At 54.9% G+C, this 230,686-nt stretch carries 194 protein-coding genes, 1 tRNA gene, 1 pseudogene and 1 riboswitch (2 of these 197 cut by a window edge); of the genes and pseudogenes, 123 read left to right on the top strand and 73 right to left on the bottom strand.

From position 1 onward, the window contains the following. The 12 genes from nuoB to nuoN all read left to right on the top strand — a co-directional run. Positions 1 to 499: the 3' portion of an NADH-quinone oxidoreductase subunit NuoB gene (nuoB, locus tag NQ230_RS07385; protein ID WP_003861482.1), read on the top strand. Its footprint begins 176 nt before the window's first position; only the last 499 of its 675 coding nucleotides appear in the window; its start codon lies beyond the left edge, outside the window; the stop codon is at positions 497 to 499. An 89-nt stretch (positions 500 to 588) separates the two neighbouring features. Then, on the top strand, positions 589 to 2,391 hold the full coding sequence (nuoC, locus tag NQ230_RS07390) for an NADH-quinone oxidoreductase subunit C/D (protein ID WP_023312537.1): 1,803 nt from the start codon (positions 589 to 591) through the stop codon (positions 2,389 to 2,391). Between the two features lie 2 nt (positions 2,392 to 2,393). After that, on the top strand, positions 2,394 to 2,894 hold the full coding sequence (gene nuoE / locus NQ230_RS07395; RefSeq protein WP_006176513.1) for an NADH-quinone oxidoreductase subunit NuoE: 501 nt from the start codon (positions 2,394 to 2,396) through the stop codon (positions 2,892 to 2,894). After that, positions 2,891 to 4,228 carry an NADH-quinone oxidoreductase subunit NuoF gene (nuoF, locus tag NQ230_RS07400; RefSeq protein WP_023312536.1) on the top strand — a complete coding sequence of 446 codons (1,338 nt, stop codon included), beginning with the start codon at positions 2,891 to 2,893 and terminating at the stop codon, positions 4,226 to 4,228. The genes nuoE and nuoF overlap by 4 nt, the downstream gene beginning before the upstream one ends. Before the next feature lie 55 nt (positions 4,229 to 4,283). Continuing rightward, entirely contained in the window at positions 4,284 to 7,007 is a 2,724-nt protein-coding gene (gene nuoG, locus NQ230_RS07405) for an NADH-quinone oxidoreductase subunit NuoG (protein ID WP_257260617.1), read from the top strand. Beyond that, a complete protein-coding gene (gene nuoH / locus NQ230_RS07410) occupies positions 7,004 to 7,981 on the top strand; it encodes an NADH-quinone oxidoreductase subunit NuoH (protein WP_047346615.1) in 978 nt (325 codons plus the stop codon). Before nuoG ends, nuoH begins: the two co-directional genes overlap by 4 nt. Before the next feature lie 13 nt (positions 7,982 to 7,994). Next, a complete protein-coding gene (nuoI, locus tag NQ230_RS07415; protein WP_003861491.1) occupies positions 7,995 to 8,537 on the top strand; it encodes an NADH-quinone oxidoreductase subunit NuoI in 543 nt (180 codons plus the stop codon). Between the two features lie 10 nt (positions 8,538 to 8,547). After that, positions 8,548 to 9,102, top strand: coding sequence for an NADH-quinone oxidoreductase subunit J (gene nuoJ, locus NQ230_RS07420; protein ID WP_029741935.1), 555 nt, complete (start codon positions 8,548 to 8,550; stop codon positions 9,100 to 9,102). After that, positions 9,099 to 9,401 carry an NADH-quinone oxidoreductase subunit NuoK gene (nuoK, locus tag NQ230_RS07425; RefSeq protein ID WP_003861496.1) on the top strand — a complete coding sequence of 101 codons (303 nt, stop codon included), beginning with the start codon at positions 9,099 to 9,101 and terminating at the stop codon, positions 9,399 to 9,401. Before nuoJ ends, nuoK begins: the two co-directional genes overlap by 4 nt. Beyond that, positions 9,398 to 11,239, top strand: coding sequence for an NADH-quinone oxidoreductase subunit L (gene nuoL / locus NQ230_RS07430; RefSeq protein ID WP_134347781.1), 1,842 nt, complete (start codon positions 9,398 to 9,400; stop codon positions 11,237 to 11,239). The genes nuoK and nuoL overlap by 4 nt, the downstream gene beginning before the upstream one ends. Positions 11,240 to 11,398: 159 nt before the next feature. Beyond that, positions 11,399 to 12,928 carry an NADH-quinone oxidoreductase subunit M gene (gene nuoM / locus NQ230_RS07435; protein WP_023312532.1) on the top strand — a complete coding sequence of 510 codons (1,530 nt, stop codon included), beginning with the start codon at positions 11,399 to 11,401 and terminating at the stop codon, positions 12,926 to 12,928. 6 nt (positions 12,929 to 12,934) lie between these two features. Beyond that, a complete protein-coding gene (gene nuoN / locus NQ230_RS07440; RefSeq protein ID WP_121425271.1) occupies positions 12,935 to 14,392 on the top strand; it encodes an NADH-quinone oxidoreductase subunit NuoN in 1,458 nt (485 codons plus the stop codon). Between the two features lie 99 nt (positions 14,393 to 14,491). Here the strand turns inward: nuoN and NQ230_RS07445 are convergent, their stop codons facing one another. Then, positions 14,492 to 15,496: a chemotaxis protein gene (locus tag NQ230_RS07445; RefSeq protein ID WP_024908219.1), complete on the bottom strand. Its 1,005-nt coding sequence runs from the start codon at positions 15,494 to 15,496 to the stop codon at positions 14,492 to 14,494. Positions 15,497 to 15,560: 64 nt separating this feature from the next. Continuing rightward, positions 15,561 to 16,478, bottom strand: a complete 918-nt coding sequence (gene rbn / locus NQ230_RS07450; protein ID WP_257260621.1) for a ribonuclease BN — start codon at positions 16,476 to 16,478, stop codon at positions 15,561 to 15,563. A 71-nt stretch (positions 16,479 to 16,549) separates the two neighbouring features. On the opposite strand from rbn, the gene NQ230_RS07455 reads away from it, so the two are divergent. The 10 genes from NQ230_RS07455 to NQ230_RS07500 all read left to right on the top strand — a co-directional run bounded on the left by NQ230_RS07455 (position 16,550) and on the right by NQ230_RS07500 (position 26,428). Then, positions 16,550 to 17,011 carry a GNAT family N-acetyltransferase gene (locus tag NQ230_RS07455; RefSeq protein WP_257260622.1) on the top strand — a complete coding sequence of 154 codons (462 nt, stop codon included), beginning with the start codon at positions 16,550 to 16,552 and terminating at the stop codon, positions 17,009 to 17,011. 53 nt (positions 17,012 to 17,064) lie between these two features. Beyond that, positions 17,065 to 17,370: a stress response protein ElaB gene (gene elaB / locus NQ230_RS07460; RefSeq protein WP_008500219.1), complete on the top strand. Its 306-nt coding sequence runs from the start codon at positions 17,065 to 17,067 to the stop codon at positions 17,368 to 17,370. A 96-nt stretch (positions 17,371 to 17,466) separates the two neighbouring features. Next, complete coding sequence (gene menF / locus NQ230_RS07465) at positions 17,467 to 18,762, top strand: isochorismate synthase MenF (protein WP_257260623.1); 1,296 nt, start codon at positions 17,467 to 17,469, stop codon at positions 18,760 to 18,762. Positions 18,763 to 18,850: 88 nt separating this feature from the next. Further along, positions 18,851 to 20,521, top strand: coding sequence for a 2-succinyl-5-enolpyruvyl-6-hydroxy-3-cyclohexene-1-carboxylic-acid synthase (gene menD / locus NQ230_RS07470; RefSeq protein WP_257260624.1), 1,671 nt, complete (start codon positions 18,851 to 18,853; stop codon positions 20,519 to 20,521). Continuing rightward, complete coding sequence (gene menH, locus NQ230_RS07475) at positions 20,518 to 21,294, top strand: 2-succinyl-6-hydroxy-2,4-cyclohexadiene-1-carboxylate synthase (protein ID WP_257260625.1); 777 nt, start codon at positions 20,518 to 20,520, stop codon at positions 21,292 to 21,294. The genes menD and menH overlap by 4 nt, the downstream gene beginning before the upstream one ends. Continuing rightward, positions 21,291 to 22,148 carry a 1,4-dihydroxy-2-naphthoyl-CoA synthase gene (menB, locus tag NQ230_RS07480; protein ID WP_023312524.1) on the top strand — a complete coding sequence of 286 codons (858 nt, stop codon included), beginning with the start codon at positions 21,291 to 21,293 and terminating at the stop codon, positions 22,146 to 22,148. The genes menH and menB overlap by 4 nt, the downstream gene beginning before the upstream one ends. After that, the gene (gene menC, locus NQ230_RS07485; RefSeq protein WP_193939386.1) at positions 22,148 to 23,113 is read left to right on the top strand and encodes an o-succinylbenzoate synthase; all 966 of its coding nucleotides are present in this window, start codon (positions 22,148 to 22,150) and stop codon (positions 23,111 to 23,113) included. Before menB ends, menC begins: the two co-directional genes overlap by 1 nt. Next, positions 23,110 to 24,471 (top strand): o-succinylbenzoate--CoA ligase, encoded by a 1,362-nt coding sequence (menE, locus tag NQ230_RS07490; protein WP_257260626.1) that lies wholly within the window; start codon positions 23,110 to 23,112, stop codon positions 24,469 to 24,471. The genes menC and menE overlap by 4 nt, the downstream gene beginning before the upstream one ends. Positions 24,472 to 24,595: 124 nt before the next feature. Continuing rightward, positions 24,596 to 25,135 carry a YfaZ family outer membrane protein gene (locus tag NQ230_RS07495; RefSeq protein ID WP_257260627.1) on the top strand — a complete coding sequence of 180 codons (540 nt, stop codon included), beginning with the start codon at positions 24,596 to 24,598 and terminating at the stop codon, positions 25,133 to 25,135. Positions 25,136 to 25,228: 93 nt separating this feature from the next. After that, positions 25,229 to 26,428, top strand: a complete 1,200-nt coding sequence (locus tag NQ230_RS07500; protein ID WP_257260629.1) for a nicotinamide mononucleotide deamidase-related protein YfaY — start codon at positions 25,229 to 25,231, stop codon at positions 26,426 to 26,428. A gap of 33 nt (positions 26,429 to 26,461) precedes the next feature. On the opposite strand, the gene glpC is transcribed toward NQ230_RS07500, so the two are convergent. Genes glpC through glpA form a run of 3 tightly spaced genes read right to left on the bottom strand, consistent with a single transcriptional unit; the run spans position 26,462 to position 30,484 of the window. After that, positions 26,462 to 27,652, bottom strand: a complete 1,191-nt coding sequence (gene glpC / locus NQ230_RS07505) for an anaerobic glycerol-3-phosphate dehydrogenase subunit GlpC (protein WP_257260630.1) — start codon at positions 27,650 to 27,652, stop codon at positions 26,462 to 26,464. After that, entirely contained in the window at positions 27,649 to 28,866 is a 1,218-nt protein-coding gene (gene glpB, locus NQ230_RS07510; protein WP_257260631.1) for a glycerol-3-phosphate dehydrogenase subunit GlpB, read from the bottom strand. The genes glpC and glpB overlap by 4 nt, the downstream gene beginning before the upstream one ends. Continuing rightward, positions 28,856 to 30,484, bottom strand: coding sequence for an anaerobic glycerol-3-phosphate dehydrogenase subunit A (glpA, locus tag NQ230_RS07515; RefSeq protein WP_257260632.1), 1,629 nt, complete (start codon positions 30,482 to 30,484; stop codon positions 28,856 to 28,858). Before glpA ends, glpB begins: the two co-directional genes overlap by 11 nt. Before the next feature lie 252 nt (positions 30,485 to 30,736). Between glpA and glpT the strand changes: the two genes are divergently transcribed. Next, positions 30,737 to 32,089, top strand: a complete 1,353-nt coding sequence (gene glpT / locus NQ230_RS07520; protein WP_029740922.1) for a glycerol-3-phosphate transporter — start codon at positions 30,737 to 30,739, stop codon at positions 32,087 to 32,089. An 11-nt stretch (positions 32,090 to 32,100) separates the two neighbouring features. Continuing rightward, a complete protein-coding gene (glpQ, locus tag NQ230_RS07525; protein WP_257260633.1) occupies positions 32,101 to 33,156 on the top strand; it encodes a glycerophosphodiester phosphodiesterase in 1,056 nt (351 codons plus the stop codon). 89 nt (positions 33,157 to 33,245) lie between these two features. Here glpQ and yfaE read toward each other — a convergent pair whose 3' ends face one another. The 4 genes from yfaE to ubiG form a co-directional block, all read right to left on the bottom strand. Then, the gene (gene yfaE / locus NQ230_RS07530; protein WP_008500234.1) at positions 33,246 to 33,500 is read right to left on the bottom strand and encodes a class I ribonucleotide reductase maintenance protein YfaE; all 255 of its coding nucleotides are present in this window, start codon (positions 33,498 to 33,500) and stop codon (positions 33,246 to 33,248) included. Beyond that, positions 33,500 to 34,630 carry a class Ia ribonucleoside-diphosphate reductase subunit beta gene (gene nrdB, locus NQ230_RS07535; protein ID WP_029740920.1) on the bottom strand — a complete coding sequence of 377 codons (1,131 nt, stop codon included), beginning with the start codon at positions 34,628 to 34,630 and terminating at the stop codon, positions 33,500 to 33,502. The genes yfaE and nrdB overlap by 1 nt, the downstream gene beginning before the upstream one ends. An 81-nt stretch (positions 34,631 to 34,711) precedes the next feature. Further along, positions 34,712 to 36,997 (bottom strand): class 1a ribonucleoside-diphosphate reductase subunit alpha, encoded by a 2,286-nt coding sequence (gene nrdA, locus NQ230_RS07540; protein ID WP_121425289.1) that lies wholly within the window; start codon positions 36,995 to 36,997, stop codon positions 34,712 to 34,714. Between the two features lie 347 nt (positions 36,998 to 37,344). Then, positions 37,345 to 38,073, bottom strand: a complete 729-nt coding sequence (gene ubiG / locus NQ230_RS07545) for a bifunctional 2-polyprenyl-6-hydroxyphenol methylase/3-demethylubiquinol 3-O-methyltransferase UbiG (protein WP_159514600.1) — start codon at positions 38,071 to 38,073, stop codon at positions 37,345 to 37,347. Positions 38,074 to 38,219: 146 nt separating this feature from the next. Between ubiG and gyrA the strand changes: the two genes are divergently transcribed. Together gyrA and rcsC are read left to right on the top strand one after the other, a co-directional pair. Next, positions 38,220 to 40,856: a DNA topoisomerase (ATP-hydrolyzing) subunit A gene (gene gyrA, locus NQ230_RS07550; RefSeq protein ID WP_159514599.1), complete on the top strand. Its 2,637-nt coding sequence runs from the start codon at positions 38,220 to 38,222 to the stop codon at positions 40,854 to 40,856. Between the two features lie 135 nt (positions 40,857 to 40,991). Then, positions 40,992 to 43,838, top strand: coding sequence for a two-component system sensor histidine kinase RcsC (gene rcsC / locus NQ230_RS07555; protein ID WP_213820389.1), 2,847 nt, complete (start codon positions 40,992 to 40,994; stop codon positions 43,836 to 43,838). 90 nt (positions 43,839 to 43,928) lie between these two features. On the opposite strand, the gene rcsB is transcribed toward rcsC, so the two are convergent. Then, the gene (gene rcsB / locus NQ230_RS07560) at positions 43,929 to 44,579 is read right to left on the bottom strand and encodes a response regulator transcription factor RcsB (RefSeq protein WP_003859405.1); all 651 of its coding nucleotides are present in this window, start codon (positions 44,577 to 44,579) and stop codon (positions 43,929 to 43,931) included. A gap of 16 nt (positions 44,580 to 44,595) precedes the next feature. Beyond that, positions 44,596 to 47,268 carry a phosphotransferase RcsD gene (gene rcsD, locus NQ230_RS07565; RefSeq protein WP_257260637.1) on the bottom strand — a complete coding sequence of 891 codons (2,673 nt, stop codon included), beginning with the start codon at positions 47,266 to 47,268 and terminating at the stop codon, positions 44,596 to 44,598. A 743-nt stretch (positions 47,269 to 48,011) separates the two neighbouring features. On the opposite strand from rcsD, the gene NQ230_RS07570 reads away from it, so the two are divergent. The 6 genes from NQ230_RS07570 (at position 48,012) to mgtE (ending at position 55,379) form a co-directional block, all read left to right on the top strand. Continuing rightward, positions 48,012 to 49,124 (top strand): porin OmpC, encoded by a 1,113-nt coding sequence (locus NQ230_RS07570; RefSeq protein ID WP_121425295.1) that lies wholly within the window; start codon positions 48,012 to 48,014, stop codon positions 49,122 to 49,124. Between the two features lie 114 nt (positions 49,125 to 49,238). After that, the gene (apbE, locus tag NQ230_RS07575) at positions 49,239 to 50,294 is read left to right on the top strand and encodes an FAD:protein FMN transferase ApbE (protein WP_257260639.1); all 1,056 of its coding nucleotides are present in this window, start codon (positions 49,239 to 49,241) and stop codon (positions 50,292 to 50,294) included. A gap of 72 nt (positions 50,295 to 50,366) precedes the next feature. Beyond that, complete coding sequence (gene ada / locus NQ230_RS07580) at positions 50,367 to 51,425, top strand: bifunctional DNA-binding transcriptional regulator/O6-methylguanine-DNA methyltransferase Ada (protein ID WP_257260640.1); 1,059 nt, start codon at positions 50,367 to 50,369, stop codon at positions 51,423 to 51,425. Beyond that, positions 51,425 to 52,081 (top strand): DNA oxidative demethylase AlkB, encoded by a 657-nt coding sequence (gene alkB / locus NQ230_RS07585; RefSeq protein ID WP_121425298.1) that lies wholly within the window; start codon positions 51,425 to 51,427, stop codon positions 52,079 to 52,081. Before ada ends, alkB begins: the two co-directional genes overlap by 1 nt. 69 nt (positions 52,082 to 52,150) lie before the next feature. Next, on the top strand, positions 52,151 to 53,794 hold the full coding sequence (locus NQ230_RS07590) for a multidrug ABC transporter permease/ATP-binding protein (RefSeq protein WP_257260641.1): 1,644 nt from the start codon (positions 52,151 to 52,153) through the stop codon (positions 53,792 to 53,794). Between the two features lie 148 nt (positions 53,795 to 53,942). After that, positions 53,943 to 55,379, top strand: a complete 1,437-nt coding sequence (gene mgtE, locus NQ230_RS07595) for a magnesium transporter (protein ID WP_159514591.1) — start codon at positions 53,943 to 53,945, stop codon at positions 55,377 to 55,379. Here the strand turns inward: mgtE and NQ230_RS07600 are convergent. Beyond that, positions 55,342 to 56,631, bottom strand: coding sequence for a SulP family inorganic anion transporter (locus tag NQ230_RS07600; protein WP_257260644.1), 1,290 nt, complete (start codon positions 56,629 to 56,631; stop codon positions 55,342 to 55,344). The two genes, mgtE and NQ230_RS07600, sit on opposite strands and share 38 nt — an antisense overlap. A 187-nt stretch (positions 56,632 to 56,818) precedes the next feature. Between NQ230_RS07600 and mqo the strand changes: the two genes are divergently transcribed. Beyond that, positions 56,819 to 58,468: a malate dehydrogenase (quinone) gene (gene mqo, locus NQ230_RS07605; protein WP_121425301.1), complete on the top strand. Its 1,650-nt coding sequence runs from the start codon at positions 56,819 to 56,821 to the stop codon at positions 58,466 to 58,468. 93 nt (positions 58,469 to 58,561) lie between these two features. Here mqo and eco read toward each other — a convergent pair whose 3' ends face one another. Further along, on the bottom strand, positions 58,562 to 59,065 hold the full coding sequence (eco, locus tag NQ230_RS07610; protein WP_063440883.1) for a serine protease inhibitor ecotin: 504 nt from the start codon (positions 59,063 to 59,065) through the stop codon (positions 58,562 to 58,564). A gap of 209 nt (positions 59,066 to 59,274) precedes the next feature. Here eco and NQ230_RS07615 point away from each other — a divergent pair, with 209 nt between their 5' ends. From NQ230_RS07615 to NQ230_RS07640, 6 genes are all read left to right on the top strand, one after another. Next, positions 59,275 to 59,535, top strand: coding sequence for a DUF2534 family protein (locus NQ230_RS07615; RefSeq protein ID WP_063143759.1), 261 nt, complete (start codon positions 59,275 to 59,277; stop codon positions 59,533 to 59,535). 124 nt (positions 59,536 to 59,659) lie between these two features. Beyond that, entirely contained in the window at positions 59,660 to 60,847 is a 1,188-nt protein-coding gene (locus NQ230_RS07620; protein WP_159514588.1) for an MFS transporter, read from the top strand. A 763-nt stretch (positions 60,848 to 61,610) separates the two neighbouring features. Continuing rightward, positions 61,611 to 62,258 (top strand): hypothetical protein, encoded by a 648-nt coding sequence (locus tag NQ230_RS07625; RefSeq protein WP_257260647.1) that lies wholly within the window; start codon positions 61,611 to 61,613, stop codon positions 62,256 to 62,258. 198 nt (positions 62,259 to 62,456) lie between these two features. Next, positions 62,457 to 62,906, top strand: a complete 450-nt coding sequence (locus NQ230_RS07630) for a hypothetical protein (RefSeq protein ID WP_193939404.1) — start codon at positions 62,457 to 62,459, stop codon at positions 62,904 to 62,906. Next, a complete protein-coding gene (locus tag NQ230_RS07635; protein WP_193939405.1) occupies positions 62,903 to 63,331 on the top strand; it encodes a hypothetical protein in 429 nt (142 codons plus the stop codon). The genes NQ230_RS07630 and NQ230_RS07635 overlap by 4 nt, the downstream gene beginning before the upstream one ends. Before the next feature lie 330 nt (positions 63,332 to 63,661). Further along, positions 63,662 to 63,889 carry a hypothetical protein gene (locus NQ230_RS07640; RefSeq protein WP_193939406.1) on the top strand — a complete coding sequence of 76 codons (228 nt, stop codon included), beginning with the start codon at positions 63,662 to 63,664 and terminating at the stop codon, positions 63,887 to 63,889. 235 nt (positions 63,890 to 64,124) lie between these two features. Here the strand turns inward: NQ230_RS07640 and NQ230_RS07645 are convergent. The 3 genes from NQ230_RS07645 to NQ230_RS07655 form a co-directional block, all read right to left on the bottom strand. Beyond that, positions 64,125 to 64,201, bottom strand: a tRNA-Pro gene (locus NQ230_RS07645). A gap of 72 nt (positions 64,202 to 64,273) precedes the next feature. Continuing rightward, entirely contained in the window at positions 64,274 to 66,034 is a 1,761-nt protein-coding gene (gene yejM / locus NQ230_RS07650) for an LPS biosynthesis-modulating metalloenzyme YejM (RefSeq protein ID WP_257260651.1), read from the bottom strand. Between the two features lie 19 nt (positions 66,035 to 66,053). Then, on the bottom strand, positions 66,054 to 66,281 hold the full coding sequence (locus NQ230_RS07655; protein WP_008500958.1) for a YejL family protein: 228 nt from the start codon (positions 66,279 to 66,281) through the stop codon (positions 66,054 to 66,056). Between the two features lie 134 nt (positions 66,282 to 66,415). On the opposite strand from NQ230_RS07655, the gene yejK reads away from it, so the two are divergent. Then, on the top strand, positions 66,416 to 67,423 hold the full coding sequence (gene yejK, locus NQ230_RS07660) for a nucleoid-associated protein YejK (RefSeq protein ID WP_257260653.1): 1,008 nt from the start codon (positions 66,416 to 66,418) through the stop codon (positions 67,421 to 67,423). Between the two features lie 51 nt (positions 67,424 to 67,474). Here yejK and rplY read toward each other — a convergent pair whose 3' ends face one another. Together rplY and radD are read right to left on the bottom strand one after the other, a co-directional pair. Next, positions 67,475 to 67,759, bottom strand: coding sequence for a 50S ribosomal protein L25 (gene rplY, locus NQ230_RS07665; RefSeq protein WP_029740955.1), 285 nt, complete (start codon positions 67,757 to 67,759; stop codon positions 67,475 to 67,477). A gap of 125 nt (positions 67,760 to 67,884) precedes the next feature. Next, positions 67,885 to 69,645: a DNA repair helicase RadD gene (gene radD, locus NQ230_RS07670; RefSeq protein WP_257260656.1), complete on the bottom strand. Its 1,761-nt coding sequence runs from the start codon at positions 69,643 to 69,645 to the stop codon at positions 67,885 to 67,887. 152 nt (positions 69,646 to 69,797) lie between these two features. On the opposite strand from radD, the gene rsuA reads away from it, so the two are divergent. From rsuA to NQ230_RS07685, 3 genes are all read left to right on the top strand, one after another. Then, entirely contained in the window at positions 69,798 to 70,505 is a 708-nt protein-coding gene (gene rsuA / locus NQ230_RS07675) for a 16S rRNA pseudouridine(516) synthase RsuA (protein WP_159514585.1), read from the top strand. A 15-nt stretch (positions 70,506 to 70,520) separates the two neighbouring features. After that, the gene (locus tag NQ230_RS07680; protein WP_219321822.1) at positions 70,521 to 71,717 is read left to right on the top strand and encodes a Bcr/CflA family multidrug efflux MFS transporter; all 1,197 of its coding nucleotides are present in this window, start codon (positions 70,521 to 70,523) and stop codon (positions 71,715 to 71,717) included. Positions 71,718 to 71,996: 279 nt separating this feature from the next. Continuing rightward, entirely contained in the window at positions 71,997 to 72,341 is a 345-nt protein-coding gene (locus tag NQ230_RS07685; RefSeq protein WP_008500952.1) for a YejG family protein, read from the top strand. Between the two features lie 3 nt (positions 72,342 to 72,344). Here the strand turns inward: NQ230_RS07685 and yejF are convergent, their stop codons facing one another. The 9 genes from yejF to NQ230_RS07730 form a co-directional block, all read right to left on the bottom strand. Next, positions 72,345 to 73,934, bottom strand: a complete 1,590-nt coding sequence (yejF, locus tag NQ230_RS07690) for a microcin C ABC transporter ATP-binding protein YejF (RefSeq protein WP_257260659.1) — start codon at positions 73,932 to 73,934, stop codon at positions 72,345 to 72,347. Between the two features lies 1 nt (position 73,935). Further along, positions 73,936 to 74,961, bottom strand: coding sequence for an ABC transporter permease (locus tag NQ230_RS07695; RefSeq protein ID WP_023312492.1), 1,026 nt, complete (start codon positions 74,959 to 74,961; stop codon positions 73,936 to 73,938). Next, positions 74,961 to 76,055: a microcin C ABC transporter permease YejB gene (locus NQ230_RS07700; protein WP_029740961.1), complete on the bottom strand. Its 1,095-nt coding sequence runs from the start codon at positions 76,053 to 76,055 to the stop codon at positions 74,961 to 74,963. Before NQ230_RS07700 ends, NQ230_RS07695 begins: the two co-directional genes overlap by 1 nt. Before the next feature lie 9 nt (positions 76,056 to 76,064). After that, on the bottom strand, positions 76,065 to 77,870 hold the full coding sequence (locus NQ230_RS07705) for an extracellular solute-binding protein (RefSeq protein ID WP_257260661.1): 1,806 nt from the start codon (positions 77,868 to 77,870) through the stop codon (positions 76,065 to 76,067). Between the two features lie 74 nt (positions 77,871 to 77,944). Beyond that, positions 77,945 to 79,501, bottom strand: a complete 1,557-nt coding sequence (pdeN, locus tag NQ230_RS07710; protein ID WP_257260662.1) for a cyclic di-3',5'-guanosine monophosphate phosphodiesterase PdeN — start codon at positions 79,499 to 79,501, stop codon at positions 77,945 to 77,947. A 127-nt stretch (positions 79,502 to 79,628) separates the two neighbouring features. Further along, on the bottom strand, positions 79,629 to 80,198 hold the full coding sequence (mepS, locus tag NQ230_RS07715; RefSeq protein ID WP_058654858.1) for a bifunctional murein DD-endopeptidase/murein LD-carboxypeptidase: 570 nt from the start codon (positions 80,196 to 80,198) through the stop codon (positions 79,629 to 79,631). A 415-nt stretch (positions 80,199 to 80,613) separates the two neighbouring features. Then, the gene (locus NQ230_RS07720) at positions 80,614 to 81,327 is read right to left on the bottom strand and encodes a phosphatase PAP2 family protein (protein WP_183078926.1); all 714 of its coding nucleotides are present in this window, start codon (positions 81,325 to 81,327) and stop codon (positions 80,614 to 80,616) included. Between the two features lie 33 nt (positions 81,328 to 81,360). Further along, positions 81,361 to 82,347 (bottom strand): CobW family GTP-binding protein, encoded by a 987-nt coding sequence (locus tag NQ230_RS07725; RefSeq protein ID WP_159514579.1) that lies wholly within the window; start codon positions 82,345 to 82,347, stop codon positions 81,361 to 81,363. 124 nt (positions 82,348 to 82,471) lie between these two features. Further along, a complete protein-coding gene (locus NQ230_RS07730; protein ID WP_257260665.1) occupies positions 82,472 to 83,938 on the bottom strand; it encodes a mannitol dehydrogenase family protein in 1,467 nt (488 codons plus the stop codon). 205 nt (positions 83,939 to 84,143) lie between these two features. On the opposite strand from NQ230_RS07730, the gene uxuA reads away from it, so the two are divergent. Next, the gene (gene uxuA / locus NQ230_RS07735; RefSeq protein WP_257260666.1) at positions 84,144 to 85,334 is read left to right on the top strand and encodes a mannonate dehydratase; all 1,191 of its coding nucleotides are present in this window, start codon (positions 84,144 to 84,146) and stop codon (positions 85,332 to 85,334) included. A gap of 117 nt (positions 85,335 to 85,451) precedes the next feature. Here uxuA and yeiP read toward each other — a convergent pair whose 3' ends face one another. Further along, positions 85,452 to 86,024 (bottom strand): elongation factor P-like protein YeiP, encoded by a 573-nt coding sequence (gene yeiP, locus NQ230_RS07740; RefSeq protein WP_008500940.1) that lies wholly within the window; start codon positions 86,022 to 86,024, stop codon positions 85,452 to 85,454. 164 nt (positions 86,025 to 86,188) lie between these two features. Here yeiP and NQ230_RS07745 point away from each other — a divergent pair, with 164 nt between their 5' ends. Next, the gene (locus tag NQ230_RS07745; protein ID WP_063143815.1) at positions 86,189 to 86,443 is read left to right on the top strand and encodes a YkgJ family cysteine cluster protein; all 255 of its coding nucleotides are present in this window, start codon (positions 86,189 to 86,191) and stop codon (positions 86,441 to 86,443) included. Here NQ230_RS07745 and setB read toward each other — a convergent pair. Continuing rightward, entirely contained in the window at positions 86,440 to 87,621 is a 1,182-nt protein-coding gene (gene setB, locus NQ230_RS07750; protein ID WP_047060550.1) for a sugar efflux transporter SetB, read from the bottom strand. The genes NQ230_RS07745 and setB overlap by 4 nt on opposite strands. A gap of 361 nt (positions 87,622 to 87,982) precedes the next feature. On the opposite strand from setB, the gene fruB reads away from it, so the two are divergent. From fruB to fruA, 3 genes are read left to right on the top strand one after another with little or no spacing between them, the layout of a single operon-like run. Next, positions 87,983 to 89,113, top strand: a complete 1,131-nt coding sequence (gene fruB, locus NQ230_RS07755) for a fused PTS fructose transporter subunit IIA/HPr protein (RefSeq protein WP_257260667.1) — start codon at positions 87,983 to 87,985, stop codon at positions 89,111 to 89,113. After that, on the top strand, positions 89,113 to 90,051 hold the full coding sequence (gene fruK, locus NQ230_RS07760) for a 1-phosphofructokinase (protein WP_008500936.1): 939 nt from the start codon (positions 89,113 to 89,115) through the stop codon (positions 90,049 to 90,051). Before fruB ends, fruK begins: the two co-directional genes overlap by 1 nt. Positions 90,052 to 90,067: 16 nt before the next feature. Next, a complete protein-coding gene (fruA, locus tag NQ230_RS07765; protein ID WP_032658984.1) occupies positions 90,068 to 91,753 on the top strand; it encodes a PTS fructose transporter subunit IIBC in 1,686 nt (561 codons plus the stop codon). A 48-nt stretch (positions 91,754 to 91,801) separates the two neighbouring features. Here fruA and nfo read toward each other — a convergent pair whose 3' ends face one another. After that, on the bottom strand, positions 91,802 to 92,659 hold the full coding sequence (gene nfo / locus NQ230_RS07770; protein ID WP_024908173.1) for a deoxyribonuclease IV: 858 nt from the start codon (positions 92,657 to 92,659) through the stop codon (positions 91,802 to 91,804). Positions 92,660 to 92,723: 64 nt separating this feature from the next. Then, on the bottom strand, positions 92,724 to 93,770 hold the full coding sequence (locus NQ230_RS07775; RefSeq protein ID WP_033146035.1) for a YeiH family protein: 1,047 nt from the start codon (positions 93,768 to 93,770) through the stop codon (positions 92,724 to 92,726). 97 nt (positions 93,771 to 93,867) lie between these two features. Between NQ230_RS07775 and yieE the strand changes: the two genes are divergently transcribed. From yieE to cirA, 3 genes are all read left to right on the top strand, one after another. Further along, positions 93,868 to 94,734, top strand: a complete 867-nt coding sequence (yieE, locus tag NQ230_RS07780; protein ID WP_023312476.1) for a DNA-binding transcriptional regulator YeiE — start codon at positions 93,868 to 93,870, stop codon at positions 94,732 to 94,734. 180 nt (positions 94,735 to 94,914) lie between these two features. After that, complete coding sequence (locus tag NQ230_RS07785; protein WP_121425315.1) at positions 94,915 to 96,384, top strand: amino acid permease; 1,470 nt, start codon at positions 94,915 to 94,917, stop codon at positions 96,382 to 96,384. A 224-nt stretch (positions 96,385 to 96,608) separates the two neighbouring features. Next, the gene (cirA, locus tag NQ230_RS07790; protein WP_159514574.1) at positions 96,609 to 98,579 is read left to right on the top strand and encodes a catecholate siderophore receptor CirA; all 1,971 of its coding nucleotides are present in this window, start codon (positions 96,609 to 96,611) and stop codon (positions 98,577 to 98,579) included. Positions 98,580 to 98,678: 99 nt separating this feature from the next. Here the strand turns inward: cirA and fghA are convergent, their stop codons facing one another. Beyond that, entirely contained in the window at positions 98,679 to 99,506 is an 828-nt protein-coding gene (fghA, locus tag NQ230_RS07795; protein ID WP_213328184.1) for an S-formylglutathione hydrolase, read from the bottom strand. 138 nt (positions 99,507 to 99,644) lie between these two features. On the opposite strand from fghA, the gene NQ230_RS07800 reads away from it, so the two are divergent. The 7 genes from NQ230_RS07800 to mglC all read left to right on the top strand — a co-directional run bounded on the left by NQ230_RS07800 (position 99,645) and on the right by mglC (position 107,838). After that, complete coding sequence (locus NQ230_RS07800) at positions 99,645 to 100,793, top strand: YbfB/YjiJ family MFS transporter (RefSeq protein ID WP_121425318.1); 1,149 nt, start codon at positions 99,645 to 99,647, stop codon at positions 100,791 to 100,793. A 102-nt stretch (positions 100,794 to 100,895) separates the two neighbouring features. Beyond that, on the top strand, positions 100,896 to 101,564 hold the full coding sequence (gene folE / locus NQ230_RS07805) for a GTP cyclohydrolase I FolE (protein WP_008500927.1): 669 nt from the start codon (positions 100,896 to 100,898) through the stop codon (positions 101,562 to 101,564). A 19-nt stretch (positions 101,565 to 101,583) separates the two neighbouring features. Beyond that, the gene (gene yeiB / locus NQ230_RS07810; RefSeq protein WP_257260674.1) at positions 101,584 to 102,741 is read left to right on the top strand and encodes a DUF418 domain-containing protein YeiB; all 1,158 of its coding nucleotides are present in this window, start codon (positions 101,584 to 101,586) and stop codon (positions 102,739 to 102,741) included. A 155-nt stretch (positions 102,742 to 102,896) separates the two neighbouring features. Beyond that, positions 102,897 to 103,919 carry an HTH-type transcriptional regulator GalS gene (galS, locus tag NQ230_RS07815; RefSeq protein ID WP_032658964.1) on the top strand — a complete coding sequence of 341 codons (1,023 nt, stop codon included), beginning with the start codon at positions 102,897 to 102,899 and terminating at the stop codon, positions 103,917 to 103,919. A 294-nt stretch (positions 103,920 to 104,213) separates the two neighbouring features. Then, the gene (mglB, locus tag NQ230_RS07820) at positions 104,214 to 105,212 is read left to right on the top strand and encodes a galactose/glucose ABC transporter substrate-binding protein MglB (protein ID WP_024908164.1); all 999 of its coding nucleotides are present in this window, start codon (positions 104,214 to 104,216) and stop codon (positions 105,210 to 105,212) included. 79 nt (positions 105,213 to 105,291) lie between these two features. Beyond that, positions 105,292 to 106,812 (top strand): galactose/methyl galactoside ABC transporter ATP-binding protein MglA, encoded by a 1,521-nt coding sequence (gene mglA / locus NQ230_RS07825; protein WP_029740402.1) that lies wholly within the window; start codon positions 105,292 to 105,294, stop codon positions 106,810 to 106,812. A 15-nt stretch (positions 106,813 to 106,827) separates the two neighbouring features. Then, positions 106,828 to 107,838 (top strand): galactose/methyl galactoside ABC transporter permease MglC, encoded by a 1,011-nt coding sequence (gene mglC, locus NQ230_RS07830; RefSeq protein ID WP_029740401.1) that lies wholly within the window; start codon positions 106,828 to 106,830, stop codon positions 107,836 to 107,838. A 49-nt stretch (positions 107,839 to 107,887) separates the two neighbouring features. Here the strand turns inward: mglC and NQ230_RS07835 are convergent, their stop codons facing one another. The 6 genes from NQ230_RS07835 to NQ230_RS07860 all read right to left on the bottom strand — a co-directional run bounded on the left by NQ230_RS07835 (position 107,888) and on the right by NQ230_RS07860 (position 113,240). Beyond that, a complete protein-coding gene (locus NQ230_RS07835) occupies positions 107,888 to 109,276 on the bottom strand; it encodes a glutamine synthetase family protein (protein ID WP_257261326.1) in 1,389 nt (462 codons plus the stop codon). Positions 109,277 to 109,400: 124 nt separating this feature from the next. Beyond that, positions 109,401 to 110,117, bottom strand: coding sequence for an outer membrane permeability protein SanA (gene sanA, locus NQ230_RS07840; RefSeq protein ID WP_008500918.1), 717 nt, complete (start codon positions 110,115 to 110,117; stop codon positions 109,401 to 109,403). Between the two features lie 126 nt (positions 110,118 to 110,243). Continuing rightward, a complete protein-coding gene (cdd, locus tag NQ230_RS07845) occupies positions 110,244 to 111,128 on the bottom strand; it encodes a cytidine deaminase (RefSeq protein ID WP_257260677.1) in 885 nt (294 codons plus the stop codon). Positions 111,129 to 111,257: 129 nt separating this feature from the next. Further along, positions 111,258 to 111,953: a CidB/LrgB family autolysis modulator gene (locus NQ230_RS07850; protein WP_029740398.1), complete on the bottom strand. Its 696-nt coding sequence runs from the start codon at positions 111,951 to 111,953 to the stop codon at positions 111,258 to 111,260. After that, the gene (locus NQ230_RS07855; protein WP_023312463.1) at positions 111,950 to 112,345 is read right to left on the bottom strand and encodes a CidA/LrgA family protein; all 396 of its coding nucleotides are present in this window, start codon (positions 112,343 to 112,345) and stop codon (positions 111,950 to 111,952) included. Before NQ230_RS07855 ends, NQ230_RS07850 begins: the two co-directional genes overlap by 4 nt. 184 nt (positions 112,346 to 112,529) lie before the next feature. Continuing rightward, positions 112,530 to 113,240 (bottom strand): type 1 glutamine amidotransferase, encoded by a 711-nt coding sequence (locus NQ230_RS07860; RefSeq protein ID WP_257260679.1) that lies wholly within the window; start codon positions 113,238 to 113,240, stop codon positions 112,530 to 112,532. A gap of 59 nt (positions 113,241 to 113,299) precedes the next feature. Here NQ230_RS07860 and NQ230_RS07865 point away from each other — a divergent pair, with 59 nt between their 5' ends. Beyond that, complete coding sequence (locus tag NQ230_RS07865) at positions 113,300 to 114,097, top strand: AraC family transcriptional regulator (protein WP_257260680.1); 798 nt, start codon at positions 113,300 to 113,302, stop codon at positions 114,095 to 114,097. Between the two features lie 41 nt (positions 114,098 to 114,138). Further along, the gene (gene dusC / locus NQ230_RS07870) at positions 114,139 to 115,077 is read left to right on the top strand and encodes a tRNA dihydrouridine(16) synthase DusC (protein WP_257260682.1); all 939 of its coding nucleotides are present in this window, start codon (positions 114,139 to 114,141) and stop codon (positions 115,075 to 115,077) included. Between the two features lie 111 nt (positions 115,078 to 115,188). On the opposite strand, the gene NQ230_RS07875 is transcribed toward dusC, so the two are convergent. Genes NQ230_RS07875 through NQ230_RS07885 form a run of 3 tightly spaced genes read right to left on the bottom strand, consistent with a single transcriptional unit; the run spans position 115,189 to position 118,681 of the window. Continuing rightward, entirely contained in the window at positions 115,189 to 117,108 is a 1,920-nt protein-coding gene (locus NQ230_RS07875) for a DUF3732 domain-containing protein (RefSeq protein WP_257260684.1), read from the bottom strand. After that, positions 117,109 to 117,579, bottom strand: a complete 471-nt coding sequence (locus tag NQ230_RS07880) for a three component ABC system middle component (RefSeq protein ID WP_257260685.1) — start codon at positions 117,577 to 117,579, stop codon at positions 117,109 to 117,111. Beyond that, complete coding sequence (locus tag NQ230_RS07885; protein ID WP_257260686.1) at positions 117,566 to 118,681, bottom strand: ABC-three component system protein; 1,116 nt, start codon at positions 118,679 to 118,681, stop codon at positions 117,566 to 117,568. Before NQ230_RS07885 ends, NQ230_RS07880 begins: the two co-directional genes overlap by 14 nt. 197 nt (positions 118,682 to 118,878) lie before the next feature. Between NQ230_RS07885 and NQ230_RS07890 the strand changes: the two are divergent. Beyond that, positions 118,879 to 119,478: pseudogene (locus NQ230_RS07890) on the top strand (family 1 glycosylhydrolase); the annotation flags it as partial. A gap of 39 nt (positions 119,479 to 119,517) precedes the next feature. Here NQ230_RS07890 and yohP read toward each other — a convergent pair. After that, the gene (gene yohP / locus NQ230_RS23035) at positions 119,518 to 119,601 is read right to left on the bottom strand and encodes a small membrane protein YohP (RefSeq protein WP_015572324.1); all 84 of its coding nucleotides are present in this window, start codon (positions 119,599 to 119,601) and stop codon (positions 119,518 to 119,520) included. A 204-nt stretch (positions 119,602 to 119,805) separates the two neighbouring features. Between yohP and mdtQ the strand changes: the two genes are divergently transcribed. Beyond that, positions 119,806 to 121,224 (top strand): multidrug resistance outer membrane protein MdtQ, encoded by a 1,419-nt coding sequence (gene mdtQ / locus NQ230_RS07895; protein ID WP_257260687.1) that lies wholly within the window; start codon positions 119,806 to 119,808, stop codon positions 121,222 to 121,224. A 50-nt stretch (positions 121,225 to 121,274) separates the two neighbouring features. Beyond that, on the top strand, positions 121,275 to 122,039 hold the full coding sequence (locus NQ230_RS07900; RefSeq protein WP_121425330.1) for an SDR family oxidoreductase: 765 nt from the start codon (positions 121,275 to 121,277) through the stop codon (positions 122,037 to 122,039). Between the two features lie 96 nt (positions 122,040 to 122,135). Here NQ230_RS07900 and NQ230_RS07905 read toward each other — a convergent pair whose 3' ends face one another. Beyond that, entirely contained in the window at positions 122,136 to 122,708 is a 573-nt protein-coding gene (locus NQ230_RS07905; protein WP_213820328.1) for a DedA family protein, read from the bottom strand. A 157-nt stretch (positions 122,709 to 122,865) separates the two neighbouring features. Between NQ230_RS07905 and NQ230_RS07910 the strand changes: the two genes are divergently transcribed. After that, positions 122,866 to 123,453: a Yip1 family protein gene (locus tag NQ230_RS07910; RefSeq protein WP_033146018.1), complete on the top strand. Its 588-nt coding sequence runs from the start codon at positions 122,866 to 122,868 to the stop codon at positions 123,451 to 123,453. A 167-nt stretch (positions 123,454 to 123,620) separates the two neighbouring features. Continuing rightward, the gene (pbpG, locus tag NQ230_RS07915) at positions 123,621 to 124,544 is read left to right on the top strand and encodes a D-alanyl-D-alanine endopeptidase (RefSeq protein ID WP_121425332.1); all 924 of its coding nucleotides are present in this window, start codon (positions 123,621 to 123,623) and stop codon (positions 124,542 to 124,544) included. Between the two features lie 94 nt (positions 124,545 to 124,638). Here pbpG and NQ230_RS07920 read toward each other — a convergent pair whose 3' ends face one another. Both NQ230_RS07920 and dld read right to left on the bottom strand, forming a co-directional pair. Beyond that, positions 124,639 to 125,193 (bottom strand): GNAT family N-acetyltransferase, encoded by a 555-nt coding sequence (locus NQ230_RS07920; protein WP_121425333.1) that lies wholly within the window; start codon positions 125,191 to 125,193, stop codon positions 124,639 to 124,641. 112 nt (positions 125,194 to 125,305) lie between these two features. Next, the gene (dld, locus tag NQ230_RS07925) at positions 125,306 to 127,054 is read right to left on the bottom strand and encodes a D-lactate dehydrogenase (RefSeq protein ID WP_257260688.1); all 1,749 of its coding nucleotides are present in this window, start codon (positions 127,052 to 127,054) and stop codon (positions 125,306 to 125,308) included. Positions 127,055 to 127,243: 189 nt separating this feature from the next. Between dld and bglX the strand changes: the two genes are divergently transcribed. The 5 genes from bglX (at position 127,244) to NQ230_RS07950 (ending at position 133,440) form a co-directional block, all read left to right on the top strand. After that, a complete protein-coding gene (gene bglX / locus NQ230_RS07930; RefSeq protein WP_121425335.1) occupies positions 127,244 to 129,541 on the top strand; it encodes a beta-glucosidase BglX in 2,298 nt (765 codons plus the stop codon). A gap of 147 nt (positions 129,542 to 129,688) precedes the next feature. Further along, positions 129,689 to 130,606 (top strand): glycine betaine ABC transporter substrate-binding protein OsmF, encoded by a 918-nt coding sequence (gene osmF, locus NQ230_RS07935; RefSeq protein WP_257260689.1) that lies wholly within the window; start codon positions 129,689 to 129,691, stop codon positions 130,604 to 130,606. A 12-nt stretch (positions 130,607 to 130,618) separates the two neighbouring features. Beyond that, positions 130,619 to 131,776, top strand: a complete 1,158-nt coding sequence (locus NQ230_RS07940) for an ABC transporter permease (protein ID WP_159514560.1) — start codon at positions 130,619 to 130,621, stop codon at positions 131,774 to 131,776. Further along, positions 131,769 to 132,719, top strand: coding sequence for an ABC transporter ATP-binding protein (locus NQ230_RS07945; protein WP_257260690.1), 951 nt, complete (start codon positions 131,769 to 131,771; stop codon positions 132,717 to 132,719). Before NQ230_RS07940 ends, NQ230_RS07945 begins: the two co-directional genes overlap by 8 nt. Beyond that, a complete protein-coding gene (locus NQ230_RS07950) occupies positions 132,703 to 133,440 on the top strand; it encodes an ABC transporter permease (protein ID WP_064672827.1) in 738 nt (245 codons plus the stop codon). Before NQ230_RS07945 ends, NQ230_RS07950 begins: the two co-directional genes overlap by 17 nt. Here NQ230_RS07950 and NQ230_RS07955 read toward each other — a convergent pair. Both NQ230_RS07955 and mlrA read right to left on the bottom strand, forming a co-directional pair. Continuing rightward, on the bottom strand, positions 133,415 to 133,528 hold the full coding sequence (locus tag NQ230_RS07955) for a protein YohO (RefSeq protein WP_008500895.1): 114 nt from the start codon (positions 133,526 to 133,528) through the stop codon (positions 133,415 to 133,417). The genes NQ230_RS07950 and NQ230_RS07955 overlap by 26 nt on opposite strands. 69 nt (positions 133,529 to 133,597) lie before the next feature. Beyond that, the gene (gene mlrA / locus NQ230_RS07960) at positions 133,598 to 134,338 is read right to left on the bottom strand and encodes an HTH-type transcriptional regulator MlrA (protein ID WP_159515655.1); all 741 of its coding nucleotides are present in this window, start codon (positions 134,336 to 134,338) and stop codon (positions 133,598 to 133,600) included. 217 nt (positions 134,339 to 134,555) lie between these two features. On the opposite strand from mlrA, the gene NQ230_RS07965 reads away from it, so the two are divergent. The 3 genes from NQ230_RS07965 to NQ230_RS07975 are packed head-to-tail and all read left to right on the top strand — an operon-like array spanning position 134,556 to position 137,471. Then, on the top strand, positions 134,556 to 136,241 hold the full coding sequence (locus NQ230_RS07965) for a sensor histidine kinase (protein WP_032642882.1): 1,686 nt from the start codon (positions 134,556 to 134,558) through the stop codon (positions 136,239 to 136,241). Beyond that, positions 136,235 to 136,954 carry a two-component system response regulator BtsR gene (gene btsR, locus NQ230_RS07970; RefSeq protein WP_023312443.1) on the top strand — a complete coding sequence of 240 codons (720 nt, stop codon included), beginning with the start codon at positions 136,235 to 136,237 and terminating at the stop codon, positions 136,952 to 136,954. Before NQ230_RS07965 ends, btsR begins: the two co-directional genes overlap by 7 nt. A gap of 46 nt (positions 136,955 to 137,000) precedes the next feature. Next, on the top strand, positions 137,001 to 137,471 hold the full coding sequence (locus NQ230_RS07975) for a YehS family protein (RefSeq protein ID WP_058686259.1): 471 nt from the start codon (positions 137,001 to 137,003) through the stop codon (positions 137,469 to 137,471). Between the two features lie 110 nt (positions 137,472 to 137,581). On the opposite strand, the gene metG is transcribed toward NQ230_RS07975, so the two are convergent. Then, the gene (gene metG / locus NQ230_RS07980) at positions 137,582 to 139,615 is read right to left on the bottom strand and encodes a methionine--tRNA ligase (protein ID WP_159514558.1); all 2,034 of its coding nucleotides are present in this window, start codon (positions 139,613 to 139,615) and stop codon (positions 137,582 to 137,584) included. A gap of 137 nt (positions 139,616 to 139,752) precedes the next feature. Here metG and apbC point away from each other — a divergent pair, with 137 nt between their 5' ends. Then, positions 139,753 to 140,862, top strand: a complete 1,110-nt coding sequence (apbC, locus tag NQ230_RS07985) for an iron-sulfur cluster carrier protein ApbC (protein ID WP_029740176.1) — start codon at positions 139,753 to 139,755, stop codon at positions 140,860 to 140,862. A 92-nt stretch (positions 140,863 to 140,954) separates the two neighbouring features. Here apbC and NQ230_RS07990 read toward each other — a convergent pair whose 3' ends face one another. Beyond that, positions 140,955 to 141,410 carry a GNAT family N-acetyltransferase gene (locus NQ230_RS07990; RefSeq protein ID WP_233469847.1) on the bottom strand — a complete coding sequence of 152 codons (456 nt, stop codon included), beginning with the start codon at positions 141,408 to 141,410 and terminating at the stop codon, positions 140,955 to 140,957. Further along, on the bottom strand, positions 141,385 to 141,717 hold the full coding sequence (locus tag NQ230_RS07995; RefSeq protein WP_257260691.1) for an RcnB family protein: 333 nt from the start codon (positions 141,715 to 141,717) through the stop codon (positions 141,385 to 141,387). Before NQ230_RS07995 ends, NQ230_RS07990 begins: the two co-directional genes overlap by 26 nt. A 487-nt stretch (positions 141,718 to 142,204) precedes the next feature. Between NQ230_RS07995 and NQ230_RS08000 the strand changes: the two genes are divergently transcribed. From NQ230_RS08000 to NQ230_RS08015, 4 genes are all read left to right on the top strand, one after another. Further along, complete coding sequence (locus NQ230_RS08000) at positions 142,205 to 143,344, top strand: polysaccharide export protein (protein ID WP_257260692.1); 1,140 nt, start codon at positions 142,205 to 142,207, stop codon at positions 143,342 to 143,344. Continuing rightward, positions 143,344 to 143,793, top strand: coding sequence for an arsenate reductase/protein-tyrosine-phosphatase family protein (locus tag NQ230_RS08005; RefSeq protein WP_306671195.1), 450 nt, complete (start codon positions 143,344 to 143,346; stop codon positions 143,791 to 143,793). Before NQ230_RS08000 ends, NQ230_RS08005 begins: the two co-directional genes overlap by 1 nt. Continuing rightward, entirely contained in the window at positions 143,793 to 145,973 is a 2,181-nt protein-coding gene (locus tag NQ230_RS08010; RefSeq protein WP_257260695.1) for a polysaccharide biosynthesis tyrosine autokinase, read from the top strand. Before NQ230_RS08005 ends, NQ230_RS08010 begins: the two co-directional genes overlap by 1 nt. Before the next feature lie 76 nt (positions 145,974 to 146,049). Next, complete coding sequence (locus NQ230_RS08015; protein WP_193939445.1) at positions 146,050 to 146,565, top strand: protein disulfide oxidoreductase; 516 nt, start codon at positions 146,050 to 146,052, stop codon at positions 146,563 to 146,565. Between the two features lie 35 nt (positions 146,566 to 146,600). Here the strand turns inward: NQ230_RS08015 and NQ230_RS08020 are convergent, their stop codons facing one another. The 3 genes from NQ230_RS08020 to NQ230_RS08030 form a co-directional block, all read right to left on the bottom strand. Continuing rightward, the gene (locus tag NQ230_RS08020; protein WP_063957654.1) at positions 146,601 to 148,067 is read right to left on the bottom strand and encodes a pyridoxal phosphate-dependent decarboxylase family protein; all 1,467 of its coding nucleotides are present in this window, start codon (positions 148,065 to 148,067) and stop codon (positions 146,601 to 146,603) included. 18 nt (positions 148,068 to 148,085) lie between these two features. Then, positions 148,086 to 149,462 (bottom strand): diaminobutyrate--2-oxoglutarate transaminase, encoded by a 1,377-nt coding sequence (locus tag NQ230_RS08025; RefSeq protein ID WP_257260698.1) that lies wholly within the window; start codon positions 149,460 to 149,462, stop codon positions 148,086 to 148,088. A gap of 333 nt (positions 149,463 to 149,795) precedes the next feature. Further along, positions 149,796 to 150,803, bottom strand: a complete 1,008-nt coding sequence (locus NQ230_RS08030; protein WP_159514552.1) for a LacI family DNA-binding transcriptional regulator — start codon at positions 150,801 to 150,803, stop codon at positions 149,796 to 149,798. Between the two features lie 238 nt (positions 150,804 to 151,041). Here NQ230_RS08030 and NQ230_RS08035 point away from each other — a divergent pair, with 238 nt between their 5' ends. Next, positions 151,042 to 152,283 carry an MFS transporter gene (locus tag NQ230_RS08035; RefSeq protein ID WP_121425345.1) on the top strand — a complete coding sequence of 414 codons (1,242 nt, stop codon included), beginning with the start codon at positions 151,042 to 151,044 and terminating at the stop codon, positions 152,281 to 152,283. A gap of 17 nt (positions 152,284 to 152,300) precedes the next feature. Further along, positions 152,301 to 153,734: a glycoside hydrolase family 32 protein gene (locus NQ230_RS08040; RefSeq protein ID WP_257260700.1), complete on the top strand. Its 1,434-nt coding sequence runs from the start codon at positions 152,301 to 152,303 to the stop codon at positions 153,732 to 153,734. 67 nt (positions 153,735 to 153,801) lie between these two features. Here NQ230_RS08040 and NQ230_RS08045 read toward each other — a convergent pair whose 3' ends face one another. After that, positions 153,802 to 154,272 carry a hypothetical protein gene (locus tag NQ230_RS08045; protein ID WP_121425347.1) on the bottom strand — a complete coding sequence of 157 codons (471 nt, stop codon included), beginning with the start codon at positions 154,270 to 154,272 and terminating at the stop codon, positions 153,802 to 153,804. A 159-nt stretch (positions 154,273 to 154,431) separates the two neighbouring features. Next, positions 154,432 to 155,241: a YadA C-terminal domain-containing protein gene (locus NQ230_RS08050; protein WP_257260702.1), complete on the bottom strand. Its 810-nt coding sequence runs from the start codon at positions 155,239 to 155,241 to the stop codon at positions 154,432 to 154,434. A gap of 697 nt (positions 155,242 to 155,938) precedes the next feature. Next, a riboswitch (TPP riboswitch) is annotated at positions 155,939 to 156,036 on the top strand. 35 nt (positions 156,037 to 156,071) lie between these two features. Here NQ230_RS08050 and thiM point away from each other — a divergent pair. Genes thiM through NQ230_RS08065 form a run of 3 tightly spaced genes read left to right on the top strand, consistent with a single transcriptional unit; the run spans position 156,072 to position 158,428 of the window. Then, entirely contained in the window at positions 156,072 to 156,842 is a 771-nt protein-coding gene (thiM, locus tag NQ230_RS08055) for a hydroxyethylthiazole kinase (RefSeq protein ID WP_257260703.1), read from the top strand. Further along, positions 156,839 to 157,639 (top strand): bifunctional hydroxymethylpyrimidine kinase/phosphomethylpyrimidine kinase, encoded by an 801-nt coding sequence (gene thiD, locus NQ230_RS08060; RefSeq protein ID WP_257260705.1) that lies wholly within the window; start codon positions 156,839 to 156,841, stop codon positions 157,637 to 157,639. Before thiM ends, thiD begins: the two co-directional genes overlap by 4 nt. A 42-nt stretch (positions 157,640 to 157,681) precedes the next feature. Beyond that, complete coding sequence (locus NQ230_RS08065) at positions 157,682 to 158,428, top strand: GntR family transcriptional regulator (RefSeq protein ID WP_193939452.1); 747 nt, start codon at positions 157,682 to 157,684, stop codon at positions 158,426 to 158,428. Here the strand turns inward: NQ230_RS08065 and NQ230_RS08070 are convergent. The 3 genes from NQ230_RS08070 to NQ230_RS08080 are packed head-to-tail and all read right to left on the bottom strand — an operon-like array spanning position 158,402 to position 161,630. Further along, the gene (locus tag NQ230_RS08070) at positions 158,402 to 159,355 is read right to left on the bottom strand and encodes a PfkB family carbohydrate kinase (protein ID WP_257260707.1); all 954 of its coding nucleotides are present in this window, start codon (positions 159,353 to 159,355) and stop codon (positions 158,402 to 158,404) included. The genes NQ230_RS08065 and NQ230_RS08070 overlap by 27 nt on opposite strands. After that, complete coding sequence (locus tag NQ230_RS08075) at positions 159,352 to 160,356, bottom strand: ADP-ribosylglycohydrolase family protein (RefSeq protein WP_257260708.1); 1,005 nt, start codon at positions 160,354 to 160,356, stop codon at positions 159,352 to 159,354. Before NQ230_RS08075 ends, NQ230_RS08070 begins: the two co-directional genes overlap by 4 nt. Continuing rightward, positions 160,353 to 161,630: a nucleoside permease gene (locus NQ230_RS08080; RefSeq protein ID WP_159514544.1), complete on the bottom strand. Its 1,278-nt coding sequence runs from the start codon at positions 161,628 to 161,630 to the stop codon at positions 160,353 to 160,355. The genes NQ230_RS08075 and NQ230_RS08080 overlap by 4 nt, the downstream gene beginning before the upstream one ends. Positions 161,631 to 161,880: 250 nt before the next feature. Here NQ230_RS08080 and fbaB point away from each other — a divergent pair, with 250 nt between their 5' ends. Beyond that, on the top strand, positions 161,881 to 162,933 hold the full coding sequence (gene fbaB / locus NQ230_RS08085; RefSeq protein WP_257260709.1) for a class I fructose-bisphosphate aldolase: 1,053 nt from the start codon (positions 161,881 to 161,883) through the stop codon (positions 162,931 to 162,933). A gap of 53 nt (positions 162,934 to 162,986) precedes the next feature. Here fbaB and yegS read toward each other — a convergent pair whose 3' ends face one another. From yegS to yegD, 13 genes are all read right to left on the bottom strand, one after another. Further along, complete coding sequence (gene yegS / locus NQ230_RS08090; RefSeq protein ID WP_159514543.1) at positions 162,987 to 163,886, bottom strand: lipid kinase YegS; 900 nt, start codon at positions 163,884 to 163,886, stop codon at positions 162,987 to 162,989. Positions 163,887 to 164,048: 162 nt separating this feature from the next. After that, positions 164,049 to 164,654, bottom strand: coding sequence for a hypothetical protein (locus NQ230_RS08095; RefSeq protein WP_257260710.1), 606 nt, complete (start codon positions 164,652 to 164,654; stop codon positions 164,049 to 164,051). A gap of 7 nt (positions 164,655 to 164,661) precedes the next feature. Further along, positions 164,662 to 165,627, bottom strand: a complete 966-nt coding sequence (ssp4, locus tag NQ230_RS08100; protein ID WP_201283069.1) for an Ssp4 family T6SS effector — start codon at positions 165,625 to 165,627, stop codon at positions 164,662 to 164,664. A 415-nt stretch (positions 165,628 to 166,042) separates the two neighbouring features. Then, complete coding sequence (trhP, locus tag NQ230_RS08105; protein WP_193939456.1) at positions 166,043 to 167,404, bottom strand: prephenate-dependent tRNA uridine(34) hydroxylase TrhP; 1,362 nt, start codon at positions 167,402 to 167,404, stop codon at positions 166,043 to 166,045. Positions 167,405 to 167,558: 154 nt separating this feature from the next. After that, positions 167,559 to 167,891, bottom strand: coding sequence for a YegP family protein (locus NQ230_RS08110; RefSeq protein WP_090419592.1), 333 nt, complete (start codon positions 167,889 to 167,891; stop codon positions 167,559 to 167,561). 134 nt (positions 167,892 to 168,025) lie between these two features. After that, positions 168,026 to 168,748, bottom strand: a complete 723-nt coding sequence (baeR, locus tag NQ230_RS08115; protein ID WP_257260712.1) for an envelope stress response regulator BaeR — start codon at positions 168,746 to 168,748, stop codon at positions 168,026 to 168,028. Next, positions 168,745 to 170,148 (bottom strand): envelope stress sensor histidine kinase BaeS, encoded by a 1,404-nt coding sequence (gene baeS / locus NQ230_RS08120; RefSeq protein ID WP_213751422.1) that lies wholly within the window; start codon positions 170,146 to 170,148, stop codon positions 168,745 to 168,747. Before baeS ends, baeR begins: the two co-directional genes overlap by 4 nt. After that, the gene (locus tag NQ230_RS08125; RefSeq protein ID WP_257260714.1) at positions 170,145 to 171,560 is read right to left on the bottom strand and encodes an MFS transporter; all 1,416 of its coding nucleotides are present in this window, start codon (positions 171,558 to 171,560) and stop codon (positions 170,145 to 170,147) included. The genes baeS and NQ230_RS08125 overlap by 4 nt, the downstream gene beginning before the upstream one ends. Then, positions 171,561 to 174,638, bottom strand: coding sequence for a multidrug efflux RND transporter permease subunit MdtC (gene mdtC, locus NQ230_RS08130; RefSeq protein ID WP_159514539.1), 3,078 nt, complete (start codon positions 174,636 to 174,638; stop codon positions 171,561 to 171,563). After that, positions 174,635 to 177,763 (bottom strand): MdtB/MuxB family multidrug efflux RND transporter permease subunit, encoded by a 3,129-nt coding sequence (locus NQ230_RS08135; RefSeq protein ID WP_257260715.1) that lies wholly within the window; start codon positions 177,761 to 177,763, stop codon positions 174,635 to 174,637. The genes mdtC and NQ230_RS08135 overlap by 4 nt, the downstream gene beginning before the upstream one ends. Next, complete coding sequence (locus NQ230_RS08140) at positions 177,763 to 178,965, bottom strand: MdtA/MuxA family multidrug efflux RND transporter periplasmic adaptor subunit (RefSeq protein WP_257260716.1); 1,203 nt, start codon at positions 178,963 to 178,965, stop codon at positions 177,763 to 177,765. The genes NQ230_RS08135 and NQ230_RS08140 overlap by 1 nt, the downstream gene beginning before the upstream one ends. Positions 178,966 to 179,202: 237 nt before the next feature. Continuing rightward, the gene (locus tag NQ230_RS08145; protein ID WP_257258676.1) at positions 179,203 to 180,378 is read right to left on the bottom strand and encodes an IS4 family transposase; all 1,176 of its coding nucleotides are present in this window, start codon (positions 180,376 to 180,378) and stop codon (positions 179,203 to 179,205) included. A gap of 130 nt (positions 180,379 to 180,508) precedes the next feature. Next, positions 180,509 to 181,861: a molecular chaperone gene (yegD, locus tag NQ230_RS08150; RefSeq protein WP_121425360.1), complete on the bottom strand. Its 1,353-nt coding sequence runs from the start codon at positions 181,859 to 181,861 to the stop codon at positions 180,509 to 180,511. 255 nt (positions 181,862 to 182,116) lie between these two features. On the opposite strand from yegD, the gene alkA reads away from it, so the two are divergent. After that, complete coding sequence (alkA, locus tag NQ230_RS08155; protein WP_121425361.1) at positions 182,117 to 182,989, top strand: DNA-3-methyladenine glycosylase 2; 873 nt, start codon at positions 182,117 to 182,119, stop codon at positions 182,987 to 182,989. Here the strand turns inward: alkA and NQ230_RS08160 are convergent. Next, complete coding sequence (locus tag NQ230_RS08160) at positions 182,954 to 186,283, bottom strand: diguanylate cyclase (protein ID WP_121425362.1); 3,330 nt, start codon at positions 186,281 to 186,283, stop codon at positions 182,954 to 182,956. The two genes, alkA and NQ230_RS08160, sit on opposite strands and share 36 nt — an antisense overlap. A gap of 344 nt (positions 186,284 to 186,627) precedes the next feature. Here NQ230_RS08160 and udk point away from each other — a divergent pair, with 344 nt between their 5' ends. From udk to asmA, 3 genes are all read left to right on the top strand, one after another. Beyond that, positions 186,628 to 187,269, top strand: a complete 642-nt coding sequence (gene udk / locus NQ230_RS08165; RefSeq protein WP_008500855.1) for a uridine kinase — start codon at positions 186,628 to 186,630, stop codon at positions 187,267 to 187,269. 91 nt (positions 187,270 to 187,360) lie between these two features. Beyond that, on the top strand, positions 187,361 to 187,942 hold the full coding sequence (dcd, locus tag NQ230_RS08170) for a dCTP deaminase (RefSeq protein WP_032646484.1): 582 nt from the start codon (positions 187,361 to 187,363) through the stop codon (positions 187,940 to 187,942). Between the two features lie 22 nt (positions 187,943 to 187,964). Further along, positions 187,965 to 189,815, top strand: a complete 1,851-nt coding sequence (asmA, locus tag NQ230_RS08175) for an outer membrane assembly protein AsmA (RefSeq protein ID WP_257260718.1) — start codon at positions 187,965 to 187,967, stop codon at positions 189,813 to 189,815. Between the two features lie 126 nt (positions 189,816 to 189,941). On the opposite strand, the gene NQ230_RS08180 is transcribed toward asmA, so the two are convergent. Beyond that, positions 189,942 to 191,525: a TerC family protein gene (locus NQ230_RS08180; RefSeq protein WP_023312406.1), complete on the bottom strand. Its 1,584-nt coding sequence runs from the start codon at positions 191,523 to 191,525 to the stop codon at positions 189,942 to 189,944. Positions 191,526 to 192,217: 692 nt separating this feature from the next. On the opposite strand from NQ230_RS08180, the gene NQ230_RS08185 reads away from it, so the two are divergent. From NQ230_RS08185 to ugd, 35 genes are all read left to right on the top strand, one after another. Continuing rightward, positions 192,218 to 193,357, top strand: coding sequence for a polysaccharide export protein (locus tag NQ230_RS08185; protein WP_014170829.1), 1,140 nt, complete (start codon positions 192,218 to 192,220; stop codon positions 193,355 to 193,357). Positions 193,358 to 193,363: 6 nt separating this feature from the next. Then, on the top strand, positions 193,364 to 193,807 hold the full coding sequence (gene wzb / locus NQ230_RS08190) for a low molecular weight protein-tyrosine-phosphatase Wzb (protein ID WP_023312405.1): 444 nt from the start codon (positions 193,364 to 193,366) through the stop codon (positions 193,805 to 193,807). Positions 193,808 to 193,809: 2 nt separating this feature from the next. Beyond that, complete coding sequence (wzc, locus tag NQ230_RS08195; RefSeq protein WP_193939467.1) at positions 193,810 to 195,972, top strand: tyrosine-protein kinase Wzc; 2,163 nt, start codon at positions 193,810 to 193,812, stop codon at positions 195,970 to 195,972. A gap of 96 nt (positions 195,973 to 196,068) precedes the next feature. Next, positions 196,069 to 196,911 carry a colanic acid biosynthesis glycosyltransferase WcaA gene (gene wcaA / locus NQ230_RS08200; RefSeq protein WP_023312403.1) on the top strand — a complete coding sequence of 281 codons (843 nt, stop codon included), beginning with the start codon at positions 196,069 to 196,071 and terminating at the stop codon, positions 196,909 to 196,911. Continuing rightward, positions 196,911 to 197,402: a colanic acid biosynthesis acetyltransferase WcaB gene (gene wcaB, locus NQ230_RS08205; protein WP_023312402.1), complete on the top strand. Its 492-nt coding sequence runs from the start codon at positions 196,911 to 196,913 to the stop codon at positions 197,400 to 197,402. Before wcaA ends, wcaB begins: the two co-directional genes overlap by 1 nt. Further along, positions 197,399 to 198,616 (top strand): colanic acid biosynthesis glycosyltransferase WcaC, encoded by a 1,218-nt coding sequence (gene wcaC, locus NQ230_RS08210; protein WP_257260722.1) that lies wholly within the window; start codon positions 197,399 to 197,401, stop codon positions 198,614 to 198,616. Before wcaB ends, wcaC begins: the two co-directional genes overlap by 4 nt. Further along, positions 198,591 to 199,811, top strand: a complete 1,221-nt coding sequence (gene wcaD, locus NQ230_RS08215) for a colanic acid polymerase WcaD (RefSeq protein ID WP_029742034.1) — start codon at positions 198,591 to 198,593, stop codon at positions 199,809 to 199,811. The genes wcaC and wcaD overlap by 26 nt, the downstream gene beginning before the upstream one ends. Before the next feature lie 16 nt (positions 199,812 to 199,827). Beyond that, positions 199,828 to 200,574, top strand: coding sequence for a colanic acid biosynthesis glycosyltransferase WcaE (gene wcaE / locus NQ230_RS08220; protein WP_039263104.1), 747 nt, complete (start codon positions 199,828 to 199,830; stop codon positions 200,572 to 200,574). Between the two features lie 15 nt (positions 200,575 to 200,589). Continuing rightward, positions 200,590 to 201,138, top strand: a complete 549-nt coding sequence (gene wcaF, locus NQ230_RS08225; RefSeq protein ID WP_023336272.1) for a colanic acid biosynthesis acetyltransferase WcaF — start codon at positions 200,590 to 200,592, stop codon at positions 201,136 to 201,138. Between the two features lie 24 nt (positions 201,139 to 201,162). After that, complete coding sequence (gene gmd, locus NQ230_RS08230; RefSeq protein ID WP_121425366.1) at positions 201,163 to 202,284, top strand: GDP-mannose 4,6-dehydratase; 1,122 nt, start codon at positions 201,163 to 201,165, stop codon at positions 202,282 to 202,284. Positions 202,285 to 202,286: 2 nt separating this feature from the next. Beyond that, positions 202,287 to 203,252: a GDP-L-fucose synthase gene (fcl, locus tag NQ230_RS08235; RefSeq protein WP_121425367.1), complete on the top strand. Its 966-nt coding sequence runs from the start codon at positions 202,287 to 202,289 to the stop codon at positions 203,250 to 203,252. 2 nt (positions 203,253 to 203,254) lie between these two features. Next, positions 203,255 to 203,734 carry a GDP-mannose mannosyl hydrolase gene (locus tag NQ230_RS08240; RefSeq protein ID WP_257260723.1) on the top strand — a complete coding sequence of 160 codons (480 nt, stop codon included), beginning with the start codon at positions 203,255 to 203,257 and terminating at the stop codon, positions 203,732 to 203,734. Then, positions 203,731 to 204,954: a colanic acid biosynthesis fucosyltransferase WcaI gene (gene wcaI, locus NQ230_RS08245; protein WP_257260725.1), complete on the top strand. Its 1,224-nt coding sequence runs from the start codon at positions 203,731 to 203,733 to the stop codon at positions 204,952 to 204,954. Before NQ230_RS08240 ends, wcaI begins: the two co-directional genes overlap by 4 nt. A gap of 3 nt (positions 204,955 to 204,957) precedes the next feature. After that, positions 204,958 to 206,394 (top strand): mannose-1-phosphate guanyltransferase, encoded by a 1,437-nt coding sequence (gene cpsB, locus NQ230_RS08250; RefSeq protein WP_121425370.1) that lies wholly within the window; start codon positions 204,958 to 204,960, stop codon positions 206,392 to 206,394. Positions 206,395 to 206,505: 111 nt separating this feature from the next. Next, complete coding sequence (gene cpsG, locus NQ230_RS08255; RefSeq protein WP_257260726.1) at positions 206,506 to 207,876, top strand: colanic acid biosynthesis phosphomannomutase CpsG; 1,371 nt, start codon at positions 206,506 to 206,508, stop codon at positions 207,874 to 207,876. A gap of 45 nt (positions 207,877 to 207,921) precedes the next feature. Then, positions 207,922 to 209,316 carry an undecaprenyl-phosphate glucose phosphotransferase gene (gene wcaJ / locus NQ230_RS08260; RefSeq protein WP_121423368.1) on the top strand — a complete coding sequence of 465 codons (1,395 nt, stop codon included), beginning with the start codon at positions 207,922 to 207,924 and terminating at the stop codon, positions 209,314 to 209,316. A gap of 1 nt (position 209,317) precedes the next feature. Beyond that, positions 209,318 to 210,796, top strand: a complete 1,479-nt coding sequence (gene wzxC / locus NQ230_RS08265; RefSeq protein WP_063144520.1) for a colanic acid undecaprenyl disphosphate flippase WzxC — start codon at positions 209,318 to 209,320, stop codon at positions 210,794 to 210,796. Between the two features lie 17 nt (positions 210,797 to 210,813). After that, positions 210,814 to 212,094 carry a colanic acid biosynthesis pyruvyl transferase WcaK gene (wcaK, locus tag NQ230_RS08270; protein ID WP_257260727.1) on the top strand — a complete coding sequence of 427 codons (1,281 nt, stop codon included), beginning with the start codon at positions 210,814 to 210,816 and terminating at the stop codon, positions 212,092 to 212,094. Beyond that, on the top strand, positions 212,091 to 213,311 hold the full coding sequence (gene wcaL / locus NQ230_RS08275; RefSeq protein ID WP_257260728.1) for a colanic acid biosynthesis glycosyltransferase WcaL: 1,221 nt from the start codon (positions 212,091 to 212,093) through the stop codon (positions 213,309 to 213,311). Before wcaK ends, wcaL begins: the two co-directional genes overlap by 4 nt. 12 nt (positions 213,312 to 213,323) lie before the next feature. Then, on the top strand, positions 213,324 to 214,721 hold the full coding sequence (gene wcaM / locus NQ230_RS08280) for a colanic acid biosynthesis protein WcaM (RefSeq protein WP_159514529.1): 1,398 nt from the start codon (positions 213,324 to 213,326) through the stop codon (positions 214,719 to 214,721). Positions 214,722 to 214,903: 182 nt separating this feature from the next. After that, complete coding sequence (locus tag NQ230_RS08285; RefSeq protein ID WP_159514528.1) at positions 214,904 to 215,899, top strand: NAD-dependent epimerase/dehydratase family protein; 996 nt, start codon at positions 214,904 to 214,906, stop codon at positions 215,897 to 215,899. Positions 215,900 to 216,114: 215 nt separating this feature from the next. Continuing rightward, complete coding sequence (gene galF / locus NQ230_RS08290; protein ID WP_257260730.1) at positions 216,115 to 217,014, top strand: GalU regulator GalF; 900 nt, start codon at positions 216,115 to 216,117, stop codon at positions 217,012 to 217,014. A gap of 353 nt (positions 217,015 to 217,367) precedes the next feature. After that, positions 217,368 to 218,453, top strand: a complete 1,086-nt coding sequence (rfbB, locus tag NQ230_RS08295) for a dTDP-glucose 4,6-dehydratase (protein ID WP_061714800.1) — start codon at positions 217,368 to 217,370, stop codon at positions 218,451 to 218,453. Beyond that, positions 218,450 to 219,319, top strand: a complete 870-nt coding sequence (gene rfbA, locus NQ230_RS08300) for a glucose-1-phosphate thymidylyltransferase RfbA (RefSeq protein WP_061714801.1) — start codon at positions 218,450 to 218,452, stop codon at positions 219,317 to 219,319. Before rfbB ends, rfbA begins: the two co-directional genes overlap by 4 nt. A 6-nt stretch (positions 219,320 to 219,325) precedes the next feature. Continuing rightward, the gene (locus NQ230_RS08305; RefSeq protein WP_061714802.1) at positions 219,326 to 219,724 is read left to right on the top strand and encodes a sugar 3,4-ketoisomerase; all 399 of its coding nucleotides are present in this window, start codon (positions 219,326 to 219,328) and stop codon (positions 219,722 to 219,724) included. A gap of 81 nt (positions 219,725 to 219,805) precedes the next feature. Continuing rightward, positions 219,806 to 220,912, top strand: a complete 1,107-nt coding sequence (locus NQ230_RS08310; protein ID WP_257260732.1) for a DegT/DnrJ/EryC1/StrS family aminotransferase — start codon at positions 219,806 to 219,808, stop codon at positions 220,910 to 220,912. Continuing rightward, positions 220,900 to 222,180 (top strand): O-antigen translocase, encoded by a 1,281-nt coding sequence (locus tag NQ230_RS08315; RefSeq protein ID WP_073961496.1) that lies wholly within the window; start codon positions 220,900 to 220,902, stop codon positions 222,178 to 222,180. Before NQ230_RS08310 ends, NQ230_RS08315 begins: the two co-directional genes overlap by 13 nt. Beyond that, complete coding sequence (locus NQ230_RS08320; protein ID WP_159514523.1) at positions 222,177 to 223,184, top strand: glycosyltransferase family A protein; 1,008 nt, start codon at positions 222,177 to 222,179, stop codon at positions 223,182 to 223,184. The genes NQ230_RS08315 and NQ230_RS08320 overlap by 4 nt, the downstream gene beginning before the upstream one ends. Continuing rightward, positions 223,171 to 224,040, top strand: coding sequence for a glycosyltransferase (locus NQ230_RS08325; protein WP_073961498.1), 870 nt, complete (start codon positions 223,171 to 223,173; stop codon positions 224,038 to 224,040). The genes NQ230_RS08320 and NQ230_RS08325 overlap by 14 nt, the downstream gene beginning before the upstream one ends. Beyond that, positions 224,040 to 225,197 (top strand): EpsG family protein, encoded by a 1,158-nt coding sequence (locus NQ230_RS08330; protein WP_073961499.1) that lies wholly within the window; start codon positions 224,040 to 224,042, stop codon positions 225,195 to 225,197. The genes NQ230_RS08325 and NQ230_RS08330 overlap by 1 nt, the downstream gene beginning before the upstream one ends. A gap of 8 nt (positions 225,198 to 225,205) precedes the next feature. After that, positions 225,206 to 226,285, top strand: coding sequence for a glycosyltransferase family 4 protein (locus NQ230_RS08335; protein ID WP_196761049.1), 1,080 nt, complete (start codon positions 225,206 to 225,208; stop codon positions 226,283 to 226,285). After that, positions 226,282 to 227,094: a glycosyltransferase gene (locus tag NQ230_RS08340; RefSeq protein ID WP_100121837.1), complete on the top strand. Its 813-nt coding sequence runs from the start codon at positions 226,282 to 226,284 to the stop codon at positions 227,092 to 227,094. The genes NQ230_RS08335 and NQ230_RS08340 overlap by 4 nt, the downstream gene beginning before the upstream one ends. 21 nt (positions 227,095 to 227,115) lie before the next feature. Next, positions 227,116 to 228,204, top strand: coding sequence for an acyltransferase family protein (locus NQ230_RS08345; protein WP_061714808.1), 1,089 nt, complete (start codon positions 227,116 to 227,118; stop codon positions 228,202 to 228,204). Positions 228,205 to 228,313: 109 nt separating this feature from the next. Next, positions 228,314 to 229,720: an NADP-dependent phosphogluconate dehydrogenase gene (gene gnd / locus NQ230_RS08350; RefSeq protein WP_024908082.1), complete on the top strand. Its 1,407-nt coding sequence runs from the start codon at positions 228,314 to 228,316 to the stop codon at positions 229,718 to 229,720. Between the two features lie 226 nt (positions 229,721 to 229,946). Further along, positions 229,947 to 230,686, top strand: partial view of a UDP-glucose 6-dehydrogenase gene (ugd, locus tag NQ230_RS08355; RefSeq protein WP_159514518.1) — the 5' portion only. 427 nt of this gene lie beyond the right edge of the window; only the first 740 of its 1,167 coding nucleotides appear in the window; it begins with the start codon at positions 229,947 to 229,949; its stop codon lies off the right edge, out of view.

Raw genomic sequence — 230,686 nt, forward strand, 5'->3', positions numbered from 1 at the left:
GCCGTACAACTTTGGCCTTTCTTGCTGCTACGTTGAAATGGTGACGTCATTCACTGCGGTGCATGACGTTGCGCGTTTTGGGGCAGAGGTACTGCGTGCTTCCCCACGTCAGGCTGACCTGATGGTGGTAGCCGGTACGTGCTTTACCAAGATGGCACCTGTTATTCAGCGTCTTTATGACCAGATGCTGGAGCCTAAATGGGTTATCTCCATGGGCGCATGTGCAAACTCTGGCGGTATGTACGACATTTATTCCGTCGTGCAGGGCGTAGATAAGTTTATTCCAGTGGATGTGTACATCCCAGGTTGTCCGCCACGTCCGGAAGCTTACATGCAGGCGCTGATGCTGCTGCAGGAGTCTATCGGTAAAGAACGTCGCCCACTGTCGTGGGTTGTTGGCGATCAGGGTGTGTATCGCGCGAACATGCAGTCTGAGCGCGAGCGTAAACGTGGTGAACGTATTGCCGTCACCAATCTGCGTACGCCTGACGAAATTTAATTTGCGCCTGTAGGCCTGGAGAACACCTTCGCATATCACTACTCAAATAGCGCGAAGCCAGGCTCAACAGTCACCACGGACCATTTGCAATGGTGAACAATATGACCGACTTAACCGCGCAAGAAGCCGCCTGGCAGACCCGGGATCATCTGGATGACCCAGTCATTGGCGAACTGCGCAACCGTTTTGGGCCGGATGCCTTTACTGTTCAGGCTACCCGCACCGGGGTACCCGTTGTTTGGGTGAAGCGTGAGCAATTGCTGGAAGTTGTCGATTTCCTCAAGAAATTGCCAAAACCGTACGTCATGCTGTTTGACTTACACGGCATGGATGAACGTCTGCGTACCCACCGCCAGGGTCTCCCTGCTGCGGATTTTTCCGTTTTCTACCACCTGATCTCAATAGACCGTAATACGGATATCATGCTCAAGGTGGCATTGTCTGAAAACGACATGCATCTGCCGACGATCACTAAACTTTTCCCGAACGCCAACTGGTACGAGCGTGAAACCTGGGAAATGTTCGGCATGACCTTCGACGGTCACCCGCATCTGACGCGCATCATGATGCCGCAGACCTGGACCGGCCACCCGCTGCGTAAAGACTACCCTGCACGTGCAACCGAATTCGATCCGTTTGAGCTGACCAAAGCCAAGCAGGATCTGGAGATGGAAGCGCTGACCTTCAAGCCGGAAGACTGGGGCATGAAGCGCGGTACCGACAACGAGGACTTCATGTTCCTCAACCTCGGTCCAAACCACCCGTCTGCGCACGGTGCATTCCGTATTATTCTTCAGCTTGATGGCGAAGAGATTGTCGATTGCGTGCCTGACATCGGCTACCACCACCGTGGTGCTGAGAAGATGGGCGAGCGTCAGTCCTGGCACAGCTACATTCCGTATACCGACCGTATCGAGTATCTCGGCGGCTGCGTCAACGAGATGCCATACGTGCTGGCCGTTGAAAAACTGGCGGGAATCGTTACGCCGGATCGCGTTAACGTGATTCGCGTCATGCTGTCAGAACTGTTCCGTATCAACAGCCACCTGCTGTACATCTCCACGTTCATTCAGGACGTCGGCGCGATGACCCCGGTCTTCTTCGCCTTTACCGACCGTCAGAAAATCTACGATCTGGTAGAAGCGATTACCGGTTTCCGTATGCACCCGGCCTGGTTCCGTATCGGCGGTGTGGCACACGATCTGCCGCGCGGCTGGGACCGTCTGCTGCGTGAATTCCTCGACTGGATGCCAAAACGTCTGGCGTCCTACGAGAAAGCCGCGCTGCGTAACACCATCCTGAAAGGCCGTTCCCAGGGCGTTGCTGCCTACGGCGCGAAAGAAGCGCTGGAGTGGGGTACGACAGGTGCAGGTCTGCGTGCGACCGGTATTGATTTCGACGTGCGTAAAGCCCGTCCTTACTCTGGCTACGAGAACTTCGACTTTGAAGTCCCGGTGGGCGGCGGTGTTTCCGACTGCTACACCCGCGTGATGCTGAAAGTAGAAGAGCTGCGCCAGAGTCTGCGCATCCTTGAGCAGTGCCTCAACAACATGCCGGAAGGCCCGTTCAAGGCGGATCACCCGCTGACGACGCCGCCACCGAAAGAGCGCACGCTGCAACATATCGAAACCCTGATCACCCACTTCCTGCAGGTTTCCTGGGGTCCGGTCATGCCGGCGCAAGAATCCTTCCAGATGATTGAAGCGACCAAGGGTATTAACAGTTACTACCTGACCAGTGACGGCAGCACCATGAGCTACCGTACCCGCGTGCGTACGCCGAGCTTTGCGCACCTGCAGCAGATCCCGTCCGCCATCCGCGGCAGTCTGGTCTCCGACCTGATTGTGTATCTGGGTAGTATCGATTTTGTTATGTCAGATGTGGACCGCTAATTATGCACGAGAATCAACAACCACAAACCGAGGCTTTTGAGCTGAGTGAAGCAGAACGTGCCGCCATTGAGCATGAGATGCACCACTACGAAGACCCGCGTGCGGCGTCCATTGAAGCGCTGAAAATCGTACAGAAACAGCGTGGTTGGGTGCCGGATGGGGCGATCTATGAGATCGCGAAAGTGCTGGGTATTCCGGCAAGCGACGTAGAAGGCGTAGCCACGTTCTACAGCCAGATCTTCCGTCAGCCGGTTGGCCGCCATGTGATCCGCTACTGTGACAGCGTTGTCTGCCACATCACCGGGTATCAGGGCATCCAGGCTGCGATTGAGAAGAAGCTCAATATCAAGCCGGGCCAGACCACGTTCGATGGACGCTTTACTCTGCTGCCAACCTGCTGCCTGGGTAACTGCGACAAGGGGCCGACCATGATGATTGATGAGGACACTCACAGCCATCTGACGCCGGAAGCGATTCCTGACCTGCTGGAGCAGTACAAATGAAAACTGTAATTCGTACTGCTGAGACGCATCCGCTGACCTGGCGTCTGCGCGATGACAAACAGCCGGTATGGCTCGACGAATACCAGAGCAAAAACGGCTATGCCGGTGCGCGTAAAGCCCTCGGCGGCATGGCGCCGGATGACATCGTTAATGCGGTGAAAGACTCCGGCCTGAAAGGGCGCGGCGGTGCGGGCTTCTCCACCGGTCTGAAGTGGAGCCTGATGCCAAAAGACGAATCCATGAACATCCGTTACCTGCTGTGTAACGCCGATGAAATGGAGCCGGGCACCTATAAAGACCGCCTGCTGATGGAACAGCTGCCGCACCTGCTGGTGGAAGGCATGCTGATCTCCGCGTTTGCGCTGAAAGCGTACCGTGGCTACATCTTCCTGCGCGGTGAGTACATCGAAGCGGCGGAAAACCTGCGTCGCGCGATTGCCGAAGCTACCGAAGCGGGCCTGCTGGGCAAAAACATCCTGGGTACCGGGTTTGACTTCGAACTGTTCGTGCACACCGGTGCAGGGCGTTATATCTGCGGTGAAGAAACCGCGCTGATTAACTCCCTGGAAGGCCGCCGCGCGAACCCGCGTTCCAAGCCACCGTTCCCGGCAAGCTCCGGCGTATGGGGTAAACCGACCTGCGTAAACAACGTTGAAACCCTGTGTAACGTTCCGGCTATCCTCGCCAACGGCGTGGAGTGGTATCAGGGCATCTCCTCAAGCAAAGATGCCGGTACCAAGCTGATGGGCTTCTCCGGTCGCGTTAAAAATCCAGGCGTCTGGGAACTGCCGTTCGGTACCACCGCACGTGAAATTCTTGAAGACTATGCGGGCGGCATGCGCGATGGCCTGAAATTCAAAGCCTGGCAGCCGGGTGGGGCAGGGACAGACTTCCTGACCGAAGCCCACCTTGACCTGCCGATGGAATTCGAAAGCATTGGTAAAGCAGGCAGCCGTCTGGGTACGGCGCTGGCGATGGCCGTCGACCACGAGATCGGCATGGTCTCGCTGGTGCGTAACCTGGAAGAGTTCTTCGCCCGCGAGTCCTGCGGCTGGTGTACACCGTGCCGTGATGGTCTGCCGTGGAGCGTGAAGATCCTGCGTGCAATCGAACGTGGCGAAGGCCAGCCTGGGGATATCGAGACGCTTGAGCAACTGTGTCGATTCTTAGGCCCGGGTAAAACCTTCTGTGCCCACGCACCGGGTGCCGTCGAACCTCTGCAGAGCGCGATCAAATATTTCCGCGACGAGTTCGAAGCAGGCATCAAGCAGCCGTTCAGCAATACCCATGCGATTAATGGGATTCAGCCGAACCTGCTTAAAGCGCGCTGGTAACGACAAGAATTTTGATTAACGCTCGGTTTCGACCGAGCCAACTGGAAGCATGCTAATGGCTACGATTCATGTAGACGGCAAAGAATACGAAGTCAACGGGGCGGACAACCTGCTAGAAGCTTGTCTGTCTCTTGGCCTCGATATTCCGTACTTTTGCTGGCATCCGGCGCTGGGCAGCGTCGGTGCTTGCCGCCAGTGTGCGGTGAAGCAATATCAAAACGCGGAAGACACGCGTGGTCGCCTGGTGATGTCCTGTATGACGCCAGCCACCGAAGGCACCTTTATTTCGATTGATGACGAAGAAGCGAAACAGTTCCGCGAAAGCGTAGTGGAATGGTTGATGACCAACCACCCGCACGACTGTCCGGTCTGTGAAGAGGGCGGTAACTGCCACCTTCAGGATATGACCGTGATGACCGGCCACAGCTTCCGTCGCTATCGCTTTACCAAGCGTACCCACCGTAACCAGGACCTGGGGCCGTTCATCTCTCACGAAATGAACCGCTGCATCGCCTGCTACCGCTGCGTGCGTTACTACAAAGACTACGCAGACGGTCAGGATCTGGGCGTATATGGCGCGCACGATAACGTCTACTTCGGTCGTCCGGAAGACGGTACGCTTGAAAGCGAGTTCTCCGGTAACCTTGTAGAAATCTGCCCGACCGGCGTATTCACGGATAAAACCCACTCCGAGCGTTACAACCGTAAATGGGACATGCAGTTTGCGCCAAGCATCTGCCAGCAGTGTTCCCTCGGCTGTAACACCAGCCCGGGTGAGCGCTACGGCGAACTGCGCCGTATCGAAAACCGTTACAACGGTACCGTTAACCACTACTTCCTGTGCGACCGCGGTCGTTTCGGCTATGGCTATGTGAACCTGAAAGACCGTCCGCGTCAGCCGGTTCAGCGCCGTGGCGACGATTTAATTACCCTGAACGCCGAGCAGGCGATGCAGGGCGCGGCAGATATTCTGCGCCAGTCGAAGAAAGTGATCGGTATCGGCTCCCCGCGCGCCAGCATCGAAAGCAACTTCGCGCTGCGCGAGCTGGTTGGGGCGGAAAACTTCTATACCGGTATCGCCCAGGGCGAGCAGGAACGTCTGCAGCTGGTACTGAAAGTGCTGCGTGAAGGCGGTATTCATACCCCTGCGCTGCGCGAAATTGAATCTTATGATGCGGTCCTGGTGCTGGGTGAAGACCTGACGCAGACGGGCGCACGCGCGGCTCTGGCGGTTCGTCAGGCGGTGAAGGGTAAAGCACGTGAAATGGCAGCGGCGCAGAAAGTGGCCGACTGGCAGATTGCGGCGATCCTGAACATCGGTCAACGCGCGAAGCATCCTCTGTTTGTGACCAACGTTGACAACACCCGTCTGGACGATATCGCCGCGTGGACCTACTGCGCACCGGTTGAAGATCAGGCGCGTCTTGGCTTTGCGATTGCCCACGCGCTGGACAGCAGCTCACCGGCGGTAGAACTGGATCGCGACCTGCAGAACAAGGTTGACGTGATTGTTCAGGCCCTGGCAGGTGCGAAAAAACCGCTGATTATCTCCGGTACCAACGCCGGTAGCGCTGAAATCATTCAGGCCGCCGCGAACGTTGCCAAAGCCCTGAAAGGCCGCGGTGCGGACGTCGGCGTGACCATGATTGCCCGTGCGGTGAACAGCATCGGTCTGGGTATGATCGGCGGCGGCTCGCTGGAAGAAGCGTTAAGCGAACTGGAATCCGGTGCCGCTGACGCCGTTGTGGTGCTGGAAAACGACCTGCATCGCCACGCGTCTGCCGCTCGCGTAGACGCCGCGCTCTCCAAAGCGCCGCTGGTGATGGTGATTGACCATCAGCGCACCGCGATCATGGACAAAGCACACCTGGTGCTCTCTGCGGCAAGCTTCGCAGAAAGCGACGGTACGGTTATCAACAACGAAGGCCGCGCACAGCGTTTCTTCCAGGTTTACGACCCGGCGTACTACGACAGCAACATCGTGATGCTGGAAAGCTGGCGCTGGCTGCACTCCCTGCACAGCACCGTGCAGAGCCGTGAAGTGGACTGGACGCAGCTCGACCACGTTATCGACGCGGTAGTCGAAAAACTGCCTCAGCTGGCAGGCATTAAAGATGCCGCACCTGAAGCAAGCTTCCGCATTCGCGGCCAGAAACTGGCGCGTGAACCGCACCGCTACAGCGGCCGTACCGCGATGCGCGCCAATATCAGCGTGCACGAACCGCGCCAGCCGCAGGATAAAGACACCATGTTCGCCTTCTCCATGGAAGGGAACAACCAGCCGTCTGCGCCGCGTTCGCAAATCCCATTCGCATGGGCGCCAGGCTGGAACTCCCCGCAGGCATGGAACAAGTTCCAGGCTGAAGTGGGTGGTTCCCTGCGCCACGGCGATCCGGGCGTGCGTCTGATTGAAGCCTCCGAAACCGGTCTGGACTTCTTCACCACCGTTCCTGCGAGCTTCCAGGCGCAGGATGGCAACTGGCGTATCGCGCCGTACTACCATCTGTTCGGTAGCGACGAGCTTTCCCAGCGTTCACCGGTCTTCCAGACCCGCATGCCGCAGCCGTACATCAAGCTCAACCCGGCGGATGCCGCGAAGCTTGGCGTTAACGCTGGCGCAAACATTGCTTTTAGCTATGACGGCCAGACAATCAGCCTGCCGCTGATTATCTCCGAAGGTCTGACAGCAGGGCAGGTGGGTCTGCCGATGGGTATGCCTGGCATCGCGCCGGTTCTGGCGGGTGCGCGTCTTGATAACCTGCAGGAGGCAAAAGCATGAGTTGGTTAACGCCGGATCTTATCGACATCCTGCTGAGCATTCTGAAAGCGGTTGTTATCCTGCTGGTAGTGGTCACCTGCGGTGCGTTCATGAGCTTTGGCGAACGCCGTCTGCTCGGTCTGTTCCAGAACCGTTATGGACCGAACCGCGTGGGCTGGGGTGGTTCACTCCAGCTGGTCGCGGACATGATCAAGATGTTCTTTAAAGAGGACTGGATCCCGCGCTTCTCGGACCGCGTAATCTTTACTCTGGCACCGATGATCGCCTTCACCTCGCTGCTGCTGGCGTTTGCTATCGTTCCGGTCAGCCCGACCTGGGTGGTCGCTGACCTGAACATCGGCATTCTGTTCTTCCTGATGATGGCAGGCCTCGCGGTTTACGCGGTGCTGTTCGCAGGCTGGTCCAGTAACAACAAATACTCGCTGCTGGGTGCGATGCGTGCTTCCGCGCAGACGCTGAGCTACGAAGTGTTCCTGGGTCTCTCCCTGATGGGCGTGGTGGCGCAGGCCGGTTCATTCAACATGACCGACATCGTCAACAACCAGGCCGACATCTGGAACGTTATTCCGCAGTTCTTTGGGTTTATTACCTTTGCAATCGCGGGCGTGGCCGTGTGTCACCGTCACCCGTTTGACCAGCCAGAAGCCGAACAGGAACTGGCCGACGGTTACCACATCGAATATTCCGGTATGAAATTCGGTCTGTTCTTCGTGGGCGAGTACATCGGTATCGTCACCATTTCCGCGTTGATGGTAACGCTGTTCTTCGGTGGCTGGCATGGCCCGTTCTTACCGCCGTTTATCTGGTTCGCGCTGAAAACCGCGTTCTTCATGATGATGTTCATTTTGATTCGCGCAGCGTTACCGCGTCCGCGTTATGACCAGGTAATGTCCTTCGGCTGGAAAGTGTGCCTGCCGCTGACGCTCGTCAACTTGTTGGTAACGGCGGCTGTCATTCTCTGGCAGCAGCCATAAGGGGCTATAGACCATGACCTTAAAAGAATTACTGGTAGGCTTCGGTACCCAGGTACGCAGTATCTGGATGATCGGCCTGCACGCGTTTGCCAAACGCGAAACCCGGATGTACCCGGAAGAGCCGGTATATCTGCCGCCGCGCTACCGTGGCCGTATCGTGCTGACGCGCGACCCGGACGGTTCCGAGCGCTGCGTTGCCTGTAACCTGTGTGCGGTAGCGTGTCCGGTAGGCTGTATCTCTCTGCAGAAAGCCGAGACGGTAGACGGCCGCTGGTACCCTGAGTTCTTCCGCATCAACTTCTCACGCTGCATCTTCTGCGGTCTGTGTGAAGAAGCGTGCCCAACCACGGCGATTCAGCTGACTCCAGACTTTGAGCTGGGTGAGTATAAGCGTCAGGACCTGGTGTACGAGAAAGAGGATCTGCTGATTTCCGGTCCGGGCAAATACCCGGAATATAACTTCTACCGGATGGCGGGTATGGCAATCGACGGCAAAGATAAGGGCGAAGCAGAGAACGAAGCTAAGCCTATCGACGTCAAGAGCCTGTTACCGTAAGGAGAGGGCAATGGAATTCGCTTTTTATATCTGTGGCCTTATCGCCATCCTGGCTACGCTACGAGTGATTACGCACACCAATCCGGTGCATGCGCTGCTGTACTTAATCATCTCGCTGCTGGCCATTTCCGGGGTGTTCTTCGCACTGGGCGCGCACTTCGCCGGTGCGCTGGAAATCATCGTCTACGCCGGGGCCATCATGGTGCTGTTCGTGTTCGTGGTGATGATGCTGAACCTGGGCGGCTCTGAAATTGAGCAGGAACGTCAGTGGTTAAAACCGCAGGTGTGGATTGGTCCGGCGATTCTGTCGGCCATCATGCTGGTGGTGATTGTTTACGCCATTCTGGGCGTAAACGATCAGGGCATCGACGGCACGCCGATTGGCGCGAAAGAGGTCGGTATTACGCTCTTTGGCCCATACGTTCTGGCGGTTGAACTGGCCTCAATGCTGCTGCTGGCAGGTCTGGTTGTTGCTTTCCACGTTGGCCGCGAAGAGCGTGTTGGCGAGGTGCTGAGCAACCGCACTGACGACCGCGCGAAAAGAAAAATGGAGGAGCGCGCATGATCCCCTTAACACATGGACTGATCCTCGCTGCGATTTTATTCGTCCTGGGTCTGACCGGTCTGGTTATCCGCCGCAATCTGCTGTTTATGTTGATCGGGCTGGAAATCATGATTAACGCCTCCGCGCTGGCCTTCGTGGTCGCCGGAAGCTACTGGGGCCAGACCGATGGTCAGGTGATGTACATTCTTGCCATCAGCCTCGCGGCTGCCGAAGCGAGTATTGGCCTGGCGCTGTTACTGCAGCTCCATCGTCGCCGCCAGAACCTGAACATCGATTCAGTAAGTGAGTTGCGTGGATGAACATGCTTGCCTTAACCATTATTTTTCCGCTGATTGGCTTCGTGCTGCTGGCGTTTTCTCGTGGCCGCTGGTCTGAGAATCTGTCTGCAACCGTGGGCATTGGCTCCATCGGTCTGGCTGCGCTGGTAACGGCGTATGCGGGTATCGACTTCTTTAACAACGGGCGTCAGCCTTTCAGCGTGCCGCTGTGGACCTGGATGTCGGTCGGTGATTTCAACATCGGCTTCAACCTGGTGCTGGACGGCCTCTCGCTGACCATGCTCTCCGTGGTCACCGGCGTTGGCTTCCTGATCCACATGTTCGCCTCCTGGTATATGCGCGGTGAAGAGGGTTACTCCCGCTTCTTCGCCTACACCAACCTGTTTATCGCCAGCATGGTGGTCTTGGTACTGGCCGATAACCTGCTGCTGATGTATCTGGGCTGGGAAGGCGTGGGTCTGTGTTCTTACCTGCTGATCGGTTTCTACTATACCGATCCGAAGAATGGCGCAGCGGCCATGAAAGCGTTCGTCGTGACCCGCGTGGGTGACGTCTTCCTCGCGTTCGCGCTGTTCATTCTTTACAACGAACTGGGCACGCTGAACTTCCGCGAAATGGTGGAACTGGCGCCAGCGCACTTCGCCGCAGGCAACAATATGCTGTGGTGGGCAACGCTGATGCTGCTGGGTGGTGCCGTGGGTAAATCCGCACAGCTGCCGCTGCAGACCTGGCTGGCCGACGCGATGGCGGGTCCAACCCCTGTCTCCGCGCTGATCCACGCCGCGACAATGGTAACCGCCGGTGTCTACCTGATTGCACGTACCCATGGCCTGTTCCTGATGACCCCGGAAATTCTGCATCTGGTGGGTATCGTCGGTGCGGTCACGCTGGTGCTGGCAGGCTTTGCCGCGCTGGTGCAGACCGACATCAAACGCGTTCTCGCGTATTCCACCATGAGCCAGATTGGTTACATGTTCCTGGCGCTGGGCGTTCAGGCGTGGGACGCAGCCATTTTCCACCTGATGACGCACGCGTTCTTTAAAGCGCTGCTGTTCCTCTCATCTGGTTCGGTGATTCTGGCCTGCCATCACGAGCAGAACATCTTCAAGATGGGCGGACTGCGTAAGTCCATTCCGCTGGTTTATGTCTGCTTCCTGGTGGGCGGCGCGGCGCTGGCGGCACTGCCGCTGATCACCGCGGGCTTCTTCAGTAAGGACGAAATCCTTGCGGGCGCCATGGCGAATGGTCATATCAATCTGATGGTTGCGGGTCTGGTCGGTGCGTTCATGACCTCCCTGTATACCTTCCGTATGATTTTCATCGTATTCCACGGTAAAGAACAAATTCACGCTCACGCAGGGAAGGGGATCACCCACCACCTGCCGCTGATTGTGCTGCTGGTACTGTCCACCTTCGTTGGCGCGATGATTGTGCCGCCGCTGCAGGGCGTACTGCCAGACACCACCGAGCTTGAGCACGGTCGCGTTCTGACGCTTGAAATCACGTCCGGCGTGGTCGCTATCGCGGGCATCCTGATCGCTGCATGGCTGTGGCTGGGCAAACGTACGCTGGTGACTGCCGTTGCCAACAGCGCCCCGGGCCGTCTGCTGGGCACCTGGTGGTACAACGCGTGGGGCTTCGACTGGCTGTACGACATGATCTTCGTTAAGCCGTTCCTGGGCATCGCGTGGCTGGTGAAGCGCGATCCGCTGAACAGCCTGATGAATATCCCGGCGATCCTCTCCCGCTTTGCCGGTAAAGGCCTGCTGTACAGCGAGAACGGTTACCTGCGCTGGTATGTGGCGTCCATGAGCATCGGTGCGGTTGTCGTGCTGGCGCTGCTGATGGTGTTGCGATAGTGGTTTTGCCCGGTGGCGCTGTGCTTACCGGGCCTACGAGACCGTAGGTCGGGTAAGCGTGAGCGCCACCCGACACCACAAACCGCACTAACGCGTGAATTTTGTCGAATTTGTTGAAAATCGGTCCCTTAGGGACTTTAACAAGGAATAAAAATCGCCATGTTACTACCCTGGCTAATATTAATTCCCTTCATCGGCGGCTTCCTGTGCTGGCAGACTGAACGCTTTGGCGTGAAGATGCCGCGCTGGATCGCGCTGATCACCATGGGATTGACGCTCGCGCTTGGCCTGCAACTGTGGTTGCAGGGCGGTTACTCACTGACCCAGTCTGCGGGCATTCCGCAGTGGCAGTCTGAGTTCATCCTGCCGTGGATCCCGCGTTTCGGCATTACGATCCACCTGGCGATTGACGGCCTGTCGCTGCTGATGGTGGTGCTGACCGGCCTGCTCGGCGTTCTGGCGGTACTTTGCTCCTGGCGAGAAATCGAAAAATACCAGGGCTTCTTCCACCTGAACCTGATGTGGATCCTGGGCGGCGTGATCGGCGTGTTCCTTGCCATCGACATGTTCCTGTTCTTCTTCTTCTGGGAGATGATGCTGGTGCCGATGTACTTCCTGATCGCGCTGTGGGGCCACAAGGCGTCCGACGGTAAAACGCGTATCACGGCGGCAACCAAGTTCTTCATTTATACCCAGGCGAGTGGTCTGGTGATGTTGATTGCCATTCTGGCGCTGGTGTTTGTTCACCACAACGCCACCGGCACCTGGACCTTCAACTACGAAGATCTGCTGAAGACGCCAATGTCCCACGGCGTTGAATACCTGCTGATGCTGGGCTTCTTCATCGCGTTCGCGGTGAAAATGCCGGTCGTTCCGCTGCACGGCTGGCTGCCAGACGCGCACTCTCAGGCACCAACGGCGGGTTCCGTTGACCTGGCGGGCATCTTGCTGAAAACGGCGGCCTACGGTCTGCTGCGTTTCGCTCTGCCGCTGTTCCCGAATGCCTCCGCAGAGTTCGCACCGATTGCCATGTGGCTGGGTGTGATCGGTATCTTCTACGGTGCCTGGATGGCCTTCACGCAGTACGACATTAAGCGTCTGATTGCCTACACCTCCGTTTCCCACATGGGCTTCGTGCTGATTGCTATCTACACCGGCAGCCAGCTGGCGTACCAGGGCGCGGTGATCCAGATGATTGCGCACGGTCTGTCCGCAGCCGGCCTCTTTATCCTTTGCGGTCAGCTGTACGAACGTCTGCATACCCGCGACATGCGCATGATGGGCGGCCTGTGGAGCAAAATTAAGTGGCTGCCAGCGCTGTCCATGTTCTTCGCTGTTGCCACCCTGGGGATGCCAGGCACCGGTAACTTCGTCGGCGAATTTATGATTCTGTTCGGCAGCTTCAAAGTTGTGCCGGTGATTACCGTGATCTCCACCTTTGGTCTGGTGTTCGCTTCCGTGTACTCGCTGGCGATGCTGCACCGCGCTTACTTCGGTAAAGCGAAGAGCGAAATTGCTGCACAAGAACTGCCGGGGATGTCGCTGCGTGAGCTGTTCATCATCCTGCTGCTGGTCGTACTGCTGGTGCTGCTGGGCTTCTTCCCGCAGCCGATTCTGGATACCTCGCATAGCGCGATGGGTAACATCCAGCAGTGGTTTGTTAATTCTGCTTCTACTACAAGGCCGTAATTCGCCATGACAATAACTCCACAACAACTGATCGCGCTGCTACCGCTGCTGATCGTCGGATTGACGGTGGTGGTTGTGATGCTCTCCATTGCGTGGCGACGCAATCACTTCCTGAATGCCACGCTGTCGGTCATCGGCCTGAACGCCGCGTTAGTCTCTCTCTGGTTTGTTGGCCAGGGCGGGGCGATGGACGTCACCCCGCTGATGCGCGTTGACGGTTACGCCATGCTGTATACCGGTCTGGTGCTGCTGGCGAGCCTGGCAACCTGTACCTTTGCGTACCCGTGGCTCGAAGGCTACAACGACAACAAAGAAGAGTTTTACCTGCTGGTTCTGATTGCCGCGCTGGGCGGCATTCTGCTGGCGAATGCGAACCATCTGGCCGCGCTGTTCCTCGGTATTGAGCTGATCTCTCTGCCGCTGTTCGGTCTGATTGGTTACGCCTTCCGTCAGAAGCGCTCTCTGGAAGCAAGCATCAAGTACACCATTCTGTCTGCTGCTGCGTCCTCGTTCCTGCTGTTTGGTATTGCGCTGCTGTACGCACAGTCCGGTAACCTCTCCTTCATGGCGCTCGGCAAGAGCCTCGGTGACGGCATGCTGCATGAGCCGCTGCTGCTGGCGGGTCTGGGCATGATGATCGTGGGTCTCGGCTTTAAACTCTCTCTGGTTCCGTTCCACCTGTGGACGCCAGACGTCTACCAGGGCGCTCCGGCTCCGGTGTCGACCTTCCTGGCGACGGCGAGCAAAATCGCTATCTTCGGGGTGGTTATGCGTCTGTTCCTGTACGCACCGGTGGGTGACAGCGAAGCGGTTCGCGTGGTGCTGGGCATTATCGCGTTCGTCTCCATCATCTTCGGTAACCTGATGGCGCTGAGCCAGACCAACATCAAGCGTCTGCTGGGCTACTCGTCTATCTCTCATCTGGGCTACCTGATGGTGGCGCTGATTGCGCTGCAGAGCGGTGAGATGTCGATGGAAGCCGTTGGCGTGTATCTGGCCGGCTACCTGTTCAGCAGCCTCGGCGCCTTCGGCGTGGTGAGCCTGATGTCCAGCCCGTACCGTGGTCCGGATGCCGATTCACTGTTCTCCTACCGTGGTCTGTTCTGGCACCGTCCGATCCTGTCCGCAGTGATGACCGTGATGATGCTCTCTCTGGCAGGTATCCCGATGACGCTCGGCTTTATCGGTAAGTTCTACGTGCTGGCCGTCGGTGTGCAGGCGCACCTGTGGTGGCTGACTGCGGGCGTGGTTATCGGCTCCGCGATTGGTCTCTACTACTACCTGCGCGTGGCCGTGAGCCTGTACCTGAGCGCGCCTCAGCAGCTCAACCGTGATGCCCCAACCAACTGGCAGTACAGCGCCGGTGGTATCGTGGTGCTTATCTCCGCGCTGCTGGTGCTGATCTTCGGTATCTATCCGCAGCCGCTGATTGAAATCGTGCAGCGTGCGATACCATTAATGTAAAAACAAAAAACCCGCCTCGGCGGGTTTTTTATTGCCCAGCGGCGCTACGCTTGCAGGGCCTACGGGTTTTGTAGGTCGGGTAAGCGTAGCGCCACCCGACTAGGCCAACTGCTTCCGGCTAATCAACGGCCCGTCAATCTTCTTCATCGAGCGGTCCAGCACTTCCTCAATCACCGACGACAGCTCGTTCAGCTCAAACTTCGCCACATACCCGTCCGCCTTCACCTTGCGAATATGGTCTTCGTTGGCGTTGCCGGAAAGAGAAGAGTGGATCACCACCGGAATATCTTTCAGTACCGGGTCGGTTTTGATTTTGCGCGTCAGCGTAAAACCGTCCATCTCTGGCATTTCGAGGTCGGTCAGCACCAGAGCGATCTTATCGGTGATCGGCACCCCTTCAGCCTGCGCCTGTGCCGCCAGCACGCCAATTTTCTCCCACGCTTCTTTGCCGGTGATATGCAGCTGTGCCGGGATCTCCATTGCCTGCAGACCTTTCTCCAGCATCGAGCGCGCCACTTTAGAGTCTTCCGCGACGATGGCGACAGCGCCTGGCTTGATATGGAATTTGGTGGTCTTCAGGTTCGTGGCGTGCAGATCGTGATTGGCCGGGGTGATGTCATACAGGATCTGCTCAACGTCCAGCACCATCGCCAGATCGTTGGTATCGGTCTTCTCGTCAAGGCACGCAATGCTGGTGATGTATCGACCGCTGACGGCGGTTTCCGCCGCGTGCACCTGCTTCCAGTCCAGACGCATGATGTTCTCAACCGATTCCACAGCAAACGCCTGCACGCTGCGCGCATATTCGGTGATCAGCAGAATGTTCAGCCCGGTGGTGGGCTTACAGCCCGCCACGGCGGCCAGATCAATCACCGGGATCACCTGATCGCGAATATTCACCATTCCCATCAGCGGTGACTTCATCCCGGCGGGTTTTGTGAACTCCGGCATCGGCACAATTTCACGCAGCTTAAAGACGTTAATGCCAAACAGCTCAGATTTATTTTCGTTCAGAGAGGTGCCAAGACGGAACAGCAACAGTTCAAAACGGTTCGACAGGGTCAGATTCGCCCTGTCATCAATATCTTTCTGGAAATTATCCATTCTACCCTCGAGAGAAATGCTGACCTTTTAATCGTTATCGGCATCCTGAGGGAAAAATGAAGGACTAAACGCTGACCTGAGCGAAATCTTCGGCCAGCTCACATTCCGGGAACAGCGCGCGGCACTCTGCCAGCAGGCCTGCGCATCCCCGCGCGTCGTAGCGCGAGCTGACATGGGTGACGATGAGCCGCCCGACGCCCGCGTCACGGGCAAGCTGCGCCGCCTGACGCGTGGAGCTGTGGCCCCGGCTGTTGGCTTTCTCTTCCATCGCGGTTTCAAGCGTCGCTTCATGCACCATCACGTCCACGCCCTGGGCCAGCGTGAGCGCCGCCGGGCAGGGTGCCGTATCGCCAAAAATCGCCAGTTTTTTGCCCGGCTGCGGTGCGGCGAGATAATCCTGGCCGTTGATGACGCGTCCGTCCTCCAGCGTGACGGTCTCTCCGTGCTTCAGACGCTGGAACAACGGCCCGGGTTTTACGCCGTCTGCCATCAGCGCGGCGGCATCCAGCGCGCCGGGTTTGTCATGCGCCTCAATGCGGTAGCCATAGCACTCCACAGGATGATTGAGCGGTTGAGCAGTAACCCGATAATCCCCGTCATCGAATACCAGGCCTTCGGTAATCTCAACGACCTCCAGCGGATAATCGGTCCATGACCCGCTCAGGCGCAGCGTAGCTTCAACAAATTCACTAATACCCGCAGGCCCGTAAATCGTCAGCGGGTTGGCGTTACCGGCCATCGAGCGGCTGCACAGCAGGCCGGGAAGGCCAAACAGGTGGTCGCCATGCAGATGGGTGATAAAAATGTTATCCAGCTTGCCGGGGTGATAAGCGGTGTGTAACAGCTGATGCTGCGTCCCTTCACCACAGTCAAACAGCCACAGCCCGCCACGGGTGGGGTGCTTAAGATCCAGCAGGATCGCCGTCACGTTCCGTGAGCGGGTTGGCACGCCAGCGGACGTACCCAGAAAAATCAGTTCCATAACGCAATCAGCCCTTTGCCGAACGGGGAGGGGTTTAGTATAACGTGATGAACCCCAGGAAGGAGACTGACATGATCCAGTGGCAAGATTTACATCATAGTGACCTCACCGTTCATTCGCTTTACGCGCTGCTGAAGCTGCGCTGCGAAGTGTTTGTTGTGGAACAGACCTGCCCGTATCAGGACATCGACGGCGATGACCTCGTTGGCGAGAATCGTCATATCCTCGGCTGGCGCGATAACGAGCTGGTGGCGTATGCGAGGATTCTGAAAAGCGAAGACGATTTTCAGCCCGTGGCGATCGGTCGGGTCATCATCAGCGGTAACGCGCGCGGTGAAAAACTGGGCTATCAGCTGATGGAAAAAACGCTGGAGGCGTGCCGGAAACAGTGGCCGGACAAGGCGTTATACCTGGGCGCGCAGGCGCACCTGCAGTCGTTCTATGCCCACTTTGGCTTCACGCCGGTAACGGAAGTGTATGACGAAGACGGTATTCCCCACATCGGCATGGCGCGAGAAGTGAAACAGGCGTAATGGCATCTCGTTGGCTATAGTTAGCGGACTGGTGTACTAACATGGAGAAAAATATGTCATTTCAATCCTGGGATACCCGTATCGACGACGACCTGGCCTTACTGAGCGAAACGCTGGAAGAGGTGTTACGTTCCTCGGGCGACCCTGCCGATCAGAAATATATTGAGCTAAAAGCCCGTGCCGAGCAGGCGCTGCATGAAGTGAAAAACCGCGTCAGCCATGCGTCAGATACTTACTACTACCGTGCCAAAAAAGCGGTGTATCGTGCCGATGATTACGTGCATGAAAAACCGTGGCAGGGTATTGGGGTGGGTGCCGCCGTGGGGCTGGTGCTGGGGCTGCTGTTAGCCCGTCGTTAACAGCGTTTTAAACGCTTAACCACTCCCTATACGTGGGTACTGCTATTTATGGTCAGTACCCCGTATAATACGAGGTTTTAACAGGGAGAGGTTCGCGTGAATTCGATTTTCCTCGCGCTGGAGCAACTGCGTACCCAGCTATCGCAAGCGTTACCCGCAGCACCCGGCATACGTCATTTCGACGTCTCTTTCCCGTTAAACGACGCCTTCGATCCCCTCGCCTGGCTGGGCGAGCAGCAGTGTTATCCGCAGTTTTACTGGCAGCAGCGTAACGGCGATGAAGAGCTGGCCGCGCTGGGGGCAGTCACCCAATTTCCCTCTCTGGCATTAGCCTCGCAGTTTTTGCGCGAGCAAAACGCGGCAGGTGATACCCGTATCTGCGGCCTGAACGCCTTTAACCCGGAGCAGGGCAGCCTCTTTTTACCGCGACTGCTCTGGCGACGCACCGCTGGTAACGCCACGCTGCGCCTGCAGCTGTGGAGCGACCGCTCGCTTGAGGAGGATGCTCGCGCCGCGCTGGATTTTTTACAGCAGCTCCGTCCCGCGAGATCTATCCGTCCGCTCTCCGTTCAGGTTGAGCACGAAACCCATCAGCCGCAGCAGGCCGAATGGCTGAAGCTTATCCGCACGGCGACGGAGACCATCGCGCGCGGTGATTTTGAAAAAGTGGTTCTCGCCCGGGCAACCGATCTGCAGTTTACGCAGCCCGTTAACCCTGTCGCGCTGATGGCGGCCAGCCGCGGCCTGAATTTACACTGCTACCATTTCTGCATGGTATTCGACGCCAGCAACGCGTTTCTTGGCTCTACGCCGGAGCGTCTGTGGCGGCGGCGCGGCAAGCTGCTGCGCACGGAAGCGCTGGCGGGCACCGTTGCCAGCCATACCGATGATAGCCAGGCCCAGCGTCTCGGCGAGTGGTTGCTTAACGATGATAAAAACCAGCGCGAAAATATGCTGGTCGTGGAAGATATCTGTCAGCGTCTTCAGCACCATACGCAGACGCTTGAGGTACTGCCCGCCCAGGTGGTGCGCCTGCGTAAGGTGCAGCATTTGCGCCGCTGTATCTGGACCGAGCTCAAACAGGCCGATGATGAGCAGTGTCTGCTCATGTTACAGCCGACCGCGGCCGTTGCCGGATTACCCCGACAGCCTGCGCGCGAGTTTATCCAGAAGGTTGAGCCCTTTAACCGCGAATGGTACGCCGGTTCGGCCGGGTACTTATCCCCCGAACAGAGTGAGTTCTGCGTGGCGTTGCGCTCCGCGCGCGTTCTGGAGGACTCTCTGCGGCTCTACGCCGGCGCCGGTATTGTCAGCGGGTCTGACCCGGAGCAGGAGTGGCAGGAGATTGAAAACAAAGCCGCCGGATTGCGCTCTCTGCTCCTAAGGGATTAATACTGAATCGCGCAATCCCGATTCATATCAAAATTCCAATTTTTTCTATTATCTATACTGTGTCGCATTCTTGATACCGGACAATCTCATGTCAGTAAGTTCTTTTAACCGACGCTGGGCGGCGGTGATCCTTGAAGCCCTGACGCGCCATGGCGTCAGGCACGTGTGTATTGCACCGGGTTCTCGCTCAACGCCGCTGACGCTGGCGGCTGCTGAAAACCGGGCGTTGATTCACCACACCCATTTTGATGAACGCGGCCTCGGCCATCTTGCGCTGGGTCTGGCGAAGGTCAGCAAAGAACCTGTGGCGGTGATCGTCACCTCCGGTACCGCCGTGGCAAATCTCTATCCGGCCCTGATTGAAGCCGGGTTAACCGGTGAAAAACTGATCTTACTGACGGCCGATCGCCCCCCTGAGCTTATCGACTGCGGCGCTAATCAGGCCATTCGCCAGCCGGGGCTCTTTTCATCGCATCCTTCGCAGACGATTTCGTTACCGCGTCCCACCCAGGATATTCCGGCAAGCTGGCTGGTCTCCACCGTCGATCACGCCATGGAGACGTTGCGCAGCGGGGCGTTGCATATCAACTGCCCGTTTGCCGAGCCGCTGTACGGTGAGCTGGACGACACGGGTCTTGACTGGCAGCAGTGCCTTGGCGACTGGTGGGAGAGTGAAAAACCGTGGCTGCGCGAGCAGACGCATCTTGAGAGCGCGAAGCAGCGCGACTGGTTCTTCTGGCGGCAGAAGCGCGGCGTGGTGATCGCCGGGCGCATGAGCGCCGCCGAAGGCAAGCTGGTCGCCGAATGGGCGCAAACCCTTGGCTGGCCGCTGATAGGCGACGTGCTTTCCCAGACCGGTCAGCCGCTGCCGTGCGCCGACCTCTGGCTGGGGAATGCCAAAGCGGTCACCGAACTGGCGCAGGCGCAGATTGTGGTTCAGCTTGGATCGAGTTTGACCGGCAAACGCTTACTGCAGTGGCAGGCCACCTGCACGCCGGAAGAGTACTGGCTGGTGGACGCGCTGGAAGGGCGGCTTGACCCGGCGCACCACCGCGGCCGTCGTCTGGTCAGCAGCATCGATACCTGGCTGACGCTTCATCCGGCTGAGAAACGCAAGCCCTGGGCGGTGGCCATTCCGGACCTTTCGCGCCAGGCGTGGGAACTGACCAAAGCGCACTGTGAAGCGTTTAGCGAAGCCGGGCTGGCGCACCGCATTCGCCAGTGCCTGCCTGAACAGGGGCAGCTGTTTGTCGGCAACAGCCTGGTCGTGCGGCTGATTGACGCATTTTCGAAGCTTCCCGCGGGCTACCCGGTTTACAGCAACCGCGGTGCCAGCGGCATCGACGGGCTGATCTCCACGGCGGCGGGCGTGCAGCGCGCCAGCGCGAAATCGACGCTGGCGATCGTGGGCGATCTCTCCGCGCTCTACGATCTCAACGCGCTGGCGCTGCTGCGTCAGGCGTCTGCCCCTTTTGTGCTGATTGTGGTCAACAACAACGGCGGACAGATTTTCTCCCTGCTGCCAACGCCGCAGAGCGAGCGTGAGCGCTTCTATCTGATGCCGCAGAACGTGCAGTTCGAACACGCCGCGGCGATGTTTAGCCTGAAATACCATCGCCCGGAAAGCTGGGAACAGCTGGACGCGGCGTTAAGCAGCGCCTGGAAGCAGCCGGGTGCGACGCTGATTGAGCTGGTGGTGAACGATGCTGACGGTGCGCAGGCCCTGCAAAGCCTGCTGGCGCAGGTGAGCCAGTTGTGATCCTCTCTGGCGTCCAGCAGGCCGGAAAACCAGGCTATCCCTGGCTGGTCTTTTTGCACGGTTTTTCCGGTGACTGCCGCGAGTGGCAGAGGGTCGGTGAAGGGCTCAGCGATTACCCCCGGCTGTACCTGGATTTGCCGGGGCACGGTGGATCCCAGGATCTTGGCGTGACGGGGTTTGACGAGATGAGCACGTTGCTCACCCGAACCTTTCTTAGTTACAACATACTGAAATTCTGGCTCATCGGGTACTCCCTCGGCGGCCGCATTGCGATGTTCCATGCCTGCCAGCAGCCGAAGGGGCTGCAGGGTGTGATGGTGGAGGGAGGACATCCGGGCCTGCAGGATGCCGAGGCGCGAAATGCGCGGCTGGCGTCCGACCGCCGCTGGGCAACACGTTTTCGCACCGAACCGCTGGAGAAGGTGTTCACTGACTGGTATCAACAGCCCGTGTTCGCCTCCCTCACGGACGCCCAGCGCGAGGCGCTGATTACCCTGCGCAGCCAGAACAACGGCGCGACGCTGGCGATGATGCTCGAGGCTACCTCGCTGGCCGTGCAGCCGGATTTGCGTGCCGCGCTTAGCGCACGCGATTTCTCTTTTGACTATCTCTATGGCGAACGGGATGAGAAGTTCGCGGCCCTTTCCGCGGAAGTGAACGCCGTTCGCCATGCCATTCCCAATGCCGGACACAACGCCCACCGGGAGAACCCCGATGCGGTTATCGCGAGTCTGGCTCAGATACTGCGTTATCGAATAAAGGACACTCTATGATCTATCCTGATGAAAACATGCTCTACGCCCCGGTTGAATGGCAGGACTGCTCCGAAGGCTACACCGACATTCGTTACCACAAATCCACCGACGGCATTGCCAAAATCACCATCAACCGTCCGCAGGTGCGTAACGCCTTCCGTCCGCTGACCGTGAAAGAGATGATTCAGGCCCTGGCGGATGCGCGCTACGACGATAACATCGGCGTGATTGTCCTGACCGGCGAAGGCGATAAGGCGTTCTGCTCCGGTGGCGATCAGAAAGTGCGCGGCGACTACGGCGGATACCAGGACGATGCGGGCACGCACCACCTGAACGTTCTCGATTTCCAGCGTCAGATCCGCACCTGTCCAAAACCGGTGGTGGCGATGGTGGCAGGCTACTCCATCGGCGGCGGTCACGTGCTGCACATGATGTGCGATCTGACCATTGCCGCCGAGAACGCCATCTTCGGCCAGACCGGTCCGAAAGTGGGGTCCTTCGACGGCGGCTGGGGCGCGTCCTACATGGCGCGCATCGTCGGGCAGAAAAAAGCCCGTGAAATTTGGTTCCTGTGCCGTCAGTACAACGCCCAGGAAGCGCTGGATATGGGCCTGGTGAATACCGTGGTGCCGATTGCCGATCTCGAAAAAGAGACCGTACGCTGGTGCCGCGAAATGCTGCAAAACAGCCCGATGGCGCTGCGCTGCCTGAAGGCCGCGCTCAACGCCGACTGTGACGGCCAGGCGGGTCTGCAGGAGCTGGCGGGCAACGCCACCATGTTGTTCTACATGACCGAAGAGGGTCAGGAAGGGCGCAACGCGTTTAACGAAAAACGCCAGCCGGACTTCAGCAAATACAAACGGAACCCGTAATGCGTCGCGCGCAGGTTTACCGCTGGCAGATACCGATGGACGCGGGCGTGGTGCTGCGTGAACGGCGGTTAAAAACCCGTGACGGCTTCTTCGTGCATCTGCAGCAGGACGAGCGGGAAGGCTGGGGCGAGATTTCGCCTCTGCCGGGTTTTAGTCTGGAGTCGCTGGATGACGCGCAGTCAGCATTGCTGGCGTGGGCAGACGCGTGGCGCGCGGGCGCGGATCCGGCGTTGCCGGACGTGCCTTCCGCGGCTTTTGGTATCAGCTGCGCGCTGGCGGAGCTCGACGGTAGCCTGCCTGAAGAGGCTAACTACCGCGCGGCACCGCTCTGCACGGGCGATCCTGACGAGCTGTTCGCGCTGCTCTCCGCCATGCCGGGCGAGAAAGTGGCGAAAATTAAAGTCGGTCTCTACGAGGCGGTGCGCGACGGCATGGTCGCCAACCTGCTGCTGGAGGCGATCCCCGATCTTCATCTGCGTCTGGACGCTAACCGCGCCTGGACGCCGCTCAAGGCGCAGCAGTTTGCAAAGTACGTTAACCCGGCGTACCGCAGCCGCATTGCCTTCCTGGAAGAGCCGTGCAAAACCCGCGACGATTCGCGCGCGTTTGCCCGCGAAACGGGGATTGCCATCGCCTGGGATGAAAGCCTGCGCGAGGACGATTTTGAATTTGTCGCCGAGCCTGGCGTCAGCGCGGTGGTGATTAAACCAACGCTGACCGGCAGCCTGGCGAAGGTGCGCGAGCAGGTCTCGGCGGCGCACGCGCTGGGGCTGACGGCGGTCATCAGCTCGTCGATTGAGTCCAGCCTTGGGCTGACCCAGCTGGCGCGCATTGCCGCCTGGCTAACGCCGGACACGATCCCCGGCCTCGACACGCTGAACCTGATGCAGGCTCAGCTTGTCCGCACGTGGCCGGACAGCGCGCTGCCGTGCTTCGACGTCTCGGCGCTGGAGCCGCTGCGATGAGTTTTACCGACTGGCCGTGGCGACACTGGTGCGCGCAGTTTGCTGATAAACCGGCCCTGCGGCTGGACGACGAGGTGCTCAGCTGGCAGCAGCTGTGCACCCGCATCGACCGCCTGGCGGCAGAGTTTCATCTGCAGGGCGTGGAGGAGGGCGACGGCGTGCTGCTGCTGGCCCATAACCACCCGCAAACCCTTCTGGCGTGGCTGGCGCTGCTGCAGTGCGGGGCGCGCATTCTTCCCGTTAATCCGCAGCTGCCGTGCCCGCTGCTCGACGTGCTGATCCCGCAGATGACGCTGCGCTTTGCGCTGGTACTGGACGGTACCTTTGACGGCCTACCTGCCCTGCGCATGCGCGAGCGCGCGGGCGAATATTGCGTTGCGTGGCAACCGTCGCGGCTCGCGTCCATGACGCTGACCTCCGGCTCCACCGGGCTGCCGAAAGCGGCGGTGCATACCTGCGCCGCCCATCTCGCCAGCGCGCGCGGCGTGCTGGCGCTGATGCCCTACGGCGAAGAAGACGACTGGCTGCTTTCGCTGCCGATGTTTCACGTTTCCGGCCAGGGGATTTTATGGCGCTGGCTGCAGGCCGGGGCGCGGTTAACCGTGCGCGAGAAACAGCCGCTGGCGCAGGCGTTGCTCGGCTGTACGCATGCCTCGCTGGTGCCGACCCAGCTCTGGCGTCTGCTTAATACCCACCAGCCTGTCGCACTGAAAGCGGTGCTGCTGGGCGGGGCCGCCATCCCTGTTGAATTGACACAGCATGCGCGCGCGCAGGGGATTCACACCTTCTGCGGCTACGGCCTGACCGAGTTTGCCTCTACCGTCTGCGCGAAAGCGGCGGACGGCGAGCCGGACGTAGGCCATGCGCTGCCGGGCAGAGAGGTGCAGGTGGTTAACGGTGAGGTCTGGATCCGGGCAGAGAGTATGGCCTCAGGCTACTGGCGGGACGGTGAATTGGTTCCGCTGACCAACGCGCAGGGATGGTTCGCCACCCGCGATCGCGGTGAATGGCATGACGGCCGCCTGACGATCCTGGGCCGCATGGACAACCTCTTCTTTAGCGGCGGAGAAGGGATCCAGCCGGAGAGCCTTGAGCGTGTTATCGCCCGCCATCCGCAGATTAACCAGGTGTTTATCGTCCCGCTGGACGACGCCGAGTTTGGGCAACGTCCGGTGGCGGTGGTGGAGTGCGAGCCGGGCACGGATATCACCTGCTTACCCGACTGGGTCAGGGATAAGGTGGCGCGTTTTGAGCAACCCGTCCGCTGGCTGCTGTTGCCGACCGAACTCAAAAATGGCGGCATCAAAGTCTCACGCCGCGCGCTGCAGCAGTGGGTAAACGCATCGCTGAAGGGATAATAGCCGTTTCAAATAGTTACAATCTACCGTTCTGCCGCACGCAGAGTGCTTGATCCCCGGGAGACTCCGGTTAAAATCTCGCGGTTTTGGGACTTCTTTATAATAATTGTGCGGGATCACGACAATGAAAAAAGTGGCATTACTGGGCCTCGGCCTGATGGTTGTATCTGCGGCGGCTAACGCCATCAGCATTAACGGCTCGGCGGGTCAGGATTACACCCACCTGGGCTTTGGCATGGGTACCGAGACTTCCGGTCTGGCGATGACCGGCGGCTGGACGCATAACGATGACGACGGCGACGCGGCCAGCCTCGGCCTGGGTCTGAACGTTCCTCTTGGCCCGTTCCTGGCCACCGTCGGCGGTAAAGGTATCTATACCAACCCAAATGACGGTGACGAAGGGTACGCGGCGGCAGTGGGCGGCGGCCTGCAGTGGAAGATTGGCGACAGCTTCGGTCTGTTTGGTGAGTACTACTATTCGCCGGACTCCCTCTCAAGCGGTATCGAAAGCTATGAAGAGGCCAACGCCGGCGCGCGCTGGACCATCATGCGTCCGATTACCATCGAAGCGGGCTATCGCTATCTGAACCTGGCCGGCAAAGACGGCAACCGCGACAACGCGCTGGCCGACGGCCCGTACGTGGGCGTCAGCGCAGGCTTCTAATCACTCCGGCGCGGCGTTCTGTCGCGCCAGTTTCTCTCTTCTCCACCCCGCGTTTGCGCTATAGTGTTTTGACCAAATAAGCGGGAGAACATAATGATTAACGTGGAGATGTTATCCACCGGCGACGAAGTGCTGCATGGACAAATTATCGATACCAATGCTGCCTGGCTTGCCGATCTTTTCTTTGAGCAAGGATTACCGTTAACGCGCCGCAATACCGTGGGCGACAATCTTGAGTCGCTGGTCGCTATTCTGCGCGAGCGCAGCGAGCACTGCGACGTGCTGATTGTGAATGGCGGGCTCGGCCCCACTAGCGACGATCTCAGCGCGCTGGCCGCCGCGACCGCAAAAGGCGAAGGGCTGGTGCTGCACGAGGCGTGGCTTTCACAGATGGAGCGCTTTTTCTCCGAACGTGGCCGCGTCATGGCCCCCAGCAACCGCAAACAGGCGGAAATTCCCGCCAGCGCCGAGCTGGTCGATAACCCGGTGGGTACCGCGTGCGGGTTTGCCATGCAGCTGAACCGCTGCCTGATGTTCTTCACGCCGGGCGTGCCCTCAGAATTTAAAGTGATGGTCGAGCAGCAGATCCTGCCGCGCCTTCGCGATCGTTTTACCCTGCCTGAACCTCCGCTGTGCCTGCGTCTGACCACCTTTGGCCGCTCGGAAAGCGATCTGGCCCAGAGCCTTGACCCTCTCCCGCTGCCGACGGGCGTGTCCATGGGCTATCGCTCCTCCATGCCGATCATTGAACTTAAGCTGACAGGCCCGGCCGAGCAGAAAGAGGCGATGCTGGCCCTGTGGCCCGAGGTGCAGCGCGTGGCGGGCGAAAGCCTGATTTTTGAAGGGACGGAAGGGTTGCCCGCGCAGATTGCGGCGCATCTGCAGTCGCGTCAGCTGAGCGTGACCTTAAGCGAGCAGTTCACCGGTGGCCTGCTGGCGCTGCAGCTGTCGCGCGTCAACGCGCCGCTGCTGGCCAGCGAAGTGGTGCCGTTCCAGCAGGAAACCTTGGCGCAAACCGCACGCTGGGCTTCCGAGAGAAGGGTGAAGCATTTTGCCGGTCTGGCGCTGTTCGTCGGGGGGCTGGACGAGGAATACCTTAACTTCGCGCTGGCGACGCCGGAAGGCACCTGGGCCCTGCGGGTGAAAATGAGCATCACCCGCCATAGCCTGGCGGTGCGTCAGGAGGTTTGCGCCATGATGGCGTTGAACATGCTGCGCCGCTGGCTGAATGGTAAAGAGGTTGCCAGCGAGCACGGCTGGATCCATGTGGTCGAGTCGCTGTTTATCGAGTAAAACCTGTGCCGGGGCCTTTCGCCCCGGCACTGTTCAGCCCAGCGCCTTCGCCAGCAGGGTGATTGGATGTTCGCAGCGCTTGCTGGTGGACATCTCAATCTGCCACTTGCAGGTTTCGCAGTCCGTTACCACGATATCCGCGCCGCTCTCTTCAATCTGACGGAACAGCGGAGCGCCAATCGCCTGTGACGTTTCGTAGTTTTCACGCTTAAAGCCGTAGGTCCCCGCAATCCCGCAGCAGCGCGAATCCAGCACCGTCAGCTCCAGGCCTGGAATAAGCCGCAGTAGCTCAAGCGTATAGAGCGACCAGCCCATTTTCTCCATATGACACGGCGTGTGATAGACCACCTTCAGCGGTAATGTCTTCAGCGGCAGCGTCTGTCCGCCGTCCAGCTTGCGCCACAGGAAGCGTGTCGCCAGCTCGATGTGCTCGCGCAGGCCGGTGTTATCCACGTCCAGCAGATGCGGGTACTCGTCGCGCAGGGTGAAGGTACAGGTGGATGAGGTCGCCAGCACCGGAATACCTTTATCGACAATCGCTTCGCGCAGGGAGGTGACATTGCTCTGAGCCTGCCTGCGCGCCTTATCGGTAAACCCGTTAGCAATCAGCGGTACGCCGCAGCACTTCTCTTTGTTCAGTAGCTGAACGCCCGTTCCCATGGCGTTCAGCACCTTCAGCAGGTCTTTACCCAGCTGCGGGTGGTTGTAGTTCACATAGCAGCCGTGGAAAAAGGCCACCTGGTCGGCATACTTCGCCTGTTCCGCCGCGACGGATTTGTACCAGCGGCGGAAGGTGCCGTGAGAATATTTCGGCAGGCTGCGGTGATGGTCTATCTTCAGCGTCGCATCCAGCAGCTGGCGCACCGGCTTGAGCGAGGTCGCGGCATTCACCAGCGGGGCAAAGGGCGTCGAGACGCTGCCCATCAGATCGGTATGGCTCAGGATCGCATCGCGCAGCGTCGGCTTTTGCGTGCTGTAGCGCGCCCGGGCGCGCTGGATGATATCGCCGATTTTAACATCCGACGGGCAGGCGACTTCGCAGCGTTTGCAGTTAATGCAGTATTTCAGCGCCTCGTCGTACAGCTTGCCGTCCTTCAGACGCAGACGCTCGCCGTCCGGCCCGGCCTGTTTCGGGCCAGGGTAGCGAGGGTTCACGCCGCTGACCGGGCAGACGGTGGTACACACCGTGCATTTAATGCAGCTTTCAAAACGGGTGTCGTTCATTGTTCAGCCTCCGTGCGCTGGCTAATCTGCTCTGCCACATATAGCGCCGTGACGGCGCAGACCCCGCCACCGCAGCCCTGGGCAATGGGATCGTACCCGCCCAGCAGCGAGCCGATGGCAAAGAGATTACTGACGGACTTACCGGAAAGTTGCGGATGCAGCTGGCTATCGACAATCACACCGAACTGTTGCCAGGGCTGCGGCGAGAAGAAATCGCTCTGATACCAGTCAGATCGGGAGGCTCGCTGGCGAACATCCAGCCCCATGATGGCTTCCCGGATGCCCTCCCGGCTGCTCAGCAGCCCGTTGCTGAAGAAGCTGCCGCTTGCCAGCACCGTATAGCGGGCGCGAAGCGGAATATCGTCGTGGTTGCGCGTCCAGATTTCGCTCACCGCGCCGTCGGTCAGGGTGATTTTTTTCACCTCATCACCCGCCATCCACACGCCGCCCTGCGCGACAAACTGGCGCTGGAGCTGGGTATTCAGGCGAATGCCGGGTACGGAAGGGGGCAGCGTGGGCAGCAGGCCGAGCGAGCAGGGCAGCCGATCCGAGAGCCAGCGCCAGAGCCGGTTGTCGCGTAAACCAAAGCAGGCGGGCATCAGCAGGGCGTCGCAGCCGTCGCTGAGCGGCCTGAGCGCGTCATACAGCAGCGGCCATTTATCCTCGTTATCCAGAAAACGGGCGATATTCACCGCGCGAAACTCGCTCGGGTTATCGCGCAGGACATCAAGCTCGGGCAGCTCTATCTCTGCCGTTTCGGCGTTAACGCCCTGGCGACAGAGCGACGCCGCCGCGAGATGGGGCTGAAAATCCAGAAAGCCGCTAATACCCACGACCCGCACGCGCGCGGCATTGAAGGGTGCAACGGGCACCTCCTCCGGGCTGAGCCAGGCAGAGCGTAGGGTGCCGAGCGGCGTGACGCGCTGGTGATTGAGCCGGGCGCTTCCCTTCAGACGCGCGCCGCAGTCCGCCAGCAGCGCTTCGGTTTCCAGCGCAAAGCGGTCAATATGCTGCGCGCCAATCAGGTGATACGGGTGCTCCGGCGGCAGCTTATCGCGGTACGCTTCGTCCACCAGATCCAGCGAGCCCGACGAGAAGTGCAGGGCGCTCTGGCCCCGGGTGATAATGGCGCAGCGCAGCCCCTGCTTCGTGAGTTTGATGCCACAGAGCAATCCTGCCAGCCCGCCGCCGACGATGACGGTATCAAATTTCATCGCGTTGCTCCTTCTCAAGACCGCAAAGCCCCTGGTAGACCCAGCGGGTAAATTCGCTTTCGCGCAGGGCATCTCCCCACGCGACAGGCTGAATGCCTTTCCAGCGCTCGTTTAAAAACGCGCTGAGCTGATCGAGCGACTGGGTAGCGGTGGTGGTGTGAAAACGCTGCAATAACCCGGCGGCACGACAGGCGCACAGCTCGCCCTGACAGGTCCCCATTCCAACGCGGGTGCGGCGGCGAAGATCGAGCAGGCTTGTGACCGTCAGGCTCTCCACCGCGTACTGCACCTCACCGGCGGTGACGGCTTCGCACTCGCACACCAGGCTGCGGCTCAGTCGTCCTTCACCGAGCCACTGTGGCGTTCTGTCGCCGTGGCGGTAAATAGCGGACCCGCGCAGCGGCGCGGGCAGGGAGATAATTTTTTGCAGCGTTTTTTCGGTGGACTGACGCGAGCCGGGCAGGGCTTGTTCTGCCGTCACGCACCGTTCCGTATTGCCCAGCTTGCGGCAGACGGCATCGGTCGCCCACTCGGCCATCAGGCGGTAGGTCATCAGCTTGCCGCCGGTGATGGTGATAAACCCGTCCATGCCGTCGCGCTCGGCGTGATCGAGCAGCACGATGCCCCGGCTGACGTTACGCCCGCTCGGGTCGTTATCGCTGGCGACCAGCGGACGCACGCCCGCGTAGGCGCGCAGAATACGCGTCTGGGCCATCACCGGGGCCAGTTTTTCCCCTTCGCGCAGCAGGATGTCGACCTCGTCGGCGGTCACGCGGTTGTAGTCAATCTCGCTGTAGTCCACGTGGGTTGAGGTGGTACCGATTAACGAAATGGTGTCGCCCGGGACGAGGATATCGGCATCAGACGGTTTGCGGCAGCGGTTGATCACGTGGTTATTGATGCGGTGGTCGAGGATCAGCAGCGAGCCTTTTGCCGGGAACATGCGTACCGACAGGTCCGCGTATTCCGCGATGCGCTGCCCCCAGATCCCCGCCGCGTTGACCACAACGGCGGCATACAGCTCGCTGTGTTCGTTATATTGCGTATCAAGGATCCGCACGCCGCAGATGCGATTCCCCTCGCGGATAAGCCCGGTCACTTCGTGCCCGGTCAGGATGTGCGCGCCATGTTCTCGGGCGTCCAGCATATTGGCGGCAGTCAGGCGGAAGGGGTCAACGGTGCCGTCAGGCACTTTCACCGCGCCGATAAGCGCCGGGTTAACCGACGGTTCCAGCCGCCGCGCCAGCACCGGGTCCATGGCCTCAGCCTGAATGCCCGCTGCAGTGCAGGCGGTAATAAAGGTGTCCTGAAAGGCGAGGTCATCTTCGGGAAGGGTAATAAAGAGGCCGTCGGTCGGCTCAATGCAGTGGCGGGCGATACGCTTGAGGATCTGGTTTTCAGCAATACATTCGCGCGCGGATTCACCGTCGGTCACCGCGTACCGCGCGCCGCTGTGCAGCAGGCCGTGGTTACGCCCGGTTGCGCCCGTGGCGATATCATGGCGCTCCAGCAGCGTGACGCTTAAGCCGCGAAGGGCGCAATCGCGTGCGATCCCGGCGCCGGTTGCGCCACCGCCAATGATTATCACATCGCTGTAGCGAGGATCGTGAATGGTCATTGTTTACCCTCTATGTTCGTTTTTTTATCATTTAGCCATATCAATAGTGTGGTTTGTTTGATTTCGAACATAAACGCGCGAAATTCGAAAGTGAAACGTGATTTCATGCGCTTTTTTGCGCATTCTGTCATATTTCTGTAACAATCTGTGCGTTGATTCACAGTAACAATCACCGTGATTTCTTAACATCCCCGCCTCTGGAATTCGGGTGCGAGCCACCTGCTCATTCAATTCAAGGCCACGGAGGCTGTTATGCTCAGTATCTTCAAACCTGCGCCGCATCGGGCGCGTCTGCCAGAGGCAGAAATTGATCCGCTATACCGCCGTCTGCGCTGGCAAATCTTCCTGGGGATCTTCTTCGGGTACGCGGCGTACTACCTTGTACGTAAAAACTTCGCGCTCGCCATGCCTTATCTGGTGGAGCAGGGCTTCTCCCGCGGCGATCTGGGGTTCGCGCTGTCGGGGATCTCAATCGCCTACGGTTTTTCCAAATTCATCATGGGTTCCGTGTCGGATCGCTCGAATCCGCGCGTGTTCCTGCCCGCCGGCCTGATCCTGGCGGCCGCAGTCATGCTGTTCATGGGCTTTGTGCCGTGGGCGACGTCCAGTATTGCGATTATGTTCGTGCTGCTGTTCCTCTGCGGCTGGTTCCAGGGGATGGGGTGGCCGCCGTGCGGACGCACCATGGTGCACTGGTGGTCGCAGAAGGAGCGCGGCGGCATCGTGTCGGTGTGGAACTGCGCGCATAACGTCGGTGGCGGTATTCCGCCGCTGCTGTTCCTGCTGGGGATGGCCTGGTTCAACGACTGGCACGCTGCGCTGTATATGCCTGCTTTCGGCGCCATCGTCGTGGCGATTATCGCTTTCGCGCTGATGCGCGATACGCCGCAGTCCTGCGGCCTGCCGCCGATTGAAGAGTACAAAAACGACTATCCGGATGATTACAGCAAAGAGCACGAAGAAGAGCTGACCGCAAAACAGATCTTCATGAAGTACGTCCTGCCGAACAAGCTGCTGTGGTACATCGCGGTGGCGAACGTGTTCGTTTACCTGCTGCGCTACGGCATCCTCGACTGGTCGCCAACCTACCTGAAAGAGGTGAAGCACTTCGCACTGGATAAATCCTCGTGGGCCTATTTCCTGTATGAATATGCCGGGATCCCGGGCACGCTGCTTTGCGGCTGGATGTCGGACAAGGTGTTTAAAGGTAACCGCGGTGCGACGGGCGTCTTCTTTATGACTCTGGTGACCATCGCGACCGTTGTTTACTGGCTCAACCCGCCGGGCAACCCATCAGTAGACATGGCCTGCATGATCGTCATTGGCTTCCTGATTTACGGTCCGGTAATGCTGATTGGTCTGCACGCGCTGGAGCTGGCACCGAAAAAAGCGGCAGGCACGGCGGCAGGCTTTACCGGTCTGTTCGGCTATCTGGGCGGTTCGGTCGCGGCGAGCGCCATCGTGGGCTACACCGTTGACTTCTTCGGCTGGGACGGCGGCTTTATGGTGATGATCGGCGGTAGCGTGCTGGCGGTACTGCTGCTGATTGTTGTGATGATCGGTGAGAAACGCCACCACGCGGAAGTGCAGGCGCGTCGTCAATAAGGAGTATTGCCATGAAATTATCTTACGTTACAACCGGCCTGCTGCTGGCGGGCCTGATGACCGGCTCCGCGCTGGCGGCGGATAAAATCGTTATCGCCCACCGCGGCGCCAGCGGCTATCTGCCGGAGCATACGCTGCCGGCAAAAGCGATGGCCTATGCCCAGGGCGCGGATTACCTGGAGCAGGATCTGGTGATGACCAAGGACGACCAGCTGGTCGTCCTGCATGACCACTACCTGGACCGCGTGACGGACGTGGCGGAGCGTTTCCCGGACCGCGCGCGCAAAGATGGCCGCTACTACGCCATTGATTTCACCCTGGCGGAGATCCGTTCCCTGAAGTTTACCGAAGGCTTCGAGATTGAAAACGGCAAGAAGGTGCAGGTCTATCCGGGACGTTTCCCGATGGGCAAATCTGACTTCCGAATTCATACCTTCCAGGAAGAGATTGAGTTTGTTCAGGGGCTGAACCACTCCACCGGTAAAAACATCGGTATTTACCCGGAGATCAAAGCGCCGTGGTTCCACCATCAGGAAGGAAAAGACATTGCCGCAAAGACGCTGGAGGTGCTGAAACAGTACGGCTACACCAGCAAGAAGGACAAAGTCTACCTGCAGTGTTTTGACGCCGCCGAGCTGAAGCGCATCAAAACCGAGCTGGAGCCGAAGATGGGCATGAACCTCAATCTGGTGCAGCTGATCGCCTATACCGACTGGAATGAAACCCAGGAGAAGCAGCCGGACGGGAAGTGGGTGAACTACAGCTACGACTGGATGTTTAAGCCGGGCGCGATGAAGCAGATTGCGCAGTACGCCGACGGCATCGGGCCGGATTACCACATGCTGGTGGCGGAAAGCTCAGCGCCGGGCCATGTGAAGCTGACGGCGATGGTGAAAGAGGCGCACGCCAGCAAGATGCAGGTGCATCCGTATACCGTGCGTGCAGACCAGCTGCCGCCGTATGCCACGGACGTGAATCAGCTTTATGAGGTGTTGTATAACCAGGCGGGCGTTGACGGACTGTTTACGGATTTCCCGGATAAAGCGGTAAGCTTTTTGAAGGATTAACGCTGAAATTGCCGGGTGGCGGCTGCGCCTTACCCGGCCTACGAACTGCGGTTTTGTAGGTCGGGTAAGCGAAGCGCCACCCGACACAATCACATCTCGATCTCTATATCGCCTTTTGCCCGGCAGCAGCAGGGCAAAATTTCCCCTTCGTTGATAAAGGCCAGCGGCTCGGTCAGCCAGTCCACCTGGCCGGCGACCAGACGGCAGCGGCAGGAGCCGCAGTAGCCGGAACGACACTGGTACTCTACTTCTACCTGATGCGCCTCAAGCGCCACCAGCAGAGAAGGGTGCTCCTCCCGACACAGTACCTCAGTGCCGGAAAGGCTTAACGTGACGCGTGACATCAGAGCTGGAAGTTGCTCAGGTCGTCGGTGTTGACTTCAGAATCAATCTGACCGACCAGATAAGAGCTCACTTCCACTTCCTGCGGCGCAACCTGCACGTTATCGGACACCAGCCAGGTGTTGATCCACGGGATTGGGTTAGAGCGCGTCTGGAACGGCAGGTCGAGACCGACGGCCTGCATGCGGATGTTGGTGATGTACTCAACGTACTGGCACAGGATGTCTTTGTTCAGGCCAATCATGGAGCCGTCGCGGAACAGGTAGTCTGCCCACTCTTTCTCCTGCTGGGCCGCCAGCACGAACAGGTCGTAGCACTCCTGCTTGCACTCTTCGGCGATTTCCGCCATCTCCGGGTCGTCCGTACCGCTGCGCAGCAGGTTCAGCATGTGCTGGGTGCCGGTCAGGTGCAGGGCTTCATCGCGGGCAATCAGACGGATGATTTTGGCGTTGCCTTCCATCAGCTTGCGCTCGGCAAAGGCGAAGGAGCAGGCGAAGCTCACGTAGAAGCGGATCGCTTCCAGCGCGTTGACGCTCATCAGGCACAGGTACAGCTGCTTTTTCAGCGCGCGCAGGTTCACGGTAACGGTTTTACCGTTCACGTTGTGGGTGCCTTCGCCCAGCAGATGCCAGTAGCTGGTCATCTGGATCAGCTCGTCGTAGTAGTGGGCGATGCCTTCCGCGCGCTTCTGGATCTGCTCGTTGGTAACGATATCGTCAAACACCACCGCCGGATCGTTCACGATGTTGCGGATGATGTGGGTGTAAGAGCGGGAGTGGATCGTCTCGGAGAACGCCCAGGTTTCCACCCAGGTTTCCAGCTCAGGAATCGAGATCAGCGGCAGCAGCGCCACGTTCGGGCTACGACCCTGAATGGAGTCCAGCAGCGTCTGGTACTTCAGGTTGCTGATGAAGATATGCTTTTCGTGATCCGGCAGCGACTGGTAGTCAATACGGTCGCGGGAGACGTCCACTTCTTCCGGGCGCCAGAAGAAGGAGAGTTGCTTTTCGATCAGCTTTTCGAAGATGTCATATTTTTGCTGATCGTAGCGTGCCACGTTGACCGGCTGGCCGAAGAACATCGGCTCTTTGAGCTGGTCGTTTTTCGTCTGTGAAAAGGTGGTGTATGCCATGAGTGTGTCCTGTGAGAGATTTTGTCAGTCGGGCAAACAAAATCGTAGGCCGGGTAAGCGTAGCGCCACCCGGCATTTACATTAGATCTTACATGCGCCGCTTTCGCAGCCATCGTCCTGAATTGACGGTACCATGTCGTCCTGCGCGTCTTCCGCACCGTCACGGGTGTTGTGATAGTACAGCGTTTTCACGCCAAATTTATAGGCGGTCAGCAGGTCTTTCAGCAATTGCTGCATCGGAACCTTGCCGGACGGGAAGCGCGTCGGGTCATAGTTGGTATTGGCAGAGATCGACTGGTCGATAAACTTCTGCATGATACCTACCAGCTGCAGGTAGCCGTCGTTGTTTGGCATTTCCCACAGCAGCTCGTAGTTGTTGCCCAGGGTTTCGTAATCCGGTACGACCTGACGCAGCACGCCGTCTTTCGACGCTTTAATGCTGACGTGGCCGCGCGGCGGTTCAATACCGTTGGTGGCGTTAGAGATCTGCGACGAGGTCTCGGACGGCATCAGGGCAGAGAGCGTGGAGTTACGCAGGCCGTGGGTCTTGATGGACTCACGCAGGCCTTCCCAGTCGAGGTGCAGCGGCTCGCTGACAATCGCATCCAGGTCTTTCTTGTAGGTGTCGATTGGCAGAATGCCTTTCGCGTAGGTGGTTTCGTTGAACCACGGGCACGCGCCTTGCTCTTTCGCCAGCTCGTTAGAGGCTTTCATCAGATAGTACTGAATCGCTTCGAACGTCTGGTGCGTCAGGTTGTTGGCGCTGCCGTCAGAGTAACGCTTGCCGTTTTTCGCCAGCCAGTAGGCGAAGTTGATCACGCCGATACCCAGGGTACGGCGGCCCATCGCACCGCGTTTAGCAGCCGGGATTGGGTAATCCTGGTAGTCCAGCAGGGCGTCGAGCGCGCGAACCGCCAGCACGGCCAGCTCTTCCAGCTCGTCCAGGCTCTTAATCGCGCCCAGGTTAAACGCGGACAGCGTACACAGCGCGATTTCGCCGTTTTCGTCGTTCACGTCTTCCAGCGGTTTGGTCGGCAGGGCGATCTCCAGGCACAGGTTAGACTGGCGCACCGGGGCGACGACCGGGTCAAACGGGCTGTGGGTGTTGCAGTGGTCCACGTTCTGGATGTAGATACGGCCAGTAGAGGCACGTTCCTGCATCATCAGGGAGAACAGGTCTACCGCCTTCACGCGCTGCTTTCGGATGCTGTCGTCTTTTTCGTATTTGGTGTACAGACGCTCGAACTCGTCCTGATCGGCAAAGAACGCGTCATACAGGCCCGGAACGTCGGACGGGCTGAACAGCGTGATGTCTTCGCCTTTCAGCAGACGGGTGTACATCAGCTTGTTGATCTGCACGCCGTAGTCCATGTGGCGCACGCGGTTGCCTTCAACGCCGCGGTTGTTTTTCAGGACCAGCAGGCTTTCCACTTCCAGGTGCCACATTGGGTAGAACAGGGTCGCAGCACCGCCGCGCACGCCGCCCTGAGAGCAGGATTTTACTGCCGTCTGGAAGTGTTTATAGAACGGGATACAGCCGGTGTGGAACGCTTCACCGCCGCGAATCGGGCTGCCCAGCGCACGGATGCGACCGGCGTTGATGCCGATACCGGCACGCTGGGAAACGTATTTCACGATGGCGCTGGAGGTGGCGTTGATGGAATCCAGGCTGTCACCACACTCGATCAGTACGCAGGAGCTGAACTGACGGGTTGGGGTACGCACGCCAGACATGATTGGCGTCGGCAGAGAAATCTTGAACGTGGAGACCGCATCGTAGAAACGCTTCACGTATTGCAGACGGGTGTCACGCGGGTAGTTAGAGAACAGGCAGGCGGCCACCAGAATATAGAGGAACTGGGCGCTTTCGTAGATCTCACCGGTTACGCGGTTCTGAACCAGGTATTTGCCTTCGAGCTGCTTAACCGCCGCGTAGGAGAAGTTCATGTCGCGCCAGTGATCGATAAACCCGTTCATCTGCTCGAACTCTTCTTCCGTATAGTCTTCCAGCAGATGCGTGTCGTATTTGCCCAGCTCAACCATTTTCACCACGTGATCGTAAAGCTTCGGCGGCTCAAACTGGCCGTAGGCTTTTTTACGCAGGTGGAAAATCGCCAGACGTGCAGCGAGGTACTGATAATCCGGTGCTTCGCGGGAGATGAGGTCTGCCGCTGCTTTAATGATCGTTTCGTGGATATCAGACGTTTTGATGCCGTCGTAGAACTGAATGTGGGAACGCAGTTCAACCTGGGAGATAGATACGTTGTTCAGTCCTTCTGCTGCCCAGTCGAGAACTCGATGGATTTTGTCCAGATTGATACGCTCGGTAGTACCGTCGCGCTTTGTCACCAGCAGACTCTGATTCATGTGGGTTTTACCTGTCCGTGAAATAAAAAATATCCCCCGCTTATCCACAGATCCGTCTTGTGACTAACTCTGTGGATAAATACTACATATAGGGGGTTTGCGATAAGAAAAACGCTATATGGTGAGTATTCTAGTATCGAATCTTTTCAGCACAAGGGTTGATTTTGACGTTAAATTGAGGTTGTGAAAGGGTAAAAAAGGCTAAGTCCTCGTACCGTAAGGCCTGGAAGACATGTCAATAATTAAGAAAAAAAATTCAAAATTTGATCGAGTGCTGATTTCTTCAACGAGAGGTCAGAATTGCGCAACATGATGTCGCGCAATCTTTATAAGAATAACGAATGACGTTAGTCGTTTTTGGCGGTTGTGTGCAACATATAGTTAACATCAACGCCCGGTGCGAGTTTGAATTTATCGGTCAGCGGATTGTAGTGCAGGCCGGTGATGTGCTGCTCTTTGAGCCAGGTCTGGTCAACCCAGCTTAACAACTCCGCAGGCTTGATGAATTTCTTCACGTCGTGGGTCCCTTTCGGCACCATGCGCAGCACATACTCCGCGCCGACAACGGCCATCAGCCAGGCTTTACCGTTGCGGTTGATGGTTGAGAAGAAGACCTGGCCGCCCGGCTTCACCAGTTTTGCACAGGCGTGCACCACCGACTGCGGATCGGGAACGTGCTCCAGCATCTCCATGCAGGTCACCACATCGTACTGATGGGCGTGTTTCGCCGCATGCTCTTCCACGGTTTCCTGCACGTATTCCACCTGTATACCGGACTCCAGCGCATGAAGGCGGGCCACCTGCAGCGGTTCAAAGCCCATATCCAGGCCAGTGACGTTCGCCCCTTCGCGCGCCATGCTTTCAGCCAGGATGCCGCCGCCGCAGCCGACGTCGAGCACTTTCTTACCGAACAGACCGCCGGAACGCTCCGCGATATAGCCCAGACGCAGCGGGTTAATGCGATGCAGCGGTTTGAACTCACCTTCGAGATCCCACCAGCGGGACGCCACCGCTTCAAATTTGGCAATCTCTTCGTGGTCAACGTTGTGAGCCGTCGGGGATTTTTCGGCATTCATGGGCGCTTTTACTCCTTATTTAGCAAGACAAAGGAGTATATCAGGCAATCCCCGTGAATAAAGCGTATAGGTTTACCTCAATCACCTCGGCTGTGTTATAATTTGCGACCTTTGAATCCGGGATACAGTAGAGGGATAGCGGTTAGATGAGCGACCTTGCGAGAGAAATTACACCGGTTAACATCGAGGAAGAGCTGAAGAGCTCCTATCTGGACTATGCGATGTCGGTCATTGTTGGCCGTGCGCTGCCGGACGTCCGCGATGGCCTTAAGCCGGTACACCGTCGCGTACTATACGCCATGAACGTATTGGGCAATGACTGGAATAAAGCCTATAAAAAATCTGCCCGCGTCGTCGGTGACGTCATCGGTAAATATCACCCGCATGGTGATACCGCCGTTTATGACACCATCGTTCGTATGGCGCAGCCATTCTCCTTGCGTTACATGCTGGTAGATGGTCAGGGTAACTTTGGTTCAGTCGACGGCGACTCCGCTGCGGCGATGCGTTATACGGAAATCCGTATGTCGAAAATCGCTCATGAGCTGATGGCCGACCTGGAAAAAGAGACCGTTGATTTCGTCGATAACTACGACGGCACCGAGCGCATCCCAGATGTGATGCCAACCAAGATCCCGAACCTGCTGGTTAACGGTTCGTCCGGTATCGCGGTCGGTATGGCAACTAACATTCCGCCGCACAATATCACTGAGGTGATCAACGGCTGCCTGGCCTATATCGACGATGAAGACATCAGCATTGAAGGGCTGATGGAACACATCCCGGGCCCGGACTTCCCGACGGCGGCGATCATCAACGGTCGTCGCGGTATTGAAGAAGCGTACCGCACCGGCCGCGGCAAGATTTACATCCGTGCCCGCGCCGAAGTGGAAGCGGACGCTAAAACCGGCCGTGAAACCATCATTGTTCACGAGATCCCGTATCAGGTGAACAAAGCGCGTCTGATTGAAAAAATCGCCGAGCTGGTAAAAGAAAAACGTGTTGAAGGGATCAGCGCGCTGCGTGACGAGTCTGACAAAGACGGTATGCGCATCGTGATTGAGATCAAACGCGACGCGGTGGGTGAGGTTGTGCTGAACAACCTGTACTCCCAGACTCAGCTTCAGGTCTCCTTCGGTATCAACATGGTTGCACTGCACCATGGTCAGCCGAAGATCATGAACCTGAAAGAGATCCTGAGCGCGTTCGTGCGTCACCGCCGTGAAGTGGTGACCCGTCGTACCATCTTCGAACTGCGCAAAGCGCGCGACCGTGCGCACATCCTTGAAGCGCTGGCGGTTGCGCTGGCCAACATCGACCCGATCATTGAACTGATCCGTCGTGCGCCAACCCCGGCGGAAGCGAAAGCCGCCCTGATTTCCCGTCCGTGGGATCTGGGTAACGTCGCCGCGATGCTGGAACGTGCGGGCGATGACGCAGCGCGTCCTGAGTGGCTGGAACCTGAATTCGGCGTGCGTGACGGTCAGTATTACCTGACTGAACAGCAGGCCCAGGCGATTCTGGATCTGCGTCTGCAGAAACTGACCGGCCTTGAGCATGAAAAACTGCTCGACGAATACAAAGAGCTGCTGGAACAGATTGCTGAGCTGCTGCACATCCTGGGCAGCGCAGAGCGTCTGATGGAAGTGATCCGTGAAGAGCTGGAACTGGTGCGCGATCAGTTCGGCGATGCGCGCCGCACCGAAATCACCGCGAACAGCTCTGATATCAACATTGAAGACCTGATCAACCGCGAAGACGTGGTGGTCACCCTGTCTCACCAGGGCTATGTGAAGTATCAGCCGCTGACCGACTACGAAGCACAGCGTCGTGGCGGTAAAGGCAAATCTGCAGCACGTATTAAAGAAGAAGACTTTATTGACCGCCTGCTGGTGGCCAACACCCATGACACGATCCTCTGCTTCTCCAGCCGTGGTCGTCTGTACTGGATGAAGGTTTATCAGCTGCCGGAAGCGAGCCGTGGCGCGCGTGGTCGTCCAATCGTTAACCTGCTGCCGCTGGAAGCGAACGAACGTATCACCGCCATCCTGCCGGTACGCGAGTACGAAGAGGGCGTGAACGTCTTTATGGCGACCGCCAGCGGTACCGTGAAGAAAACCGCACTGACCGAGTTCAGCCGCCCACGTTCCGCAGGGATCATCGCGGTGAACCTGAACGAAGGCGACGAGCTGATCGGCGTGGATCTGACCTCCGGTTCTGATGAAGTAATGCTGTTCTCTGCGGCCGGTAAAGTGGTGCGCTTTAAAGAGAATGCCGTCCGCGCGATGGGTCGTACCGCTACGGGCGTTCGTGGTATCAAACTGGCTGGCGAAGACAGCGTTGTTTCTCTGATTATTCCGCGCGGTGAAGGGGCTATCCTGACCGTCACGCAGAATGGTTACGGTAAACGTACGGCGGAAGGGGAATACCCAACCAAGTCTCGCGGCACGCAGGGCGTTATCTCTATCAAAGTGACCGAGCGCAACGGTTCCGTTGTGGGCGCGGTGCAGGTGGACGATGCCGACCAGATCATGATGATCACCGATGCCGGTACGCTGGTGCGTACCCGCGTGTCTGAGATCAGCGTGGTAGGGCGTAACACCCAGGGCGTAATCCTCATCCGTACAGCGGAAGATGAAAACGTGGTGGGTCTGCAGCGTGTTGCTGAGCCGGTGGATGACGAAGAGCTCGATTCCATCGACGGTAGCGTTGCGGAAGGCGATGATGATATCGCGCCGGAAGCCGATACTGACGATGACGCAGCGGATGACGCTGACGAGTAATGTCTCCTGATGCAAAAAAGGGCCGGATTCCGGCCCTTTTCTTTTGCACAAGCAGATAAGTCAACGTTGCGACCTGGCGCGTTTACCGCTACCTTAACCACATTCTTTTGACCCCGACGGCGGAGCCTCGCCCCCTTGAAATACCTCGTCTCCTTTCGTACTACGCTGAAAGTTTCTCGCTATCTGTTTCGGGCGCTGGCGCTCCTGCTTTGGCTGCTGGTGGCCTTGTTCTCGGTGTTTTACATCGTAAACGCGCTGCACCAGAAAGAAGCGGAGATCCGCCAGGAGTTTAACTTAAGCTCCGACCAGGCCCAGCGCTACATTCAGCGAACGTCTGACGTGATGAAGGAGCTGAAGTATATAGCCGAGAATCGTCTGACGGCGGAAAACGGCATCCTGGCGCTTCGCGGGCGTAATGACAAAACCGAAGTCCCGGACTTCCAACCCCTGTTCCCGGACTCCGATTGCTCCACCATGAGCAATTCCTGGCGCGGGTCGCTGGAATCCCTTGCCTGGTTTATGCGCTACTGGCGCGACAATTTCTCCGCCGCCTATGACCTGAACCGTGTATTCCTGATTGGCAGCGAAAATCTCTGCATGGCTGACTTTGGCCTGCGCGATGTGCCCGTTGAGCGTGACGATGCGCTGAAAAGCCTGCATGAACGTATTGTGAAATATCGCAATGCGCCGCAGGACGAGCGCGGGAATAACATCTTCTGGGTTAGCCAGGGCCCGCGCCCGGGCGTGGGCTATTTCTACGCCCTGACGCCGGTGTATCTCGGCAATCGCCTGCAGGCGCTGCTGGGGATTGAGCAGACCATTCGCATGGAAAATTTCTTCACCCCGGGCAGCCTGCCTATGGGAGTAACCATTCTGGATGAAAACGGTCATCAGCTGATCTCACTCGCCGGGCCGGATAACCGGTTAAACGTCGAACCGCACTGGATGCAGGAACGGTCGTGGTTTGGCTATACCTCGGGTTTCCGCGAACTGGTGCTGAAGAAGAGCCTGCCGCCTTCGTCGCTGAGTATTGTCTATTCGGTGCCAGTGGACATGGTGCTTGAGCGGATACGCATTCTCATCATGAATGCCATTCTGCTGAACCTGATCGCGGGTGGGGCGCTGTTCACCCTGGCGCGCATGTATGAGCGGAAAATCTTTATTCCCGCCGAGAGCGACGCCCAGCGGCTGGAGGAACACGAGCAGTTTAACCGCAAGATTGTTGCCTCGGCACCGGTGGGGATCTGTATTCTGCGTACCCAGGACGGGACCAATATTCTGAGTAACGAACTGGCGCATAACTACCTGAACATGCTGACGCATGAAGACCGGCAGAGGCTGACGCAAATTATCTGCGGCCAGCAGGTTAACTTTGTCGACGTGCTCACCAGTACGCACACCAACCTGCAGATCAGCTTTGTCCATTCACGCTATCGCAATGAAAACGTGGCGATTTGCGTGCTGGTGGATGTCTCCGCGCGCGTGAAGATGGAAGAGTCGCTGCAGGAGATGGCGCAGGCGGCGGAGCAGGCCAGCCAGTCGAAATCCATGTTCCTTGCCACCGTCAGCCACGAGTTGCGAACGCCGCTGTACGGGATCATCGGTAACCTCGACTTGCTGCAGACGAAAGAGCTGCCGAAAGGGGTCGACAGGCTGGTGACGGCGATGAACAACTCCTCCAGCCTGCTGCTAAAAATCATCAGCGATATTCTCGACTTCTCTAAAATTGAGTCTGAGCAGCTGAAAATCGAGCCGCGGGAGTTCTCGCCGCGCGAGGTCATGAACCACATTAGCGCCAACTATCTGCCGCTGGTGGTGCGTAAACAGCTGGGGCTCTACTGCTTTATCGAACCGGACGTGCCGCTGACGCTGCATGGCGATCCGATGCGCCTGCAGCAGGTCATCTCTAACCTGCTCAGCAACGCCATCAAATTCACCGACGTTGGCTGTATCGTGTTGCACGTCTGCCGGGCGGGGGATTATCTGAGTATTCGCGTGCGCGACACGGGCGTCGGCATCCCGGCGAAGGAAGTGGTTCGCCTGTTCGACCCGTTCTTCCAGGTCGGGACCGGCGTGCAGCGTAACTTCCAGGGCACCGGACTGGGGCTGGCGATTTGTGAGAAGCTCGTCAGCATGATGGACGGGGATATCTCGGTGGATACCGAGCCCGGCATGGGCAGCCAGTTCACCATCCGCATTCCGCTCTATTCGGCGCAGTATCCGGCAAAATCGACGGTGGACGGTCTGAGCGACAAGCGCTGCTGGCTGGCGGTGCATAACGCCTCATTGAATGACTACCTGACGGCGCTGCTTGCCCACAGCGGCGTGCGGGTGTGCCGCTATGAAGGTCAAACGCCGGACGTGGACGATGTGCTGATCGCCGACGAGATGCCGGATCAGCCGTGGCAGGGAAGAGGGGCGGTGCTCTTCTGTCGTCGCCACATTGGAATTCCTGTCGAGCGTACGCCTGGAGAATGGGTACACAGTGTCGCAACGCCGCACGAGCTGTTGAGCCTGCTGGCGCGCATCTACAAAGTGGAGCTGGAAGAGCGCGACGGCGCGGGCGGATTGCCGTCACCGGACTCTCTGGCGTCGGTGAATGACGATATGATGATTCTGGTGGTGGATGATCATCCGATTAACCGCCGCCTGCTGGCTGACCAGCTGGGATCGCTGGGCTACCAGTGCAAAACGGCCAATGACGGCGTGGATGCGCTGAATGTGCTGAGTAAAAATCATATTGATATCGTGCTTAGCGACGTCAACATGCCAAACATGGACGGCTACCGTCTGACGCAGCGCATCCGACAGCTGGGCCTGACGCTGCCGGTGGTGGGCGTAACGGCGAACGCGCTGGCGGAAGAGAAACAGCGCTGTCTGGAGTCAGGCATGGACAGCTGTCTGTCGAAGCCGGTGACGCTGGACGTGCTGAAACAGACATTGTCGATTTACGCGGATCGCGTGAGAAAAACCAGAATATAAAAAAGGCCCGCAAGGGCCTTTTACGTTTTTCACCCTCTCCCTGTGGGAGAGGGATGGGGTGAGGGCATCAGGCCGCACACCCGTCCGGGATCAATCCTTGTCCGTTGCGCTCAGCGTAACGGAGGACAGATAGTTCAGCAGGGCAATATCGTTGTCCACGCCCAGCTTCATCATCGCTGATTTCTTCTGGCTGCTGATGGTTTTAATACTGCGGTTCAGCTTCTTGGCAATCTCGGTCACCAGGAAACCTTCTGCGAACAGGCGCAGAACTTCACTCTCTTTCGGGGACAGGCGTTTGTCACCGTAGCCACCCGCGCTGATTTTTTCCAGCAGACGAGAGACGCTCTCAGGCGTGAACTTCTTGCCTTTCTGCAGCGCAGCGAGCGCTTTTGGCAGATCGGTCGGTGCGCCCTGTTTCAGCACAATCCCTTCGATGTCCAGATCCAACACCGCGCTCAGGATCGCCGGGTTGTTGTTCATGGTCAGAACAATGATCGAGATATCCGGGAAGTGACGTTTAATGTATTTGATGAGCGTGATCCCATCACCGTACTTGTCCCCAGGCATGGAGAGATCGGTAATAAGCACGTGTGCATCAAGCTTTGGGAGGTTATTGATCAGTGCTGTAGAGTCTTCAAATTCACCGACTACATTCACCCACTCGATCTGTTCAAGTGATTTGCGAATACCGAACAGTACAATCGGATGGTCATCGGCAATAATTACGTTCATATTGTTCATGTATAAGGCTACCTTGCTACAGCAAGCTTTTGACGTAGGCGTCAATGTCGCTGATGTATTTTTCAATGCCAGAGGCATCTTTCTCACGAATTAGATGTTCCAGCGTTTCACATAACTGCTTGCCGGGAACCAGATTAAGCATGGCAAACACCCCTTTAAGCCGGTGTGCTGTCTGTGCCAGCGCTGCTAAATCATTCGCAGCGGACTCAGTATACAACCGCTTAACATCATCTGGTACTGTATCAACAAAGAGTGAATAGTATCCGCTGGCGTGAAGCTCGGCATTTTCATTGCCGCCTAACGGTGATTCCGCTATCTCTTCCTGCGCCAGCTGCTCTTCTATTAGTTGTAGTACAGCTTCCTGCATCGCATTGCTTATATTAAAGTTGACGCGCAGCTGGCCAGGGCCGATTTTCCGCACGCCTGACTCATCATCGCTTAAAAGCAAGCCGGAGGCAGTAAGATTAGACGGATTATCAGTTAAAAACAGATCAAATTCTTGACTTGCAAGTCTTTCATCCGGCGTGATGCAGGCCGCACCCCAGTTTTCTAACTGACGAACGACGATATTGCGGATCTCGTTCGAGGTCACATCGACCATCACCACGACGTCATCCAGCAGACGTTCTTCATCTTCTTCCTGCGGATTGGCCGCCATTTTCACGTGCAGAGAATAGCGGGTGCCGAGAGATTCACGGGCTTTGATATTCAGATGGCCGCCGAGCTTACGCGCCAGCTGATCGCACAGCCAGAAGGTCAGAGCATTGGCCTTGCCGTAGCGATCGCTTTGCGTGTCATTCAGGAACGGGAAGTGCAGGTTATCAATTTCACTCGTTGTGACGCCTTCCCCGGTGTCCAGGATGCGGAACGCCAGGCGGTCTTCTGCCGACTCCTCAGCGCTGACTTCCAGGGTGATCTTGCCGATCTGCGTGGTGGTCACGGCGTACTGAATAATCATCAGCAGAATGCGGCGCAGCGCTTCGCGATCGCCGTGGCGTTCGTCATTCGCCGGGAGATTGTTATTGATCAGCAGCTGCAACCCTTTGCGCTTAATCACGGGCAGCACGTCCGGCACCACTTCATCGATCAGATCCTGAATGGAGAAGAGGGTTGGCGTTCCCTTCCAGAAATCATTCTCCAGCATGTTCGCCAGCTGGATCTCATCAACCATTCTGACCAGCGAATCGGCCTGGCAGGCAAGCTGGTGGCTTTCAGAGGTGTTTAACGCCGCCGCCTGGGTCGCCAGCGTTTTTAACGGCTGCTTGAAGGCATCGCCAATGTTCTGCATGAATGCGGCGCGCCCCTGCTGGTTTTTCTCATACAGTCTTTGCGCTTGCTTGAGCTTTTTATTGACCAGCACTTCGCGATCCTGGTCGCGAATAATGAATATTTGCGTGCGGGGAGCCACCTGGCTGCGGAACTGACGGATCTCGTACAGTTCATTGTTGATGGTGGCCTGAATCACCCCCTGGTGCTGATCCGCCATGGTGGTGATGTTCTGCAGGTTAAGATGCGGCAGCAGATGGTCGGCAATTTTGTTGCTCATCACCGTACGATTGGCCTCCTGGTCGTGAACTAAGACCCCAAGCGGCAGCACGGAAACAATTTCTTCATTCAGTGCACGCAATACGCGCAGCTCATTGCTGGTGCCGGCCGGAACCGCAGAGGCGTCGCTCTGACGCCCCGTCTGGAACCGGAAGGTGCTGTAGCCAAACAGCGCCAGCGCCAGCAGACCGATATTCAGCAGCAGAGGCAGCAGGATATTTTGCAGGGTGTCGAGCAACAGCGTGCCAAACGGCACCTGCCACACCAGACGCATCCCGGTCGAATTCAGCGATGAGGCAATTTCGATTTTCGAACCGTTAAAGGAGATCGAAACGCTTTCTGCGGCCTCTTTGTCTGACGCAGCACGCATGTTCTGGGTGCTGCTGTCTGGCTCCATACGGAAGCTGTCGAGCGGCATGTCCGGCGGGATTAAATCATTAATCGGTAAATCGAAGGCCACCACCGTCGCCAGGTGTCCTGGCTGGTTGAACGTGGTGCGCAGGGTAAAGTAATGACCGTTTTGCCAGGCCAGACGACGCAGGGAAGAGAAGCTCTCGCGTTCATCAAGGGCATTCGCCTGCTGCAGCATCTCTGCCCGGCGGGAATCGACGATGCTGCCCACGGTGGTCTCTTTAAACCCGGAAGAGAGATCTTTTAACGGCAGCGTTGAGATCAGGATCATGCTGTTGTCCTGACCGTTCAGATAGTACATCGACCACGGTACCGTTTCAGCGCCCCAGAGGGTATCCAGATAGGTCGAAATACGCTGCGTCATCTCAAGCGTCGCGCTGTCGTGAGAGCCAAAGATGAGGGCCTCGGTCTTACGCTGCGGTTTTTCGAGATAATAGACATCCTGCTTAAGCCGCGTCTCCTGAAGTCCATCCCCGGTCGAGGAGGTCGGGGCAGCCGCGATATTGTCGTAAATCTGCCAGGTGGCGTAGCGCCAGGTATCAATGCGCTTGTGCACGGCATGGGTGATATCAACGACCTGATAGCTCTTATCCTTCAGCCAGGCGTTAACCGCGCTTTGCACCATCACCCCCATGGTGACTAACAGCACAACGATCAAAAGAAGAAAGAAACGGGTGATGCTCCCGGGAAGGAGGGAAAATTTGCTCGGGGCGGTAGTTTCAGTCTGACTCATTGATATCTTTAACCCGTTATGGTCGTGCTCTGTGGCGATAGGGCAGTATAAAGGGTAATAACTGAATTTCCAGCGCCACTGTCCGGGAAGAAGCGACTTTTTCGCCGGGCAATATCGGCGGTGGGGTGTGCAGTAAACATGTACAAACTCGCCATATGCGTACAAATAACAGGCATACGCGCCCGGAAAATAGCACGAATTAACAAGAAATTAAGTTTCGCCTCAATTCTATGTCCTCGCAGGATACCCGAGGAGAATTTAGTTAATAGTCGTTACAATTACGGTGCGGTAGCACAAAAAAAGAGAAGTTACGTAAAGAAAGGTAAAAAAAAACCGAATGCGGAGCATCCGGTTCAATTAGGGATAAACAGACATTCAAAACTGAATGACGGTAATAAATAAAGTTAATGATGATAGCGAGAGTTATTTTAGAGATTAGGTGCGATCTTGTTTTGTCATTCAGTGCTGTAACGAATTTTATTGTAACTAATTGATATTTATGTGGTGATTTTCCTGTTTGATTATAAGTGCTAATTTTATAAGCTATTTGTGCTTTGTAAAAGTTCCTTGATATTTACATTTTGAAACATGTTGATAGATAAATGAAACATCTTCAAAGTTTTCGTATCATATTCGCATTGGATTATTCTGTAATTTTGCGGAGAATGAAATTGCCGACTGGTTAATGAGGGTTAACCAGTAAGCAGTGGCAATTATAAGGCATATAACAGAGGGTTAATAAAATGAAAGTTAAAGTACTGTCCCTCCTGGTACCAGCACTCCTGGTGGCAGGCGCAGCAAATGCGGCCGAAATTTATAACAAAGATGGCAACAAATTAGATCTGTACGGTAAAGTCGATGGTCTGCACTATTTCTCTGACGACAAGGGCAACGACGGCGACAAGACCTATATGCGTCTTGGCTTCAAAGGCGAAACTCAGGTTAACGATCAACTGACCGGTTACGGCCAGTGGGAATACCAGATCCAGGGCAACACCACTGAAGGTGACAACCAGTCCTGGACGCGTGTGGCGTTCGCGGGTCTGAAATTCGCTGAGGCGGGTTCTTTCGATTACGGTCGTAACTACGGCGTAATCTACGACGTAACCTCCTGGACCGACGTTCTGCCTGAATTTGGCGGCGATACCTACGGCGCAGACAACTTCCTGCAATCCCGTGCTAACGGCGTTGCAACCTACCGTAACCAGGACTTCTTTGGTCTGGTTGACGGCCTGAACTTTGCTCTGCAATATCAGGGCAAAAACGGCAGCGTAAGCGGTGAAAACACCAGCGGTCGCAGCCTGCTGAACCAGAACGGCGACGGCTACGGTGCATCCGTGACCTATAACCTGGGCGAAGGTTTCAGCGTGGGTGGCGCGATGTCCTCCTCCAAACGTACCGCCGATCAGAACGCACCAGGCGTATACGGTAATGGCGATCACGCAGAAGTCTATTCTGGCGGCCTGAAATACGATGCTAACAACATCTATCTGGCAGCGCAGTACTCTCAGACCTACAACGCAACCCGTTTCGGTACCTCTAACGGCAGCAGCCCGACTACCGCTTACGGCTTCGCTAACAAAGCGCAGAACTTCGAAGTGGTTGCTCAGTACCAGTTCGACTTCGGCCTGCGTCCATCCGTGGCTTACCTGCAGTCTAAAGGGAAAGACATCGAAGGTTACGGCGATCAGGATCTGCTGAAATATGTTGATGTTGGTGCGACTTACTACTTCAACAAAAACATGTCCACCTACGTGGATTACAAAATCAACCTGGTTGATGAAAATGAATTCACCCGTCAGGCGGGTATCGGTACTGACGATATCGTCGCGCTGGGCCTGGTTTACCAGTTCTAATCGCTTCACCGTGTGACGTAAGGGGCCTGCTGGCCCCTTTTTTATGCCTCTCTGATTCTCACAACTCACCCGTTTTGGTGTACTCTTGCCGCCCTGGCATGAGGATAATAATGAATGGACATGACTTTTTTACGCGCCAGCTTTCTGGCTATGCTTTTTTTCCTGACCGCGTGTAACGATCCCACCCCCGTGGCGAAAACCGACACACCCGCCGCGACGGTGCTCGAAGGCAAAACGATGGGGACCTTCTGGCGCGTCAGCGTCATGAACCTCGATAAAACGCGCACAGATGAACTTCGCGGCAAAATCCAGTCGCAGCTGGACGCCGACGATCAGCTGCTGTCGACCTATAAAAATGACTCGGCGCTGATGCGCTTTAACCTCTCCACCAGCACCTCCCTGTGGCCGGTGAGCGAGGCGATGGCCGATATCGTGACCGAGGCAATGCGCGTGGGTTACAAAACCAACGGCGCGATGGATGTGACCGTCGGACCGCTGGTAAACCTTTGGGGATTTGGCCCTAACAAACAGCCGGTGACCACGCCTGAACAGGCGGCTATTGATGACGCCCGCGCCAGGACAGGGCTGCAGCATCTGACGGTGATCAATCAGTACGGGCAACAGTACCTGCAAAAGGATATCCCCGATCTGTTTGTCGATCTGTCGACGGTCGGGGAAGGCTATGCGGCGGATCATCTTGCTGCGCTGATGGCCCAGGAAGGGATTTCCCGCTATCTGGTCTCCGTGGGCGGCGCGCTAGTCAGCCGGGGCATGAACGCCAGCGATAGGCCGTGGCGCGTAGCGATTCAAAAGCCGACCGATCGGCAAAATGCCGTGCAGGCGATAGTGGATATCAACGGACATGGCATCAGTACCTCCGGAAGCTATCGTAACTATTACGAGCTTGAGGGGAAGCGTATTTCGCACGTTATCGATCCGCAGACCGGACGTCCCATCACGCATAACCTGGTCTCGGTGACGGTCATTGCCCCCACCGCGCTGGAAGCGGATGCCTGGGATACCGGATTAATGGTTCTCGGCCCGGAAAAAGCCAAAGAGGTGGTTCGTCAGGAAGGGCTGGCGGTTTATATGATCACCAAAGAGGGCGATGGGTTCAAAACCTGGCATTCACCGCAGTTCGACAGCTTCCTGGTGCGCGAAAAAAATTAAAAAGCAAGGTTGCGGGTTTTTTATCAGTGGCACTCAGGCAGGCTCTATGTATGCTTACAAGAGGAGCCGATAATGAGAAACTCGACCTTTATTACCGATGAGGATCGCTGGCAGGCCGTGCTGGCCCGCGATCCGCTCGCTGACGAACAGTTTGTCTTCGCCGTGCAGACCACGGGTATTTTCTGCCGCCCGTCATGCCGCGCCCGCCACGCGCTGCGTAAAAATGTCCGCTTTTATCCCGATGCCCACCATGCCGTTCAGGCAGGGTTTCGCCCGTGCAAGCGCTGCATGCCGGACAAACGCGATCCGCAGGCGCAGAAGCTGGCGAAAGTGGAACACGCCTGCCGTCTTCTGGAGCAGGAACCCACGCTAACCCTGAAGGGGCTGGCGCAGCAGGTTGCCATGAGTCCTTTTCATTTCCACCGTCTGTTTAAGTCCGTGACCGGCATGACGCCAAAAGCCTGGCAGCAGGCGGCGCGAGGCCAGCGCCTGCGCACCGCGCTTGCACAGGGTGACAAAGTTACCGACGCCGTGCTGGCAGCGGGGTTTCCCGACAGCAGCAGCTATTATCGCAAAGCCAACGATGCGCTGGGCATGACGGCCAGGCAGTACCGCAAAGGGGATGCGGCAGTGCGTTATGCCATCAGCGACTGTTCGTTAGGACGCTGTCTGGTTGCAGAAAGCGAGCGGGGGATCTGTGCGATCCTGCTGGGTGACAGCGATGCGGAATTAGCCGAAGAGCTTGCCGCGCATTTTCCAAAAGCAGCGCATGCGCCGCTGGAAGAGGATTTCGCGCGGCGGATCCAGCAGGTAATTGCCAGTATCGATAACCGCGACGTACCGCTTGCGCTGCCGCTGGATATTCGCGGAACCGCGTTCCAGCAGCGCGTCTGGCAGGCCCTTCGCAACATTCCCTGCGGCGAAACGGCAAGTTACCGGCAGGTGGCGCAGGCGATTGGTCAACCCAATGCGGTACGCGCCGTTGCCGGAGCCTGTGCGGCAAACACGCTGGCGATTGTGATCCCCTGTCATCGCGTGGTTCGTCACGACGGCGCGCTGTCGGGTTACCGTTGGGGGACGGCGCGAAAAGCGCTATTACTGAAACGTGAGGCGAAACGCCAGGAGGGATAATGCTCGATCTTTTTGCGGATGCTGAACCCTGGCAGGAGCCGCTTGCGCCGGGGGCGGTGATCCTGCGGCGCTTTGCACTCTCCCGTGCGGCGGCGCTGCTTGCCGGTATCGACGAGGTGACGGCGGTTTCGCCGTTTCGCCATATGGTGACGCCGGGCGGTTACACCATGTCGGTGGCCATGGCCAACTGCGGCGAGCTGGGCTGGGCGACGAACGAGCGGGGCTATCTGTATGCCCCGAACGATCCAGCTACCGGCCAGCCGTGGCCCCCGATGCCTGCCGTTTTTCAGGCTCTCTGCCACGAGGCCGCCGTAGCTGCGGAGTATCCTGACTTTCGGCCGGATGCCTGCCTGATCAACCGCTACGCCGTCGGTGCGAAGCTCTCGCTGCATCAGGACAAGGACGAACCCGATTTGCGCGCGCCTATCGTCTCGGTATCGTTAGGTTTGCCCGCCGTCTTCCAGTTTGGAGGATTACGCCGCAACGATCCGCTCAAACGCATCATGCTGGAACATGGCGATGTGGTGGTGTGGGGCAGGGCGTCGCGGCTTTATTATCACGGCATTCAGCCGCTGAAGCCCGGGGTCCACCCGCTGACGGGCGAATACCGTTATAACCTGACCTTTCGTCAGGCCGGGGCGAGTAAACAAAAATAAGAATTATTCTTGATGTCCGCGCAGGGCAGTTTACACTGCTGGCTGATTTTTATTGTCCGGATTGCCTGCATGCAACTACTTCTCCTCGTCTGGCGTCAGTACCGCTGGCCCTTCATCGCCGTAATGGCATTAAGCCTTGCCAGCGCCGCGCTGGGTATTGGCCTGATCGCGTTTATTAACGTGCGGTTGATTGAAATGGTCGACACCTCGATCGCCGTATTGCCGGAGTTTCTCGGCCTGCTGCTCCTGTTGATGGCGGTTACGCTCGGCTCCCAGCTTGCGCTGACCGCGCTCGGACACCATTTCGTTTTCCGTTTGCGCAGTGAGTTTATCAAGCGGATCCTGGACACCCAGATAGAGCGCGTTGAGCAGCTCGGCAGCGCTTCCCTGCTGGCGGGGCTGACCAGCGACGTGCGCGCCATTACTATCGCGTTCGTGCGTCTGCCTGAGCTGGTGCAGGGGATCATTCTGACCTTTGGATCGGCCGCATATCTCGCCTGGCTCTCCAGCACAATGCTGGCGGTGACCGCGCTGTGGATTGCCATTACCATCTGGGGCGGCTTTATGCTGGTGTCGCGCGTCTACAAACACATGGCGGTGCTGCGCGAAACCGAAGATAAGCTCTATAACGATTACCAGACGGTACTGGAAGGACGCAAAGAGCTCACCCTGAACCGCGAGCGCGCCGAGCATATCTTTAATAACCTCTATATTCCGGACGCGCGCGAATACCGTCATCACATTATTCGCGCCGATACCTTCCACCTGAGCGCGGTGAACTGGTCAAACATTATGATGCTGGGTGCCATTGGCCTGGTATTCTGGATGGCGAACAGCCTGGGCTGGGCGGACACCAACGTCGCGGCAACCTACTCGCTGACGCTGCTGTTTCTGCGCACGCCGCTGCTCTCGGCGGTCGGTGCGTTGCCTACCTTGCTGAGTGCGCAGGTGGCATTTAAAAAGCTCAACAAATTCGATCTCGCACCGTTTAAAGCCGAATTCCCGCGCCCGCAGGCCTTCCCGAACTGGCAGACGCTGGAGCTGCGTAACGTCACGTTCCGCTATCAGGACAGCGCCTTCTCCGTGGGGCCGGTCAACCTGACGATCCACCGCGGTGAACTGCTGTTCCTCATCGGCGGCAACGGCAGCGGTAAATCTACGCTGGCGATGCTGCTGACCGGACTCTATCAGCCGCAGTCGGGCGAGATTTTGCTGGACGGCACGGTGCTGAGCGCGGAGAAGCCCGAGGATTACCGCAAGCTTTTCTCGGCGGTGTTCACCGACGTCTGGCTGTTCGATCGGCTGCTGGGGCCGGAAGGGCAACAGGCCAATCCTGCGCTGGTGGAAAAATGGCTGGCGCAGCTGCAGATGTCGCACAAGCTGGAGTTACAGGACGGGAAGATCCTCAACCTGAAGCTTTCCAAAGGGCAGAAAAAACGCGTGGCGCTGCTGCTGGCGCTGGCGGAAGAGCGTGACATCATCCTGCTGGATGAGTGGGCAGCGGATCAGGACCCGCACTTCCGCCGCGAGTTTTATCAGGTGCTGCTGCCGCTGATGCAGGAGATGGGCAAAACCATTTTCGCCATCAGCCACGACGATCACTACTTCATACATGCTGACCGCCTGCTGGAGATGCGCGACGGCAAGCTGAGCGAGCTGACTGGTGAAGAGCGCGATGCGGCCTCGCGTGACGCGGTGGCGCGTACGGCCTGATGCCCTCACCCTAACCCTCTCCCACAGGGAGAGGGGATAGATCGTGGCCGTAATGCCGCTTTTTTCTCCATCCCGTCCCGTTGTTTATTCTTATTTACATATCCCCGCGCTATGCTTAACCCCAACTCATTTAATGGATTTATGATTGATGTCGGTATTAAAGAAAAACAGCGCCAGGCAGCGTGACCAGGAGCGCGCGCGACTCATCTGGCTTCTCACGACCGATAAAGCGGTCACTTCTACGCTATTAGGCAAACTCACCCTGGCTGAGCAATATGATGTCGGCACCCTGGCCGACGATATTGCTGAGGTAGGTGCGCTGGTTGCTCATTTACCTCCGCCGGATCTGGCGGATACCCTTGAGGCGCTTCCCTCGGAAGAACGCCACGCCCTGTGGCGTCTGGTGCAGGATCACGAGCGCGGGCAGGTGCTGCTTGAGGCCTCTGAAAACGTCTGGGACGACCTGATCGACGAGATGAGCGACCGGGACATTCTCGACGCTGTGCAAACCCTGGATATCGACGAGCAGATTTACCTCGTTCAGCACCTGCCGCGAAACCTGACCGGTCGCCTGCTGGCGTCGCTGCCTGCGGAGGAGCGGGCGCGCGTGCGTCAGGTGATGCACTACGAGAAAAACAGCGTCGGCGCGATCATGGAGTTCGGCGTTATCACGGTGCGACCGGACGTGACGCTCGGCACCGTGCAGCGCTACCTGCGTCGACTGGGCAAGATGCCGGACAACACCGATAAGCTGTTCGTCACCTCCCGGGATAAAACCCTGCTCGGCGAACTGGAGCTGAAAACTATCCTGCTCAATAGCACCCAGCGGAAGGTGAGCGAGGTGATGGAAAACGAGCCGATGGTTTTCTCCCCGGAAGACGATGCGGAGAAAGCGGCGCGTACCTTCGAACGTGACGACCTCGTCAGCGCCGCCGTCGTGGATTCTGTCGGCAAACTGATGGGGCGTCTGACCATAGATGAGATCGTTGATGTGGTCTACGAAGAAACCGACAATGACCTGCGTGCGCTCGGCGGGATCAGCGCGGAAGACGATGTCCACGCTTCTGTGGGCAAGGCGGTGAAAACGCGCTGGGCGTGGCTGGCCATTAACCTCTGTACCGCGTTTATCGCCTCCCGGGTGATTGACGGTTTTGAACACACCATTTCACAGCTGGTGGCGCTGGCCTCGCTGATGCCGATTGTCGCAGGGATTGGTGGTAACACAGGAAACCAAACTATAACCATGATCGTTCGCGCCCTTGCGCTGGAAAATATTCAGCCAGGTAACTTTTCGTGGCTCATTTTTAGAGAGATGGGCGTCGCGCTAATTAACGGCCTGGTGTGGGGCGGGATTATGGGCGGCATCACCTGGTGGCTGTACGACGATATGGCCCTGGGCGGCGTGATGATGCTGGCGATGGTGCTGAACCTACTGGTAGCGTCGATAATGGGCGTGATTATCCCGCTGACGATGACCAAACTGGGGCGCGACCCCGCGGTGGGGTCGAGCGTGATGATCACCGCCATCACCGATACCGGCGGTTTCTTTATTTTTCTTGGGCTGGCGACGGTTTTTCTTCTTTAAGCCGACGCTTAATGCGGGCGGGGAGGAGTGCCATGACGATAATCCCGCCCAACACGCCAATCGCCAGATTGCCGGTGGATACCGTGGCGGCTACGGTGACCAGCATGACCACCGTTTCTGCAATCGGGGCCGTTTTCACCGTGGCTGGCTGAAGGCTGTGCCAGCTGAAGGTTTTAACGGCGACAATCGCCATAATACCCGCCAGCACCGCCATCGGGATTTTGGCCATCACGTCGCTGAGCGCCGTCACCAGGATCAGCAGCACGATGCCCGCCGCAAAGGTTGAAATGCGGCTTCGACCTTTACCCATCTCCACGTTGACGATGGTTTGCCCAATCATCGCGCAGCCTGCAATACCGCCATAAAATCCGGCCAGAATATTGCCGACGCCTAATCCAATGCTTTCGCGGCGTTTACCTGACGGTGTCGCGGTCAGCTCATCCACCAGCTTTGCCGTCAGCAGGGATTCCAGCAGGCCGACAAACGCGATGCTCAACGCGCACGGCCAGATAATGCTCAGCGTCTGTACATTGAGGGGGACCAGAAGTTCGGTAAGACCCGGCAAACCGCCGCTCATGGAGCCTTCATCGCCCACGGTCGGCAGGATTTGTCCGGTTGAAACGGTGAACAAGGTAAGCACAACAATCGCAATCAGCGGGGAAGGGATGCTTTTGATATAGCGCGGCACCCACAGCACGATCAGCAGCGTCAGCACGAACAGGCCCACAATCAGCGGGCTTCGGCTCCAGAAATGCGGCACCTGAGCGAAGAAGATCAAAATGCCGAGGGCGTTAACAAACCCGGTCATGACCGACTGAGGAATAAAGCGCATCAGCCTTGCCATACCCAGCACGCCAAACAGAATCTGAATCACGCCAGCCATCAGCACGGCGGGAAGAATATACTGTACGCCGTGCTGATGCACCATCGGGCCAATGACCAGCGCCACGGAACCGGCCGCTGCCGTGACCATCGCCGGGCGACCGCCCAGTACCGACAGGGCAAGACACAGCACCACGGAGGCGATCAGGCTGACCTTCGGATCAACGCCCGCCACCACCGAAAATGAGATAACCTCGGGGATCAGCGCCAGGGCGGTAATCACGCCTGCCAGCGTTTCACGCGTCAGCTGCTTAGGGGAACGCAGCACGTTGGCTACGCGGTTTTCGGGAGATACGGCAGAATGGGGTAAGGACATAACAGTTCGCTGGTTAGGGCAGGCTTCCGCGCGCGCGATCACAAAACGCAACATACTAGCCAGTAAAACCGCGCTTTACCAGACGCATCGATAATTCCTCACAAACAATCCATCATTAAATTTCACAATTACAATAATTTCGTAACCTTTAAACAATATTTAAAAGTTGTTACCGTGCCCCCGCAGCTTTTTTCACCTGCAATTTCCACGCATCAAGCACTTTTACACTAAGGCATAAATTATGAAAAAAATGACTGCCATGCTCTTTTCTCTGGCCGTGGGGCTTAACACCGTCTCCATGGCGGCGAAAGCTGACGCACCAAAAGAGCAGGAAACGGACGTCCTTTTAATTGGTGGCGGTATCATGAGCGCCACGCTGGGAACCTATCTGCAAGAACTGCAGCCGGACTGGTCTATGACCATGGTCGAGCGCCTTGATGGCGTGGCGCAGGAGAGTTCGAATGGATGGAATAATGCCGGTACCGGACATTCGGCACTCATGGAACTGAACTATACGCCGCAGAAAAAGGACGGTTCCATTAGTATCGAGAAGGCGGTAGAGATCAACGAAGCATTCCAGGTTTCTCGCCAGTTCTGGTCTCATCAGGTCAACAGCGGCGTGATGCACGACCCGCACTCCTTCATCAACACCGTGCCGCACATGAGCTTTGTGTGGGGTGAGCAGAACGTTAACTTCCTGCGCGCGCGCTACGCCGCTCTGCAGCAGAGCACGCTGTTCCGCGGGATGAAATACTCTGAAGACCACGCGCAGATTAAAGAGTGGGCTCCGCTGGTCATGGAAGGTCGTGACCCGAACCAGAAAGTGGCGGCGACCCGTACCGAAATTGGTACCGACGTTAACTACGGTGAAATTACCCGTCAGCTGGTGACGTCTCTGAAGAAAAAAGAGAACTTCAACCTGCAGCTCAGCACCGAAGTGCGCGGTTTCAAGCGCAACGCGGATAACAGCTGGAGCGTGACCGTTGCCGATCTGAAAAACAACGAAGCCGAGCACGTCATCAAGGCGAAGTTTGTCTTTATCGGTGCGGGCGGCGCGGCGCTGAAGCTGCTGCAGGAGTCCGGTATTCCGGAAGCGGACGACTACGCGGGCTTCCCGGTGGGCGGCCAGTTCCTGGTGTCCGATAACCCGGATGTGGTGAACCGTCATCTGGCAAAAGTGTACGGCCAGGCTTCCGTTGGCGCACCGCCGATGTCTGTTCCGCACATCGACACCCGTATGCTTGACGGCAAACGCGTGGTGCTGTTTGGGCCGTTCGCAACCTTCTCCACGAAGTTCCTGAAAAATGGCTCCCTGTGGGATCTGCTCAGCGCCACAACTACTTCTAACGTCAAACCGATGATGGACGTGGGTCTGGATAACTTCGACCTGGTGAAATATCTGATTAGCCAGGTGATGCTCTCTGACGACGACCGTTTCGAGGCGCTGAAAGAGTACTATCCGCAGGCGAAGAAAGAAGACTGGCGTTTGTGGCAGGCGGGTCAGCGCGTACAGATCATCAAGCGCGATCCGAAAGAGGGCGGCGTGCTGCGTCTGGGTACCGAAGTGGTGAGCGATAAGGATGGTACCATCGCCGCGCTGCTGGGTGCGTCACCGGGCGCGTCTACCGCTGCGCCAATCATGCTGCACCTGATGGAAAAAGTGTTTAAAGATAAAGTCGCCAGCCCGGAATGGCAGGCGAAGCTGAAAACCATTATTCCATCCTACGGCACGAAGCTGAATGGCAACGTGAGCGCGACGGAGCAGGAGCTGGAATACACCAGCCGCGTACTGCAGCTGCAATACATCAAGCCGCAGGCTGCGGATGCTGCGCCAAAAGCGGAGCTGAAGCCTCAGCCGGAAAACAAACCGGTTGCGGATATCGCGCTGTAGTGTAAAAAAGCCGGGTGGCGATGACGCTTACCCGGCCTACGTTCGGTGTTGTTTTGTAGGTCGGGTAAGGCGAAGCCGCCACCCGACTTATTTTTAACGTACTACCGCTTGACCGACGTTCTCGTCCGCCTTCCACACGCGATACTTAACTTCCACGTTTTCAGGCGTATAGACCACGATCGGCAGCTTGCTGTTGTAGCGCAGCAGACTGTTGTCGCCCAGATACGCCGTCACAAATTTCTTCTCTTTTTTGCCGTCCGGGCAGGCCATCATGGTGGAGACCGGAGAGGTCACTTTATCAAAGACGTAATAGTCGTAACCCCAGCCTTCCAGGGTTTTGCTTTCCAGCTGACCGCCCAGACGGTGCTGGTTGCAGTCCACTTCCAGCGTCTTGCCAATTAACAGTTCCACTTTGAAGTTCGCTTCATCCTGCTGAACCGGCAGCTGGATCACCTGACGCTTCATCCCTTTGTCCGCCTGCGGGTACGGAGCCACTTTTTCCAGCGGCTGCTCTTTTGGGGTTTCGCTGGCGAAAGCACTGCTGCTGACGCACGCGGCGGCGATGAGGGCGATGGCAAATTTAGGTGCGTTTTTCATTGTCATTCCTTTATGTCAAAACGATCCTGCGCAGGTTAACATAACAACTATGAATGAATGGTGTTATTTACTTACATTTTCACTATGGCTAGCGTTATGCGCTCTTAAACATCCTGTTTAGTGGTTTTTTATGCTGATGTGGAGTCGAGTGCCAGTTCGTGTTATTTTAGACCTTATATAATGTTATTCATCTGTAAAAGGGAAGAGAGATGGTTCGTGCAAAACTGAAAACACCTGAAGGCCGCAAATTCCTCCTGGCGCTGCTGGTCGTGTTTATGATTGCTGCCGCGTGCGTGGGGCGGGCAACCATTGTTGGCGTGATCGAACAGTACAATATCCCCCTCTCTGCCTGGACAACCAGTATGTATGTCCTGCAATCGGCGATGATCTTCGTCTACAGCCTGGTGTTCACCGTTCTGCTGGCCATCCCGCTGGGCATTTTCTTCCTGGGTGGACGTGAGAAGCGCTAAGCATTCACCCAGAGAATGAAGCCAGCCTGCGGGCTGGCTTTTTTTATATCAGATGATTTTTATTCGCATTTCCAGGATATTCTGTTTCGAACGAGGTTGTTCGACATACAGCAGGAGATGCGCAATGTTATCCCGGTTTGCAACGCTCAGCCGGATCCCGAAAGGAGTCTGGGTTGTGGGTGGGGTCAGCATGTTGATGGATATCTCCTCGGAGATCATTCACAGCCTGCTGCCGTTGTTTATGGTCACGACGCTGGGTGCCAGCGTGATTTTCATTGGTTTGATTGAAGGTCTGGCCGAGGCCACGGCGCTGTTTATCAAAGTGTTTTCCGGCGCAATCAGTGATTATCTGGGCAAACGTAAAGGGCTGGCTGTTCTGGGCTACGGTCTTGGCGCGTTGAGTAAACCGTTGTTTGCTATTGCCTCCTCCTCCGGCATGATTCTTGGGGCACGTTTAATCGACCGGGTAGGGAAGGGGATCCGGGGGGCGCCGCGCGATGCGCTGGTCGCTGACGTTACGCCGCCGGAACTCCGCGGCGCGGCCTTTGGTTTGCGTCAGTCGATGGACACCATTGGCGCCTTTCTCGGGCCGCTGCTGGCCGTAGGCTTAATGCTGCTGTGGAATGATGATTTCCGCACCATTTTCTGGATTGCGGTGATCCCCGGCGTACTCGCCGTTGCCTTGCTTTTCTTCGGCCTGCATGAGCCTAAAGCCCCTGTCGAACATAAACGAACAAATCCCATCAAAAGAGAGAACCTCAGGCGCCTCGGGAAAGGCTGCTGGTGGGTCATTGGCCTGGGAGCCATCTTCACGCTCGCACGTTTCAGCGAAGCATTTCTTGTCCTTCGTGCTCAGCAGTCGGGTGTGCCGCTGGCGCTGATCCCGCTGGTGATGGTTGCCATGAATCTGCTCTATTTCCTCTCTGCCTATCCGTTTGGCAAGTTATCCGATGTGATGAGCCACACCCGATTATTGCAGTGGGGGCTGGTGGTGCTGATTGGCGCGGACATTGTGCTGGCGCTGAGCACCCACTGGGCAGGCATTATTTTAGGCGTTGCGCTATGGGGGATACATATGGGCATGACCCAGGGGCTGCTGGCGGCAATGATTGCGAAAACCGCGCCCGCGGATCTGCGCGGTACCGCCTACGGTATTTTTAGTCTTGTCAGCGGCGTGGGGTTATTAGTCGCCAGCCTGGGAGCAGGAGCAATCTGGGAGACGTTTGGTGCGCAGTATACCTTCTATGCCGGGGCGGTGATTTGTCTGGCGACGTTGGTTTATCTGCGAAAAACACCTGACGAAATGGCATAAAAAAAACCAGCCGTAAAAGGCTGGTTTTGATAATAATTTTGGTCGGCACGAGAGGATTTGAACCTCCGACATCCACGACGGTTTAACTAATTATATTTCAGGTGTTTAGGCTTTTTTAGGAGTGTTTCTAATGGCTATAATCCGTCAATTAACGTTTGGTAAATTCAATGTTAAGTCCGAGTGAAGGACTTCCCTCAAAATACAATAACCCGTGATTCATATGTTGAATGTGAGCTAGCCGCTAACGAATATTTAGCGGGGCTTTATCCTTCTACGAACACTGTAGAAAAGCTAACTACGCCTTACATGAATGAGATCATGATAAAGAGAGTCATTGATCAATAGAGTTTTCACTCTTTGTGTTTATGATCTTCCCCATAATCAGTGGCCTATGAGGCGACACACATGAAATCTTTACTTTTTACAGCGCTGATCTTTCTCTCCGTGTCCAACGTGAACGCAGCGGAGAAACTCGAGGCAGACGGCTTACTGGGGTTTAGATAGACCTGCGACAATGGTACAACACCAATCAACTACAACGATGGTTCAGAAGCGGTTATCACTATCTCCGGGGTTAAGTATCTTCACACATCACCCACATCGTGCGGGGCTAGTCTTTACGATGGGATTATTGATCCATATAAAACTTCCACGGTGAAGTCTGAGAAGGTAAATTCCAGATTCATAACGTATTATGATGATTTACCACTGGGGAGTACGTATTGTGAATAATAGTGTGATCGGGATCAACATTGATTAATCAATGCTCGTTATCATTTCTCGTCGTTTGTTTGAGGGTGTTCAAAAAATGGTTGGTTTCGTTCTATTTCTTCTAGCTATTGTTTTAATCATCGTGATTTTCAAGTTGTTACCACGTAGTACCTATAAATGGATCGGTTATGCCGTTTTAGCTGTTGTCGGCGTTTGCGTGATTGGTGGTGTTTGGCTCTATGTACAAAACCAACAAAATGCCGAACGCTATCGGGCAGAGCAACAGCAGGAGCAACGAGATCTCGTTACTTTCTTGAATGATGTTGATAGATGGGGGCAAGAGAACGCGAAGAAGGATAGCACCGGCTATTACTCAATCAATACCCAACAAATCAAGCAATATGCCGCTGACCTTCATACGGCCCGGAAATATAGCTTTTATTTCTATGGAGTAACCACGTTGGGAGATAATCGAGTAACTACGACTCTTGATAAGCCTCTTAACGGGGTTAGCGAAGTGAAGATCGTTTGTGATGGGGCTTTGATGCAATCCGACTGTGAAAAAGCCGTTAAGAATGGCTACCGGGGTGGCTTCCTGCTTCACATCTACACCTTAGACGGCGGAAAAGCTTTTAGCCCGACAAAAGGCTGGTTAAACCCTAAACCGTGGGATAAAGAAGCTAAGCCAATTTCGAATTAATATGCTAGCAGAGAATTTTTAATGATGAAAAGGAGCACCAGAGCAGGGTTATTTTCGTTGTTGGTTGCTCCTATAAGTGTGCATGCAAACCTACAAATAATTTATGGTGTTTATCAGGATGATATCCTCCCCTATAAATTTTTTCTACAGTACCTAAAGGCGCGTTTAAATCCCTTCGGGATTCAGTGGCTAAATTGAATGAAAAGTTATCATAAAGCAGCGTTATTAATCTTAAGCTGGATCATGTTGGTTGCAGCCCTTCCAGCCCGCGCGGGGATGTTTGATAGTTCTATTGATCTTTCAAAGCCGTTTACGTGTAAGGATGTTTCCCCGTCACCTATGCGTATCACGGAGAAGGGGTTGATCATGGGTGGTGTGCTTTACCCGCTATACAACCCTAACGCCGCCTCTACTCCGGTGCTTACTAACACTATATTTAGGAGCCGGGATAATCTGGAAGAAATAGACGTTGTGCAGTATGCCAGCGATGGGAAAGTAAACGTTAGCTATATGAAATTCTATAGCGACCCGGATCAATTCACCGACTATGAAGCAATCGACAATAACAAAATCTTTGAGAAAGCCAGTGGGGAAGCTGTAGATCCTAAGCCGTTCTATCACTCTAAAAATCAGGGGTGCAAACAATGAAAGCAGGACAAGCCTTAGCCGCTTTGGTGTTGGTTCTTATCTCTCTAAATGCCTCTGCTACTATGTACGTGAATAGCGGTAGTGATAGCGATTATGTTTACTGCAACACTACTAACCCGGATGGATCAAACAAGTTTGGGAATTGCCCGACAAAGGGCAGACAGTTAGAAGTTGAAGCGGTTAGGGAAGGTGTGATCCGTTTCCGTTTCTATGATATGGGCGGCGTTTTCCCGTGGTTCTATGCAAAGGTGATCGATAGTGAAAACGGTGTATACCGGGAACTAACCAGCCTCCCCGAGAGTGTAGATGAAGCGCAGGATCTACAGCTTACAGGCGACTATGTGATCATCAATCAATACAGCAAGAAAAACCCCGCTGATAAGAATGTATTCACACGGGAAACGTTTTTCAAGATTAGCCAATAATAGGGGGTAAATAGTTACAACCTGTTTAAGTATAACCAGATCATAAAGCGGGAGCCGGATCAGTAGTTGTGTCATGGCCTCGCTTTTATCTTATGTGAGAAACACATACCAGCCCGTGTAGCTTCGCGACTGTCATGCTTTCAGCATGTAAGGGCTTTATGTACTACTGACGAAACGCAAGGAGGCCCGGAGGTGGATTACTTCTATCACGGCAAACCCTGCAAGCGGTGCGGGAGTACAGCAGGTTAAACCCGCTCTTGTAGTTTCATGAATGGCCATAGCAGGAGAGCGACACGGAAACCCGGAACATACACGGGCCAGCCTCTTTCTATGATGGCAAACCCTGCCAGAATTGCGGAACTACTAAAAAATACCGATCTGATCGATCTTGTGTCGAATGTAAAAGGCTACGAACAGAAGCCAGAAAAGCCAAACGGCAGCAGGAGAGCCAGAACAGGGAAAAAGCCTAACCGGGGCAAGATGTTTGCAAAGGTTACGGAGAAACCAAAAGCTATCGCTTTCTTGATTATTGCCGAAAGTGTCAGGCGCAGCCTGTAGCATAGCGAGCGTTTATGACCGTAGCGAATGCACGTCATGGCGGTGTGTCAAGCTAAAAGAAATTGCGGCTCGTTAAGTAAAAAATAAATAAAGGGGCAGAGAGGAAGGGCAAAGCGTGGTTAATTCCTGATCATGTACAAACATGAGAAAGACCATTGTAGACCAGTCGATAGATTCAGGTGGTTAAGGTAAGAAGTGTTTAACTCCCTAACCATCTGATATAAATGATAAAATTTGGTCGGCACGAGAGGATTTGAACCTCCGACCCCCGACACCCCATGACGGTGCGCTACCAGGCTGCGCTACGTGCCGACGCATAAAAAGAATACTACTCGATTCCGTTTTGAATGCAAGGGAATCCGTCGCTAACTGGTTTATTATTAATCAGTTAGCGATAAACCGCTTCTCATCCGTCAGGACCTGCAGCAGCAGGCTCAGCTGCGGTTTCTGGTCTTTCAACCGTTCACCCTGCAGGTTATACGTCTGATAATTCCCGTTGCTGTTCAGCACCAGCGTCAGCTTCGGCGTGGTCACCACCAGCGTGTTATTCCCCGCAGCCGTCACCCAGCTGTGGCGGCGCGCGGCGCTGAAGAGATCCTGCCCCTGCGAATACTCGTTTGCTGGCGTGCTGACGTGCAGCAGGCGTTGCATCAGGGTAGTCATCACATCTTTATGCTCGGTGAGCATATTGATGCGCTGCGCCGGCGTGCCTGGCCAGTGGATCACCAGCGGAACCTGCAGATTCGGACGAGACCAGCTCATACTCTTCGTCTCGTCACCTAACGGCACCCCATGACCTGCGGTCACGATCACCACGGTGTTGTCCAGCTTGCCCGACTCGCGAAGCGCATCAAGCACGCGGCCTATCTGCGCATCAACATCGCCAGCCGCGCGGCCGTAGCGGCGCGCAAAGTCATTCTTATTGCTGTCAGCAAGCGTTGTGCCGTTAAAGGCAACCCATGAGAACCAGCGGTTATCTTCCTGGGCGTAGCGCTGCAGCCAGTTTATCCACTGGCTGGCGGTCTGAGCATCGGACTGTTTTTGTGCCGTCGGCAGTGAGAAATCGGACAGCAGCGCCTGGCGGTAGAGCGGGCTGTTAAAGCCGTCGGAGGAGAACAACCCTAACTGATAGCCTTGCTGATTCAGCCCGGTGATGAGCGCCGCAGGCGTGCGGGTAGACAGTACGCCGTCCATGTAGCCAGCTGAAATGCCGTAGAAGAGGCCAAAGATGCCCGCATCGGTTGAGTTACCGGAGCTCATATGCTGAGTAAACGAAACGTTTTTACTGGCGAAATCGGCCAGCGCAGGCATCTGCTTCTCGTAGCGCGAATAGTTCAGGCCATCGACGGTGATCAGCAGGACGTTTTGCCCGCGCCCCATATCACGGTAGTGCAGGTCGCTCAGCGGATACTGAACGCTGACGGCTTCCGGGTTACCCTGTTCGACCAGGCGGCGCTGGTACTCCTGCGCATCAAGCAGGCCGTGTTTCTCGAGGAAGCGACGGGCCGTCATCGGATATGAGAGCGGCAGGTTAGCGCGCTGCATGGTAATCGGGCGATAGAAGTTCGCATCCGCCCAGATATACATGATGTGCGAACTGATAAATGAGACGAAAAAGAGCGTGGCGACGGGCTTCGCATAATGGCGTCGCCGGGTCAGGCTGCGAAGTTTTTGCCAGCTCCAGGTGGCAAACAGCATCTCAATCAACAGGATCACCGGGACGCTGATAAACATCAGCTGCCAGTCACGGGCCGTTTCGTTCTGGTCGGGGTTAATCACCAGTTCCCAGACGATGGGGTTGAGGTGCAGGTGGAAGCGGGTGAACACTTCACTGTCGATAAGCAGCAGCGTCATCCCCACCGTCGCAAGGATGGCGGACAAGAATCGCATCAGACGCTGCGACATGACGATAAACGTCAAGGGGAACAGGATCAGCAGATAGGTGGCGAAAACCAAAAAGCTAAAGTGACCGACAACGCTTATCCAGGAGTAGATACGCCCGGTTAGCGTTGTTGGCCAGTCTGCGACAAACAGATAACGACAGCCAATGACCGTCGCCAACAGAATGTTGAACAGGGCAAACCAGTGCCCCCAGCTGACCATCTGGGAGACTTTTTCACGGTAGCGCTGACGATTCGTCACCATAAACTGTTGTTCGTATCCCTTAATGGGCCGGGTCGTTGCTGACGGACGACTGTAAAGCCTGGGCGAACGATTTTGCGATCGCCTGACGCTGAGCCGGAGCAACGCTGGTGTTAATCAGGTTGGTGACCATATTTCCCAAAACCATCAGGGAGAGATCGGTCGGCGTTTTATGTTTTTCCAGTACGTTGACCAGCTCACTGAGCAGTTGTTCAACGTGTTCATCACTGTAGCGGGAATGTTGTGGCATAAATCAAAATCAGTTTGTTGATGAAAGGGCAACATATTACCGTAGCAACAGCTTTTTTTCCCCTTTTTTATCTGTTGTTGCACACATGTCCTGGTGGTGGTTGAATACCGCCCGGTCTAAAAGGAGAGTTTATCATGAGTCTGGAAATCAACCAGATTGCCTTGCACCAGCTTATCAAGCGTGATGAGCAAACCCTTGAAGTGGTGCTGCGCGATTCGTTACTGGAACCCACGGCGACCGTTGTGGAGATGATGGCAGAGCTGCATCGCGTCTACAGCGCCAAAAATAAAGCCTATGGCCTGTTCAGCGATGAGAGTGAACTGGCTGATAGCCTGCGCCTGCAGCGTCAGGGCGAAGAGGATTTTCTGGCGTTTAGCCGCGCCGCAACCGGGCGACTGCGCGACGAGCTGGCGAAATATCCGTTTGCCGACGGCGGGATCGTGCTGTTCTGCCACTACCGCTATCTGGCGGTAGAGTATCTGCTGGTCACCGTACTGAATAACTTAAGCAGCATGCGCGTGAACGAGCAGCTGGATATCAGCTCAACGCATTATCTGGATATCAACCATGCGGATATCGTGGCGCGCATTGATTTGACCGAATGGGAAACCAATCCGGAGTCGACCCGCTACCTGACATTCCTGAAGGGGCGCGTGGGTCGCAAAGTGGCGGATTTCTTTATGGATTTCCTCGGTGCCAGCGAAGGTCTCAACGCCAAAGCTCAGAACAAAGGGCTGCTCCAGGCGGTTGATGACTTCACAGCAGAAGCGCAGCTCGATAAATCTGAGCGCCAGACCGTGCGTCAGCAGGTCTACAGCTACTGCAACGAACAGCTGCAGGCAGGGGAGGAGATCGAGCTGGAGTCCCTGTCAAAAGAGCTGGCCGGCGTCAGCGAAGTCAGCTTCCAGGAGTTCACCGCGGAGAAAGGCTATGAGCTTGAAGAGAGCTTCCCGGCGGATCGCAGTACGCTGCGTCAGTTAACCAAGTTTGCCGGTAGCGGCGGCGGGTTAACCATCAACTTTGACGCGATGTTGCTGGGTGAACGCATCTTCTGGGATCCGGCCACCGATACGCTGACCATTAAAGGCACGCCGCCGAACCTGCGCGATCAGCTTCAGCGCCGCACCTCGGGCGGGAAATAACAGCCATAAAAAAACCCCGCAGAAGCGGGGTTTTTTTCGACGTGTTTGCGATTACGCGCGAACGAAGTCGATGTGAGACAGTTTTGGCTTGAACGGGTGACGCTGAACAGCCTGAACTTTCACTTTTTCTTCTTTACCGCCAACAACGATGGTCAGAACTTCGCTGTAGAATTCAGCTTTGGTCTGCAGGTTCCACAGTTTGTCGTGATCCAGTTCGATTGCAACTGGAGCAGCTTCGCCACCGTAAACGATAGCCGGGAACTTGTTAGCGTTACGCAGGCGGCGGCTCGCACCCTTACCCTGCACGTTACGTACTTCTGCTTCGATAGTGAACATTGATTTCTCTCTGTATTTAAAACCCTGCTACAGGCGACCCAGCAGCAGGTGAGTGTTCTGCCTCACGGATGTGAAGCGGGCGGCATTTTATACTCAAATGCCCCTCACATCAATGAAAAGTCCCGCTAACCGCGCAATTCGTTGGCGCGACGGAAGCGACCTTCGTAGTCAAAGAGTTTCTCGCGCACCTGCCAGAACTGGCCTTTCTTACGGGCGACGACAAAATCCGGATGGCGCAATAACACCTGCTGGCGCACGATATCGGCCACGGTTATCCAGCGCAGGGGGACGCCCGGCGTTCGGGTATGCGGGCGGATAAACAGCTGTTCGAAGGCCATTCGCTGAGCAGGCGTCTGGACCCGGAAGCGCTCGCTGACGTCCGCGCCGTCTTCGTCGTAATAGGTGATTTTTAACCACTCACCTTTTTCATCGGCACCGGGCTGCAGCGCCATGCCGGAACAGCGCAGCACCAACGCATCTTTCAGCTTTAGCGCCGCTTTCAGCATGTCGTCCGGGTCAACCAGCACCGTGTCGCATTCCCGGCAGCGGCGCGCGGCAATGTCGTTTTCGGCGTTGCACTGCGGGCAGTTCTTAAAGCGGAAACGGAAATCGCACTGCTCGCGATGCCCGTCATCATCTTCAAACCAGCCCTGACAGCGGCGGCCAAAGTGTTCGATCAGCGTACCGTCGGCGGTGGTTTTTCCCCAGAAGGTGTTGGCAAACCCGCAGGCTGGGCAAAAGACCTGCACGGGCACGTTGTCGCTTTTCCCTTTTGGCGCGCCGACTTCAGGCGTATAGAGATCGTGCGGGTTACCGGCATAATCCAGAATCAGGCAGTCTGTTTTTCCCGGGGCCAGACGCAGGCCGCGGCCAACAATTTGCTGATACAGACTGACCGATTCGGTCGGGCGCAGAATGGCGATCAGGTCGACGTGCGGGGCGTCAAAGCCGGTGGTCAATACCGACACGTTAACCAGATAGCGGAACCGCTGGGCCTTAAACGCGTCAATCAGGCTGTCGCGCTCCGGGCCGGGCGTCTCGCCGGTGATTAACGCCGCGTCGCCGGCGGGCAGTAACCCGGTGATTTCTCGCGCGTGCTCAACGGTGGCGGCAAAGATCATCACCCCTTTGCGCGTCGCGGCGAACTCCTCTATCTGGCTGATGATATGCGGCGTAATACGCTTCTGCTTTTTCAGCTCCTGGTTGAGATCCGCTTCGCTGAATAAGCCGTTGCTCTGCGCCTGCAGACGGCTGAAATCGTACTGTACCACCGGCATATCCAGCCGTTCAGGCGGCGTCAGGTAGCCATGTTTAATCATGTAGCGCAGCGGAAGTTCGTAAATGCAGTCGCTAAACAGGGCCTTGTCATCGCCGCGCACCATGCCGTGATAATGGTAGCGATAGATCCAGCCTTTCCCCAGACGAAACGGGGTCGCCGTCAGGCCCAGCAGGCGCAGGTCAGGGTTCACCGCTTTCAGGTGGGCCAGGATTTGCTGGTACTGGCTGTCGTCGTCGTCGCTGATGCGGTGGCATTCGTCGACAATCAGCAGCGAAAATTCGCTGCGAAACAGGTCCAGATTGCGCGCCACCGACTGCACGCTGCCAAAGACCACTTTACCGTGGCTCTCTTTGCGCTTCAGCCCGGCGGCGAAGATATCGGCTTCCAGCCCAAGCGCACAATACTTGGCGTGGTTTTGCGCGACGAGCTCTTTGACGTGCGCCAGCACCAGAACGCGACCGCGCGCCAGACGCGCCAGTTCGGCGATGACCAGGCTTTTGCCTGCGCCGGTCGGAAGCACAATCGCCGCTGGCTCGCGGTGTTTACGGAACCAGGCGAGGGTGGCGTCAACGGCTTCCTGCTGATAGGGACGAAGTGTAAAAGTCATGGGGTCTCGGTTTCGTTATTCCGCACATAGTATGCCACGAAACTTTTTCCCTTGAGTGGCGCAACCAGACCATTATACTGAACCGTTCCAGACTGCTTCTTTTTTCGGACCCGTTGTCCGACTTCCAGCACCATTAAGGCTAAAAAGATTTCATGCGACTTGATAAGTTTATCGCTCAGCAACTCGGCGTAAGCCGCGCTATTGCCGGGCGCGAAATTCGCGCCAGCCGCGTTACCGTGGATGGCGACATTGTGAGAGACAGCGCGTTCAAACTGCAACCTGACCATCAGGTGGAGTATGACGGCAATCCGCTGACCCAGCAGCACGGTCCGCGCTACTTCATGCTCAATAAGCCGGAAGGCTACGTCTGCTCAACGGACGATCCGGATCACCCGACGGTGCTCTATTTCCTTGATGAACCGGTGGCGCACAAGCTGCACGCCGCAGGCCGTCTCGACATCGACACCACGGGTCTGGTGCTGATGACCGACGACGGGCAGTGGTCGCATCGCATTACTTCCCCGCGTCACCACTGCGAGAAAACCTATCTGGTCACGCTGGAGTCGCCGGTGTCGGATGACACGGCAGAGCAATTCACGAAAGGCGTTCAGCTGCATAATGAAAAAGATCTGACCAAACCCGCCGTGCTTGAGGTAATCACGCCGACCGAAGTCCGTCTGACCATCAGCGAAGGGCGTTACCATCAGGTGAAACGTATGTTTGCCGCCGTGGGGAACCGCGTTGTTGGCCTGCATCGTGAGCGGATTGGTGCGATTGAACTCGATCCCGACCTGGCGCCAGGCGAATATCGCCCGTTAACGGAAGAAGAGATCGCCAGCGTCGGTCTGCCTTCGCACTAATTTCAGGAGAGCTCTGTGACCACCAGGCCACACTCGTCGTTCAAAATCGTCTTCATTCTTGGCCTGCTGGCCATGCTGATGCCGCTGTCTATTGATATGTACCTGCCTGCGCTGCCGGTAATTTCTGCACAGTTTGGCGTCCCGGCGGGCAGCGCGCAGATGACGCTCAGCACCTATATTCTCGGCTTTGCCCTCGGCCAGCTGTTTTATGGCCCGATGGCGGACAGCCTTGGACGCAAGCCCGTCATTCTGGGCGGGACGCTGGTCTTTGCTGCCGCAGCGGTGGCCTGTGCGCTGGCGCAGACCATCGATCATCTGATTATCATGCGCTTCTTCCACGGTCTGGCGGCGGCAGCGGCAAGCGTGGTGATTAACGCTCTGATGCGCGATATCTACCCGAAGGAAGAGTTCTCCCGGATGATGTCGTTCGTGATGCTGGTGACGACGATTGCGCCACTGGTGGCACCCATGGCCGGTGGTGCGGTGCTGGTGTGGTTTAGCTGGCACGTGATTTTCTGGATCCTGGCTCTGGCCGCCCTGCTTGCCTCGGCGATGATCTTCTTCTTTATTGATGAAACGCTCCCCGTCGAGCGCCGTCAGAAATTCCACATCCGAACCACAATAGGCAACTTTGCCTCGCTGTTTCGCCACAAGCGCGTGCTCAGCTATATGCTGGCAAGCGGGTTCAGCTTCGCCGGGATGTTCTCCTTCCTGAGCGCTGGGCCGTTTGTCTACATCGAGCTGAACCACGTTTCGCCGCAGCACTTCGGCTATTACTTTGCGCTTAACATCGTCTTCCTGTTCATCATGACCATCATCAACAGCCGTTTTGTCCGGCGGGTGGGGGCGCTCAACATGTTCCGCGCCGGGCTGTGGATCCAGTTTGTGATGGCTATCTGGCTGGTGGTGAGCGCGTTTCTGGGCGTGGGCTTCTGGGCGCTGGTGGTCGGCGTGGCGGCCTTTGTCGGCTGCGTGTCGATGGTGTCATCAAATGGGATGGCGGTGATCCTCGATGAGTTTCCGCATATGGCGGGCACCGCATCTTCCCTGGCGGGGACGTTCCGCTTCGGCATCGGCGCTATCGTTGGCGCGTTGCTTTCGATGGCCACCTTTACGACGGCATGGCCCATGCTGTGGGCGATGGCTTTTTGCGCAACCAGCTCGATACTCTTCTATCTTTACGCCAGTCGACCGCGAAAAGCGGCCCACTAAAACACAGAGAAGGTCCGCCAGGGCCTTTTTTGTTGATGCATATCAACCAAACCCCCGTTCGTTTATGCCGTGTTTGTTTATTTTATGTAAAATCTATTTGTGTAAAAAGTCACATCATTGTATTCAAAAAGGTTGAGTTAGATCGCAGAAACGGGTACATATAGCGCCGACGCGAGCCTGGAAACGGATAAAAAAGCGCTGAATAGTGCAGGCTGGCGATGATGTGTTACTATAAATGTAAATAAATTGTGAAGTAAATTTTGCTTCCGGGGAACGAACGTGAATACATTACAACTCTCCATTGTCCATCGCTTGCCCCAGAGCTATCGCTGGTCGGCGGGTTTTGCAGGTTCGAAAGTTGAACCGATTCCGCAAAACGTCGCGGGCTGCGAAAACTGCCTGGTCGCGCTCAAGCTGTTGAGCCCGAGCGACGAAAATGCATGGCGGGTGATGGAGCGTCTCAGTCAGGCCCTGACGGATATCGAAGTGGACAGCTCCGTACTGGAGTGTGAAGGTGAGCCGTGCCTGTTTGTGAAAAGCCAGGACGAGTTTGCCGCTACCTGCCGTCTGAAGAATTTTGGCGTTGCCATCGCTGAGCCTTTCTCCGGCCAGTACCCGTTCTGACCGCTAGTCTGCCGACAACAGCTGGCGCGTGTAGCGCTGCGTTGGCGCGCTAAATACGCGCTGGCACTCACCCTGCTCGACCACTTCTCCCTGTCGCAACACAATCACCTGATGGCATAGCGCCCGCACCACCTGTAGATCGTGGCTGATAAAGATATAGGCCAGCCGGTGCTTTTCCTGAAGCCCTTTCAGCAGGGCCAGGATCTGCGCCTGAACGGTTCTGTCCAGCGACGACGTCGGTTCATCCAGAATAATCAGCTCCGGTTTCAGGATCAGCGCGCGGGCAATGGCAATACGCTGGCGCTGCCCGCCGGAGAATTCAGCCGGATAGCGGTGGCGGGTCCCGGCATCTAAGCCCACTTCGGCCATCACCCGCATAACTTCCTGCTCTCGCTGCTGAGCGCTCAGGCCGGGCTGATGCACGCGCAGGCCCTCTTCGATAATCTGCAACACGCTGAGCCGTGGGTTAAGCGAGGAGTTAGGATCCTGAAACACTACCTGCATGCGGGGCCGCACGGGCAGCATCTGACGGCGGTTCCAGCGGTGCAGCGGCATATCGTCAAAGAGGATCTCGCCCTGGGAGGCAATTAAGCGCAGCAGCGCCAGACCGGTGGTGCTCTTACCCGAACCGGATTCGCCCACCAGCCCCAGGGATTCTCCCGGGCGCAGCGAGAAGCTGATGTTTTTCAGCACTAGGTTCCGATCGACAATGCGCCGCAGAATACCTTTGCGGATCGGGAACGACACGGACAGATCCTCAACGCGCAGCAGCGGTGTGCTGTCGGCCGCGAGAGGAACCGGGTCGCCGGAGGGGTCGCTGTCGAGCAAACGCTGCGTATAGGGGTGCTGCGGCGCGCTCAGCAGCGTGGACGCGGTATTCTGTTCAACGCACCGTCCGTTTTGCATCACCGCGACGCTGTCGGCCAGCTTTCTCACAATGCTTAGGTTATGCGTGATAAATAGCAGGCTCATGTTCAGCTCGTCACGCAGTTCCCGCAGCAGCGTCAATATTTGCGCCTGTACCGTCACGTCCAGCGCCGTTGTAGGCTCGTCGGCAATTAACAGTTCGGGACGCGTGAGCAGGGCCATGGCAATCATCACGCGCTGACGTTCGCCGCCGGAGAGCTGGTGCGGAAAATCATTCAGCCTTTTGGCCGCGTTGCGTATGCCTGTTCGCTCCAGACAGTCCAGAATTTCTCCCCGTGCGGCCTCTTTGCGCATCCCCCGGTGCAGGGAGAGCACTTCATAGAGCTGTTTCTCCAGGCTGTGCAGCGGGTTGAGGGAAACCATCGGCTCCTGGAAGATCATCGCGATTTTGTTGCCGCGAATGCCGCGCAGGGTATGTTCGTCGGCGTGCAGTAGCGAACGGCCGTGAAACAGAATATCTCCTTGCGGGTAGCTGACCGGCGGGGACGGTAACAGGCGCAGGATGGAGAGTGCTGAGACGCTCTTGCCTGAACCCGACTCGCCCACCAGGGCCAGCGTTTCACCGGGCTGGATCTGCAGCGACAGGTCGGTGACCACGGTGCGCGTCTCGCCCTGCGTTGAAAAGGCAATCGACAGGTTATCAATGCTGAGAAGAGGCTGGGTCATTTTATACCGCCTTGTTCGGATCGAAGGCATCGCGCACGGCTTCGCCAATAAAAATCAGCAGCGAAAGCAGCACGGCCACGGAAAGAAAGGCGGCGATGCCTAACCACGGCGCCTGCAGGTTGTTTTTGCCCTGCAGCAGCAGTTCGCCGAGCGACGGGGAACCCAGCGGTAGCCCGAAACCAAGAAAATCCAGCGAGGTGAGGGTGGTGATGGAGCTGCACAGAATAAACGGCAGGAAGGTGAGCGTTGCGACCACCGCGTTGGGCAGCATATGGCGGAAGATGATCCCCCGGTCGCTCACGCCAAGCGCCTGCGCGGCGCGAATGTAGTCGAAATTACGGGTGCGCAGAAACTCCGCCCGCACCACGCCCACCAGCGCCATCCAGCCGAACAGGACGGTGATGCCTAACAGCCACCAGAAGCCAGGCTGCACCACGCTGGAAAGCAGGATGATCAGAAACAGCGTTGGCATGCCTGACCAGACTTCAATAACCCGCTGGCCCCACAGGTCAATTTTCCCGCCGTAGTAGCCCTGAACGGCACCCGCCACGACGCCCATCACGCTTGAGAAGATCGTCAGCATCAGCCCAAAGAGAAGAGAAATTCGCGTGCCATAAAGGATGCGCGCCAGCACGTCGCCGCCGTTAGCATCGGTTCCCAGCCAGTTTTGCGCGGAGGGCGGGGAAGGGAAGGGGGTCGTAGTAGCAAAGTTAATGCTGTTTGCGCCAAAGCGCACCGGTGCCCAGAGCGCCCAGCCGTGCTGCTCAATCTGCTGGCGAAGCCACGGATCCTGATACTCCGCCGGTGTCGCAAACGGGCCGCCAAAGTCGCTTTCGCTGTAGTTGGCGATAACCGGCACGTACCAGCGGTCGTTAAAATGCACCAGCAGCGGTTTGTCGTTGGCGATCAGCTCCGAACACATGCTTAAGGCAAACAGCACGGCAAAAATCCACAGCGACCAGTAGCCGCGGCGGTTGTGGCGAAAGCGGGCCCAGCGGGCCTGGTTGACGGGGCTTAAACGCGGCATCAGCGGCCCTCAAAATCGATTCGGGGATCGACCAGCGTATAGCTGATATCGCTGATGATATTCAGCAGCAGGCCTATCAGGGTGAAAATATAGAGTGTGCCAAACATCACCGGATAATCGCGCGACACGGTAGCCTCATAGCCCAGCAGCCCCAGGCCGTTGAGCGAGAACATCACCTCTATCAGCAGCGAGCCGGTAAAAAACATGCCGATGAACGTGGCCGGAAATCCGGCAATCACCAGCAGCATGGCGTTGCGGAACACGTGTTTCCACATGATCTGCTTCTCGCTTACGCCCTTGGCGCGGGCAGTCACGACGTACTGCTTACGGATTTCATCGAGAAAGGCGTTTTTGGTCAACATGGTCAGGGCCGCAAACCCGCCGATGACCGTTGCCAGCACCGGCAGCGTGATATGCCAGAGATAGTCAGTGATTTTCTGATACCACGGCAGGGAGCTGAAATCGGCGGAGACCAGCCCCCGCAGCGGGAAGAGGTCGAAATAACTTCCCCCGGCAAAAAAGACAATCAGCAGGACGGCAAACAGAAACGCCGGAATGGCATAGCCGATGATGATGAACGTGCTGCTCCAGATATCGAAGCGGCTGCCGTTGTACACCGCTTTGCGGATCCCGAGCGGTATAGAGACCAGATAGATGATCAGCGTTCCCCACAGCCCCAGCGTTATCGACACCGGCAGGCTTTGCTTGATCAACGTTAACACTGAGGCACTGCGAAACAGGCTGTCGCCAAAATCAAAGCGGATGTAATCCCAGAGCATTTTGAAATAGCGCTCGTGAATCGGTTTGTCAAAGCCGTAGCGGTGGGTGATCTCGGCGATCACTTCCGGATCCAGCCCGCGTCCGCCGCGATAATGGCTTTCACTGATATTCCCTACGCCGGTTCGCGCATGGCTCGCGCCCATCCCTTCGCCGCCACCGCCGGGCATGCCGCCGCTGTTGCCAAATTCAATGGCGGCAATTGCCTGATCGACCGGGCCGCCGGGGGCGATTTGCACGATAAAAAAGTTAATCGTGATGATGGCCCACAGGGTGGGGATGACCAGCAGGAGACGACGGATAAGATACGCACCCATGATGATTCCTTATCGCCGCTCAGCGGGAAGTCTGGCGGCTTTGTTAACGTCATACCACCAGGTATCAAAGCCCAGGGAATAGACAGGGCGCACGGCAGGCACGGAGAACTTGTCCCAGCGCGCCAGGCGGTCTTCGCCCATATACCACATCGGCAGCATGTAGTAGTTCCAGGTTAAGACCCTGTCGAGGGCGCGCCCGAGCGGCAGGAGCTTTTCTTTATCCCCCTGCGCCGCCACTATTTTCGCAATCAGCGCGTCAATCGCCGGGCTTTTTACCCCCGGCGCATTGTATGAGGAGTCGATGTAGCTGGAGGCCCAGGAGATTTGCAGGTCCGAGCTGGGCCACGGCTGGGCGGGCCACAGGCGCTGCATCATGTCGTAATCACGGCTGCGCATGCGGCTGGTGATCTGCGCGTTATCGACCTGGCGAATGTTCATGGTCACGCCCAGCCGCTCGAGGTTGTGCTTAAACGGCAGTACCCACTGATCGTTGCCCCCGGACGAGAGCAGCAGCTCAAAGCTGAGAGGCTTACCCGTTTTGGCATCCACACGCTTTTGATTTTTCAGGTGCCAGCCCGCGTCATCCAGCAGCTTGCTGGCTTTGAGCAGGTTGTCGCGGTCGTAACCGTCACCGTTCGACGCGGGCGGCTGAAATACGGTGGTGAACACCTGTGGCGGAACCTCCGCTTTTAGCGGCGCCAGCAGGACCAGCTCGTCGGCTTTCGGGTAATCGCGCGCGGCGTACTCGGTATTCTGAAAATAGCTGTTGGCGCGACTGTAGGCACCGTAAAACAGCGCTTTGTTCATCCACTCAAAATCAAAGGCCAGGGAGATGGCTTCCCGCACCCGGCGGTCATTAAATACCGGACGCTGAATATTAAACGCCAGCCAGCGGGTGTCCTGGGCCGACTCATTTTTGTGCTCGTCTTTGACGATATAGCCTTTTGCGAAATTTTTGCCGATATAGCGGGTCGCCCAGTTTTTGGCGCTGCTCTCTACGCGTAAATCGAAGGCGCCGGCTTTGAACGCTTCAAACGCCACGTTATCGTCGAGGTAGTAATCATAGCGAAGGGTGTCGAAGTTCCAGCGCCCGCGGTTTACCGGCAGGTTGGCCGCCCAGTAGTCTTTAACGCGAGAGTAAACGACATATTGCCCCATGCGCCAGTCGGTGATGCGGTATGGGCCGCCTGCCAGCGGCGGCGTGGAAAGCGGGTCGCTTAGCTTATGATTTTTCCAGAACGATTCAGGCATTACCGGCAGCGAGAACAGGCTAAGCATGTTCTCCTTGTTCGGTTCGCTCAGCTCGATGCGAACGGTGAGCGGCGCGATGGCTCTGACGGATGCGCCTTTATACACGATGCGGAACTGGGGGACGCCTTCGGTCATGAATTTATGGAAGGTGAACGCGACGTCGCTGGCCTTCACCGGCGTACCGTCATGAAAACGTGCCCGCGGGTTCAGCGAGATTTCCGCCCAGGCGAAGTTGTCGGCGTAACGAACGTTATCGGCAATCAGCGGATAGTAGCTGCCGGGTTCATCATCAGACGTGACGAAGAGCGTATCGTAAAGCGATTCCGTCCGTGCGGCCGCTACGCCGCGCAGGGCGAATCGGTTGAAGTTGTCGAATGTCCCCGTGGCGGAAAGCGTGACCTTTCCGCCCTTCGGCGCGGCAGGGTTAACGTAATCGAAGTGCGTAAAATTGACCGCGTATTTCGGCTCGCCAATCACCGCGAAGGCGATATTTTCTTTGATGGTCTGCGCCTGGCTGGACAGGCTCGTTAATGCCAACATCAGCAATATGAAGCGCATAAGCATCTCGCGGCAGCTCCCTCTTTTACAGACCGGCTCGGTTAAGCTGAATAATAAGTGACGTCACGGGCAATGTGAAATTAATCGCCCTCGGGCGCAATATCAGGCCGCCATTCGCGGAACTGCGCCAGCGGCATCGGGCGGCTAATCCAGTATCCCTGCAGGAAGTTAACGCCGTGTTCGCGTAACCAGGCGGCCTGTTCCGGCGTTTCCACCCCTTCGGCGACGGTCAGCATACTCAGCCGTCTTGCCAGCGTCAGGACGGCATCCAGCACCGGCGACGTCACCGTTTCAGTACCTATCGCATTAACAAACCCACGGTCGATTTTGAGGTAGTCCATGGTGAAATGCTCAAGATAAATCAGCGCGCTGTGGCCGGTGCCAAAATCATCAATGGCTATCTCAAACCCTTCGTTATGCAGCCATTCGAAGAGGCTGTTGGCTTCACGATGATTCAGCATGTCGCGCTCGGTAATTTCCAGCACGATCTGGAAGTAATCCGGCGGCAGTAACGCTTTGAAGGTGCGCATATCGTCTTTGAAGCTTTCCGCATGCAGATGCCCCGGCGCAATGTTAATGCCCACCTTGGCACCCGGGGGCAACAGGGTTTGTAACACGGGTGCATCGTGAATGATAAGGTCAAAGAGATGCAGCGTCAGCGGGACAATCAGCTTCTGCGCTTCGGCAAAGTTGATAAACGCGTCCGGCGGGATTTCCCCCATTGTCGGGTGCTTCCAGCGCATCAGCACTTCAAGTCCGGTCATTTTGAGCGATTTCGCATCAACGACGGGCTGATAGACCACGTAAAACTGGCCGCGCTTAATGGCGCTTAAAATCTCTTTACCCGGACTGAGCCGAATGCTGAGGATATAGTAGTTGAGCGATCCGGCACATATGCCGCAAACCAGCCCGAAGAACAGGGCGTAGAGAATTTCATCGCTGGTCCATGCGTCCGCATACAGGTTTATGGTCAGGGGGATGCCTTTCAGCGTCGCGGTACGGACCGGGATTTCATGTAGATCGCTCGCGTTGACCAGCGTGCTGGAACGCGTTGACAGCGCATGATCGCCAATGATGATGGCTATCCCCGTGAATTCGTCCTGGCGCGCGGTGTAGAGCAGGTAAGGCGTCAGATTGATATTCACCGAGGTGAACACGCCGCCGTCCTTCACTAACGGGTTACGGTACCAGATGGCAATCGCAGGCTTATTGGGCAACATCGGGGTGCCTGAAAGCAATGCCATATCAATCTGCTTATCGATGTGCAGCTCGGGTATCAGCTCCTCCATCGGGAAATTCATCGGGCCTGTGGCAGAAGAACAGAACGCCATTTTGTCTCTGACCAGCAGGAATGCGCGAACGTTAATGCTAAAGGCCGCGCGCGAGGTGAGTTCCTGATTGACGTCGTGGCAGCTGTTTAACGTGAGCGGCTGGAGGGTATCGACTGCGTTTTTTAACTCATCGAAATAGCTCTCCATATAGATGCTCACGTCGCGGATCAGGGTGTCGAATTTGACTTCCCGCTTGTGGTAGCTCCAGAAAAATTGCAACGAACCCAGGAGCAGGGCGGCGATCAGGCCTGTGATAATGCTGAGGATTAATATCTTGCGATTGCTGGAGAAGTAGCGGGTAAACATAGACGTCGTGATTCCTGAAATGCCGCTGGATGTATTCAGTGTAACGGGCAAAAAAAAACACTGCCGAAGCAGTGCTTTTTTTCATCATATCGTCAGCCAAGGGATAACCAACGATACAATAGTCATATCAACTGCGGGTCAGTACGCGGCGTGCTTCGTTGTAGCGCTTCTTCCAGTATGGTTCATTCATGCTGGAAATGGTTACACCGCTGCTGGTGGAGGCATGTACAAACTGGTCATTACCAATGTAGATGCCAACATGTCGACCTGTAGAACCGGCACGGAACAGGACTAAATCACCGGTGCGCAGTTTGGTACGTGAAATCGACTTGCCCATCTCCTGCTGTTCATAGGTTGAACGCGGAAGATCTAACCCAAATTGCTCACGGAACGTACGCTGTACAAAACCGGAACAATCAATACCTGTTTTTGTGCTGCCGCCAAGACGATAGCGCACGCCTTTCCAGTCAGCATACTGGTCCATAATGCGGGACTTCACGTCCAGATTACGTACCATATTTTCAAATTCATCCTGAGAGGCTTGCAGTGACGAGGAATCTTCCATTCCCACAACACGCGTCTCAGGATGCATATTCTTTGCGGTGTTCGATGTACTACATGCAGATAACAGTACCGCGACTGCTATCACCGGGATCCCCCGTAAGATATATCTCAGAAACGGTTGAGATTTGACCATTTTGTTTATTATCCCTTGAAGTCCTTAACGACAAATATCGTTATAAAAATGCCAAACGTGACGAGACTAATTATCTGTTCACATTGAGACAATTCTTTCTGGTCACATTTGTGGCGCAGCGCACAAAATTATTCACCAGCGAAATAATTATCTCTATGGGGCAAAACGAGTTCGAGATTAACCGATTGCCAGGGGTATTGCGAGTAAAAAAAGCCTTTTTTTTATAAGAAAATGTGATACAGAAAGTAAAAACATAGAATTGCTCAAAATAGCGACGGATCCGCTTCGCCAGTATGCAATTGCTTCATTTTTATCATGAATATGATGACGAGAATATGACAGAGGGGAAAGATCGCGGCAAGAACGCTATCAGGGATCATGTCGATCCCTGATAGCCCACGTTAATTTAGGTTAGTTATTTGTTTAATTGTTGTTGCGCTTTACCGGGAAGATAGCGATCGAACAGCGCTATTATCCTGTCGCTCAGTGGGGTCATTAAACACCACGGCAGCGCAATCAGCGCCACGGAGAGCGAACCGACGGCAATATCGGTGAACCAGTGAGCGCCAATCATTACGCGCGGGAAGGCAAAAACCACAAAAATAATCAGGGCTATGGCAAAGGCTTTTTTGCCGAAATAGCGAAGCATGATTGCGGAAAAAATAAGCAGCATCATGCCGTGATCGCCCGGGAAACTGTCCTTCGACGCATCTTTTGTTGGAATATGCAGCAGTTCGCTGACGCGATAAATATCGGTGAAGAAGAGCGTTGGGCTTGAACGCTTAACCGGAATAATCGCGGTTGCCAGCTGGTTAATGACAACGGCAAACAGCAGCATCACCAGACCGATAATGAGAATCCGCCGACGCCCGGCTTTATCCTCTTTCAGCCAGAAAGAGAGCATCAGGCAGCCCATAGCCAGCAGCGAGAAGCCGTCAAAGGCGCGGTTGTTGGTAATGGCCACCAGCCACAGGAACGCGTTGCTCTTCACCAGCTCCTGGTTGAAGAAGTGAAAAATGGCAGAATCCAGCGGGAACCAGAAACCGTGATCCGCCGGGATATACCAGGAGAAGAAAAGCGCCAGACCGGCGACATTAAGCAGTAATATCAGGGGAAATCGAGTTGTCATAACGTTCTGCATAGAGTGAAAACTGGGGCAACGTTAGCCGCCCGAACTTAAACGAATCCTCAACAGGCTGGACTGGAGGGCATTCCAGTCGGCGTTAACCGCACTAATTAACTCTATTCGGCTGTCAGGCGGCGCCACATTTTGCGTTTCAATAAAGAAATCCTCGCCCTGACGGTTGATCCGCACCAGCCCGTCCGGCGTGCGCATGATCCCTTTCACGCGATCGACGGGAGCCAGCCGGGCCCACTCCAGGATCCCGATGGTGTCGAAAACGGTTTCAGCATCAAAAATCCACCCGCAGGCCTGATATCCCTGACCGCTATTCAGGTTACGACGCCAGCGCTGGTGTTCTGGCAGGCTAAGGGCAGCTAAACCCTGTTTCACCGGATGGCTATGCGCATGTTCCGCACTGGCCGGAAGTTCAGCCAGGTTCAGACGAGGAAGATCAAGCAGGGCGCTGTCAATATTCCCCTGGGTGGTCTCCACCCGCGTGCGATTGCCGCCGAAATGTTGCCACCACGCGTCCAGCGCGGCCTGGCTTTCAGCCGTGGCGCGATCTGCTTTATTCGCGACAATAACGTCAGCCGAGGCGAGCTGATCGCGGAAGTTCTCATTGGCCACCGCCTTGTCATCCAGAAGCTGACGCGGATCGAGCAGGCACAGGGTGGCGCGCAGATCGATCCACGGCTCGTAAACCGGGGCGGTCAGTAAATCGAGGATCTGCTTCGGGTGACCCAGCCCGGTGGGTTCGATCAGCAGGCGGTCAGGTTTGCCCTGACGCAGCAGGGTATTGAGCCCGACCTGCATCGGCAGGCCATTGACGCAGCACATGCATCCGCCGGGGATCTCTTTAATCATCGCGCCGCTGGATGACAGCAACGCGCCGTCAATGCCCACCTCGCCAAATTCATTGACCAGCACGGCCCATTTCTCGGCCGGATCTTTATTTGCCAGCAGGTGGAGAATTGAGGTGGTTTTACCGCTGCCGAGAAAACCGGTGATGAGGTTGGTTTTGGTCACGTGCGCTCCAGATGAGAATGGTGATGCTATAACACTGTTCTCTCTATCCTGGCGAAAAACGTGACCTGTGAGAAGGGGAAGGGCGAACGGAGGCCGCATCCGTTCGCGTTAAGCGCAATAATCGTTAAACATTTAACGTTTCGATAACAGCCTGACGCGCGCCGTGGCGGGTGATGCGCTGGTATGCCTGATTGACTGCCTCTACAAACACGCTGTTTTGCGCGAGATCGTGACCAAAGACCTCGCTCAGCCCCAGCAGGGCGTCAACGCGGTCGGCGTCCCTGCTGGCATCGACCATCGTGCGAATTTTATCGCTGAGGGGATCGCGAACATCAATCGCGTTGCCACGGTCGTCGGTACCGCTGACGTAGCGTATCCAGCCGGCCACGCCCAGGGCCAGCAGCGGCCACGGTGTTTTTCGCTCAAGATGAACGCGGATCCCGTCCAGCATTCTTTGCGGAAGCTTCTGGCTACCGTCCATCGCGATTTGCCAGGTCCGATGCTGAAGTGCCGGGTTGGCAAAGCGCTCCAGCAGGCTATCGGCGTAGGCGGTGAGGTCGACATCCTTAATGCGTAATGTGGGCGCCTGCTCGTCAAGCATCAGCCGACGGGCGGCTTCGCGGAAGGCTGCGTCTTCCATACATTCATTGATATGCGCGTAGCCGGCGAGATACCCCAGATACGCCAGGAAAGAGTGGCTGCCGTTAAGCATGCGCAATTTCATCTGCTCCCAGGGCAGAACATCCTGAACCATCTGAACGCCCGCGACTTCCCACTCGGGACGGCCGGCGACAAAATTATCTTCCACCACCCACTGAATAAACGGTTCACAGCTGATGGCGCACGGATCTTCAACGCCGAGCGCGTCGGTGATTTCCGCCAGTGAGGCGTCCGTCGCGGCGGGAACAATCCTGTCAACCATCGTTCCGGGGAAGCTTACGTGGCTATCAATCCACTCAGACAGCGCCGCGGAACGCTTTTGCGCCATGCCCAGCACCGCGTTTTTCACCACGTGTCCGTTATCAGGGATATTGTCACAGGAAAGCACGGTAAACGCAGGCAAGCCGCGCTCGCGGCGGCGGTGGAGCGCTTCGACCAGGATCCCGGGCGCGGAATGCGGCGCTGAGGGGTTCTCAAGATCGTGGATTATTCGGGCGTTGTGCAGATCGAGTTTTCCGGTGGCGGGATCGATGCAGTAGCCTTTCTCCGTGATGGTAAGCGACACAATAGCGACCTGCGGCTCGCAAAATTTTTCAATAATGGCGGGCAGAGAGTCCAGCTTTGCGTTCAGGCATTCATGAACGGCGCCGACGATAATCGCCTCATTGCCTTCTGCCCCTTTCTCCAGCACGGTGAACAGGTGATCCTGCGCGCGCAGCTGGCTCATCAGCACGTCGCCGCTGAAGAGGCTAATCTCACAAATACCCCAGTCGCCGCCTTTTTCATTCAGCACCCGATTTGTTAACAATGCCTGGTGCGCACGGTGGAACGCGCCAAAGCCAAAATGGACGATGCGGGAGCGTAATTGCGCGCGATCGTAGCGAGGTTGCTGAACCTGGGCAGGAAGGGCGGTGGAGGCAATTGTCTTCATGAGATACACACCTGATTAACCATTAATTAACAATGCCAGTGTAAAGTTATATGACAGCAAATAAAATTGGTGAGCCGTAAATATCCCCGTTCTGTGAGTTTGATCAATCAATGTGTGGCGGTATGTTGACCCTTAGCGGCAAACATGTATGGTAGTCGTCATTGCAGTAACACATATTGGTATAACAACTTAAGAGGGTGAGGCAATGGAACAAACCTGGCGTTGGTACGGGCCGAACGATCCGGTTTCTCTTGATGATGTGCGCCAGGCTGGCGCAACGGGTGTCGTCACGGCGCTGCATCATATTCCTAACGGTCAGGTATGGCCGGTTGAAGAAATTCAACAGCGTCAGGCGCTGCTGGCGGAGAAGGGGTTAACCTGGTCTGTGGTGGAAAGCATCCCGGTTCATGAAGACATCAAAACCCATTCAAGGGAGTACCAGACCTGGATTGCTAACTATCAGCAGAGCATTCGCAACCTGGCGACCTGCGGCATTGATACGGTCTGCTATAACTTTATGCCCATCCTCGACTGGACGCGTACCGACCTTGAATACCAGATGCCGGACGGCTCGAAAGCGCTGCGTTTCGATCAGATCGCCTTTGCGGCATTCGAACTGCACATTCTGAAACGCCCAGGCGCCGAAGCGGATTACACCGCGGAGGAGGAGCAGCAGGCGCTCGAATGGTTTAACGCCGCCGGTGACGCGGACATCGAAAAGCTGACCCGTAATATTATTGCGGGCCTGCCGGGGGCTGAAGAGGGGTATACCCTGGATCAGTTCCGCGCGCGCCTGGCGGAATACGGCGATATTGATAAGCACCAGCTGCGTGAAAACATGGCGTACTTCCTGCGCGCTATCGTGCCGGTTGCTGAAGAGGTCGGGGTACGCCTCGCGGTACATCCGGACGATCCACCGCGTCCTATCCTCGGCCTGCCGCGTATCGTTTCCACCCTTGAAGATATGCAGTGGCTGAAAGAGACGGTAGACAGCATCTATAACGGCTTTACCATGTGTACCGGCTCCTACGGTGTGCGTGCGGATAACGACCTGGTGCGGATGATTGAAACCTTCGGCGATCGTATCCACTTCACGCATCTGCGCGCGACCTGCCGCGAAGAGAATCCAAAAACCTTCCACGAGGCGGCGCACCTGGGCGGCGATGTGAATATGGTGGCGGTGGTAGACGCCATTCTGGCGGAAGAGGCGCGTCGCAAGCAGGCGGGCGATGTGCGTCCTATTCCGTTCCGTCCGGATCACGGCCACCAGATGCTGGACGATCTGCGTAAGAAGACCAACCCGGGCTATTCGGCGATTGGCCGTCTTAAAGGGATGGCGGAAGTGCGCGGCGTTGAGCTGGCGTTGAAGATGACGAAGTATCCGGAGCTTCTGTAACCGGAATTGCCGGGTGGCGGCTTCGCCTTACCCGGCCTACAAAAACACAAAAACCGGCTTCAGGGCCGGTTTTTTCGTAGGTCGGGTAAGCGTAGCGCCACCCGACAAACGCCGCAATCAGTCAGCGCGACCCATATAGCGTTTTTCTTCGATATGGATGCGGATTTTCTCGCCAGCGGAGAGGTATTCCGGCACCTGCACAACCAGGCCGGTCGTCAGGGTCGCCGGTTTGTTGCGGGCACTTGCGGATGCGCCCTTGATACCTGGTGCGGTTTCAACGATTTCCAGATCGACGGTCTGTGGCAGCTCCAGCGCCAGCAGTACGCCGTCCCAGGTCAGGACCTGCATGTCAGGCATGCCGCCTTCAGGGATGAACAGCAGCTCTTCTTCAATCTGATCTTTGGTGAAGATGTACGGGGTGTAATCTTCTTTATCCATGAACACGTATTCATTGCCGTCGATGTAGGAGAAATCAACGTAGCGACGGGTCAGGGTCACGGTATCGACGATATCGTCACCTTTAAAGCGCTCTTCCACCTTCAGGCCGGTACGCACATCGGCGAAACGCATTTTGTACAGCGTTGCTGCACCACGGGCGCTCGGGGCCTGAATGTCGATATCTTTCACAATCAGCAGTTTGCCGTTGTAATTCAGCACCATACCTTTCTTAATTTCGTTCGCTCTTGGCATTGCAGTAATCCTGTTTACGGGAGGTAAAAAATATCGCGCCAAATTACTCGCGCGCGGCCTTTCAGGCAAGAGGAATTCGTGGCTTTTGCTATCAATACGCAAAAGGTGTTACTGTGCGCGCGATGCCCGACTGCGCGGGCGATCGTCAGCGAAAGAGAGCATTTATGGATTGTCGTCCCGATTGTGGCGCGTGCTGTACTGCACCGTCCATTTCAAGCCCCATTCCAGGAATGCCGGAGGGCAAGCCTGCCAATACCCGCTGCGTTCAGCTCTCGGAAACGAACCTGTGCATGATCTTTGGCTCACCGCTGCGCCCGAAAGTCTGCTCCGGGCTTCAGCCCGCTGCCGAAATGTGTGGCAGCACGCGAGGGCAGGCGATGACGTACCTTCTTGAGCTGGAAGCGCTCACCGCGCCCTAAACGTCTTTAATCCTCGCCAGGCAGCCGATCGTCAGGGTACACATCACCAGCGCAATCCAGAACACCGTGTGATAGTTCCAGATTTCGGCCACAACACCGGCCATTGAGCCCGCGATAATCCAGCCCACGCGGGTGGTATTAGTATAAAGGGTGGTGGCAGAGCCTGCCTGACCCGGCATCAGATCCTGGAAGTAGAGCATGCCTATCCCGGCGAGAATGCCAATATAGATGGCGTTCAGCAGCTGTAAAGCCAGCAACAGCCCCGGCGTATGTACCGTCAGCATACCGATATAGAACAGCAGACCGGCGATGGCGGCAATGCGCATTAAAAAACGCTTTCCGAAGCGCTTTGCGTAATAGCCCGCAATGAGCATCGTCGGGATCTCAAGCCCGGCCGCGGTGCCCATCATGATGCCCGCCAGCTTCTCCGACAGGTGCAGTTCATCAATAATAAACAGCGGCATATTGATGATATACAGGCTGTTGGTGCCCCACATCAGCGTGCAGATAACAAACAGGAGCAGGGCATCACGGCGGTTACGGCGCGGCGCTTCCAGCACGCCCGTTGCCACTTTGGGCTCTTTGCGCATGGACGGCAGGAAGAACCACACCAGCGCGCCGCACACCACAAACGCGACGGCCGCACTGAGGTACATCACCGTAAAGCCAAAACCCATCGCCAGCGCGTAGGCCAGCGGCGGGCCAATCACCCACGCCAGCGACACCTGAGCGCGCAGGACAGAGCTGAACATCACCGCTTCACGTCCGGTATGGTCCGCGTGTTCGCGAGCAAGGGCGAATAGCTGAGGGTTCGCCGTTGAGCCAAAGCTGCTCAGGAATACCCCGACGAAGAGCAGAATGAAATAGTTGCGGTTCCAGGCAAACAGAACGCAGGCCATGACCCCCAGCAGACAGCAGAAAACGATCAGGCTTTTACGATCGCCTTTTCTGTCGGAGCGTCCCGCCAGAAACTGGCTGACCAGGATGCCGATGATGGCGCTTCCGGTAAAAAAGAAGCCGACCATTGCCGGGCGGACGTGAACCTCATTTGTCAGGAATAAGCTCAATGTCGGCGTCTGTAACGCACCGGCAATGCCCGTGAAGAAGGCTACAACCAGGAATGCCGCAGAGGTCAAATCAAAGGGCTTCGGCGAGACGGCCGCAGGGGTGTTATGCATGTTTTATAATTAGCGAGTAGCAGAGAGGGCCGGAGTTTACGCCGTCAGCTAAAAAATAAACAGTGGGTGCGGTCAATAATGCCACGAAAAATCAAAATGGCATTTCAACTTATCTCTCATCCGGCTGAACTTAGCTGAAACTGTCTTGCTGAACTTCAGCAAAATTCAGCTGAACGAAGAAGAAATGTGCTGTATCTCTAAATTCTGAGATCGGAAATACGAGTTTACTTGCAAGACATTGCAGAAAGCGCAAGACTTTTTGAAACGTTTCAGCGCTATCTTGTTTTAACAAACGGAGCAGGCTAGCGCATTTTTTCTCATTAAAGCTGAAACGATTCAAGTTCAGCAGGAGTGGAGAACCATGTTCCAGTTATCTGTTCAGGATATCCACCCGGGCGCTCAGGCCGGGGATAAAGAAGAGGCTATTCGCCAGGTTGCCGCTGCGCTTGTGCAGGCGGGTAACGTCGCGGACGGCTATGTAAACGGCATGCTGGCCCGCGAGCAGCAGACCTCAACCTTCCTCGGCAATGGCATTGCCATTCCGCACGGCACAACCGACACCCGCGATCAGGTGTTGAAAACCGGCGTTCAGGTTTATCAGTTCCCGCAGGGCGTGCTCTGGGGCGACGGTCAGGTGGCCTACGTGGCTATCGGTATCGCGGCCAGCAGCGATGAACACTTAGGCCTGCTGCGTCAGCTGACGCATGTCCTGAGCGATGACGATGTGGCTGAACAGCTCAAGTCCGCCACCACAGCTGAAGAACTGCGCGCCCTGCTGATGGGCGAAAAACAGAGCGAAGCGCTGAAACTGGATAATGAAACGCTGACGCTGGATGTGGCTGCCTCCAATCTTGTGACGCTGCAGGCGCTGAACGCGGGTCGTCTGAAAGAAGCCGGCGCGGCGGATGCCACGTTTGTGACGCGCGTCATTAACGATAAGCCGTTGAATCTGGGTCAGGGTATCTGGCTGAACGACAGTGCTGAAGGCAACCTGCGAAGCGCTATCGCCGTGAGCCGCGCGGCCAATGCGTTTGACGTGGAAGGCGAGCGCGCGGCCATGCTGGTGACCGTGGCGATGAACGACGATCAGCCGGTTTCCGTGCTGAAGCGTCTGGGCGATCTGCTGCTGAACAACAAAGCTGAAAAACTGCTGAACGCTGATGCCTCCACCGTGCTGGCACTGCTGACCAGTGATGATGCGCCGACTGAAGACGTGCAGACCGCTGAGTTCGTGGTACGTAACGAGCACGGCCTGCATGCCCGTCCGGGCACCATGCTGGTGAATACCATTAAACAATTCGAGAGTGAGATCACCGTGGCGAATCTTGATGGCACGGGCAAACCGGCCAACGGCCGTAGTCTGATGAAAGTTGTCGCGCTGGGCGTGAAGAAAGGCCACCGTCTGCGTTTCACCGCGCAGGGTGCCGATGCTGAACAGGCGCTGAAAGCGATTGGCGATGCCATCGCGGCGGGTCTGGGGGAGGGCGCATAATGAGCAGACGTGTTGCGACTATTACGCTGAACCCGGCTTATGACCTGGTAGGATTTTGCCCGGAAATTGAGCGCGGCGAAGTCAACCTCGTGCGTACCACTGGCCTGCATGCTGCGGGTAAAGGGATTAACGTCGCGAAAGTGCTCAAGGATCTCGGTATCGACGTCACCGTGGGTGGATTCCTCGGTAAAGATAACCAGGATGGTTTCCAGCAGCTGTTCAGCGAGCTGGGTATTGCCAACCGTTTTCAGGTTGTTCAGGGCCGTACCCGCATCAACGTTAAGCTGACGGAGAAAGACGGTGAAGTGACCGATCTGAACTTCTCTGGCTTCGAAGTGACGCCGTCAGACTGGGAGCGTTTTGTTAACGACTCTCTGACCTGGCTTGGTCAGTTTGACATGGTCTGCGTCAGCGGCAGCCTACCGTCCGGCGTCAGCCCGGAAGCGTTTACCGACTGGATGACGCGTCTGCGCAGCCAGTGCCCGTGCATCATTTTTGACAGCAGCCGCGACGCGCTGGTTGCCGGTCTGAAAGCCTCGCCGTGGCTGGTGAAGCCGAATCGCCGCGAGCTGGAGATCTGGGCGGGTCGTAAGCTGCCAGAATTAAAAGATGTGATTGACGCTGCCCATGCGCTGCGCGAGCAGGGTATCGCTCACGTGGTGATCTCTCTTGGTGCAGAAGGCGCGCTGTGGGTTAACGCGTCTGGTGAATGGATCGCCAAACCGCCGTCAATGGAAGTTGTCAGCACCGTTGGCGCAGGGGATTCTATGGTTGGCGGCCTGATTTATGGTCTGCTGATGCGTGAATCCAGTGAACATACTTTACGTCTTGCCACCGCCGTTGCTGCCCTGGCCGTAAGCCAGAGCAATGTCGGCATTACCGATCGTACCCAGTTAGCCGCGATGATGGCGCGCGTTGACTTAAAACCTTTTAACTAACAGCAGGAGAGGAATAATGAAAACGCTGCTGATCATTGACTCCGGTCTCGGACAGGCCCGCGCCTATATGGCGAAGACCTTGCTGGGCGCGGCGGCACAAAAAGCACATCTGGACATTATCGATAATCCAGGCGATGCAGAACTGGCCATTGTACTGGGCGACAAAATCCCGGCTGACAGTGCGCTGAACGGCAAAAAAGTGTGGCTGGGCGATATTAATCGCGCGGTGGCACATCCGGAACTGTTCCTGAGCGAAGCGAAAGGTCACGCGTCTGTCTACAGCGCGCCTGTCGCAACGGCACCGGCTGCGGCTGCGGGTCCGAAACGCGTTGTCGCGGTGACGGCCTGTCCGACAGGCGTGGCGCACACCTTTATGGCAGCTGAAGCCATTGAAACCGAAGCGAAAAAACGCGGCTGGTGGGTAAAAGTTGAAACGCGCGGCTCCGTTGGCGCGGGCAATGCGATTACCCCTGAAGAAGTGGCGGAAGCCGATCTGGTGATCGTGGCGGCGGATATCGAAGTGGACCTGGCGAAATTTGCCGGTAAGCCCATGTACCGTACGTCTACCGGCCTGGCGCTGAAAAAGACCGCGCAGGAGTTTGATAAAGCGCTGGTGGAGGCGAAGCCGTATCAGGCAACCGGCGCGCGTCAAACCGCGACGGAAGGTAAGAAAGAGTCTGCAGGCGCCTATCGCCATCTGTTGACCGGTGTGTCATACATGCTGCCAATGGTGGTTGCGGGTGGTCTGTGTATTGCCCTCTCGTTCGCATTTGGTATTACCGCGTTTAAAGAGCAAGGCACGCTGGCCGCTGCGTTAATGCAGATTGGCGGCGGATCCGCGTTCGCACTGATGGTCCCCGTTCTGGCAGGCTTTATTGCCTTCTCCATCGCTGACCGTCCTGGCCTGACGCCGGGCCTTATCGGCGGTATGCTGGCCGTGAGCACCGGTTCTGGCTTTATCGGCGGTATTATCGCGGGCTTCCTGGCCGGTTACGTCGCGAAGCTCATCAGCTCGAAGCTCAAGCTGCCGCAGAGTATGGAAGCGCTGAAGCCGATTCTGATCATCCCGCTGATTTCCAGCCTGGTGGTTGGTCTGGCGATGATTTACCTGATTGGTAAGCCGGTTGCGGGCATCCTGGCGGGTCTGACCCACTGGCTGCAAACCATGGGTACCGCGAACGCGGTTCTGCTGGGTGCAATCCTCGGTGGCATGATGTGTACCGACATGGGTGGTCCGGTGAACAAAGCGGCGTACGCCTTTGGTGTTGGCCTGCTGAGTACCCAGACCTACGCGCCGATGGCAGCCATCATGGCGGCAGGCATGGTGCCTCCTCTGGCGCTCGGCCTGGCGACGATTATTGCCCGTCGTAAGTTCGATAAAGCACAGCAGGAAGGCGGCAAAGCGGCGCTGGTTCTGGGCTTGTGCTTCATCACCGAAGGGGCGATTCCCTTCGCGGCTCGTGACCCAATGCGTGTACTGCCGTGCTGTATCGCGGGTGGCGCGGTAACGGGTGCAATCTCCATGGCGATTGGCGCGAAGCTGATGGCACCACACGGCGGTCTGTTTGTGCTGCTGATCCCTGGCGCCATCACCCCGGTCCTGGGCTATCTGCTGGCCATCGTTGCCGGTACACTGGTGGCGGGTCTCTCTTACGCGGTGCTGAAACGTCCGGAAGCGGAAGTTGTGGCAAAAGCAGCGTAAGCGATAAACAACAAAAAAAGCCGGGTTGCATTATGCACCCGGCTTTTTTTATGCCGCCTGTTCAGCGGTTTGCTGTGCCTTCAGCCAGGCAATCTCTTCTGCCCAGATGTCCGGATTAATGGTTTCCAACACCATCGGAATACCGTCGAAGCGGGCGTCCTGCATAATGAAGCGGAACGCATCGTGGCCGATGTTGCCTTCGCCCAGGCTGTGGTGGCGGTCAACGCGGCTGCCGAACGCACTTTTTGCATCGTTCAGGTGCATGCCGCGCAGGTACTTAAAGCCCACAATGCGCTCGAACTCATCAAACGTGTTTTTCGTTGCCTCGGTGGTGCGCAGGTCATAACCGGCGGCAAACGCGTGGCAGGTATCAATGCACACGCCAACGCGAGATTTATCCTCCACGCCGTCGATAATCGCCGCCAGATGTTCGAACCTAAAGCCGAGGTTGCTGCCCTGACCGGCGGTATTCTCAATCACCGCGGTGACGCCTTTGGTCTTGTCCAGCGTGATGTTGATGGACTCGGCAATGCGCGCCAGGCAGGCATCTTCATCGATTTGCATCAGATGGCTACCCGGATGGAAGTTCAGCAGCGTCAGCCCCAGCTGTTCGCAGCGCTGTACTTCATCAAGAAACGCCTCGCGGGATTTTTCCAGCGCCTCTTCAACCGGGTGACCGAGGTTGATCAGGTAGCTGTCGTGGGGAAGGATCTGGCCTGGCCCGTAGTGGTACTTCTCACAGGCGGCCTTGAAATCATCAATCACCTCAGCGGTGAGCGCTGCGGCGCGCCACTGGCGCTGGTTTTTGGTGAACAGGGCGAAAGCGGTCGCCTCGATTTCGGCGGCGCGAATGGCGGCATTCGCAAGGCCACCTGCAGCGCTGACGTGCGCTCCAACATATTTCATAAAAAAACTCCTGCTAACCCGAAACGCTTATGATAGCGGGTTAGCAGGAGAAGGACGAGATGGTTTATGCCATCAGGCTATGGACCGCGAGGTTAATCGCACCGCCGCCGACAATCAGCCAGATGAAGAGCACCAGCGCCATCAGCAGCGGTTTGGCACCGGCTTTTTTCAGCGCGCTGACGTGTGTGGTGACTCCCAGCGCTGCCATGGCCATCGCCAGCAGCACGGTATCCAGCGTCACCAGCATATCCACCACGGCTTTCGGCAGCAGATGGAAGGAGTTGAAAATCGCCACCACGATAAACAGGATCGCAAACCACGGAATGGTGATTTTGCTTTTCTCGCTGCCGCCTGCCGGTGCCAGCTGCTTAACCCGCGCCGCGAGGAAAATCAGGAACGGTGCCAGCATCATCACGCGCAGCATTTTGGCAATCACCGCCGCGTTTTCAGCTTCCGGGTTAATGGCATGTCCTGCCGCCACCACCTGGGCCACTTCGTGCATGGTCGAACCGATATAGATGCCGTAGGTTTCCGGGCTAAACCAGTGCGCCACCAGCGGATACATTGCCGGGTAGAGGAAGATCGCCAGCGTACCGAAGATCACCACCGTCGCCACCGCCACGGTCACCTTGCTGGCTTCGGCTTTCACGACGGGCTCTGTTGCCAGCACCGCCGCCGCTCCGCAGATACTGCTCCCGGCACCGATCAGCCAGCTGGTTTGCTTATCCAGGCCAAAGACTTTCTGGCCGATAAAGCAGGCCAGCAAAAAGGTGCTGGTCAGGGTCAGGACGTCGATAGCGATTCCGCTCACGCCCACGTCCGCAATCTGCGAAAAGGTGAGACGGAAGCCGTAAAGGATGATCCCGAGACGCAGCAGGTGCTGTTTGGCAAAGATCACGCCGCCGTCGCAGGATTTCCAGATATGTGGGTAAACGGTATTTCCCACGACCATGCCCAGCAAAATGGCCAGCGTCAGCGCGCTAAAACCCGCGCCTGCGATAGCCGGGATGCTGCCGCCCCATAATGCTACGGCGGTCACTGCTGCGCTAAGCGCGAGGCCCGGCACGAAGTGCCACACTGTACGATGATGTTGTAAGGTGATTTCTGACATAACCTTCTCCTTTGTCTGGCTAAAGGTTACGGCGCTCTGGCTTAAAAATAAAATTGATTATATACTTATAATCAATCTATATAAGTGGTAAGCAACCATGCACATTACATTGCGTCAGCTGGAAGTATTTGCCGAGGTGCTGAAAAGCGGCTCGACGACCCAGGCGTCACAAATGCTGGCGCTCTCGCAGTCTGCGGTCAGCGCGGCGTTGACCGATCTTGAAGGACAGCTGGGCGTGCAGCTTTTCGACAGGGTAGGGAAGCGTCTGGTGGTCAACGAGCACGGTCGTCTTCTTTATCCACGCGCGCTGGCGTTGCTGGAGCAGGCTATAGAAATCGAACAGCTGTTCCGCGAAGACAACGGCGCGATCCGCGTCTATGCCAGCAGCACCATTGGGAACTACATCCTGCCGGAAGTGATTGCCCGCTACCGCCGGGATTTTCCCACTCTGCCGCTGGAGATGAGCGTGGGCAATAGCCAGGACGTTATCAACGCGGTGATCGATTTCCGCGTGGATATTGGCCTCATCGAAGGGCCCTGCCATAACGTCGATATCATTGCCGAGCCCTGGCTGGAAGATGAGCTGGTGGTGTTTGCGTCCCCGGCTTCGTCGTTATTGCAGGGCGAGGTGACGCTGGAGCGCCTGGCGCAGGCGCAGTGGATCTTGCGCGAACAGGGCTCCGGCACGCGTGAAATTGTCGATTATCTGCTGCTTTCCCATCTGCCGCATTTCCAGTTGGGGATGGAGTTGGGGAACTCTGAGGCCATCAAGCACGCGGTGCGTCATGGCCTGGGGATCAGCTGTCTTTCCCGGCGCGTCATTGCCGAACAGCTTGAAACGGGGTCGCTGGTTGAAATCCCGGTTCCATTGCCGAAGCTGGTGCGCACGCTATGGTGCATCCATCACCGCCAGAAACACCTTTCCAGCTCTCTGCAGCGTTTTCTGCGCTACTGCGCCATTTAACCTTCCCCGGTGGCGCTTCGCTTACCGGGGCTACGCGCGCCTGTCACCCCACATTTTTATGCTTTACTTATAATCCTGGCCGAGTCATGAAGCTCTCTTATAACTGAGTATTTCTGCCGGAAGGAACGCGGATCGTCTGCTACAATCGCGCCTCATTTATTAAATGGACAGCATTTTCATATGGTTTCAGAAATTAAAACCACAGAAGCGCCCACGCTACGTCGTGAACTCAAGGCGCGTCACCTGACGATGATCGCCATTGGCGGCTCAATCGGTACAGGTCTTTTCGTTGCCTCTGGCGCAACGATTTCGGCAGCAGGCCCGGGTGGGGCACTCTTCTCTTATATCCTGATTGGCCTGATGGTGTACTTCCTGATGACCAGCCTCGGCGAACTGGCCGCGTACATGCCGGTATCCGGTTCGTTCTCAACCTACGGTCAGAAATACGTTGAAGAAGGCTTCGGCTTCGCGCTGGGCTGGAACTACTGGTACAACTGGGCGGTCACTATCGCCGTTGACCTTGTCGCCGCACAGCTGGTGATGAACTGGTGGTTCCCGGATACGCCGGGCTGGATCTGGAGCGCCCTGTTCCTGGCCGTCATCTTCCTGCTGAACTACATCTCCGTGCGCGGTTTCGGCGAAGCGGAATACTGGTTCTCTTTGATTAAAGTGGCAACCGTCATCATCTTTATCGTCGTCGGTGTGGCGATGATCGTTGGTATTTTCAAAGGCGCTGAACCTGCGGGCTGGAGTAACTGGACGATAGGCGATGCGCCGTTTGCCGGTGGCCTGTCGGCGATGATTGGCGTGGCGATGATTGTCGGCTTCTCCTTCCAGGGGACCGAGCTGATTGGTATCGCCGCCGGTGAGTCAGAGAACCCGGAGAAGAATATTCCGCGCGCGGTCCGTCAGGTCTTCTGGCGTATCCTGCTGTTCTATGTGTTCGCGATCCTGATTATCAGCCTGATCATCCCGTACACCGATCCAAGCCTGCTGCGCAATGACGTAAAAGACATTAGCGTCAGTCCGTTCACGCTGGTCTTCCAGCACGCCGGCCTGCTTTCTGCCGCGGCAGTGATGAACGCCGTTATCCTGACCGCTGTGCTTTCAGCCGGTAACTCTGGGATGTACGCCTCTACCCGTATGCTCTACACGCTGGCATGCGACGGTAAAGCGCCGCGTATCTTCGCGAAGCTGTCCCGCGGCGGCGTGCCGCGTAACGCGCTGTACGCCACCACGGTAATTGCCGGTCTGTGCTTCCTGACCTCGATGTTTGGCAACCAGACGGTGTACCTGTGGCTGCTCAACACGTCCGGGATGACGGGCTTTATTGCCTGGCTGGGGATTGCCATTAGCCACTACCGTTTCCGCCGTGGCTTCGTCAAGCAGGGTCACGATATTAACTCGCTGCCGTATCGCTCCGGCTTCTTCCCGCTGGGTCCCATTTTCGCCTTCATTCTGTGCCTGATCATTACGCTTGGACAGAACTATGAAGCGTTCCTGGCGGACACCATTGACTGGGGTGCCGTCACGGCGACCTACATTGGTATTCCGCTGTTCCTCGTCATCTGGTTTGGCTACAAGCTGACGAAAGGCACAAAATTCGTTCGCTACAGTGAAATGGAATTCCCGGAACGATTTAAACAATAACCGCACTTCCTCTCTTTTAACCCGCTCATTCGAGCGGGTTTTTTTATTCCCGCAGGCTGAAACAAAGATATATTTCTTAACAATTTAATTGATAATAATTATCGTTTGCTTTATCGTTATCAAAAATAAGCGTGTCACCGACCCACCGCAGACGTGGGCGGCAGGGAAGACGCTGTGAGCAATGATGATTTGATTTAGTTGTATTTACCTCATGGAGATATGGAATGTTTAGGTTGAATCCCTTCGTCAGGGGAGGACTTTGTGCGTCCGCAATGTCCCTGGCCCTGCCTGTTATCGCAGCGGAATCCGGCGACACAATGGTTGTAACGGCCTCCGCGACCGAGCAAAACCTGAAAGACGCACCGGCAAGCATCAGCGTGATTACCCAGGAAGATTTGCAGCGCAAACCTGTTCAGAATCTGAAAGATGTGTTACGGGAGGTGCCGGGCGTTCAGCTCACGAGCGAAGGGGACAACCGTAAAGGGGTAAGTATTCGTGGACTGGACAGCAGCTATACGCTGATCCTGATCGACGGCAAGCGCGTTAACTCGCGTAACGCAGTATTCCGCCATAATGATTTCGACCTTAACTGGGTGCCGGTTGATGCCATCGAACGCATCGAAGTGGTGCGCGGACCGATGTCTTCTCTGTACGGTTCCGATGCGCTGGGCGGCGTGGTGAACATTATAACCAAAAAAATCGGCCAGAAATGGACGGGCACCCTGAGCGCCGACTCCACGGTTCAGGAACACCGCGACCGTGGAGACACATACAACGGCCAGTTCTATACCAGCGGTCCGCTGGTGGACGGCCTGCTGGGGCTGAAAGCCTACGGTAGCCTCGCGAAGCGTGAGAAAGACGGTCAGCAGAAATCCTCTACCACGGCGAGCGGTGAAACGCCGCGCATTGAAGGCTTCACTAGCCGCGATGCGAATGTGGAGTTCGCCTGGACACCGTCTGAAAATCACGACTTTACGGCGGGCTACGGTTTCGACCGTCAGGATCGCGACTCGGATTCCCTCGACAAAAACCGCCTTGAGCGTCAGAACTACTCTCTCAGCCACAACGGTCGTTGGGGCGTCGGCAACAGCGAGCTGAAGGTTTACGGCGAAAAGGTGGATAACAAAAACCCGGGCAACAGCAATCCGATCACCTCCGAGAGCAACGCGGTGGACGGAAAATACGTGCTGCCGCTGGGCGAAATCAACCAGCTGCTGACCTTCGGCGGCGAATGGCGTCACGATAAGCTGAAAGATCCGGTCAACCTGACGGGCGGTTCCAGCAGCAGTACGTCGACAAGCCAGTATGCCCTGTTCCTTGAGGACGAGTGGCGTATCTTTGAACCTCTGGCGCTGACCACCGGCATCCGTATGGATGACCATGATACTTACGGCGATCACTGGAGTCCGCGAGCCTATCTGGTCTACAACGCGACCGATACCGTAACGGTGAAAGGGGGCTGGGCTACCGCGTTTAAAGCGCCGTCGCTGCTGCAGCTGAGCCCGGACTGGGTTACCGGCTCGTGTCGTGGTGCCTGTGAGATTGTCGGTAACCCGGATCTGAAACCGGAAACCAGCGAGAGCTTCGAATTTGGTCTCTACTACAGCGGGGAAGAGGGCTGGTTAGAGGGCGTGCAGGCCAGCGTCACCACCTTCCAGAATAACGTGGATGACCGCATCAGCATCAGCCGTACGGCCAATGTAAACCAGGCGCAGGGCTACCCTAACTATGTCGGGCTGAATGCCGACGGCGAGCCGATTTTCCGCTACTACAACGTTAACAAGGCGCGCATCCGCGGGGTGGAGACCGAGCTGAAATTCCCGCTGGCGGACGACTGGAAGGTGACGCTGAACTATACCTATAACGACGGTCGTGATATCAGCAACGGCGGCAACAAGCCGCTGTCGGATCTGCCGTTCCACACCGCCAACGGTACCGTTGACTGGAAGGCGACGCAGGACTGGTCGTTCTACGTTCAGGGCAACTACACCGGTGAGAAACGCGCGCTGACCAGCAGTGAACCAACGCCGGGTGGCTACGTGATCTGGAATACCGGTGCGGCATGGCAGGTAACGAAAGCCGTTAAGCTGCGCGCGGGCGTGCAGAACCTGCTGGATAAAGATCTGAGCCGTGACGATTACAGCTACACGGAAGATGGTCGTCGCTACTTTGTCGGCGTGGATTATAAGTTCTGATGTAACCTTTATGCCCGGTGGCGCTTCGCTTACCGGGCCTACAAAAACCACGAATGTAGGCCGGGTAAGGCGAAGCCGCCACCCGGCAATCATCCGCACTTACGCGAACAAATGCTCCGCATGGAAGCGGAGATGATCCTCAATAAAGGACCCGATAAAGTAATAGCTGTGGTCGTATCCCGGCTGAATGCGCAGCGTCAGCGGCCAGTCCTTCTGGCGCGCGGCTTCGGCAAACACCGCAGGCTGTAGCTGTCCGGCGAGGAACTGATCCGCATCGCCCTGATCGATAAGCATCGGGATCGCATTTGCCGAGCTGCTGGCCAGCATTAGCGCACAGCTGTCCCATTCCTGCCAATTCGCTTCATCTTCACCCAGATAGTTCGTGAAGGCTTTCTGCCCCCATGGCACCTGCGTTGGGTTCACAATTGGCGCAAATGCCGACACGCTGACGTATTTTCCCGGATTTTTTAGCGCCATGATTAGCGCCCCGTGTCCACCCATGGAGTGTCCGCTGATGGCGCAGCGGTCGCTTACCGCAAACCCGGACTGAATCAGCGCGGGCAGCTCGTCGCGAATGTAATCATACATGCGGTAGTGGCGCGCCCAGGGCTGCTCGGTTGCATTCAGATAAAACCCGGCGCCTTTGCCCAGGTCGTATCCTGCATCGTCGGCCACATCATCGCCACGCGGGCTGGTGTCAGGCATCACCAGCGCAATGCCCAGCTCGGCGGCAAGTCGCTGCGCGCCCGCTTTGGTGGTGAAGTTTTCGTCGTTGCAGGTCAGGCCTGACAGCCAGAACAGAACCGGCGGATTTTCCGTCGGCGGCAGGAAAATGCTGAACGTCATCGCACAGTTCAGAACGGTGGAGTCATGCCGCCAGCGCTGCTGTCGACCTTCAAAACAACGGTGCTCTTCGAGCAGTTCCATGCAGGGCTCCTTAATGAGAATGCGTATTCATAAAAACCATAATACAGCCTTTTCATTGACCTGTGAGTAACTTTCACTTTCGCCAGGCGGCGAGATGCTGCATCATAAATTTACTTTTCTTTAACAATTGGAGCCGTCATGGCACTGCGTATTGCGCTCAGTGGGTTTGTCGTTCTGGTGGTGGCGATGGGGATAGGGCGCTTTGCCTTTACGCCTCAGGTGCCGCTCATGATTGCTGCCGGGCAGCTTACGCTGACCAGCGCGGGTCTGGTCGCGGCGATGAATTATCTGGGCTATCTGGTGGGCGCATGGGATGCCATGCGCGCGCACCGCTTTGTGGAAACGCGCCTCTGGCTTGGCATCACCGGCGCGGTTGCGCTGACGCTGCTCTCCGCGGTGGCGGATAACGCCGTCGTGCACGGCCTGCTGCGCTTCGTGATTGGCTGCATGAGCGGCTGGTCGATGGTACTCATTGCCGCCTGGACCAACGAACGGCTGGGGCAGCTGGGTAAACCGGGCCTGAGCGCTGCGGTGTTTGCCGGACCGGGGGCGGGCATTGCCCTGAGCGGGCTGCTCGCCGTCTATATCCAGGCAAAATCCCTTTCGGCCGGAGCGGCATGGCAAATCTACGGCGTGCTGGCGCTGGTACTCATTGCGCTGGTGGCGCGCTACCTTCCGCGATCCGGCCAGCTCCATCGCCCCGGCACCGCGCCGGAGCCGCTGGTGCTGACGGCGGATTTAAAGCGCCTGGTCTGGAGCTACAGCCTGGCCGGGTTTGGCTATATCCTCCCGGCGACCTTCCTGTCGCAAATGGCGGCGGTGCGTTTTCCCGGCAGCCTGTTTGCCCAGTTTGTCTGGCCCATTTTTGGTATCGCCGCCGTGGTGGGCATTGCGCTTAGTATTCTTTTACGCCATACCTCAACGGCTAACCGCAGGCTGGCTATCGTGCTGTGGTTACAGGGAGCTGGCGTGCTGGCGGCCTGGCTGCTGCCGGGGATTGGCGGTTTGCTGACGGGCGGGCTGCTGGTGGGTGGCGGCTTCTTGTGTGCCGTGCAGCTCTCTCTTTTATACGGTCGCGAGCTGGCGCCAAACCACACGCGCTATATGGCAGGACTGCTTACCACCGGGTATGCGATAGGGCAGTTGATTGGCCCGATGACCTCGGCGTTATCAACCTGGCTTACCCACCGGCTGGAGCCCGCGCTGGGGCTGGCGGGCGTTGCGCTGTTCGTCGGGGGAGCCCTGGTCTGGAATCGTCACGCTGAAAGGCAACAGCAATTGCAATAATTATCGTCGTGAATACTGGATTATGTGCGCCGCCTCACGCACAATGAGCGCATACTTTTGCCACAACGAGGGCAAAAGACGCCACACCTGCAGGAGAACAAAATGTCATCACTCAGTAAAGAAGCTGCCCTGGTCCACGAAGCCCTGGTTGCGCGCGGTCTTGAAACGCCACTGCGTCCGCCCGTACAGGATTTGGACAATGAAACCCGCAAGCGTCTGATTGCCGGTCATATGACCGATATCATGGAGCTGCTGAATCTCGATCTGAGTGACGACAGTCTGATGGAGACGCCGCACCGCATCGCGAAAATGTACGTCGACGAAATTTTCTCCGGGCTGGATTACGCCAACTTCCCGAAAATCACCGTCATTGAAAACAAGATGAAAGTGGATGAGATGGTGACGGTACGCGATATCACGCTGACCAGCACCTGCGAACACCATTTCGTGACCATCGACGGTAAAGCGACCGTGGCGTATATCCCAAAAGATACGGTGATTGGCCTGTCGAAGATCAACCGCATCGTGCAGTTCTTTGCTCAGCGTCCTCAGGTGCAGGAACGTCTGACGCAGCAGATCCTGACCGCGCTGCAAACGCTGCTGGGTACCAATAACGTGGCCGTCTCTATCGACGCGGTTCACTACTGCGTGAAGGCGCGCGGCGTGCGTGATGCAACCAGCGCGACAACAACAACCTCGCTGGGCGGCCTGTTTAAATCGAGCCAGAATACCCGCCAGGAGTTCCTGCGCGCGGTACGTCACCACAACTAAGTCTTACAGGGCAGGAACCATGGAGCGAAACGTCACGCTCGATTTTGTTCGCGGCGTCGCCATTCTCGGTATCCTGCTGCTTAATATCAGCGCCTTCGGTCTGCCGAAGGCGGCTTATCTCAATCCTGCCTGGTATGGCGACATCACGCGCAGTGATGCCTGGACGTGGGCTGTCCTCGATCTCTTCGCGCAGGTTAAATTCCTCACGCTGTTTGCCCTGCTGTTTGGCGCTGGCCTGCAACTGCTCCTCAAACGCGGTACGCGCTGGATCCAGTCCCGCCTGACGCTGCTGGTTCTCCTCGGCTTTATCCACGGCCTGTTCTTCTGGGATGGCGATATTCTTCTTGCGTATGGATTAGTCGGGCTTATCTGCTGGCGTCTCATTCGCGATGCGCACAGCGTAAAAAGCCTGTTTAACACCGGCGCGATGCTCTACGTCATGGGCCTTGCCGTATTGCTGCTGCTGGGGATGATCTCCGGCGAGGCGACAAACCGTGCCTGGATCCCGGATGCCGCTAACCTGCAGTACGAACAGTACTGGAAGCTGAAGGGCGGTACGGAAGCGATAAGCAACCGCGCGGATATGCTGGGGGATAACCTCCTTGCGCTGGGGGCGCAATACGGCTGGCAGCTGGCGGGCATGATGCTGATGGGTGCGTCATTGATGCGCACCGGCTGGCTGAAAGGGGAGTTTAGCCTGCGTCACTATCGGCGAACGGGTGCCGGGCTGGTGCTGCTCGGCGTGCTGATTAACCTCCCGGCGGTGATTACGCAGTGGCACATCCACTGGGATTACCGCTGGTGCGCATTCCTGCTCCAGGTGCCGCGCGAACTGAGCGCGCCGTTCCAGACCATCGGCTACGCGGCGCTGATCTATGGCTTCTGGCCAACGCTTTCCCGCCTGTGGATCGTCAGCGCCATCGCCTGCGTGGGCCGAATGGCGTTGAGCAATTACCTCCTGCAAACGCTGATATGCACCACGCTTTTCTATCGCTTTGGCCTGTTTATGAAATTCGACCGCCTCGCGCTGCTGGCGTTTGTTATCCCGGTCTGGGTGATTAACCTGGCGTTTTCTGTGCTCTGGCTACGTTTTTTCCGCCAGGGCCCGCTGGAGTGGGTGTGGCGTCAGTTAACCGCACATGCTTCAGGGATATCATTGAAAAATACATCCAGATAACGATCTGGATCACAATCATTAACAAAACGGATGTAAGCGTTTTCATGAGTGTGAGCTTCTTCACGTAGTCCCCTTCCTCTCGCTGCCAAAATAGCCACCTTGCTAAACACAGGGGGTGTCTGTGAGTTGCTGCAATCCTTTGAAGGATGGTGAATATGATCACCATTCGTGACGTCGCCCGTCAGGCGGGCGTTTCTGTGGCTACCGTCTCGCGCGTGCTGAACAACAGCGCGCTGGTCAGCCCTGAAACCCGTGAAACCGTAATGAAAGCCGTGACCCAGCTCGGGTACCGGCCCAATGCCAATGCCCAGGCGCTTGCGACGCAGGTCAGCGACACCATCGGCGTGGTGGTGATGGATGTATCGGATGCCTTTTTCGGCGCGCTGGTGAAAGCGGTCGACGTGGTCGCCCAGCAGCATCAGAAGTATGTCCTGATCGGCAATAGCTATCATGAGGCGGAAAAAGAGCGCCATGCCATCGAAGTGCTGATTCGCCAGCGCTGTAATGCCTTGATTGTCCACTCAAAAGCCTTGAGCGATGAAGAGCTAACCGGCTTTATGGATCAGATCCCGGGCATGGTGCTGATCAACCGCATCGTTCCCGGCTATGCCCATCGCTGCGTTGGGCTGGATAACGTCAGCGGCGCCATGATGGCCACGAAGATGCTCATCAACAACGGGCATCAGCGGATCGGTTATCTGGCCTCCAGCCATCATATTGAAGATGACGACCTGCGGCGCGAGGGGTGGCAAAACGCCCTGAAAGAGCACGGCATTACGCCGTCAGAAAGCTGGACGGGCACCGGTACGCCGGACATGCAGGGCGGTGAGGCGGCAATGGTGGAGCTGCTGGGCCGCAACCTGCAGCTTTCTGCGGTGTTTGCCTATAACGACAGCATGGCGGCAGGGGCCCTGACGGCGCTGAAGGATAACGGCATTGCGGTGCCACAGCATTTATCACTCATTGGCTTTGATGATATTCCGATTGCCCGTTACACCGACCCGCAGCTGACAACGGTGCGCTACCCCATTGCCTCTATGGCGAAACTGGCGACTGAGCTGGCGTTACAGGGGGCGGCAGGACTGCTGGATCCGGGTGCAACGCACTGTTTCATGCCGACTTTAGTGCGTCGCCACTCCGTCGCGGCCCGGCAAATTGTGGTTCCGATCACTAACTGATTACATCAGGTGATGTAACCGTTTTCAATCTGTGAGTAAATTCACAGTATCTTAACAAGGCGCTGACTATGATGTCAGCGTTTTAGGGGCTGAAACGCTATGTAACGGTGATTATTCACTTTCACCATAGCCAATGTGCCGCAAACAACGAATAAAACGCATTTCTGGAGCGTTACCGACCACGGAAGATAGAAATTTTATAAGTGAACGTCGGCTGTCAGTAACGTTTTATTAACACCTGCCCGCCGATCGTTATTCACAAGAACTACCCTGCATAAAAAAACCGGAGATACCATGAATAAGAAGGTGTTGACCCTGTCTGCTGTAATGGCAAGCATGCTTTTTGGTGCAGCAGCGCACGCTGCGGATACCCGTATTGGTGTGACCATCTATAAATACGACGACAACTTCATGTCTGTTGTGCGTAAAGCGATTGAGAAAGATGCGAAAGCAGCGCCAGACGTTCAGCTGCTGATGAACGACTCCCAGAACGACCAGTCCAAACAGAACGACCAGATCGACGTTCTGCTGGCGAAAGGCGTGAAAGCCCTGGCCATCAACCTGGTTGACCCGGCCGCAGCAGGCACGGTTATTGAAAAAGCGCGCGGCCAGAACGTGCCAATCGTCTTCTTCAACAAAGAACCTTCCCGTAAGGCGCTGGATAGCTACGATAAAGCGTATTACGTCGGTACCGACTCCAAAGAGTCCGGTATTATTCAGGGCGATCTGATCGCCAAACACTGGGCGGCGAACCCGAACTGGGACCTGAACAAAGACGGTCAAATTCAGTTCGTACTGCTGAAAGGCGAACCCGGCCACCCGGATGCTGAAGCCCGTACCACTTACGTTATCAAAGAGCTGAACGACAAGGGTCTGAAAACCCAGCAGCTGGCGTTAGATACCGCGATGTGGGATACCGCTCAGGCGAAAGATAAGATGGACGCGTGGCTGTCCGGCCCTAACGCGAACAAAATCGAAGTGGTTATCGCCAACAACGATGCGATGGCAATGGGTGCGGTAGAAGCGCTGAAAGCGCACAACAAATCCTCCATTCCTGTGTTCGGCGTCGATGCGCTACCGGAAGCACTGGCGCTGGTTAAATCTGGTGCAATGGCCGGTACCGTTCTGAACGATGCCAACAACCAGGCGAAAGCGACCTTCGATCTGGCGAAAAACCTGGCCGACGGTAAAGGTGCGGCTGATGGCACCAACTGGAAAATTGAAAACAAAATCGTTCGCGTACCTTACGTGGGCGTAGACCAGTCCAACCTGGCTGAGTTCATCGGTAAATAAGTTAGCGGTACTGTCTCCACTGGGCGCAATTCGTTGCGCCCTTTTATAACGCGATATGCGAGGCCAACAAGGTATAATTATGGTCAGCACAAATACTCAGTCATCCGGTGAATACCTGTTGGAAATGAGCGGTATCAACAAGTCATTTCCCGGCGTTAAGGCACTCGATAATGTTAATTTAAAAGTTCGTCCTCACTCTATTCATGCCCTGATGGGGGAGAACGGTGCGGGTAAATCAACATTATTAAAATGTCTTTTTGGGATCTATCAAAAAGATTCTGGCAGCATTCTTTTTCAGGGGAAAGAGATCGATTTCCATTCAGCGAAAGAAGCACTGGAAAACGGTATCTCGATGGTTCACCAGGAATTAAACCTGGTGCTGCAGCGTTCAGTCATGGATAACATGTGGTTGGGGCGTTATCCAACCAAGGGTGTCTTTGTCGACCAGGACAAAATGTATCGCGACACCAAAGCGATTTTCGATGAGCTGGATATTGATATCGATCCGCGCGCTCGCGTGGGGACATTATCCGTTTCCCAGATGCAGATGATCGAAATCGCCAAAGCGTTCTCCTATGATGCGAAAATCGTGATCATGGACGAACCGACATCGTCATTAACGGAAAAAGAGGTTAATCACCTTTTTACCATCATTCGTAAGCTAAAAGATCGCGGCTGCGGCATTGTGTATATCTCCCACAAAATGGAAGAGATCTTCCAGCTGTGCGATGAGATCACCATCCTGCGCGACGGTCAGTGGATTGCCACGCAGCCGCTGGAAGGGCTGGACATGGACAAGATCATCGCCATGATGGTCGGCCGTTCCCTGAACCAGCGCTTCCCGGACAAAGAAAACAAGCCGGGCGAAGTGATCCTGGAAGTGCGCAATCTGACCTCGTTACGCCAGCCTTCCATCCGCGATGTCTCCTTCGACCTGCACAAGGGTGAAATCCTGGGGATTGCCGGTCTGGTCGGCGCAAAACGCACCGATATCGTGGAAACCCTGTTTGGCATCCGTGAGAAAGCTCAGGGCACCATTACGCTTCACGGAAAGAAAATCAATAACCATAACGCCAACGAAGCCATTAATAATGGTTTTGCGCTGGTGACGGAAGAGCGTCGTTCGACCGGTATTTATGCCTATCTGGATATTAACTTTAACTCGTTAATTTCTAACATTCGCAATTACAAAAACAAAGTCGGACTGCTGGATAACTCACGCATGAAGAGCGATACCCAATGGGTTATTGACTCTATGCGCGTGAAAACGCCAGGACACCGCACCCAAATTGGTTCGCTGTCAGGCGGTAACCAGCAGAAAGTCATTATCGGGCGTTGGTTATTAACCCAGCCAGAAATTCTGATGCTGGATGAACCGACCCGCGGTATTGACGTCGGCGCGAAGTTTGAAATTTATCAGCTGATTGCCGAGCTGGCGAAAAAGAATAAAGGGATCATTATTATTTCTTCCGAAATGCCGGAATTGTTAGGGATCACAGACCGTATTCTGGTTATGAGCAATGGTCTCGTTGCCGGTATTGTTGACACCAAAACGACAACGCAAAACGAAATTTTGCGTCTTGCGTCTTTGCACCTTTAAGATCAGGGGCTCCTCATGAGTGCGTTAAATAAAAAAAGTTTTCTCACTTACCTGAAAGAAGGCGGTATTTACGTTGTTCTTTTAGTACTGCTGGCTATCATTATTTTCCAGGACCCTACGTTCTTAAGCCTGCTGAACCTGAGTAACATTCTGACCCAGTCCTCCGTGCGTATTATCATTGCGCTGGGCGTGGCGGGCCTGATCGTGACCCAGGGGACGGACCTTTCTGCCGGTCGCCAGGTGGGGCTGGCGGCGGTTATCGCGGCAACCCTGCTGCAGTCGATGGAAAACGCCAACAAGGTCTTCCCGGAAATGGCCACCATGCCGATTTTCGTGGTGATCCTGATTGTCTGCGCCATCGGTGCGGTGATTGGTCTGATCAACGGTATTATCATCGCCTACCTGAACGTGACGCCGTTTATCACCACGCTGGGTACGATGATCATCGTTTACGGTATCAACTCCCTGTACTACGACTTTGTCGGTGCTTCACCTATCTCGGGTTTTGACAGCGGCTTCTCGACCTTTACGCAAGGGTTTATCGCGCTGGGCAGCTTCCGCCTGTCCTATATCACCTTCTATGCGCTGATCGCGGTGGCCTTCGTCTGGATCCTGTGGAACAAAACGCGCTTTGGTAAAAACATCTTCGCAATCGGCGGTAACCCGGAAGCGGCGAAGGTCTCCGGCGTAAACGTTGCCCTGAACCTGCTCTTCATCTATGCGCTGTCCGGCGTGTTCTACGCCTTCGGCGGGATGCTGGAAGCGGGCCGTATCGGCTCTGCAACCAACAACCTTGGCTTCATGTACGAGCTGGATGCAATCGCAGCCTGCGTGGTGGGCGGCGTCTCCTTCAGCGGCGGCGTCGGTACCGTACTGGGCGTGGTGACCGGTGTGATCATCTTCACCGTCATCAACTACGGGTTAACCTACATTGGCGTGAACCCGTACTGGCAGTACATCATCAAAGGCGCCATCATTATCTTCGCGGTTGCGCTGGATTCACTGAAGTACGCGCGTAAGAAGTAATTGCTCCTCGCGTTATCCGGCCCGCTCATCGAGCGGGCTTTTTTATGCCTTATGCCAGCTGTGACTCCTCTCGGGTCACGATGCGTTCAAACCAGTCGAGTTCAGAGAGCTTGCAGGCAACCCACTGTTCGGAAAAGGCGTCGCCCAGGCTGTCGGTGAGGTACTGACAGCGGGCAAAGGTCTCAATCGCCTCCTGCTGAAACAGCGGCAGTTCAGGCCGATCGAGCTGCGGTTCGGGCAACTCCTCCTCGTCGATGTATTCCAGCCCGTACAGCATGCCGGTGAGGATAGTGGCTGCCACCAGATACGGATTGGCATCAGCCCCGGCCAGCCGGTATTCGATGCGACGGTTGTGGTCATCCGAGCAGGGAATACGCAAAGCGGCGGAGCGGGTGTTATAGCCCCAGGAGTTAAATACGGGTTCGGTCAGGTTTTTACGCAGGCGACGAAACGCGTTGACGCCCGGCGCAAGAATGGCGATAGAGGCGGGCATCAGCGCCAGCTGGCCCGCGATGCACAAACGCATCATGCTGTTAAGCGCGTTCACCGGGGAAGCAAAGACGTTTTCGCCGTGACGATTGTTCAGGCTGAAATGGAAGTGCAGGCCGCTGCCGGAGAGCTGGCTGAAAGGCTTAGCCATAAAGTTGGCCCTCAGGCCGTGCTTTTCGGCAACGTATCGGGTCAGGCGACGAAGCGCCAGCACGTTATCACAAACCTCAACGACGCGATGGCCGTGCTTCAGGTTTAATTCGTACTGACCGGACTCGGCCTCCGCCACGATCCCGGACAGCGGGATGCGCTGCAGGTGCGCCAGCTGTTCCAGCTCGTCAAACAGCGCCGCATGCGCCGACGAGGTATCCATGTGAAAACAGCCCTGATTTTGCGGATCCCGATCGTCATGCCCCGTCAGATAGAACTCGATTTCCGGGGCAATCACCGGGAAGAGGCCGTGCTGGTGGAAGCGGGCCAGCACGTTCTGCAGTATCACGCGTGGCTCAAGCGGGCAGGGGTTATCGTCGCTGTCTTTCATCGTCAGCAGAATCTGCGCGTTGTGCTGCGGATCCTGCGGGCAGGGGCGCAGGGAGCCGGCGACCGGAACGCAGAGCCGGTCCGGCTCATCATGAAGCGGGGCGGCGATTTTTCCTTTCTGATCCATCGAGTAGACCGAAAGGGGAAAATAACAGCCTTTTTCCAGGGTCAGCATGCTCTCCACCGACAGACGCTTGCCGCGCATCGTGCCGTTGATGTCGTTCAGGTAAACGTCTACATGTTTCGTCTGCGGGTAACGTTCCAGATAATCTGCCACTTCTACTGAAATGTTGTGCTGCAGGGCGTCAATTTTTTCATCAAGCCAGAGACCGGAATTGAGTGCGCCAGGAAGCGATAAACCGGGAAAGTTAAAATACGGACGGAGACTTTTGAGGAAAAACGCATTCATTATTGAGTTCATAGTCATTCTTCAATGAAGCCGTAGCGGCAGTGAACTCAGCTTAAAAGAGCCGACGTAAAGGGGGGATAAAAAGCGTCAGGCCCGGCGTAAAGAAAGTATAAAGGCGGTCCTGTTATTTCTCTTTTTTCTGCATATCAAGCAGCTGTTCGGGCGTGACGGCCGGGTAACCCTGCGCGTCTTCCGGTACTTCATGCATCGCCGGAATGGGCACCAGCGGGCCTAAAAAGCGCGGTTCGCGTTTGAAAATATACAGGTCTGCCAGCGCGCCAAAACGCGCGCCAAACTCGCGGACGCGCACACTCAGCATATCTTTTGGCGACGGCACCGCGTAACACTGCGCCTGAATGCCCATATGCAGCGCGATAAACAGCGCGCGTTCGCAGTGGAAGCGCTGGGTGATGATGATGAAGTCGTTGGTGTCGAAGACTTTGCGCGTGCGCACGATGGAGTCCAGGGTGCGGAATCCGGCGTAGTCGAGCACGATATCGGCAGGGTCCACGCCCGCCGCAATCAGGTCCTTCCGCATCGTCACCGGTTCATTGTAGCTTTGCAGGGCGTTATCCCCGCTTAACAGCAGGTAGTTTACCTTCCCGCTGTTGTAGGCGTTCAGCGCGCCCTGAATGCGGTAACGGTAATACTGGTTAATGACGCCGGTGCGGTAATACTTGGCGGTACCGAGAACCACGCCAACCTGACGATAGGGCAGGTCCTGCAGGTCATCAAAGATGTAGGGGGCGGTTTTCCAGCTCATCCAGCGGTCGAGACCCAGCACGATCAACAGCAGTATGCCGACCAGGACAGACAGGCTGTAAAAAACGCGCTTTAACATGGAGATGGCTCGTTCGTGGATGAAATTTAACTCAGGCTACTTTACCCGCCTGGTTAGCGCAAGAAACAGCGACTCAACTGAGGGGTTTTTCAGCAAACTGGCGGGCATTTCTGCCCGCCGGAAGGATTACGCAAGCAGTATGCGGTCAATTGTCGTACAGCCTAACGCTTTAAGCGTTGCGGCGGTGGCATCCCACTGGATCAGTGGCGCATCGGCAATCTCAGCCAGAACGGCGCGCTGAATGTCCGGATAGTCATAGCCGTTCAGGCTCAGCAGGTTAAGCGCGCCCTGCAGCGGAGGCAGGGTTGGGTTAAACGCGGCGTTTTCCGCATAGCTGCCGCTAAAGATTTGGCCATCACGGCACTGCAGCGCCACGCCGCTCGGAGACTTGCTGTACGGCGTGTGGCTCTTGTTGGCCGCGCGAATGGCCGCCTGGTTCAGGTCATCGCCGGACAGGGCGTAACCGTGGTCCTGATCGTCCATCAGCAGCGTTTTGATCTCCAGATCTTTAGGGCCAAACGCGTCAGGCAGATAATCCCCCAGCGTGTGCGGCGCGCGGCCTGGCAGGTTGATGCGCAGCTGCAGTCCGCTGTTCAGCTCGTTCATAAACTGACGGCAGTGGCCGCAGGGAGTGTAGTTAACGGTAATGGCGCTCAGGGCTTTTTCACCGCGCAGCCAGGCGTGGCTGATGGCGCTCTGCTCGGCGTGAACGGTCTGCTGCATGGTCGCGCCCAGGAACTCCATGTTGCCGCCGAAGTACCAGGTGCCGCTGACGCCGCGCGCAATGGCCCCGACGTTAAAGTGGGAGAGATCGGCCCGCGCGCAGGCGGCAGCCAGGGGAAGCAGTGCGAAAGCCAGCGCGTCTTCGTCCAGTCCCGTTGCCTGTTTCAGCATCGTGACCTGCTCCGCGGTCAGCAGGGCGGGGAAGTGTGCATCTGCCAGAACGGGAGCCAGGGCTGACTGCAAATTCTCTGCAAGCTGGGCGAAAGCAGCTTGAAAACGTGGGTGCATGGCGTTTGCCTCATAAAGGTTAATGGATCGGTAGTTTACGGAGCCGTTAGGGCTTTATATGTGATCCACTTCTCATTATGTATGCAACTTATGAAATCAAAATGAAATTTGCGCGACGCATCGCAAATTTTAGCCCATCACCGCCAGAATCAGCGGGAAAATGAACGGGGCCAGCAGGGAAGTGATAATCCCGCAGATCACCAGCGCCAGCGAGCTAAACGCCCCTTCCTGATAGTCCAGCTCCGCACAGCGTGCAGTGCCCAGGGCGTGGGAGGCGGTCCCCATCGACAGTCCCCGTGCCGCTTTAGTATGAATACGCATGCCGTTCAGCAGGGTGTGACCAAACACCGCGCCGAGTATACCGACGAAAATGACGCACATCGCGCTGATGGCCGGAATCCCGCCGAGGCTGCCACCCACTGCCATCGCGATAGGCGTGGTCACCGATTTAGGCAGAATAGAGGCGGCAATCTGCGGGGAGGCCCCCATCAACAGCGCCACCGACGTGCCGGTGATCATCGCCACCAGGCTTCCCACAAAACAGATGGTAATGATGGATTTCCAGCGGGCGCGGATCTGGTGGAGCTGCTCATATAAAGGAAAGGCGAGCGCCACAACGGCAGGCTGCAGCAGGTCGTTTAAAATTTTGCTGCCGGCAAAATAACGTTCGTAAGGAATACCGGTGAGCAGCAGGAACGGAATAATGACCACCATCGCCACCAGCAGCGGGTTCAGCAACGGCATTTTGAAACGTGCGGCAAGCTTGCGCGCGGCGAAGAATACCGCCAGGGTTAACGGCAGCGACCACCAGATATTGGCCATCATTTTTTTGTTTTCTCCCCAACCACGTTACGTTCACCGTGCACCAGATGCGAACTCCAGCTCACCACCAGGAAAACCACCAGCGTGCTGACCGCGCAGGAGACCACAATCGGGCCGAACTGGGCTTTGAGCAAATCAAAATACTGCATAACCCCGACGCCGATAGGCACGAAAAGCAGCGCCATATAGCGAATGAGGACGAAGCAGCCGGGGTTGACCCATTTTGCGGGCAGGATTTGCAGCGCCAGCAAAACAAAGAGGATCAGCATACCGATAATGCTGCCGGGAATGACGATGGGCAGCAGCGATGCGATGAATATCCCGGCATACAGGCAGGCGTATATCAGGACGAATGCGCGCAGATATTGCCAGATAATGTTCAATGATTTGCTCATGGTGATAGTCCTTGCTGAAACGCATTCATCATACAATTAAACCTAAAAATGTGCCACGGATCACATCATGAATTTTGAGCATACCAGACATTCCAGAATGGAACGTCCGGTATCGCCTTACAGGGGCAGGCTACAGTTTAGAGGAAAGGGCGTGCGGTGGCGAAGTGACGAGCCAGAGAATGCATCAGCGCGAGGCGGTCAGTTTATCGAGAAAAGAAAACAGCACCTGATTCATTTCGCGATAATCATGCGAGCGAAGTTTTTCCGCCGTTTCGACAAAACGAAATTCAGCCGCGCGGCGGAGATCGTTCTGCGAATGTTCAATCAGCAACTCAACGACCTCCGGCGTCAGCTCCATATGGCACTGAAAACCGTAAACCCGTTCGCCGTATTGCACGATCTGACGGGGACAGCCCTCGCTGTAAGCGAGCACCTTAGCCTGCGGCGTCAACCCTGGCATGTCGTTATGCCAGTGACCGACGCTAAGCTCGTGGCCAAAATCCCCAAACAGCGGGTTGGCCTTGCCTGCCTCTGTGAGCCTGAGGGGAAATCTGCCGATCTCTTTTTCCGGGCTACGGCAAAACGCTGCGCCCAGCGCTTCACCGATAAGCTGCGAGCCCAGACAAACGCCAATCACCGTTTTACCCGCCTCTATTGCGCGGCCGATGAGCCGCATTTCCGCCTGCGCATCAAACCAGGGGCACTCCTTAAGCGTGGTGGCAGGTGACTGCGGCCCTCCCATGATAATAAGCACGTCCGTACTCTCCAGGTCTTCGGGTAACGGATCGCCCTGATAAACTCTGGAGTAGCTCAGGCTACAGCCGCGATTTTTCCCCCAGATTTCATAGGCGCCTGGCGCTTCGAAATGTTCATGAATGATAAAATGAATGTGCATTGCGTCTCTCTCCGGTTACGTGTACAAGCAGCATCATAAGAGGAAGGGAGGAATGTGAAATGCCAACCGTTATCGATAAAACGCCAATTCACGACGACGCCATCGGATGGTCCAGAGGGGCAATTAGCTATACGCGCGGCGAAGTGGATCCCCCTCACCGGCATTCACAGGGGCAACTTTTGTTTGCCATCAAAGGGGTGATGCTGGTCGAAACCGGCAATAAGCGTTGGGTCATACCGCCTCAGCGCGCGCTGTGGATCCCTCCCTTTCAGGAACACACCTACAGTGTGTTATCCACAACGGAGCTCCGCGCGGTCTGGTTTAGCCCCGCGCTGATAGCGCAATGCGAGCCTTTTACGCGGAAAGAAGAGGTCCACGTGATTATGGCGACAGCGTTGTTCAAAGAGCTGATTGCCGGGCTGTTCAGCGCGGAATACCGGCCGGCAAGCCAGCGCAGCATGGCCGTTTTGCTGCTCGAAATCCTCAGTGAGGCGCAGCAGATTTCGACCGAATTACCGATGCCCGTTGATGAGCGGTTACATCGCGTTGCCTGTGACATCATTGCCAACAATCTCTGGGATGTTTCGATGGAAAGACTGGCGGAACAGGTAGCGATGTCTGAGCGCACATTCTCACGCGCGTTTATCAAAGATACCGGATTTAGCTTCCGGGCCTGGCGACAGCGAGCAAGGATTTGTGCCTCGCTGGACTTGCTCGCAAACGGATACCCGGCTAAGCAGGTGGCCTGGATGCTGGGGTTTTCTGGCCCGGCGGCATTTGCGGCGGCGTTTCGCGCCATTGTCGGGGCAACGACAGCTGACTTTTTCCCTGAACAGAAGCGCTTCCCAGCGATATAGAGAGCGGCTACTATAGCGTGTCTTTTTTCACAGGTACTGCTATGCGTGTTTTACTGGCCCCAATGGAAGGCGTGCTCGACTCCCTCGTGCGCGAGCTTCTGACCGAGGTGAACGATTATGATCTCTGCGTGACGGAGTTTTTGCGCGTGGTCGATATGTTGTTGCCGGTAAAATCCTTCTTCCGCCTGTGCCCCGAGCTGCACAACCAGAGCCGGACCTCTTCCGGCACGCTGGTGCGTATTCAGCTGCTCGGCCAGTATCCCGAATGGCTGGCGGAGAACGCCGCCCGCGCGGTTGAACTGGGCTCTTACGGGGTGGATCTCAACTGCGGCTGTCCGTCGAAGCTGGTGAACGGCAGCGGCGGCGGAGCGACGTTGCTGCAAGATCCTGAGCTGATTTACCGCGGCGCGAAGGCGATGCGTGAGGCCGTGCCTACGCATTTGCCGGTGACGGTGAAGGTGCGCCTGGGATGGGACAGCGACGCGCGGCAGTTTGAAATCGCCGATGCGGTGCAGCAGGCCGGGGCCACCGAGCTGGTGGTGCATGGCCGCACCAAAGAGGATGGCTACAAAGCCGAACGCATTAACTGGCAGGCGATCGGGGAGATCCGCAAGCGCCTCACCATTCCGGTCATCGCCAACGGTGAAATCTGTGATTACGAGAGCGCGCAGGCCTGTCTGAACGCCACCGGCTGCGATGCGGTAATGATCGGTCGCGGCGCCCTGAATGTGCCGAACCTCAGCCGGGTGGTGAAATATAACGAGCCGCGGATGCCGTGGGCAGACGTCGTCACGCTGCTGCAAAAATACAGCCGTCTGGAAAAGCAGGGCGACACCGGCTTGTATCACGTCGCGCGAATTAAACAGTGGCTGAGTTATTTACGCAAAGAGTATTCCGAGGCAACTTCTCTCTTTATGGAAATTCGAACATTAAGCAATTCTGCCGACATTTGTTTTGCTATTAATAATTATCGTCAATAATATTATTGTTTTAATGTTTTTAAATAACGCAGTGGAGTTCCAACTTATCGAATGAATTGAGAAACACTGTAATCAAAAAAAGTAACAGGGGGCTTTTGCCCCCTGTTACTTTTATATTAACTTCTCACCATTTTCCTTCCATCTTTTTCTAACTAAAGACTCAAACTTAATATCTTTTAGTTCTAGTTTATCTGCATGTTCTAATATTATGACTTGAGGCATAAAACCAGATTTTTCTTTGATGTAATTTAAAATTGTAACAATGGTGTTAAATATATTTTCCACTTGTTTTAGATCTGAATCCTTCTCTTTTTGATTATTAAATCCGGAAGGGAAATAAACTTGACTTGGTTGGTCTAAAAAAAGGAAGGTTGGAATACATGATTTTTCCTCTGTAGCCAGTAAATATAAAATAGATAAAAATAAAGACAAATGACAAGCTAACCAGTTCGCACCACTTCCCATTTCATGTAGCCTAATCTCTTGGTCTCCCAATTTATGATAAAAATCGAAAGACTGAAGAGAAAAATGAAGGTTTGCTGGTTTTAACTCTTCTTCAAAATCGAGTTGATTACAAATTTGAGTCATTATAGAATTTAATCTTTTCTCATATGTAAGGTATTTTTCTTCAAGATTGTATGTTGCAATTTCCTTTTCTAGTCTTTCTATTCTAGATCTTAATTCTTTTGTTGAGTCATCTGAATTTATTATTTCATTGTTATTTAAATAAACAGAAATTAGAGTGCTAACTTGTCCGCGCATAAAGTTCGCTTTCTCGCGAAAACTTTTTGATTTGGCTAATTCTAATTTATTTCTCTCGAATGCCTTAATTTTACCATTTAATATCCGTAAGTTTCTCTTTATTTCGTCACGTCGTTTAATAAGATTTTCCATTTCAGTGGTAATATCTTCGTGGAAAATTTGTAGTTTTGAAAGATCTTGTACTAAAACTGTTTGATGTTGAATTAGAGACTCTAATTCCTGAGATAATGCAGATTGCTTGCTTTCACAAAGAGGACATTTCAATATGTCTGGAGAAGAAATATCAAAAGTTTTTTTTATTTTATTCAGCTCTGTTGCATGCTCAACGGAGATTGAATTGCATAGCTCTAATTTAGATATTTTTTCATTAATACTTGCTAGTTCAAGGTTGCAGTTATCTTGATCTTTTATATAATCTTTGTACAAACTTTCTGTTTGCCCTGAGCCATATGCCATATCTGGGACTGAGGGAAGATCAGTTGCAATCTTCAATATTTGGTTATAGTTTAAGTCTTCAGTTAATTTATAATCAATAAATGCTAAGTAATTTTCAATTAGATCTTTTAAGGTTTTTTTCTTTTGATCATACGTGGCTTTATAATTTCGTTCTAATTTCTCTTGAGTCCTGAGCTTTTTATATGTATCATCAAGCTCACGAATTAATCTATAATAATTCCCATCTACCCAGCCAAGAAATATTGGTAATTCCTTGATGGTTCTATCTCGCTTGATAAAATCATGGAAGCGATAAAATAGAGCATGTTTATTGGCAATTAAATTCTGATGCTGAAATAATAAAGAAACAGCGTTTCTAATAGAGGCCTTTCCATGATGGAAACTATTTTCATCGTCTCTTAAATTAGATACTGATAATCCGAGATAGCTTTCAAATTTTTTCTGAGCTTCTTTGATTGATGCCGGAGCTATTTTTTCAAAATAGCTTAAGCTTAATGGTGATATTTTTGTTATATCAACTTCTTGTCTAATGTATGCTTTGGAACTCATTCCTGTCTTAAATGCAGGTCTACCGATAACAATGAAGCTCTTGCCTAATTGAAATACGATTGAATAGAAATCCGAAAAGGAGGTTATTATTCCTTTTGGTATACTGGAAGTTTTAGCAAATAAACAGTAATCAACTATTTCTAATAATGCACTTTTACCAGTTTTAGAATCGCCAGTTATAACATTCACACCATCCGTGAATTCAACAAATCTATGTTCACCATTATTATTGAATATATTTATAGATTTAATAATTGCTTTCATTTAGATTGCTCCAAATTTTATAATGATATCTAATGAGTCTTCTTTTGCTAACATTGCGCCGAGATTATATGCAGCCTTATAATGTTTCTTTTTATACTCATCATTTTCTGTAATGGATTTTATTGGTTCATGAAGGGTAATGTGACTGTTTATAGATAATTTACCTAATGATGATAATATAATAATGGCTTTTTTAGTAACTGGTTTATAATGTTCAATATTCCATTTTGATTTAAAATATGAGCTTTGCAAGTTACTATTAGTTAATAGTTTACTCATGTTTGATTTAATGTTGCCTTTCGAGAGATGTTCTAAAGCATTCTCATCGAGCAAAATAGGAATTGCAAGGAAGATTAATTCAAATTCTAATCCATCTTTTTTTATTCTTTGCGCACCACTTAAAAAACTTTCGAGTAAAGAAGCGATCCATAAAGGAGAGTGTAATAGTGCAATAAAATCAATCGGTTTCATTGTTCTTTACCTCAAAATGCCATGAGAAATTTTTCTGCTCAACATGAGAATGAATTCTTCCCTTCTGATAGTATTTTTCCATGGAATGTACATTCCGTATTTGTTTCGTTTCTAACAGCAAACAGTCTGAGTACATAATTTTTGATTGATTTGTTACGTTAATCGGGGTGCTCATTAATTGCAAAGTATTGATATGTTTTAATTTTAATAAATCGAGATCTTGTAATAAATCATCTTCAAAATCTTCAAGATGATTTACCAAAGTTGAATGCAACCTAAGAAGTTTTAGTAAGCTTTTTTCTGAGCGAAGATAATCTATTACTGCATCAGTTATCATCTTTTCGCCAATCTCTATAGATTCTAGTTCCTTAACGAAATAGTAATTATTTGATTTTTCCTCTATGACATCTGTTTTAGACACTACTGGAAATGGATAATCTTTCTGAACATAAGGCATCGAAAAACCTATCATTTCTCTTATGAACTCATTATATTCTATATGCCACGTATCTGAGTTTTTTATTGCTTTTAATGATATAAAGCCCAACATTCTTTCTATGAATGATTCCTTGTGAATGTCAGGGATTAATTTAAAAGCATCATGTGATTTAAGTTCCTCAAGCTTATCCATTATGTTTGGCTGCGATGATATTATATTTATTTTATCAAGAAGAGATAAAATCTCTTCATCACTTCGTAGTAATAATTCATTATGATATTTCTGTATTGTTTGGGTAGGTATGACTTTCTTTAATCGTTCTTTTTTTATCTTTGATGATAAATTATTCCAATCGAAAAATATTGACTCTTCTTTAATGTCTGAAGTTGTTAATAATTCAAATCGTGTAAAGCCTGAATAAACTGCATGCTCAGACATTAAGTTGTATAATGTCTTCCAAAAGTCTCTGTGTGTATCATTAAGAAATGTATCAGACATATGATGTTTAACTTCTGTACTAGTTCCATTATGAGCTACATCACCAAAGCATTCGATCCAAATAATATCATTCTCTTTTCCACTCAAGCATCTTTCTAACGCTATAAATTTCTGGTATTCGAAACCCAATATGTTTGAGGTGGCATTATTAGATACTCCTGACATGATTACCTCCCTGATATATAAACGAAGTCTACTATAACTCCTATATAGAGTAACTTGTAAACAAAAATTTTAATACTGTGTGAATATACAGGTAAGTGTTGTTTCGATATGTTTTTTTCAAGAAAAGACATTACTGGATATTCATTTTATTTGAAATGGTTAACTTTGTTAATTAATTGTTGATTTGACTTATCATCTTTATGCAGCGCTTCTTCCGCGACAACGGTATTCAGCTTGAGGTCACGGATGCCGACCGCGAGGCGCTGAAATCGACCGTCGACTTTATCTCGTTCAGCTACTACATGACGGGCTGCGTCACCGCGGATGACGCCCTCAACCAGCAGGCGCGCGGCAACATCCTGAGCATGGTGCCAAACCCGCATCTGGCCAGTTCCGAATGGGGCTGGCAGATTGACCCCATCGGTCTGCGTACCCTGTTAAACGTGCTTTGGGATCGCTATCAGAAGCCGTTGTTTATCGTAGAAAATGGCCTCGGCGCGAAGGATAAACCGGACGCGGACGGCGTGGTCCAGGATGACTATCGCATCAGCTACCTTAACGACCATCTGGTACAGGTGCGAGAAGCGATTGAAGACGGCGTTGAGGTGATGGGCTATACCAGCTGGGGGCCAATCGACCTGGTGAGCGCGTCTAAAGCGGAACTGTCCAAACGCTACGGCTTTATTTACGTGGACCGCGACGACAGCGGTAAAGGCACCCTGGCGCGCAGCCGTAAAAAGAGTTTTTACTGGTATAAAGAGGTGATTGCCACGAAGGGGGGATCGCTGAAAGCCTGAGATGAATAACATCGCCCGGCGCAGTGCCGGGCAAATAGATCAGAAAATCATTTTGAATACGCCGGTAACCACTAACAGCCCTATCAAAAATATAATTAAAATAACCCACAGTAATATTTTCATTCCCTTCTCCTGCCCGTGTATGACACTGAATAAGTGTAGCAGTCAATTCATAATTCGCATGAATATATTTAATTTACTCATTGTGGTTGGAAATAAATTGCCGAATATGAAAATGTATGACAATTTGCGGATTGCCACGCGTTACTAAAAAACAGAGCGGCATCAAGCGTAATTTGCGCCTTTAATTTTTTGAGTTATGGCGTAATGAAACGTTCTCTTATTTTATCTCTGAGTGCTCCTCTTGTCTTAATGCTGGCTGCCTGCGCGCCGGAACATGCCAGCGTGTCGCCGATTAAAACGCAAGCCGCTGCGGCGTCGGTGAATACACGGCTAAGTCAAACCAGCTGGCCGAAAAACGAATGGTGGAAAGACTATAACGATCCGCAGCTTAATTCGCTGATTGCGAAGGCGCTAAATGATGCGCCGGATATGCAGATTGCCCGTCAGCGCATTACGCTTGCCGAAGCCCAGGCGAAAGCCACCATGGCGGCAGACGGCCCACAGATTGATTTCTCCGCCGATGCGGAACGGCAAAAAATGTCTGCGGAAGGGTTGATGGGACCCTTCGCCATTACCGATCCGGCCGCGGGCACCACCGGGCCGTGGTACACCAACGGCACCTTTGGGCTGACCGCAGGCTGGGATCTCGACCTGTGGGGCAAAAACCGCGCGCAGGTTGAAGCCCACATCGGCAAGGTCAACGCCCAAAAAGCCGAGATGGAGCAGACCCGTCAGCTGTTGGCCAGTAGCGTCGCGCGGCTTTACTGGGAGTGGCAGACTCAGGCCGCGGTGGGGGATGTCCTCGTGCAGATTAAACACGAGCAGGAAAATATCATCGGTGCCGACCGGGAGCTGTATCAGCACGGGATCACCTCTTCGGTAGAAGGTGTCGAAACCGATATTAATGCCAGTAAAACCGAAGAGCAGCTTGCCGGGGTAAAAGGCAAAATGAAAGCCGTTGAGGCACGTCTGCAGGCCCTGACCAACACCTCCTCTATGAAACTGACTCGCCATGCTTTACCAACAGCGGAAGCGGCGTTGCCCGCCACGCTGGGATACGAGCTGCTGGCTCGCCGTCCGGATCTGCAGGAGGCGCACTGGTACATTGAAGCTTCCCTTAGCGAAGTGGATGCCGCCAAAGCCGCCTTCTATCCTGACGTGAACCTGATGGCGTTCCTACAGCAGGATGCCCTGCATCTGAGCGATCTGTTTCGCTCTTCAGCGCAGCAGATGGGCGTGACCGCCGGATTGACGCTGCCGATCTTCGATAGCGGCAGGCTGAATGCGAATCTGGATATCGCCCAGGCGCAGAACAACCTTTCGGTGGCGAACTACAACAAGGCGGTGGTCGATGCCGTTAACCAGGTGGCGCGCGCGGCCAGTGAAGTTGAAACCCTGACCGCCAAAAACCAGCAGCAGCGGCAGGTCGAAAAAGATGCCGCGCGCGTGGTGGCACTGGCACAGGCGCGCTTCAGCGCGGGGATTATTGCCGGTTCCCGCGTTAGCGAGGCCAAAATTCCGGCACTGAAGGAACATATCGCTACGCTGACCCTGAAAGGGCAGTACGTGGATGCCACGCTACAGCTGACGTCCGCCCTGGGCGGTGGCTATCATCACGGCTAAAAAAGGTCATTATCTATACTTACCTCTTTGCACATTTTCAGGAGGTGAGTATGACCCGAGTAGCAATTGTAACGGCATCGGATTCCGGTATCGGTAAAACCACCGCGCTGATGCTGGCCGAACGCGGGTTTGATATCGGCGTCACCTGGCATTCCGATGAAAGCGGCGCGCGGGAAACCTGCCGTGAGGTTGAGGCGAGGGGGCAGCGTGCAGAGGCTATCCATCTTGATTTGAGCACCCTGCCGGAAGGTGCAGAGGCCATTGAAACGCTGATTGCGCGTTTTGGCCGGCTGGACGTGCTGGTCAACAATGCGGGGGCGATGACCAAAGCGCCGTTCCTTGATATGCCATTTGACGACTGGAGGACGATTTTCACCGTCGACGTGGACGGCGCGTTTCTCTGTTCACAAATTGCCGCGCGGCAGATGGTGAAGCAGGGGGAAGGGGGGCGAATTGTGAACATTACCTCGGTGCATGAGCACACGCCGCTGCCGGAGGCGAGCGCCTACACGGCGGCAAAACATGCGCTCGGCGGGTTAACCAAATCCATGGCGATGGAACTGGTTAAGCATAATATTCTGGTGAACGCCGTCGCGCCGGGAGCCATTGCCACACCGATGAACGACATGGACGACAGCGAAGTGAAGGAAGGTTCAATGCCGGAAATCCCGCTGGCAAGACCGGGCCACACCAAAGAGATCGCCAGCCTGGTGGCGTGGCTGTGCGACAGCGACGCCAGCTACACGACGGGGCAATCATTTATTGTCGACGGGGGTTTTATGCTGGCGAACCCGCAGTTTAAGCCGGAGGGGTAAGTTTCCCCCTCACCCTAACCCTCTCCCAGAGGGAGAGGGAACTAAAAACCCCCTCTCCCTCTGGGAGAGGGCCGGGGTGAGGGCACCAGACCGCACTCACTCCTCATCCCGCGTCTTTTCCCGATGCTTCAGCCACAGCCTGACCCCAATCACCGCCACAACCACCAGAATCAACCACGCCCAGTGCTTCAGGTGCTGGTCGAGATTATGCAGCCATGGCGCAATCACTTCGCCCCCGACGTAGCCGAGCGTCGTAAAAATCATCGCCCAGGCAATCGCCCCCACAATGTTGAGCGGCAGGAAAATTTTTGGCGGCAAATGGCTGGCGCCAATCAGTATCGGCCCGATGATGCGAAAGCCATACATAAAGCGCGTGCCGATGACGAACAGATAGGGATGACGCTGAATGAGCCGTTGAGCGCGGCGGATTTTCTTCTGATGCTTTGCGAAACGCTTAAGCAGCGTGGGCCCGAAGCGCAGCCCGAGAAAGTAGAGCAGCTGATCGCCAATCATTCCGCCGAGCGCGACCGCAGCGACGACCAGCGGGAATTTCAGCAATCCCTGATGCGCGGCGACGCCGCCTAACAGCGTGATGGTTTCACCTTCTGCCACGCTACCGATGACCAGCGCGGCATAGCCATATTGTTCAATAAGTGCGTTAATATCCATTACGTAAATGTTATCTCCCTCTTCATGCCTCGTTTAATCATATACCCCATGAATCAACAGCGGGGAAATCAACGGAAATTTCCCACTGTACAGAAAATAATCTAAAGCCTGCATTATACTTAAGGTATCGCTGACGGGCCGACAACAAGGGGGCGCTATGAACCATGTCTGGGGACTTTTCTCCCATCCCGATCGTGAAATGCATGTCATTAAAAGTGAGAACGAAACGGTCTCGCATCATTACACGCATCATGTGCTGCTGATGGCTGCGGTGCCGGTAATATGCGCTTTTATCGGAACAACACAAATCGGCTGGAACTTCGGTGACGGCACCGTGGTTCAGCTTTCCTGGTTTACCGGGCTCTATCTGGCCATTGTTTTTTATGGCCTGATGCTGGCGGGTGTGGCGATAATGGGGCGTGTCATTCACTGGATGGCGCGTAACTACCCGCAACGTCCATCGCTGGCGCACTGTATGGTCTTTGCCGGATATGTCGCGACCCCGCTGTTCTTAAGCGGTATTGTTGCGCTCTATCCACTGGTCTGGCTGTGCGCGCTGATCGGTACCATTGCCCTCTTTTACACCGGGTATCTGCTGTATCTGGGGGTCCCTACCTTCCTGAATATCAATAAAGAAGAGGGCCTGAGTTTTTCCAGTTCAACACTCGCTATTGGGGTGCTGGTGCTGGAGGCACTACTGGCACTGACGGTTATTCTTTGGGGTTATGGATACCGTCTCTTCTGAGTTCACTGCATTGCTGGCGTAAATGCCAGCAATGCAGCATCTGTTCACGATTATCCGCTGGCGACAACGTCCGGTGACCGCTATGATGCCGAAGCCAGCCTGTGTTTATCCGTTGATACAGGCGGTGTACGTCATTACGTGCGTGAATAATTATCAGAAGTCTCACCATGCTGAAATTCCGAGTCTCTTTACTTAGCCTGGCGCTGCTGCTGGGCGCGTCCGCTGCCGTGCCGGCCGTCGCTAAAACGCCCGCGGTGACCGCCGCCGCTGCTCAGCCGCAAATTGCGTCCGGCAGCGCGATGATTGTCGATCTCAACACCAATAAGGTGATCTACGCCAGCCACCCGGACCTGGTGCGCCCGATCGCCTCGATTACCAAATTAATGACCGCGATGGTGGTGCTTGATGCCCATCTGCCGCTGGACGAAAAGCTGAAAGTGGACATCAGCCACACGCCGGAGATGAAAGGGATCTACTCTCGCGTGCGTCTGAACAGTGAAATCAGCCGTAAAAATATGCTGCTGCTGGCGCTGATGTCATCTGAAAACCGTGCGGCGGCGAGCCTGGCGCACCACTATCCGGGCGGCTACGACGCCTTTATCCGCGCGATGAACGCGAAAGCCAAATCGCTGGGGATGACCAATACGCATTATGTTGAACCGACGGGTCTGTCGATCAACAACGTCTCCACGGCCCGCGACCTGACGAAACTGCTGATAGCCAGCAAACAGTATCCGCTGATTGGACAGCTCAGTACCACCCGTGAAGAGATGGCGACCTTTGCGAACCCGGCCTACACGCTGCCGTTCCGCAATACTAACCATCTGGTTTACCGGGATAACTGGAATATTCAGTTAACGAAAACTGGCTTTACCAACGCGGCAGGACACTGTCTTGTGATGCGCACCGTGTTTAACGGTAAGCCGGTGGCGCTGGTGGTGATGGATGCCTTTGGCAAATACACGCACTTTGCCGATGCCAGCCGTCTGCGCACCTGGATTGAGACCGGGAAAGTGCAGCCCGTTCCGGCCGCAGCATTGACGTATAAAAAGCAGAAAGCGGAACAGATGGCGACGGCGCAGAACGACTGAGCCGTTTGTGCGCGCTGATGCCCTCACCCCGACCCTCTCCCACAGGGAGAGGGAGAAAACACTAAAAACGGTAACCTGGGTTACCGTTTTGCTTTTATTCCGGCAGCGTCCAGTCTCCATCGTTGAGCGGGCGCTGCATAATCACCGTATCCCGCCAGTCGCCTTTCTTATACCCTACGCTTCGCAGCTGACCGACAATCTCGAAGCCGTGCTTTTTATGCAGCCGCAGCGAGCCTGAATTATTGTTGCCATCTCCCACAACGGCAATCATCTGCCGCCACGGGCCTTGCTCGCAGCGGGCGATCAGCGCATCCATTAATGCCGAGCCAAAACCGCGCCCGGTAATGCTGGCATCCACGTAAATCGACTCTTCCAGGGTATAGCGGTAGGCGTGTCGCGGACGGTAAGGCGTGGCGTAGCAGTAGCCCACCACGATGCCGCGATACAGCGCGATAAGCCACGGTAAACCGTTCTCAGCCACGCTTTTCATCCGCTGACGCATTTCGTCGATAGTCGGGGGGACTTCTTCAAATGACGCGCGCCCGTGAAGCACATGCCAGGCATAGATGGCGGCGATGGCATGCACATCATCGGGAAGGGCATCGCGCACTTCCAGTTCGGTCTCGGATAAAACATCAACAGCCGACATGATGTGCCTGCTCCTCGTAATAGAATGCCGGAGAAACGTTACTCCGGTGTCAGAGCGTCACTCTATTACGATTAAGGCACGCTAAACAATCTCTCAAATTTGGCTGTAGGAATTAATCAGACGCTTGCGTTATGCGCTGCTCCGCATCTGCCTCTTCTTTCCAGTATTTCTTCCGCGTTGTTTTACCAATGCCGGGATTCATGCTGTTTGTAGGGTCATTCTCGCGATAAAACTGCTTAAGTGCGTCAGGGGCTTTATAAAGATGCCCGACGTTATGTTCCGCAGGATATTGTGCGCCGCGTTCGCGCAGCAGGGCGAGCATCTGCTCCTTCAGTTCGTGTGCATCGACCCCTTTTTTGACGATGTAATCCTGATGGAAGACATAACACATAAAGTGGCCGTAATAGAGCTTGTGCACCAGCTTGCTGTCGATTTCCGGCGGAAGGTGCTCAAACCACTCGGTGTCGTTACGGCGCAGGGCGATATCCAGCGCCAGAATATCTTCCACCTCTTCGGAATGCACCGCCTGGTAACGGATGGCGGCACCCGCAGCGGCAAAACGGTGCAGGAAGGCTTTGCTGCCTTCTTCCGGCGTGCAGGCAAAGAAATCACCCTCAGCCGTCCTGAAGAACTCGGTCAGCCAGCTTTGCGCTTCGGCAATCCCGTCTCCGGCCATCTTCAGCAGCAGGTGGTGCTCATACTTATCGCGCCAGGTTTTCATTCGCTCCGGTAAGTGCGCCGGGAAAACGTTGCCCAGCTTCTGCATAAAGCGGTCGGTGAAGTGGGGTTTGAACAGCGACACTTTCTCCAGCATCGCATCGGTGCGGCCCTTCATGGTGAAAAAGAACGGCATTTTGTCGGTGCCGAGCTTGTCGATCATCAGGAACGTATCTTTGCCGTAACGCTCGGCGATGTCGTAAATGTCCCGGTGCATGTACTCGCCCGCGACCGGCAGATGGCTGAATTCGCCCAGAATATGACGACGAATTTCGGTCAGAACGTCAGGCTGATTGGTACCGATGTAAAACACCTGCTGCTTTTTCTCTGCCGGGAAGGTATCCAGACGCACGGCAAAAACGGCAAGCTTCCCGGCGCAGCCGGAGGATTCAAACAGGCGGTCCGGGTCGGCGTTGTAGCGCGCTGGCGTATCGGCATCGATATCCCGCACGCGGGTCACGTAGTCGTGATCGTGCGCGTGGCGGCCATCGTGCTGCACGTCTTCGTCCTTCACGCGATCGTCGTCAAGCTTGCTGAGGATCTGCTCTGGCGTCATGCCGAGATCGATGCCCAGATGGTTCACCAGCGTCAGCTTGCCGTTTTCGTCAATACGGGCAAACAGCGACATCTCGGTGTAGGCAGGCCCGCGCTGCACCAGAGAGCCGCCGGAGTTGTTGCAGATCCCACCGACCACCGAGGCGCCAATACAGGAGGAGCCAATCACCGAGTGCGGCTCGCGGCCCAGCGGCTTAAGCGCTTTTTCCAGGGAGTAGAGCGTCGTGCCGGGGAATGCAAGCACCTGCTCGCCTTTATCCAGCAGGTGCAGCTTGTCGAGGCGCAGGGTGCTGATAATCACGATGTCGCGATCGTAATCGTTGCCGTTCGGCGTGGAGCCTTCGGTCAGACCGGTATTGGCGGCCTGCATTAAAATAATCTTGTCGGCGGCGACGCAGGCGCTCAGGACGCGCCACAGCTCAAGCAGCGTGCCGGGGAAGACCACCGCCAGCGCCTCGCCCTGACCGGAGCGGAAACCCTTACGGTAGCGGGCGGTTTTGGCCGGGTCGGTAAGCAGGTGAGAGGAGCCAACCAGGCGCGACAGTTCGTTAATAAAAGCCGTGTTATCGTTTGTTCGAACAGAAGACATCTTCCACTCCTTGTGGTGGGGCAAATTTCTCGCTGTAAAGCATAGCGCGATTAACTGTTAAGCGGTCGAGTATTCACGAGAAAAATCAGAGAATAACCCTGCAACGTTCTGAGGGTTTGTGGCACACTGCGCTTTTCGCACGGTATGGCCGAGATCGTCCGGCGGTTATTGATGAGAGAGTAAAACGACATGAAATGGCTATGTTCTGTAGGTGTCGCCGTCAGCCTGGCGCTGCAACCTGCGCTGGCAGAGGATTTGTTTGGCAATCACCCGCTCACGCCTGAAGCACGGGACGCGTTTGTCACGGAATTGCTCAAGAAAATGACGGTTGATGAGAAAATCGGCCAGCTGCGTCTTATCAGCGTCGGCCCGGATAACCCGAAAGAGGCCATCCGTGAGATGATCAAAGACGGGCAGGTAGGGGCGATTTTTAATACCGTCACCCGCCAGGATATCCGCAAAATGCAGGATCAGGTGATGGACCTCAGCCGCCTGAAAATTCCGCTGTTCTTCGCCTATGACGTGGTGCACGGCCAGCGTACCGTCTTCCCCATCAGCCTCGGCTTAGCCTCCTCCTTTAATCTCGATGCGGTGAAAACCGTCGGGCGCGTGTCCGCCTATGAAGCGGCGGACGACGGTCTGAACATGACCTGGGCGCCAATGGTGGACGTCTCGCGCGATCCGCGCTGGGGCCGCGGCTCGGAAGGCTTTGGTGAAGATACGTATTTAACCTCCACGATGGGTAAAACCATGGTGGAAGCGATGCAGGGCAAAAGCCCGGCGGATCGCTACTCGGTGATGACCAGCGTCAAGCACTTCGCGGCCTATGGCGCGGTGGAAGGCGGTAAAGAGTACAACACCGTCGACATGAGCCCGCAGCGCCTGTTCAACGACTACATGCCGCCGTACAAGGCAGGGCTAGATGCTGGCAGCGGCGCGGTGATGGTCGCGCTGAACTCGCTGAACGGCACGCCTGCGACGTCCGATTCCTGGCTGCTGAAAGACGTGCTGCGCGACCAGTGGGGCTTTAAAGGCATCACCGTTTCTGACCACGGCGCGATTAAAGAGCTGATTAAACACGGTACTGCCTCCGATCCGGAAGACGCCGTGCGCGTGGCGCTCAAGTCCGGCATCAACATGAGCATGAGCGACGAGTACTACAGCAAATACCTGCCGGGGCTGGTGAAGAGCGGCAAGGTCACGATGGCGGAGCTGGACGATGCCGCGCGCCACGTGCTGAACGTGAAATACGACATGGGGCTGTTTAACGATCCATACAGCCACCTGGGGCCGAAAGATTCTGACCCGGCAGATACCAACGCTGAAAGCCGTCTGCACCGCAAAGACGCGCGTGAAGTGGCGCGCGAAAGCCTGGTGCTGCTGAAAAACCGCCTCGACACGCTGCCGCTGAAAAAATCCGGCACCATTGCCGTGGTGGGCCCGCTGGCCGACAGCAAGCGCGACGTGATGGGCAGCTGGTCTGCCGCGGGCGTGGCCGATCAGTCCGTGACCGTGCTGACCGGGATCAAGAGTGCCGTGGGTGAAAACGCGAAAGTGGTGTACGCCAAAGGGGCGAACGTCACCAACGATAAAGACATCGTCACCTTCCTCAACCAGTACGAGGAAGCGGTGAAGGTCGATCCGCGCACGCCGAAGGAGATGATTGACGAGGCGGTGAATACCGCGAAGCAGTCTGACGTGGTGGTCGCGGTCGTGGGCGAGGCGCAGGGTATGGCGCACGAGGCCTCCAGCCGTACCGATATCACCATTCCGCAGAGCCAGCGCGATCTAATCGCCGCCCTGAAAGCCACCGGCAAGCCGCTGGTGCTGGTACTGATGAACGGGCGTCCGCTGGCGCTGGTGAAAGAGGATCAGCAGGCTGACGCTATTCTGGAAACCTGGTTCGCCGGTACCGAAGGCGGTAACGCCATCGCCGACGTGCTGTTTGGTGATTACAACCCGTCGGGCAAGCTGCCGATGTCCTTCCCGCGTTCCGTCGGGCAGATCCCGGTCTACTACAGCCACCTCAACACTGGTCGCCCGTACAACGCCGACAAGCCGAACAAGTACACGTCCCGTTACTTCGACGAAGCTAACGGCCCGCTGTATCCGTTTGGTTACGGTCTCAGCTACACCACCTTCAAGGTCTCTGACGTGAAAATGTCGGCACCGAGCCTGAAGCGTGACGGCAAAGTTACCGCCAGCGTTGAGGTGACCAACACCGGCGAGCGCGAAGGGGCAACGGTGATTCAGATGTACGTGCAGGATGTCACCGCCTCGATGAGCCGTCCCGTGAAGCAGCTGCGCGGCTTCGAGAAGGTCAACCTGAAGCCTGGCGAAACCCAAACCATCAGCTTCCCGATTGACGTGGATGCGCTGAAGTTCTGGAACCAGCAGATGAAATACGATGCGGAACCGGGCAAGTTTAACGTCTTTATCGGGGTGGATTCCGCCCGCGTGAATAAAGGCGAGTTCGAGCTGCTGTAACCTTTCCCTCCTTTGCATCCCCCGTCCTGCGGGGGATGCGTCTTACCTTATGCTAAAAAGGCATTTTGACGGTTAATTCGGCCGTTTTAAGCTACGCTTTTCTCTCAAGCCTCTGAAAAAGGCAGCAAAATAAATGAGGATAGTAGAATGACGATTGCAAAGGGGATGTTGGGATCTGCGGTGCTGCTGGCGGCGCTGAGCCTGCCGTTACAGGCGGCGGAGCCGGTAAAAGTGGGCTCAAAGATCGATACCGAAGGGGCGCTGCTCGGCAATATTATTTTGCAGGTGCTGGAAAGCCACGGCGTGAAAACCGTCAATAAAATTCAGCTCGGCACCACGCCCGTCGTGCGCGGGGCGATCACCTCCGGCGAGCTGGATATCTATCCGGAATATACCGGCAACGGCGCGTTCTTCTTCAAACAAGAAAACGATCCTGCATGGAAAAACGCTAACGCCGGGTATGAGAAAGTCAAAAAACTCGACGCGGAACAGAACAAGCTGGTCTGGCTGACGCCGGCCCCGGCCAACAACACCTGGACTATCGCGGTGCGCAAGGACGTGGCGGAGAAAGGTAAGCTGACCTCGCTTGCGGATCTCAGCCGCTATCTGAAAGAGAAGGGCGACTTTAAGCTCGCTGCGTCCGCGGAGTTTATCGAGCGTCCTGATGCGCTCCCGGCGTTCGAAAAAGCCTACGACTTCAAGCTCGACCAGGCGCAGCTGCTCTCGCTGGCGGGCGGGGATACCGCGGTGACCATCAAAGCGGCGGCGCAGCAAACCTCTGGCGTTAACGCGGCCATGGCCTACGGCACCGACGGCCCGGTGGCGGCGCTCGGCCTGCAAACCCTGACCGATCCTAAAGGCGTACAGCCGATTTACGCCCCGACCCCTGTCGTGCGTGAGGCGGTGCTGAAAGCCTATCCGGAGATTGCCGACTGGCTTAAGCCGGTCTTCGAAAAACTGGATGAAAAAACGCTGCAGCAGCTGAATGCCAGCATTGCCGTCGAGGGGCTGGATGCCAAAAAAGTGGCCGCCGACTTCCTGAAACAACAAGGGCTTGTGAAGTAACGGGAAAGGGCTGTGCCAATAAAATGTCATAACCGCGTACTGCTGCTGCTGGCCTGCGTGGCCATCGCGGCGGTCGCGCTGCCGTTTGTAAATGTCGCCCCTAACCGCCTGATGTCAGGGGAGGGGCGCTATCTCTGGGAAGTGTGGGCGTTCACGCCGTGGTGGCTGGCGGCGGCGCTGGCCGCGTGGGTTGCGCTTTCGCTCTGGCAAGGGCGCACGGCGCAGTGGCTGACGCTGCTCCTCGCTGAAGGGCTGTTTATCCTCCTCTTCTGGGGAGCCGGGCAGGCGGCGACGCATATGGCGTCGGCGGAAAGCCCGCTGGCGAGAACCACGGTGGGCAGCGGCCTCTGGCTGTGGCTGGCACTGTGTCTGCTGGCCAGCAGCGATGCCATTCGTCGACTCATCTCCAGCGCCGTCTGGCGCTGGGTGCTCAACGCGCAGATATGGTGCATTCCCTTGTTCCTGCTGTTCAGCGGGGAGCTGAACAATCTTTCGCTGCTAAAAGAGTACGCCAACCGTCAGGAGGTGTTTGATGATGCCCTGGCGCAACACCTGACGATCCTCTTCGGCACGCTGATCCCGGCTCTGCTGATCGGTATACCGCTCGGCATGTGGTGCTATCGCCATCCTTCACGCCAGGGCGGGGTCTTTGCCGTACTCAACGTGATCCAGACCATTCCTTCCGTCGCGCTGTTTGGCCTGCTGATTGCCCCGCTGGCCGGGCTGGTGAAGTCATTCCCGGCGCTGGGAACGCTCGGCATAGCCGGAACGGGGTTAACCCCCGCGCTCATCGCGCTGGTGCTGTATGCGCTGCTGCCGCTGGTGCGCGGCGTGGTCGCGGGTCTGGGCCAGGTCGCGCCGGATGTGCTGGAAAGCGCCCATGCGATGGGGATGAGCGCACGGCAGTGTTTCTGGAAAATTCAGCTCCCGCTGGCGCTGCCCCTGCTGCTGCGCAGCCTGCGGGTGGTGGCGGTACAAACCGTCGGCATGGCGGTGATTGCGGCGCTGATTGGCGCGGGCGGCTTTGGCGCGCTGGTGTTCCAGGGGCTGCTGAGCAGTGCGCTCGATCTGGTGTTATTGGGCGTGGTTCCCACGATTGCGCTGGCGGTTGTCGTCGACGCGCTGTTTGCCTTATGGCTCGCGCTGCTCAGGAGAAGAGCCAATGATTGAATTTCATGATGTCAGTAAAACCTTTGCCGGCCGTCCGGCGGCGAGCCATCTGAACCTGAACTTTGCCGAGGGGGCGTTTTCCGTGCTGATTGGCACCTCGGGCTCGGGAAAATCCACCACGCTGAAGATGATCAACCGGCTGGTTGAGCATGACAGCGGGTTGATCCGCTTTGCCGGAGAAGAGATCCGCAGCCTGCCGGTATTGGAGCTGCGTCGCCGGATGGGGTATGCCATTCAGTCTATCGGCCTGTTTCCGCACTGGACGGTGGCGCAGAACATCGCCACCGTGCTGCAGCTGGAGAAATGGTCGCGGGCAAAAATCGCTGACCGGGTGGATGAGCTGATGTCGCTGTTGGGGTTAGAGCCCGCACTGCGCGATCGCTATCCGCACCAGCTTTCCGGAGGCCAGCAGCAGCGCGTGGGCGTGGCGCGCGCGCTGGCGGCCAACCCGCAGGTGCTGCTGATGGATGAACCCTTCGGCGCGCTGGATCCGGTCACGCGCGGGGCGCTGCAGGCGGAGATGACCCGCATTCACCGCATTCTCGGACGCACGATCGTTCTCGTGACGCACGATATTGATGAAGCCCTGCGCCTGGCCGACCATCTGGTGCTGATGGATCATGGCGAAGTGGTGCAGCAGGGCTCGCCGCTTGAGCTATTAACATGGCCGAAGAACGACTTTGTGCGCGAGTTTTTTGGCCGCAGCGAGCTGGGCGTGAGGCTGCTCTCCCTGCGGACGGTCAGCGACTATATGCGTCGGGAGGAGCTCCCGGTGAGCGGCGAACCGCTGCAGGCGCAGATGAGCCTGCGGGATGCTCTCTCCGCGTTTGTCGCGCGGCAGTGCGAGGTATTGCCCGTCTCGGACTCAAGCGGGGCGCCGTGCGGAACCTTACATTTTCGCGATCTGCTGGCCGGGGAGGTGACGCGTGAAGGCACTGCGTGATCCGCTCCTCTGGCTGGTAGCGCTCTTTGTCGCCTTACTGTTTCTGATGCCCCACAGCGCGGCGCTGTTTAACGCCCTTTTTCCCGGGCTGCCGCGGCCGGTCTATCAGCAGGAGAGCTTTATTAATCTCGCCCTGGCGCATCTCTGGCTGGTGGCGCTCTCAAGCGTCATCGCGGTTGTGTTGGGGGTAGGGGCAGGCATCGCAGTTACGCGGCCCGCGGGCAAGGAGTTTCGTCCGCTGGTAGAGACAATAGCGGCCATTGGTCAGACGTTTCCCCCGGTGGCGGTGCTGGCGATAGCGGTTCCGGTGATGGGCTTTGGCCAGCAGCCCGCCATTATTGCGCTGATTTTATACGGCGTACTGCCGGTTCTGCAGGGCACGCTGGCGGGTCTCGCGGCGGTACCGGCGTCGGTGCTAAGCGTGGCTGAAGGGATGGGGATGAGTCGCGGCCAGCGGCTGCGCAAGGTTGAACTGCCGCTTGCGGCACCGGTTATCATTGCCGGGATCCGCACGTCGGTGATTATTAACATCGGGACGGCGACCATTGCGTCTACGGTCGGTGCCAATACGCTGGGAACGCCGATTATTATCGGCCTGAGCGGGTTTAATACGGCTTACATCGTGCAGGGGGCTGTGCTGGTCGCGCTGGCGGCAATCGTCGTCGATCGCCTTTTTGAGCGGCTGGCGCTGTACCTCAGCCGACACCGCCGCGAACAATAAACGAGTATCCTGCCAGCATCACGCCGCCGATACCGCTCACGGCCATCAGGACAAAAAGGGTAATAATGGCCAGTTTGGTTGCCTTCATCATGTGCTCCTGTTGTTAACGGAACAATTATACGGTGAAGCGCAGCTGTTAATGAACCATTAAATGCCGTTATGGCTCATCCGGACCAAGGGAATAAACCGGGTAACCATTCTCTCGCCACTCCGTCAGCAGCTGTTGCTGCGTAGCGGAGGGCACTTCACCACACCAGACCAGCAGGGTCTGGCCGTCGAAAAACTCGGGCTTAAGCTGCGCCAGCGAGTGCGCCAGGACATCCACGCGCCAGCCCTTCTGGGTCGCAATCCACGCTTCCAGCCACAGGCGGGTGGTATCGTGCACGTTCCAGCCGACCACCAGCGCATCTTTTCCGGCTTTGTTCTTCGCCGAGGCAAGGCAGACGGCAATGTAGTTGATCAGCACCCCGTCGAGCATGCTGAGCAGCGCCTGCAGGGTGGACTGCTGGCACTGCAGGCGTCGACGGAGCGGAATGAAGAGATGGTTGATCAGCGTCTGTGCCGGATAATCGCGGCCTTGCTCTTTTATCCATGCGCGCAGGCGCTGAAGATTGCCCGCCTGCAGGAGTCGCAGCAGGGTTTCCTGCTGTTCGCGCCAGAGGTGCTGCGTGTCCGGATCGTCGTGGCTCAGCAGGGACTTCACCTTGCCGACCTGCACCCCGTTGTCGATCCAGCTTTTAATTTCGCGAATGCGGTCGATATCGGCCTCATTGAAAAGGCGATGCCCACCGTCGGTCCTCTGCGGTTTGAGTAATCCATACCGTCGCTGCCACGCCCGTAGGGTAACGGGATTGATATCACAAAGGAGTGCCACTTCACCTATTGTGTAAAGCGCCATATTCGCCCCCTGGCTTACGCGTCCCCAGCTTAACTGTAGACTCACTTTGGCGAACCAGGAAGGATTGATTGATTTTTGAACAAACAATGCGAAGCATGCGCGATATTCAGAAAAAGGTGTGATAACGGACACGATTTTGCGCTTTTTTGGGATGCTTCAAAGAAAGTAAACCCGCATCAGTGTATGTTACGCGTTTTTAGCGTGTGCGGTTTTGAGTATGTACGAGTTTAATCTGGTGCTGCTGTTGCTTCAGCAGATGTGCGTGTTCCTTGTCATTGCCTGGCTGATGAGCAAAACGCGCCTGTTTATCCCGCTGATGCAGGTCACCGTACGTCTGCCGCACAAATTCCTCTGTTACGTCGTATTTTCCATATTTTGCATTATGGGGACCTGGTTTGGTCTCCATATCGAAGACTCTATTGCCAATACGCGCGCGATCGGCGCGGTGATGGGCGGGCTGCTGGGCGGTCCCGTCGTCGGTGGCCTTGTCGGTTTAACCGGAGGGCTGCATCGCTATTCCATGGGCGGGATGACGGCGCTCAGCTGTATGATCTCGACGATCGTGGAAGGGCTGCTCGGCGGGCTGGTGCACAGCTACATGATCAAACGCGGCCGCCCGGATAAAGTCTTTAGCCCGCTCACCGCCGGTGCCATTACCTTTGTGGCCGAAATGGCGCAGATGGCGATCATTCTGCTCATTGCCCGTCCGTTTGAAGATGCGCTGCACCTGGTCAGCAGTATTGCCGCCCCGATGATGGTAACCAACACCGTGGGCGCGGCGCTGTTTATGCGTATTCTGCTCGACAAGCGCGCCATGTTTGAGAAGTACACCTCGGCGTTTTCCGCCACGGCGCTGAAGGTCGCCGCCTCAACCGAAGGGATCCTGCGTCAGGGGTTTAACGAAGAGAACAGCATGAAGGTCGCGCAGGTGCTCTACAAGGAGCTGGATATCGGCGCGGTGGCCATAACCGACCGCGAGCGGCTGCTGGCCTTTACCGGCACCGGGGACGATCACCATCTGCCGGGTAAACCGATCTCCTCAGCCTACACGCTGCGCGCCATTGAAACCGGCGAGGTGGTGTATGCCGACGGTAACGAAGTGCCTTACCGCTGTTCGCTGCATCCACAGTGCAAGCTGGGCTCCACGCTGGTGATTCCGCTGCGCGGGGAAAACCAGCGGGTGATGGGCACTATCAAGCTGTACGAGGCGAAAAACCGTCTGTTCAGCTCGATCAACCGCACGCTGGGGGAGGGGATCGCCCAACTGCTGTCAGCGCAAATTCTCGCCGGGCAGTATGAACGGCAGAAAGCGCTGCTGACGCAGTCCGAAATTAAGCTGCTGCATGCCCAGGTCAACCCGCATTTCCTTTTCAATGCCCTCAACACGCTCAAAGCGGTGATTCGCCGCGACAGCGATCAGGCCGCGCAGCTGGTGCAGTTTCTGTCGACCTTTTTCCGCAAGAACCTGAAGCGGCCGTCCGAGATCGTCACCCTCGCCGATGAGATTGAGCACGTAAATGCCTATCTGCAGATTGAGCAGGCGCGTTTCCAGTCGCGCTTGCAGGTGACGCTCTCCGTTCCGGACGAGCTGGCGTATCAGCATCTCCCGGCCTTTACCCTGCAGCCTATTGTCGAAAACGCCATTAAACACGGCACGTCACAGCTTCTGGGGACAGGGGAGATAACCATTGCCGCCAGCCGTTTTAACCACCATCTGGTGCTGGACATTGAAGATAATGCCGGGCTTTATCAGCCTTCCGCCTCCGGCGGTTTAGGGATGAGCCTGGTGGATAAACGCCTGCGCGCGCATTTCGGCGATGACTGTGGCATTACCGTCGCCTGTGAGCCAGACCGATTTACCCGTATTACCGTACGACTGCCGCTGGAGGAAAACGCATGTTAAGAGTGCTGATTGTGGATGACGAGCCGCTGGCACGGGAAAACCTGCGCGTTCTGCTGCAGGAGCAGCCTGATATTGAGATTGTGGGGGAGTGCGCGAACGCCATTGAGGCCATCGGAGCGGTTCACAAGCTTCGCCCGGACGTGCTGTTCCTCGACATTCAGATGCCCCGCATCAGCGGGCTGGAGATGGTCGGCATGCTCGACCCGGCGCATCGCCCCTACATCGTGTTCCTGACGGCGTTTGATGAATATGCCGTTAAGGCCTTTGAGGAGCACGCGTTTGACTATTTACTCAAGCCGATTGAAGAGAAGCGTCTGGAAAAAACGCTCACCCGTTTACGCCAGGAGCGAACCGTACAGGACGTCACGCTGCTGCCGGAAAACCAGCAGCCGCTGAAGTTTATCCCCTGCACCGGGCACAGCCGAATCTATCTTCTGCAGATGGATGATGTGGCGTTTGTCAGCAGCCGCCTGAGCGGGGTGTTTGTCACCAGCGCGGAAGGGAACGAAGGGTTCACCGAGCTGACCCTACGCACGCTGGAGAGCCGCACGCCGCTGATCCGCTGCCACCGCCAGTATCTGGTGAACATGGCGCACCTGAAGGAGATCCGCCTGGAAGATAACGGCCAGGCCGAGCTGGTGCTGCGTGCCGGGCAAACGGTACCCGTCAGCCGTCGCTATCTGAAGAGTTTGAAAGAGGCGATTGGCCTTTAAAACTGGTACACTGCGCGCCATTGCATCATCGACATTCGAAGGCTCTATGCTAAGTAACGATATTCTTCGTAGCCTGCGCTACACTCTGAAAGCAAACAATAACGACATGGTGCGCATTCTTGCGCTGTCGGACATGGAATCCACGTCTGCCGGTTTCGATACCTGGATGACCAAAGAAGACGAAGAGGGGTTTGTCCGCTGCCCGGATATTATCCTTTCTGGCTTCCTGAACGGCCTTATCTACGATAAGCGCGGCAAAGATGAGTCTGCGCCAGAGCTGGCGCTGGAGCGTCGCGTGAACAACAATACGGTGCTGAAAAAGCTGCGCATCGCGTTCTCGCTCAAAACGGACGATATTGTGGCGATCATGACGGAGCAGAAATACCGCGTGTCCGTGCCGGAAGTGACCGCCATGATGCGCGCGCCGGATCATAAAAACTACCGCGAGTGCGGCGACCAGTTTCTGCGTAATTTCCTGCGTGGGCTGACCCACCGGGTGCATCATCCGAAGGGGTGATTTTTAGCCGGGTGGCGGCTTCGCCTTACCCGGCCTACAAAACCCGTAGGCCCGTGCAAGCGTAGCGCCGCCGGGCAAAAAAAAGCCGGAGACACTCTCCGGCTTTTTTGTTATTTCACCTGCTGGCCCGGCTTCGCGCCTTCGTCTGGGCTTAACAGGAAGATATCTTTTCCGCCAGGGCCTGCGGCCATCACCATCCCCTCGGAGATACCGAAGCGCATTTTGCGCGGTGCCAGGTTCGCCACCATCACGGTCTGACGACCGATCAGCACCTGCGGGTCCGGATACGCTGAGCGGATGCCGGAGAAGACGTTACGCTTCTCGCCGCCCAGATCCAGCGTCAGGCGCAGCAGCTTGTCAGAACCTTCCACGAACTCCGCGTTCTCGATAAGCGCCACGCGCAGGTCGACTTTGGCGAAATCGTCAAAGGTAATGGTTTCCTGAATCGGATCGTCCGCCAGCGGGCCGGTAACCGGTGCCGCAGCCGCCTTCACCTCTTCTTTAGACGCTTCCACCAGGGCTTCAACCTGCTTCATCTCGATGCGGTTGTACAGCGCCTTGAAGGTGTTCACCTTGTGGCCGAGCAGCGGCTGCGCCATGGCATCCCAGGTCAGTTCAGTGTTCAGGAACGCTTCAGCACGGGCTGCCAGCTGCGGCAGAACCGGCTTCAGGTAGGTCATCAGCACGCGGAACAGGTTGATGCCCATGGAGCAGATGGCCTGCAGGTCGGCATCGCGGCCTTCCTGTTTCGCCACCACCCACGGCGCCTGCTCGTCGACATAGCGGTTCGCCAGGTCAGCCAGGGCCATGATTTCACGTACCGCTTTGCCGAACTCGCGCGCTTCCCAGGCTTCGCCAATGGTCGCCGCCGCGTCGGTAAAGGTTTGGTACAGGGCAGGGTCAGCCAGTTCGGCCGCCATCACGCCGTCAAAACGCTTGGCGATAAAGCCCGCGTTACGGGACGCCAGGTTCACCACCTTGTTGACGATGTCCGCGTTCACGCGCTGCACGAAATCTTCCAGGTTCAGGTCGATATCGTCGATGCGGGAAGAGAGTTTCGCGGTGTAGTAGTAGCGCAGGCTGTCCGCGTCGAAGTGGTTCAGCCAGGTGCTGGCTTTGATGAACGTCCCACGGGATTTGGACATCTTCGCGCCGTTCACCGTCACGTAGCCGTGTACGAACAGGTTGGTTGGCTTGCGGAAGTTGCTGCCTTCCAGCATCGCCGGCCAGAACAGGCTGTGGAAGTAAACGATGTCTTTACCGATGAAGTGATACAGCTCGGCAGTGGAATCTTTCTTCCAGTATTCGTCGAAGCTGACGGTATCGCCACGCTTGTCGCACAGGTTCTTGAAGGAGCCCATGTAGCCGATTGGCGCGTCCAGCCAGACGTAGAAGTATTTGCCCGGCGCGTTCGGGATTTCGAAGCCGAAGTACGGCGCATCGCGGGAGATATCCCACTGCTGCAGGCCGGATTCGAACCACTCCTGCATTTTATTCGCCACCTGCTCCTGCAGCGCGCCGCTGCGGGTCCACGCCTGCAGCATTTCGCTGAAGGACGGCAGGTCGAAGAAGAAGTGCTCGGAGTCACGCATCACAGGCGTGGCGCCGGAAACCACGGATTTCGGCTCGATAAGCTCGGTCGGGCTGTAGGTCGCGCCGCACACTTCGCAGTTATCGCCGTACTGGTCCGGGGATTTACATTTCGGACAGGTGCCTTTGACGAAACGGTCCGGCAGGAACATGCCTTTTTCAGGATCGTACAGCTGAGAGATGGTGCGGTTTTTGATAAAACCGTTCTCTTTCAGACGGGTGTAGATCAGCTCCGACAGCTCGCGGTTTTCGTCGCTGTGCGTGGAGTGATAGTTGTCATAGCTGATGTCAAAGCCAGCAAAATCAGTCTGATGCTCCTGACTCATTTCGGCAATCATCTGCTCCGGGGAAATCCCCAGCTGCTGCGCTTTCAGCATGATCGGCGTGCCGTGGGCATCGTCCGCACAGATGAAATTAACCTCGTGGCCGCGCATTCGCTGGTAACGGACCCAGACATCAGCCTGGATATGCTCCAGCATGTGGCCGAGGTGGATTGAGCCGTTGGCGTACGGCAGGGCGCACGTTACCAGAATTTTTTTCGCGACTTGAGTCATAGTAGGCATTACTTCTTTTAACTGTGAAAAGGGTTTTTGATATTACCAAAAGGGGCATTATTAAGTAAGCACAAACCACGGCCTTTCAGGTAAACTTGTTCTTCTAAGGTCTTATTCACAAGAACAAAGGAGTCGGGATGAGTTCTCAATCCCAGGCCAAATCACCGGAAGCCTTACGAGCAATGGTCGCCGGGACGCTGGCTAACTTTCAGCATCCAACCCTGAAGCACAATCTCACTACGCTGAAAGCGTTACACCATGTTGCCTGGCTGGACGACACGCTGCACATTGAGCTGCAGATGCCGTTCGTCTGGACCAGCGCCTTTGACGCGCTGAAAGAGCAGACCAGCTCTGAGCTGCTGCGCATTACCGGTGCGAAGGCGATTGACTGGAAGCTGAGCCACAGCATCGCCACGCTGAAGCGCGTGAAAAACCAGCCTGGCGTGAACGGCGTGAAAAACATCATTGCCGTCAGTTCGGGCAAGGGCGGGGTAGGGAAATCCTCTACCGCCGTAAACCTGGCGCTGGCGCTGGCGGCGGAAGGGGCAAAGGTCGGTATTCTGGATGCGGATATCTACGGCCCGTCTATTCCGAACATGCTGGGCGCGGAAAACCAGCGCCCAACCTCGCCGGACGGCACCCACATGGCGCCAATCATGGCGCACGGTCTCGCGACCAACTCCATCGGTTATCTGGTGACCGACGATAACGCGATGGTCTGGCGCGGCCCGATGGCCAGCAAGGCGCTGCTGCAGATGCTGCAGGAGACAATGTGGCCGGATCTGGATTATCTGGTGCTGGACATGCCGCCGGGCACCGGTGACATTCAGCTGACGCTGGCGCAAAACATTCCGGTCACGGGTGCGGTCGTCGTCACCACGCCGCAGGATATCGCGCTGATCGACGCCAAAAAAGGCATCGTGATGTTCGAGAAGGTGGAAGTGCCGGTGCTCGGTATCGTCGAGAACATGAGCATGCACATCTGCAGCAACTGCGGTCACCACGAACCTATTTTCGGTACCGGTGGCGCAGAAAAACTGGCCGCGAAGTATCATACCCAACTGCTGGGACAGATGCCGCTGCACATTACCCTGCGTGAAGATCTGGACAGCGGAAAGCCGACGGTGGTCAGCCGTCCGGACAGCGAATTTGCGGAAATGTATCGCCAGCTGGCGGGACGCGTTGCGGCGCAGCTCTACTGGCAGGGCGAAATCATCCCAGGGGAAATCGCGTTCCGCGCGGTGTAATTCCTCTTCGCTTAGTGCCGGGTGGCGGCTTCGCCTTACCCGGCCTACGAAATGCGGTTTTGTAGGTCAGGTAAGCGAAGCGCCACCTGACTTTACCCAAGCCGATAATGCATCAAATAATACTCTCCGTCCGGAGAATTACCCGTCGCCTCAATGTGCCAGCCGTGTCGCTGGTAAAACGCAATAGCCCGCGCATTCTTCACCAGACACTTTAGCGAACCCGTACTGGTAAACGTCTTCTGTACGTGTTCAAGCAACTCGTGCCCGACGCCCAGGCTTTGATACTGTGGATCGACAAAGAGGTTGTGCAGGAAATTATCGTTTGTCCAGACGGAGGCAAAGCCCAGGCGATGCCCGTTCTGAACAGCAACCCAAATCACTTCGTCACGGGTTGCCGCGTCAAAGTCTTCCAGCTGCCAGTCTGCACTCTCCAGCCATGGCCAGGCTTCGCGCCGGGCGTGGAGGTAGAGCGTGCGCAGGAAAGGACGGTCACTTTCCTGCCAGGGGCGAATCAGGATTGCGTTAGCGGTGATAGAAAATATCTCCATTGTAGGCTTTGTAAATCTTGCCATCAGCATCGCCAATCAGCACGTAATTCTCACCCATATAGGTCCAGTGGGTTCCGGCATCCGGCGCCGGCAGGTTACGCAGCTGGTACTGTTTGATGGTGTACTCCGGCGTTTGATACTGCGCCGGTGCCGTGTCGCCAATCTTGAATTTCGTAAAGTCAGCGATGAACTCATGTTCTTCGTAGGCCTTGATGCCAGATGGCGCAGCGGCCGTTTGCGGGGCAGCGAATGCGGAGCCCGCCAGAGACAGTAATACACCCAGAAGCAGCAATTTACGCTTAGCCATTTTTTCTCCAGTGATATTGTTACAGATACTTTTCGTCTGCGGGTCGTGCAAAGCGGAGCAGACGGTCCATTTTAAGTATCAACGCAGGGTATGTTTGAAAAAAAATGTAACAAAAGTGGACGGTTTTGCGTAGTCGAATGGGATGATGTTTATCACTATGGTGAATATTGTCTGTGCTTAATATTTTTAATATTTATTATTTCATTAATCAATTCTGAAAATAACTTTTCACATCAAAATTGGACTGCTCTGCGAATGCTTTCCCACTAAAGAAGATTTAATATTGCCTTCGTGTAAAGCGGGCTTGCTTCCGTTTTCTTTTACAGGGTTGAGTATTACTTTTGTTTTTTAGAAAGCAGTTTGATCACGTTTTACAATGCCAGAATTTCATATTGCATAAGAATAAGCAATTAAATTTCATTAAGTTAGATGAAGTCTCTTTGCAAGCTTGATGATGAACGCAACGTTAAAAAGAAATATTTATATAATGAAAGCTACAACTGCATTTTCGCTGTTATTTCTTACTGTTAGTCAATTAACAGGGTGTGTATTTTCCCCCGGCCAGAATTTGAGTGTATCCGGGAAAAAAGTCATTGCTGCGGAAGACGCCAATTATCAGCTTGAAAAGCGCGTGGAAATTTTTCCTCTGACGCCGGGATTGATTGAAAAACTGCGTCCGGCCGTATCGAAATCTCAGTCAAATCCTAATCTGGATGAGCAGATCAAAAACTGGGAATACCGCATTGGCACAGGCGACATCCTGACGGTCACCGTCTGGGATCACCCGGAATTAACGACGCCCGCGGGGCAATATCGTAGTGCGAGCGATGCCGGTAACTGGGTCAACGCCGATGGTACGCTCTTTTATCCCTACGTCGGTAAACTGCGGGTGGCGGGAAAAACGGTTTCACAGGTACGTGAAGAGATTACAACGCGACTGGATAAGGTCATTGAGAGCCCGCAGGTGGACGTCAGCATTGCCGCCTTCCGTTCGCAAAAAGCCTACGTTACCGGAGAGGTCGAAAAATCGGGCCAGCAGCCCATAACCAATATTCCGCTGACGGTGATGGATGCGGTCAACGCCGCTGGCGGTCTTTCAGCGGATGCCGACTGGCGTAACGTCGTGCTCACGCATGATGGCCAGGACTCCCGTCTTTCGCTCTATGCGCTGATGCAGCATGGCGATTTGACTCAAAATAAGCTGCTTTATCCTGGCGATATCCTGTTTATTCCCCGCAACGACGCGCTGAAGGTGTTCGTGATGGGCGAGGTGGTTAAGCAGAGCACGCTTAAGATGGATCGTAGCGGCATGACGCTGGCCGAAGCCCTGGGGAATGCCGGGGGGCTTAACCAAAATATGGCCGATGCAACCGGCATTTTTGTTATTCGACAGGTAGCGAAAAAAGGCGACACGGACAAAATTGCCAACATCTATCAACTGAATGCGGAAGACGCCTCAGCCATGGTGCTGGGTACGGAATTCCAGCTGGAACCGTATGACATTGTCTACGTTACCACCGCACCGTTATCACGCTGGAATCGCGTGATTACCCAACTGGTGCCTACCATCAGCGGCGTTCATGACCTGACCGAAACCGTTCGTTACATCAGATCGTGGCCGCAGTAATGTTCCAGTCAATCTTAGTGGTCTGCACCGGCAATATTTGCCGTTCACCGATGGGTGAGCGGCTGTTGCGTCAGCAATTACCCGGCCAGCAGGTGACCTCGGCAGGGATTTTGGGGCTTGAAGGGCATCCCGCAGATGCGACTGCGCAGGCTGTGGCCCGGCGTCATGGTGTTTCGCTGGAGGGGCACGTTGCCCGCAAGGTGACGCGCAGCCTGTTGCAAAAATCCGATTTGATTCTGGTCATGGAGCCGGAACATCTCCGTTACATAGCTGCTATGGCCCCGGAGAACCGGGGAAAATCGCTCCTCTTTGGACAATGGCTGGAAACCAGGGACATTCCCGACCCGTATCACAAAAGTCGTGAAGCCTATGAATATGTTTTCGAGCAATTAGGAAAAGCCAGTCAGGAATGGGCTCGTCGTTTGAGTCAACAAGGAATGAAGCAGTAATGTCGTCTTCAAAATCAGAAAAATATAGTGCTGCAACGTCGCAGAATAATGAGATCGATCTTCTTCAGCTGCTTGCTGAGATGTTTGATAACCGCGTGACGATCGCGTGCGTCACGCTCCTGCTTACGGTATGTGCGGGGATCTACGCGTTCAGCACCACGCCAGTTTATCAGGCTGATGCCCTGGTACAGGTTGAAGCGAAGCAGGACAACTCGCTGCTCAAGAACCTGACCGCGTTCGGGTCCGATCTCTCGCCCGACGTCGCGCCAGAACTTTTACTCCTTAAATCACGAATGATCCTGGGAGAAACCGTCGATCGGTTAGGGCTGACGTACAGCGTTAAACGGCACGTGTTGCCTGTCATCGGGACCTTATGGGAAAAGGTTCTGGGACGTAAATCCGATAAAATAACGATTGGCGCGCTGACTATTCCTCTTCTGGAAGGGAAGCCACAAACGCTTTTACTCACCGTTCAGGAGCAAGGGCGGTATCGTCTTGAGGGAAAAACGCTTGAGGCAGAGGGCGTCGTGGGTAAAACCCTGGCTAAAGACGGCATATCGCTTCTGGTGACATCCCTCAGCGCGGAACCCGGCACCCGGTTTACCCTCGAAACCGTCACAAGGCTTGACGCGATCAACGCCATTCAAAACAGGCTTACGGTTGTAGAGTCGGCGAAACAGAGCGGTATGATCGCATTAACGTTAACGGGTGAAGACCCCGGCAAGATTGCCACGGTGCTTAATACGATTGCTGAAAATTTTCTTAGCCAGAATGTTGCGCGCCAGGAAGCGAAAGATTCCCGCAGCCTCACGTTCTTACAGGATCAATTACCTAAGATCAGCCGGGAACTGGATGAAGCCGAAGCACGACTGAATGCCTACAGAGAGCAGCGCGATTCTGTCGACTTGTCTCTGGAGGCAAAGTCGGTGCTCGATCAGGTGGTTAACGTGGAAAACCAGCTTAACGAGCTGACGTTTCGCGAAGCAGAGGTTTCCCAGCTTTTCAAAAAGGACCATCCCACCTACCGCGCTTTGCGGGAGAAGAAACAAACGCTTGAGCGTGAGCGCGCGCGTCTGAATAGCCGCGTCTCATCCATGCCTTCCACGCAGCAGGAAATCTTACGCCTGAGTCGTGACGTTGAATCCGGGCGTACCATCTACCTGCAGCTGCTGACGCGTCAGCAAGAGCTGAGTATCTCGCGCTCCAGCGCTATCGGCAACGTGCGGATTATTGACCCGGCCGTGACGCAGCCGGCCCCAATCAAGCCGCGCAAAGCGCTCATTATCGTGCTGGGTATGCTGATGGGCTTGATGCTCTCTGCCGGAACGGTTTTAGTGCGCTCAGCCTTTAAGCGGGGCATTACCTCGTCTGAACAGCTGGAAGCGCAGGGGATACCGCTTCTGGCGACGCTCCCGCGCTCGGTGTGGCTCTGGAAAAAAACGCACCTGCGCAGGAGAAACCTGTTTGCTTCCCACTGGAAGCACAGGACGTCGAACATCCCTTTTCTGCCCGTTGACCGTCCGGCAGATATGTTTGTCGAGGCGGTGCGCGGGCTGCGCACCAGCCTGCATTTTACCATGATGGATGCCGCAAACCGGATCGTCGTGGTGTCTGGCCCCACGCAGGACTGCGGAAAGACGTTGGTCAGTACGTCACTGGCGTCGATTGCCGCTCAGGCTGGACAGCGAGTGCTGTTTATTGATGCGGATATGCGCAAGGGATATGTCCACAACGTTTTCAAACTGAGCAATCATCGGGGACTATCCAGCGTGCTTGGAGGCGCCGTTGAGTGGCAGGAGGCAATTCAACGCGTCGAGAAAGGCGGTTTTGATGTATTGACCTGCGGACCCCAACCTTCGCATCCCGTTGAGCTGCTGATGAGCGAACGCTTCCAGGCTATGGTGTCGCAGATAGACAACCATTATGACATCGTGATTGTCGACACCCCCCCTGTGCTTGCCGTGACGGATGCCTTGCTGATAGCCAGAGCAGCGGCTACCACGCTGCTGGTTGCCAGGTTTGGTAAAACCAGCGTCAAGGAGATCGAGAACTGCCTGAAGCGTCTGCAGCAAATGGGTGTGCAGGTGAATGGCGCGATCCTCAATGATATCGTGAAATCGGCAGCGCTCTATTACAACTCGGGATATAGCCATTACGACTACGGCTATACCCAGGAGTAAACCTGGCGCGACACTTCTTTACAGCGTGATGGCGTATTGCCCGTTAAGATGACCTTCGTTAAAACATGAGGTCACAATGGATAACCGCAAAATCAGTCGACTGCGCCGCTGGGCGCGGGAAGGGATCATACTCGTTCTGCTGACGCTGGCCGTGGTATGGGGTGTAGATCGATATCGTAAACCGACACTCCCCGCCAGTTTTAGTGCGACACCGATGCAGAGCATCGACGGCAACATTCACGATATCGCGGCGCTCAGCCAGGAGCGTCCGCTGCTGATTTACGTCTGGGCCACCTGGTGCAGCATATGCCGTTACACGACGCCTTCCGTTAATCAACTGGCAGAAGAGGGCGGGAACGTGTTGAGTATTGCCATGCGTTCCGGTGATAACGCAAAGCTTGCGCGCTGGGTTGAAAAGAAACAGCTGAAAATGCCGGTGATAAACGATGAAAACGGCGCGCTGTCGCAGCAGTGGCAGGTGAGCGTAACGCCGACAATAGTGATTGTGTCGAAGGGTAATGTGGTCAGTACCACGACGGGCTGGACGAGTTACTGGGGATTAAAAACCAGGATGTGGTGGGCAGGGCTTTAAAATAACCCCTCTCCCGGCGGAAGAGGGGTGTTGTATTACTTCGCCAGAACTTCCTGCGCGGTGCGCTCAACCAGAGACAGCAGGATTTTAATATCTTCCAGCGTCACGGTTGGGTTCAGCAGCGTCAGCTTCAGGCAGGTGACGCCGTTATGCTCGGTCACACCGACGTTCGCACGGCCGGATTCCAGCAGCGCATCACCAATTTTCTGGTTCAGCAGGGCGATGCCCGCGTCGTCCATCTGCACCTGTCCGCGGAAGCGGAACAGAACGCTTGCCAGCTGTGGCTGCATAACCAGCTCCAGAGCAGGCTGCTCCTTCACGTAAGCCGCAACCTGCTGTGCCAGCGTTACGCCGCAATCGATAATCGCCGCGTACTGCTCCTGACCCAGCGCTTCCAGGCTCATCCACAGCTTCAGCGCGTCGAAACGACGGGTGGTCTGCAGAGATTTGGACACCAGGTTAGGCACGCCTGCCTCTTCGTCGAACTCAGAGTTCAGGTAGGCCGCCTGATAGCGCATCAGCTCATAGTGACGCGCTTCTTTCAGCAGGAACGCGCCGCAGCTGATGGTCTGGAAGAACTGCTTGTGGAAGTCCAGGGTGACGGAATCCACCAGCTCGATGCCGTCCAGGTAGTGACGATACTGCTCAGACATCAGCAGCGCGCCGCCCCAGGCCGCATCAACGTGTACCCAGATGTTCTGCTTCGCGGCCAGCTCTGCAATCGCACGCAGCGGGTCGATAGCACCGGCATCGGTGGTACCTGCTGTCGCGACGATCGCCAGAATCTGCTCGCCGTTTGCATTGCACTGTTCAATTTTCGCCGCCAGATCGGTCAGATCCATGCGGGAGAATTCGTCCGTTTTCACCTGCACCACGGACTGGTAGCCCAGCCCCATCAGCGCCATGTTTTTCTGCACGGAGAAGTGTGCGTTTTCGGAGCACAGTACGCGAATTTTGCGCAGATCGCCTACCAGACCGTCCTGCTGAACGGAGTGACCCTGACGCGCGAAGAACGCATCGCGAGCCAGCATCAGGCCCATCAGGTTGCTCTGGGTGCCGCCGCTGGTGAAGACACCTGCGTCGCCGGCCTGATAACCCACGCGGGTACGCAGCCACTCGATCAGTTTGATCTCGATAATGGTTGCGGACGGGCTTTGATCCCAGGAGTCCATACTCTGGTTAGTGGCGTTGATCAGCACTTCCGCCGCCTGGCTTACCACCAGGCTTGGGCAGTGCAGGTGCGCCACACACTGCGGGTGATGAACGGACAAGCTGTCTTTCAGGAAGAACTCCACGGCGCGTTCAATCGCCGCTTCGTTGCCCAGCCCCTTCGGGTTGAAATCCAGCTTAATACGGTCGCGCAGTTCCGCGACCGTTTTGCCCTGGTACATCTCAGGCTGTTTCAGCCACTGCATCACAGCCTGAGTGCTTTGTTCAATCGCCTGCTGGTAAGCTTCAATGCTCTGCGCAGAGGAGAACAAAATTGGGTTTGAATCAGACATCGTAATCAATAACTCCGGTTACGCCGGGCGAACGCCCGCAGCAAGCAGTGCCTGCTCAAATTTATCCAGGAAGATTTTCAGCTCTTCGTCGCTGATCAGCAGAGACGGCAGCAGACGCAGAACGATACCGTTACGGCCACCGCGCTCCAGAATCAGACCGGCTTCGAAGCACTTCTTCTGAATCAGTGCAGACAGCTCGCCGTCGCCCGGGAAGCAGCCCATGTGGTCAGCGGCTTCGTGTGGCTTAACGATCTCAATACCGATCATCATGCCCAGACCGCGCACGTGGCCGATCACCGGATAGCGTTTCGCCATCTCTTTCAGCTGGCCTTTCAGCCATTCGCCCTGTGCAGCCACTTTGCCTGCGATGTTCTGGTCTTTCAGGATTTTCAGCGTCGTCAGACCGGTTGCCATCGCCAGCTGGTTGCCGCGGAAGGTACCGGTGTGGTGACCTGGCGCCCATGCATCGAACTGCTTTTTGATACCGAGCACGGCCAGTGGCAGACCGCCACCCACTGCTTTAGACATCACGATGATGTCTGGCTCAATGCCAGCGTGTTCGAAGGCGAAGAATTTACCGGTACGGGCAAAGCCAGCCTGAACTTCGTCGAGGATCAGCAGAATGCCGTGTTCCTGAGTCACTTTACGGATGCGCTGCAGCCACTCAGCCGGAGCCGGGTTCACGCCGCCTTCGCCCTGAACGGCTTCCAGAATCACCGCTGCAGGTTTACGCACGCCGCTTTCAACGTCGTTGATCAGGTTATCGAAGTAGTAAGTCAGCGCTTTCACGCCCGCTTCACCACCGATACCCAGCGGGCAACGGTACTCGTGCGGGTAAGGCATGAACTGGACTTCTGGCATCATACCGTCAACCGCTTCTTTCGGAGACAGGTTGCCGGTCACGGACAGCGCGCCGTGGGTCATACCGTGGTAACCACCAGAGAAGCTGATGATACCGCTACGACCGGTCACTTTTTTCGCCAGCTTCAGCGCCGCTTCAACGGCGTCAGCACCGGATGGGCCGGTGAACTGCAGGCAGTACTCTTTGCCCTGACCAGGCAGCAGAGAGAGCAGGTATTCAGAAAACGCGTCTTTCAGAGGCGTAGTCAGATCCAGGGTATGTAACGGCAAGCCGCTGGTAATGACATTTTGGATGCTTTTCAGCACATCAGGATAGTTATGGCCAAGCGCAAGGGTCCCCGCGCCTGCTAAACAGTCAAGGTATTCTTTATTGTCTGCATCGGTGATCCACACGCCTTCTGCTTTAGTGATGGCTAAAGGCAGTTTGCGCGGATAACTCCTGACGTTAGATTCAAACTCGGCCTGACGGGCCAGATAGGTTTCGTTGCTTTTGTGGGCATCTACGGTGTCAATACGGACTTTATCCGTCATCATATCACTCCTACAACCGCCGCTTCGTTATGAGCCACGATTGAATAAAAAGTTAAAAAACAGATGGGGGCCTGAAAAAAACGCCGCCAATATAGAGCCTTTTGCCACGGGGCTCAATGGTTAATTTGTTTACTGTTTTGTGACACGGGGCTGTGGGGAGAAATTATCCCCATTTTTAAAATGAAAATTGCATTTTATGCCAAATAAAAACAGCCTGTTACAGGCTGTTTGTCCGGCGTGTAAAGTCGCAGAAAAGAGTGTGACAAAACGTGCCATCGAATGGCAAAAAAGGAGGCTGGCTCTCTCTATTCCTGCGTCATGCGCAAAAAGCGGTGCTCATGATGCATGCACAACGGAATCACGCATTAAAAAAGGACTTTCAACGCGCGTGGTGTTCTGATGCTCTTCGCCGTTAATAATATGCAAGGCGCTCAGGCGGCCAATTTCATAGTGTGGCAGTTGAACCGTAGTGAGAGGAGGCAGGAACAACTCTCCGATACCGACCATATTGTCATAGCCGATTACCGCGACGTCTTTCGGTATGCGAAGCCCTTGCGCCAGCAGCGTCTGGTACACCATAAACGCGATACGGTCGTTGCCGCAGATAACGGAGTCGAACCCGGGAATGCCATTCTGCATGTGCGCCAGCAGCACTGACGGGATATCACGATAGTGCTCGTCCCCTAACGCCATATAGCTGTGCGCCAGGCTTTGTGGGTCGAGCCCCGCTTCGCGGCATGCGCGTTCCAGTCCCTGACGGCGTCGGGTTGTGGCCAGGAGTCCCGCAGGTAAATGCAGGCAGAGAGGTCGTCGATACCCCTGCGCGAGTAACGCCCGCACGGCGGTATACTGCCCCTGTTCATCATCAGGAATATAGCTGGCGACCTTTTCGCCGTCACTTTCGCAGTTGGCCAGCACGCAGGGAAGGGTGAGGAGTTTGGCCGGGAGAGGAACCTGACGTAACCCCATGGTGGTGTAGATAATCCCGTCAGGCCGATGAGAGAGGAGAAGGTCGACAATCGCGTCCGGGTTGTCATCGGTAAACATATTCATCACGAAGCTGTTCCAGCCGTGCATTCTGGCCGTCTCTTCAATAGACAGCGTGATGTCCACCGAGAAAGGTGTCGTTACCGTATCAAGCGCCAGTACGCCTATGGTTTTTGGCGAGGCATGCGCGCCGCGTATTTTCTTGGCGGACAGGTCAGGAACGTAGCTGGTCTGCTCAATAGCCAGCTGAACGCGCGCCAGGGTTTCCGGTTTAAGGCGCTCCGGGCTGTTAAGCGCGCGGGAAACCGTCATCAGCGATACGTTAGCCAGCTTTGCGACGTCCTTCAGGGAAGCCATTTTGTTACTCCGTTAATGCTCTGTGTGAGAGGGTATACAACTAAGTCGCTGATGTAAAAGGAAGGCTGATGCCCAGGTTTGGTCATGCTGACCTCAGTGATGAATTTTTGATCGCGATCTCATTTCCTTAATGTTAACGTTAACTTTCGTGATTAACATCGTAAATCTTAGCCAAACAGCATGAGAAAGAAATAATGTTAACGTTACCATTGCGTCATTACTCCAACATGAGAATGTCATAATGAAAACGCATCGCTCTCACAGCTACCCTTTACTGAGCGCATTACTGTTTTTCTTTTTTGTCACCTGGTCGTCTTCCGGCTCATTACTCTCCATCTGGCTTCATCAGGAAGTAGGCTTAAAAGCGGGGGATACCGGCGTTATCTATGCCGTGCTTTCCGTCTCCGCGCTTTTTGCACAAATCTGCTATGGATTCATTCAGGACAAACTCGGCCTGCGCAAAAACCTGCTCTGGTTTCTGACCAGCCTGCTTGTTCTTTCTGGTCCGGCTTTTTTGCTGTTTGGCTATCTGCTGAAGATTAACGTGTTGCTCGGCAGCATTTTCGGCGGGATTTTTATCGGCCTGACGTTTAACGGCGGGATAGGAGTGCTCGAGTCCTATACCGAGCGCGTGGCCCGCCAGAGTCAGTTTGAGTTCGGCAAGGCGAGGATGTGGGGATCGCTTGGCTGGGCGGCGGCAACCTTTTTTGCGGGGCTGCTGTTTAACATTAATCCGAAGCTGAACTTTGCCGTCGCGAGCTGCGCAGGGCTGGTGTTTTTTGTTTTGCTGGCGCGTCTCAGGGTCTCTTCCGCCCCGCACGCCATGCAGGAAGCGGTGTCCGGCGGTAAGGTCACGCTGGAAGATGCCTTGCGCCTGCTGACGCTGCCGCGGTTCTGGGCGCTGGTATTTTTCGTTATCGGCACCTGTATTTATGGCGTTTATGACCAGCAGTTCCCGGTCTATTTCTCCTCCCAGTTCCCGACGTTACAGGAAGGAAACGCCATGTACGGCTATCTCAACTCCTTCCAGGTTTTTCTTGAGGCGGCGGGTATGTTTTGTGCCCCGTGGCTGGTGAATCGTCTCGGTGCGAAAAACGGCCTGATTTTCGCGGGAATGGTGATGGCGATGCGTATGGTGGCATCGGGTCTGGTTGAGGGGCCGGTACTGATCTCCATTACCAAGCTATTGCACGCGGTTGAGCTGCCCGTTTTGCTGGTCTCAATCTTTAAATACAACAGCCTGCATTTTGACAAGCGGCTCTCTTCCACCCTCTATCTGGTGGGCTTTGCCTGTACAAGCTCGGTGATTGCCTCGGTTCTGTCGCCGCTGGCCGGTTACAGCTATGAGAAATACGGCTTTGCCCAGTCCTATCTCATTATGGGGCTGTTAGTTTTCAGCACCACGCTCATCTCCATCTTCCTGTTGCGCTCGGGTAAGTCCTCTTCTGACCCGTTAATGCCGCAACCATCCACTATCTGACTGAAAAGAGTAGACAAATGACGTATTCCATTGCCAAAGCTGAACAGGAACTGCAGGCCAGACAAGGCACTCTTAACCTGCGCTGGTATCCGCGTTACCACCTCGCCGCGCATGCCGGCTGGATGAACGACCCGAATGGCCTGGTGTGGTTTGACGGCTGGTATCACGCGTTTTACCAGCATCATCCATACTCGACCCAGTGGGGGCCGATGCACTGGGGTCATGCGCGCAGCAGGGATTTAGTTCACTGGGAGCACCTTCCGGTAGCACTGGCGCCGGAAGGACCAGAAGACAAGGACGGCTGTTTTTCCGGCTCGGCGGTAGTAGATGGCGATACGCTGGCGCTGATTTACACCGGACATAAATTCCACGGCGATCCTGATGATGAGGCTAATCTCTACCAGGTGCAGTGCCTGGCCACCAGCCGTGACGGCGTTCATTTTGCCCGGCAGGGAATGATTGTTGACACGCCGCCTGGGCTGCATCACTTCCGCGATCCGAAAGTGTGGCGTGAAGGGGAGAGCTGGTACATGGTTGTCGGCGCGCGAGACGGTGAGACGGGCCAGGTGCGCGTATACCGTTCTGCCGATCTGCGCGAGTGGCAGGATATGGGCGAGCTTGCGGTGGCTGAAAAAGAGATGGGCTACATGTGGGAATGCCCGGACTTTTTCACCCTCAACGGCAAACGTGTGCTGATGTTTTCACCTCAGGGGCTGGCGGCGGACGGATTCAAAAACCGTAATCTTTTCCAGAGCGGCTACCTGCTGGGCGAGTGGCAGCCCGGACAACCTTTCGAGCGTGAAGGGGAATTTGTGGAGATGGATCGCGGGCATGATTTCTATGCGCCACAAAGCTTCCTGACGCCCGACGGCCGCCGCATTGTTATCGGCTGGCTGGACATGTGGGAATCGCCCCTGCCGGAACAGCAGGATGGCTGGGCGGGTATGCTCTCCTTACCGCGCGAGCTGACGCTGAGTGCGGATGACCGTCTGCAAATGCGGCCAGCCAGAGAAGTCGAAAGCCTGCGCAGGGCGTGGTTCCCCTGGCCGGTGAGCACGCTTAACAATCAGCAAATCGCTCAGGTGGAAAGCTGTGACGCGATGGAAGTCATTCTGCAGTGGGATTGCGCCAACAGCAGCGCGGAGCAGTACGGTATTCGTCTCGGAGACGGGTTACGTATTTATGTCGATGCGCAGATGCAGCGCCTGGTGCTGGAGCGTCACTATCCGCAGTATGGCTTGTGCGGGACCCGAAGCGTCGCGCTTAACCTGAACGACACGCTAAACCTGCGCCTGTTCTTTGACAACTCGTCGGTGGAGGTGTTTGTCAATGACGGTGACGCGTGCCTCAGCAGCCGCATTTATCCTGAAGCGGGGGCTCGCGAGCTGGCGTTGTTTGCCTGGACGGGGAGTGCGTCGCTCATTGATGCCGGGGCGTGGCAGTTAGAGTAAATGGGTTACCTCAGAAAAATTCAGTAAGGTCCGCAAATAATAAAGGCGACACCTGTCGCCTTTATTATTATTTAATCTTTCTGGCGTAGCCCTGGAACTGACCTTCTTTACTCACCGCTAATTTGCCTTTAGCAGGATAGTAAATGAAGGTATATAGCCCTTGTGAATAAACCTTTGCCTGAGGCTCGTTTTCATCCAGCGCACCTAATACGCCGTCAACATCTAATATCTCGCCTCTAATCGTGATTTTCATCCCTTCCCATTTAAAGGTGTGTGCTGCTTTAGCAGCCTGGGCATGTTGTTTCGCATCTTTCTTAGCCCAGATACCCGTACCCGCAGCGGCATCACGCGCGTTCGCCCATGCTGCATTTTGTGCGGCTTCATTGTAGGCATTCTGGCGGTTTTGCTCAGCGAGGTAGCAGGTATCTTTGCTAATCCCCTGGCGTTCACATTCTGCCATGCGCTGAGCAGGCGACGTACATGCAGAAAGCAGAGCAGTAGCACCCGCCATGATTACCGCTAAAAGTGTTTTTTTCATTACGCGAAGACCTTAAATTAAAAATATACAGCAGGAGAATTTTCAATATCCGCAAATATAATAAGAGTGATACATACAACCTAGCCATACGCCAATCAGGATAAGTGCTATGTATAATATTAAAGAGATAAAAATATATTTTGCCATGCTGCTTTTCTATTAAAAGCCGACCCCTACGCCGATGGAGGCACCCATGTTATTCGCAGTGTCATCAGAGAAACTGACTTTCGCGATCGTATGTGAATTGACGTTAACGGATGCCCCGACGGCAAGGGCGCTTTCACTATTGTACGTTGCACCGCCAGCAGAGAACATAACGTGCTGATTCGTTTGTACCTGCGGTAAACCTGCCATCGCCATGGCGCCCGAGATACCGGCGTTGGCCTGTTTCTTATTATTATCCACTTCGTCGTGCAATGATTTGAACTGCTGGCGGGTGTTGTTATTCATTGCCTGTAACGTCTGCTTTGTTGCCTGAAGTTCCTGAGCGGTGGCGGTAACAGCCTGGCTATTGTTGGCCACTTTCGTTTGCGTCGCTGCGTCTACCTGCACGCGCGTTACGGTAATCGTCACGCCATCTTTTCCATCTACGCCGTTAGTGGGTTTAGGGGCACTTTCCAGGCTATCAAGACGGTTATCCTGCACTTTGTTAACGTTTTCCATATTGATAATTTCAGTGCCGTTCGTCATGACGCCCTGTAAAGCAGCCTCACTTTTTTGATTCGCAGTATCTGCGAGCGCACCAGCAAGTAGTGCTTTTTGCTTAGCCTCATTTGTGGCTTGATCAACGATCAAAACACCTAATTTAGTCGATTGAAGGTCGCTATCAACCTGAGTTAAGCGATTGTCAGTTGAGAGATCGCGAGCAATACTATCAGCATTGTTTTGCGTAATTTGGTCTTGATGGTCATTCACAATATTTGTGATTGATGCATCGTCCCAGGCTGCAGCAGCATCGGTAATATTCATGGCGCTACCTGCTACCACCCCTAATACAAAAACAGAAATAACAGATTTCTTAAAAGCTTTCATTCGAAGGACTCACATTATTAACGTATTGAAAAACAAATTTAAGCAGAACGGTTTTGGCTTTATTGAGCATGAAGATATCTGTATTCCCATATATCAATACAGGTTATTCATTGCTGAGATCTTTTTTAGTTGCGTGAATAAACTATCAATTAAACCCAAACTGATTATTTTGATCTAAATCATAAATGATATGAATAAATACATGATCAGGATACGACACCGTGGTGATTTATTTAATGTATACATTGACTTATGGATTGTGTGGTAAGCCAGAGGAAACGTTAAGCCATTGATGGAAATACGAATGTTCAATGGGTTTAAATAAATTAATATTTCCTTTTTCTTTCATGCGAAAGAAGTTTCTATATCTTATAAAAGATGAAGGGGAACGTAATAAAAAATAAAAATAATAGCCTCAGTGAAAGTGCATAATAAAGGTTTTCAATAAGGCGTTAACAATTATTGAACCAGAATTAACTAAAGCGTAATAAATATAGGTAAATGACTGGAAAGTACGTCTGGAGATTTTCGCTATGACAAGCCCGGCGATAAATCGAAACTCCTTGCGCCTGGCCTATGGCCGCGGTTACACTAAACAACGTTAATGAGTTTTTATAACTCTCTGTTTTAAAAGTATTTTGACTCGGGGTGCCCTTCTTCGTTGAAGGCTGAGAAATACCCGTATTACCTGATCTGGATAATGCCAGCGTAGGGAAGTCAGATGCCTTCCCGGTCATCGCTTCTTCACGCAAGGCAGGAGCGAACCCATGCAGCCTGACCTGCTCGATTTACACGTTTTACACCACTTCCGAAACCGTTCTCCGCTGACCCACTGTATGACCAACGATGTCGTACAGACCTTTACGGCCAACGTTCTGCTCGCGCTTGGCGCATCACCTGCGATGGTGATTGAGGCCGAAGAGGCTGAACAGTTTGCCGCGATCGCCGATGCGCTGCTGATTAACGTTGGCACGCTGACCTCACCGCGCGCCCAGTCGATGCGTCGGGCAATAGAAAGCGCGGTGGCGGCAGGCAAGCCCTGGACGCTGGACCCGGTTGCCGTGGGCGCCCTGACGTTCCGCACTCGCTTTTGCCATCAAATTCTTGCCCTGAAACCGGCCGCCATTCGCGGCAATGCCTCTGAAATTCTTGCCCTTGCCGGAATGAGCGCGGGCGGGCGCGGCGTTGATACGACCGATACCGCAGCCAGCGCGGTGCCTGCCGCGCAGGCTTTGGCGCGTCAGACGAATGCAATTGTCGTGGTCACGGGAGAAGTGGATTACATCACCGACGGACAACGCACCCGCACGGTTACGGGCGGCGATCTGCTGATGACGCGCGTGGTGGGCTCCGGGTGCGCGCTCTCTGCCGTTGTGGCGGCGAGCTGCTCGCTGCCGGGCGACCGGATGGATAACGTCGCTGCCGCCTGCGGATGGATGAAGCGGGCCGGAACGGTGGCCGTTGCGCAGTCGCGTGGGCCAGGCAGTTTTGCCAGCGCGTTCCTGGATGCGCTCTATACGCTGGAGGAGCAGGCATGAAGCGGATTAACGCCCTGACCATTGCCGGCACCGATCCCAGCGGCGGTGCGGGGATCCAGGCTGACCTGAAAACCTTCTCGGCCCTTGGCGCGTACGGCTGCTCGGTCATTACCGCGCTGGTGGCGCAAAACACGCGCGGCGTGCAGTCGGTCTACCGTATTGAGCCGGATTTTGTTGCCGCGCAGCTGGATTCGGTATTCAGCGACGTCCGCATCGATACCACCAAGATCGGCATGCTGGCCGAGACCGACATTGTGGAAGCGGTGGCCGAGCGGCTTAAGCGTTATGCGGTGCAAAACGTGGTGCTGGATACCGTCATGCTGGCAAAAAGCGGCGATCCGCTGCTCTCCGGCTCCGCCGTCGAGACGCTGCGCAATAAGCTGTTGCCGCAGGTGGCGCTCATTACGCCCAATCTGCCGGAAGCCGCCGCGCTGCTGTGCACATCGCACGCGCAAACTGAACGCGAGATGAAAGCGCAGGGGAACGCGCTGCTGGCAATGGGCTGCGGCGCGGTGCTGATGAAAGGCGGGCACCTGGATGATGCCGAAAGTCCGGACTGGCTCTTTACCCGCGACGGCGAAGTACGCTTTACCGCGCCGCGCGTGCAGACCAAAAACACCCACGGTACGGGCTGTACGCTCTCTGCCGCGCTGGCGGCGCTGCGTCCCCGGCATGACGGCTGGGCCGATACGGTGCGCGAAGCGAAAATCTGGCTCTCTGCGGCGCTGGCAAAAGCCGATACTCTGGAAGTGGGTCACGGTATTGGGCCGGTTCATCATTTTCATGCGTGGTGGTAACCCAGTATACTGGCAGGAAACACCACGCCTGAGAAAACAGAGATGGAACAAGCGCATACCCGGTTAATCGCTCAACTGAATGAACGGATCGCCGCGCCTGACAACACGCCGCTGTACCTGAAATTTGCCGAAACGGTAAAAAATGCGGTGCGCAGCGGGGTGCTGGAGCACGGGAATATTTTGCCCGGCGAGCGCGATCTGAGCCAGTTAACCGGGGTGTCGCGCATCACCGTGCGAAAAGCGATGCAGGCGCTGGAGGAAGAGGGCGTGGTCACGCGTTCCCGTGGCTATGGCACGCAAATCAACAACATCTTCGAATATTCGCTGAAAGAGGCGCGCGGCTTTTCCCAGCAGGTGGTGCTGCGTGGTCAAAAGCCGAATACGCTATGGGTCAACAAGCGGGTGGTGAAGTGCCCGGAAGAGGTCGCAAACCACCTGTCGATCCCGCCGGACAGCGAAGTCTTTTTGCTCAAGCGCATTCGCTATGTGGATGACGATGCGGTGTCGATTGAAGAGTCCTGGGTGCCGGTTGGGCTCATTCCCGATGCGGATGCGATTGGCATTTCGCTGTACGATTACTTCCGCAGTCAGAATATTTTTCCGCAGCGTACCCGTTCACGGGTAAGCGCCCGCATGCCGGACAGCGAGTTTCAGGCGCACATTAAGATGGACGAAAAAATACCGGTGCTGGTGATCAAGCAGGTCGCGCTTGACCAACAGCACCGGCCGATTGAGTACAGCATCAGCTACTGTCGCAGCGATCTATACGTCTTTGTGTGCGAGGAATAATTCGTCGCGAGTGGGTGCGCAGTCCCCGCCGCGGTGGCTGACCACCCAGGACGCCACGGCATTCCCCAGCAGAACGGCGTCTGCCAGCGACCATCCCGCCGCCAGCCCGGCAAGCGTGCCGCCCGCGTGGCTGTCGCCAGCGCCAATGGTGTCCACCACCGTCGCCGGAAATGCCGGAACAACGCCCGAGACGTCACCGTCATACCATGCGGCACCGTCTTTATCATGCCGCACAATCAGCGCGGCGCCGAAGCGATGCTGCCACTCCGCACCCAGATTTTCAGCCGCTACACCCAGCCGTTCGGCTGCGATCTCCGCTTCCTGACGATTAAGCGACACGATCGGCCTGCAGGCCATAATCCGCGCCATCAGCGCGTCGGGAATATCCGCGATGCGGGGACCGAAATCGATAAAGGCCGTCACGTCCTGCAACTCCTCCAGCCAGCGCGTCAGCAGCTCGCCGCACGGCGAGGCCAGCTGATAGCCGGATAAATAGACCAGGCTGTTCGACGGGATGTTAAGCACATCAAGCCAGCGCTGCTGCCACTGGTTCTCCACGCCGCTAAAGGACATAAAGGTGCGCTCGCCGTCTGGCTCCACCAGCGCCAGGCACCAGCCGTTGTCGCCGGTTTCGGCCTCGATGGCGCTGTGCAGATCCTGCTTCGCCATGGCGTTGCGGATGATATCCGCCCACACGCCGTGGCCGACGGGCAGGGCGTTTTGCGCCGTAATGCCGAGCCGTTTCAGAGCGATGGCAATGTTCAGCGCGCAGCCGCCAATATTCACGCCCTGCTGTTTAAGCTCGATATCGCACCCGCGCCAGGGCAGGGCGTAGGCGTCGGCGATGACGTCAATCACCGCTGCGCCCAGCACCGTTACCGGGCGCGCGGCGTGCAGGGTGTCGAGACGTTGGGCAAATGAATTCATACGCCCTCCCTTTGCTCCCGGTAGTGCAGCAGTTTCTCGCAATAGTGGCCGAAATCGAGCCGGTTGACGGCGTCGAGTTCGGCTTTGAGCGTCGGGTCAATCGCCTGCACGCCGTGGAGCGCGCCGCAGATGGCCGTCGCCATTGCGCCAATGGTGTCGGTATCGCCGCCCAGATTGGCGCATAAAATGGCGCAGCGGTTTGGGTCGGTTCCCGCCAGTTCGACCATCGCAATGGCCGCCGGAACGGACTCAATGGTGCTGGTTCCGGCCCCCACGAGCTGGTACACCTGCTCGCTGGCGGATTCAACCCCGTTGGCTTCCCGCACGGTCTTAAGCGCCAGCTCAATACGTGCTGCGAGCGACGCGCTGAAGGTGGTGGTTTTCGCCTCCTGCGCATAGCGGGCGATACCCGGCAGCGCATCAACGATGTTCTGCCAGCTTTCGCCGTCGACGGCGCGCGAAATCGCCCAGGCAACCACCACCGCGCCGGCAATGGCGAGATCGGATTTATGGGTCGGGCTGGAGGCCAGCGCCACCTGCTCAACAAAGTGTTCCAGACGCGTGGCCGGAAGCAGGCAGCCCAGCGGGGAGGCGCGCATCGCCGCCCCGTTGGTCACGCCGTTGTTTTCCAGTTCGCTGACCGGCTTCCCGTCGCGAATCGCGTTAAGCGCGATTTTTGAGGTCGGGCCGAGCACGTTCTTATTAAACGCATCGAAATCGAGCGCCCAGTGCAGAATATGCTTGCCGATAACGTCCGCGTTGATGTCTCCCTCACACTCAATAATCGCATCCGCCAGGCACAGCGCCATTGAGGTATCGTCGGTGAACTCTGCCTGTTTGAAATAGCAGGCCGCATTATTCTCTGCCGGGCCGGGTAAAAAGCGGTCGATCCAGCCGAAGTGCGCTTTGACGCGCTTTCTCGGCCACAGCTCCGACGGCATGCCCATCGCATCCCCTAACGCCTGCCCGTAAAGAGCACCGAGAACACGTTCTTGTTTCATTTAACTTCCCCTTGTGTCAGCGCGGCATCGCCATCAACCACCTCAATTGCGGTGATCTCTTTATCCGATTCGCGGAAAAACAGCATAAACAGCACGGCAATCACGGCAATCATGATTGCACCAAACGCCCACATTCCGGCCCAGTTGAAGGTCAGCCCATTCACCGGCTCTTTGTATGCGAACATTTTTTCCATCATCACGCCGCCCAGGCGGTAGCCCAGCAGGCTCCCAAAGCCTTGGCAGCACAGCGTAATCAGGCCCTGCGCGGCGGTGCGCATGTGCACCGGCGCTTTTTTATCCACGTAGATGTACGCGGTGACGTAGTAGAAGTCGTAGCTCACGCCGTGCAGCAGAATGCCGAGGAACAGCAGGGCGTAGGTGAAGTACTGTTCCGCTCCGCCGTAAACGAAGAACCCGTAGCGGATGGCGGCAGTGATCAGACCCAGCAGTAAGACCTTCTTAATACCAAAGCGTTTGGTAAAGAACGGCAACGCCAGCATAAAGAAGATTTCGGAGAACTGGCCGAGCGTCATCCAGCCGGTGGCGTTTTTCATCCCCACTTCGGTGAGATAGCCGTTGGCGAAGATGTAGTAGAAGGCCAGCGGCATGGCGAACAGGAACGAGCAGAAGAAGAATACCAGGAAGTTTTTGTCGCGCAGCAGGATCAGCGCGTCCAGCCCCAGCATCACTTTGATATCCAGCTTGCCGGTGCTCTTCGGCGGCGTGTTCGGCAGGAACAGAGCAAACACGCCGAGCAGGGCGGAACTGGCGGCCGTCATCAGCAGCGGAATATTGGTATCAGAAATGTCGCTGTAGCCCATCATCTGCGGCAGGAATCCGCACGCCAGGCCCGAGGCGATCCAGCCGATGGTGCCCATCACGCGGATGCGCGGGAAATCGGCCTCGACGTCGTCCACGTTGGCGAAGGCAATGCTGTTGGTCAGCGCGATGGTCGGCATATAGGTCAGGGAGTAAACCAGCAGCAGCGGGAAGAAGGTGCTGAACTGGGTTTGCTGTGCGGCGAAGTACATCAGAATCGCACCGGCGAACATCAGCACCGCCAGCACTTTCTGGGCGGCGAAGAAGCGGTCCGTCAGCGAGCCGACCAGAATCGGTGAGAGGATAGCGGCAATGGCGGTACAGGCGTAAGACCAGCCGATTTCCCCGGCGGTAAAACCGCTTTTGCTCAGCCACAGCCACAGTGGCACAAACCACGCGCCCCAGATAAACCATTCAACAAACATCATGAATGACAGTTGGACTTTCGTTTTCATTTTTTAATCCTGCATGTCAGAGAGGGTACGCCTTTAACATACCACTCAATAATACCTTTTAAATACCTTTGCGGCGATTGTTTGATCAATGTAACAGTTTTGTTGTACACGAATCGAGCCAGCAGATTGTGCTGAAAAAAAATGCAAAGGGTGGAAAATCTGTTAAGTCGGTACCAGGCTTAGTCTGCCCATGAAAGATGGGACTGGATAAACACACACCGACACGACGTCGGACTTACGGGAGTATCACATGACTGATATTGCGCAGTTGCTTGGCAAAGACGCCGACAGCCTTTTACAGCATCGTTGTATGACCATTCCAGCCGACCAGCTGTATCTGCCTGGCCATGACTACGTTGACCGCGTGATGATCGATAACAATCGTCCGCCTGCGGTCCTGCGAAATATGCAGACGCTCTACAACACCGGGCGGCTCGGCCATACCGGGTACCTCTCTATTCTGCCGGTGGACCAGGGCGTTGAGCACTCGGCGGGTGCCTCTTTCGCGGCGAATCCGCTCTACTTCGATCCGAAGAACATTGTTGAGCTGGCGATTGAGGCGGGCTGTAACTGTGTCGCCTCCACCTACGGCGTGCTGGCCTCCGTCTCGCGTCGCTATGCTCACCGCATTCCGTTCCTTGTGAAGCTGAACCACAATGAAACCCTCAGCTACCCTACCGAATATGACCAGACCCTCTACGCCAGCGTCGAGCAGGCGTTCAACATGGGGGCGGTGGCGGTAGGGGCGACCATTTATTTCGGTTCTGAGCAGTCCCGTCGTCAGATTGAAGAGATCTCCGCGGCCTTTGAGCGCGCGCACGAACTGGGCATGGTCACCGTACTGTGGGCGTATCTGCGCAACAACGCGTTCAAGAAAGACGGCGTGGATTACCACGTGTCGGCCGACCTGACCGGGCAGGCGAACCACCTGGCGGCGACCATCGGCGCAGATATTGTGAAGCAGAAAATGGCCGAGAATAACGGCGGCTATAAAGCGGTGAACTTTGGTTACACCGACGATCGCGTTTACAGCAAGCTGACCAGCGATAACCCGATCGACCTGGTGCGCTACCAGCTGGCGAACTGCTACATGGGCCGTGCGGGGCTGATTAACTCCGGCGGCGCGGCGGGCGGTGATACCGACCTGTCAGACGCGGTGCGTACGGCGGTTATCAACAAACGCGCGGGCGGCATGGGGCTGATCCTTGGCCGTAAGGCGTTTAAGAAATCGATGGCCGACGGCGTGAAGCTGATCAATGCGGTGCAGGACGTCTATCTGGATAGCAAAGTAACGATTGCCTAACCTGAGGGCGAAACGTAGGCCGGGTAAGGCGTAGCCGCCACCCGGCAATACAATCAGCGCAAAAGCACACAGTCCGGCGGCAGCCGACACTGCAGCGCGCCGGGCAACACCTCAATGCGGAACTGCGTTCCGCTCAGCGGCTCTCCGTCGAGGTTAAAGGTCATCCCGTGCGGAGCATTCACTTCAAACCACGCCGATTTCCCGGCAATGATATTTGGACTCTCTTCCGGCTGCGTCAGCGTGGTAAACAGCGCGGGCAGCAGGCCGTCGCCCGTGAAAATACGCAGCTGTAGCTGACCGTCATTGATCAGCGCCTCCGGGCAGAGCTGCTGCCCGCCGCCAGCCTGGCGGCCGTTGCCAATCCCAATTACCAGCGCGTCACCCTGCCACTGAAAATCCTCGCCGCGAATTTCGCAGCGGTCAGGCTTGAGGGTGTCCATGCGCATCAGGCCGTGGATCAGGTACGATACGCCGCCCAGCGCCGCCTTCAGCTTTTCCGGCGTTTCGCTGGTGATACGCGTGCCAAACCCGCCCGTCGCCATATTGATAAAACAGGTTTTATCATTCACCTGCGCAATATCCACAGCGGTGGCCTTGCCGAGGATCGCCAGCTGAAGCGCCTTCTCTAACTCCTCCGGGATCCCGGCGCTGGTGGCAAAATCATTGGCGGTGCCGAGCGGTAAAATGCCCATCACCGGCCGGTCCGCCGGGGGCAGGTCGATAAGCGCTGACGCAATCTCATTGATGGTGCCGTCGCCGCCGCCGGAAATGATGGTGTTGACGCCAAGCCCGAGGGCTTCATTGATATAGCGTGCCGCGTCGCCTTTTTCCCACGTCACCCTGACGTGGATGCGCGCGCCGTCGTCACGCAAACCCTGAATGACCTGACGCAGCAGATCGTTGCCCGCACTTTTGCCATTGAGAATCAATAAACTGTCTGGATAGGTTGCCATCCGCGCTGCTCCCTTTTTTAGCGTTAGTAAGAGTGTATAGCAGAGAGGAAAAAAGCGGGTAAGAACAGGATGAAAGGGAAAAAATAAGGCTGCGGAAAGGGGATTTATCCCCCTTTGTGGCGTTTACCTTTTATATGCCGGTCCCTCAATTGACGCTTGCTGTCAACGTTTGAGCCCAGCCATTTGCCTGTTCTCAATTCTCAACTGCTTACGCCACACACGATTATGTAGCGTTAGCGCAATTGAACGGTAAAAGACTGACGTATTCATCCACACGATATTCAGGCCGAAAAATCCCAATCCTAATAGTGAGGTTATTTGCGGTGTGTAATTCTCTACAGAGCCGAATAAAAGCGAAATCCACGTCCAGATAAAATAAACGATGCTCATCAAGCCAGTCAGTGTAATGACAGAAATATGCAGTTTATATCCCGTTAAGGACCCTTTGGCCGTTAAAAACATCGTGCTCATTACAATCATGCAATACACCACTGCTGCAAGGAATACTCCCATCATTACCTTAAATTCAGGTAAGCCGAGCAGGCGAAATAGCAACATCCAGACAGAAACTTGTAGCATAGCGTAGCAAAAAATAGTGAGTAAGGTACTTATTGCTAAGGGAATACCTGTCATATGTACACCCACAGGAACACCGAACTGACCTTTTAAGCGATCTTTCAATGATTCAAGCCGTTGGCAATCGTCAGTCGTCATTTCACCTGTTATCACAGCACTTAATGCAAGGCTCTTTTTGATGTAATTTATCATGTCCGGGTCAATAACTTCCTGTAAATGAAAATGACTGAATCAAACCAAAAACGTATTTACCAGATTGTGTAATATTCTGAGGATTCCGAATTGTACCCGAGATAGCACTGCCAACAAATGCTGAGGAGTTTGAAATAGCATTCAACAGCTCTCGCTGTAAGAGCAGCTGCAGCGCTTCCGAGGGGTAACGTTTAGGGTAAACCCCGGCTTTCATCGCTGCTTTAACCCCTGAATTAGAGATCCCGGGATTTCGGATACGAATGATTTCCTCAGTTAACCGCGTGCGGTCCGCTCGGCTCATTTTTTGTAGTAACGAGAGTAAACTTTCGGACGTCGAGCGATTAAGTAGGCGGTAGGTTAATACTGCGCTTTTTAGACCCGCAGCAGCCCCGGCAAGTGAAATCGCATCAAGAGCAGTATTGGTTGCGGTATACCATTCCTGAGAATCCATCCATGCAACATAGTCGTTATGATTCATGGCAATAAGTGACAAGCGGCCAAGCCCGTTTGCACACTGAATTCCTGTTGCTACACCACCAGCGACAATCACAGCGGCAACTGCACCGGAAGAACCTGCGGTGAGAGGAATGGCCATACCTGCACCTGCAGCAAGTACGACAGTGAGAATTGCGGCTCCGCAGGAAATCGCCGTAGAACCTATTTCAGTCGCTAATGAAGGTGACTGAATCGTCGTCGTCGTTGCCTGGAGAGGATTACTTGATGAGGCGTTTACTTTAGTGATGACGACATGACTCACCGAGCTTTCGTTTGGCGTCGCAATCCGTCTTGAGGGTCTCACTAACCACTGACGCGCACCGTCTGAGTAGATGATCCCAACCTGGCTAAAGTTACGGCTACAGTCCAGCTGATTGGCAAGGGCGGTGAAATCAATATCGCCCCCGGAGGCTAGACCCAGACTGCGGGCGAGTTCGTAATCCGGAATATCCTTTGAAATCTGACCAGGAAAAGTCATGTGTCTCTCCGTCCGTGTGAAATCGTATAACGCTAAGAAATCAAGAGTAAAGGGCATGTTATGGACGGGAATTAGGAATGATCCGAATAACGCGCCATCCTGCCAGAACCAATGAAAATTGTAATGGATATCATATACCCGCCCGATTTTCGTAAAAGATCTTCCAGCAGACGCTGTCGCGAATCAACACCCTTCATTTGGTGGGGCGGTGCAATTTCATTCTGACTCAGTGGACTGAATTGTACAAAAAAATAAGCCCGCGTAAGGGAGATTACGCAGGCTAAGGAGGTGGTTCCTGGTACAGCTAGCATTTATGGGTTATGTTTTTCAGCGGGGGGATAATACCCGTATTGAACGAAGCGGTATGTGATCCGATTCTAAGAATTATCCCAGCGCGAAAAAATTTCCTGATTAACTATTTGCCGTGTGGGTTTCGGGTGCTTTCACCGTTGAAGTTACGCATCAGCAGGGCAAACTTCAGCTCCACCTCTTCAGGAACCGGCAGCCAGACGGTATGACCGTCGCCCGGCGCCACGTCAATCGCTTCGCCTTTGCCGTTTTCCAGATGCTCCAGCGTAAAGTTCATGTTGCCCTGCGGGGTCATCAGCTCCAGGCTGTCGCCTTTGGTGAATTTGTTTTTCACCGCGACGGCCGCCAGCGCGCCTTTGCGCTCGCCGGTAAAGTCGCCGACAAACTGCTGGCGCTCGGAAACGGAGTAGCCGTGCTCGTAGTTCTGGTAGTCGTCATGGGTATGACGGCGCAGGAAGCCTTCGGTATAGCCGCGGTGCGCCAGGCCTTCCAGGGTTTCCAGCAGGCTGGTATCGAACGGTTTACCGGCCGCCGCATCGTCGATGGCTTTGCGGTATACCTGCGCGGTGCGCGCGCAGTAGTAATAGGATTTGGTGCGGCCTTCGATCTTCAGGGAGTGCACGCCCATCTGGGTCAGACGCTCGACGTGGGCGATGGCGCGCAGATCTTTCGAGTTCATGATGTAGGTGCCGTGCTCGTCCTCAAAGGCGGTCATGTACTCGCCCGGACGTTTGGCTTCTTCAATCATAAACACGCTGTCGGTTGGCGCGCCGATGCCCAGCGTAGGCTCGACGTTAGTCACCGGGATAGGCTCGTGCTTGTGGACGATGTTGCCGACGTCATCCTCTTTGCCTTCCTGGACGTTATATTCCCAGCGGCAGGCGTTGGTGCAGGTGCCCTGGTTCGGGTCGCGTTTGTTGATATAGCCAGACAGCAGGCAGCGGCCGGAGTAGGCCATGCACAGCGCGCCGTGAACGAAGATTTCGATTTCCATATCCGGCACCTGGGTGCGGATCTCTTCGATCTCTTCAAGAGACAGCTCGCGAGAAAGAATAACGCGGGTCAGCCCCATCTGTTTCCAGAACTTCACCGTCGCCCAGTTGACGGCGTTAGCCTGTACGGAGAGGTGAATATCCATCTCCGGGAAGTTCTCCCGAACCAGCATGATTAAACCCGGGTCCGACATGATCAGCGCGTCCGGCCCCATATCCACAACGGGCTTCAGGTCACGGATAAACGTTTTCAGCTTGGCGTTGTGCGGCGCGATGTTGACCACCACGTAGAATTTCTTGCCCAGGGCATGCGCTTCGTTGATGCCGAGCTGCAGGTTCTCGTGGTTGAATTCGTTGTTACGCACGCGCAGCGAGTAGCGCGGCTGGCCCGCGTAAACGGCGTCGGCACCATAGGCGAAAGCGTAACGCATATTTTGCAGCGTTCCCGCCGGGGAAAGGAGTTCCGGTTTAAGCATGTTTGTTCTCGTTCTGATGACAGGTCAGATCCGCGTGCACCAGGTGCAGCGGTAAGGGGAGATCCCCCACTTTAAGGGCGGGCATTGTAGCGCTGCGGGGCAGGGAGGTAAAGCGCCGGGTCGCGTCACCGCTCTCCCGGCGCGCGTCGTGCTGTCAGGTGTTGTCTTTTACCGTCTGGGTAGACCCATTAGTTTTGACCGAAGCGATACCCTTATCACGCGACTGTTCCGTCGCATAAAGCTGGCTGCTGCCAATGACCTGATGATTGCCCGCCTTGAGATTGAAATGGAACTTACCGTTAGAGGCCGTTTTCTTCTCATAGCGCTCGTCCAGGGGGCTGTTCGTGCGTACGGAAGCAATGCCGTTTTCGGCGGCACTTTTGCTGGTGTAAAGCTCGCTGGTCAGAACGATCTCCCCGTTTCCAGCCTTCAGCACAAACCTGAACTGACCATCACTGCTTTTACTTAATTCGAACCAACCAGACATAGGAACTCCTTGATCGAAAGTAAAATTATCAGCACCAGTTATAAGTAAGCGAACCGGTAAAAAGAGTATGGTTGAATCCTGGATGGATTCCAGAAAAGAAAAACCCGCCAGGGGCGGGTTTCAGAGATGAAGCGTCACGCAATCCTGCACGCATCCGCTTCCCAGCGATACCCCACGCCATACACCGCGCGAATAAACGACTGTTCGGCGTCCAGCGCTTCCAGCTTGCGCCGCAGGTTTTTGATATGGCTGTCGATGGTGCGGTCGGTTACGACGCGGTAATCGTCATACAGGTGGTTCAGCAGCTGCTCGCGGGAGAAGACTTTCCCCGGCTCGTGGGAGAGGGTTTTCAGCAGACGGAACTCCGCAGGCGTCAGGTCCAGCAGCTTGCTGCGCCAGCTCGCCTGGAAGCGGCTTTCGTCGACAATCAGCGGGCTTTCGGCGTCCAGCACCTGAAGCTCGCGCTGCGGCCTGCAGCGGCGCAGAATGGTTTTCACGCGGGCGACAACTTCACGCGGGCTGTAGGGTTTGCAGATGTAATCGTCCGCGCCAATTTCAAGCCCCAGCAGGCGGTCAATCTCTTCAATTTTGGCGGTGACCATGACGATCGGCACGTCGGAGAAGCGACGAATTTCCCTGCACAGTGTCAGTCCGTCAACGCCCGGCAGCATTAAATCCAGCAGGATCAGAGCCGGCGGGGTCTGACGCACGTATGGTAGCACCTGGTCGCCGTGGCCGATCAGCGACGGGGCGTAGCTGGCCGCGCGTAAATAGTCGATCAGCAGCTGCCCAAGCTTGGGCTCGTCTTCCACAATCAAAATGCGCGGCGTGTTTTCGTCAATCGGTAACTCGGTCATACTTCTCTCGATAAATCCCGTTCCAGAGGTAACTCTACTGTAATGCTAACCCCGCCAAAAGGCGAATGGGCGGCGCGGATCGTGCCATTATGCGCCTCGACGATGTTAACGCAAATCGCCAGCCCCAGGCCGGAACCGCCGCTGGCGCGGTTGCGGGAGCCTTCGGTACGGTAGAAACGTTCAAACAGTTTTTCCAGCTGCGCGTCCTGCACGCCGGGGGCGGAATCCGCGAAGGTGAGGGCAAAGCGCCCGTTTTCCTGTCTGCCGGAGATGTGCAGCCCGCCGCCGCTGTCGGTGTAGCGCAGGCTGTTTTCCAGCAGGTTGTTGAACAGCTGCATCAGCCGGTCTTTGTCGCCAAACACCACCGCGCTGTCCGGCAGGGAGAGGTCGATTTTCAGGTCGCGGCTGGCAAAGCGCTCGCGGAACGCGCCGCTGATCACTTCCAGAATGTTAATCACGTCCACCGGCGCTTTCTGGTAGGCCAGCGCGCCTTCGTCGGACATGGAGAGCTGGTGGAGGTCGTCCACCAGCTTGGTGAGCGTACCCACCTCCGCCTGCAGAGAGGCCACCGATTCGGGCGTAAACTGGCGAACGCCGTCCTGAATGGCCTCCAGCTCGCCGCGCAGCACCGCAAGCGGCGTGCGCAGCTCGTGGGAGATATCGGCCATAAAGTCGCGGCGCATCTGCTGGTTCTTCTCCAGCGTACTGGCGAGCTGGTTAAAGTCCTGCGCCAGCTTGCCCAGTTCGTCCTGGCTGCGGGTATCGACGCGGGTGGTGAAATCCCCGGCGGCCAGCTTGTGCGTGCCTTCCACCAGCCGTTTCACCGGGGCGAGCAGGCCGCGCGCCAGCGGGAAGGTGGCGAGCGCGGCGAGCAGGGTGGAGAGGGCGACAATCAGCCAGCTTGTCCGACGCTGCTGGCGGTCAAAGTTGATGTCGGTGTTGCGCGTCAGGCGCTCCACCGGAGAGGCGATAACCCAGCCGACTGTCGCATTATTGACTTTGATTGCACGACGGGTGCCGTCCGGCGGTATCGGCGCGCGCGGACCCACCAGCGTACGCATGTCCTGGTCAATCACCCAGAACTGGGTGCGCCAGCCGTGCGGCGGCATGCCTGGCCCCGGGCGATCGTCACCGGTATCGTGCTCCAGCGAGCGCAGGATCTGGAAAATAAAGCGGTCGTTATTGCGCAGAAAACGCCAGTTGCCGTGCTGGGCGTACTGTTCACTCAACGCATCGCTTAAGCCCTGCAAACGCTGCTCGTTGCCATGCTTGATGTAATCAATAAAACCGCGCTCAAAGCTGATCCGCACCGCCCAGTGCATGGTGATCAGCAGGACGATACAGGTGGCAAATATCGCCACGAAGAGCTTGCCGGTAATACCCGGACGCCAGAATTTCATGAACCACTCCTTTTGCCGCGCCTGATGACGACGTTCTTGCTGGTATCATCCGGCACTCTGGCGAAGATGAAAGCGGGCAGGGCGATGATGACCGCCATGCTGAGATAGGTATATAAAAAGACCTGATGCGCCACCGGCGTGTCGACGCTGAGGTGGTGCTGGCCGTACATGCCGAGCAGTAAACCCGCGATGGTCACCCCGACGCTCATGGAGAGCTGCATAATCATCGACAGCAGGCTGTTGCCGCTGCTCGCCAGATCGTCCGGCAGATCCTTCAGCGTCAGGGTATTCATCGACGAGAAGCGCATGGAGTTGACGATCCCCTGGCAGAACAGCACCAGCGGCAGAACGTAGAACCAGCCCATCAGCGCCACGGCCATAAACACCAGACTCACCAGCGCCAGCCCCAGCGTGGCGGTGACCAGCACGTGACGGTAGCCAAAGCGGTTCACGACCTGCACCACGATGCGCTTCATTCCCATGCTGCCGAGCACCATCGGGATCATCATCAGGCCCGCGTGGAACGGCGAAAATCCCATCCCGATTTGCAGGAAAACGGGCGTCATAAACGGCAGCATGCCGCTGCCGACGCGCCCGGCGAAGCTGCCGAACAGGCCAAGGCGATAGGTAGGGTTTTTAAACAGGTTCAGGCTGAACAGCGCCTTATCGTTACCTCTGGCATGCCACAGGTACCACAGTATGGCGGTAACGCCGAGCGCGATCAGGAGCCCGAGCGTCAGGGGCGAAATCCCCAGACCTTTTTGCCCGTCGAGCGCCAGGGTCAGCGTGGCCATGCCCGCCGCCAGCAGAATAAAACCAAAGAAATCAAAGCGCCGCGTCTGCATTTTGTAGTTCGGCATCAGCGTCAGGGTGGCGATGGCGCCGATGATGCCAACAGGAAGATTGATTAAGAAGATCCAGTGCCAGGAGGCGTACTCCACCAGAATACCGCCGAGCGCCGGGCCCAGCAGCGGCCCCACCTGACCGGGCAGGGTCACAAAGGTCATCGCCGCCATGTACTGCTCGCGCGGCACAATCTTCATCACCGTTAGTCGCCCGACGGGGACCATCATCGCTCCGCCAACGCCCTGCAGCACGCGCGCCATCACCAGCTGGTCGAGGGTGTTGGCCTGGGCGCAAAACAGCGAGCCGGTGGTAAACAGCACGATGGCGGTAAAAAAGATATTCCGCACGCCCACTTTGTCCGCCAGCCAGCCGCTGGCGGGCAGCATGACGGCCACCGTCAGCACATAGGAGACAATCACCATATGCATATGCAGCGGGCTCTCCCCGAGGCTTTTCGCCATGGAGGGGAGGGCGGTGTTGACGATGGTCGTATCCAGCGACTGCATAAAGAAGCCGAAAGCGACTATCCATAGCTGCCAGCGAACGTTAGCGGGGAGATCGGTCATCTACTCGGTCACCGTGGTTCTGTTTTTACGCGAGAAGCGCAGCCGCAGGCGGTCGAAGAACAGATAGACCACCGGCGTGGTATACAGCGTCAGCAGCTGGCTCATAACCAGGCCGCCGACAATGGTGATCCCCAGCGGCTGGCGCAGCTCTGAGCCGTCTCCGCCCGAGATAACCAGCGGCAGCGCGCCAAACAGCGCCGCCAGGGTGGTCATCATGATCGGACGAAAACGCAGCAGGCAAGCCTGGAAGATCGCCTCTTCCGGCGACAGATTGCCGTTGCGCTGGGCGTCCAGGGCGAAATCGACCATCATAATGGCATTTTTCTTCACAATGCCGATCAATAGCATGATCCCGATGAGCGCGATAAGGCTGAACGGCGCGCCGAACAGCTCCAGCGCCAGTAGCGCCCCCACGCCCGCCGACGGCAGCGTTGAGAGAATGGTCAGCGGGTGAACGTAGCTCTCATACAACACGCCCAGCACAATATAGACCGTGGCGATGGCGGCCAGAATCAAAATCACCTGCGAGTTCATCGTCTCCTGGAACACCTGCGCGGTCCCGGCAAAGCTGCCGCGCACGGTGGACGGCACGCCAAGCTGCGTCATCGCGCGGTTGATTGCGTCGCTGGCTTCAGAAAGCGACGAACCGGCGGGCAGGTTAAAGGAGATGGTCGACGCCGCCGAAAGCCCCTGATGGTTCACCGACAGCGGCGCGTTGGCAGGCTGCCAGCTGGCAAAGTAGGAGAGCGGAATCGCCTTGCCGTCGTTGTTAATCACAAACATTTTGTCCAGGGCGCTGATGTCCTGGGTGTAGCGCGGATCGACTTCCATCACCACCTTATACTGGTTCATCGGCTGGTAGATGGTGGAGATCTCGCGCTGGCCGAAGGCGTTGTTCAGCAGGCTGTTAGCGGCTTCAACGTTAATGCCCAGACGCGACATGGTTTCGCGGTCGTAGGTCAGGGCCATCTCGGCGCCGTTGTCCTGCTGATCGGAGTTGACGTCCGCCAGCTCCGGCAGGGCGGCCAGCGCCTTGCGGATCTTCGGCTCCCACTCGCGCAGGGCGGCTAAATCGTCCGAGAGCAACGTGTACTGATAGCTGGCGTTCGCCTGACGGCCGCCGACGCGGATATCCTGAACGGCCATCAAAAACAGGTTTGCCCCCGGCTCTTTGGCGAGCTTCACCCGCAGGCGGTCAATCACCTGCTGGGCGGTTTCGTTGCGATCGCCGCGCGGTTTCAGGGTAATAAACATCATCCCGCTGTTAACGCGTGACCCGCCGGTAAAGCCGGTGACGTTATCCACGGCTTTGTCTTCACGAATGATCTTCATAAAGTCCTGTAGCTTGCCGCGCATCGCCTGGAACGAAATGCTCTGGTCCGCCTGAATTCCCCCCATCAGCACGCCGGTGTCCTGCTCGGGGAAGAAGGTTTTCGGGATGGTGATGTACATCCAGACGTTGAGCACGATGGTGCCGATCAGCACCAGGCCAACCAGTCGGGTATGGTTCAGCACCCACTTCAGCGATTTGCCGTAGCCTTCCTGCATCGCCATCAGGAAACGGCCAAAGCCTTTGCGGCGCGGCTGCGAATGGGGCTTGCTGCGCTTGAGCATCCAGCCGCACATCATTGGCGTCAGCGTTAGGGAGATAACCAGCGAAATCCCGATGGCGACGGAGAGGGTGACGGCAAACTCGCGCAGCAGCCTGCCCGGCAGCCCGCCCATCAGCAGCAGCGGCAGGAATACCGCCACCAGCGACAGGCTCATGGAGAGCACCGTAAAGCCCACCTCGCGCGTGCCCTGCAGCGCGGCCTGCAGCGGCTTCACGCCCGCTTCCAGATGGCGGGAAATGTTTTCCAGCACCACGATGGCATCATCCACCACGAATCCCGTGGCAATTGTCAGGGCCATCAGCGACAGGTTGTTGAGGCTAAACCCGCACAGGTACATAGCGGCAAAGGTACCGATCAGCGACACCGGCACGGCCACCGCCGGGATAAGCGTCGCGCGGCCGGATCGCAGGAACAGGAAGACCACCAGGATCACCAGCGCGACGGAGATAATCAGCGTCTGCTCCACCTCTTCCAGCGAGGCGCGAATCGTCGGGGAGCGATCCTGCGCAATTTGCAGATCGATTGCTGCCGGGATGGTCTCCTGCAGGTCCGGAAGACGGGCGCGAATGCTGTTCACCGTCTCAATAATGTTCGCTTCCGGCAGCTTGCGGATCATCAGCAGAATGGCCGGTTTAGCGTTAGTCATCCCGGCGTTACGCACGTCCTGCACCGAGTCGGTGACGCTGGCGACATCGCTCAAGCGCACCGCCGCGCCGTTGTTGTAGTGAATAATGAGCGGCTGATATTCCGCGGCGGTTTTCAACTCGTCGTTAGTGTGGATCTGCCAGCGGTGGCTACCGTCCTCAATCGCCCCCTGCGGCTTGCGGACGTTGGCCGTGCTGATGGCGGAGCGCACGTCATCCAGCGACACGCCCTGGTTGAACAGCGCCTGCGGGTTTAGGCCCACGCGCACGGCTGGCAGGGAACTTCCGCCGACACTCACGTCACCGACGCCGTTAATTTGTGAGATTGTCTGCGCCAGCTGGGTAGATGCAAAGTCGTAAAGCTGCCCCTGCGAATACGTATCCGAGGTCAGCGTCAGGATCATGATCGGCGCATCGGACGGGTTGGCCTTGCGGTAGGTTGGGCGGCTCGGCATCCCGCTCGGCAGCAGGCTTTGCGCGGCGTTGATGGCCGCCTGCACGTCGCGCGCCGCACCGTTAATATCCCGGTCGAAGCTGAACTCCAGAATGATGCGCGTGCTGCCCAGCGAGCTGCTGGAGGTCATCTCGTTGACCCCCGCAATCCGCCCAAGGGAACGCTCCAGCGGCGTGGCAACCGACGAGGCCATGGTCTCCGGTGAGGCACCCGGCAGCGAGGCGCTGACCATGATCACCGGGAAATCTACCTGCGGCAGCGGCGCCACCGGCAGCAGCCGGAAGCCCAGCACGCCGCAGAGGGTAATGGCGAGCGAGATTAAAATCGTCGCCACCGGGCGATAAATGAAGAGGGCGAAAAACTTCACTTATGCCCCTCCTCTTCACGTTTCGGGAAGCGGCTTTTGGTCCACAGCGCCAGGCGATCAAACAGCAGGTAGATCACCGGCGTAGTGAAGAGCGTTAGCACCTGGCTCACCAGCAGACCGCCGACCATGCCGATACCCAGCGGACGGCGCAGCTCCGCGCCGACGCCGGTGCTGAGCATCAGCGGCAGCGCGCCCAGCAGCGCGGCCAGCGTGGTCATCAGGATCGGACGAAAACGCAGCAGACAGGCCTGGAAAATGGCATCGCGCGGCGACATACCCTGCTCGCGCTCGGCGGCAAGGGCGAAGTCGATCATCATGATGGCGTTTTTCTTCACGATCCCGATAAGCAGAATAATGCCGATGATGGCAATGACGTCCAGCTCGCTGCCCGCCAGCATCAATGCCAGCAGCGCCCCCACGCCCGCCGTCGGCAGGGTAGAGAGGATGGTGATCGGGTGGATAAAGCTTTCGTACAGGACCCCGAGCACGATATACATCGCCACGACCGCCGCGACGATCAGCCAGATGGTGTTACCCAGCGCGGCCTGAAACGCCAGCGTGCTGCCCTGGAACTGGGTCTGAATATCGGATGGGAAGCTGAGTTCTTTTTCCGCAGCCTGAATGGCCTCCACCGCTTCGCCGAGAGAATAATTGTCCGGCACGTTGAAGGAGATGGTGGTAGACGGGAACTGATCCAGATGGTTAATCGACAGCGGGGTATATCGTTCTTCCACCGTGGCGATAGCGCTCAGCGGCACAATGCCGCCGTCTTTGCCGGTCAGGCGCACCGAGTCCAGCCCCGCCAGGCCGGGCGTATTCTCCGTGTTGTGCTCCAGCACCACGCGATACTGGTTGGCCTGGGTGTAGATGGTGGAGATCAGGCGCTGGCCGAAGGCGTTGTACAGGGCGTTGTCCACATCCGACATGGTAATGCCCAGACGGCTGGCGGTATCGCGGTTGACGTTCACGTACGCCGCCAGCCCTTTGTCCTGCCAGTCGCTGCTGACGTCGGCGAGCTGCGGCAGGGTGTTAAGCTTATTCACCAGCTGCGGCACCCAGGTGCTGAGCGCGTCCAGCGAGGTGGCCTGCAGCGTGAACTGGTACTGCGTGCGGCTGACCTGGGTATCAATGGTCAAATCCTGAATCGGCTGCAGGTAAAGCTCAACGCCCGGCACGCGCGCGACGGCGTTTTGCAGACGCTCAATGACGGCGTTGACGCGATCGTCGCGTTCATCCAGCGGCTTGAGGTTGATCTGCAGACGCGCGCTGTTGAGCGACGGGTTGGTGCCGTCGACGCCCACGTAGGAGGTCAGGCTCTCGACCGCCGGATCTTTCATGATGATCTCAGACACCTGCTGCTGGCGCTGGGCCATATTGGCGAAGGAGACCGACTGCGGGGCCTGAAGCGTGCCCTGAATAATGCCGTTGTCCTGGATCGGGAAGAAACCTTTCGGAATGAAAATCCACAGCATCACGCTGAGCGCCAGGGTTCCCAGCGCCACGCCGAGCGTGGCCCACGGATGGTTAAGGACTTTCGCCAGCAGGCGACCGTAGGCGGCAATAATCCGCTCGAACATGCGCTCGGAGGCGCGCGAGAAGCGGTTTTGCTTGCGCAGGGACTCGTGGCTCAGCATGCGGGCGCACATCATCGGCGTCAGGGTCAGCGACACCACGGCGGAGATCAAAATGGCGACCGCCAGCGTCACGGCAAACTCGCGGAACAGCCGCCCGACGATATCGCCCATAAACAGCAGCGGGATCAGCACCGCAATCAGCGAGAAGGTCAGCGAGATAATGGTAAAGCCGATTTCGCCCGCGCCCTTCAGCGCGGCCGCCAGCGGTTTTTCACCTTTCTCGATATAGCGCGAAATGTTCTCAATAACGACGATGGCGTCGTCCACCACGAACCCGGTGGCGATGGTGAGCGCCATCAGCGTCAGGTTGTTAATCGAAAAATCGAGGAACACCATCACCGCAAAGGTCCCGACCAGCGAGAGCGGCACGGCGACGGCGGGAATAATGGTGGCCGGAACGTTGCGCAGGAACAGATAGATGATCATCACCACCAGCGCAATCGCCAGCATCAGCTCAAACTGGGTGTCGGTAACCGACGCGCGAATGTTGGTGGTGCGGTCGGAAAGTACCTTCACGCTGACCGATTTCGGCAGGCTTTCGATCAGCTGCGGCAGCATGGTGCGGATGCTGTCGGCGGTTTCGATGATGTTAGCGCCCGGCTGGCGCTGAACGTTCATCACGATCGCCTGCTGTTTGTTGGCCCAGGCGCCGAGCCAGCTGTTTTCGGCACCTTGCTCCACGGTCGCCACGTCGCCCAGACGCACCGGAGCGCCGTTCTGGTAAGCAATAATCAGCTGGCGGTATTCATCGGCTGACTGCATCTGATCGTTGGCAGAGAGCGTCACGGCGCGGGTGGGGCCGTCCAGCGAGCCTTTTGCCGAGTTAACGTTGGCACTGCTGATGGCGGTGCGGATGGTTTCGCTGGTCAGACCCAGCGCGGCAATTGCCTGCGCGTTAAGCTTCACGCGAACGGCCGGGCGCTGGCCGCCCGCCAGCGTAACGAGGCCCACGCCCGAAACCTGCGAAATTTTCTGCGCCACGCGGGTTTCAACCATGTCTTCCACCTGCGTCATCGGCATGGCGGAGGAGGTGACGGCAAGCGTCATGATCGGCGGATCCGCCGGGTTCACCTTGCTGTAGACCGGCGGGTTAGGCAGGTCAGACGGCAGCAGGTTGGTGGCGGCGTTAATCGCGGCCTGCACCTCCTGCTCGGCGACGTCCAGCGACAGCGTCAGCTGGAACTGCAGCGTCACAACGGATGCCCCGCCGGAACTCTGGGAGGACATCTGTTTTAGCCCCGACATCTGGCCGAACTGGCGCTCCAGCGGGGCGGTAATGGCGGACGTCACCACGTCCGGGCTGGCACCCGGATAGAGCGTTACCACCTGAATGGTTGGGTAATCCACCTCAGGCAGCGCCGACACGGGCAGGAAGCGATAGCCGATAATCCCGGCGAGCAGGATCGCCACCATCAGCAGCGTGGTGGCGACAGGACGGAGGATAAACAGGCGTGACGGCCCGCCTGTAGAGCCTGGGGGCATAACCTGCATCAGGATTTCTCTCCCTGTTTCGCAGGTTCTACCACTTCCACTTTGGCCCCTTCGGTCAGACGGTCAATGCCGTCGGTGACTACGCGGTCGCCTGCGGAAAGTCCTGCGGCGATGACTACCGTCTGGCTGTCCTGGATACCGGTTTTGACCAGGTGCTTGCTGACCTTATTGTCGCTGTTAAGTACCCAGACGAAGTTACCTTCGTTACCCATCTGCAGCGCGGCGGTGGGGATCACCACTGCGTTCTCTTCGGTGGCGACCAGCATGCGCGCGTTGACGAACTGGTTCGGGAAGAGGGCATCGTCCTGGTTGTTAAAGCGCGCCTTCAGCTTGATGGTGCCGGTGGTGGTATCGATCTGGTTATCCAGGCTGAGCAGGGCGCCTTCGCTCAATTTCTGCTTATTGGTGCGGTCCCAGGCTTCCAGCACCAGACCTTTACCGGCTTTTTGCGCCTGCACCACCGTCGCAATGTCGCTTTCCGGCAGGGTAAAGACTAAATCAATCGGGTGAGTCTGGGTGATCACCACGATGCCCGTGGTGTCGCCGCTGGAGATCTGGTTGCCGATATCGACCTGCTTCAAGCCCACGCGTCCGTCAATCGGCGCGGTGATGCGGCTCCAGTCCAGCTGCAGCTGTGCGCTGGCCACGGCGGCCTCGTCGGCTTTGATGGTGCCCTGCGTTTCGCTGACCAGCGACTGCTGGGTATCCAGCTCCTGACGAGACACGAGGTTGGTTTTCACCAGCTGCTGGTAGCGCGCCAAATCGCGACGGGCGTTGGCGAGGGTGGCTTTGTCTTTCGCGAGCTGTCCCTGCGCCTGAGCGAGAGCGACCTTAAACTGGCTCGGGTCGATTTCCGCCAGCAGATCACCGGCTTTGACCTGCTGCCCTTCCTGAAAGTGAATGGCCATCAGCTGGCCGTCGACGCGGCTGCGCACCGTCACGGTGTTGGCGGCGGTAATGGTCCCGAGGCCCGTAAGATAGCGAGGAACAGCTTTATTCACCGCCGTCGCCGCCTGTACCGGCGCCAGCGCGCCGCCGCGCATGCCGTGACGCCCTCCGCCTGCCGGGCGCTGTGCCTGACTGCTGGCACCGGCGGGAGCGGCGGAGTTCGCGGATTGACTGTGCCAGTACCAGGCGGCGGCAAGGACCACCACAATGATGCCAGCGACGATTGCCCAGCGGGATTTGTTACTGCCTTTCATCGTTATACGTTCTCATCCTGAAGACTTCGGGGAATGATACTAGTTTAGTCAGCTAACACAGCGGAAAAATGGAGGAAATATGGAAGACTGTCAGGAATGGTCTGAGTGTGGCGATCTTTTTAGCCGGGTGGCGCTTCGCTTACCCGGCCTACAAGGTAAATGCAAACGGCAACGGATGTTGCCGTTTTTGGTGTTTGCACCCTCTCCCTGTGGGCTGAGGGATCCCCAGTAATATGGTCATGCCACCATGACCATATTACTGTACTCTTTTCCCAGCTTTTTCATCTCGTTACCTATATTTAGCCGTCTCACTTTTCCAGGCTCATGCCGGATGACTTCTTCTGCCAGACTCAGGTATGACAGCACCCGCCTGTGCCTGATGCTGCTTGCCTGATAGTGCCAGTGTAAACACTGTCTTTCTGCCCTGTAACCTGCCAGCCACATCACCAGACTTGCCATTGCCGCGACCATATTCAGCACTTCCAGCCGCCCTTTTCCCTGACTCCGGCTCAGCCTCAGACCGAACCCGAAGCGGGGACTTTTGTCGTCCCGGAAGTTCTGTTCTATCTGCATTCGGCGGCTGTACAGCGCCATTATCTGGTGTGGCTCCAGTCCCTCTGCATTACTGAACAGCAGCCAGGGCTCACGGGCGCTGCTGCGGTGTTCCCGCTGTGTTTTTGGCATTCCTCCCTTTCCGTGACGCCCTGCTTCCGGGCGCCTGTGCAGATAAAACCGGCCGTAACAGGGCGTTCGTGGTTTACGGGACAGGACACCGTAACCCACGCAGACCGGTTGTCCGGTAGCCTCAAGCTCACTGATTTTCATCCACTTTTTCTCATCCTCCAGCCGGAAGCTGATACAGCCCCTGACCCTGCCGGTGAAGCGCCAGCCCAGCAGGCTCACATGCCGGAACCAGTCTGTCCGGAAGCCTGCATCCGTAATGATGGTGACGGCTTTATCTTTCGGGATGGCATCATGCAGGCGGTCAAGGAAGCGGCACTGGACATCACTGTTCTGTGCCAGCTCTGCGGGAACAACCTCACTCATAAGCGGAAGTGAACGCCCATTACAGACCAGGCTTGCCCGCAGAAGATGCCAGTTCCTGTCATGCCAGCCTGTCCAGTCGACAGCAATTATGCAGAAGGGCATCAGGGAGGTGATGGTATGTGTGAGCAGGTGCTGAATACGGGGAATATCACGGTGAAGGGCGGTATTACCCAGGGCACGGTCGACACGTTTAATTTTATTTTTGACGTGCGCCCTGCCGGGAAGGGTACGTCCAAGGCTGGTCAGGGTCAGGTTGGCCCCGTGCGTGAGGGCGACGGCCATGGAAACAAGGACATTGACCCGGAAGCTGTGAATGTCAGGTAAAGACGCGGAGAAAAATTTCTGGCAGACTGTCTGTAAAGGCACGATGAGGTCTCTTCTGATTTGTTAGCGCAACCAGTAGATCACACTTCATCGTGCTTTTCATTTTTCTGGGGAACCCTCAGCCCACAGGGAGAGGGCCGGGGTGAGGGCACCAGACCGCACCGCAAGCGCACTAGCTAAACATCACCTGCGCCCAGCGCGCCAGCCCTGCGGTAACGGAGCCAAAGTCATCTCCACCGGCAATCGGAATGCCCGGCAGCTGTTCCGCCAGCGCTTTCTTAATCAGCGGCGAACGGGCGCTACCCCCGGTCAGGTAGATAACGTCCGGCTTCTCTTTGCCGTTCTCCAGCGCCAGCTGCACCTGCTCCAGAATACGCTGCAGCGGCTGCGCGAGCGCCGTCTCCAGCCCGTCCTGCGAAATCGCGGTGGCCAGATCGTCGCTGATAAACGGCAGGGAGACCGCATGCTCCGCGCGGTCGGAAAGGGCAATTTTGCTCTCTTCAGCCGTACGCACCACGCGGTAGCTCAGGCGCTGACGCCACACCTTATACAGCAGGGCGACTTTTTCGGCGTCCTGCGCGTCACGCACCAGATCGTTAAGGAAGCGGCCGTTCGCAGTGCTGTAAAAATCACTCTGCGCCGGCACGTCGTTAATGGCAATCGCGTTCCACCACGGCAGGATCGGCAGGGCGATGCCTTTTTCGGTTTGCCCGCCCATGCCCAGCAGCGGCATCAGGCTCTTGAACGCCAGGGCGATATCGAGATCGTTACCGCCTACGCGGCAGCCGCTGTGCCCGAGCAGGCTGTTTTCGCGGTCGCGACGGTTATGCCACTGCGGTCCCATCAGCAGCAGCGAGCAGTCCGTTGTGCCCCCGCCGATATCCACAACCAGCACGCGCCTCTCTTCCGTCAGCGTTGCTTCAAAATCCAGCCCCGCCGCAACCGGCTCATACTGGAACACCACGTCGCGGAAGCCTGCCCGGTGCGCCGCGCGTTCAAGGATCCCCTGCGCCTGCTGGTTGGCCTCGTCGCCGCCCAGCCCCTGGAAGTTGATTGGTCGACCAATAACCGCCTGGGTAATCGCATCGGAGACCTGCGTCTGTGCCTGATTGCGAATATGCAGCATCATCGCGCACACCAGGTCTTCGAACATCGCCACCTGCTGCGGCTTTAGGCCGCTGGCGCCGAGGAAGGATTTTGGCGACTTAACGAAGTAGACCTCTTCCGGGTCTTCAATGTAGTGCCCGAGCGAAGAGAGGCCGAACTGCACGCTGGACGGCGAAACGTCGATGTCTTCCTCGCGGTTAAAGCTGACCGCCCGGCGCAGCAGCGCCTGGGTCTCCGCCGCCGTGGCCGGAACCTGGTGGTGGCGGAACAGCCATTCGCTTACCGCTTCACGCGTCGGCGCGCAGAGCATTGAGGGCAGCAGCGTGCTCTCTTTTTCCATTTTCAGGAGCTGTGGCTGCCCGTTTTGCATAATCGCAACCGAGCAGTTTGCCGTACCGTAGTCGAATCCAATAAACACGATAAATCCCCATGCCAGTGAGAAGGGGCGAGACTTTAACGAAATGTCTTCATGGCGACAACAGGAATATGAAAGCAAGGCAATACAAGGTCTTTCCGTTTATGCTGATATACCCGTCATACTTCAAGTTGCAGGTGTGTTGGCTGCGCTCGCTCACCCCAGTCACATAGTTATCTATGCTCCCGGGGATTCGCTCTCTTGCCGCCTTCCTGCAACTCGAATTATTTAGGGTATAAGAATGAAAAAGGAGCAACGATGTACACCCTGAACTGGCAACCCCCTTACGACTGGCAGTGGATGTTTGGCTTTCTTGGCGCGCGTGCGGTGACGGGCATTGAAACCGTCACGCACGACTACTACGAGCGCAGTTTTGACTGCGAAGGGCATCAGGGGATATTTCGCGTCACGCCGGATATCGCTACCCATACGCTGAACGTGACGCTCAGTCCGGGGTTAATCCCGGTTGCTCAGACGTGCCTTGAACGCATCGAACGCCTGTTCGATCTCGCCTGCAACCCGCAGCACGTCGCGGATACGCTGGGCGACCTCGGCGCTGCCCGGCCAGGCTTGCGTTTGCCGGGGGCAGTGGATGCGTACGAGCAGGGCGTCCGGGCGATCCTCGGACAGCTGGTGAGCGTGGCGATGGCGGCGAAACTGACGTCGCGCGTGGTGGCGCTGTGCGGCGAACCGCTGGTGGACTGTCCGGGCTATCTCTGCTTCCCTACGCCGGACGCGCTGGCGGCAACGGACCCGCTGGCGCTGAAAGCGTTAGGGATGCCGGTAAAGCGGGCGGAATCGTTAATTCATCTGGCACAGTCGGTCATCGACGGGACGTTTCCGCTTTTCCCGCCCGCAAATATTGAGGCCGGGATAAAGGCGCTACAGCAGCGGCCAGGGATAGGGCGCTGGACGGCAAACTACCTGGCCCTGCGCGGCTGGCAGGCGAAAGATGTCTTTCTGCCGGATGATTATCTGATTAAGCAACGCTTTGCCGGGATGACGCCCGCGCAAATTCGTCGTTATGCCGAGCGCTGGCAGCCGTGGCGATCTTACGCGCTGCTGCACATCTGGTATACCGACGGCTGGACGCCGTCAGTTGATGGCGAAATAGCTGGTGTTGAGCAGTAGATCCAGCGGCTGCGGCTCGGCGATGGTATCACCAAAGATAAAATCAATGCCGATGCCGGAGAGCGTATCCATCATGATGGGCTGGTTGCAGGGGCCCGCGATGGTTTTCATTCCCAGACGCTGGGCGTGGCCCTGCACAATGGTCACCATCATCTCATCCATCAGGTTGCCATACACGTTGCTTACCACCTCTGCGTCCAGCATCAGATAGTCAGCCATATTGGCGGTCAGGTGGGTAAAGACGTTCATGTCGCGGCCCACCTGGCTGAAGATCACGCGGCAGCCCGCCTGGCGAAGCTTTTGCAGACTCCGCTGCAGGTTTTTATCCGGGCTGCACACCACGTCGGCAGAGATAACCAGATGCAGGAGACGGCCCGGCATGGGGCTTTTATCCAGCAGGTCGAGAAGTTCATCAACCAGCGTTACGCTGGCTAAACCGGCCTCAGAAAGCGGCAGTGCCACCCCCATGCCTTTACTGGCGACCTGTGCGGCAGAAGCGCGGAAAAACTCATTAAAAATACGTCTGTCGAGGGCGTGAAAAAGCTCAGGCTCCGCCAGGCCCGAGCGGAACGCATGCTCCTCCTGGACTTCGCCCTGGCTGGTCCACAGGCGTAACGACAGCAGCCAGAAATTACTGCTTTCCGGAATGCGCGGAGAGGCGACGCTGCGGGCAATCATCAGCAGGTGATTGTCTTTAATCATGTGCCACTGTTCATCAAGCGACATCATGCTGCGCGTGTTGTGATCCCGCTCCTGCTGGGGTTCGTAAACCGTCACCATGCCGCGCCCGCTGTTTTTCGAGGCATAACAGGCAATATCCGCCTGCGACATGATCTCCGACGCCTGATGGTTATTTTCATCAATCAGCGTGATACCTGCGCTGGCGCCGATCCGGTGCAGGCGGCCTTCCCACATAAAGTGATAGTCATTGATCGCCTGGATCAGGCGCCCGGCGATATAGCGCGCGCTTTCAATATTGCAGTCCGGTAACAGTAACCCGAACTCATCCCCGCCCAGACGCGCCAGCACGTCGCTGGAGCGGAGCATGGTCAACATCAGGGAAGAGAGTTCCCGCAGCAGGGCATCGCCCGCCGCGTGGCCTGCCGTATCGTTGACGGCTTTAAAGCGATCGAGATCGATAAAGACCAGAGCGTGACGCTGGCGCGTTTCACGAACGGTCTGCAGGAGGCGTTTGAGATGATTTTCAAAGCTGACCCGGTTTGCCAGGTGGGTCAGGGCATCGTGGGAGGCGCTGTAGCTCAGCTGACGCAGCATTTTGCGCGACTCGGTCACGTCCTGAATCACGATAACCGAGCCAATATTCTGCCCGTCCAGCGTGCTGAGCGGCGTAATGCTGTAGTGAATATCAAAATTCCCGCCGGTACGGCAGTTCAGCACCACGTCCTGATCGATATCGGAACGGGACATATCGCCGCTGTGAATATTCTCCATCAGCGGCCCTTTTTCACCAAAGGTGATGTGTAACACCTTCAGAATCGGCTGGCCGATAGCCTCGGTCTGCAGCCAGCCGCTCATTTTCTCGGCCACCGGGTTCATAAAGGTGACGTTCATGTTGATATCGGTACACAGCACCGCTTCACCGATGGAATCGAGGGTGATGTGCAGACGCTCTTTTTCCTGGAAGAGGGCCTCGTTGAGCTGCTTAACCTCGGTCATGTCCATGTTGATCCCGAGCAGCCGTTCGACCTCACCCTGCTTATTGAGCACCCGGTTCGCCAGGGAGCGAATATGGCGCACGCCTTCCTTCACGCGGATGCGGAATTCCAGCTTAAACGGCAGGCGGGAAATCAGCGAGTCCCGCAGCACCTTCTCTGCGTGGGCACGATCTTCCGGCAGCATCGTGTCATGCCAGAGCTGCCAGGTGGGCTTGATGTGCGGCGGGATTTCATACAGCTCAAACATCCGCTTGTCCCAGCTGATAATGTCTGGCTCCAGATCCCACTCCCAGATACCGATGCCGCCCGCTTCGTTAGCCAGCGTAATGCGCTCCATCAGGCGCTTATTGACCCATTCGGTCTGCTTCAGGTCGTTAATGTCTTCAATCTGGGCGATAAAATAGAGCGGCGAGCCGTCGGTGTGACGCACGACGGAGACGGCAAGCAGCGCCCAGACTACTTCTCCGTCGCGGGTGTAGTAGCGCTTCTCGAGGGTGTAGGTATTGATGTCGCCGTTGACCAGCTGTTCGAGCTGTTCCAGGTCGGTGTGCAGATCTTCCGGCCAGGTGAGCTGCTGGAAGGTCAGCGACTGGAGCTCGGTCTGGCTGTAACCGAGGAAATTGCACAGCGCCTTGTTAGCCTGAAGCCATTTGCCTTCAATACTGACCAGCGCCATACCGATGGCGGAATATTCCATCGCATTGCGGAAGCGCTCCTCGCTTTCGGTGATGTGCTTGCGCTCGGCGCGGAAGGCGTACATCACCATGGTCATCACGTTAGCAGGCAGGAGCAGCATCAGGAACGGCAGCCAGGGGGCGTTCAGCATCGCCCCGACGTGCTGGGTTGTCAGCGCCACCGGGTTTTGGGCAATCATCAGCGACACAACCATCACGGTGACCAGAAACACCAGGAACGCTTCCATTCGCGGCAAGCGCACGGCGCTCCACATAAGCAAAACGATAACGCAGGTGAAAGGCCACGGCAGCCAGGTGATGGCTGCCCAACTGAGAGCCAGCGTCACGGCCAGCGTGGTCAGGGTTTCCAGCAGCAGTCTCGGGTCACGGTGGCGCAGCAGATAGTGCGGCTTAAACAACAGTCCCAACGGTACTACCGCCAGCGCGCCAATGGCTTCGGACAACACCCAGACGAAGAAATTTCGCAGGGGTTCGGGGCCGGGAGCCAGCAGAGACACCAGGACGCCACCCACCAGCGGCGGTATCACGGCGCTGCCGATGGCCACGCGGACCCAGTCATTCAGATTCTGCAGCGGGTTGTACCACGGGAGCAATTTGCGCAGCAATAGCGCGCCGGTAAAAGCTTCAACCACGTTAATTGAGGTGTAGGTGAGGCTTATCGATCCCCACGAAAACAGCATCCAGGTGGCCAGAATATTGCCGAACGAACAGGCCAGGGCGATTCCCGGCCACATTTTTCCTGCATGGCGGTAAAACGCCACCATCATAATCGCAGTGGGGAACCAGAGCGGGGCAAGTAGGGTGCCGAACCGGGTGAGCTCCAGCGAAAATAAGGTAAAGATAAAGGTGACCAGGCCCAGACAGACAAGTCGTATTAAAGGATGTGGGGTGGTAACCAAAACCCGCTGGTATTGTTTATTCATTACCGCTTTATCCAGAGACGCCATGCCGTCAGGGAAGATGTCCGAACGCGTGAATTTGATAATTTGGTTTATGCTAGTACAAACAATTTACAATTCATATGGTGACCGCTCAGAATTTGACACCACAGACTTATTAAATAGAGACTCCGTGAGAAAAAAACGGTTAAACGCTGAAAAAACGGTCATTTAAATTTCACTCAGGGAATAAAGCGTCACTTTTCGGCCAGTCTCGCAGAACCTGTGCATTCGACTGGTATCACGCCCGCGAAATCCCTATAATTGCCGCGTTTGACGCTCCGGCGTCGTCCTTCCTTAACATCCAGGTTAATCAGGTCGCTAAATTTATGACTGATAAGTCTCATCAGTGCGTCATTATAGGCATCGCCGGCGCATCGGCTTCAGGTAAAAGTCTAATTGCCAGTACGCTTTATCGCGAACTGCGTGAACAAGTTGGTGATGAGCATATCGGCGTCATTCCCGAAGACAGCTATTACAAAGATCAATCCCATCTGTCGATGGAAGAGCGCGTCAAAACCAACTATGACCACCCCAATGCGATGGATCACAGCTTGCTGTTCCAGCATTTAGAAGCGCTTAAGAGCGGCCAGGCGATTGAGCTGCCCGTTTACAGTTACGTAGAACACACCCGCACCCAGGAAACCATCCGCATCGAGCCGAAAAAGGTCATTATCCTTGAAGGCATCCTGCTGCTGACCGATGCCCGCCTGCGTGAATCCATGAACTTCTCGATTTTCGTTGATACCCCGCTGGATATCTGCCTGATGCGCCGCATCAAGCGCGACGTGAACGAACGCGGCCGTTCGATGGACTCCGTCATGGCGCAGTACCAGAAAACCGTCCGCCCGATGTTCCTGCAGTTTATTGAGCCATCCAAACAATACGCCGATATCATCGTGCCGCGCGGGGGTAAAAACCGCATTGCTATTGATATCTTAAAAGCGAAAATCAGCCAGTTTTTTGAATAAGCCGCGCGAATTGTGTACCGTTCAGAGATAACCTGGTTTTACCCTGAGCGCTTACCGCCTCAGGGTATGATGCATGAAAGGAGAAAGTGCCGTGCGTCTTTGCGATCGCGATATAGAAGCCTGGCTGGATGAAGGCCGTTTGTCTATTACCCCACGTCCACCCGTTGAGCGTATCAATGGCGTGACCGTTGATGTACGGTTAGGGAATAAATTCCGCACCTTTAGCGGCCATACCGCACCGTTCATTGACCTTAGCGGGCCGAAGGATGAAGTCAGCGCCGCGCTCGATCGCGTGATGAGTGACGAAATCGTTATCGACGAGGGCGAAGCCTTTTATCTGCACCCAGGTGAACTGGCCCTGGCGGTGACGTTTGAATCCGTCACTCTGCCTTCGGACCTCGTCGGCTGGCTTGATGGCCGTTCTTCGCTGGCGCGACTGGGGCTGATGGTTCACGTGACCGCGCACCGTATCGATCCAGGCTGGTCGGGGCGTATCGTGCTGGAGTTCTTCAACGCCGGTAAATTGCCGCTGGCGCTGCGTCCGGGCATGATGATCGGCGCGTTAAGCTTTGAACCGCTGTCAGGCCCGGCAGATCGTCCTTATAACCGTCGGCAGGACGCAAAATATCGCGACCAGCAGGGCGCGGTTGCCAGCCGTATTGATAAAGACTGATCGTTAGCCCATTGAGGATGCCATGAGAAGAGTTCTGACAACGCTGATGATTTTGCTGGTGGTGCTGGTGGCCGGCCTTTCGGCGTTGGTTCTGCTGGTTAACCCCAACGATTTCCGCGCTTACATGGTGCGGCAGGTCGAGGCACGCAGTGGTTATCAACTGAAGCTTGACGGGCCGCTGCGCTGGCACGTCTGGCCGCAGCTCAGCATTCTCTCTGGCCGCATGTCGCTCACGGCGCCGGGGGCGGCCCAGCCGCTGGTGTCCGCAGACAACATGCGCCTTGATGTGGCGCTGATCCCGCTTATTTCCCATCAGCTGCAGGTTAAACAGGTGATGCTGAAAGGCGCGGTGATCCAGCTCACCCCGCAATCCGAAGCCGTGCGTGATGCCAATGCGCCGGTTGCGCCGCGCGAAAATACCCTGCCTGATGAACCCTCTGATACAGGCTGGTCCTTTGATATCGGCAAGCTGAAAGTCGCCGATAGCGTGCTGGTTTTTCAGCATGAGCATGCAGAACAGGTGACCGTCCGCAACATTAACCTGCAGATGGAACAGGATGATCACCATCTTGCGTCGGTGGAGTTTAGCGGGCGGGTGAATCGCGATCAGCGCGATTTGACCCTGTCGTTGAATGCTAATGTGAACGCCTCAGACTATCCGCATCAGCTTACGGCCGACATTCAGCAGCTTAACTGGCAGCTGACGGGGGCCGATCTTCCTGCCCAGGGGATTACCGGCCAGGGAACGCTGCAGGCCGTGTGGCGCGAAGAACAGAAGCAGCTGGAGCTGGATAACCTCAACCTGCAGGCAAATGACAGTAGCCTGAAGGGCCAGGCGAGCGTCACGCTGGAAGAGAAGCCGAAGTGGGTGCTGAATCTGCAGTTTGACAAGCTCAACCTGGAAAATCTGCTGCCACCGCTGCCGGCCAGCGCCACGGACAACGATGCCACGCAGACGGGGCAAAGCCAGGCACCGGTATCGCGTCCGGTTATCTCGTCGAATCTTGATCAACCTGACTATAACGCCCTGCGCGGATTCACGGCGGATATTCTGCTGAAGGCCAATAGCCTGCGCTGGCGCGGCATTGATTTTACCGACGTGAGCAGCCAGATGTTTAACCATAACGGTTTGCTGGTGATCTCCGAACTGAGCGGTAAGATGGGCGCCGGGAACATCTCGCTGCCCGGCACGCTGGACGTCCGTAAAGACGTTGCCAGCGCCGAATTCCAGCCGCGTCTCGATAACATTGAGATAGGCACCATTCTGAAAGCGTTTAACTACCCGATATCCCTGACGGGGCAGCTGACGCTTGCGGGTGACTTCTCAGGCACGAAAATTGATGCCGATGCTTTCCGCCGCGAGTGGCAGGGGCAGGCGCATCTTGACCTGAAAAACTCCCGTATGGAAGGGCTTAACTTCCAGCAGCTGGTGCAGCAGGCGGTCGAGCGCAGCAGCGATGTGAAAGCTCAGGATAACTACGACAGCGCCACGCGTCTCGACAGCTTCACCACGGATCTGACGCTGGACAACGGGCAGCTCTCTCTCGATGGAATGCAGGGCACCTCTTCACTGTTATCAATAACCGGTGAAGGTAAGCTGGATCTGGTGAAAGAGACGGCGGACACGCGCTTTAACGTACGGGTTCTTTCCGGCTGGCAGGGTGAAAGCAAGCTCATCGACTTCCTGAAAGAGACGCCGGTTCCGCTGACCGTATATGGCAAATGGCAGGCCCTGAATTACAGCCTGCAGGTGGATCAGATCTTGCGTAAGCATCTGCAGGATGAAGCGAAACGTCGGCTTAGCGGCTGGGCGGATCGTAATAAAGATTCACAGGACGGCAAGGATGTGAAGAAGCTGCTGGATAAGCTTTGATGCCCGTTGTGCCGGGTGGCGGCTTCGCCTGACCCGGCCTACAAAACCCTGACGCGGTTGTGCCGGGTGGGGGCCAACAAAAATCTGATGTCGCAGGCCGGGTAAGCGCAGCGCCACCCGGCTTTTTTACACCTCAAAATCCAGTTCTTCCTCATCCCGCAGTGGAATGAGCTGAACCTTCTGCACGCGATGGTTTTCAATTTGCAGGGTTTTGAGCAGATAGTCGCCCACCTGAACCTCTTCCCCCGGCTGCGGGATACGCTGCAAATACTCCATCAGCAGGCCGGCAATAGTGTGATATTCCCGTTTTTCATCCAGCGGCAGCGGTACATATTGCACCAGGTCTTCCAGCGGCATATGGCCGTTAGCCGTCCACGAACCGTCTGCGTTTTTCTGAATGTCATGGCGGGCGTCAATCTCATCCACCTCGTTAGGCAAATTACCGGCGATGGTTTCCATTACGTCGCTGAGCGTGACCAGCCCTTCCACCGATCCAAACTCATCCACCACAAAAGCAAAGTGCGTGCGCGCGTTACGGAATTGCTCAAGGGCGGAGAGAAGCGGTAGTCCCTCCGGGAAAACCAGCGGCTGGCGGACCAGGACGCGCAGATTGAGCGCCTCGCCGTGCAGCTGCTGCTGGAGCAGGTCAATAACGTGCACCACGCCCAGCAGCTCCTCTTCCTCTTCACCGCCGGTCACCACCACGCGGGTGTGCTGGTTTTTATCCAGCAGGGCGCGAATGTGCTCTTCCGGTGCCGTCAGGTCGATATGTTCAATGTCATGCCGTGAGGTCATGATGCTGCTGACCGTCCGCTGGTTCAGATTGAGCACCCGCTCAATCATCCGTCGCTCTTGCGGGTCGAAGATCAGCCCGTCGCTGTGATCGGCCAGCATGGCGGAGGATTCGGCGTCCAGCTCCGCATCCTCTTTCTTACCGCTTAACAGGCGCATAACCGTGTCGGCCGTGCGCTGACGCAGGGTCTGATTCGCGGACAGGAAGCGGCGGCGGTTAAATATCGCCAGCTGGTTAAGCGCTTCAATCATGACGGAGAACCCGATGGCGGCGTACAGGTAGCCTTTCGGAATATGGAAGCCAAAACCGTCGGCCACCAGGCTAAAGCCAATCATCAGCAGGAAGCTCAGACAGAGGATCACGATGGTCGGGTGACTGTTCACAAAGCGGGTCAGCGCCTTGCTGGCCATGACCATCAGCGTGATGGCAATAATCACCGCGGCCATCATCACCGCAAGGTGGTCCACCATCCCGACGGCGGTAATCACCGAGTCCAGGGAGAAGACCGCATCCAGCACCACGATTTGCGCCACGACCGGCCAGAATTTCGCCCCTCGGCGCTGGGTCGGGTTCTCGCTGTCTTTGCCCTCCAGCCGCTCGTTGAGTTCTACCGTGGCTTTGAACAGCAGGAACAACCCGCCGAAGAGCATGATCAGATCGCGGGCGCTAAAGCTCAGACCGTGAATGGAGAACAGAGGCTGAGTGAGCGTAACCAGCCAGGAGATAGAGGCCAGCAGCAGTAACCGCATCACCATCGCCAGCAGCAGACCCGTCACGCGCGCGCGGTCGCGCTGGGAAGGGGGCAGTTTTTCAGCGAGGATGGCGATAAAGACCAGATTATCAATCCCGAGCACGAGCTCGATGACGACCAGCGTAACCAGCCCGGCCCAGATTGAGGGATCGGCAATCCATTCCATAGTAATAGCAATACCTTCTGTTATATGACGAATGTCACACTTCGATCATGGATAAAGCTGGGGGAAATTGCAATGCCAGGCTGAGATTTCTCTTAATACGAGGGGTAAAAAAGAGAGCATTCTCAACAGGGTGTAAATAAGCGAAATACGTATATTTAATTACAAAGAAAGCATTTTAGGATATATCGCAGGTGATGATTTTTACTTTAATTTTGTCAATATAAAGAAAATCCTAAAAGCTCAAAAATTTGCTCTTAATATTAATCTTAAAAACCGATATTAGGACAGTTGTCTCCTTGCCTGCTATTAGGTTAGCTGCAACAATTCTCCCAGCATCAAATGTTAAATCTCGGTGTTGCTATTAATGTTCGGTCTTCAGGGATGGTTATTCATTATCCGTCGGGTTTCTCAAGCGACTGATATATTTCCAGAAGACCTTGCTCAAGAGGGTGTCTATCCATAACACATTGTTTAGTCAGTGGATTGGTAACTGAAAGCCAAGGGCGGTAGCGTGCCTGAAAGCGTGTGAATCAGCCTCGATTATTCTGTCAATAGCCAATGGATGAATAAGCTTTTTTTAGGACTGATGCCAGTTATATTTCTATTTGATTAACTGCATGCTGAAACCCAATACGACTCGAGCTTATTTAAATTGCACAGGATAATTACTCTGCCAAAGTGATAAATAATCAATGATGAAATCCAAAATGAAATTGATGCCATTATTGGTGTCTGTGACCTTGATGAGTGGTTGCACGGTCTTTCCCGGCAGCAATATGTCAACAATGGGTAAGGATGTGATCAAGCAACAGGATGCCGATTTTGATCTCGACAAAATGGTGAATGTTTATCCACTTACGCCTCGTCTGGTCGAACAATTACGTCCACGTCCGAATGTTGCCCAGCCGAATATGTCGCTGGACCAGGAAATTGCCTCCTACCAGTACCGCGTGGGTCCGGGTGACGTAATCAACGTGACCGTCTGGGACCACCCCGAACTGACCACGCCAGCGGGCCAGTACCGTAGCTCAAGCGACACCGGTAACTGGGTGCAGTCAGATGGCACCATGTTCTATCCCTACATTGGTAAAGTCCATGTTGCAGGGAAAACGCTTGCCGAGATCCGTAGTGATATTACCGGCCGCTTAGCGCAGTACATCGCCGATCCGCAGGTGGACGTTAATATCGCCGCATTCCGCTCGCAAAAAGCCTATATCTCCGGCCAGGTGAACAAATCCGGCCAGCAGGCCATCACCAACGTTCCTCTGACCGTCCTGGATGCTATTAACGCCGCGGGCGGGTTAACCGACGGCGCCGACTGGCGCAACGTCGTGCTCACCCACAACGGGAAGGAGCAGCGCATTTCGCTGCAGGCGCTGATGCAAAACGGCGATCTGACCCAGAACCGTCTGCTCTATCCGGGCGACATTCTCTACGTGCCGCGCAATGACGATCTGAAAGTCTTCGTGATGGGTGAAGTGAAGAAACAGAGCACCCTCAAAATGGACTTCAGCGGTATGACGCTGACCGAAGCGCTGGGCAATGCTGAGGGTATCGATCTGACGACCTCCAACGCGACCGGCATCTTCGTCATTCGTCCGCTGAAAGGTGAGGGCAGTGCGAAAGGCAAGATCGCCAACATCTACCAGCTGGATATGTCCGATGCGACCTCTCTGGTGATGGCAACGGAGTTCCGTCTCCAGCCATACGATGTGGTGTACGTCACCACCGCGCCGGTTGCCCGCTGGAACCGTCTGATCAACCAGTTGCTGCCAACCATCAGTGGCGTTCGCTACATGACGGATACGGCGCGCGACATTCATACCTGGTAATCCGCGATGTTTAACAAAATTCTGGTGGTATGCGTGGGGAACATCTGCCGTTCCCCTACGGCTGAACGGTTGTTGAAACACTACCAGCCCGAACTGACCGTTGATTCGGCCGGGCTGGGTGCACTGGTCGGAAAAGGTGCCGATGAGCGCGCAACGAGCGTGGCGCGGGATCATCACCTCTCTCTCGACGGCCACGTGGCCCGCCAGGTCACTGGCCGCATGTGCCGGGAGTATGACCTGATCCTGACGATGGAAAAACGCCATATTCATGCGCTGTGCGATATCGCTCCTGAGATGCGCGGCAAGGTGATGCTGTTTGGTCACTGGGACAATGAACGTGAAATCCCCGATCCGTATCGCAAAAGCCATGAGGCCTTTGAGGCGGTTTACACCTTACTTGACCAGTCTGCCCAACAGTGGGCGCAGGCACTGAAAGTTCAGCAGGGATAACAATGACAGAAAAAACAAGACCTTCTGCCGCCCCGACTTCGGGCAGTGATGAAATTGATATTGGGCGCCTGGTCGGCACTGTTGTAGAGGCAAAGTGGTGGGTGCTTGGCATTACCGCCGTGTTCGCCGCGGCGGCCGTCGTCTACACGCTGTTCGCCACCCCTATCTACAGTGCCGACGCGCTGGTGCAGATCGAGCAGAATACCGGCAACTCGCTGGTGCAGGACATCGGTTCCGCGCTGGCCAACAAACCGCCGGCATCCGACGCCGAAATTCAGCTCATCCAGTCACGTCTGGTGCTGGGTAAAACGGTTCACGACCTCGGGCTCGATATCTCCGTCACCAAGAATACCTTCCCAGTCTTTGGTGCCGGCTGGGATCGTCTGATGGGACGAAACAACGACACGGTGAAAGTCACTGACTTCGTGCTGCCGAAAGGGGCTGCCGATCAGACGTTTACCCTGACGGTGCTTGGTCCGAAACAGTACCAGCTAACCAGCGACGCAGGTTTTAGCGCGCGCGGTGAAGTGGGGCAGATGCTGACCAAAGACGGCGTCAGCATGATGGTCAGCGCGATTAACGCCCAGGAGGGCGGTGAATTCACCGTCACCAAATTCTCCACGCTGGGGATGATCAACAATCTGCAAAATAACCTGACCGTTACCGAAAACGGTAAGGACACCGGCGTGCTGAGCATGACCTTTACCGGTGAAGATAAAGATCAAATCCGCGACATCCTGAACAGCATTACCCGCAACTATCTTGAGCAGAACGTTGAGCGTAAGTCGGCGGAAGCAGCGAAAAGTCTGGCCTTCCTCGCCAAACAGCTCCCGGAAGTGCGCGCTCATCTGGATGATGCTGAGAACAAGCTGAACGCCTATCGTCAGGATAAAGACTCCGTTGACCTGCCGCTGGAGGCGAAATCGGTCCTCGATTCGATGGTCAACATTGATGCGCAGCTCAACGAGCTGACCTTCAAAGAGGCGGAGATTTCCAAGCTTTATACCAAACGTCACCCGGCCTACCGCACGCTGCTGGAGAAACGCCGTACCCTGGAAGAGGAGAAGGCGAAGCTTAATGACCGCGTGACCGCGATGCCGAAAACGCAGCAGGAGATCGTGCGTCTGACCCGCGACGTGGAGTCCGGACAGCAGGTTTACATGCAGCTGCTGAACAAGCAGCAGGAGCTGAAAATCACCGAAGCCAGTACCGTCGGTGACGTGCGCATCGTCGACCCGGCCATTACCCAGCCTGGCGTACTGAAGCCGAAGAAAGCGCTGATTATTCTCGGCAGCATTATTCTCGGCCTGATGCTCTCCATCGTGGGCGTGCTGCTGCGTTCGCTGTTCAACCGCGGCATCGAAAGCCCGCAGGTTCTGGAAGAGAGCGGTATCAACGTCTATGCCAGCATTCCGCTGTCCGAGTGGCAAAAATCCCGCGACAGCGTCAAAACCATCAAGGGCGTTAAGCGTTACAAACAGAGCCAGCTGCTGGCGGTGGGTAACCCGACCGACCTCGCTATCGAAGCGATCCGTAGCCTGCGTACCAGTCTGCACTTCGCCATGATGCAGGCCAAAAACAACGTCCTGATGTTAACCGGTGTTAGCCCGTCGATCGGTAAAACCTTCGTCTGCGCCAACCTGGCGGCGGTGGTTAGCCAGACCAACAAGCGCGTGCTGCTGATCGACTGTGATATGCGTAAGGGCTATACCCACGAACTGCTGGGTACCAACAACGTTAACGGTCTGTCGGAAATCCTGCTTGGCAAAGGTGACATTAGCCAGAGCGCGAAACCAACAACGGTGCCGAAATTTGACCTTATCCCTCGCGGTCAGGTACCGCCTAACCCGTCCGAGCTGCTGATGAGCGAACGCTTCACCGAGCTGGTGGAGTGGGCGAGCAAAAACTACGACCTGGTGCTGATCGATACGCCGCCAATTCTGGCCGTGACCGACGCGGCCGTTGTTGGCCGCCATGCGGGCACCACGCTGATGGTGGCGCGTTACGCGGTGAACACTCTGAAAGAGGTGGAAACCAGCCTGAGCCGCTTCGAGCAGAACGGCATTGAGGTGAAAGGCGTGATCCTGAACTCCATCTTCCGCCGCGCGACCGGGTACCAGGATTACGGGTATTACGAGTACGAATATAAATCTGACAGTAAATAAAAATCCCCCTCACCCTAACCCTCTCCTCTGAGGGGAGAGCAGCTTTTCTCCCTCTCCCTCCGGGAGAGGGGCGGGGTGAGGGATAAGGGGAAGACCATGACCACACAACGCCCTTTAGTTTCAATCTATATGCCGACATGGAATCGTCAGCAGCTGGCGATCCGCGCAATCAAATCCGTCCTGCGACAGGATTACGATAACTGGGAGCTGATCATCGTTGATGACTGCTCTTCCTCGTATGAACAGCTGCAAAAGTTTGTGACTGACCTCAACGACCCGCGGGTGGTCTATACGCATAACGCCATTAACTCCGGCGCATGTGCAGTGCGTAATCAGGCGATTATGCAGGCCAAGGGGCAGTATCTGACCGGGATCGACGACGATGACGAATGGACGCCGAACCGCCTGTCTATCTTCCTGTCGCATAAAGAACAGCTGGTCACGCACGCTTTTCTGTATGCCAACGACTATGTCTGCCAGGGCGAGGTTTACTCGCAGCCCGCGAGTCTGCCGCTGTATCCGAAATCACCGTACTCTCGCCGCCTGTTCTACAAGCGCAACATTATTGGTAACCAGGTCTTCACCTGGGCGTGGCGTTTCAAAGAGTGCCTGTTCGATACCGAACTCAAGGCCGCGCAGGATTACGATATCTTCCTGCGCATGGTGGTGGAATACGGCGAGCCGTGGAAGGTGGAAGAGGCCACGCAGATCCTGCACATCAACCACGGGGAGATGCAAATCACCTCCTCGCCGAAGAAGTTCTCCGGCTACTTCCATTTTTACCGCAAGCACAAGGACAAGTTTGACCGTGCCAGCCGTAAATATCAGCTCTTTACCCTCTATCAGATCCGCAATAAGCGCATGAACTGGCGCACGCTGCTGACGCTGCTTTCCGTGCGTAACGGCAAGCGCCTGGCTGACGGGCTTCGGGGGAAATAATGTTTCTGGAAGATTGCCGCGCTAACAGCTGGAGCCTGCGACCGTGCTGCATGGTTCTGGCGTACCGCATCGCGCACTTTTGCTCGGTGTGGCGTAAGAAAAACGTGCTGAACAATATCTGGGCGGCACCCGTGCTGGTGCTGTATCGCATCATCACCGAATGCTTTTTTGGCTATGAAATTCAGGCCGCTGCCACCATTGGCCGCCGCTTTACCATCCATCACGGCTATGCGGTGGTGATCAACAAGTTCGTGGTCGCCGGGGATGATTTCACCATTCGTCATGCAGTCACGATTGGCAACCGTGGGCCTGACAGCCTGGCCTGCCCGGTCATCGGCAATAACGTCGAGCTGGGGGCGAACGTGGTAATCATCGGTGACATTACGATTGGCAATAACGTCACGATTGGTGCTGGCAGCGTGGTGCTGGACAGCATTCCGGATAACGCGCTGGTGGTGGGAGAAAAAGCCCGCGTGAAGGTGATTAAATGAACATTCTGCAATTTAACGTACGCCTCGCAGAAGGCGGAGCGGCAGGCGTGGCCCTGGATCTGCACCAGCGCGCGCTGCAAAAAGGACTTCAGTCTCGTTTTATTTACGGCTACGGCAAAGGCGGCAAGAAAAGCGTCAGCCACGATAACTTCCCGCAGGTGCACAAGCACACGCCGCGTCTGACCTCGATTGCCAACATTGCGCTGTTCCGCCTGTTTAACCGCGATCTGTTTGGCAACCTGAACAACCTTTACCGCACCGTGACGCGCACGACCGGCCCGGTTGTGCTGCATTTTCACGTGCTGCACAGCTACTGGCTGAATCTTGAAGAGGTGGTGGTGTTTTGTCAGAAGGTGCAGGCCCACAAGCCCGACACCCGCTTTGTCTGGACGCTGCACGATCACTGGAGCGTGACCGGACGCTGCGCCTTTACCGACGGCTGCGAAGGCTGGAAAGATAACTGCCAGAAGTGCCCGACGTTAAGCAACTACCCGCCGGTGAAGGTGGATCGCGCGCATCAGCTGGTCGCCGGAAAGCGTCAGCTGTTCCGTGACATGCTTTCGCTCGGCTGTACCTTTATCTCCCCGAGCCAGCACGTGGCCGATGCCTTCAACAGCCTGTACGGGACAGGGCGCTGTCAGATTATCAACAACGGCATAGACGTGGCGACGGAAGCCATTCTTGCCGAGCTGACCCCGGTGGCGGAAACCGCGGGCAAACCGAAAATCGCTATCGTTGCGCATGACCTGCGTTACGACGGTAAAACCAACCAGCAGCTGGTGCGCGACATGATGGCGCTGGGTGACAAGATAGAGCTTCACACCTTCGGCAAGTTTTCGCCGTTCGAAGGGGCCAACGTGGTGAACCACGGGTTTGAGACCGACAAGCGCAAGCTGATGAGCGCGCTGAATGAAATGGACGCGCTCGTGTTCAGCTCCCGAGTGGATAACTACCCGCTGATCCTCTGCGAAGCGCTCTCAATCGGCGTGCCGGTGATTGCCACCCACAGCGATGCGGCGCGTGAAGTGCTGGAAAAGTCCGGCGGGAAAACCTTCACGGAGCAGGAGGTCCTGCCCCTGGTGCAGCTGCCGAAGGCGCAGATTGCTGAGATCGTTTTTGGCACTGACCTGGAATCGTTCCGCAACCGCAGCCGCAAGGCCTACAGTGGACAACAGATGCTGGAGGAGTATGTCTCGTTCTATCAGAATCTGTAGTTATCTGCTGCTGCCGCTGATCTACCTGCTGGTCAACGTCAAAATTGCCCAGCTCGGCGAAAGCTTCCCGATAACCATCGTGACCTTCTTGCCCGTTCTGCTTCTGCTGTATGTCGATAAAATTAACCTGAAGAAGCTGATGATTGCCTTAGGGCTGGGCACGGGCCTGACGCTGTTTAACTACATCTTTGGCCAGTCGCTGGATGCCAGTAAATACGTCACTTCGACCATGCTGTTTGTTTATATTGTTATTATTATCGGAATGGTCTGGAGTATTCGGTTTAAAACTATTTCTCCGCACAATTATCGGAAAATCCTTAGGTTCTTTTATATTGCCGTTGCGTTAATTGTTATGCTTGCCGCACTGGAGATGGCGCAAATTATTCTGACCGGTGGCAGCAGCCTGATGGAGATAATTTCGAAATATCTCATTTACAGTAACAGCTATGTATTGAACTTCATCAAGTTTGGCGGGAAGCGTACTACGGCCCTCTATTTTGAACCGGCGTTTTTCGCTCTGGCGTTAATCTCAATTTGGCTCAGCATCAAACAGTTTGGTATCAAAACGCCTAAGACCGATGCTATGATTCTTGCAGGAATTGTTCTGTCTGGATCGTTCTCAGGGGTAATGACATTTATCCTGTTTTACCTGCTGGAGTGGGCGTTCCAGTACCTGAACAAAGATGCGATTAAGAAAAAACTGCCGCTGGCGATTATCTCCCTGACGGTATTTATGGTAGGCGTGATATTTGCCTTCCCGTACATCTCAGAACGTCTGGGAGATTTGGGAACGGAAGGATCTTCGTCCTATTATCGCATCATTGGGCCACTGGTGATGGTGGGTTATTCCTTAACCCATATCGATGGGGTAGTAAGATTCGGCTCACTTTACGAATATGTTGCATCATTCGGAATCTTTAACGGTGCGGATGTCGGTAAAACCATAGACAATGGTCTGTATCTGTTAATTATTTATTTTTCGTGGTTCGCCGTACTGTTGACCCTGTGGTATCTGTTTAAAGTTTTTAAAATGATGATTAACGCGTTTGGTGATAACCAGAATTTTCGCGTTCAGCTTTATCTGTTTACTCCGGTGTCGCTGTTTTTTACCGGGTCAATATTTAGCCCGGAATATGCTTTCTTGATTGTCTGTCCGTTTATTCTGCGCAAGGCGCTTAATATTACGAACGTATGACGAAATGAGGTGATTTATGTTTCTTAGCGTCATTACTGTCGCTTTTCGTAATTACGAAGGGGTGGTAAAAACCTGGCGCTCGCTGCGCAACCTGGCGCGCGATCCAAGCCTCACCTTTGAGTGGATTGTGGTCGACGGCGGCTCGAACGATGGCACGGCGGAGTTTCTGGAAAAACTCAACGGTGAGTTCAACTTACGCTACATCAGCGAGAAAGATAAAGGCATCTACGATGCGATGAATAAAGGCATCAACATGGCGCAAGGCCGCTATGCCATCTTTCTGAACTCGGGCGACATTTTCCATGATGACGTGGCGCTGTTTGCCCGCCAGCTGGCTCGGCAGAAAGAAGATGCCATGTATATTGGCGATGCGCTGCTCGATTTTGGCGACGGACATAAAGTGTGCCGCAGCGCGAAGCCAGGCTGGTATATCTATCACAGCTTGCCGGCCAGCCATCAGGCCATTTTCTTCCCGGTAAAAGGTCTGAAAAAACAGCCTTACGATTTGCAGTATAAAGTGTCTTCGGATTATGCACTGGCGGCCAGCCTGTATAAGTCAGGTTACCCGTTCCGCCGAATTAAAGGCCTGGTATCTGAATTCTCAATGGGCGGCGTGTCAACCTCGAATAATCTGGAATTGTGCCAGGATGCCAAAAACGTACAGCGTAAAATATTACGCGTGCCGGGGTTCTGGGCGGAATTGTCTTATTTATTGCGCCTGCGTACCACAGGCAAAACGAAAACCTTATATAACAAAGCCTGAATATAAGGAAACGCAATGCAGGATTTAAAAGGTTTCTCCGTGCCGAAAGGCTTTCGGGGCGGGAACGGTATTAAGGTACAGCTGTGGTGGGCCGTTCAGGCAACCTTATTTGCCTGGTCGCCGCAAATACTGTACCGCTGGCGTGCCTTCTTATTACGCCTGTTTGGCGCAAAAATAGGAAAAAACGTAGTCATCCGACCTTCTGTGAAAATTACCTATCCGTGGAAATTAACGCTTGGGGATTACGCATGGGTTGGGGATGACGCGGTGTTATATACCCTTGGCGAAATTACGATTGGCGCAAATTCGGTGGTTTCACAGAAATGTTATTTGTGCACCGGCAGCCACGATTTTATGAGTCAGCATTTTGATATTACCGCTTCGCCTATTGCGATCGGTGAAAAATGCTGGCTGGCAACGGATGTTTTTGTTGCACCGGGTGTTTCTGTTGGTGATGGCACGGTAGTCGGTGCCCGCAGCAGCGTTTTTAAATCGCTACCGGCAAATAAAGTTTGCCGTGGCAACCCCGCAGTGGTGATACGCGAACGCGTTGAAACTGATTAAATTCATAAGTAGAGGAATATAAACATGTCTAAAGTCGCTCTCATCACCGGCGTTACCGGGCAGGATGGTTCTTACCTGGCAGAGTTCCTGCTGGAAAAAGGGTATGAAGTGCACGGTATTAAACGTCGTGCGTCTTCTTTCAACACCGAACGTGTGGATCATATCTATCAGGATCCTCATGCGGCGAACCCGAAATTCCACCTGCACTACGGCGACCTGACCGATACCTCCAACCTGACCCGTATCCTGCAGGAAGTGCAGCCGGATGAAGTCTACAACCTGGGCGCGATGAGCCACGTAGCGGTCTCCTTCGAGTCCCCGGAATACACCGCTGACGTTGATGCCATGGGTACCCTGCGTCTGCTGGAAGCGATCCGCTTCCTCGGCCTTGAGAAGAAAACGCGCTTCTACCAGGCATCCACCTCTGAGCTGTACGGTCTGGTGCAGGAAATCCCACAGAAAGAGACGACGCCGTTCTACCCGCGCTCTCCGTATGCGGTAGCAAAACTGTATGCCTACTGGATCACCGTGAACTACCGTGAATCCTACGGCATGTACGCCTGTAACGGCATTCTGTTCAACCACGAATCTCCACGCCGCGGCGAAACCTTCGTGACCCGCAAAATCACTCGCGCTATCGCCAACATCGCGCAGGGTCTGGAGTCTTGCCTGCACCTCGGCAACATGGATTCCCTGCGTGACTGGGGCCATGCCAAAGACTACGTGAAAATGCAGTGGATGATGCTGCAGCAGGAACAGCCAGAAGACTTCGTGATTGCGACCGGCGTGCAGTACTCCGTACGTCAGTTCGTTGAAATGGCCGCGGCACAGCTGGGCATCAAACTGCGCTTCGAAGGTACCGGCGTGGAAGAGAAAGGTGTCGTGGTTTCCGTGACCGGCCACGATGCACCGGGCGTGAAGCCAGGCGACGTGATTGTGCAGGTTGACCCGCGCTACTTCCGTCCTGCTGAAGTGGAAACCCTGCTGGGCGACCCAACCAAAGCGCACGAGAAGCTGGGCTGGAAACCAGAAATCACTCTGCAGGAGATGGTTTCCGAGATGGTAGCCAAAGATCTTGAAGCAGCGAAAAAACACTCTCTGCTTAAGTCTCATGGCTACGAGGTTGCCATCGCGCTGGAGTCCTGAGAATGACAAAACAACGTATTTTTGTCGCCGGTCATCGCGGAATGGTGGGTTCCGCGATTGTTCGCCAGCTGGAGCAACGCGGTGACGTAGAGGTGATTGTCCGCACCCGCGACGAGCTGAACCTGCTCGACAGCCGTGCGGTACATGACTTCTTTGCTAACGAACGCATTGACCAGGTGTATCTGGCGGCGGCGAAGGTGGGCGGCATTGTTGCTAACAACACCTACCCGGCGGATTTCATCTACGAAAACATGATGATCGAGAGCAACATTATTCACGCGGCGCACCTGCACAACGTGAATAAGCTGCTTTTCCTCGGGTCGTCCTGTATTTACCCGAAAATGGCGAAGCAGCCGATCGCCGAGAGCGAACTGCTGCAGGGCACGCTGGAGGCCACCAACGAGCCGTACGCGATTGCCAAGATTGCCGGGATCAAGCTGTGCGAGTCCTACAACCGTCAGTACAACCGCGACTATCGCTCGGTGATGCCGACCAACCTGTACGGACCGCACGACAACTTCCACCCGAGCAACTCGCACGTGATCCCGGCGCTGCTGCGCCGCTTCCACGAGGCGACCGCCGAGAACGCGCCGGACGTGGTGGTGTGGGGCAGCGGTACGCCGATGCGTGAATTCCTGCACGTGGACGACATGGCTGCGGCCAGCATTCACGTGATGGAGCTGGATCGCGAGGTGTGGCAGGAGAACACCGAGCCGATGCTGTCGCACATCAACGTCGGTACCGGCGTGGACTGCACCATTCGCGAGCTGGCGCAAACCATCGCGCAGGTGGTGGGCTACAAAGGTCGCGTGGTGTTTGACGCCACGAAACCGGACGGCACGCCGCGCAAGCTGCTGGACGTGACCCGTCTGCATCAGCTGGGCTGGTATCACGAGGTGTCACTGGAGCAGGGTCTGGCCAGTACCTACCAGTGGTTCCTGGAAAACCAGCACCGCTTCCGGGGGTAACGATGTTTTTAAGTCAGGAAGATTTTGCCACGGTAGTGCGTTCCACTCCGCTCATCTCAATTGATTTGATCGTGGAGAACGAACGCGGCGAGTTCTTGCTGGGGAAACGAACCAACCGTCCTGCACAGGGCTTCTGGTTCGTGCCCGGCGGGCGCGTGCAGAAGGATGAGCGGCTCAGCGATGCGTTTGAGCGTCTCACTCTGGCGGAACTGGGCCTGCAGCTGCCGATGGCAGCGGGCCAGTTTTACGGGGTCTGGCAGCACTTCTATGACGATAACTTTTCAGGCACCGGGTTCTCCACGCACTACATCGTGCTGGGGTTCCGCCTGAAGGTGAGTGAGGCAGACCTGCGTCTGCCTGATTCTCAGCATGACGACTACCGCTGGCAGACGCCAGAGGCGCTGCTGGCCAGCGACAATGTGCATGACAACAGTCGTGCCTATTTCCTGGCCGATCGTCAGTCCGGAGTGCCGGGCTTATGAAAATTTTAGTGTACGGAATCAACTACTCGCCGGAGCTAACCGGCATCGGGAAATACACCGGCGAGATGGTCGAGTGGATGGCGAGCCAGGGACATGACGTGCGGGTCATTACCGCGCCGCCGTACTACCCGGAGTGGAAAGTCGGGGAGCGCTACTCAAGCTGGCGCTACCGTCGCGAAGAGGGTGCAGCGACCGTCTGGCGCTGCCCGCTGTATGTGCCCAAGCAGCCCTCGACGCTGAAACGGTTACTTCATCTGGGCAGCTTTGCCCTGAGCAGTTTTTTCCCGCTGATGGCGCAGCGTCGCTGGAAGCCGGATCGCATCATCGGCGTAGTGCCGACGCTGTTTTGCACGCCGGGCATGCGCCTGCTGGGCAAACTCTCCGGTGCGCGCACGTTGCTGCACATTCAGGATTATGAAGTTGACGCCATGCTGGGCCTGGGGATGGCAGGCAAAAGCAAAGGCGGCAAAGTGGCGAAGCTCGCCAGCGCGTTTGAGCGCAGTGGTTTACACAACGTGGATTACGTCTCGACTATCTCGCGCTCGATGATGAACAAGGCGCAGGAGAAGGGCGTCCCGGCGGAGAAAGTCATTTTCTTCCCGAACTGGTCCGAAGTGGCGCGTTTTCGCGATGTGACAGAACAGGACGCTCTGGCGCTGCGCGCGCAGCTCGGTTTGCCTGAAGATCAAAAAATCATTCTTTACTCAGGCAACATCGGCGAAAAACAGGGGCTGGAGAGCGTGATTGAAGCGGCCCAGCTGCTGAGTGAACATCCGTGGACCTTTGTGATTGTCGGGCAGGGCGGTGGAAAGGCGCGGCTGGAGAAAATGGTCGGCGAACGCGGCCTGACCAACGTGAAATTTTTCCCGCTTCAGTCTTACGAGGCATTGCCTGCGCTGCTGAAGATGGGCGACTGCCATCTGGTGGTGCAAAAACGCGGCGCCGCGGATGCGGTGCTGCCGTCCAAGCTGACCAACATTCTGGCAGTGGGCGGCAACGCGGTGATTACGGCAGAAGCCGAAACAGAATTAGGCCAGCTGTGCGACAGCTATCCGGGAATTGCCGTGTGCGTGGAGCCGGAATCGGTCCCGGCGCTGGTAACCGGAATTGAGCAGGCACTTGCCATGCCAAAAGTAAACACGGTGGCACGTGAATATGCCGAACGCACGCTCGAGAAAGAGAACGTGCTGAGCCAATTTATTGCAGATATACGGGGATAAATCATGAGTCAAACCACTTTGTATCCGGTTGTGATGGCTGGTGGCTCTGGTAGCAGGTTGTGGCCGCTGTCCCGCGTGCTCTATCCAAAACAGTTCCTCTGCCTGAAAGGGGATCTCACCATGCTGCAGACGACGGTAAACCGTCTGCACGGCGTGGAGTGTGAAAGCCCGGTGGTGATTTGTAACGAACAGCACCGCTTTATTGTTGCCGAGCAACTGCGCCAGCTGAATAAACTCACCGAAAACATCATCCTGGAGCCTGCAGGACGCAATACCGCGCCTGCGATCGCCCTGGCGGCGCTGGCGGCAAAACGCAGCAGCCCGGACTGTGACCCGCTGATGCTGGTCCTGGCGGCGGACCACGTTATCCAGCAGGAAGACGCATTCCGCGACGCGGTGCGTGCGGCCATTCCTTACGCCGAGAGCGGCAAGCTGGTGACCTTCGGCATCGTGCCGGATCTGCCGGAAACCGGCTATGGCTACATCCGCCGCGGCAGCGTGACGCCGGGTGAAGGCGACAGCGTGGCGTTTGACGTGGCGCAGTTTGTTGAAAAACCGAATCTGGAAACCGCGCAGGCGTATGTCGCCAGCGGGGAGTATTACTGGAACAGCGGGATGTTCCTGTTCCGCGCCGGACGCTATCTGGAAGAGCTGCGCAAATACCGCCCGGATATTCTGAACGCCTGCGAGAAAGCAATGGCGGTGGTGGACCCGGATCTCGACTTCATCCGCGTGGATGAAGAGGCGTTCCTCGCCTGCCCGGAAGAGTCCATTGACTACGCGGTGATGGAACGTACGGCAGACGCCGTCGTGGTACCTATGGATGCGGGCTGGAGCGATGTAGGCTCCTGGTCCTCCCTGTGGGAGATCAGCGCCCATACCCCGGAGGGTAACGTCCATCACGGCGATGTTATTAGCCACAAAACGGAAAACAGCTACGTCTACGCCGAGTCCGGCCTGGTGACCACGGTCGGGGTGAAAGATCTGGTGGTTGTCCAGACTAAAGACGCCGTGCTGATTGCTGACCGTAACGCCGTGCAGGACGTTAAAAAAGTGGTGGAGAAGATCAAGGCGGACGGTCGCCACGAACACCATATTCACCGCGAAGTCTACCGTCCGTGGGGGAAATATGACTCCATTGACTCCGGTGACCGCTATCAGGTGAAACGTATCACCGTGAAGCCGGGCGAGGGGCTGTCGGTGCAGATGCACCACCACCGCGCCGAGCACTGGGTGGTGGTCGCGGGTACCGCTAAAGTCACCATCGACGGTGAAGTCAAACTGCTCGGTGAAAACGAGTCCATTTATATTCCGCTGGGGGCGACGCACTGTCTGGAGAACCCGGGGAAAATTCCTCTCGACTTAATTGAGGTGCGCTCCGGCTCGTATCTGGAAGAGGACGATATCGTGCGCTTCCAGGACCGCTACGGGCGGGTTTAGCACTCTGCATTATGCCCGGTGGCGCTGCGCTTGCCGGGCCTACGAATGACAAAAAAATCAATTTGGCCATTTAGTGGTCAGGGCCGACTGTTGCCTGAAAAAGGGGTCATCATGGAAAAATTAACCTGTTTTAAAGCCTACGATATTCGCGGCAAGCTGGGCGAAGAGCTGAATGAAGACATCGCGTGGCGCATTGGCCGCGCGTACGGCGAATATTTAAAACCGCAGACCATCGTGCTGGGCGGCGACGTGCGTCTGACCAGTGAATCCCTCAAGCTGGCCCTGGCGAAAGGGCTGCAGGACGCGGGGGTGGACGTGCTGGATATCGGCCTTTCCGGGACCGAAGAGATTTACTTTGCCACCTTCCACCTGGGCGTGGACGGCGGTATCGAAGTGACGGCCAGCCACAACCCGATGGACTACAACGGCATGAAGCTGGTGCGCAAGGGCGCGCGTCCTATCAGCGGCGACACCGGCCTGCGCGACGTGCAACGCCTGGCGGAAGCCAATGATTTCCCGCCGGTGAACGACGCGAAGCGCGGCAGCTACAAAAAAATCAACCTGCAGAAAGAGTACATTGACCACCTGCTGGGCTACATCAACGTGGCGAACCTCAAGCCGCTGAAGCTGGTGATTAACTCCGGTAACGGCGCGGCAGGCCCGGTGGTGGACGCGCTGGAAGCCCGCTTTAAGGCGCTGAACGTGCCGGTGACCTTCGTCAAAGTGCACAACACCCCGGACGGCAACTTCCCGAACGGTATTCCTAACCCGCTGCTGCCGGAGTGCCGCGACGACACCCGCAACGCGGTGATTGAGCACGGCGCGGATATGGGCATCGCCTTTGACGGCGATTTCGACCGCTGCTTCCTGTTCGACGAGAAAGGGCAGTTCATCGAGGGCTACTACATTGTCGGCCTGCTGGCGGAAGCGTTCCTCGAGAAAAACCCGGGCGCGAAAATCATTCATGACCCGCGCCTTTCCTGGAACACCGTCGACGTGGTGTCAGCGGCAGGCGGCACGCCGGTGATGTCCAAAACCGGCCACGCCTTCATCAAAGAGCGCATGCGCGAAGAAGACGCCATTTACGGCGGCGAGATGAGCGCCCACCACTACTTCCGTGATTTTGCCTACTGCGACAGCGGGATGATCCCGTGGCTGCTGGTGACCGAGCTGCTGTGCCTGAAGGGGCAGACGCTGGGCGAGCTGGTGCGCGACCGCATGGCGGCGTTCCCGGCGAGCGGGGAGATCAACAGCACGCTGGCGGAGCCAGCCGAGGCCATTGCCCGCGTGGAGCAGCACTTTGCAATTCACGCGCTGGAAATTGACCGTACGGACGGCATCAGCATGGCGTTCCCGCAGTGGCGCTTTAACCTGCGCTCGTCCAACACCGAGCCGGTAGTGCGCCTGAACGTGGAATCCCGTGCTGATACGGCGCTGATGGAAGCCCGAACGAAGGACATTCTGGCGCTGTTGAATCAGTAACAATTGCCCCTCCTGCGGGAGGGGGAACCGAATACAGGAACAACGATGACGAATCTAAAAAAACGCGAACGAGCGAGAACGAATGCATCGTTAATCTCTATGGTGCAGCGTTTTTCTGATATCACCATCATGGTCGGTGGATTGTGGGCGGTGTGTCGGATCGGCGGGCTGCCGTTCTTATACATGCATCTGCTGATGGCTCTGATTGCGCTGGTCGTGTTTCAGATGATCGGCGGGATGACCGATTTCTACCGCTCGTGGCGCGGCGTCAAAATGACCACCGAACTGATGCTGTTGCTGCAGAACTGGACCCTGAGCCTGATTTTCAGCGCTGGCCTGGTGGCGTTTAGCCATGATTTTGACAATCGCCTCGTCACCTATCTCTGCTGGTATCTGCTGACCAGTGTTGGCATGGTTGTGTGCCGTTCCCTGATCCGCTTTGGCGCGGGCTGGCTGCGTAACCGGGGCTATAACCGTCGCTTCGTTGCCGTGGCGGGCGATCTGCCGGTCGGGAAGGTGCTGCTCGACAGCTTCCGCAAAGAGCCGTGGTTAGGGTTTGAAGTGGTCGGGATTTATCACGACGCGAAGCCGGGCGGCGTACCTGCGGACTGGGCGGGCAATTACGAACAGCTTATTGAAGACGCGAAAGCGGGCAAGATTCATAACGTCTACATCGCCATGCAGATGAGAGACGAATCCCGCATTAAGCAGCTGATGCGCGAGCTGGCGGACACCACCTGTTCGGTGATCCTGATCCCGGACGTGTTTACCTTTAACATCCTCCATTCACGCATTGAAGAAGTGAACGGCGTGCCGGTGGTACCGCTGTACGACACCCCGCTGTCGGGCATTAACCGCGTGCTGAAGCGCGCAGAAGATATTGTGCTCTCTTCGCTGATTTTACTGCTCATCTCCCCGGTGCTGTGCTGCATTGCCCTGGCGGTGAAGCTGAGCTCTCCCGGCCCGGTTATCTTCCGCCAGACCCGCTACGGTATGGACGGTAAGCCGATTATGGTGTGGAAATTCCGCTCCATGAAGGTGATGGAAAACGACAAGGTGGTGACCCAGGCAACGCAGAACGACCCGCGCGTCACCCGCGTGGGGAACTTCCTGCGCCGCACCTCGCTGGACGAACTGCCGCAGTTTATCAACGTCTTCACCGGCGGCATGTCGATTGTTGGCCCGCGTCCACACGCGGTGGCGCATAACGAGCAGTACCGCTCGCTGATTGAAGGCTACATGCTGCGCCATAAGGTGAAGCCGGGGATCACCGGTTGGGCGCAGATCAACGGCTGGCGCGGCGAAACCGACACGCTGGAAAAAATGGAAAAACGTATCGAATTCGATCTGGAGTACATCCGCGAATGGAGTATCTGGTTCGATATCAAGATTGTTTTTCTGACCATCTTCAAAGGTTTCGTGAACAAAGCGGCGTACTAAGATGAGCTTACGTGAAAAAACCATCAGCGGGGCGAAGTGGTCAGCGATGGCGACCATCGTCATCATTGGCCTCGGTCTGGTGCAGATGACCGTGCTGGCGCGCATTATTGATAATCACCAGTTCGGTCTGCTGACCGTCTCGCTGGTGATTATCGCGCTGGCCGATACGCTGTCTGATTTTGGTATTGCCAACTCGATTATCCAGCGCAAAGAGATTAGCCATCTTGAGTTGACCACCCTCTACTGGCTGAACGTGGGGCTGGGGATTTTCGTGTTCGTGCTGGTGTTCCTGCTGAGCGACACCATCGCCAGCGTGCTGCATAACCCGGATCTCGCGCCGCTGATGCGCACGCTGTCGTTTGCCTTCGTGGTGATCCCGCACGGGCAGCAGTTCCGCGCGCTGATGCAGAAAGAGCTGGAGTTCAACAAGATCGGCATGATCGAGACCAGCGCCGTGCTGGCGGGCTTTACCTTCACCGTGGTGAGCGCCCATTTCTGGCCGCTGGCGATGACGGCCATTCTGGGATACCTGGTTAACTCTTCCGTGCGCACGCTGCTGTTCGGCTACTTTGGCCGTAAGATCTACCGCCCAGGGCTGCATTTCTCTCTCGCGTCTGTCTCGTCCAACCTGCGCTTTGGCGCGTGGCTGACGGCGGACAGCATCATCAACTATGTGAATACCAACCTGTCGACGCTGGTGCTGGCGCGTATTCTTGGCGCGAGCGTGGCGGGGGGCTACAACCTGGCCTACAACGTCGCGGTGGTGCCGCCAATGAAGCTGAACCCGATAATCACCCGCGTCCTGTTCCCGGCGTTCGCCAAGATTCAGGACGACACCGAGAAGCTGCGCGTCAACTTCTACAAGCTGCTTTCCGTTGTAGGGATCATTAACTTCCCGGTGCTGCTGGGACTGATGGTGGTCTCCAGCAACTTCGTGCCGCTGGTGTTTGGTGAGAAGTGGAACGGCATCATCCCGATCCTGCAGCTGCTGTGCGTGGTGGGGCTGCTGCGCTCCGTGGGGAATCCGATTGGTTCCCTGCTGATGGCGAAAGCGCGCGTGGACATCAGCTTTAAGTTCAACGTGTTCAAAACCTTCCTGTTTATTCCGGCGATTATCGTCGGCGGGCATATGGCGGGCGCCATCGGCGTTACGCTGGGCTTCCTGCTGGTGCAGGTAGTCAATACCGTTCTGAGCTACTTCATCATGATCAAGCCGGTGCTGGGCTCCAGCTACCGTCAGTACATCCTGAGCCTGTGGCTGCCGTTCTATCTCTCATTGCCGACCCTGGCGGTGAGCTACGGCCTGGGCATCATTCTCAGCGGCCACCTGCCGCTGGCAGCGCTGCTGGCGGTACAGGTTGCTGCGGGGGCGCTGGCATTTGTCGTGATGATTGTGCTGTCGCGCAATGCGCTGGTGGTAGAGATGAAGCGCCAGTTTTGCCGTAATGAAAAAATGAAAACGCTGCTTCGCGCAGGCTAGTTATTTAAGAGGCCATTATGAAATTATTAATTCTTGGCAACCATACCTGCGGCAACCGTGGCGACAGCGCCATCCTGCGCGGTTTACTGGATGCAATTAACACCCTTAAGCCTGAGACCGAAGTGGACGTGATGAGCCGTTATCCGGTCAGCTCATCCTGGTTACTGAACCGCCCGGTGATGGGCGACCCGCTCTACAGCCAGATGAAACAGCATAACAACGCCGCGGGCGTGATGGGCCGCGTGAAGAAGGTGCTGCGTCGTCGCTACCAGCACCAGGTGCTGCTTTCCCGTGTGACCGATACCGGCAAGCTGCGCAATATTGCTATCGCGCAGGGCTTTACCGATTTTGTTCGTCTGCTGTCCGGCTATGACGCCATTATCCAGGTTGGCGGATCGTTCTTCGTCGATCTCTACGGCGTGCCGCAGTTTGAGCATGCGCTTTGTACGTTTATGGCGAAAAAACCGCTGTTTATGATTGGCCACAGCGTCGGGCCATTCCAGGATCCGCAGTTTAACCAGCTCGCAAACTACGTCTTCGGCCACTGCGACGCGCTGATCCTGCGCGAGTCGGTCAGCCTCGACATGATGAAGCGCAGCGAAATTGACACCTCAAAAGTTGAGCACGGCGTGGATACCGCCTGGCTGGTGGATCATCAGGACGACAGCTTCCAGCCGAGCTACGCGGTGCAGCACTGGCTCGACGTGGCGGCGAAACAGAAAACCGTCGCCATAACCCTGCGCGAGCTGGCGCCTTTTGATAAACGTTTAGGCACAACGCAGGCGGCGTATGAGAAAGCCTTCGCCGACGTGGTGAACCGCGTGCTGGACAGCGGTTACCAGGTGCTGGCGCTCTCAACCTGTACCGGTATCGACAGCTACAACAAAGATGACCGCATGGTGGCGCTGAACCTGCGCAGCCTGGTGAACGATCCGTCCCGCTATCACGTGGTGATGGACGAACTGAACGACCTGGAGATGGGCAAGCTGCTTTCCGCCTGCGACCTGACCGTGGGCACGCGGCTGCACTCCGCCATTATCTCCATGAACTTTGGCACGCCGGCCATTGCCATCAACTATGAGCACAAATCAGCAGGCATCATGCATCAGCTTGGCATGCCGGAAATGGCCGTGGATATCCGTCATCTGCTGGATGGTTCGTTGGGTGCGATGGTGGGGGACACTCTGGGTCAACTGCCTGACATCAATGAACGCCTGGCCGTGGCGGTGAAAGCCGAGCGCGAGAAGGGCATTGGGATGGTGAAATCGGTACTTGACCGCGTACGGGAGGGGAAATGAAGGTTGGTTTCTTCTTACTGAAATTTCCGCTGTCTTCTGAAACGTTTGTCCTGAACCAAATCACCGCGTTTATCGATATGGGATATGACGTGGAGATTATCGCCCTACAAAAGGGCGATACCCAAAATACCCATGCGGCATATACCCAGTATGGGCTGGAGGCGAAAACCCGCTGGCTGCAGGATGAGCCGTCCGGGAAGCTGAGTAAGCTGCGCCACCGGGCCAGCCAGACCTTACGCGGGATCTACCGCGCGTCGACGTGGCGGGCGCTGAATGTTTCCCGCTATGGGTCCGAATCTCGCAATCTGATCCTGTCGGCCATCTGCGGGCAAACGGCGCAGCCGTATCGTGCAGACGTGTTTATCGCCCACTTTGGCCCGGCGGGCGTCACCGCCGCGAAGCTGCGCGAGCTGGGCGTGATCGACGGTAAAATTGCGACCATCTTCCACGGTATCGACATTTCCAGCCGCGAAGTTTTAAACCACTACACGCCGGAGTATCAGCAGCTTTTCCGCCGAGGCGACATGATGCTGCCGATCAGCGACCTGTGGGCCGGACGCCTGAAAAACATGGGCTGCCCGGGAGAAAAAATTGCCGTTTCGCGAATGGGCGTGGATTTAACGCGCTTCACTCGGCGTCCTGTAAAGGTGCCGGGAAAGCCGCTGCAGATCATCTCCGTTGCTCGTCTGACCGAGAAGAAAGGCCTCCATGTGGCCATTGAAGCCTGCCGCCAGCTGAAAGCGCGCGGGGTGGATTTCCACTATCGCATTCTCGGCATTGGGCCGTGGGAGCGTCGTCTGCGCACGCTTATCGAACAGTATCAGCTGGAAGATGTCGTAGAGATGCCGGGCTTCAAGCCGAGCCACGAGGTCAAGGCCATGCTCGATGAGGCGGATGTGTTTCTGCTGCCCTCGGTGACGGGCGCCGATGGCGATATGGAAGGCATTCCGGTGGCGTTGATGGAGGCGATGGCCGTAGGTATTCCTGTGGTATCAACCCTGCACAGTGGGATCCCGGAGCTGATTAAGTCTGACCATTCCGGCTGGCTGGTGCCGGAGAATAACGCAATGGCCCTTGCGGACCGATTAGCTGCCTTCAGCGACATCGACCAGCAGGCGCTGGAGCCCGTGCTCCATAATGCCCGACAAAAAGTGGAAGCCGATTTTAACCAGCAGGTGATTAACCGCCAGTTAGCGAGCCTGCTGCAAACGTTGTAACGCCGAGGATGTATGCTGAAAAAGATTACCCGACGCACCTTTGTCTCTTCTTTGTCCGTTCTGGCGGCCACGCCGCTGCTGTCGTCACGCATTGCGCGGGCGGCAGCCGGAAGAACGGTCTCTGTTAATCAGTACAATAATAACGACTGGATCGCCGCCTTTAAGCAGGCGTTTAATGACGGCGACACCGTCGTTGTCCCTGCCGGGCTTACCTGCGAAAACATCAATACGGGCATTTTCATTCCCGATGGTAAAACGCTGCTGATCCGCGGGGCGTTAACCGGCAACGGGCGCGGCCGCTTTGTTCTGCAGGAAGGCAGCAAAGTAATAGGCGAAGGTGCTGGTCGCACGGAGAACATTACGCTCGACGTTCGCGGCTCTGACTGCGTCATCAAAGGGCTGGCCATGAGCGGTTTTGGCCCGGTGACGCAGATCTACATCGGCGGCAAGAAACCGAGCGTGATGCGCAATTTGCTGATTGATAACATCAGCGTAAGCCAGGCCAACTACGCCATCCTGCGCCAGGGTTTCCACAATCAGGTGGATGGCGCCCGCATCACCAACAGCAAATTTAGCCATCTGCAGGGGGATGCGATCGAGTGGAACGTCGCCATCAACGATCGCAATATCCTGATCTCCGATCATGTCATCGACAACATCAACTGCACCAACGGCAAGATCAACTGGGGCATCGGCATTGGCCTCGCCGGCAGCACCTACGATAACGACTATCCGGAGAAGCAAACCGTCAAGAACTTCGTGGTGGCCAACATCACCGGCAGCAACTGTCGCCAGTTAGTGCATGTTGAAAACGGTAAGCATTTTGTTATCCGCAATATTAAGGCCAAAAATATTACTCCCGACTTCAGTAAAAAGGCGGGAATTGATAACGCCACGGTGGCTATTTATGGCTGTGATAATTTCATTATTGATAATGTCGATATGGTTGACAGTGCCGGAATGTTAATCGGCTATGGGGTGATAAAAGGCGATTATTTGTCCATCCCGCAGAACTTTAAGCTCAATAATATCCACCTCGATAATCGCCAGCTTGCGTATAAATTGCGCGGAATACAGATTTCATCCGGTAACGCCACCTCGTTTGTGGCGATAACCAACGTGGAAATGCAGCGTGCAACGCTGGAATTACACAACAAGCCGCAACATCTTTTCTTACGCAACATCAATGTGATGCAGGAAGCCGCTGTGGGGCCTGCCCTGAAGATTAACTTCGACCTGCGCAAGGATGTGCGGGGTAAATTCATGGCGAAAGACGAGACCCTGCTGTCGCTGGCGAACATAAAAGCTGTGAATGAGAAGGGGCAGAGTTCGGTGGATATTGACAGGGTCGACCAGCAGGTGGTGAATGCGGAAAGGCTGAACTTTGCGCTTCCTTCCTTCAGAAAGTAAGTCTTGACGTCACATCTCATTGAGTGCGCGGTAACTCCTAAAATTTGTTACTGAACTCAGCGATTTTAGGGTTTATAATCCGTGCCACATTTTCGTCAGTTGTGTCTTATCATTAGCGATACCTCAGGGAATACAGTGATTACCGGAGGTTTGCCAAACACACATAACGCACTGAGTGGTTTATGAACGATAAAGTTTTGTTTATTGGCGCGTCCGGTTTCGTTGGGACTCGTTTGATCGAGATTTCTAAGGCTGAGTTTGATGTCACCAACTTCGACAAACAGCAAAGCCATTTCTACCCTGACATTACTGTTTCCGGGGATGTGCGCAATCAGGAGCAACTCGATCACGCTCTTGCCGGTTTCGACACGGTGGTATTACTCGCTGCCGAGCATCGTGATGATGTTAGCCCAACCTCGCTCTACTATGATGTAAACGTTCAGGGGACACGTAACGTACTGGCAGCTATGGAAAAAAATAATGTTAAGAACATTATTTTTACCAGCTCAGTTGCCGTTTATGGTCTCAATAAAGTCAATCCTGATGAATCCCACCCGCACGATCCTTTTAACCACTATGGTAAAAGTAAGTGGCAGGCGGAAGAGGTACTGCGCGAATGGTTCAACAAAGCTCCAGAAGAGCGATCTCTGACAATTGTTCGCCCAACGGTCATTTTTGGTGAACGCAATCGAGGCAATGTCTTCAATCTTCTTAAGCAAATTGCGGGTGGAAAATTCGCAATGGTAGGTGCCGGAACTAACTATAAGTCTATGGCTTATGTCGGTAATATTGTTGAGTTTATCAAATTCCGATTGAGCAACGTCAAACCTGGCTACGACGTATACAACTATGTCGATAAACCCGATCTGAATATGAATCAGCTGGTTGCCGAGGTAGAAAAGAGCCTTAGCAAAAAAATCCCATCAGTTCATCTCCCTTACCCTTTAGGGATGCTTGGAGGTTATTGCTTTGATATTCTTAGCAAAGTTACCGGAAAGAAGTATGCGATAAGTTCCGTACGTGTCAAAAAATTCTGTGCCACCACTCAGTTTGATGCCACGAAAGTGCACACCTCAGGTTTTAAAGCGCCTTATACCTTATCTCAAGGGCTGGACCGTACGTTGAAGTATGAGTTCGTTCATGAGAAGAAAGATGACATCACGTTCGTTTCTGAGTAATGACTTAGAATCTGGGATTTGTCGGAAACAGACTCTGCGTCTCCTTTATTGATATGGTTTCCGACGATTCTGGGTCACACTCATAGCGTAATGAGCTTAAGTTATGAGAGTTCTGGACTAAACGTGATTTGCATTCGACGTAGTAGACTTTCTTCATCAGGCATTTTTCCTGACACGGTTTATACTTCGTCAACCATTTTAAGGTGGAAGAGATAATGATCAATTTGAAAGCAGTCATTCCGGTAGCAGGTTTGGGCATGCATATGCTGCCAGCCACAAAAGCCATTCCTAAAGAGATGCTGCCGATTGTCGACAAGCCAATGATTCAGTACATTGTCGACGAGATTGTTGCTGCAGGGATCAAAGAAATCGTTCTGGTTACGCACTCGTCCAAGAACGCGGTAGAAAACCACTTCGACACCTCTTACGAACTCGAAGCGTTGCTTGAGCAGCGCGTTAAGCGCCAGCTGCTGGCGGAAGTACAGTCAATCTGTCCGCCGGGCGTGACCATTATGAACGTGCGCCAGGCGCAGCCGCTGGGTCTTGGCCACTCGATTTTGTGTGCCCGTCCGGTTGTGGGTGATAATCCATTCATCGTTGTGCTGCCGGATATTATTATTGATACCGCTTCTGCCGATCCGCTGCGTTACAACCTGGCGGCAATGGTGGCACGTTTCAATGAAACGGGTCGTAGCCAGGTGTTGGCGAAACGCATGAAAGGCGATCTCTCCGAGTACTCCGTTATTCAGACTAAAGAGCCGCTGGAGACGGAAGGGCAGGTGAGCCGCATCGTTGAGTTCATTGAAAAACCGGATCAGCCACAGACGCTTGATTCGGACCTGATGGCGGTTGGTCGTTATGTTCTGAACGCAGATATCTGGGCGGAACTTGAAAAAACCGAGCCAGGCGCCTGGGACCGTATTCAACTGACCGACGCGATTGCCGAGCTAGCGAAGAAGCAGTCCGTGGACGCCATGCTGATGACCGGCGATAGCTATGACTGCGGTAAGAAAATGGGGTATATGCAGGCGTTCGTGAACTATGGGCTGCGTAACCTGAAAGAAGGGGCGAAGTTCAGAAGCCGTATTGAAAAGTTGCTGGCTAATAACGACTGATATTCCTGCCACGGCTTGAACCAGCGGCAGTCATCATTAAGGTGTGTTGAAGCATATCCATAATGATGACTGCCGTTTTTCGTTATTAATACTAATGATAACATTGAGTTATCTGATTCAAGCCTGAGCAGGTTTGTAGCGATTTGTGCTTGTTTCTAAGGTCGTTTAGGACGACAATTAACGCCAGTTTTTGTCTGTATCCAGACAAGAAAAATCATTTAATCAAACACCGCTCAGTACACTGGTAGCTGTTAAGCCAGGGGCGGTAGCGTGCTCAATTTCTGAAACGTTTCTAAATGGTCAGGTTTCAGAGCGTCAGTATCCAGACATTTCCAACAGACGGAACAGATAACGTGAAAATTCTTGTGACGGGCGGTGCCGGCTTTATCGGCTCAGCAGTTGTACGACATATTATTAAAAATACCCAGGACGACGTCGTCAATGTGGATAAGCTGACCTATGCCGGTAATCTTGAGTCGCTTAGTGAAGTCAGCGAAAGCGACCGCTATGCCTTTGAACATGCAGATATTTGCGACAAAGACGCTATGGATCGCATTTTCGCAAAACACAAGCCTGATGCGGTGATGCACCTGGCAGCTGAAAGTCACGTCGATCGTTCAATTACCGGCCCGGCTGCGTTTATCGAAACCAATATCGTCGGCACCTATGTGCTTCTGGAAGCCGCTCGAGCGTACTGGTCTACGTTGGATGAGCAGGCGAAGAAAACGTTTCGTTTCCATCACATCTCTACCGACGAAGTGTATGGTGATTTACCGCATCCTGATGAACATCCGGAATCAACTGAGCTGCCACTCTTCACAGAAACCACCGCGTATGCACCAAGCAGCCCGTATTCAGCGTCGAAAGCCTCCAGTGACCATCTCGTGCGTGCCTGGCTTCGTACCTACGGTTTCCCGACTATCGTCACCAACTGTTCGAATAACTACGGCCCGTACCATTTCCCGGAAAAACTGATCCCGTTGGTTATTCTGAATGCGCTGGAAGGTAAAGCTCTGCCAATTTACGGTAAAGGCGATCAAATCCGTGACTGGCTGTATGTAGAAGATCATGCGCGTGCACTCTACACCGTTGTCACTCAAGGGAAACCGGGTGAAACGTACAACATTGGCGGCCATAACGAGAAGCAGAACCTGGACGTGGTCCATACGATTTGCGATCTGTTGGATGAAATTGTACCTAAAGGGACATCTTACCGCAGTCAGATCCGTTATGTAGCTGATCGCCCAGGCCATGACAGAAGATATGCAATCGATGCGCACAAAATAGCTGAAGAATTAGGCTGGAAACCACAAGAGACTTTTTACAGTGGCATTCGTAAAACGGTTGAATGGTATCTCAATAATCAAGGGTGGATTAATAATGTGAAAAGTGGTGCTTACACATCTTGGTTATCAAAACAATATGGAGATAATGAATGAAGGGTATAATTCTCGCTGGTGGCTCTGGTACCAGGCTGTATCCTGTAACTTTGGGAGTATCTAAACAACTTCTTCCCGTTTATGATAAACCAATGATTTATTATCCCTTGTCCGTTTTAATGCTGGCAGGTATCAAAGATATACTTATAATAACAACACCTGAAGATCAGAGCGGTTTTGTAAGACTTTTGGGGGATGGCAGTCAATTTGGTATTAATTTGAGTTACGCTATTCAACCAAATCCTGATGGTTTGGCACAGGCTTTCATTATAGGTGAGAATTTTATTGGGCAAGAGCCAGTCTGTTTAGTACTAGGCGATAATATTTTCTTCGGACAAGGATTCACACCTAAATTACAGCTGGCGAGTAGTAGAATAAGTGGGGCAACAGTCTTCGGCTACCAAGTCATGGATCCACAGCGGTTCGGTGTGGTTGAATTTAATAGTGATTTCAAAGCAATAAGTATAGAGGAAAAACCAGCTCAGCCTAAGTCTAATTGGGCGGTGACGGGACTCTATTTTTATGACAATAACGTCATTGATATTGCAAAAAATATAAAACCGTCGGCAAGAGGCGAGTTAGAAATAACAACAGTCAATGAAATTTACCTTAACAATAATAATTTAAATGTCGAATTGTTAGGTCGCGGTTTTGCATGGCTTGATACCGGCACCCATGATAGTTTAATTGAGGCCGGAAGTTTTGTCGAAACAGTTCAAAAACGTCAGGGTATGATGGTAGCTTGTCCAGAAGAGATTGCCTGGCGAAATGGATGGTTAAATGATGAGACCCTTACGGCTATTGGTTCTAAATTAGCAAAAAACCATTATGGACAGTATTTATTAAAATTAGTAAAAGGGCATTAAAATACAATGAATTTGATTCAGCTAAACAAAAAAGGTGATGACAGGGGTGCATTGGTAGTTATTGAGCAAGAAAAAGACATACCGCTTGATATCAAGCGGGTCTACTACATGTTTGATACGACACCAGGCGTCAGAAGAGGCTTTCATGCCCATAAAAAACTAACGCAAATAGCTGTTCCTGTTAAGGGATCTTGTAAGTTCTTGCTTGATGATGGAAAACAAGTTGAGCATGTGCTTTTGGATTCACCGACGGTTGGATTAATAATCGAACCCATGGTTTGGCATGAAATGTATGATTTCAGCGACGATTGTGTCTTAATGGTTCTGGCCGATGATTATTATGATGAAAGTGATTATATTCGAGACTATGCTTCTTTCAAAGCGATCACTGACCTCAAAAATTAAAACGACTAGGGTTAGTGAAAAGCCAACATTAAAAAAATTTACTTTTTGATATACAGTACAAATTATAGGGTGTGTTATTAGATGATTAAATTTCTTGATCTTCAAAAAATAAATCAGGTTTATCATGCGGAGTTAATGAGTGCATTCGAATCTGTGTTAGATTCGGGATGGTATGTAATGGGAAATCATCTCCAAAAGTTTGAGTCTGAATTTGCTAATTACTGTGGTGTTAAACACTGTATTGGTGTAGCGAACGGCTTAGAAGCCCTGGTGTTGGTTTTACGCGCCTGGAAAGTAATGGGTAAATTGCAAGAAGGTGACGAGGTTATCGTACCATCTAATACATATATTGCTTCTATTCTTGCAATATCTGAAAATAATTTAACTCCAATACTTGTAGAACCTGATGTAAATACTTTTAACTTATCTCTAGAAAATATAAAAGCAGCTGTTACGACAAAAACAAAAGTGATCCTTCCTGTTCATCTTTACGGTCAGATTTCACCGATGAAAGAAATACAGGAATATGCTGCTGCAAACAATATATTAGTTCTTGAGGATTGTGCGCAATCACAAGGAGCTGAGCAGTTTAAAATCAAGGCAGGCAGTTGGGGGGATGCAGGTGCGTTTAGTTTCTACCCGGGGAAAAATTTAGGTGCTCTGGGTGATGCTGGTGCGATCACAACGAGTGATGATGGCTTAGCAGATACACTAAAAGCTCTTCGTAATTATGGCTCACATGTAAAATATCAAAATCTCTATAAAGGGGTAAATAGTCGACTGGATGAATTACAGGCAGCGCTTTTAAGCGTCAAATTACCAAATTTAGATAATGAAAATAAACGCAGAAGAGATATAGCTAAGAAATATCAAGAGAATATTACTAACGAAAATATTACTCTTCCAGTTCATCCTGACAATGAAGTTTCACACGTATGGCATTTATATGTTATTAAAACAGTAAATAGGGATAGTCTTGTTAACTATTTGAATGATCAGGGAATACAAACCCTTGTACACTATCCGATACCTCCTCATCATCAAAAGGCTTACTCAGAAATTTCACATTTATCCTTACCTGTCTCAGAAATGTTGCATAATTCCGTACTCTCTTTGCCAATTTCGCCAGTTATGACCGATGATGAGGTCGACTTTGTCATTCAAAAAATAAATGGATGGCAAATTTGAATTTTGCAAAAGTAACTATTTTTAGCGGAATATTGACACTTCTGCGACTATTATGCGGTTTCGCGATATCAAAAGTTGTTGCAATATATACAGGTCCAGTGGGGATTGCGGGATTAGGGCAATTACAAAATCTGGTGACGTTCATAAATGGTTTTGTATCCTCTCAGGTTTCTCAGGGGATAAACAGATATTCCGCAGAAAATAAAAATGATTATGAAAGTGCAAAATACTACTGGAGAGCTGCCTTAAAGCTCTCTGTAGTAGCATGCCTGTTTATCATTTGCTTGGGGTGCATTCTATCAAGTAATATATCAATGCTTTTATTTTCAACGAAAGCTTATTATTGGATAGTCATACTTGCTTTGATTGTTGTACCGCTAAATGTTATAAATAATATATTCTTGGGTGTGCTCAATGGTCTTGGAGACCATTATAGGTTTTTTGTTGCTAATGGATGTGCTGTTGTTTTTTCTGCCATCTCTATGATGTTATTGGTATATCTTTTTGGGTTAAAGGGAGCATTGATTGCTGCGGCATTGAATAATGCAATTGCAGGCCTATGGCTTGTATTTGTAGTCATGAAATGCGATTGGTTCAAATATCATTTCTGGGTTGGTAAAACAACCTCGTCTCATATATCTGAAATGAGAAATTATTTTTTCATGGGCATAATTGGCGCACTGACCGGCCCTGTATCTCTCATTCTAGTGAGGACTATTTTAACCAAAGATTTTTCAGCAGAATATGCTGGCTATTGGCAGTCTGTATCGAAGTTATCTGAAGCTTACCTGGCAGTCCTGACAACCGCACTAACTGTATATTATTTCCCCAAAACAGCAGCCGCCAAGACAGTTAAAGAACATATTTCTGTTTTAAAAACAGGCAGTCTCATTGTTATTCCCTTTGCCTGCATGTTTGCTATGAGTATATTTTGGGGTAAAGAATATATATTGAAGATATTATTCAGTTCGGAATTTATTGCAGCAAAACAATTGTTCTTATTTCAGAATTTGGGTGATGTTTTCAGAATAACAAGTTGGTTATTTGCAACAGTGTTATTAGCTAAGGGATATTTTAAGATTAATGCTATACTGGAGATCACATTTTCAATCTTATTTCCCTTATTAACGTGGGGGTTAACAAAGTATTTCTCATTTACTGGGGTAAGCATTGCATACTGTATAACCTATTTAGGTTATTTAATAGTTTCTATACTTATATATATTGCTCATATTAAGAGGCTACAAAAGGTTAGTGATATAGCATGAGTGAAGAATATCCATATAAATGTTCAGTCATAACACCAGTATATAATGAAGAGCGAAATATTAATGCTTTTCTAAACATGCTGTGTGAAATATATGACCCTCAAATACAGTTCGTACTCATTGATGATGGTTCTACTGATAAAACATTTGAGATCATCTCTAATGACTCTTTTATACGTAATAATAAAAATATCAGGGTTATTAGCAAAAAAAATGGAGGTGCTGCAGAGGCGCGCCTTGTAGGGATTAATAACTCCGAAAGTAATTTTATTGTTTTTTGTGATTGCGATGACAAACTTGATCAATTTTCTATAAAAAAAGCATTGGCCGAATTTGAGAACAATAAAGAAATTGATCTGGCTTTATTTGATTATTATGTGTGTTCTACTCAAAAGGAGCCCACACGTTTTAACTACACAATTCAAAATTGGCCGATTTCTGGATATACTGCATTCGAGAATACAATTTCGTTATGGGGTATTCATGCGTTTGGTATATATCGGAAAGAGACGATTCTGGCTGGCTATAATGCAATCAAAAATATTGCTGGAGGTTTAGCTAATAATGTCAATGATGATGAGTTAATAGCTCGGATGGCTATGTTAAATGCCCGAAAAATTACTCTATCTGAAGGGAAGTATTATTATGCAGAAAACACACTTTCAACAACCAGAAGAGTTAATAGAAATTTGTTTAAAATGGCATTTACAGCTCAACGATTAGCAGACATCATCACCGATACTCCATCATTAAGCTTGTTAATTCCTGCCGTTCATTTGTATATGATCAGAGTTGCTACTAATTTAACAATAAAAAGGTCCCTCTGGCGAAAAAAAATAAATAATAAAAGTGAATGGGACCTGGCGGTTTCCAGTTTAATTCAGAAAGTTAAGCTTAAAAATATAATAGAAATTACTAAGCATAATAAAAAATTACTAACTTGGTCTCTCTTCAAGTTTATGGTACTTAAGGCTATATATGGATTTCGAAATGTTAAACCATGAAGAAATGGTGTCTATCGTAATAGTGACATATAATTCTGCTGATTTTATTGAAGAAACGCTAGATAGTTGTTTAAAACAGACTTATTCTAACATTGAAATTATAGTTTCTGATGATAACTCGGCAGATAATACTGTCAATTGTTGTAAACAATGGAATGAAAAAAATAATTCACAAGTTAAATTTAAAGTGATCACTAGTGAACTACGAGCTGGGATACCTGCTAATTGTAATAGAGGTGCGATGGCTTCATCTGGTAGCTGGATTAAGTTTTTAGGTGCAGATGATCTGTTAGAAGCTACAGCAATTGAAGATCTAATGGCTTCAAGAAAAAGTAATACCGGTATTGTGTTTTCCCGATTTGAAACATTTGGAGAAAATGTTTCAACTGAAGTTTTCCCATATTCCTTTACATGGAATTTAATAAAGAATAAGTCGGAACAAAATTCTAAATACTCAGACTGGCTCTTCTTACTTGGTTTTTCAAATGTTGCTCCAGGGGTAATGATATCCAGAGAAACATTTGACAAGTATCATGGGTATGATGAAAGTTATTACTTGCTAGAAGATTTACCTCTTTGGTATAAATTATTTTCGAATAATGAATGTATTTCATATTGTTCAGTAATAACTGTAAAGTATCGTATTCATCAAAACCAGGTAACGTCTTCGGGCATCAGCGAGTTATTAAAAAAAGATTTATTAAAGTTTAATGTTTCAGTAAGAAAAAGATACAAAGCTCCTTATGTTCATAACTTAATTCAGATCATAGCTAATTCCAATAAAAGATTGAGGTTCTTGAAATATATTGATCTTTTTCAATGGTATATATCTTTATATAATAGGTTATGTAAATAATGTTTATTTTATCGCAATGTATGCCGCTTCTGTTTTTGTCATTACTTTGGCCAAACTTTAAGGCTTCTTTAAAAAGAATAGTCGCTTATTCTTTGGTTTTTTTATTGGGCGTGGCTTACACCGCTTTTTACCTTAATGGAGAAGATTGGGTAAATTATTATGTAAACTTTTTCACTCGTGAAGGAACTGCATGGTTTGAGCCTGGATTTTATTTATTGTATTCATGCTTGTCATTCTTGTCTCATTATAACTTTGGCATCACAACGCTCCTGTTTTTCCTGTTGTCATTTGCTATACTTACTAAGTTTGTCCTTGATAATAAAGACTGTAATTTACCATTTTTTTTACTATTGCTTATTATTTGTTTTGGTAATACATTAATTTTAGAGCAGTTAAGACAGTTTGTTTCCGCAATATTAGCACTATGTGCATTAACTACTAGATTAAATTTAAACAAAAAAAAGTCTAATTTCTATCTTTTGCTTGCAATAGCATTTCATGCATCAGCAGTTATTGTCGGATGTGCATTTCTTTTGGCGAGCATAAAGAATTCTAAAGCTTTTATATTTATTTCTCTCTCTATAGCCTCCTTTCTTTTGCTGTTGCTGACCAGTGACTCTCTGGTGAATATAGGTGTGCAGTTACTGCCTGTTATTTTTCTCAAGATTAAAGTTTATCGTGAAATCACAGATTTAACATTACATGTTGGACCTTCTCTTATTTTCTCAATTATTTACTTATTATATCAATTTAAAAACATTGGAGAGCTAAAATATACTGGAGATTATTCAGTTGTATTCTTAAAAAGACAGCTTTTCTTTGGAGGCTTGGTCTTCTTGGTCGGTATTTTTATACCTTTCATGTCACGAATGTCGACTTTTTTTATTATATTTTTATTTTATGATGTCGCGATTAATAACTACTTTAAATATTTTCAGATAGGTAGAAAAGTTGTGTTGAAGTTTGTGTTGGTTTTGTTTTATAGCTTATTTAGTATGGCTTCATATTTTAAAAACGATATAGCTCCTATTTCCTTTGATAACTTAACATTTAATTTCATCCCGTTTGTATTAAATGATGTCAACTATGATTCATTAGTATATGAAACCTATTTCAAAAATGCTCTGGTGACAAGCGAGCTCATATCGGATAAGTAATGATACCTATGAAAATAGCAATGATATTACCTAGCCTTGCAAAAAGTGGTCCTGGGATTCAAGTGGAAGCTTTGTGCAAGCTGCTTACAGCACAGGGTTGTTATGTAGAAATATTTTATTTGCGTGAAAACACAAAGAACAAACTCAATTTTGTTGGGATAAAGAAAAATAGGGTGGATTTTTCTTTAGGTACCATTAATAAATTTCGTGGGTTCGATATTGTTCACAGCCATGGTTTTTTCCCTGATTTATTACTTGTATTGCTGCGCTGCTCTGGAGTTAGAGCAGCATTTGTAACAACAATGCATAACTTTCTTAAAGAGGATATATTTTCAAGATATAAACCAATGAAAGCAAGAATATCTGTCTTTTTATGGAAGCTTGTTCTCTCATTTATCCCTAATAAATTTGTATTCACATCGATAGCGAAAAATTATTACAGTTCTTTTTCAAATGGAGATGTTTATATTGTTAGCAGTGGAATCGATGTGTTAGCAGTTGAAAGTAAAATTGAGGAAAGCTCAGTTCTTGAAGATGAATATATTGAAGCCGCCGCCTCTTTAGTAAAACGAAATCTGAAAATTATTGGTTCAACTTCTATTATTACATCAGGGAAGCATCTGGATACCATCGTCCATGCCCTACCTTTTTTACCGAATCATGCCGCTATTTTTGTCGGCGGTGGTGCCAGGGAAAAAGAGTTAATAGATCTAGCCATTAGTTTGAAGGTTTATGATCGTTGCATATTTACTGGGTTTAGAGCAAACCCACTCCCTTATCTTAAGACATTTGATATTTATGCAATGCCAAGTTCAAGTGAATCCTTTGGGCTAAGTTTATTTGAAGCCATAATTGCTAAGCTTCCAATTATATGTCGTGATTTGCCAGTTTATAGAGAACTCCTGGAAAATGACAATATCTGTTTCTTTGATGGTACTGTTTCAGATTTCGTTAAAGTAGTTAACTCCATGGATACTTGCAATGAAGAATTGATTTCGTCTTTATATAATATGGTTAGTCAAAATTATGACATGTCAGTCGTTGCATCAAAATACCGTGCTTGCTATAGGGATTTAATAAAGAAATGATCGATTTTAGTGTTCTAATGTCCTTATATACTAAAGAGACCCCTGGTAATTTGGAGCAATGCTTTGAAAGTCTTTTTAATCAAACCTATCAAGCTAACGAAATTATTGTAGTGCTGGATGGGCCGATAAACGAACAATTACACTCCGTCATAAATAAGTGGGCGGAGTTTTTACCACTACATATTGTTCCACTACCAAATAATGTTGGTTTAGGCAATGCGCTTAATATTGGAATGAAGAGTTGTAATCATGCTCTAATTGCGAGAATGGATACCGATGATATTTGTGTGCCAAATCGCTTTGAGCTTCAGATAAGAAAGTTTAGTGAATCCCCTGAACTTTGTATTTTAGGAGGGGCAATCAGCGAATTTGAAAACGACATTAATATTTCTACCGGCGTTCGAAAAGTACCTGAAACGCATGTGGATATTTTGAAATATGCAGTTTTAAAAAACCCCTTTAATCATATGACGGTTATGTTCAAAAAAGATGAAATTATGAGCGTTGGTGGTTATATGCATCACCATTTTATGGAGGACTATAATTTATGGCTAAGAGTTTTATCAAAAGGGAAAACTGTAGGTAATATAGCTGATATATTAGTCTACGCAAGAACTGGAAATGCTATGTTAAACCGTCGTCGTGGTTTGTCTTATATCCACAGCGAGTTAATACTGGCGAGACTTAAACATAAACTTGGTTTTCAAAATTTTTTATCCGCTTCGTGCATCTTGTTGTTGCGCTCTCTTCCAAGATTGTTGCCAATAACCCTATTTAGAAAAATATATTCAGTCATGCGGAAGCAATGAAAATTCATAGGTTATTTTTTAATGTTAAATAAACATATCTTTAGTTTAACATCACTACGTTTTTTTGCAGCAGTTGGCGTATTTCTGCATCATCTAGGCGTTCTTAATTCAGTTGACAATCCAATAATAAAATCTTTCGCAAGATATTTTTTTTCTGGCTATGCTGGAGTTACTTTTTTTTATATATTGTCCGGTTTTATAATATCGTATAGCTTCAGGAAACATAAAGCGGATGGGTATTTTGATTCTAAGGATTTTATTTTCTTTAGAGTCGTTAGGATATTTCCTGTCCATTGGTTAACATTGTTGTTTTCTTTTTTTGTTTTTAGCCATTTCTCTAATTTTGACTTTTTGCACATCATTGCTCTTATTTTTAACTTTTTTTTGCTGCATGCATTTATTCCATTGGAAGATGTTTATTTTTCATTTAATCCAGTGAGTTGGAGTCTTTCTTGCGAACTTTTCTTTTATTGTAGCTTTGTATTTTTAGTAGTGTTAAAAACTCGTTTTTTACTAATTTTGTTAGCAATGATACTAGTGCTTCAATTTTATTTCTTGATTCACCCACAAGACCTAGTATCTGATCACTGGCTGTTCTACATAAACCCTTTCTTTAGAATTAATGGATTCATTATTGGTATGCTTTTATGTCGCATGCATGTTTCAAAAATGCCTGTATTGTCTGAAAGTATGTTTAGTTTCATGGAGATATTATCAGTTATTTTGTTAGGGTTGACGTTGTATCTTTCTACTAATTTTATTTCTGATATGAATTTACGCTATGATTTGCTATTTATACCCGCAATGGCATTTATGGTGTTTGTTTTTTCTTATGACGGCGGGGTCATTTCTAAATTATTATCGCATCGTTGTTTTGTTCTTTTAGGAGAGGCATCATTCTCTTTTTATATGATTCATTTAATTGTCATAAGGGTTATTTTTAAAATAACAAATGACAATCATGCTGATGATATCTTAGCTATAATGTTGACGGCTTTAACTGCATTTATTTTGTCTGTTTTAGGATCTGTTATTATATTTAAATTATTCGAGGTTCCTGTTAATAAAGCACTGCGAAATCGATGGTTAAAATTCAGATACAAAAAATAAGGGTTTAGTGTCATCGCTATACTTTGTTCCCAAACTCACATCTTAACTGTATAATCACCATATCTCATATTTAGAAATTACAACTATTCACACCTGACAGGAGTATGTAATGTCCAAGCAACAGATCGGCGTTGTCGGTATGGCAGTGATGGGGCGCAACCTGGCGCTCAACATCGAAAGCCGTGGTTATACCGTCTCCGTTTTCAACCGCTCCCGTGATAAGACCGAAGAAGTGATTGCCGAGAATCCAGGCAAGAAACTGGTTCCTTTCTATACGGTGAAAGAGTTCGTTGAGTCTCTGGAAACGCCTCGTCGTATCCTGTTAATGGTGAAAGCGGGCGCAGGTACCGATGCAGCTATCGACTCCCTGAAGCCTTACCTCGAAAAAGGTGACATCATCATTGATGGCGGTAACACCTTCTTCCAGGATACCATTCGTCGTAACCGTGAGCTGTCCGCAGAAGGCTTCAACTTCATCGGTACCGGTGTTTCCGGTGGTGAAGAGGGCGCGCTGAAAGGCCCATCCATCATGCCTGGCGGCCAGAAAGATGCATACGAACTGGTTGCACCTATCCTGACCAAAATCGCAGCCGTGGCTGAAGATGGTGAGCCTTGCGTAACCTATATCGGTGCAGACGGTGCAGGTCACTATGTGAAAATGGTGCACAACGGTATCGAATACGGCGACATGCAGTTGATCGCTGAAGCTTATTCCCTGCTGAAAGGCGGTCTGAACCTCTCTAACGAAGAGCTGGCTGAAACCTTTACCGAGTGGAACAAAGGCGAGCTTAACAGCTACCTGATTGACATCACCAAAGATATCTTCACGAAAAAAGATGAAGAGGGTAAATACCTGGTTGATGTGATTCTGGATGAAGCAGCGAACAAAGGTACCGGTAAATGGACCAGCCAGAGCTCTCTGGATCTGGGCGAACCGCTGTCTCTGATCACCGAATCCGTATTTGCGCGTTACATCTCTTCTCTGAAAGAGCAGCGCGTCGCGGCATCTAAAGTGCTGTCTGGCCCACAGGCCAAACCTGCTGGTGATAAAGCCGAATTCGTTGAAAAAGTGCGTCGTGCACTGTACCTGGGTAAAATCGTTTCTTACGCGCAGGGCTTCTCTCAGCTGCGTGCGGCGTCAGACGAGAACAACTGGGACCTGAACTACGGTGAAATCGCGAAGATCTTCCGCGCGGGTTGCATCATTCGTGCGCAGTTCCTGCAGAAAATCACCGATGCCTATGCTGAAAACGCCGGTATCGCCAACCTGCTTCTGGCACCGTACTTCAAGAAAATTGCGGATGAATATCAGCAGGCGCTGCGTGACGTGGTTGCCTACGCTGTTCAGAACGGTATCCCGGTTCCGACCTTCTCTGCAGCAGTCGCCTACTACGACAGCTACCGTGCGGCTGTTCTGCCTGCTAACCTGATTCAGGCACAGCGTGACTACTTTGGTGCGCATACTTACAAACGTACCGATAAAGAAGGCGTGTTCCATACCGAATGGATGGAATAAGTTAGCTTACTCGCTTTAATCAAAACCCGGAGCCTGTCTCCGGGTTTTTTTATGCAAAAAATGTCGCCTGTTATTCGAAGTAGTCTGAATCTCGGCCCGCTCGTAGTGATTACTCCTGGTTTGCCTTGACAGTTCAGTTTGCCAGGAGGTACAAAGCCCAACAGTTATGTTTATCGCGATGGTCTGGCGGCCATCAGTACAGTTAACTCACAGAAGTCATTAGCGAATGAAAATAACAATCTCCGGAACAGGGTATGTCGGTCTTTCTAACGGCATTTTGATTGCTCAGAATCATGAAGTGGTTGCGCTGGATATCGTGCAGGCCAAAGTGGATATGCTCAATCAGAAACAATCGCCGATTGTGGATAAAGAAATTCAGGACTATCTCAGCAATAAACCGCTGAATTTCCGCGCCACGACAGATAAAGAAGATGCATACCGCAATGCGGATTACGTCATCATTGCGACGCCTACTGACTACGATCCTAAAACCAACTACTTCAACACCTCAACTGTAGAAGCGGTGATCAAAGACGTTATCGCGATCAACCCTGATGCGGTGATGGTCATTAAGTCAACGATTCCTGTTGGTTTCACTAAATCCATCAAAGAGAAGTTTGGGATTGATAACATCTTCTTCTCGCCGGAGTTCCTGCGCGAGGGGAGAGCACTTTACGATAACCTGCATCCTTCGCGTATTGTTATTGGCGAACGCTCTGAGCGTGCTGAGCGCTTTGCCGCGCTGCTTCAGGAAGGGGCGCTTAAGAAAGATATTCAGGTGTTGTTTACCGACTCCACTGAAGCTGAGGCGATTAAGCTCTTCGCGAATACCTATCTGGCAATGCGAGTGGCTTATTTCAATGAGCTCGACAGTTACGCAGAGAGTCTTGGACTGAACACCCGTCAGATTATTGAAGGGGTGTGTCTCGATCCGCGCATTGGTAATCACTACAACAACCCTTCATT

Origin of the sequence: Enterobacter asburiae, from assembly GCF_024599655.1 — a bacterium.
Taxonomy (GTDB): Bacteria; Pseudomonadota; Gammaproteobacteria; order Enterobacterales; family Enterobacteriaceae; genus Enterobacter; species Enterobacter asburiae_D.

What these genes read in the sequence shown, in the direction of transcription:
- nuoC (WP_023312537.1), top strand. Translation starts at nt 589, where the DNA reads ATGGTGAACAATATGACCGACTTAACCGCGCAAGAAGCCGCCTGGCAG.
- nuoE (WP_006176513.1), top strand. Translation starts at nt 2,394, where the DNA reads ATGCACGAGAATCAACAACCACAAACCGAGGCTTTTGAGCTGAGTGAA.
- nuoF (WP_023312536.1), top strand. Translation starts at nt 2,891, where the DNA reads ATGAAAACTGTAATTCGTACTGCTGAGACGCATCCGCTGACCTGGCGT.
- nuoG (WP_257260617.1), top strand. Translation starts at nt 4,284, where the DNA reads ATGGCTACGATTCATGTAGACGGCAAAGAATACGAAGTCAACGGGGCG.
- nuoH (WP_047346615.1), top strand. Translation starts at nt 7,004, where the DNA reads ATGAGTTGGTTAACGCCGGATCTTATCGACATCCTGCTGAGCATTCTG.
- nuoI (WP_003861491.1), top strand. Translation starts at nt 7,995, where the DNA reads ATGACCTTAAAAGAATTACTGGTAGGCTTCGGTACCCAGGTACGCAGT.
- nuoJ (WP_029741935.1), top strand. Translation starts at nt 8,548, where the DNA reads ATGGAATTCGCTTTTTATATCTGTGGCCTTATCGCCATCCTGGCTACG.
- nuoK (WP_003861496.1), top strand. Translation starts at nt 9,099, where the DNA reads ATGATCCCCTTAACACATGGACTGATCCTCGCTGCGATTTTATTCGTC.
- nuoL (WP_134347781.1), top strand. Translation starts at nt 9,398, where the DNA reads ATGAACATGCTTGCCTTAACCATTATTTTTCCGCTGATTGGCTTCGTG.
- nuoM (WP_023312532.1), top strand. Translation starts at nt 11,399, where the DNA reads ATGTTACTACCCTGGCTAATATTAATTCCCTTCATCGGCGGCTTCCTG.
- nuoN (WP_121425271.1), top strand. Translation starts at nt 12,935, where the DNA reads ATGACAATAACTCCACAACAACTGATCGCGCTGCTACCGCTGCTGATC.
- NQ230_RS07445 (WP_024908219.1), bottom strand. Translation starts at nt 15,496, where the DNA reads ATGGATAATTTCCAGAAAGATATTGATGACAGGGCGAATCTGACCCTG.
- rbn (WP_257260621.1), bottom strand. Translation starts at nt 16,478, where the DNA reads ATGGAACTGATTTTTCTGGGTACGTCCGCTGGCGTGCCAACCCGCTCA.
- NQ230_RS07455 (WP_257260622.1), top strand. Translation starts at nt 16,550, where the DNA reads ATGATCCAGTGGCAAGATTTACATCATAGTGACCTCACCGTTCATTCG.
- elaB (WP_008500219.1), top strand. Translation starts at nt 17,065, where the DNA reads ATGTCATTTCAATCCTGGGATACCCGTATCGACGACGACCTGGCCTTA.
- menD (WP_257260624.1), top strand. Translation starts at nt 18,851, where the DNA reads ATGTCAGTAAGTTCTTTTAACCGACGCTGGGCGGCGGTGATCCTTGAA.
- menB (WP_023312524.1), top strand. Translation starts at nt 21,291, where the DNA reads ATGATCTATCCTGATGAAAACATGCTCTACGCCCCGGTTGAATGGCAG.
- menC (WP_193939386.1), top strand. Translation starts at nt 22,148, where the DNA reads ATGCGTCGCGCGCAGGTTTACCGCTGGCAGATACCGATGGACGCGGGC.
- menE (WP_257260626.1), top strand. Translation starts at nt 23,110, where the DNA reads ATGAGTTTTACCGACTGGCCGTGGCGACACTGGTGCGCGCAGTTTGCT.
- NQ230_RS07495 (WP_257260627.1), top strand. Translation starts at nt 24,596, where the DNA reads ATGAAAAAAGTGGCATTACTGGGCCTCGGCCTGATGGTTGTATCTGCG.
- NQ230_RS07500 (WP_257260629.1), top strand. Translation starts at nt 25,229, where the DNA reads ATGATTAACGTGGAGATGTTATCCACCGGCGACGAAGTGCTGCATGGA.
- glpC (WP_257260630.1), bottom strand. Translation starts at nt 27,652, where the DNA reads ATGAACGACACCCGTTTTGAAAGCTGCATTAAATGCACGGTGTGTACC.
- glpB (WP_257260631.1), bottom strand. Translation starts at nt 28,866, where the DNA reads ATGAAATTTGATACCGTCATCGTCGGCGGCGGGCTGGCAGGATTGCTC.
- glpA (WP_257260632.1), bottom strand. Translation starts at nt 30,484, where the DNA reads ATGACCATTCACGATCCTCGCTACAGCGATGTGATAATCATTGGCGGT.
- glpT (WP_029740922.1), top strand. Translation starts at nt 30,737, where the DNA reads ATGCTCAGTATCTTCAAACCTGCGCCGCATCGGGCGCGTCTGCCAGAG.
- glpQ (WP_257260633.1), top strand. Translation starts at nt 32,101, where the DNA reads ATGAAATTATCTTACGTTACAACCGGCCTGCTGCTGGCGGGCCTGATG.
- yfaE (WP_008500234.1), bottom strand. Translation starts at nt 33,500, where the DNA reads ATGTCACGCGTCACGTTAAGCCTTTCCGGCACTGAGGTACTGTGTCGG.
- nrdB (WP_029740920.1), bottom strand. Translation starts at nt 34,630, where the DNA reads ATGGCATACACCACCTTTTCACAGACGAAAAACGACCAGCTCAAAGAG.
- nrdA (WP_121425289.1), bottom strand. Translation starts at nt 36,997, where the DNA reads ATGAATCAGAGTCTGCTGGTGACAAAGCGCGACGGTACTACCGAGCGT.
- ubiG (WP_159514600.1), bottom strand. Translation starts at nt 38,073, where the DNA reads ATGAATGCCGAAAAATCCCCGACGGCTCACAACGTTGACCACGAAGAG.
- gyrA (WP_159514599.1), top strand. Translation starts at nt 38,220, where the DNA reads ATGAGCGACCTTGCGAGAGAAATTACACCGGTTAACATCGAGGAAGAG.
- rcsB (WP_003859405.1), bottom strand. Translation starts at nt 44,579, where the DNA reads ATGAACAATATGAACGTAATTATTGCCGATGACCATCCGATTGTACTG.
- rcsD (WP_257260637.1), bottom strand. Translation starts at nt 47,268, where the DNA reads ATGAGTCAGACTGAAACTACCGCCCCGAGCAAATTTTCCCTCCTTCCC.
- NQ230_RS07570 (WP_121425295.1), top strand. Translation starts at nt 48,012, where the DNA reads ATGAAAGTTAAAGTACTGTCCCTCCTGGTACCAGCACTCCTGGTGGCA.
- apbE (WP_257260639.1), top strand. Translation starts at nt 49,239, where the DNA reads ATGGACATGACTTTTTTACGCGCCAGCTTTCTGGCTATGCTTTTTTTC.
- ada (WP_257260640.1), top strand. Translation starts at nt 50,367, where the DNA reads ATGAGAAACTCGACCTTTATTACCGATGAGGATCGCTGGCAGGCCGTG.
- alkB (WP_121425298.1), top strand. Translation starts at nt 51,425, where the DNA reads ATGCTCGATCTTTTTGCGGATGCTGAACCCTGGCAGGAGCCGCTTGCG.
- NQ230_RS07590 (WP_257260641.1), top strand. Translation starts at nt 52,151, where the DNA reads ATGCAACTACTTCTCCTCGTCTGGCGTCAGTACCGCTGGCCCTTCATC.
- mgtE (WP_159514591.1), top strand. Translation starts at nt 53,943, where the DNA reads ATGTCGGTATTAAAGAAAAACAGCGCCAGGCAGCGTGACCAGGAGCGC.
- NQ230_RS07600 (WP_257260644.1), bottom strand. Translation starts at nt 56,631, where the DNA reads ATGTTGCGTTTTGTGATCGCGCGCGCGGAAGCCTGCCCTAACCAGCGA.
- mqo (WP_121425301.1), top strand. Translation starts at nt 56,819, where the DNA reads ATGAAAAAAATGACTGCCATGCTCTTTTCTCTGGCCGTGGGGCTTAAC.
- eco (WP_063440883.1), bottom strand. Translation starts at nt 59,065, where the DNA reads ATGAAAAACGCACCTAAATTTGCCATCGCCCTCATCGCCGCCGCGTGC.
- NQ230_RS07615 (WP_063143759.1), top strand. Translation starts at nt 59,275, where the DNA reads ATGGTTCGTGCAAAACTGAAAACACCTGAAGGCCGCAAATTCCTCCTG.
- NQ230_RS07620 (WP_159514588.1), top strand. Translation starts at nt 59,660, where the DNA reads ATGTTATCCCGGTTTGCAACGCTCAGCCGGATCCCGAAAGGAGTCTGG.
- NQ230_RS07625 (WP_257260647.1), top strand. Translation starts at nt 61,611, where the DNA reads ATGCTCGTTATCATTTCTCGTCGTTTGTTTGAGGGTGTTCAAAAAATG.
- NQ230_RS07630 (WP_193939404.1), top strand. Translation starts at nt 62,457, where the DNA reads ATGAAAAGTTATCATAAAGCAGCGTTATTAATCTTAAGCTGGATCATG.
- NQ230_RS07635 (WP_193939405.1), top strand. Translation starts at nt 62,903, where the DNA reads ATGAAAGCAGGACAAGCCTTAGCCGCTTTGGTGTTGGTTCTTATCTCT.
- NQ230_RS07640 (WP_193939406.1), top strand. Translation starts at nt 63,662, where the DNA reads ATGATGGCAAACCCTGCCAGAATTGCGGAACTACTAAAAAATACCGAT.
- yejM (WP_257260651.1), bottom strand. Translation starts at nt 66,034, where the DNA reads ATGGTGACGAATCGTCAGCGCTACCGTGAAAAAGTCTCCCAGATGGTC.
- NQ230_RS07655 (WP_008500958.1), bottom strand. Translation starts at nt 66,281, where the DNA reads ATGCCACAACATTCCCGCTACAGTGATGAACACGTTGAACAACTGCTC.
- yejK (WP_257260653.1), top strand. Translation starts at nt 66,416, where the DNA reads ATGAGTCTGGAAATCAACCAGATTGCCTTGCACCAGCTTATCAAGCGT.
- rplY (WP_029740955.1), bottom strand. Translation starts at nt 67,759, where the DNA reads ATGTTCACTATCGAAGCAGAAGTACGTAACGTGCAGGGTAAGGGTGCG.
- radD (WP_257260656.1), bottom strand. Translation starts at nt 69,645, where the DNA reads ATGACTTTTACACTTCGTCCCTATCAGCAGGAAGCCGTTGACGCCACC.
- rsuA (WP_159514585.1), top strand. Translation starts at nt 69,798, where the DNA reads ATGCGACTTGATAAGTTTATCGCTCAGCAACTCGGCGTAAGCCGCGCT.
- yejF (WP_257260659.1), bottom strand. Translation starts at nt 73,934, where the DNA reads ATGACCCAGCCTCTTCTCAGCATTGATAACCTGTCGATTGCCTTTTCA.
- NQ230_RS07695 (WP_023312492.1), bottom strand. Translation starts at nt 74,961, where the DNA reads ATGCCGCGTTTAAGCCCCGTCAACCAGGCCCGCTGGGCCCGCTTTCGC.
- NQ230_RS07700 (WP_029740961.1), bottom strand. Translation starts at nt 76,055, where the DNA reads ATGGGTGCGTATCTTATCCGTCGTCTCCTGCTGGTCATCCCCACCCTG.
- NQ230_RS07705 (WP_257260661.1), bottom strand. Translation starts at nt 77,870, where the DNA reads ATGCTTATGCGCTTCATATTGCTGATGTTGGCATTAACGAGCCTGTCC.
- pdeN (WP_257260662.1), bottom strand. Translation starts at nt 79,501, where the DNA reads ATGTTTACCCGCTACTTCTCCAGCAATCGCAAGATATTAATCCTCAGC.
- mepS (WP_058654858.1), bottom strand. Translation starts at nt 80,198, where the DNA reads ATGGTCAAATCTCAACCGTTTCTGAGATATATCTTACGGGGGATCCCG.
- NQ230_RS07720 (WP_183078926.1), bottom strand. Translation starts at nt 81,327, where the DNA reads ATGACAACTCGATTTCCCCTGATATTACTGCTTAATGTCGCCGGTCTG.
- NQ230_RS07730 (WP_257260665.1), bottom strand. Translation starts at nt 83,938, where the DNA reads ATGAAGACAATTGCCTCCACCGCCCTTCCTGCCCAGGTTCAGCAACCT.
- uxuA (WP_257260666.1), top strand. Translation starts at nt 84,144, where the DNA reads ATGGAACAAACCTGGCGTTGGTACGGGCCGAACGATCCGGTTTCTCTT.
- yeiP (WP_008500940.1), bottom strand. Translation starts at nt 86,024, where the DNA reads ATGCCAAGAGCGAACGAAATTAAGAAAGGTATGGTGCTGAATTACAAC.
- NQ230_RS07745 (WP_063143815.1), top strand. Translation starts at nt 86,189, where the DNA reads ATGGATTGTCGTCCCGATTGTGGCGCGTGCTGTACTGCACCGTCCATT.
- setB (WP_047060550.1), bottom strand. Translation starts at nt 87,621, where the DNA reads ATGCATAACACCCCTGCGGCCGTCTCGCCGAAGCCCTTTGATTTGACC.
- fruB (WP_257260667.1), top strand. Translation starts at nt 87,983, where the DNA reads ATGTTCCAGTTATCTGTTCAGGATATCCACCCGGGCGCTCAGGCCGGG.
- fruK (WP_008500936.1), top strand. Translation starts at nt 89,113, where the DNA reads ATGAGCAGACGTGTTGCGACTATTACGCTGAACCCGGCTTATGACCTG.
- fruA (WP_032658984.1), top strand. Translation starts at nt 90,068, where the DNA reads ATGAAAACGCTGCTGATCATTGACTCCGGTCTCGGACAGGCCCGCGCC.
- nfo (WP_024908173.1), bottom strand. Translation starts at nt 92,659, where the DNA reads ATGAAATATGTTGGAGCGCACGTCAGCGCTGCAGGTGGCCTTGCGAAT.
- NQ230_RS07775 (WP_033146035.1), bottom strand. Translation starts at nt 93,770, where the DNA reads ATGTCAGAAATCACCTTACAACATCATCGTACAGTGTGGCACTTCGTG.
- yieE (WP_023312476.1), top strand. Translation starts at nt 93,868, where the DNA reads ATGCACATTACATTGCGTCAGCTGGAAGTATTTGCCGAGGTGCTGAAA.
- NQ230_RS07785 (WP_121425315.1), top strand. Translation starts at nt 94,915, where the DNA reads ATGGTTTCAGAAATTAAAACCACAGAAGCGCCCACGCTACGTCGTGAA.
- cirA (WP_159514574.1), top strand. Translation starts at nt 96,609, where the DNA reads ATGTTTAGGTTGAATCCCTTCGTCAGGGGAGGACTTTGTGCGTCCGCA.
- fghA (WP_213328184.1), bottom strand. Translation starts at nt 99,506, where the DNA reads ATGGAACTGCTCGAAGAGCACCGTTGTTTTGAAGGTCGACAGCAGCGC.
- NQ230_RS07800 (WP_121425318.1), top strand. Translation starts at nt 99,645, where the DNA reads ATGGCACTGCGTATTGCGCTCAGTGGGTTTGTCGTTCTGGTGGTGGCG.
- folE (WP_008500927.1), top strand. Translation starts at nt 100,896, where the DNA reads ATGTCATCACTCAGTAAAGAAGCTGCCCTGGTCCACGAAGCCCTGGTT.
- yeiB (WP_257260674.1), top strand. Translation starts at nt 101,584, where the DNA reads ATGGAGCGAAACGTCACGCTCGATTTTGTTCGCGGCGTCGCCATTCTC.
- galS (WP_032658964.1), top strand. Translation starts at nt 102,897, where the DNA reads ATGATCACCATTCGTGACGTCGCCCGTCAGGCGGGCGTTTCTGTGGCT.
- mglB (WP_024908164.1), top strand. Translation starts at nt 104,214, where the DNA reads ATGAATAAGAAGGTGTTGACCCTGTCTGCTGTAATGGCAAGCATGCTT.
- mglA (WP_029740402.1), top strand. Translation starts at nt 105,292, where the DNA reads ATGGTCAGCACAAATACTCAGTCATCCGGTGAATACCTGTTGGAAATG.
- mglC (WP_029740401.1), top strand. Translation starts at nt 106,828, where the DNA reads ATGAGTGCGTTAAATAAAAAAAGTTTTCTCACTTACCTGAAAGAAGGC.
- NQ230_RS07835 (WP_257261326.1), bottom strand. Translation starts at nt 109,276, where the DNA reads ATGAATGCGTTTTTCCTCAAAAGTCTCCGTCCGTATTTTAACTTTCCC.
- sanA (WP_008500918.1), bottom strand. Translation starts at nt 110,117, where the DNA reads ATGTTAAAGCGCGTTTTTTACAGCCTGTCTGTCCTGGTCGGCATACTG.
- cdd (WP_257260677.1), bottom strand. Translation starts at nt 111,128, where the DNA reads ATGCACCCACGTTTTCAAGCTGCTTTCGCCCAGCTTGCAGAGAATTTG.
- NQ230_RS07850 (WP_029740398.1), bottom strand. Translation starts at nt 111,953, where the DNA reads ATGATGGCCAATATCTGGTGGTCGCTGCCGTTAACCCTGGCGGTATTC.
- NQ230_RS07855 (WP_023312463.1), bottom strand. Translation starts at nt 112,345, where the DNA reads ATGAGCAAATCATTGAACATTATCTGGCAATATCTGCGCGCATTCGTC.
- NQ230_RS07860 (WP_257260679.1), bottom strand. Translation starts at nt 113,240, where the DNA reads ATGCACATTCATTTTATCATTCATGAACATTTCGAAGCGCCAGGCGCC.
- NQ230_RS07865 (WP_257260680.1), top strand. Translation starts at nt 113,300, where the DNA reads ATGCCAACCGTTATCGATAAAACGCCAATTCACGACGACGCCATCGGA.
- dusC (WP_257260682.1), top strand. Translation starts at nt 114,139, where the DNA reads ATGCGTGTTTTACTGGCCCCAATGGAAGGCGTGCTCGACTCCCTCGTG.
- NQ230_RS07875 (WP_257260684.1), bottom strand. Translation starts at nt 117,108, where the DNA reads ATGAAAGCAATTATTAAATCTATAAATATATTCAATAATAATGGTGAA.
- NQ230_RS07880 (WP_257260685.1), bottom strand. Translation starts at nt 117,579, where the DNA reads ATGAAACCGATTGATTTTATTGCACTATTACACTCTCCTTTATGGATC.
- NQ230_RS07885 (WP_257260686.1), bottom strand. Translation starts at nt 118,681, where the DNA reads ATGTCAGGAGTATCTAATAATGCCACCTCAAACATATTGGGTTTCGAA.
- yohP (WP_015572324.1), bottom strand. Translation starts at nt 119,601, where the DNA reads ATGAAAATATTACTGTGGGTTATTTTAATTATATTTTTGATAGGGCTG.
- mdtQ (WP_257260687.1), top strand. Translation starts at nt 119,806, where the DNA reads ATGAAACGTTCTCTTATTTTATCTCTGAGTGCTCCTCTTGTCTTAATG.
- NQ230_RS07900 (WP_121425330.1), top strand. Translation starts at nt 121,275, where the DNA reads ATGACCCGAGTAGCAATTGTAACGGCATCGGATTCCGGTATCGGTAAA.
- NQ230_RS07905 (WP_213820328.1), bottom strand. Translation starts at nt 122,708, where the DNA reads ATGGATATTAACGCACTTATTGAACAATATGGCTATGCCGCGCTGGTC.
- NQ230_RS07910 (WP_033146018.1), top strand. Translation starts at nt 122,866, where the DNA reads ATGAACCATGTCTGGGGACTTTTCTCCCATCCCGATCGTGAAATGCAT.
- pbpG (WP_121425332.1), top strand. Translation starts at nt 123,621, where the DNA reads ATGCTGAAATTCCGAGTCTCTTTACTTAGCCTGGCGCTGCTGCTGGGC.
- NQ230_RS07920 (WP_121425333.1), bottom strand. Translation starts at nt 125,193, where the DNA reads ATGTCGGCTGTTGATGTTTTATCCGAGACCGAACTGGAAGTGCGCGAT.
- dld (WP_257260688.1), bottom strand. Translation starts at nt 127,054, where the DNA reads ATGTCTTCTGTTCGAACAAACGATAACACGGCTTTTATTAACGAACTG.
- bglX (WP_121425335.1), top strand. Translation starts at nt 127,244, where the DNA reads ATGAAATGGCTATGTTCTGTAGGTGTCGCCGTCAGCCTGGCGCTGCAA.
- osmF (WP_257260689.1), top strand. Translation starts at nt 129,689, where the DNA reads ATGACGATTGCAAAGGGGATGTTGGGATCTGCGGTGCTGCTGGCGGCG.
- NQ230_RS07945 (WP_257260690.1), top strand. Translation starts at nt 131,769, where the DNA reads ATGATTGAATTTCATGATGTCAGTAAAACCTTTGCCGGCCGTCCGGCG.
- NQ230_RS07955 (WP_008500895.1), bottom strand. Translation starts at nt 133,528, where the DNA reads ATGAAGGCAACCAAACTGGCCATTATTACCCTTTTTGTCCTGATGGCC.
- mlrA (WP_159515655.1), bottom strand. Translation starts at nt 134,338, where the DNA reads ATGGCGCTTTACACAATAGGTGAAGTGGCACTCCTTTGTGATATCAAT.
- NQ230_RS07965 (WP_032642882.1), top strand. Translation starts at nt 134,556, where the DNA reads ATGTACGAGTTTAATCTGGTGCTGCTGTTGCTTCAGCAGATGTGCGTG.
- btsR (WP_023312443.1), top strand. Translation starts at nt 136,235, where the DNA reads ATGTTAAGAGTGCTGATTGTGGATGACGAGCCGCTGGCACGGGAAAAC.
- NQ230_RS07975 (WP_058686259.1), top strand. Translation starts at nt 137,001, where the DNA reads ATGCTAAGTAACGATATTCTTCGTAGCCTGCGCTACACTCTGAAAGCA.
- metG (WP_159514558.1), bottom strand. Translation starts at nt 139,615, where the DNA reads ATGACTCAAGTCGCGAAAAAAATTCTGGTAACGTGCGCCCTGCCGTAC.
- apbC (WP_029740176.1), top strand. Translation starts at nt 139,753, where the DNA reads ATGAGTTCTCAATCCCAGGCCAAATCACCGGAAGCCTTACGAGCAATG.
- NQ230_RS07990 (WP_233469847.1), bottom strand. Translation starts at nt 141,410, where the DNA reads ATGGAGATATTTTCTATCACCGCTAACGCAATCCTGATTCGCCCCTGG.
- NQ230_RS07995 (WP_257260691.1), bottom strand. Translation starts at nt 141,717, where the DNA reads ATGGCTAAGCGTAAATTGCTGCTTCTGGGTGTATTACTGTCTCTGGCG.
- NQ230_RS08000 (WP_257260692.1), top strand. Translation starts at nt 142,205, where the DNA reads ATGAAAGCTACAACTGCATTTTCGCTGTTATTTCTTACTGTTAGTCAA.
- NQ230_RS08005 (WP_306671195.1), top strand. Translation starts at nt 143,344, where the DNA reads ATGTTCCAGTCAATCTTAGTGGTCTGCACCGGCAATATTTGCCGTTCA.
- NQ230_RS08010 (WP_257260695.1), top strand. Translation starts at nt 143,793, where the DNA reads ATGTCGTCTTCAAAATCAGAAAAATATAGTGCTGCAACGTCGCAGAAT.
- NQ230_RS08015 (WP_193939445.1), top strand. Translation starts at nt 146,050, where the DNA reads ATGGATAACCGCAAAATCAGTCGACTGCGCCGCTGGGCGCGGGAAGGG.
- NQ230_RS08020 (WP_063957654.1), bottom strand. Translation starts at nt 148,067, where the DNA reads ATGTCTGATTCAAACCCAATTTTGTTCTCCTCTGCGCAGAGCATTGAA.
- NQ230_RS08025 (WP_257260698.1), bottom strand. Translation starts at nt 149,462, where the DNA reads ATGATGACGGATAAAGTCCGTATTGACACCGTAGATGCCCACAAAAGC.
- NQ230_RS08030 (WP_159514552.1), bottom strand. Translation starts at nt 150,803, where the DNA reads ATGGCTTCCCTGAAGGACGTCGCAAAGCTGGCTAACGTATCGCTGATG.
- NQ230_RS08040 (WP_257260700.1), top strand. Translation starts at nt 152,301, where the DNA reads ATGACGTATTCCATTGCCAAAGCTGAACAGGAACTGCAGGCCAGACAA.
- NQ230_RS08045 (WP_121425347.1), bottom strand. Translation starts at nt 154,272, where the DNA reads ATGAAAAAAACACTTTTAGCGGTAATCATGGCGGGTGCTACTGCTCTG.
- NQ230_RS08050 (WP_257260702.1), bottom strand. Translation starts at nt 155,241, where the DNA reads ATGAATATTACCGATGCTGCTGCAGCCTGGGACGATGCATCAATCACA.
- thiM (WP_257260703.1), top strand. Translation starts at nt 156,072, where the DNA reads ATGCAGCCTGACCTGCTCGATTTACACGTTTTACACCACTTCCGAAAC.
- thiD (WP_257260705.1), top strand. Translation starts at nt 156,839, where the DNA reads ATGAAGCGGATTAACGCCCTGACCATTGCCGGCACCGATCCCAGCGGC.
- NQ230_RS08065 (WP_193939452.1), top strand. Translation starts at nt 157,682, where the DNA reads ATGGAACAAGCGCATACCCGGTTAATCGCTCAACTGAATGAACGGATC.
- NQ230_RS08070 (WP_257260707.1), bottom strand. Translation starts at nt 159,355, where the DNA reads ATGAATTCATTTGCCCAACGTCTCGACACCCTGCACGCCGCGCGCCCG.
- NQ230_RS08075 (WP_257260708.1), bottom strand. Translation starts at nt 160,356, where the DNA reads ATGAAACAAGAACGTGTTCTCGGTGCTCTTTACGGGCAGGCGTTAGGG.
- NQ230_RS08080 (WP_159514544.1), bottom strand. Translation starts at nt 161,630, where the DNA reads ATGAAAACGAAAGTCCAACTGTCATTCATGATGTTTGTTGAATGGTTT.
- fbaB (WP_257260709.1), top strand. Translation starts at nt 161,881, where the DNA reads ATGACTGATATTGCGCAGTTGCTTGGCAAAGACGCCGACAGCCTTTTA.
- yegS (WP_159514543.1), bottom strand. Translation starts at nt 163,886, where the DNA reads ATGGCAACCTATCCAGACAGTTTATTGATTCTCAATGGCAAAAGTGCG.
- NQ230_RS08095 (WP_257260710.1), bottom strand. Translation starts at nt 164,654, where the DNA reads ATGATAAATTACATCAAAAAGAGCCTTGCATTAAGTGCTGTGATAACA.
- ssp4 (WP_201283069.1), bottom strand. Translation starts at nt 165,627, where the DNA reads ATGACTTTTCCTGGTCAGATTTCAAAGGATATTCCGGATTACGAACTC.
- trhP (WP_193939456.1), bottom strand. Translation starts at nt 167,404, where the DNA reads ATGCTTAAACCGGAACTCCTTTCCCCGGCGGGAACGCTGCAAAATATG.
- NQ230_RS08110 (WP_090419592.1), bottom strand. Translation starts at nt 167,891, where the DNA reads ATGTCTGGTTGGTTCGAATTAAGTAAAAGCAGTGATGGTCAGTTCAGG.
- baeR (WP_257260712.1), bottom strand. Translation starts at nt 168,748, where the DNA reads ATGACCGAGTTACCGATTGACGAAAACACGCCGCGCATTTTGATTGTG.
- baeS (WP_213751422.1), bottom strand. Translation starts at nt 170,148, where the DNA reads ATGAAATTCTGGCGTCCGGGTATTACCGGCAAGCTCTTCGTGGCGATA.
- NQ230_RS08125 (WP_257260714.1), bottom strand. Translation starts at nt 171,560, where the DNA reads ATGACCGATCTCCCCGCTAACGTTCGCTGGCAGCTATGGATAGTCGCT.
- NQ230_RS08135 (WP_257260715.1), bottom strand. Translation starts at nt 177,763, where the DNA reads ATGCAGGTTATGCCCCCAGGCTCTACAGGCGGGCCGTCACGCCTGTTT.
- NQ230_RS08140 (WP_257260716.1), bottom strand. Translation starts at nt 178,965, where the DNA reads ATGAAAGGCAGTAACAAATCCCGCTGGGCAATCGTCGCTGGCATCATT.
- alkA (WP_121425361.1), top strand. Translation starts at nt 182,117, where the DNA reads ATGTACACCCTGAACTGGCAACCCCCTTACGACTGGCAGTGGATGTTT.
- NQ230_RS08160 (WP_121425362.1), bottom strand. Translation starts at nt 186,283, where the DNA reads ATGAATAAACAATACCAGCGGGTTTTGGTTACCACCCCACATCCTTTA.
- udk (WP_008500855.1), top strand. Translation starts at nt 186,628, where the DNA reads ATGACTGATAAGTCTCATCAGTGCGTCATTATAGGCATCGCCGGCGCA.
- asmA (WP_257260718.1), top strand. Translation starts at nt 187,965, where the DNA reads ATGAGAAGAGTTCTGACAACGCTGATGATTTTGCTGGTGGTGCTGGTG.
- NQ230_RS08180 (WP_023312406.1), bottom strand. Translation starts at nt 191,525, where the DNA reads ATGGAATGGATTGCCGATCCCTCAATCTGGGCCGGGCTGGTTACGCTG.
- NQ230_RS08185 (WP_014170829.1), top strand. Translation starts at nt 192,218, where the DNA reads ATGATGAAATCCAAAATGAAATTGATGCCATTATTGGTGTCTGTGACC.
- wzb (WP_023312405.1), top strand. Translation starts at nt 193,364, where the DNA reads ATGTTTAACAAAATTCTGGTGGTATGCGTGGGGAACATCTGCCGTTCC.
- wzc (WP_193939467.1), top strand. Translation starts at nt 193,810, where the DNA reads ATGACAGAAAAAACAAGACCTTCTGCCGCCCCGACTTCGGGCAGTGAT.
- wcaA (WP_023312403.1), top strand. Translation starts at nt 196,069, where the DNA reads ATGACCACACAACGCCCTTTAGTTTCAATCTATATGCCGACATGGAAT.
- wcaB (WP_023312402.1), top strand. Translation starts at nt 196,911, where the DNA reads ATGTTTCTGGAAGATTGCCGCGCTAACAGCTGGAGCCTGCGACCGTGC.
- wcaC (WP_257260722.1), top strand. Translation starts at nt 197,399, where the DNA reads ATGAACATTCTGCAATTTAACGTACGCCTCGCAGAAGGCGGAGCGGCA.
- wcaD (WP_029742034.1), top strand. Translation starts at nt 198,591, where the DNA reads ATGTCTCGTTCTATCAGAATCTGTAGTTATCTGCTGCTGCCGCTGATC.
- wcaE (WP_039263104.1), top strand. Translation starts at nt 199,828, where the DNA reads ATGTTTCTTAGCGTCATTACTGTCGCTTTTCGTAATTACGAAGGGGTG.
- wcaF (WP_023336272.1), top strand. Translation starts at nt 200,590, where the DNA reads ATGCAGGATTTAAAAGGTTTCTCCGTGCCGAAAGGCTTTCGGGGCGGG.
- gmd (WP_121425366.1), top strand. Translation starts at nt 201,163, where the DNA reads ATGTCTAAAGTCGCTCTCATCACCGGCGTTACCGGGCAGGATGGTTCT.
- fcl (WP_121425367.1), top strand. Translation starts at nt 202,287, where the DNA reads ATGACAAAACAACGTATTTTTGTCGCCGGTCATCGCGGAATGGTGGGT.
- NQ230_RS08240 (WP_257260723.1), top strand. Translation starts at nt 203,255, where the DNA reads ATGTTTTTAAGTCAGGAAGATTTTGCCACGGTAGTGCGTTCCACTCCG.
- wcaI (WP_257260725.1), top strand. Translation starts at nt 203,731, where the DNA reads ATGAAAATTTTAGTGTACGGAATCAACTACTCGCCGGAGCTAACCGGC.
- cpsB (WP_121425370.1), top strand. Translation starts at nt 204,958, where the DNA reads ATGAGTCAAACCACTTTGTATCCGGTTGTGATGGCTGGTGGCTCTGGT.
- cpsG (WP_257260726.1), top strand. Translation starts at nt 206,506, where the DNA reads ATGGAAAAATTAACCTGTTTTAAAGCCTACGATATTCGCGGCAAGCTG.
- wcaJ (WP_121423368.1), top strand. Translation starts at nt 207,922, where the DNA reads ATGACGAATCTAAAAAAACGCGAACGAGCGAGAACGAATGCATCGTTA.
- wzxC (WP_063144520.1), top strand. Translation starts at nt 209,318, where the DNA reads ATGAGCTTACGTGAAAAAACCATCAGCGGGGCGAAGTGGTCAGCGATG.
- wcaK (WP_257260727.1), top strand. Translation starts at nt 210,814, where the DNA reads ATGAAATTATTAATTCTTGGCAACCATACCTGCGGCAACCGTGGCGAC.
- wcaL (WP_257260728.1), top strand. Translation starts at nt 212,091, where the DNA reads ATGAAGGTTGGTTTCTTCTTACTGAAATTTCCGCTGTCTTCTGAAACG.
- wcaM (WP_159514529.1), top strand. Translation starts at nt 213,324, where the DNA reads ATGCTGAAAAAGATTACCCGACGCACCTTTGTCTCTTCTTTGTCCGTT.
- NQ230_RS08285 (WP_159514528.1), top strand. Translation starts at nt 214,904, where the DNA reads ATGAACGATAAAGTTTTGTTTATTGGCGCGTCCGGTTTCGTTGGGACT.
- galF (WP_257260730.1), top strand. Translation starts at nt 216,115, where the DNA reads ATGATCAATTTGAAAGCAGTCATTCCGGTAGCAGGTTTGGGCATGCAT.
- rfbA (WP_061714801.1), top strand. Translation starts at nt 218,450, where the DNA reads ATGAAGGGTATAATTCTCGCTGGTGGCTCTGGTACCAGGCTGTATCCT.
- NQ230_RS08305 (WP_061714802.1), top strand. Translation starts at nt 219,326, where the DNA reads ATGAATTTGATTCAGCTAAACAAAAAAGGTGATGACAGGGGTGCATTG.
- NQ230_RS08310 (WP_257260732.1), top strand. Translation starts at nt 219,806, where the DNA reads ATGATTAAATTTCTTGATCTTCAAAAAATAAATCAGGTTTATCATGCG.
- NQ230_RS08315 (WP_073961496.1), top strand. Translation starts at nt 220,900, where the DNA reads ATGGCAAATTTGAATTTTGCAAAAGTAACTATTTTTAGCGGAATATTG.
- NQ230_RS08320 (WP_159514523.1), top strand. Translation starts at nt 222,177, where the DNA reads ATGAGTGAAGAATATCCATATAAATGTTCAGTCATAACACCAGTATAT.
- NQ230_RS08325 (WP_073961498.1), top strand. Translation starts at nt 223,171, where the DNA reads ATGTTAAACCATGAAGAAATGGTGTCTATCGTAATAGTGACATATAAT.
- NQ230_RS08330 (WP_073961499.1), top strand. Translation starts at nt 224,040, where the DNA reads ATGTTTATTTTATCGCAATGTATGCCGCTTCTGTTTTTGTCATTACTT.
- NQ230_RS08335 (WP_196761049.1), top strand. Translation starts at nt 225,206, where the DNA reads ATGAAAATAGCAATGATATTACCTAGCCTTGCAAAAAGTGGTCCTGGG.
- NQ230_RS08340 (WP_100121837.1), top strand. Translation starts at nt 226,282, where the DNA reads ATGATCGATTTTAGTGTTCTAATGTCCTTATATACTAAAGAGACCCCT.
- NQ230_RS08345 (WP_061714808.1), top strand. Translation starts at nt 227,116, where the DNA reads ATGTTAAATAAACATATCTTTAGTTTAACATCACTACGTTTTTTTGCA.
- gnd (WP_024908082.1), top strand. Translation starts at nt 228,314, where the DNA reads ATGTCCAAGCAACAGATCGGCGTTGTCGGTATGGCAGTGATGGGGCGC.